This is a genomic window from Flavobacterium sp. SH_e (assembly GCF_025717045.1).
Lineage (GTDB): Bacteria > Bacteroidota > Bacteroidia > Flavobacteriales > Flavobacteriaceae > Flavobacterium.
Map to the genome: position 1 here is coordinate 270 of NZ_JAOVZN010000008.1, position 230,686 is coordinate 230,955.

The window sequence follows — 230,686 nt, forward strand, 5'->3', positions numbered from 1 at the left end:
GAATTGCTGTTCCGCCTGTTGAAGCGCTATACCACACTACATTTGTCTCGTTTGTCTGAATGCTCGCAAATGTTGGCGCATTCACTAAACAGAAATCCTGTGTCGTGTCTGTAGTGGTTGGCGTAGCAGGATCTGTAACTGTTACAGTAACTGCAAGTCTCACTGAACTTTCACAGCCTGTAGCCGCATCAGCTAATGCCGCATAATATGTTCCGCTTGTCAATGCCGTTGCCGATGGAATTGCCGTTCCGCCTGTCGCCGCATTATACCAAACTACATTTGTCTCGTTTGTCTGAATGCTCGCAAATGTTGGTGCATTAACCAGACAGAAATCTTGTGTTGCATCTGTAGTGGTTGGTGTTGCAGGATCTGTAACTGTAATTACTATAGCCAGTCTCACTGCACTTTCACATCCAGTCGCCGCATCAGCTAAAGCTGCATAATAAGTGCCGCTTGTCAATGCCGTTGCTGCTGGAATCGCTGTTCCGCCTGTAGCTGCATTATACCACACTATATTAGTTTCGTTTGTCTGAATGCTTGCAAAAGTCGGTGCATTCACTAAACAGAAATCCTGTGTTGTGTCTGTAGTCGTAGGCGTTCCAGGGTCAGTCACGCTGATTGTAACCGCCAACCTCACTGAGCTTTCGCAGCCTGTTGCGGCATCAGCTAAAGCAGCATAATAGGTTCCGCTTGTTAATGCTGTAGTAGAAGAAATTGCTGTTCCGCCTGTCGCTGCATTATACCACACTACATTTGTTTCGTTTGTCTGAATGCTCGCAAATGTCGGTGCATTTACCAGACAGAAATCCTGTGTCGTGTCTGTAGTGGTTGGCGTAGCAGGATCTGTAACTGTTACAGTAACTGCAAGTCTCATTGAACTTTCACAGCCTGTAGCCGCATCAGCTAATGCCGCATAATATGTTCCGCTTGTCAATGCCGTTGCCGATGGAATTGCCGTTCCGCCTGTCGCCGCATTATACCAAACTACATTTGTCTCGTTTATCTGAATGCTCGCAAATGTTGGTGCATTAACCAGACAGAAATCTTGTGTTGCATCAGTAGTAGTTGGCGTAGCTGGATCAGTTACGCTGATCGTTACAGCTAGTCTCACTGCACTTTCACATCCAGTCGCCGCATCAGCTAAAGCTGCATAATAAGTGCCGCTTGTCAATGCCGTTGCTGCTGGAATCGCTGTTCCGCCTGTAGCTGCATTATACCATACTATATTATTTTCGTTTGTCTGAATGCTTGCAAAAGTCGGTGCATTCACTAAACAGAAATCCTGTGTTGTGTCTGTAGTCGTAGGCGTTCCAGGGTCAGTCACGCTGATTGTAACCGCCAATCTCACTGAGCTTTCGCAGCCTGTTGCTGCATCTAATAAAGCCGCATAATATGTTCCGCTTGTTAGTGCTGTAGTAGAAGGAATCGTTGTTCCGCCTGTCGCTGCATTATACCATACTACATTTGTTTCATTTGTCTGAATGCTCGCAAAAGTCGGTGCATTTACAAGACAGAAATCCTGTGTTGTATCTGTAGTGGTTGGCGTTGCAGGATCTGTAACTGTTACGGTAACTGCAAGTCTCACTGAACTTTCACAGCCTGTTGCCGCATCAGCTAATGCTGCATAATATGTTCCGCTTGTCAATGCTGTAGCCGATGGAATCGCTGTTCCGCCTGTTGAAGCGCTATACCACACTACATTTGTCTCGTTTGTCATAATGCTCGCAAATGTTGGTGCATTAACCAGACAGAAATCCTGTGTTGTATCAGTAGTAGTTGGCGTAGCTGGATCAGTTACGCTGATCGTTACAGCTAGTCTCACTGCGCTTTCACAGCCTGTAGCTGCATCTAATAAAGCTGCATAATAAGTCCCACTAGTTAAAGCTGTTGCTGCTGGAATTGCCGTTCCGCCTGTCGCTGCATTATACCAAACTATATTAGTTTCGTTTGTCTGAATGCTTGCAAAAGTCGGTGCATTCACTAAACAGAAATCCTGTGTTGTGTCTGTAGTCGTAGGTGTTCCAGGGTCAGTCACACTGATTGTAACCGCCAATCTCAATGAACTTTCACAGCCTGTAGCTGCATCAGCTAATGCTGCATAATAAGTGCCGCTTGTTAATGCTGTTGCTGCTGGAATTGCTGTTCCGCCTGTTAAAGCATTATACCACACTACATTGGTTTCGTTTGTCTGAATGCTCGCAAAAGTCGGTGCATTCACTAAACAGAAATCCTGTGTCGTATCTGTAGTCGTTGGCGTTGCAGGATCAGTAACTGTTACAGTAACTGCAAGCCTCACTGAACTTTCACAGCCTGTGGCTGCATCAGCTAATGCTGCATAATATGTTCCGCTTGTTAATGCTGTTGCTGATGGAATCGCTGTTCCGCCAGTTGAAGCGTTATACCATACAACATTTGTTTCATTTGTCTGAATGCTTGCAAATGTCGGTGCGTTTACAAGACAGAAATCCTGTGTCGTGTCTGTTGTAGTTGGCGTTGCAGGATCTGTAACGGTAACTGTAACTGCAAGTCTCACTGAACTTTCGCAGCCAGTAACTGCATCTGTTGCAGCTCCATAATAGATTCTGCTTACTAAAGCCGTTGTTGAGGCAATCACGTTTCCTCCTGTTGGCGCATCATACCAAATAACATTGCTTTCATTCACTTGGATATTAGCAACGGTAGAAGCTGTAGATAAACAAAAATCTTGAGTATTATCTGTCGTTGTTGGTGTATTTGGATCACTAATCATAATAACGGCATCTTGTAATGTTCCTGAAAGATTTTCGCAGGTATTTGTACTTGAAACCGCAACATAATAAGTTATCGGACTTACCGCTTTTGTTAGTCCAACTGCTGTTAATACGCCCGTAGCATCTATTGAATAAGTTACTCCGCTTATAATTGCACCATTTGTAATAGGCTGTGTTTTGGCAGTATCTAAATACCATGTAAATACAGGGCTTGTTAATGTTGGTGCAGTTGGTGTCAATGATGCAGGTAAACTATGACAAACCGTTATATCATCAATTAAAATATCATTTACAGTTGAAGGAGGTAAAATTGTAAATGTAATTTGTTTTCGATCTGCGGCCGCAGTTTCACAAAATTCATCTGAAGTTACTCCAACATAATAAGTATAAGTTCCAGGTGTCAAATTATTAACCACTAATTGAGCAGTTGTCTCTCCTGGAATTATTTGGCTAGTTGTTCCATTAAAACTATACCAAGAATAAACTGGATTTGTTAAAACAGGTGTTCCGCTTAAACTAGTTTGTAAAGTAACTGTACCAGTAGCTGAACAAACTGAAGTTGCTGTTCCTCCATTTAAAGTAATATCTGTTAAAGCATTTACTGGAGCAGAAGCTTTAACTTCAACAGTTACTTCTCCTCTCGCAAAAGTTTCACAGCCATATCGTACTGGCTGAACATAATATTTATAAGTTCCCGCTGCTAAAGTAGCTGGTACTGTAAAAGTAGGACCGTTGCCAACAACATTTCCTCCCGTTTCTGCGTCATACCAAATGTAAGTAGAACAAGCTTCTTCGGGAATTTGGAGCGCAATATCGGATCCTGGACAGACCGTAATTTTATTTTGAGGATCTGCTCCAATAATGGTTGTATTAGCAGTTCTTTCTACTGTATGAACTCTTAAAAAATCTAACACTCCAACAACACCTCCTAAACGTATTCTTACTCTATCATAAATTTCTGTTGGCGAAGATACCAATACCATTGCCAAAGAATTTCCTGGCAATAATTTTATACTTAATAAAGTACTTGTGTTTTGAATTGGAGCACCAACAGCAACATTTCCTAAATAACGCTGAATAGTAAATCCAGTCAATAAATTAACGTTTAAAAGTGTTCCTGGTTTAGAAACCACAATTCTCAAAGTATCACTAAGAACAGAAGGCGTTTTAAATTGTACTGTTAGATCGGCTGCTGCTAAAGCCCCCACTCCACTATACATAGTTGCAAACGTAGTTATATCATTATCTGCAATATTCCAAGCATCGCTTACCCCAACTGCTGCTGTTACAGCTCCAACTGGAAGACCTAAATCTGTTGCGCCATAAAAAATATCTTGAATATCTCCTGGAGTACATGTTACTGCAGAAACCTGTCTGTTGTAATGTGCATCAAATACTTTTGTGTTTTGAGCAAGACTTAAAACTGAAGCAGACTGAATTCTAATTCCATCATAATCTTGTGGTCCAGATGCATCTGAAGGAACAAAAGTAAATTCATAGGTATTATCTCCTGAGATTAAGTTTAGTAACGAACCAGATACTGATTGCATTGCTCCAATGTCAACGCCACCAATTGTTCCGATAACTGAAAGGTTTTGTCCTACAGCTAAAAGACTATATTCAGAACCTAATTTAACAGTTACTGGCGTTCCTTTAGCTATAGGTGCCGGCCAAGTTAAATTCTGCCAAGTTGTACCTACTCCTAAAAGTCCTAAACCAGTAGTAATAGTTGAATACGTCTGTGGATTTCCATCAACAGCATTTGCACCATCAGAAACAGTTCCTGTAATTATTGAGCCAGAAGTTTGATCTGTTGCATATACTCTTTCTGCTAATGATTGACAATTGCTTAGATCTATGACGTTAATTACTTTTGTTGCTGTAGTAGTACAAGTTCCATCGCTAGCAACAGCTGTATAAGTATAAACCCCTGGTGTATTTAATACTCCTGTTGTAAAAGGAGGTCCTGCAATTGCATTTCCTTGAGGTCCAAACCATGTAATTGTTCCAGTAGAAACTGCACTTAATGTAACATTGCTTCCAATATTTACAGATTCTTGAGGATTTGTTACCACCAAACTTGGTAAAGCGTTAATTGTTACTGTTACAGATTGTCTAACAGATGGACAAGTAGCAGTATTACTTTGCGCTTCTATAGAATAAATACCTCCTGTAGTAATATTAGCTGCGGCATCAGCAGTTATTACATTATTTAAAGGATCATAAAAAGTATAAGTAGTACTTCCTGATGAATCAAAATTAGTAATAGCATTTCTTAGATTAGCACTTCCACAACCTATCAATGTAGAATTTACAGTCAATACTGTTGTTGAAGGGAAATTAACCGTTACTTGTTTTAATGTCCCATTTACATTTTCGCAAGTGCCTCCGTTAACCGCTGAAACATAATAATTGTAAGGAGTTCCAGCAGCACTTAATCCTGTTAATGAAAGAGCGCCTGTACCTGCATCTTTTGCAAATGTTACTCCGCCAATTACACTTCCATCTACAATTTCAGTACTTTTAGCTTGATCGGTATAATATTTAAATTGAACACCTGCTATTGGAGAAGATGGCGTCAAAACTGCCTCTCCTGCACAAGTAGCTTCAACTGGAGTTGTAATTACAATATCAGCTGCTGTTGGAATTGGTAAAACTGTAACCGTAACCGCTTGACGTAAACTGTTCTCACAACCAACTCTTGTACCTTGTAAATAATAAGTAGTTGAAGCTGTTAAAGGTGCTGTTGGGTTTACTGTAACAATATTTCCTCCTGTTGGAGAATCGTACCATGTAAAAGTTTCAGTTCCTGTTGATGAGGCTGTTAAAGAAGCTGTTTGTCCCGCACAAATTGGCGTTGCAGCCCCCGTAATTGTAGCATTTGGAAATCTATATGCAGCTTGGTAGATGTATACATTGCTTAACAAAGTTGCTGTTCCTCCTAATCTTACTTCAACACGATCAAATGGCGCAGTCGCAGTAATACTAGCTTTAAATTTATTTCCAGATAATAATTGAATAGTCAATAAATTATTATTGATTGCAGTTCTATCATTATTATAAGTCGCTACATTATAAGTTGCTAGCGTAATATTAGATAATAAACTTATATCTAAAAGTCCTCCTGGCACTTCCAAATCAACATCGATAACATCTCCTATTTGGCCTGGATTTGCAAAAATTAATTGTTGCTGTATGTATCCGGCCACACCAATTGGCACCGATAATTGTGCGTATGTATTAATATCGCCATCTACAGAGTCATTTGGATTAGTCACAGTACATAAAGCACATAATACTCCATCTGTTGATGTTATTTGACTTGAAGCCTGTAAACAAGTACTTGCAGCTGCAATCACAGTTACTGTAACAGATCCTCTAGCAGAATTAGCACAATCAGTCGCTATATTTGTAGCTTCTACATAATAAGTTTGATTAGCCGATAATGCAGGAGTAGTATATGATGTAACGTTGGTTGCTAAAAGTGTTCCGCCTGATGCAGCATTATACCAATTGTATCTTACTCCTGCAACTGGGTTTGCAACTGCCAATGTAGCGCTTTGACCAGATTGGATAATTACATTAGATGATACAAAAGTTGGCGTTGCTGGTATTGGGCTAACAATTAAATTTACTGCAGTACGAGTTGGTGTCGTACAATCTCCAATTGCAGCTTCTACAAAATAATCTGTATTTACAGTTAAGGCAGGTGTTGTAAATGAAGTGCCTGTAAATACTAAATTACCTCCTGCTGCAGCATCATACCAATTGTAAGTTGTACCTGCAACTGGAGCCTGAACAGTTAAAGTGGTAGATTGTCCGCTACAGATTGTTGTTGGAGATGAATTAACTGTAGGCAAAACAGGATTAGTGATTAATACCTGAACTGGAGTTCTTTCACTATTCACACAACCATTTCTAGTTACTTCAATATAATAAGTTGCAGGCGCTGTCAAAGCAGGTGTTGTAAATGCAGCAGTAGAAGCTAATAGTGTTCCTCCTGTAACTGCGTCATACCAATTAACAGTTTCTCCAACTGCAAGTGAAGCCGTAAGAGTTGTTGTTTGTCCGCTACAAATTGTGGTATTACCAGAAATAACTGGTACTTTATATCTGTAAGTTGCTTGATAAATATCTACACTTGTTAATACTGTTGCCAAACCTCCTAATCGAATTTCAACACGATCGAAATTTGCTCCAGCTGTAACACTTGCTCTAAATCTATTTCCACTTAATAATTGTAAAGTAATAAGCGGATTATTAATTGCAACTCTATCATTATTATAAGTTGCTCCATTATAAGTTGCCAAACTAACAGCGCTTAATAATTGAACATCTGCTATACCGCCAGGCAATTCCATTTCGACATCTACGATATCACCAGCTTTACCTGGATTATTGAATTGTAAGGTTTGTTGAATATATCCGTTTATTAAACCAACTGGAACAGTAAGCCTTGTTGCTGTTGCAATATTTCCATCAACAGAATTATTCGGATTTGTGGAACTACACAATAAACATAAACCATTTTGAACTATTTGCTGGCTTCCTGCTTCCAAACACCCAACCAAAGAAGCTGGCTGAACTGTTACCAATACTGGCACTCTCGCTGCACTCACACAATTTCCATTCGGACTTTGTGCTTCAACATAATAGGTTTTTGTAGCTGTTAAAATTGGTGTTGTAAAAGAAGAAGTATTTGTTGCTACTGCTGTTCCGCCTGTAGCAGTTTCATACCAATTTAATTGTACTCCAGGCTCTGAAGTTGTTGCTGTCAAAGTTGCATTTTGCCCTGACTGAATTGTAACACTCTGAGTTAAAACTGTTGGTGTTGCAGGAACTGCTGTAGAAATAACTGTAACTGGTGTTCGAGTAGGACTAACACAACTTCCAATAGAAGCTTCTACAGAAAATTGAGTAGATCCTAAAGGCACTGTTGGAGAATAGCTGGTTCCTGTCGACAAAGCTGTACCTCCTGCAGAATACCAAGTATAAGTTGTTCCTGGCACAGCATTTACAACCGATAAAGTTGTCTGTTGTGTTGCAGCTGTCGAACAAACTGTAGTTCCCACATTACTAATTGCTGGTGCAACTGGATTAGAAACATTTAAAACAACAGGTACACGAACATTTCCTTCGCAACCTGCAGTTCTAGTTATCCCTATATAATATGTTGTATTCGCAGTTAAAGCAGGAGTAGTATAAGTATTACCAACTGCTAAAGCTGTTGTAGAAGAAGCTGAACTATACCAAGCAAGACTTGTCCCTGCAGCTGGTGTAGCTGTGAGAGTCGTTGGAACCCCAGCACAAACAGTTTGTGTTAAACCTCCTGTTACTGTAGGCTGTGCAAATTCTAACCTAACATCATAAATTCTTAAACTCACTAAAAGACTTACAAGTCCTCCTACCTGAATTTGAATTTGATTAGTATCGGCTGTCACATTAAACTTTGCAACTGCCACAGTGTTACCATTTAACAAATTTAAATTCAAGAGCGGACTGTTTAAGCTTACACTCGAACCTACATTCGCTCCAGAGTTTTTAGCTTGGAGTGAAGCATTAGATAATAAACTTAAATCTAGCAAACCGTTACCCGTGCCAAAATAAATAGCAATTTGGTCCCCCGCTCGAGCCGTTTGATTTAAGGTTAGTGTCTCTTCGACAAAACATCCAACTCCAACAGCATTCGTTAAAGTTGCGTAAGTCGTTAAACCAGCGCTGTCATAAGCATTGGCAGGACTGTCAACATTTAATCCTACACACAATAATCCGCCCTGACTATTAGTTTGAGACACAGGTCTACAAATAGTTTGGGACAATGCATTAGTGCATATAAAAAATAAAGTTAAAAGTCCTAATAATCCCTTTTGAAGTTTGAGATTACAAAAAGTAAATTTTTTTTTCATAATTTGGAAGATTAGAAAATGGACAATAAAACACCTCTCGCAGTAAGTGCAAGCACCTACGCAATTAAACAATCAATTAAAAATCAAACAGTTAAAACAAATTTTAAAAACTTATAGAATAAGTCTTCAAACTAAGTTTTACAAAAAAATTACGTTGAATTCGGTATATCGAAATATACCAGTGAACACAATCTATCTCGAAGAGATAAAAAATGTACAACTTTTTGTAAGGAAAAATGATTGTAGTCAATTTTCCTAGAGGAGAGATTTGTTGCAGGTCTAATTTTCATAAATGAAAATTTTAGTTTGAGGGTAGAACTGGGGATTCTTTATATAAGAAATTCAAATATTTTAAAGAAAGCTGATTAATCATTCTTTAAATTACTTAATCAAAAAGACTAAGATTGAATTGTTATATCAATGAAATGTTTACTTTCTCATAAATAACCCTTCGAAAAGGAAATTTAAAAGACAGCAAATTAAAATGTAAAATTTTGGATAAAGAGCTAAATTTAGATATCTCATAACGATTAAACTCATCGTTGAAACGAAGTAAGCTTAACACGAGGCTAAATAAAGCTAAAATAAAATGAACAACTAAAGTAAACTTGATAAAGAAAGTAATTGTCAATTCCATACACAGACACATTAAGTTATTATATAATTTTCAATTTTAATCTCGACAATGTCAAGATTTAAAAAACCCGTTTTTAAAGAGTTTTAATTTTTTTCTATTGGTCATGTTTTTGAAAAAAATTTCAATGCAGAAACTTTGTTTAACTTTGGTATTCTAAAATTAGAAAAAACAAAAACAGAAAACAAACATAAAATTCTTATAATTTTATCTTAAATATCAAGCTATAAAATTTTAACTCTTTAAAAACATCAGAAAAATCAACCACTTTAACAGAATTAGTATGCTATTCTTTTCTTAAACAAAAAATTGATGAAAATATGTTAAAAACAAAAAAAGAAAGTAAAAACCTACAAATGCAACTTTTTGCAACTAAAAATTATCCGTAATTAATACCATAATGATCGACGAACTGCACATGTCGCTCTCGTTTTGTAAAACTTTGAAGAATTAAAAATAAATGCGTAGAAACACCTGCTTAAAAAACATTAAAAACTTAAACAAAAGTTAAAAAGCAAAAAAAAAGGCAAACATCTAAAACTAAATGTTTGCCTTTTAAAAATTATGAAAATCGAATTATGATTCGATTATTGTATTAATTTGATTAAATAACTGTCCATCGCTTAAAAAAGCACCTTGTTTAATCAACTCAAAAATTGAAGAATTTCTTTCCTCGGTAAATACTTTTTTACCAACTTTCATTTCGATATTTTCTGTAAACATATTATCACTTAACCATTGAAGCCCTTCTTTGGTTAAAAAATCAGTTTCTGGAGAAAGCGATTTTAAAACAATAGATTTTATATAAGTATCAAAACATTGAAATAAGAAAATATGATTTTTAGAAAAATGTTCTAAATATTCTGCTCTTCCTAGTACACCTTCCCAAATTAAATCTGAAAAAACATCTAGTTCCTGTTCTGCAACTTCTGGCTTGTTAATTTTAAGTTCTTCCCACTCTTTTCTATCGATTGTTTGTGTTGCCAAAAAACTTGCAAATTCAGCATGAAGTTCATCAAACTGCTCTTTTGTTAATCTTGCGTATTTCATTTATTTTAGGCTTTATGCTTTACGCTGTAAGCTCAAAGCCACCAGCCATAAGTCTAATTATTAATATTCATCTTGTTTTAAACAAAAAAATCCCGATTTACATCGGGATTTTTGTATAGATTTAAAAACTATTACTTTTCAGCAACAATTTCGTAAGCTAATTCAACGATTACATCTCTGTGTAAACGAACTGTAGCATTGTATTTTCCTAAACGTTTTACAACACCGCTAGTGATGAATTTTCTATCGATAGCATTACCAGATTTCTCTAAAGCTTCAGCAATATCGATGTTAGTGATAGAACCAAAAAGTTTCTCTCCACCAGCTTTTGCAGTAAGTTTAATTTCAAGAGCTTTTAAAGTTTCAGCTAATGCTTTAGCATCAGCAACAATTTTAGCTTCTTTGTGTGCTCTTTGTTTTAGGTTTTCAGCTAAAACTTTTTTAGCAGAAGGAGTTGCTAAAGTAGCAAAACCTTGAGGAATTAAAAAGTTACGACCGTAACCAGGCTTTACAGATACTACATCATCTTTAAACCCTAGGTTTTGTACGTCTTGTTTTAAAATAATTTCCATGTTGTTGTCCTTATATTTTAGAAGTTAGGTTCTGATAACAGAAACCAGCGACTAGATTTTTTTTATACTATTTTAATAAATCGGCCACGTATGGCATTAAAGCTAAGTGACGCGCTCTTTTTACAGCTACAGAAACTTTTCTTTGGTATTTTAATGAAGTTCCAGTTAAACGACGTGGAAGAATTTTTCCTTGCTCGTTAACGAATTTCAATAAGAAATCAGCATCTTTATAATCGATATATTTGATTCCTGATTTTTTGAAACGGCAATACTTTTTAGTTTTGTTAGTTTCAATGTTTAAAGGCGTTAAATATCTGATATCTCCGTCTTTTTTTCCTTTTGCAGATTGCTCAATTGTAGACATAATAATTACGCTTTAGTAGATTTTAATTTTGCTCTTCTTCTCTCAGCCCATGAAATAGCATGTTTATCTAAACTTACAGTTAAGAAACGCATAACTCTTTCATCACGTCTGAATTCAGTTTCAAAAGCTAAAAGAACTTCTCCAGCTACTTTGAATTCGAATAAGTGATAAAAACCACTTTTTTTGTTTTGGATTTCGTAAGCCATTTTTTTAAGACCCCAATCCTCTTTCGATACCATTTCAGCTCCTCTACTAGTAAGAAATTCTTCAAATTTCGTTACTGTTTCCTTCACCTGAACCTCAGATAAAACGGGATTTAAAATGAAAACAGTTTCATAATGATTCATAAATAAAAAATTTATTTGTTAAAATTGGGTGCAAAAGTAATCATTAAATTTAAATATCCAACATTTTTTTCCTTTTATTCGTCATAATGCAAAAAATATACGTTCACTTTAGTTTTTTTCTATAAAAAGCAATACATTTACTACTGCTATCCTGAATTTATTCTAAATTTGAATGTTATGAAACTAAACTGTGTTGTTGTAGATGATAGTTCTATACAAAGGACAATTATTGCCAAACTGGTGAATAACCATCCAGGCTTGCATTTAATTGGAGATTTTTCGAATGCAATTGAGGCAAAAAGCTGTATCTCTTTGAATAATATCGATTTAATTTTTCTTGATATTGAAATGCCAGTGATAAATGGCTTTGATTTTCTGGACGGATTAAAATCAAAACCGCAAATTATTTTCATCACTTCTAAAGCTGAATATGCTTTAAAAGCGTTTGATTATGATGCAACAGATTACCTTCAGAAACCAATCGCGGTTGACCGTTTCAATGCCTCTGTAAAAAGAGCAATTGACATGCATCTGCTTAAAAAAGATATCAAAGAAGAAGAAGGCGAACATATTTTCATAAAAAGTAATCTTAAAAAACTTAAAATATTCACTTCAAAAATTAAATGGATTGAAGCTTTTGGAGATTACGTAAGAGTAGTGACAGAAGACGATAGTAATCTGGTTCTTTCTACTATGAAATCTTTTGAAAATGATCTATCAAAAGACAAATTTATTCGCGTTCACAAATCATACATTATTAATATAGATAAAGTTGAGCGTTTTAACAGCAAATTTGCTGAGATAGGAATTACAAAAATACCTTTGAGCCGCAATAAAAAAGAAGATCTTGTAAAAGCACTTTCTACTTCTTCTTAAAGCTCTAGTAAAAATCTACATTAATTACAACTTTTATAGCTCTATATTGAGCAATAGCTTCAAAACTATTCAGCATTTTCTGAATAGTTTTTTTTGTATTCCCCAAATGCAAATTTTGCGGAATCTTAATTAAGATAGTTCTAATATATTCATTTCGTATTCTGCTTATTGCAGGTTCTTCTGGCCCCAAAACAGGCATTCCTAAATTTTGGCTTAAAACCTGATACAGCCACATAGATCCTTCTTTTAATTTATCAAAATCTTTATGCTTTAAAGTCAGTTTTATAATTCTAAAATAAGGCGGATATCTATAGATTTGTCTATCATATAGTTGTTCCTTATACATACCTATATAATTATGGTCTGTAACCTGCTGAATAGTATTATGATTTGGATTATAAGTTTGAATAACAGCTTTTCCTTGTTTTTCAAACCTTCCTGCTCTTCCTGCAACCTGAGTCATCATTTGAAAACTACGTTCAAAAGCTCTAAAATCAGGATGATGAAGCATATTATCGGCATTCATAATTCCTACCAAACTAACATTTTCAAAATCTAAACCTTTTGCAAGCATTTGAGTTCCAACCAAAATATCGATTTCCCGATTTTTAAATGTATCTATTATCTTTTCAAAACCAAACTTGCCTCGAGTAGTATCTTGATCCATTCTTGCTGTTTTAGCTTTAGGAAAAAGTGTTGCCAACTCCTGCTCTATTTGCTCTGTTCCAAAACCTTTTGTTGTCAAATCTATACTTGAACAACTATGGCAATTAGTAGGTTTTGAAATAGAATAACCGCAATAATGACAACGCAACTGGTTTTTATTCTTATGATAGGTCAAACTAACATCGCATTGCTGACAATGCGGAACGTGCCCGCAACGCAAACATTCCATAATAGGAGAATATCCTCTTCTATTTTGAAACAAAATAACCTGTTCGCTCAAAGACAAAGCTTCGGCAATTTCATCAATAAGAACATCACTAAAATGCCCTGTCATTCTTTTCCTAAAATGCTTGTCTTTTAAATCCACTAAAACAACTTCTGGCAAACGAACTTTTTTATAACGTTCAGAAAGAGTTACCAATCCGTATTTATCAGTTTGTGTGTTAAAATACGTTTCTATACTTGGCGTTGCAGAACCTAATAATACTTTTGCCTTATGGAAACTAGCCAATACAATTGCTGCATCTCTCGCATGAAATCTTGGCGCTGGATCAGTTTGTTTAAAAGTCTGTTCGTGCTCTTCGTCAACGATCAATAATCCTAAATCATTAAAAGGCAAAAACAAGGCCGATCTCGCTCCTATTACAATTTGTGCTTTTGGCGAATTTTCAAGTGTTTGTCTCCAAACTTCAACTCTTTCATTATTACTATATTTTGAATGAAAAACAGCTACTTTATCTCCAAAATGAAGACGCAAACGAGCCACTAATTGAGTCGTAAGCGCAATTTCAGGAAGCAGATACAAAACCTGTCTTCCTGTATGCAGATATTCTTCAATTAATTTAATGTATATTTCTGTTTTCCCGCTGGAAGTTACGCCATGAAGCAGACAAACTTCTTTTTCGGAAAAACTATCTTTAATTGCTGCAAAAGTATTTTCTTGCGCTTCACTTAATTGGAGTTCTTTTTCTGATTTTTCTCCATTAAAAGTAATACGATCATGTTGTAAATAATATTCCTCGAAAATCTCTTTTTCTACTAATGATTTTACCGCTGCTGAACCCGCATTCGAAATTTCAGTTAGTTTTTTTACCGTAATAGGCTTTTTCTCCGAAGCGCTAAGCTGAAAATAAGTCAGGACAATTTCCTTTTGCTTATTAGCATTTTTCAACACTTCTAGCAATTCCTGCAAACCATTATCAGACTCGTACTTTGAATGCAATTTTACATATCTTACGAGTTTTGGCTTGTAGCTTTCTTTTATTTCTTCATCTAAAAATATAATATCTTTTGCTATTAATTTTTGAAGAATTGGAAGTATGTTTTTTCTATTTAAAATAGAAGAGATTTCTTGAACCTTCAAAGAACTTTGATGATGCAAAGCTTCATAAATCAAAAACTCGTCATCAGAAAGTTCGCTATCGTTTACTACAATATCAGGTTTATACGAAATAATAGTTTCACTTTCTAACAATAATCCGCTTGGAAATGCACCACGATAAACATCTCCAATACCACACATATAATAATTTGCAACCCAAAGCCAATGTTTAATTTGGATTTCGGTTGCAATAGGTTTTTCATCCAAAATCTGATGAATTTCTTTGGCTTCATATAATGTTGGAGCGTTTTCATGAACATCTAGAACAAGCGCCGTATATATTTTACTTTTACCAAAAGGTACCGCCACTCGCATTCCTTTTTTAATGAAATGATATTCGGCCTCAGAAATACTATAGGTAAAAGTTTTTGCTAAGGAAAGTGGTAAAATAACTTCGATAAAAAACATGTAACTCCTTTATATGATGTGGAAAATCACTTCTTCCCAGTTGATTTAGCCAAATATTCGTCGACTAATTTTAAAGTATGATTTAAAGATTCTATATTAGTCCAATCGTCATGTCCTGGAATAATATATTTTGGATTTTTACATCTCGATTGAACCTTTGCAATTGATTTTTTCCATTCGCCAACATTAGCATCTCCTAGATAACCAAGATCATTCGCTTCGGCGCTTTTTACAAAACAGCCTCCGTAAAGAATTTTCTCTTTTCCGAACCATGCAACAATATTGTCTGGCGCATGACCTTTTCCAGGATAAAAAACTTCAAATTTATATTTTCCAACAGTAAATACAGTATCATTCGAAATTATAAATTCGGCTCTTTTTTCGTTTTTCTTTTTAAGAATTTCATCTGTTAATTTGCCTGAATAGGTTTTAATTCCTTTTTCTCTGTAAAAACCTAATCCGCCAGCACGATCGTCATGCGAATGCGTTGCAAAAACCATTATCACATCTTTATTATGTTTCGCTTTTATGCTATCTAATAAAGGTTGAAACTGTGTTTTGTCCCAAGGCGCATCAAAAAGAACAACACCTTTATCTGTAACCAGATACATGGCATTGGCAGAAATCTTTACTCCTTTATAATCGTTAAAAGTTCTATAAACATAAAAGTCACCTGTAAGATGACTTATTTGTAATGGCGAATTCTTAGATTGTCCAAAGCTGTTTGAAACTATGACTAAGAATAAAATTATCGAAGCTAATTTTCGCATTAGATTTTTATTAGTTTTTTACTCTCGTCCAATATTGTGTTCTTCCCATTATAGAAACCCCCACATATCCACGAAGTTTTAGTTTGTCAGCAGATTCTAAAGTAATATAGCATTTGTACTTTTTACCGCTTCCTGGATCTAAAATTGTTCCTCCATTATATTCTGAACCATCTTTTTTAAGACCGTTCATAATTACCATTCCTAAAATTGGCTTGTTTTTTTCGGCTCCGTCGCATTTTACGCAGAGATCTTTTTTATGACTATCACGAAGAATGTCAATTACTTTACCATAAATTTTTCCTGATTTCTCGTAAATCTCTACGATAGATTTTGCTTCTCCAGTTTCATCATCAATTGTTTTCCATTTTCCAATTACACTTTGGCTTTGCATGGTCAGCGCAAAGAAAAAAACTCCGATAGTTAGCATCCAATTTTTCATACTATTTATTTTTTTTTTGTTTTAATTTTCTGATTGAAGCGTTCAATTCGAACCCTAAAAGCAGAATCATACAGTTTATCCAAATGTAAAACATTAGAATTAATAATGTCCCAATAGAACCATAAAGTTCATTATATTTTGAAAATTTTATAACCCAAATCCCAAAAAAGAACGAAGATATAACAATTAAGATCGTAGTAAAAACAGAACCAATGCTTATAAAAGGCACTTTGTTGTACTGTTTTGTACCATAACGCAATAATATTGAAGATGTTATCAAAATCATTAAAACAACAAACAAATATCGACCCAAAATAATCAATGGAATCCGATCACTTAACACATCTTGAATGATTGTTTTTTGAATAAAGACCTCAAAAACAACAATTGTGGCTACAGTCACAAAGAGAATAACCGTCATTACCATAGAAATTGCCAATGCAACTAAATATTGCCTAAAAAAACCACGTTTATCAAAAACATGTTTAGAAGATTCAAAACCACTTAAGATTCCGTTAATTCCATTTGCCATTAAAAAAATAGAAAGCAAAAATCCTGATGACAATAAACCTGAGTGACTATTATTTAAGATATCACTGATAATTTTACTAATAGCGTCGAAAGTATTTGGAGGAACACTCTGCTGAACAAACTGCAAAAAATCTTCTTGAAAATTATCTATCGGAATAAACGGGATTAAGTTTAAAATAAATAGAGCAAAAGGAAAAAGTGCCATAAAAAAGCTAAAAGAAACCGCACTGGCATGATACGAAAAAGCACCTTCTAGAATTCCTAAAGTGTACATTTCCAGCAAATCATACAGTGAAAACCCCTCTAACCAAGGCAATGTAATTTTCTTCAAAAGCCGGGCTAAAGAACGCACCACTGGTATCTTCTCAATCCTAGCTTCTATCTCTTGGGACATATTTTTTGATTTTAGATTTTAGAGTTATGATTTTAGATTAAAACAAATAGTCTTTAAAATCAAACCCATAACTTATAACTCAAAACTCATAACTTCCTTAAAATGCCTTCAAACTCAAATCCATGTTATGAACCGAATGCGTTAAAGCTCCTGACGAAATATAATTTACACCACATAAAGCATATTCGCGGATCGTTTTTTCGCTAATATTACCTGAAGATTCTGTCTGGCATTTTGTACCAATTAATTCAACAGCTGTTTTCGTATCTTCATAATTAAAATTGTCTATCAAGATTCTATGAACACCGTCGCTTAATAAAATCTCCCTGATTTCGTCTAAGTTACGAGCTTCAACAATAATCTTCAAATCAAGATTATTTTCTACTAAATATTCTTTTGTTTTAGCAATAGCGCGCGTAATTCCTCCCGCAAAATCGATATGATTGTCTTTTAACATAATCATATCATACAAAGCATAACGATGGTTCTCTCCGCCTCCAATTTTTACAGCCCATTTTTCTGCAACTCTAAAATTTGGCGTTGTTTTACGCGTGTCTAAAATTTTTGCATTTGTACCTTCCATAAGCCCCATCAAAAAGCTTGTTTTTGTTGCAATTGCAGACATACGCTGCATAGTGTTTAAAACAACTCTTTCGGCCTTTAAAATAGATTGTGAACTTCCTGAAACTTCGAAAACAACTTCTCCATATTCTACATGGGTTCCGTCTTCTATGTAAGTTTTCACTTTTAGTTTTGGATCTACGTGTTCAAATATCAATTTAGCAAGTTCAACTCCAGCAATTATTCCCTGATCTTTTACCAATAATTTAGCCTGACCATGAGCTGAATCTGGAATACAAGCCAATGAACTGTAATCGCCTGGTCCAACATCTTCTCTAATAGCATTAGTAATTAAAAGTTGTAATTCTGCTTGAAATTGAGCTTCGCTTATCATTTTTCTGTTTTTAATAATAATGCTAAATTAGGATATATTTTATGGATTTGAAAATTCCGATAACATGAAAAATTACACAAAACATTAAATATCTCTTTTTTAACCATTAAGATACTCCGAAAAATAAAGTTACAATTCTTAACAAAACTTAATCTTTTAATAAGCGTTCAATTAAATATCTTTGAAGTTCAATCAAGCAAAAATTATGGCATTAATTAAAGATATTTACTCGGTTTCTTTTTACGAAAAATTTAGTCAGGCCGTCGCCGAAGTGCATCCCTCATTCAACAAAAAGAAATTCATTGAAGCAATTTACGAAGGTGATTTTGCTCAAAAAGAATGGAAAGAAAGAATGAAGCACACAACAGTTGTGTTTCACCAATTTATGCCTCAAAATTTCCCCGAAGCCGTTTCTCTAATTGATAAAATCATAGAAAACTTAAAGAAAAATAGTTTCACTGATGGCAATTTGGCTTTCATTTTCTTTGCCGATTATGTTGAAAATTACGGTTTAGACGATTTTGAAACATCTGTAAAAGCCTTTGTCTCCATTACACAATTCATAAGTTGCGAATTTGCCGTTCGTCCTTTCATTTTAAAATATAAAAAAAGAATGATTGACGAAATGATAAAATGGTCTTTACACGAAAATTACCACGTTCGCAGATTGGCCAGCGAAGGTTCACGCCCAAGATTACCGTGGGCAATGGCAATTCCGTTTCTAAAAAAAGATCCTTCTTCTATTCTTCCTATTTTAGAAAATCTAAAAAACGATCCTTCAGAATATGTTCGCAGAAGTGTTGCCAATAATTTGAATGATATTGTAAAAGATAATCCAGAAATTGTTCTTGAAATCGCTTCAAGATGGAAAGGTCACAGCAAAGAAACGGACGGAATTATCAAACATGGATGCAGAACTTTACTAAAACAAGGACATCCTGAAATTTTAAGTCATTATGGTTTAGAAAGTAAGAACATTGAACTTTCGTCTTTCGAAATTAAAACACCAACGGTAAAAATTGGAGATTACCTTCAGTTTCAATTTCATTTAAATAATAAAAATGAAGAGCCAAAAACAGTACGTTTAGAATATGCCGTTCACTACAAAAAAGCAAAAGGGCATTTGGCGAAAAAAGTCTTTAAAATCAGCGAAAAGATTTACCATCCGAATCAATTAACGAAAATTGAAAGAAATCAGTCTTTTAAATTGATTACGACACGTGTTTTTCATACAGGAAAACATCAATTGTCTATCATTATTAATGGAACTGAGAGCGAAGTTTTGGAATTTGAGTTGATTGATTAAAAATCCAAATTTTACAAATTATCACGATTTAACCGTCTAGTTTGTCATTTCGACGAAGGAGACCCGAGCGATAGCAAACAGGCGAAGCAAATCTCCACAAGTAGCTCCGCAACGAGAATTCAATCTTTGTAGAGTTTCTTACGAAGATTTCTCCTTCGTCGAAATGACAAAAAAACGTAAAAACATAAAAATCAACAATTTGAAATATTCTACATTTTCCCTACTTTTATAGCTAACACAAAAAACAAGTTTCTTAATCTAAATTAAGTTACAGATTTCTATCACAACTGTAATTTTGTTTTCAAATCAAATAATACCACATGTCAAATATCAGTTTAATTATCGAAGAACGTTCTGCCAACATTGGCAACTTTATGGTAGGTCGTTTATTGCCTTTCCGTGAAAAAAGAGCTGTCGGACCATTTGTATTTATCGATCATATGGGACCTGCACATTTAAGTGACCATGAAAATATGGATGTTCCTCCACATCCGCATATTGGGCTTTCTACACTAACTTTTTTGTTTGAAGGAAGCATTATGCATCGGGATAGTTTAGGAACAGAATTAGAAATAAAACCAGGCGCTGTAAACTGGATGACAGCTGGAAAAGGAATCGTTCACTCAGAAAGAACTCCTGAATATTTAAGACATTCAGATAAAATGCTTCACGGACTGCAAATTTGGGTTGCGCTTCCAAAAGAATTGGAACAAATGGAGCCTAATTTTACGCACGTTGAAGCAGATGATATTCCGGCTTGGGAAGAAGATGGCGTTTCATACAAATTAATTGCAGGCGAAGCTTTTGGCAAAAAATCTCCAGTTCCTGTTTATAGTCCGTTATATTTTATTGAAATTAAAAGCAAAGAAGCGAAAAAAATCAATATCGGACATCATTTATTTGGTGAAAGCGGTTTATACATTTTAGATGGAAGCATTAAAAATGGAGAACATACTTACGAACCAAGACAAATTTTAATTACAACTGAAGCTTCTCTTTGCGAGTTTGAAATTTCTGAAAACTCAACCGTTTATATTTTTGGCGGACAGCCTTTTCCTGAAGAACATTTTATCTTTTGGAACTTTGTTTCTTCTGATAAAAACCTCATCGAAAAAGCAAAACAAGATTGGACAGAACAAACTTTCCCAAAAGTTCCAGGCGAAACAGAATTTGTTCCATTGCCTGAACCTAGAATCAAATAATTATGGATACAATATCAGCAAAAATAGATACGCGTTTGTATCGCACTGAAATCACTTCTGCAAGTGGAAATGTTTTAATTTCAGACGAACCTCAACAATTGGGCGGAAAAAATTTAGGCTTAAATCCGACCGAGCTATTGGCATCATCATTGGCTTCTTGCACTTTGATTACTTTACGAATGTATATTAACCGCAAACAATGGAACGTCGAGGAAATCAATGTCAAGATTGATTTTGAAAGAGATTCAGAGAGAAATTGTACCTCATTTACCCGAAGAATTGAAGTAATCGGCGAAGTTGACGACGAACAAAGACGTAGATTAGAGACAATTGCAAACAGCTGCCCAATTCATAAAACGCTAACACATTCAATCGAAATTAAAACGACATTAATATAATTACAATGGAAATTCAACAAATAAACGATACGCGAAGAGGCTATTTTGAAGCAATTGAAGACGGAAAAGAAGCTGGAAAAATGACTTATACTTGGGCTGGAGATACAAAATTCATCATCGATCACACTGAAGTAAGTCCTGATTTCAATGGAAAAGGTGTTGGTAAAAAACTCGTTATGGCTTCAGTAGAATATGCCAGAGCAAATAACTTAAAAATCATTCCGCTGTGTCCTTTTGCAAAAAGCGTTTTTGATAAAGTTGAAGAAATTCGTGATGTACTTTTTTCTTAAAGATTCTAAGCTTTTTTTTAACCGCAAAGCACGCAAAGGATTACGCAAAGTTCGCAAAGTTTTTAAACAAAGCTTTGCGAACTTTGCGTTTATACTAAGCCTAGCAGATAACAAAACCTTGCGTTCTTTGCGTTAAAAAACAACCCAAAGAAATTCGATTTTCAAATCTCCTCGGAAACTCGTATATTTGCATGTAATTTAAACTTAGAGTATGACAAGGATAATTACGCTTTTCTGTATTTTTATAACACAAATCGGCTTTTCTCAATCAGCTGAGAGTTATTTAGAAAAAATCAGAAATAATGAAGCTCTCTTAACAGCTTTTTTTCAACAAATGCCTAAAGGAGGCGATTTACACCACCATTTTTCAGGATCCGTTTATGCAGAGCCACTTTTAGAAAGAGCAATTGCAGAAGACTTTTATTTGAATCTGGAAACTATGGCAGTTTCTAAAACTAAACCAGCAAACGGAAACTGGGAGAACTTTTCATCTCTTACAAACAAAGGAAAATTAGATTATTACGAACAACAGATTATGCAGACTTGGTCAGTTAAAGATTATAACGGTTTAGTTCCGTCTGATGATCAGTTTTTTGATTCGTTTATGAAATTTGAACCGACTATTCAAGGTCATTTTTCAGAAGGAATGCTTGAATTAAAAAAACGTGCCATTGCAGAAAATGTTTCTTATATCGAAACACAATTATCAACAATTCCTTGCGACATGAACGTTTCTGATTTAGCTGATTTTAATACAAAATTACGCCAGGCTGCAGATCAAAAAGACGAAAAAACAGTTCTGAAACTTTTGGATGAATTGTATAAAGCAATTCAGAAAAAAGACGCTAAAAAATATGCTGAAGATTTCAACAATAATTTCATTACAAAACTGCACAAAGATTTAAAAATAGATGACGAAAAATTCACCATGCGTTATCAAAACTTTGTGCTTCGTTTTATGGAACCTGTAGATTTGTTTAAAAATCTGGTTATTGCTTTTATTTCGTCAAGCGAAAGTAAACTAACTGCCGGTGTAAATATCGTTTCTCCAGAACACGGAAAAACTTCGATGAAAGATTATTGGCTTCATATGGTGATGTTTAAATACTGCCATTCGAAATTTCCAGATGTAAAATATACGCTTCATGCGGGCGAACTGACTTTAGGTTTGGTTCAGCCAGAAGAATTGACTTGGCATATTAATGATGCTATTTATGTGGCAAGCGCCAACAGAATTGGTCACGGTGTTGACATTGCGTACGAGGCAAATTCGTATGATTTATTGAAATATATGTCAAAAAACAACATTCCCATTGAGATTAATTTAGCTAGTAACGAATTCATTTTGAAAGTAAAAGAAAACAGACATCCGTTTACGCTTTACAAAGAATTTAATGTGCCAATTGTAATTAGTACTGATGACGCGGGAATTTTAAGAAGCAATATGACAGAACAATATGTTTTATTGGCGAAAAGATATCCTGATGTAAATTATGAAACAATCAAAAAATACGTTTACAACAGTATCAATTACAGTTTCATTCAAGACGAATCGGTTAAAAAACAATTAATCAAAGATTTAGATGCTCGTTTTAAAGCTTTTGAAGCGAAGTTTTCTAAAAACTAAATTCTAAACCTAACAGGTTTTAAAAACCTGTTAGGTTTGTCAATATTAAAATATATGATTCTAGAAGCAGCATTTCTGTATGTTAAACCAGAATTAGCCAATCAATTTGAAGCTGATTTTGCAAAAGCAAGTCAATACATTTCCTCAATCGATGGTTATTTAGGTCATCGTTTGGAAAAATGTCTTGAAGTTGAAAACAAATACCTTTTATTGGTCGATTGGAATACACTTGAAGATCACACAGTGGGTTTCAGAACTTCTGAAGCGTATTTGGAATGGAAAAAGATTTTGCATCATTATTACGAACCGTTTCCAATTGTAGAACATTTTGAAACGCTTTTTGAGAATAAAAAACAATAAATTGCTTTGCGTAAACAATTAAACACATAGAAACATAGGCATAATTGTTTCCGTTTAAGATTACAGAAAAAGCAAGCTTTAACACATAGCTATGTGTATTACGGTTAGTGAAACGCCTTTTACAGACAAAGAAAAACTATGTCTCTATGTGTTTAAATTACTGCAATTCGTGGCAAAAAACTTAGCAAATGAACATCAAACTTATCGCTATAGGCAAAACAGATAATAAATCGCTTCAAACGTTGATTGACGATTATACCAAGCGTTTGTCTTTTTACATCAAATTTGACTTGGAGATTATTCCAGACATCAAAAACGTAAAAAACTTATCTGAAAGCCAACAAAAAGAAAAAGAAGGCGAATTGATTCTTGCCAAACTTTCACCTACAGATCAGTTAATTTTATTGGATGAAAATGGAAAAACTTTCTCAAGCGTTGGTTTTTCTGAAGAATTGCAAAAGAAAATGAATTCTGGTGTAAAAACGATAGTTTATGTAATTGGTGGACCTTACGGGTTTTCTGAAACGGTTTATAAAAAAGCGCAGGGAAAAGTTTCGCTTTCGCTAATGACATTTTCACATCAAATGGTTCGTTTATTTTTTATAGAACAACTGTATCGCGGATTTACAATTTTAAGAAATGAACCTTATCATCATCAGTAATTTTTTTCATTCGGGTTTCAATTTTAAAAACTTTATCACTCCAAAAACACATACGCTTAAAAACCAACACTTTAAACAATGAAACAAAAATAAAATCGTAAATTTATAGTGCTTTTATTATCTCTTAATAAGATTTAATAATTATAGTTTTTTAACCTTTTTTCTAATTTAAAAAAACATAATTATGAAAGCTCTAATTAAATTTTCAGCATTTTTATTTCTGCTCTTTATTGGAACTTCATGTTCTAATAGTTATGATGATAACAGTTCACCTGTTATGGTAACTTTCTCAGCTGCTTTAACTCCTCCAACTGGTGTTACTTCTACAGCTTCTGGCACTGCGGCGCTCACATTAAATAAAACGGCAAAGACATTCGAAATTAAAGTTACTTATTCAGGACTAGTGCCAACACACGGGCATATACATGCTGCAGATGGTGCAATCGTTATCCCGTTTTCTGATGAAAGTGTAGCCACTTCTCCATTTACCGTTTCTGGCACTGTGACAGATGCACAAATTACAGAACTTATGGCCAATCATTATTATGTAAATTTACATACCACTGCATACCCTAATGGCGAAATTAGCGGTACTTTAATGAAAACTGGCACTTCTGGAGGCGGCGGAGGTGGTGGCGGTGGCTATTAATCTTAAACTTAAAAAAAGCCTTTCTGATTATAGAAAGGCTTTTTAATTCTTGTTATTTCCTTACTCTAAATTCCTTTAGAAAATAAATTCTACAGGAAGCTTATCAAGATTGTAAGTCACTTCTTTTTGCAGTAGAATTTTATATTGAATATATTCTTCGTAGCTCATATTTTTGTCGAATAAAAACACCAAATCTGGAACTCTATCAAACTTTATGCTGTAAAAATACTTTAGTATTTCTGATATTTTTATTTCCTTATTCCCCATGAAAACCTGTTTTTTCCCTTTACTAAAGTAAACTACAAAACTTCCTGCAGTAGGTTTTTCCATTTTATAAAATACTTTCGTGAAAGGTAGAAAAGCCAAATTCTTTCCAATGGAATCAGCGTACGAATAGTAGTTTTCAGATTCTTCGTTCTGATGCATTTTCTCGTTACGCTTTTTTTCTTGCATTTTTATTACTTGAGGCATAACCAATTTCAAAGGCAAGCGTTTGTCTATATTGAAAATCCAATTGGTTGATATAATGGCACTTTTTCTGTTTAAATCGGCGATTGTGTCTTTTCCATCAACTTTATAAAAGATATAAATTGGCGAATGATCTTGAACGTCTTTTACAATTGAGACATTTGATTTTGGCAATAAAACGTCTTCTTTTTTTCCGCAAGAAAACAAAAGACAAAGTATAAGTATAGAGAAGTATTTCATATTTATTATTATTATTTTTCACAAGCAGTTTGTCATCTAAATAGTATTCAAATTCAGCTTACCAAACAAAGTAACACATTCCATCGCTTCTTTCACATCATGAACACGAAGAATTTTTGCGCCTTTTGTCAAAGCAATTGTATTCAAGAAAGTAGTTCCATTTAAAGCTTCTTGAGGTGTAATATCAAGTGTTTTATAAATCATTGATTTTCTAGAAATTCCAGCTAAGACTGGTAATTCTAAAATATTAAAAAGTTCCATTTTTTGCATTACTTCATAATTCATATCGGTTGTTTTAGCAAAACCGAAACCAGGATCTAAAATCAAGTCGTTGATTCCTAGACTTCGTGCTTTTTTTACTTTTTCAGAAAAGTAGAAAAGCATTTCTTTTATAATATCATCGTATTGTGTCAAACTCTGCATCGTCTGCGGATTGCCTCGCATGTGCATCATGATATACGGAACGTTATAATGCGCAATTACATCAAACATTTTTTCATCTAATTCGCCAGCAGCAATATCGTTTATAATTGCCGCGCCACTTTCTATACTTGCTTTTGCAACTTCTGCCCTAAAAGTATCAATAGATAATAAAGTCTTTGGAAAGTGTTTTAAAATCAATTCAATTGCTGGAACGATTCTGTCGATTTCTTCTTGTTCGGTTACAAATTCAGCGCTTGGTTTACTGGAATACGCTCCAATATCGATAAATGTTGCGCCTTCAGAAAGCATTTTATCTACTTGCGAAATAATTTCATCTTCGTTTTTATATTTTCCTCCGTCAAAGAAAGAATTTGGAGTAACATTGAGAATTCCCATTACTCTTGGAATTGACAAATCGATAAGTTCTCCTTTACAGTTAATTGTCATTGTTTATTTATTTCAGGTTTCAGGCTTCAAGTTGTCCGTTAACACTTTGTTTAGAAAAAACTTGAAACAAAGCGAACCTTAAACTTGAAACTCTTAAAAAATTATCCTTATTTTTGAAGAAATTTTAGCAAATATACAGCATATAAATGAAGAATACTTCCCAAGAGTTTGATAATGTTATCGCGGTTTGCCGAACATTGTTTATCAATAAAATGAAAGATTATGGCAGTGCGTGGAGAATTTTAAGATTGCCATCGCTGACAGACCAGATTTTTATAAAAGCGCAACGAATTAGAAGTTTACAGGAAAATGAAGTCCGTAAAGTGGATGAAGACGAAAAAGGAGAATTTATCGGAATCATCAATTATTCTATCATGGCTTTGATTCAGTTAGAATTGGGCGTTGTAGATCAGCCAGATCTTGACGTTGAAAAAGCAACTGAATTATACGATGCTAAAGTAAAATTGACCAAAGATTTAATGGAAGCCAAAAATCATGATTACGGCGAAGCTTGGCGTGATATGCGCGTGAGTTCTTTAACCGATTTGATTTTGCAGAAACTCCTTCGCGTTAAGCAAATTGAAGATAATAAAGGAAAAACAATAGTGTCTGAAGGAATCGATGCTAATTATCAGGATATGATTAATTATTCTGTTTTTGCTTTAATTCTAAACCCTATAATTAAATAAAATTTCAAAAAATAAAATCCCAAATTCCAACTTTAAAATTGGAATTTGGGATTTAAAATTTGGAATTTAACCCCTAAATATTTGCCATGAAAAACATCATTACTCAATTTTCCCGATTATTTGTCGGTGTCCTATTTATCATTTCCGGATTAATCAAACTAAACGATCCTGTTGGATTTTCTTACAAACTGGCTGAATATTTCAGTGAACCTGTTTTCAATATGCCTTTTTTAGAGCCATTGGCTTTAGGATTGGCGATCTTTTTAGTGATTTTAGAAGTAGTTTTAGGTGTAATGCTGTTGGTTGGCTATAAATCAAAACTAACGATTTGGGCTTTACTTTTATTGATTGTTTTCTTTACATTCCTAACTTTCTATTCAGCATATTTTGATGTAGTAAAAGATTGCGGATGCTTTGGTGATGCTTTACACTTAACACCTTGGCAATCATTCACAAAAGATATTGTTTTACTATTCTTTATCTTAATTTTATTCACCAATAAAAAATTAGTTAAGCCTTTGTTTTCTAAATTGGTAACTAATATTATCACTTTAATCAGCATTATTTTATGCGTTTTTATGGCGGTTTGGGTTATCAATCATAATCCGATCAAAGATTTCCGTCCGTATAAAGTAGGAACAAACATTGAAAAAGGAATGGAAATTCCAGAAGGTGCGCCAAAATCGGTTGTAGAAATGATTTTTATTTACAAAGTAAATGGCGTTGAAAAAGAATTTACAGAGAAAGATTTAATGAATATTCCTGAAGGTGCTGTTTTTGTGGATCGTAAAGACAAAGTAATCTCTGAAGGTTACGTTCCTCCTATTCATGATTTCACAATGACAAAAGATGATTCTGACTATAAAGAAGAATTATTAAAAGAGCCTAAATTATTGATTTATGTAACTTACGATTTGAATTTATCAAATCCTGAAGGAATGAAAAAATTAGCAAAAGTTACTGCTGATGCAAAAGCAAAAGGTTACAAAGTAATCGGAATGACTGCTTCTGGAGCCGACGAAATTGCTAAAGCGAAGAAAAACTATGCTTTAGATATTGATTTCTATTTCTGCGATGGAACTGCTTTAAAAACAGTTGAAAGAGCAAATCCAAGTATTGTAGTTGTACATGACGGAACTATCGCTCAAAAAGTGCATTACAATGATACCGATGATTTGAAATTATAATATTTCAAAAAATATAAATTTTAAAGGCGCCAATATTTCTTTTTTAGATTTATTGGCGTTTTTGCTTTTAATATCAATTTATTAAAACATAACCCTTTAGATTTTATATAAAAATCCTACATTTGGTCAAAACCAAAAACCAAATTTAATCAATGGAAAAACTCATTAAAGCATTTACTTTTTCGTTTATAATTTTATCTGGCATTTTATCTTTTAGCCAAACAAAAAATGAAAATCAACGTTACATTTTCTTTTTCCACAACAAATTTGTCGAAGAAAACGATCTAAATGTACCTCATCCAGAATATGGAAAAGCAGAATACAATGAGATTTTAGAATCTTACAGAAAAGATAACTTTATTGTTTTTAGTGAAAAAAGAAAGAAAAACACAAATGCTGTTGATTATGCAGAAAAGATTACTAAACAGGTAAAAGCATTAATTAAAAAAGGTGTTCCGCCAAATCATATTACGGTAATTGGAACTTCAAAAGGCGGTTACATTGCCCAGTTTGTTTCAACTTATCTTTCAAATCCAGATGTGAATTTTGTTTTCATTGGATGTTTTAGAGATGTCGATATTCAGGAAATTCCCGATATTAATTTCTGTGGCAATATTTTAACCATTTACGAAAAATCAGATATTTATGGCGTTTCTGCTATAAAACGAAAAGAAACGTCTAAGTGTAAAATAGAGCATTTTAAAGAAATTGAATTAAATACAAATTTGAAACACGGCTTTTTATATAAAGCATTAGATGAATGGATTGTTCCAAGTAAAAAATGGGCAAATGGAAATTACGAACTGAATTAAGTTTCAAAAAAAGATAAAAAGCCTTCGATAATTTTAATTTTATTGAAGGCTTTTTTTGTTGAAATCTGACGTTTTTTAGATAAAAATCTTCTTCAAAAAATAAAATTTCAATCTCATTTTTAATTCTAAAAAACCTCAGCATAAAAAATATCTGATTTTTGACCTCTACTATTACGATTTCATTCCACTTTTTCTAACCCAAAACCGCAGTTTTGTTACAGAATAAACGTCTCTTCAAATTTTGTTAATCTGCATTTGGCTTTCAAATTGTTTGTTTAACTTTGTTGAAAATCATTAATTATATGAAACAAATTGCTTTAATCGTAATTGCATTTATTACTTTTTCATGTTCACAAGCGCAGAAAACAAGTTTTTCTAAAGAAGCTTTATCAGAAAAATTATTAGGTCTTGATGATAGTCAGACTACTTTCAAAAATATCTTAAAAAAATACAAAGGAAAAACTTTAGTGATTGAAGTTTGGGCTTCTTGGTGTGGTGACTGCGTAAAAGCAATGCCAAAATTAAAAGAGTTACAAGCTAATAATCCTGATGTATCTTACCTATTCCTTTCTGCTGATAAAACAGCTGAAAAATGGAAAGCAGGAATTGAAAAACACGAATTAAATAAAGGCGATCATTATATGATGAATGACGGAATGAAAGGTCTTTTTGGAAAAGCTATCGATTTAGATTGGATTCCGCGTTACATTATTGTGGATAAAACTGGAAAAATCGCTTTATACCGCGCTATTGAAACTGATTTCGAAAAAATCAATTCTACTTTACAATCATTGAAATAATTTTCAATGACAAAATTCAAACAAAAAACAAAAAAATAATATAAAACTACCAAAATGAGAAAATCGATTGTTGCAGGAAACTGGAAAATGCATAAAAATGCAGCTCAAACTGAAGAATTATTAAACGAATTAATCAATAAAATTCCAGCAAAAACAAATGCACAAGTAATTGTAGCGCCAACTTTTGTAAACTTACAAGCTGCTGCTGCTAAATTAAAAAACACAACTATTGGAGTTTCTGCTCAAAATGTTCACCAAGCTGAAGGCGGTGCTTTTACAGGAGAAATTTCTGCAGATATGTTAACAAGCATTGGAGTTAATACCGTAATCTTAGGTCACTCTGAGCGTAGAGCCATTTTCCACGAAACTGATGCTTTAATTGCTAACAAAGTTGATACAGCTTTAAAACACGACATGACAGTTATTTTCTGTTTTGGTGAAGAATTAAAAGATCGTCAATCTGGAAATCACTTTAATATTGTTGAAAATCAATTACGTGATGGTGTTTTCCATATTGCTAAAGAATCTTGGTCTAAAATTGTTTTAGCTTACGAGCCAGTTTGGGCTATTGGAACTGGAGAAACTGCTTCGCCAGAGCAAGCTCAAGAAATGCACGAATTTATTAGAGAAACAATCCGTAAAGCTTTTGGAGCTGAAATCGCTGATGAAGTTTCTATTTTATACGGTGGTTCTGTTAAACCAGAAAATGCAAAAGAAATCTTCTCTAAACCAGACGTAGACGGTGGTTTAATTGGAGGTGCTGCTTTAAAAGCTGATGATTTCTTAGCAATTGTTACTGCTATCTAATTTTTAAAATTTTAGATTTTAGACTTTAGATTTTGAAATCTTACATTATATAAAAAGCGTTTGCCGTTGCGAACGCTTTTTTTATTTTAAAACTTTACATTACCCCATAATTTTTACGTCAGTCATTTTACATTTCACAAAACTCATTTTACAATTATTTTATAAACAACTTCTGCTTTCTATTCTTACCTTTGCAAAAATTTTTATTTATGTCAAACATCTATTTAGGATATCATTTTACGATTGAGCCGAAAGAATTGGGTTCTGAAATTTTAGTGGCTGAATTGGGCGAAAAAGCGTTTGAAAGTTTTACAGAAACTGAAAACGGAATTTCGGCTTTTGTGAAGAAAGATTTATGGGACGAAAATATCCTAGATGATATTTATATTTTACAATCTGAAGAGTTTAAAATTGAATATACAATAGAAGAAATCGATCAGGTAAACTGGAATGAAGAGTGGGAAAAAAATTTCGAGCCAATTGATGTTGACGGAAAATGCCATGTTCGTGCGCCTTTTCATGAAAAAACTGATGCTGAATTTGATATCGTAATTGAACCAAAAATGAGTTTTGGAACAGGACATCATGAGACCACTCACATGATGATTCAGCATTTACTAGAAATGGATATTAAAGGTTTAAAAACTCTTGACATGGGTTGTGGAACTGCAATTTTAGCCATTTTAGCTGAAATGAAAGGTGCAGAACCAATTGATGCTATTGACATTGATAACTGGTGTTATTTAAATTCTATCGAAAATGCTGAACGCAATAATTGTAAACATATCAGCGTTTATGAAGGCGACGCTGCTTTATTAGCGGGTAAAAAATACGATTTAATTATTGCAAATATCAACAGAAATATTTTGTTGAACGATATGCAGTCTTATGTTGATGCTTTAAACCCAAAAGGAATCATTCTTTTTAGCGGTTTTTATGAAGAAGATATTCCATTTATTGATGCTTCTTGCGTTGAAAAGGGTTTAACTTATGTTAAAAAGCTTCAAAGAAACAACTGGGTATCTTTAAAATATGTAAATTAGATACTGATAATCAATTCAGTACAAAACCTATAAGATATGAGTACTAAAGAAAAAGTAAGAGAAAGAGTTCGCGAAAAAGAAGCCATTGCTTTTAATAACGAGATCATTGTGTATAATGATGATGTAAACACTTTTGATCACGTAATCGATACTCTTATGCGTGTTTGTGACCATACAGCTGAACAAGCTGAACAGTGCTCTTTGATTGTTCATTACAACGGAAAATGCACTGTAAAAACGGGTCCGATTGAAAAACTTAAACCTCAATGCACGCAACTTTTGGAAGCTGGGCTTAGCGCCGAAATTGTTTAATTGAAAAATAATCTAAAAATGCATTCTATTTTATTCTATACTGGAATTGAATAGAGTGCATTTTTTTTGAGATTACTTCCTTTATTTCTCACATCAAAAGTGAGTTAAAACAATCCGAAAAGACTTTCCTGTTTTATTTATTTTAAATCAAAATATCACATTAAAAATCGTTTAATTTAACGATAATATAAAATGCATTCTATTTTATTATATATTTGACTGAAATAGAATGCTTTTTTATGGAGGAATATGGAAAGATATTGATTATTGCAATGCCCATTTTTTTGACTTTAATTATCATTGAAAAAATATACGGCATTTATGTAAAAAACGATACAGCGCCACTAATCGACAGCGTATCGAGTATTAGTTCTGGAATAACCAATTCTGTAAAAGATGTTTTAGGACTTAGTATCACTTTTCTTTCCTACGAATGGCTCGTTTCTAAAATAGCATTACAGCATTTAGAAGTCAACGTTCTATCCTATTTCATAGCCTTTTTTGTTATTGATTTCTACGGATATTGGAGTCATCGACTGGCACATCAAATTAATTTTCTTTGGAACAAACATGCTATTCATCATAGTAGCGAAGAATTTAATCTTGCCTGTGCACTTCGCCAGCCCATTGCGAGTTTAGTCAATTTATTTACCTTTTTATTGATTCCTGCCGCGTTACTAGGCGTTCCTGCTTCTGTAATTGCGATAACGCTACCAATTCATTTGTTTTTGCAATTTTGGTATCATACCAAACACATCAAAAAAATGGGCTTTTTGGAGCATATTTTAGTGACTCCTTCACATCATCGTGTACACCACGCCATTAATCCCGAATATTTAGACAAAAACCATTCGCAGATTTTCATTTTTTGGGATAAACTTTTTGGAACTTTTCAAGAAGAATTAGATGATGTTCCGCCAGTTTTCGGAATTACAAGACCAGCAAATACTTGGAATCCAGTTAAAATAAATTTTCAGCATTTGAGTTTATTAATTAAAGATGCCTGGCGCGCTCCAAAATGGAAAGACAAATTGACCATTTGGTTCAAACCAACAGGTTGGCGACCAGAAAACTTTGAAGAGAAATATCCTGTAAATAAAATTGAAAATGTTTTTGATTTTGAAAAATATGGTACACAAAATTCTCAAAAGCTAATATACTGGTCTGTCTCACAAATGCTGATTACGTTATTGTTTGTGAGTTATTTATTTGACAATATTGCTAAAATCGGTCTTCCGAATATCTTTATCTATGGATTTTTTATTTTTGTGACCATCTATAGTTATACGGAGTTAATGGACAAAAATCGATTTGCTCTTTTATGGGAAGGCTTTAGATTGGGGCTTGTAATCTGTATTACAGGTTATTATGGAGATTGGTTTGGCTTAAATCGTGTTATTCCAATTAGTAATTATATTATTTTTACGTACCTGATCTTATCCTTTTTAACAACACTTTATTTTGTTAATTTTGAATTTAAAACCAACCAAAACCAATATATAAATTCATAACCCCCTATTATGAGAAATTCTTCTTTTTTTAAACTTTACGTTGCGTTCAGCATAGTCTATTTGGCTATTCTGGTCTCGGGCTACGAGCGTTTTGATCTTTTTCTCAAACCCATTTTAATTCCAATTATTGGGTTCGGAGCTTATTTCTACAGAAAATTTCCAACTCAGAATACTTTATTGATCGCTTTAATATTTTCTTGGATTGGAGATGTTATTCTGCTTTTTACTGAGCTTGGCGAAATTTACTTTATCTTAGGACTTGTAAGTTTCTTAACGGCACATATTATTTATTGCGTTCTCTTTAACAAACAAAACAGAATTAGAAAAAAACAGAATAAACCATTTTTCATATTTGGAAGTGTTTTAATCGCCATTTATTTAATCGGGATGGTTTCTTTTTTAATGCCACATCTAGGAGAAATGCAAATTCCTGTTTCGGTTTATGCATCTGTTATTTCGATAATGCTTCTTTTTGCTTTTAACGGATTTTTAGTATGGGAAAAGCCTGGTAATGCGCTTGTTTTTCTAGGCGCTCTTTTATTTGTTATTTCCGATAGTATTTTGGCTGTAAACAAATTTTATGCTCCAATTCCGAAAAGCTCATTTTTTATCATGCTGACTTATCTTCTGGCACAATATCTGATTGTAGTTGGTATTTTAAAATTAAATCCAAAAAAAATACAGCAACCTGTTTAACTTTCGCAATAACCTCAACTCATGAAAAAAATAGCTCTTTTTATTGTTTTATTAATCACTGCTTCTTCGTGCATAAGTACAAAGTCAACTTTGAAAAATGTCGACAATAATGCCCCTGATTTGATTTTAAAGAAAGACAATACTTTTTCCATCACGCAGTTTGCAAAAGACAAAAAATACGGTTACGATCCAGATTATCCAGTCAATATCTTTTTTCAAAATACTAATAACGAAACTTTAAATGAATCTCGTTTTCTAAATGCTTTGGCTGGCCCAAATGGAGAAGTTATTACTTACACAAGATTAGAAACCTGCTGCCCGTTTCCAACCAAAAGAAGCAATATGGGAGCTGGATTCCTGAATGTTTATGAACTAAAATGGGAAGGACAAAAGAAACCAGTTAAACTATATTTGAATATTTATGAAAAAGGAATTTTAATGGTTCCTGTGGGATTGAGGTTGAAGTAGAAAATATCTTTATTATGATTAAAACAAAGTTTGCTTTTATAATAATCTTACTTTGTGCCTGTCTATTTTCATCAATATATTATTTCTTATTGGACAAGCTTATTTCCAGAGGTTTTATTCTAAAATGAATCAATATGACATTAAATAGAGAAGAATTGATACATCCGATATTTTATTTAATATTTATTACAGCTCCAATATTTGGGCTTTCTTTTGATTTTCTTCCTGATTTCTCTGAAAAAGTATTGCTAATTTATTTTGTTTTAATTTTCTTTAAAATCTCACATTCCGTAAAGTTAAAAGGAAATGAAATCATTGATGGAATACATCTTTCTCCTTTCGGTTTTCTAAAAATCAAAAAAAGAATGCAATTGAATGATATTAAAGAATTCATCATCTTCAAGAATGAAAAAAAATACTGCGAGATTAGAGCAATTTCTTCCAATGATTTTTTAATTATAAAAACGATGGCAAACAAAATTCCTGCTGAAGAAGAATTGAACGAAATTCAAACTAAAATAAACTCTAAAAAACAGATTAATCAAATCTAAAAGACAGTACTAAACTGCAAAACTTTAGAACATGATAAATGTCATGTATTAGTTTCTTTCCATACTTTAATATTGCCTTGGAAAAAGCATTTAATCATTCTAGAGAAATTTTAGCAATTCGTTAATTCTACTAAGCTCCTAGTCAATTATTCGACTTCTTAAAATAATCTTAAATCTTCATCTGCTATTCATAAATCATGACTACCTTTGCAGTGCAAAAAAATAATTTTATGAACATACAACATATTCCACAAATTAAGCACACTGACAGCGGGAATTTCTTTTTATTATCTGGGCCATGCGCTATCGAAGGAGAAGAAATGGCGTTGAGAATTGCTGAAAAATTAGTTGGTATTACCGACAAACTTCAGATTCCTTATGTATTTAAAGGATCTTTCAAAAAAGCAAATCGTTCTAGAATTGACAGTTTTTCTGGAATTGGTGACGAAAAAGCATTAAAAATCTTAAGAAAAGTTTCAGAAACTTTTCACGTTCCAACTGTAACAGATATCCATACTAACGAAGATGCTGATATGGCAGCTCAATACGTTGATGTACTGCAGATCCCAGCATTCTTAGTTCGTCAGACTGATCTTGTTGTAGCTGCGGCTAATACAGGAAAAACAGTAAACTTGAAAAAAGGACAATTTATGAGTCCAGAAAGCATGAAACATGCTGTTCAAAAAGTATTAGACTGTAATAATGAGAATGTTATGGTTACAGATCGTGGTACTATGTTTGGTTATCAAGACATGATTGTTGATTTTAGAGGAATTCCTACTATGCAGCAATATGCTTCTACGGTTCTAGACGTAACTCACTCTTTACAACAGCCAAATCAGACTGCTGGTGTTACTGGCGGAAGACCTGACATGATTGAAACAGTAGCAAAAGCGGGTATCGCTGTTGGTGTAGACGGTATTTTTATCGAAACGCATTTTGATCCTGCAAATGCAAAAAGTGATGGTGCTAATATGCTTCATTTAGACTATTTTGAAGGTTTAATGAACAAGTTGGTAGCTATTAGAAAAACTGTAAATGCCTTTTAATAATTTATAACACTTAAGTTCTTTGAAAACAAAAATTTTATTTTTCTTACTGGCTTGTGTTTCATTAAACACATTTGCCCAGGAAGAAATACCTGTACAAAAATATGCAGCTCACAACAAAGGAAAATTCTTTGTGATGTGGGGTGGTAACAGAGAAAGTTACTCAAAATCTGATGTAAACTTTAGAGGTAAGGATTACAACTTTACTGTTGAGAATATGGCAGCTCATGACAAACCAAAAGGATGGCATGTAGACTACGTTAATCCTGCTAATATGACTATTCCGCAAACCAATTTGAGATTAGGTTATTTTTTTAGTGATCATTATAGCGTTACAATTGGTGTTGACCACATGAAATATGTGATGACACAAAATCAAATTGCAAACGTAAACGGATACATCAATTTACCTGAAAATGATCCAGGTTCAATTTACAACGGAGAGTACAATAACAGACCGATAGATATGTCTCAAGGTGGTGCTCAAGAAGGTGGTTTTGATAAAGGTGAAACTCAAGTTGGCGGTCCTGCATTTTTAATGTATGAACATACAGATGGTTTAAACTACATTAATACTGAGGTTTCTAGATTTGATGATATTTCGAAAGTGTTCAGACTTCCAAATATTGATAAAGTTCAGATCAACTTAACTGAAGGATTAGGAGCTGGAGTTCTATTACCAAAAACAAATGCAACGGTTTTAGGTAAAGAACGTCATGATGATTTTCACGTTTCTGGTTATGGTGTTTCTGCAAAAGCAGGTATCAACGTTACTTTCTTCAAACATTTCTATGTTCAAGGAGAATTAAAGGGTGGTTATATCAACATGCAGGATATTAGAACTACTGCTAGCAACGAAGATAAAGCTTCTCAAGATTTCTTCTTCTTTCAACGTATTATTGCTGTAGGAGGTATTTTTAGAATCTAATATTTCGTAAAATATATTTATAAAAATAGCTGTCATTTTATTTGGCAGCTATTTTTTTTATTATTTACTTTGCAACTCAAAGTACTTTAAATTATACTTTATGAAAATCAAAAAATATCTATTTCCGATCATCACTTTTATCCTAAGTTTTGGATGTGCTTTATTTGTTGCCATAAAAGTTTTTCCTAATAATCCTTTTACTGGACCTAAAGCAGAAAAAAATATTTCAAGCAAGTTTAGAGATGGAGATATTATTTTCCAAACTTCAGAATCAAAACAATGCGAAGCAGTTCGTATTGCTACAAATTCTAAGTTTTCTCACTGCGGAATTATTTATGATATTAATGGAAAATGGTTTGTTTTTGAAGCCGTACAGCCTGTAAAACTTACACCACTTGAAGATTGGATAAAACATGGAAAAGACAATAAATATGTAGTTAAACGATTGAAAAATGATAGCGTTTTAAAACCAGAAGTTCTACAAAAAATGAAAGATTACAGCCAGCAATTTGATGGAAAAGAATATGATGCTTATTTTGAATGGACTGATAATAGAATTTACTGCTCTGAGTTAGTTTGGAAAATTTATAAAAATGCAGCAGGAATTGAATTATCAAAACTTCGAGAATTGAAAGATTTTAATTTATCTGATCCAAGAGTTCAAACAATTTTGAAGGAACGCTACGGAAATGATATTCCATTAGAAGAAAAAGTCGTTGCTCCTTCTGACCTTTCTGATTCTCATTTATTGAAAACTATTATAGACAATTATTAATATTATTCAAAAAAGCTAGTTGACTTATTATTTCTAGCTTTTTTATTTAGCTATTTACTTTGAATTTCAAAGGACTTTTTAAAACCACATTTATGAGAGATTATTGGATTGAAAAACTGTATGAATGTTCTAAAAAACCGTATCAAAAATATTTCAAGAAGAATGAGCCTTGGAATATTGATAAAACTAAATTAATGAATTATCCTGAGGAAAGTCTTGGGTTTAAGTTAGGAAGTTTTCTATATCAAAATCATTTTGATATTCAGGAAAAACTAGAAGATCATGACGTTATTCATGTCTTGACAAATACAGGAGTTTCAGTTTATGAAGAAATTGGAATGCAGTATTATTTGCTTGGAAATGGAAAGAAAAGTTTGTATTTGTTCATGGTTGTTTTAAGCGGAACTGTTTTTTATCCAAAGAGAATCAAATATTTTATTCAACAATACCAAAGAGGAAAAAAAGCACATGCATTTTATTATCTCGATTTTTCAAAAATGCTTTTTATGCCTGTTCAAACTATTCAGCAATCATTTAAAATTTAAAAAATCATGAAAACAATTCATAAACCTTTTGAGGAAAAACAGTCTATTGAATTAGCGATTGGCACATTTATAATCAGTACGCTTTTATTTATACCTTACATTCTTTCAAATGGAAATGCAATGGTTTTGGTTATTGCTTGGCCTTTTGCTTTGGCTGGCATTATTGTAAATACCATCATGTTTTTTCATTTAATGGAAAAGTTTATTCATTTGCCTCAACAGCGAAAAGATATTGGAATGAAGATTTTAATCTTGCTTTCTAACATTCCTATTATCTTTTTTTATTATTTGATCGTGATGAAATCTTGATTTTTAATCTTTTTCCAAAGGATTAATTCTAAAAAGCTAATAGGACTTCACTCCAAAATGAATCATTCTTACGAAATTTAAACATAAAAAAAGCCAGAAGCAAAACACTTCTGGCTTTCGTTTTTATAATTTGAATCTTAATTTGCTTTTTTAGTCTCGATTCCGTTTTGATCTAACAAATACATTAATGTAGTCATTGTTGCTGCACCAAGCTCTAATTCTCTTTTATTAATGGCATCAAAAGTATCATTTGCTGCGTGATGGTAATCGAAATAACGTTGTGAATCTGGCTTTAATCCTGCTTTCACAATCGCTTGAGAAGTTAAATGGCTAATATCTGAACCTGCGTGTCCAATTGTAAAACTATGTACTAAGTAAGGCTCAAAAAGATCTTTGTATCCTTGAATTTTTTTCAAATTAGCATCGTCAGCTTCGATTGAGAAACCTCTTGGAGAAAATCCACCTGAATCACTTTCTAAAGCAAAAATGTGGTTTTCTTTCTTTTCTTTTGAAACTTCTTCATATTTAGCACCGCCTTTTCCACCATTCTCTTCATTCATAAACAATACTACACGAATAGTATTTTTAGGTTTGTAGTTTAGGTTTTTCAAAATACGAATAACCTCCATACTTTGTACTACTCCTGCTCCATCATCATGAGAACCATCTGCTAAGTCCCAAGAATCTAAGTGCCCACCAACTACCATAATATTTTCTGGGCTAACAGTTCCTGTCAATTCTCCAATTACATTATAAGACAATGCGTCTGGTAAAGTTTCGCAAGATTGTTTGAAATAAAACTTCAAAGCTGGATTTACTTTTAAAGATTTACTCAATAATTCTGCTCCATTGGTACTGATTGCAGCTGTTGGAATATATTGTTCTTTTGGCAAATCACCATAACTTTGGGCTCCTGTATGAGGGAAATCATCTAAACGTAAATTCATAGAACGAACAATTGTTCCAACTGCTCCTAATTTTGCTGCTTCTTTTGCTCCAGCATATCTTTGGTCAACACAAGCGCCATAAGAAGTAAAAGTTTCAATGTTTTCAGGGTTCATTGGTCTGTTATAAAACACAATTTTTCCTTTTACTTTATCAGCTCCTAATTCAGCTAATTCTTTAATTCCTTGCACTTCAATAATTTCCGCAGTAATTCCGGTTTTTGGAGTAGCAACAGAACCGCCTAAAGCACAAATTGGCACAACCGTTTTTACTTTTCCGTCTAAGATATAAGCAGTTTCCTTTTCTCCTCTAACCCAATGCGGAACCATAACTTCCTGCAAATAAACTTTATCAAGACCTAAAGCTTCTAATTGTCTTTTTGTATAATCAACAGCTTGTTCTGCTCCTTTAGAACCAGATAAACGAGCTCCAATATCGTTAGACAAATATTCTAGCCAAGTGTAGCATTTTGCTTCTGTCAAGGCTTTTTTGTAAAATAATTTGATGTTTTTTTCGTCATTTGACTGACCAAATGATAGCAATCCGTTTAAAACTAAAGCAGTTAAAAGAATCGTTTTTTTCATAGTTTTTATAGTAATTTGGAGTTTATAGTGCTTCTGGCACAATCACAAAGGAACAAAATTCCTGACAGTTAGAATGCTTTTTTTTCAACCTTTTCTCAAAAAAAAGCTCCAATTACAAATTCTTCAATTTGCAATCGGAGCTTTTACAGATTCAATAAATAAAAATTATTTTACTTCGATAATCTTATTTTTTGTTCCAATTCCATTTTCATTAAAAGGTTCAATAGTGAAATAATATTTTGTTCCTTTATCCAGACCTCTAAAATCATACGTATTATCGCCATAAACCATAATGCTGTTATACAGCTTATCTGGAGTAATTCCGTAATAAATGTTATATCCAACAGCATCATTTTGTTTTTTCCACGAAATCATAGCATTTCTAGAATCTGTTTTGTTTCTATCTACTTTGAAAGAAGCAACAGCTTTTGGTTTTGCGGCCAATCCATTTCCAAAAACTCTGAAATCTGAAACTGCAAATAAACCAGATGCATTATGAATATTTTCCATTTTGATGTAACGAGCTTTAATTGATTTTGTAAGCTCTACATAATCATGAGGCGCATCTTTATCATTTTTAGATTTATCTACAACTAAAGTCCAGTTTTGAGCATCATCAGACATATAAATTTTATACTGATAATAAATATCCATTGCTTTATTAAACTGAGTAGCTTTATGATCTGCGTAGTTGATTTGAAGAGCATTAATTTCCATTTGTCTTCCTAAATCCATTTGAAGCCATTCTCCTGGATTGCTAGTTTTTGCAGACCAATACGTTTGAATGTTTTCATCGGTAAGATTTTCTGGCCCGTAACAGAATTTCTCGTACACTTTTTTACCTCCATTATCCATTCTGTGCGTCTCAACTTCCATACATTCCTCAGAAGAAGAAACTGTAACTGGCTTTTTATATGAAAGCAACATCCAGCCAGAAGATGCTCCTTTTGTCTGATCGCGCTCGCTTGTTGGCAACACAATCGGGAAATCTCCATAAGCTGTAATAGAATACATTACATCATCTTTATCAAATCCAGCAGGAAACATATCAATACGGCGCTCAAAGCGGTCTTTTATTGAAATCTTGCAAGTTCCAGTATTCCAATAGTTTCCATAATTATCGGCGAAAGTATTTCCGTGTCCAGCACCAATTACAAATCCGCCTGGTTTATAAGACATCGGATTGTGTTTTTGATACGCAAAAGGCCCTAAAGGATTATCTCCAACATGAACACCATTTGCATAACCTTTAAATTCAGTTGCTGGCGCTCCATATTGCATATAATATTTTCCGTTATGTTTAGTCATCCAAGCTCCTTCGATAAAATTCCCCCAAGGCGCAGGCTCCATATCATTGTTTGGTCCAAAACGCTCCCACCCGTGTGCCGAAGGATCAAGAATTGCAACTTCTTTTATTTGTCCGTAAGGCTTTTGAATATCTTCAACTTCTGTAGCTTTGTATAATGTTGCGTAATCTGCTTGATTTCCTTTTGGAAGCCAAGTTTTATAATCTACCTCAACACCAACAAGTGGCAGTTTTCCGCTTGAACCGTAGTACATATAGACTTTTTTATCGTCATCTTGAAAAATAGCCGGATCCCAAGTTGGCAACATTGCTTTATCTACGTGACGTGTCCATCTTCCAGATTTTGGATCTGCTGTTTTCCAAATAGGGTGATCTCTTTTCCAAGTTGAACCTACATAAAATAAAGTGTCATTTACAACCCAAGCAGCAGGAGCGCATTGATCATCATCGCCTGGTTGTCTTTGGAAACTCCCATAAACAAAATTCCAATCTGACATATCTTTACTCCAAAAGAAACCTGCCTGATTCGTTGCAAATAAATAATATTCGCCTTTATAAGTAATAATTAATGGATCAGCACTTGAACGGCGAGATTCTGGGATTCCGTTGTGATTGTGCGTTGTATAATTGTAGCCAATATTAATAGGATTACAATAGGTAGTAGCTGGTTTATTAGGGTCAAACCATTCTGTTTTGCCTAATTTTTGTGCCGAAAGATTATTTACGAAAAGCATCGCAAACAATAGTATTGGCATCGTAAGTTGTTTATATATTTTTTTCATGGTTAGATTTTAAGTTTATAAGTCTAAAAGATTATTTTTTTGCCTATAATCTTTCTTTTAGAAGTTCGGGTTCGTTTGTTGTAATGTAATTGAATTTATGATCGATAATCCAATCCATATCTTTTGCGTCATTTACAGTCCAAGCATTCAGAAGAATTTTATTGTCTTTTGCTTCTTGAATCCATTCTGGATGTTTTTGAAAAACAGAATAATGATAATCAACGCCGTTAATTTTATCAGCTTTTACTTCTTTTGGAGATTTATTCCCTTCTAAATATTGCAGAGAAGTTTTAGGATCTATTGCTCTGATTTTTTTTAGAATATCATAATCAAAACTGATGTAGCAGGTGTTTTTATTGGCTTTTAATTTTTTAATGGTTTCGATTGCTGCTACAGCAGTTTTTTGTCCTCTTTCTTTACTTATTTCTGAAGGTTTGATTTCACAAACCAAAAGTGTATGTTTATTATTTCGCATTCCTTCTGAAATATATTCATGCAAGGTTGGAAGCTTTTCTCCATTAGAAAGTTTAAATTTTATCAAATCAGCATAATTTGTTTCTTCAATGAGCAGTTTGTTGTAATGTGCATCATGATTGATTACTAGTGAATCGTCTGCCGTTCTCCAGACATCAAATTCTGAGCCTGGCAATTTTAAATCGATTGCATGTCTTAATGATGCAATAGAATTTTCTGGTAGATTATTCTTTTTCCAAGCTCCTCTATGTGCAACTATTGCATTCTTTTGAGCATTGCAATATGAAAAGGCAATTAGACATACTGCGCTAAATATTTTAAAAGTATTCATAATTACGTAGTTAAAAAATTACAAAAAAGGTTCTTCAGCTTAGAAAAAAAGCCCTCCAAACGAAGGGCTTTTCACTAATCAAATAAACCAACTATTTAGTTAACTCAAAACTAACTTTCTTATCGGCATTTGAATTTCCTCCAACGAAAATATCAAACTGCCCAGGCTCTGCTACGAATTGTAAATCAGAGTTATAGAATTTTAAATCTTCAACAGTAATATCAAAACTTACTGTTTGTTTTTCCCCTTTTTTAAGAGCTATTTTTTGGAAACCTTTTAGTTCTCTAACTGGTCTTGTAACTGAACCAACTAAATCTCTGATGTATAATTGAACCGTTTCTTTTCCATCGAAATTTCCAGTATTCGTTACATCAACTGTCACTTTCAATTTTCCGTTTGAATCCATTTTATCAGAAGAAATTTTCAAGTTTGAATAATCAAAAGTTGTGTAGCTTAAACCAAATCCGAATGGGAATAAAGGTTCGTTTCTTTCGTCAATATAATTTGATCTGAATTTCTCGAATTTACCTTCTGTGTTAGAAAGCGGTCTTCCTGTATTTTTGTGTGCGTAGTAAATTGGCAATTGTCCAACGCTTCTTGGGAAAGTTGAAGTCAATTTTCCTGAAGGATTTACATCTCCAAATAAAACATCAGCAATTGCATAACCTGCTTCTGTACCAGCAAACCAAGCATTTAAAATAGCAGGAACTGTTTTTTCTTCTTCAGTAATTACTAACGGACGTCCATCAAATAAAACTAAAACAACTGGTTTTCCTGTTTTTAATAAAGCGTTTAATAAATCTTTTTGCGCTTGCGGAATTTCTAAGTTTGTACGGCTGCTAGATTCACCGCTCATTTCTGCAGATTCTCCCAAAGCTGCCACAATTATATCTGATTGTTCTGCTACTTTTAAAGCTTCTGCCAATAATTCTTCTTTTGTACGAGCATCACGGTGTAATGTTTTTCCAAACATTGTTGCGTTCGTTTCAAAAGTTTCATCATAATCTAAATTGCTTCCTTTTGCATATAAAACTTTCGTTCCAGCTCCAGCAACTTCTTTAATACCTCTCAATAATGAAACAGCATTTTCCATTTTTGTAGCCACACTCCAAGTTCCTGGCATGTTTTCTTTAGCATCTGCTAATGGTCCAATTAAACCAATAGTTCCCGATTTTTTAAGCGGTAATAATTGGTTTTGGTTTTTCAACAATACTAAAGATTGTGCTGCAATTTGGCGCGCTTCTTTTCTGCTGTCTGTTGTGAAGATTTCAGTTTTAGCTCTCTTTTCATCACAATATTTATATGGATCTTGGAATAATCCTAAATCGTATTTTGCTTCTAAAATAAGTTTTACAGCATTATCAATAGTTTCGATTTTTACTTTTCCTTCGTCTAAAGATTTTTTCAAAGTTCCCAAGAAACCTTCTCCAACCATATCCATTTCAACACCAGCGTTTAATGCTAAAGCTGAAACTTGCTGTAAATCTCCCATTCCGTGAGGAATCATTTCAGGAATTCCAGTAAAATCTGTTACTACAAATCCTTTGAAACCCCATTGTTTTCTTAAAACATCTGTCATTAACCATTTGTTTCCAGTTGCAGGAATTCCATCAACTTCGTTGAAAGAAGCCATAACCGAACCTACACCAGCGTCAACAGCTGCTTTGTAAGGAGGGAAATAATCGTTAAACATTCTGATATGGCTCATATCTACCGTGTTATAATCACGACCAGCTTCTGGAGCTCCATATAATGCGAAGTGTTTAACGCAAGCTAAAATTGAGTTATTCTTAGAAAGATCATGTTGTTGGTAACCATTTACCATCGCTTTTGCAATTTGGCCTCCTAAATAAGGATCTTCTCCTGAACCTTCAGAAACTCTCCCCCATCTTGGATCACGAGAAATATCAACCATTGGAGAAAACGTCCAGTTAATTCCATCTGCACTTGCTTCTTTAGCAGCAATTTGCGCGCTTCTTTCGATAAGATTCATATCCCAAGTACAAGATAACCCTAACGGGATTGGGAATGTTGTTTCGTAACCGTGAATAACGTCCATACCAAAAAGTAACGGAATTTTTAAACGACTTTTCTCAACAGCAATTTTCTGTACTTCTTTAATTTTTTGAACTGATTTAATGTTGAACAAACCGCCCACTTTTCCTTCAGCAATATTTTTTGCCACATTTGAGCTGTTTGCCTGCCCTGTGGTAATATCACCAGATGTTGGCAAGTTTAACTGACCCAATTTCTCGTCTAAAGTCATTTTTGACATTAATTCCGCCACAAATTCAGACTTTGGTTTAATTTTCACTGTATTTTTAGCTGGCTTTTTTTGAGCATAACCCAAAATAGCACATCCTAAAAAAAGTAAGACTAATTTGTTTTTCATTCTATTCTATTTATTTGTTTGTATTCGTTTTTCTTTGCTGAAACATCCAGTCGTAGATTTCTTTATTATCATAAACTCTTGTCCAGCTGTCATGATTTGCATCATCAAAAATGGTCAGCTTAACATCTTTTGCATTGCATTTTTTCAATTCATTATAAATTGTAATCGCATAATTCACATTTACCACATTATCCTGTAATCCGTGAAAAATTCTGGTTGGAATATTGGCTATTTCACAAGCATGTTCTAACTGAATTAAATCTACAAAACCAGCGACAGGTACATTTGTGGCAAATAGATCTGGATGTGCAAAAGCCAAATTCCATGAAGCCCAGCCTCCTGAGCTCAAACCAGTAACATATATTCTTTCTGAATCAATTTTATTCTCTTTCTGAATTTTTAAGATCAGCTGATAAATTGATTCTATATCCCAATTTTCGTCTTCCTTACATTGTGGAGCCAATACATAAGCATCTAATTGGTGAGTTTTTAAATATTTTAAAGGACCATTAATTTTTACTTTTTCTAGATCAGTTCCTTTTTCTCCATCTCCTGAAATAAAAACAATTAATGGCTTCTTCTCCTTAACATTTGCTGGACGATGCAAAACATATCCCAGCTCATATTTAGACATTATAACTGTATTAATTTTTCCTGTTGTTTCACTCTGCCCAAAAACAACTATAGAAAATAACAGTGATATAAATGCTAATGTATTCTTCATAGAATTTTAAATGCCGTATTTCCCAGATTTAAATCCAAGTTTTGTTAAACCTTGTTTTACTTCTGGTGCGTTCATAAATAATTTCCATAATAAACCTGTACGGTAATTTTCTATCATTACTACTTCAGGACCTTGATCAATTGCTAAATAACGTTTTGCCACCCATTTATTACCTAAACTTAGAGCATCATAAAAACCGGCATCTCCCCAAGTTTTGTCTTTATGGTTTTCATACAAATTGCGAATAAATGTCATTGATTCCTTTGGCGTATAAACAATTGAACTAATTGCCGCCGTTGGTGAAATTACACCTTGATCATTACTTGGCATATGTGCATTATATCCAATCGAACCATCAGGATTTCTTGAATATGATGCTGTTAGTCCCCAATATTCTGGACCATATCCAGCAATTTTCTTAGGATTTTCTACGCAGTATTGATAATTGATTTTAGTCTGATTTACATTTAAATCCCAATAATTAGCATATTTATCTGTTAATTGATTTGGATCTAAACCTACATAAGAATAGTGAGCCCAAAATAACGGACCTCCAAATTCTTCTGCACCATTGTGCTTTAAAATAAGTGGTATATTATATTTTGTTTTTGAAGAAACTATGCCACCGCTTCTCGCCCAACCTTCGTGATATGCTTTTGCATCGACTGTATGCGTTGGTGAAGACGCTGCCATTATGTACGTAATAAGACATTCGTTATATCCTTCTAGTGGAAAATTCATTTCCCAAGCATAACTCGGAGACCAGTGCCAATACAAGACATTTTTTTGATTTGTGTACCATTGCCAGTCAACACCTTTCCAAAGAGCATCATATTTTGCAGCAACTGCTTTCTCTTTTTCATTACCAGTTTTAAGATACTCGCGAACTGTAATAAATCCTGATACCAAAAATGATGTTTCAACTAAATCTCCTCCATTATCTTTGGTTCCAAAAGGTTTTACTTTTCCTGTATTTCCATCAATCCAGTGTGACCACGCTCCATGAAAGCGATCTGCTTTTGCAAGGAAATCTGCAATTTTGTCTAATCTTTTTACTCCTTCTTCTTTAGACACATATCCTCTATCTATTCCTGCAACTAAAGCCATTAATCCGAAACCTGAACCTCCTGTTGTTACAATATTAGAATCGTTTTCAGGATAAACTCCGTCTGGATGATAACGTTCTCTAGCTAATCCAGAATTTGGTTCTGCATAATCCCAGAAATATTTAAATGTTTGTTTTTGAACAGCATCCAAAAGCTGTTCATCTGTTAATGCAGTAACGCCAGAAGTATTTTCCTGTACATTTTCTTTTGACTTATCAGCATTTGATCCACAACTAAAAAAAGTAAATGCTAAAAATAAAACTGAAATTCTAATCATTATAAAAATTTAAGATTTTAATAAAATAATCACTTCCTTCAACAAAGTGAAGGAAGTGATATGTAGTGGTATTAATTGTAACCTGGGTTTTGTTGAGACAAACCATTCGCTTGTGAAATGAAAATTGCCGGAATAGGGAATAATTCATTTTTACCTACTGTAAATACTTTTCCATCTGCAGCAAAAGCACTTTCAGCTTGACCTGTTCTAACTAAATCAAAGAATCTATCGAACTCAAAAGCTAGTTCTACTCTTCTTTCTTTCCAGATTGCAGTTCTAACTGCTGCTTGAGTAGTTGCTGGAGTATCTCCTAATTGAGCTCTGTGTCTAATTTGGTTTAATAAACCTATCGCTTCAGAAGTTTGGCCCAATTCGTTTAATGCTTCAGCTTTCATTAATAAAACCTCACCATATCTTAAATATTTGATATTTGCGTCTGTTTCCCAAGCATCTGTAAATTGAGAAGAATATGCTTTAAAGTTATATCCTTGATTTAAATCTGTTGGAGATAAAGGAATAACTCTTCCATCATATAAAGTTGTTCCTCTAAAAATAATCGTAGCTGCTTTTCTAACATCACCAGCCTCATAAGCGTCAACTAGACTTTTTGAAGGAGTATTGAAGCCCCAGCCCCAACCTCCAGCTCCTCGAACACCTTGAGTATTTGAGTATCCTGAAATTCCTTTAATTGGCACAGATCCAACTCCATTAATTTCAAAAATAGATTCAATATCATTTTCACCTTCCAATCTAAACATTTTAGCATAATCAGGTGCTAATGCATATCCTGTAACTAAATCACAATTATCTACTACTTTTTGCCAGTTCTTTTGATACAAGTTTACTTTTGCTAATAATGCATAAGCTGCACCTTTTGAAACTCTTGCTTTTTCGCTATCTGAATAAGCAGATTTAAGAGGTAAAACAGCTATCGCATCATTTAAATCTTGCTCAATAAAAGCATAAGTTTCCGCAGCAGTTTTACGAGTAAGCAACATGTTTTTATCTTCGACAGAAGATGGATTTGGCAAATGGTCTACGATTGGAACACCCCCATAACATTTAACCAAAGTAAAATACATAAAAGCTCTTAAGAATTTAGCTTCTCCCATTAATCTTTGTCTTAAAGCAGGATCTGCCTTATCAAGTTTAGGAATAATATTTAAGGCTTGATTACATCTATTGATGCCATCATATTGAGCTGTAAAAGTACTTTCTGCTGATGGATTTGATGAATTATATGTTAAAGCATCGAGTACATCTTTATCGGTTCCTGTATCTCCAGGGTCAGATCCTTTATCTGCATCATCAGAAGTGATACTTGCTAAACCAATCCATCCGAATGAACTCATGTCCCAATCTAAAAATTTGCTATAAATAGATGTTACAAAAGTTGCCGCTCCGTCGTTACTATTAAACAACTCGATATCATCTGTCGAGATTGACTGAGTTTGATCAACATCCAAAAAATCGTCTGCACATCCAGTAAAAAAGAATGCTGATAATACAAACATTGATATATATATCTTTTTCATAATATTAAAATTTTAAATTAGCACCTATAACGAAAGATCTTAATGTTGGATAAGCATCAAGCTCGATCCCTTGAGTTCCGTAAGGATTACCATCTCCATTTAATTCAGGAGAAAAACCTGAGAATTTTTGAGTAATAAATGGATTAATAGCATTTACATAAAGTCTGCAATAGTTTATAAAACTTGTCTCATTTAAAGGAAGTTTATATCCTAAAGTAATGTTGTTAATTCTAAAGAAATCTCCAGATTCTAAATAATAAGTTGATGCAACTGGAACTTGATTAAATGGTGCTGGATTAGATGCTGTTGTATTTGTTGGTGTCCAGAAATCTGTTGCCAGTGAAGCTTCTATATTTTCTCCAGAAAAACGTTGCGCTTTTTTACCATTGTAAACTTTTGCTCCTCCTGTACCATAACCATCAACAGAGAAATCGATGTTTTTGTAGTTTAATCCTAACGTAACACCATAGTTATTTTTAGGTAAAATAGAACCCGCGTATTTTCTGTCAGTTGCCGCTGCTAATTTATCTTGTGTTACTTTAGCTCCTGATGCGTTATAGTATAACATATCTCCATTATTAGGATCTACACCAGCATACTCATACAAATAGAAACTTCCTAAAGGTTGTCCTACAGATGTTTTATCAAGAATTTTTGTGTTTTGGCCATTACCCAAATTACCTCCAACTAATTGCGAAAGTTCGATATCTTTTAAACTTGCAAGTTCATTTTTGTTATGAGAAAAGTTACCTCCTACCCAATAGCTTAAATTATCAGTAATTTTATCATCCCAACGTAAAGCAACCTCAAAACCTTTATTAGAAACTTCTCCAATGTGAGCAGGGCTTACAAGAGTAATTCCAGAAGTGATATATGGTTTAGTATTTAAAATAACATTGTTTGTATTTTTATTATACCAGTCAAAAGATCCTTTCAATCTACTTTGCAAAAATTCAAAGTCAATACCTGCAGATGTCTCTTCTGTAACCTCCCATGATAAACTTGGATCGATTTGAGAAGAAATTGTAGTTCCTTCATATAAAATTGAACCTCCTAAATAGCTATTTTGACCTGAATTATAAGCTTGATTATTAAGAGGTACATTTTGGTTACCTAATTTACCCCAGCTTCCTCTTAATTTAATTAAATCTACTCCTTTTATATCAGACAAAAAGCTTTCTTTTGTCATAACCCATCCTACACCGAATGATGGGAAAGTTCCCCAACGATAGTCTTTGCTAAAGTTTGAAGATCCGTCACGTCTAACTGTACCTGTGAATAAGTATTTATCCATCAGTTTATATTGGAAACGACCAAAATAAGATGCTAATCTGCTTTCATTATAAACTACATTGTATAAGTTTACTACTGAACCAGCGTAATCTACACCTTTACCATCTGTAGTATTATATAAAGCCCAGTAATTAGAATTTGGGTTTACATTTTTTCTAACTACTGTAAGTGTTTCTCTTGGTCCTTTTACAGAAACCTCCATACCAGCAGTTAACTCAATATCGTGAATATTAGCAAAAACTTTATTGTACGTGAAGTAGTTTGATAAATTCCAGTTAAAATACTGTTCTCTACCTTTTGTCAATAAATTAGTGTTTGAAGTTTCTGGATAATCATCTGCATTACGTTTTGGATCAGCAGCCAACCAGATATTTTTTGTGTCCTCAAAATTATACTGTTTCCAAGTGTAGAATTCACCATTAAATTGAGATGTGAATTTTAAACCATCAAGAATTTCCCAATCTAATTTTAAACCACCTTGCAATGTAACACTTCTTTGTTGCTCATTATAAAAGTTTAACTGAGAAACTGGGTTACCAACATTGTTAAATTGATTTGTTCCCGATATACTTGGAACTCCGCTAGCATCTGCGTAAGATACTCCGTATTGTCCAGTTGGAAAATACACTGGAACAATTGGAGCTTGTTTGTAAGCATTTGTAAATGCACTTAATGGTTTTGGTGCAGAATTAGCTGAAGTAAAGCTGAAATTCTGGTTTATAGTAACTTTCTTAGAAATTTTGTATTCGTTATTATTTCTAAAAGTTGTACGTCCATAGTTTAAACCGTCTAATACTGCTTTTTCTTCATAATTTCCTGCACTAAAAAAATATTTAATGTTTTCTGAAGCTCCAGAAATTGAAACGTTATTTTGAGTATAAGAACCCGTTCTTGTAATTTCATCAAACCAATTTGTATAATAAGGTTGATTTGCCGCAAATGTATTAGTTCCTAATGCTGCATTTGTATATGCTGCATACTGGCTACTATTTGCCATTTTTACTGTTTTAAGTGGTTTTCTAAAACCAGCAAAACTTTCTACCTCAACAGATACTTTATCGCCTTTACCTTTTTTAGTAGTAATTATGATAACCCCATTTGCAGCTCTCGTACCATATATTGCTAATGAAGAGGCGTCTTTAAGAATTTCATAAGAAGTAATATCATTTGTATTAATATTATTGATGTTTTCTGTTGGCATACCATCAACAATATATAGAGGGTTTCTTCCTCCTAATGCAGTTCCTAGCCCTCTAATAACTACAGAAGGTGTACTTCCAGGAACATCCGAAGAAATTACCTGAACACCAGCAGCTTTACCTTGAATAGCCTGAGAAGCATTCATTACTTTTGTTTTGGTAACATCTTCCGCTTTTAATGAAGTAATAGCTGAAGTATTATCAATTTTCTTTCTGGTACCGTAACCAATTACAACCACCTCTTTTAAAGCTGTATCACCAGCTTCTTTTAAAGTGATTGACATACCTGCAGCTGCTGGAACAGAAACTGCGTCGAAACCAAGCATTGAAACTTTTAAAATTTCTCCTGGTTTTGCATTAATGGTGAAATTACCATCGAAGTCAGCATCAGCAGAAGTTCTGGACTCTGGAGCACTAATAATTGCTCCTGGAACTCCCATTCCGCTGCTGTCTACTACTTTTCCTTTAATTGCTTGTGCCTGCCCCATCATATATGTAGGCAGCAACAAGAGTGCTAAAAAGCTAAAAATAAAATTTTTCATACAGTACGTAATCGTTTAAGTTAGTAGAGCCAAATTAAGCAATTACAACGTTGTAGTACATCAAATACCACTACAACATAGCTACATCATTGTGTTAAAAAAAGATGTTAAACTAATGATTATCAACATTATAAATGTTAACTAATTTTCTTTAACATATCATTATGATGTAGTAATGATGTATCGTAATTATGTAAAAAATGATGATGAAAAATATAAAATCTGTAAAAAATAAAATCAAATCTTACAGACTTAATAAAAACTTTGACAGATTTTCGTCTTGTGTGAGGTTTAATTTCTTTCTAAGGCGATATCTATGCAATTCTACACCTCTAAAAGAGATGTTCATCATAGGGGCAATTTCCTTAGAAGAAAGGTTCATTTTAAGATAAACACATAGTTTTATATCCTTTGGAGTTAAGTTTGGATATTTCTTAGAAAGGTTTATAATAAACTCGTTGTGAATTTGATTCAGATTGGTCTCAAATATTTCCCATTCGTGTTTATTTACTTCATTAATCTTAATCGCTTTTTTAATTTCGTTTTTAAGCTTGCCAAAATCTTTTTCTGTTTCTAAAATGCCTTGAATTTTATCAATCATTTCTGTTTGCTTCGCAATAGATAAAGATTTTCCTGCGACCTCCGAAGATTTTGCTTGTAATTCTAATTCTAAAATATGTTTCTCATATTCCTGAATGTTAAGCTCGTTTTCTTTTTTCAATTCCATTTCTAGAATTTCTCGCTGATGCTTTAATTCTTCTCCTTGCAATTTTAGTTTTTGCATATAACGAAGTTTATTCCATTTATAATAGATAAATAGAACCACACCAACAACAAGTAGGTAAAGCAAAATCATCCAGAAAGAGAAATACCAAGGTTCTGCCACTTTAAATTTATAAGAAGAAACTTTGTCATAAGTTGCTCCATCGTGTTTAAATATTTCAACAGAATGATAACCGCTTATTAAATTATTCAAAACAATTAATCCGTCAGAAATTGGGATAAAATCTTTTTCCTTGTCTAGTTTATAAAACAGATTTGGTTTACTTGCTCCGTAAATTCCAGAAATGACATGGATCTTTAATTCTGTATTGAATTTTATTTTCTCTTCATTTGGAATTAAAACATCATTACTAAACGCTTCTATTTCAACTTTTGAATTTTGCTTGTTTTCATATTCAAGCTTAAGCGAAATAAATCCGTCATCTAGATTAAATAAATAATAGTTGTCTTTTTTGAAGATTCTTATATTTTCGTTTATCAGCTTTCCTTTATAATATTTCTCTTGAATTATATTCCAGATAAATTTATTTCCTTGAGCATAAATATGGTATAAGATTCCGTTCTGCAAAACCATAAAATGGTCTTCATCAATAGACACAACATCTGTTACATTCTTGAAACTTGCATTAAACAAGTCATTTTGCTCCAGTTTATTAGCAATTGAATTATAGGTATACCAAGAATTATTAATAAGGAAAAGTATTTCTTTTCTAAACTCAAAAATCTTAATTCCGAAATCATTCTTTATTTTACTTTGCTGAGTGACATTTTCTACTTTTAAAGTATTGTAATTATCATCCAACAAAACACGATACAAACCTCGATAATTGTCGGCAGCCCAAATTTCGTTTTTCTTGTTTTGGGCAACATATTTAATTGGTTTAGCAAGATCTTTTATTATTTTATAATGAGATAAATTCGTAGGATCATCATAAACCAGAATACCACTATATGTCGATTGGAAATAAGTATTATTGATACTGCTTTTAGACATATTCCAACCACCGCTGACACCATTTATCTTGGTCAAAGTATTATTTTCATACGAAAAAGTACCGTCATTGTGGCCAATGATATATTTCCCGTCAATTAGAGAAATATTCCAGCCCTGTCCTTGGGTATTAGGCATCATATTAAATTTTCCCGCACTATATTCAAAAATACCGTGATTAGAAGCAATTAAGTAACCTTTATTAATTGCCGCCACAGCATACACAGAACCTAAGAGCCCTGAATTATCATAAAAGAAAGAAATAGGAGAATTAACCTCAACATGAGCAATTCCGTTATCTAAACCAACCCAGAGATCATTTTCTCTATCCAATCCTATACTCAAAACTGAATTGTTCATTAAAACATTATCGCGTTCGATATTTTTATAGGAATTGTTTTTTAAATCTAAAATGAAAATTCCACGATTTCCAGTTCCAACAATCAGCTTGTCATTTTTGACAAATTTTGCCACATTGATTGTTGCCGATTTTAAAGTTTCATTTATTGGATGTTCCCAGTTTTTTAAACCATTTTTCTCTACAATAAAAACTCCTTTTTTTTGTGTAAATATGTAAGTCTTGTTTTGATATTTCTCTATGGCATGAACAACAGTGTTTTTTAAAATATTCCATCCTTTAGGATTAGCAATATGATTCCCATTCATTTTAAAAATTCCGTCCTGTACAGATGCTACGTATAAATTCTGATCTACGCCAAAACAATACGAGATCAGAAACGGAAACTTAATTTTTTTAATCGTTTTTCCATTATAAATAAAAACATCGTTGAAGGATTGAAAATAAAGTGATCCGTTGAATCGAAAGATCTTCCAGATTTCTTCGTTATCTTTTTCATCAAATAATCTAAGGTTTTTAGTAATCGAAACATAATGCATTGTTCCGTCTTTTCTATACCAATAACCAAATTCTTTATACGAGCCAGAATAGATTTTGTCACCTTCAATCAGAATTGATCGGATAATAGTTTTATTTGGAAGTGTATATTTTTCCCATTTTACGCCGTCGTAACGCAATAAATAATGATTATTAGCAAAATACATGGCATCATCATTTCCTTGTACCACATTCCAGATCTGATTATCGCCCTGATAATCTGATTTACTGTAATTTTCGACAAATGGAAGTAATTCTTGTGCTTGAAGTTGTAAAGCGATGAAAAAGAAGAAAACTGATTTAAAAAGTATCGATTTCAAGATATTCGTTTTTAAATTCAAAGATACTCCAAATATTTAATTTCCGAAAAGCAAAAAAGCTTCCAAATGCAGAAGCTTTTCTTATTATTACCTAAAAATAAAACAGTTAGCAGATATTTAGCCAATTAATCCTATTTTAAAGTCAACATTATCTTTCTCTAATTTTAGAATTAAACTGGAATTAGTTGCCTGTTCAACGTAAAATTCATCGCCTTCATTTATATCATTCCAAAATTTTTCTATAAAACATACATTTCCAACTCTCCATTCATCAAAGATAATCTGATAGATTGTAGAATTATTTTCACTATCATAATGATAGTTCTTGTGTTTCACTTTTATAGTCCCAACATACTTTTGCCTATCTTTCAAATCGTTATATAAATTAGTATCCCTGAGCCAGCCTATAAGAAGAAAAGCATTGATAACAATAACTGCAATTTTAAAAAAACAAAAAGTATCGTTTGAAGTATCACGGCCCGTAGACAAATAAACAATTAAGAGGACAATAAGCGTAAAACCTGATCCCAAAAGCCTAATGACAGAATTAGCTTTAATTCTATTTTTAACCAATATAATATCTTCTTTTGTGAGCGGAATTTTTGTTACTGCCATCTAAATAAATCGGTTTATTAATTTTCTAATAATTGATAAACCTGATTTGCAATTTCGTATTCTTCATCTGTTGGAACAACTAAAACTTTTACAATAGAATTTTCTGAATTGATTTCTCTCAATTCTTTTGAACGAATTTGATTTTTTTCCTTATCAATTTCAATTCCGAAATAATCCATATCGGTGCAAATTAAATTACGCATAAATGAAGAATTTTCTCCAATTCCAGCCGTAAAAACAATTGCATTTAATCCATTTAAAGCTGCGGCATAAGCGCCAATTGTTTTTCTAATTCTATACGCATTCATTTGTAAAGCCAGTTGACAATCTTTGTTTCCTTTCTCTGCTTCTGCTTCAATATCACGTAAATCGCTGTAACCTGTGAGTCCTAGCATACCGCTTTGTTTTAATAAAACGGCGTTCACTTCATCTGGAGTATATCCTAAATTTTTAATCATATAAAATACAACCGACTGGTCAATATCTCCTGCGCGCGTTCCCATTATCAAACCATTTGAAGGAGAAAATCCCATTGAAGTATCAATACATTTTCCGTTTTTAATAGCTGCCATACTGCAACCGTTTCCTAAATGAATGGTAATTATTTTTGAATTATCCTTTAAATAATTAATCGCTTTTTCAGAAACATATTTATGACTTGTTCCATGAAAACCATAAACGCGAACTTTATTTTCTGTTAACAGATAATTCGGAATAGCATATTTATAAGCTACTTCTGGCATTGTTTGGTGAAAAGCCGTATCAAAAACCGCAATTTGCTCGGCCGAACTGAAAATTTCTTCTGCCACATTAATTCCTTCTAAATTAGCAGGATTGTGTAATGGCGCCAATTCAAAAAGCTGTTTAATTTTTGCTTTTACTTTTTCATCAATTTTTACTGTAGCGCTAAAATCGCTTCCGCCATGAACGACACGATGTCCCACCGCCGAAATTTCTGAAGTAGATTTAATAACGCCTTTTTCAGCATCCAAAAGCATATTGGCTACTTTTTGCAAACCTACTTTATGATTCGGAATTGGAAGCGTTTCTTCGCGTGAAGCAACAGCCGTTTTAAAAGTAATATTTGAAGTTTCTAAACCAATTCTATCAATCATACCAGAACAAATTACTTCATTTTCTGGCATTACCATTAATTGATATTTAATTGAAGAACTCCCTGAGTTTATTATAAGTATTTTCATTTTTTATAAAGATTCTAAGATGCTAAGTTTCTAAGGTGATGAGTTTTTTTTACTCAAAGTTTTTTATTTTTTCTATAATCATGAATTCACATTTAAACAAAAGTAATTTTCAAGGCAAAGTATAATTAATAATTTACCATTAACAATTCACAATTATTTACATTCCCTGCGCCTGAATGGCTGTAATGACTACTGTATTGATAATATCATCTACAGTACAGCCACGGCTTAAATCGTTTACAGGCTTGTTTAAACCTTGTAACATTGGACCAATTGCTAAAGCTCCGGTTTCTCTTTGAACCGCTTTATAAGTATTGTTTCCTGTATTTAAATCAGGAAAAATCAACACGCTAGCTTGTCCTGCCACTTCAGAATCAGGCATTTTGCTTTTTCCAACACTTAAATCAACCGCTGCATCGTATTGAATCGGTCCTTCAATTTTTAAATCTGGTCTTTTTTCTTTTACAATGGCTGTTGCAGTTCTTACTTTATCAACCTCATCTCCTTTTCCTGATGATCCAGAAGAATAAGAAAGCATAGCTATTTTGGGTTCAATTCCGAATGCTAAACTTGATTCTGCAGAAGAAATTGCGATTTCTGCCAATTGTTCTGCCGTCGGATTTGGATTGATGGCACAATCTCCAAAAACAGAAACTCTATCTTCTAAGCACATGAAAAATACAGAAGAAACTACAGACGAATTTGGTTTTGTTTTAATGAATTGTAATGCTGGCAAAATAGTATGTTGCGTGGTGTGTGCTGCGCCAGAAACCATTCCGTCAGCGTGGCCTTTGTAAACCATCATCGTTCCAAAATACGAAACATCTTCCATTAAATCTCTTGCCATTGTGATACTTACATTTTTCGCTTTTCTAAGCTCATAGTAAGTATTAGCATAATCTTCATACATTTCAGATTCGATCGGATTTATGATGTTTACTTTAGAAAAATCAAATGTGAGTCCAAGTTCCGCAACTTTGCTTTCAATTTGCTTTTTGTCTCCAATAATAGAAATATCTACCACATCCATATCTAATAATCTTGATGCTGCTGTAATAATTCGGTCATCATTTCCTTCTGGCAATACAATATGTTTTCTATGCTGTTTCGCTCTTTTAACCATATTGTATTGAAACATTTTTGGCGTCATGCCTTCAGGTTGGAAAGTAATTACTCTTTGCGATAAAGCTTCGATTTCGACATACTTTTCAAAAGTATTGATTGATGTTTCAATTTTGTGCGTATTGTTAGCGTAAATCTGTGATTTAATAGAGCCTATTTTATTGGTAATATGATAAGTTCCGCCATCAACAGCAATAATTGGCACAATGGCAGAAAGCCCTTCAATAAGCTTTAAAATGCTTTCTTCTGGAACAATATTTCCAGTCAAGATAATCCCTGAAATAGTTGGATAATTAACCGATTCATTGGCTTGTAAGGCTCCTAAAATAATATCTGAACGATCTCCAGGAGTGATTACCAAAGCGTTGTCATGCAAATGCACTAAATAATTATGCAATTGCATCGCTCCAACACTATAGTGACCAATTTCGTTGTTTAAATAGTTCTCTCCAAATAATACTTTAGCATTCAATTCGTTTACAATTTCCTGCATAGTTGGATTATTCAAACTAGAAACAAGCGGAATTGTGTTGATTAATACGTTTGACGGCAGACTTTTTTGTAAACTATTGGTAACCAATTCGATATTCTCTGGCTGGACTTTATTTGCAAAAACTGATAAAACTTCAACCTCTTTTAATTTGAAAGAATCGTAAACCAAATACAAACTGTCTAAAAGTTCTTCTAAAGTTTTACCAACTCCAGAACCAACAATTATGGTTGGAATTCCAAGGTTTTTAGCTATTAAAACATTCAAATCTAATTCGATCGAAGTTCCTTCTCCGGTAAAGCTTGTTCCTTCAACCAAAACAAAATCGAAACGTTCTTCTAGTTTTTTATACTTTTCAATAATTAAATCGAGAACCTCTCCTATTTTACCTTTATTCTTTTTCTTAATTAATCTGCTTTTAGTAATAGCGTACGCATCATCAAACGCAATATCAAGGTTAAAATAAGACAAAACGGTCTCGATATGATTATCTACCTCACCATCAACAAAATCTTCTATTATAGGTCTAAAATACCCTACTTTGGCTGTTTTACCAATTAAGATACTCATCAAACCGAGCGTGATAATTGATTTACCACTATTATGGTCACTAGTGGCTATATATATTGCTTTACTCATAATTATTTATATTTATTCTAAATAACAAATTTATGTAAAATCACATTCTTCTAAAACAAAACAAACGTTAAAACCATCGTCTTTTCTTAAAATAAATGATTAGGGCTATTACCAGCAAAAACATTACGCCCATTACTACAAAATAGCCATTTTGCATTTTGAGTTCTGGCATATTTTCAAAGTTCATTCCGTACACTCCCACAATAAAAGTAAGCGGAATAAATATTGCTGAAATAATAGTCAGCGTTTTCATGATTTCGTTCATTTTTCTGCTTTGTTCTGAAAAATAAAAGTTAGAAGCACTTTCTAAAGCACTCATATCTGATTCTATTTGATCCAAAAGCTCCAAACTCTTTTGATGCAATCTAATAAAGAAATTGAAAGTGTCTTTCTGAATTAAACCATTATCTTCATCATCGTCTTTTTTCGTTTTCAAATAATAAAGCGAATCTCTAAGCGGTACTATAGAACGTTTTAGAAAATTTAAATTATCTCGGTGATTTTCAATTTTTTCTAAAATAATAGGTTTCGCTTCTTTTTTTGTCAAATTGATTAATTCTTCAATCTTATCTTCTTCGTCTTCCAATGTGATGTAGAAATTCTCCATAACAGCGTCTAAAAGTAAATACAAGAGATAATCTACCTTTTTGGTTCTAACTATTCCCGCATGCGTACGTAAACGCTCTCGAATATGCGTGAAGAAGTCGCTTCGTTTTTCTTGAAAGGAAATTAAAATTCCATCCTTCAAAATAAAGCTTAATTGCTCTACACTAATATTATCTGAATATTCAGAAGGAAGAAGTGATTTTATATTGAAGAACAGAATATCTTGCTGATCCTCTAATTTTGTTCTTTTGGTAGTATTTAAAATATCGGCAAGCAGGAAATCGTCTAATTTGAAATGCGCACCAATCGTTTTAATAAGGTCAATATCATTAAGTCCATGAATATTGAGCCAATTGTTTTTTGTATAATCAAAACAAGAATTTAATGCCAAGACGGTAAACTTATCGTATTCGACAACATCAGCGTCATTATATACAAAAAGCTGCATCTCTGTTTCATGTTCTTTATGCGTGCCAGTATACTCTAAAGTAATGTGTTGCAGCTTGCGCCCTTTCTTGTATTTAATCTTTCTCATTCACGAAAATTTACAATAGTAATATTACGAAAAAGAATTTGAACAGGAAATGACATTTATCAGTTTGTGGAAAACCTAGAGTTAGACGCACTACAGTGCGTCTCTATGTAAAACAATACCCATAAAAAAAACCGAGCCATTTCTGACTCGGTTTTTATATTCAATTGTAAAGACGCACTGCAGTGCTTCTCTACGAGTAAATTATTTTACTTCTTCGAATTCAACGTCTTCAACGTTGTCTCCAGAAGACTGCTCTTGTTGTGGAGCAGCTTGTTGTCCTTCACCACCTTGAGCGTACATTGCTTCTGTAGCTGTTTTCCAAGCTGCATTTACATTGTCTAATCCTTTTTGGATTGCGTCAAGATCTTGAGATTGGTGAGCCATTCTCAATTCAGTTAAAGCATATTCGATAGCTGTTTTTTGATCGTCTGTCAATTTATCTCCTAACTCTTTCAATTGAGATTCAGTTTGGAAGATAGTACTGTCAGCTTCGTTCAATTTCTCAGCTCTTTCTTTTGCAATTCTGTCAGCATCAGCGTTAGCTTCAGCATCTTTTTTCATTTTTTCGATTTCTTCAGCTGTTAATCCAGAAGAAGCTTCGATACGGATATCGTGAGATTTTCCTGTTCCTTTATCAGTTGCAGAAACTTTGATGATACCATTAGCATCGATATCGAAAGTTACTTCGATTTGAGGAACTCCTCTTGGTGCTGGTGGAATACCATCTAAGTGGAAACGACCGATAGTTTTGTTATCAGCTGCCATTGCTCTTTCTCCTTGTAATACGTGGATTTCAACAGATGGTTGAGAATCAGCAGCAGTAGAGAATACTTGAGATTTTTTAGTTGGAATAGTTGTGTTAGACTCGATTAATTTAGTCAATACACCACCCATAGTTTCGATACCTAAAGAAAGAGGCGTTACGTCAAGTAACAATACATCTTTTACATCTCCAGATAAAACTCCACCTTGAATAGCAGCTCCAATAGCCACAACCTCATCAGGGTTAACACCTTTAGAAGCTTTTTTACCGAAGAATTTTTCAACTTCGTCAGCGATTCTTGGCATACGAGTAGAACCTCCTACAAGGATTACTTCGTCGATATCAGATGTAGATAAACCTGCATCTTTTAATGCTTTAGCAACTGGTTCCATAGAACGTTTTACTAATGCATCAGATAATTGCTCAAATTTAGCTCTAGATAATTTTTTCACTAAGTGTTTTGGTCCAGAAGCAGTAGCAGTTACGTAAGGTAAGTTGATTTCTGTTTCAGCAGAAGATGATAATTCAATCTTAGCTTTCTCAGCAGCTTCTTTCAAACGCTGTAATGACATTGGATCTAAACGTAAATCAATACCTTCTTCAGATTTGAATTCGTCAGCTAACCAGTCAATAATAACTTGGTCAAAATCATCACCACCTAAGTGAGTATCACCATTTGTAGATAATACTTCAAATACACCGTCTCCTAATTCAAGAACAGAGATATCAAAAGTACCTCCACCTAAATCGTAAACAGCAATTTTTTGATCATTTCCTTTTTTATCTAATCCGTAAGCAAGTGCAGCAGCAGTTGGCTCGTTGATGATACGCATAACTTTAAGACCAGCGATTTCACCAGCTTCTTTTGTAGCTTGACGCTGAGCATCATTAAAGTAAGCAGGAACCGTAATAACTGCCTCAGTTACTGTTTGACCTAAATAGTCTTCAGCAGTTTTTTTCATTTTTTGAAGTGTCATTGCAGACAATTCTTGAGCAGTGTATAAACGACCGTCAATATCCACACGTGGAGTATTGTTGTCACCTTTTACAACACTGTAAGGAACTCTTTTTGCCTCATCTTGAGTTTCAGCAAAAGTGTGTCCCATAAAACGTTTAATAGAAGCAATCGTTTTTGTAGGATTCGTTACTGCTTGTCTTTTTGCAGGATCACCTACTTTAATTTCTCCACCTTCAACAAAAGCGATGATAGATGGTGTAGTTCTTTTTCCTTCTGCGTTAGGGATAACAACTGCTTCGTTACCTTCCATTACAGAAACACAAGAGTTCGTCGTACCTAAGTCAATTCCGATTATTTTACCCATTTTTTATATATTTAATTTTTGATTTAATTTTATAACTCAGGTGGCATAAGTCAATCTTTGTGCCAATATAAAAAACCAAATAAAATTGTCAGTTTTCATATTGGCACAGTAAAAATCATCTGACAACATGACATTTTTCAAGACTGACAGATATGGCAAACCACTATTTTTCATGTCATTATTAGCAGAAGTATCATTCTTTTATCACAAAATAATCTATATTTGAAATAAGCAAAACCTGATTAAAACGTAAAAAAATGAAGTTAACTCAGTTTATTTTAATACTACTGTTCTCATCCTTAGCTATTGGTCAGGGAAAAAAGAACGAAATAAAAATTACAGGAAAAATCACAGGAAAAATTCCAGATATCATTGAATATACTTTACCAATTCACGGAATCGATTATTTCGGATTTACAGATTCTGCTCAAATCGATTCGTATGGCAATTTTCAAATCACTATTTCTTTAGAAAAAACTTCTTTTATTGATTTATCAAACAGTTACCAATCTTACGGAACTTTAATTGTAGAGCCTGGCATGACTTATAAAGTCAACATCAATACTGAAGCTTCTGAGAATAAATTTATTGTAGAATCTCCAAACCAAAAAGGCCAGATACTTTACAACCAGATTCCAAATCGAAGCATGATTGTAGGCGGTCATTTTGAATTGGAAACAAAAAAATATACACAAGACAGTGTTCCATCAGAAATAAAACAAAAAATAGAACAGAGCAAAGAAGCTGAAATAGCGGGGTTTAAAAAGCTTCTGAAAGAAAAAGTAATCTCCAAAGATTTTTACAATCTCGTAGAAACAGATCGAGATTATTTTTATAAAGGAATACAAGGAGGTCTCGCTTTTATTAATTATTTGCTTGTGGCACAAAATAAAAATAAACTTTCCAAGGAACAATTTAGCGAAATGTGGAAAGAGATTTTCCAATCAAATCCAGTTACAAATTCTAAACTTTTAAGTTCGCCGTGGTTTTATTTTTATATCGAAAATTATCTGCGTTACAACGAATTAATACTTGAAAAAATAGACACGAAAATATTAGCTGAATTTCAGAAAAAAGGTCAGATCCATACTCATAACATAGACAACGCAAAAAAATATTTATCTGGACTTCAGCTAGAATATTATTTCGCCGCTTATGTTTATTATGAAGCGATAAATAATAATTACGAAAAAGAACTGATTACGCTTTTTGAGCAATTCAAAAAAGAATATCCTTTTAGTCCATACACACACTTTTTAGAGCCTGTAATTATGCCAATTATTGCTTTTCATAAAAAACAAGCAGAACCATTAAATGAAAAAATTAATTTTATAGCTAATTCTTCCAGTCTTAATACTATAAATGATGTTTTAAAAAGTTTGAATGGAAAACAATATTATGTTGACATTTGGGCAACATGGTGTAGTCCGTGTAAAGCCGAATTTAAAGACAATGCTAAACTTTATGAATTATTAAAATCGAAAAACATTACATTGGTTTATATTTCTATTGACAAAGAAAGCAGAGAAAAGCAATGGAAAGAAATGATTCATTTTTATAATTTAGAAGGGTATCATATCAGAGTAAATGAAAAATTAGATGCCAATTTAAGAAGCTTATACGGCAATCAGTCTATGGGAATTCCCTGGCATTTTTTGATTGATGAAAACGGAAATATTGTAAAGAAAAATGTCAGCGGACCTTCTGAAATTGAAAATTTAGAAAAACAATTGAGTAATAATTAATGCCCGAATGGAGAACTACACAATCATCATTTTTATATTAGCCATCGTTATTGGTTTATCTGCATTCGCAGAAAAGTCAAAACTACCTTATCCTATTCTTTTAGTTATTGTGGGAGTCCTCATTGGTTTTGTTCCAACAATGCGAGAAATCGAAATCAATCCAGAAATTATTTTCTTGATATTTCTTCCGCCATTGTTATATGACGCTTCTTTCAATATTTCACCCAAACATTTTAAAACAAATCTTAGCACTATTAGTACATTGGCAATTCCGCTTGTATTCCTTACTACATTTTGGATTGCAGTTGTTTCTCACTACATGATTCCAGGCATGACATGGCCTTTGGCTTTTGTTCTAGGCGCCATTCTTTCTGCCACAGACGCTGTTGCAGCTGTAAACATTACAAAGGGTCTTGGTTTGCCTGAAAAAACACTTACAATATTAGAAGGCGAAAGTCTTATAAATGACGCCTCTGCCCTTGTTGCTTATCGTTTCGCAGTTGCGACCGCAATGGGTTCTGCTTTTATTATTTGGAAAGCGGCTCTAAACTTTGCTTTATTGCTTGGAGGAGGTTTTTTGGTTGGTTTTGTAATGAGTAAAATCCTTGCTTTTATTCTTGGAAAAGTTCGCAAAAACATAAATGTAACTGTGAGCTTTATGCTTTTAATGCCATTTGTAACCTATCTAGTTGCAGAACACTTACATGTTTCTGGAGTGATTGCAGTTGTTATTCTAGGTTTAGCAATGGCACGTTTAAGCAATAAAATCTTTCCTGAAAATTTAAAAAACAATTCGAAAAGCCTTTGGGATGTTATTATTTTTTTACTCAACGGATTGATTTTTATCTTAATCGGACTCAATTTTCGATATATTTTAAAAGACATCGACGATGGTATGATTTTACCCTATATTGGTTATGCCGTTATCATTACAATCGTTGCATTATTAACTAGAATGACAAGAGTATTTTTTCAAAAGAAAAACTTGCAAAAAGCCTTTCTAAACAACAAAAAAGGAAAACGAAAAGTCAGCGAGCACGCGCTACTCGATTTTGGCAATAGCCTAATTATAAGCTGGTCTGGCATGCGTGGCATTGTATCATTGGCAATCGCAATCGGGCTTCCTAAATTTCTAGAAGACGGAACTCCTTTTCCTCATCGAAATGCTATTATTTTTATTTCGGTCGCAGTGGTATTATTGACTTTAATTGGACAAGGATTAACACTGCCGTGGATTGTCAAAAAAATAAAAGAAATAGAAGAAAAAAAACAGATAAACCAAGAAATTCCCAAAACAAATAATAACTAATTAAAACCAAAAACATGGAACAAGAATTAAAAGGTCAATTTGATGAATTTGAAAAACCAGACGTAATAAGACGCAAATTACTTCCATGGTGGATAAAAGTTTTCTGTTGGATTTTTATGTTAATGGGTATAGCTGCCATTGGATCTCTAATTACAAATCTTTTTGTTCCAAATGTAAACTTATCTCTTTACGGATTCTCTAGCGATACCGCTTATTCAGGAACAGGACTTTTTATTATCGCCGTCATGTTTCTAAAAGCTTTTGCAGCATTTTCTCTTTGGTTCGAAAAACCAAATGCAATTATGATTGCTAAAATAGATGCCATCGTGGGTATTGCAATATGCATTGCTTCCTTGTTTATACTTCCTTTCAGTGCCGGAAAAGACCATTTTTCTTTTAGATTAGAAATTTTACTTCTAATTCCTTACTATATGAAAGTAAACAAAATAGAATACGAATGGGATAACCTTGAAACTATTTAAACCCAAAACACATGAAAAACATTTTAATTATTCTCGCACTCTCAATTAGCTTAATTTCTTGCAATAAAACAGCAAAAGCAGCATCAGAAAACGAAAAACTTATAAGACAGTATTTTGATCTTTTCAATAAACATCAATGGAAGGAAATGTCGGATATGTACATTGAAAATGCTGAATTTAAAGATCCGACTTTTGGAATTGGCGTTAGAAGACAATCTAAGCAGGAAATTATAGAAAAATATGCTGGACTTGGAGCTTATTTTCCTAATATTCAAGATAAAATATTGCAGATTTATCCTTCAGGCGAAAAGAACATTATTGTCGAATTTATTTCTACGGGAACTGGAATTGATAAATCAAAATTCACTTTACAAATCTGTACAATTTTCACTATCGAAAATGGAAAAATCACCCAAGATTTTACTTATTACGATAATTTTGAAAAAACAGGAGAATAATTGATTTACAAAAATAAACGTAACTTTATCATACCGCATTTCGTTTAATTTAAAACTTTTCAGAAATGACTTCAGAGATTCTTTCCACAACACCAGATTCAGAAATCGTGACCACACGAATTTTGAATTTTCCTCAAGAACTTGTTTTCAAAGCATGGAGCATGCCTGAACATTTGAAAAATTGGTGGGGCCCAAAAGGTTTCACCAATACTTTTCATGAGTTTAATTTTTGCGAAGGCGGTAAATGGAGTTTTATTATGCATGGTCCAGAAGTGGGAAATTATGCCAACGAATGCGAATTCATCAAAATTGACAAACCTAATCTTATTGCTTGGAAACGCCATTCTAAACCGCTTTTTCAAATCTTGACAACATTTAAAACAGTTGCCGAAAATCAAACCAAAGTAGTTTTTAAAATGCTTTTTGAAACTGAAGAAGAATGCCAGAAATTAAAACCTTATGTTGTCGATAAAAATGAGGAGAACTTTGATAAACTGGAAGAGGAACTTTCAAAAATGACATCTTAACTTTTACTTAAATAATGACTTACAACATATTTCTCGATAATATAAATATCGGTTTTTCTAAATTAGAAAAAGCCGATCCGCCAATGGGAGTTGTCTTTGGTAATATTAATTTTACCAACAAAAATCTTGACTATAATTTCTTTAGCAATTATTGTAAAATAAATTCTATAAAAGCTGAAGAATCCTCAGAAGATCATTTTATATCAACTCAAACTATTCCAAACTTAAAAGTTTTCAACGAAAAAGGAACAGAAATAAAAGGAATTGGATGCTATATAACTGGCCAAGATTCTGAAGAGTTTGAAATAACTATAATTGGCATTCCTTATCCTTTTTTTGAAGAAGAATTTTCAAATCATTTAATAACATAAAAACAAACAAAATCATCAATCATCAAACAATCAAAAATCAATCACATGAAAAAAACCATTTATCTTGCGATATTGCTCGCAACGCAATTTTTTTACGCACAAAACCAAGTCGCAAAAAAACCTGAAACTGTCATCATAATCAACAACGAAATTGCCACAATGGAACAGGTAATGAAATACGGCAATGAAGGTTATATCAAATCAATGAATAAAGGCGTTAGTGAACAAGAACGAAATGAACTAGCAAAAAAATTTGGCGATAAAATTGGCGACAGATAGTTTATAGTGGTCGTAGAAGTTTTTACTGAACAGGAAAAAATCGAAAACGATAAAAAGCTTAAAACCGATGTTGCAGAACAACAAACTCCAGAAAAACAAGAGCAATTTCTCTTAAATGTAAACGACAAAGCCAAAGACTTCACTTTAAAACTTGTAGACGGAAAAGAAGTAAAGCTTTCTGATTTGAAAGGAAAAGTGGTACTGGTTAATTTCTGGGCAACTTGGTGTGCACCGTGCTTACAAGAGTTTTACGATATTCCATCAAAAATTCTTGAACCTTTTAAAAATGATAATTTTGTCTTTTTAGCCATTTCAAGTGGGGAAACTGAAACTGCAGTTGCTAAAAAAGTAGTGAAGTTAAAAAAAGATGGTCTCGATTTTAATTTCGGTATTGATTCAAAGGAAATAATATGGAATCAATATGCCAAAAATGCAATTCCTAAAAACTTTTTAATTGATCAAAACGGAATTATAAAATATGTAACAGTAGGAAATGATGAAGGAAACTTGGACAATATAGCAAGCGAAATTAAAAAACTGCTTTCAAAATAGATTATTCGATACCCCATTTACAATCTGACAAGAAAAAAATATATGCACGCATAATAATTTTATGCTATTCATTTATTTTTTATTCGTAATTTCGGTTTTTCAATAAAATACAATATTAAAAATGGCTTCATTTACAAAAGAAATATCTTTTCGCTGGTCAGATCTTGATCCAAATTTTCACGTTCGCCACAGCGCTTATTACGATTTTGGCGCACAGCATCGTATTGAAATCCTTGAAGAATTGGGTTTAACTTTAAAAGTAATGCAAACGCAAGGTTTCGGTCCTGTTTTGTTCAGAGAAGAATGCGTTTTTAGAAAAGAATTAAAACTTTCTGATAAAATATTCATTCATACTAAAACTTCAAAAATGAAAGCCGATGCTTCTCGCTGGTCAATCATTCATGAATTTAGAAGAGAAGACGACACGCTTTGTGCGACAATTACTGTTGACGGCGCATGGATGGATACAAAGTTGCGAAAATTAGCTTCTCCAACGCCAGAAATTGCGATTCAAGCCTTGAGTATTTTTCCAAAAAGCGATGATTTTGTTGGTTTGTAAAAACGAATAATGATATTAAATCAGAAAATCCCAAAAGCAATTTTAAATTTGTTTTTGGGATTTCTTCTTTCAAATCAAAAATTTATCTAGGCATATTATTCAAACTTTAATCCAAAATTTACTTTTTCAAAAGTTGTACTGCAGGAAATTGCAAATCGCCCAATATTCAAAGTACCAAAGATCCCTCCTACTGAATGTCCAGAATAAAATCCTCCAGCCGAAAATCGGTTAACCTGATATTTTAAAGCAATGTCATTTACTCTTGAACTCAGCTGTCCAAAAGCAATAACATGCGGAATAATTTCATAGCTTCCAAAGACTTTTGGAACCAGCTTCTGATAATAATCGAAACTTTCATCGGTTTCATAATCAATACTTGTCGAATGCAGATTTTCGAGATTTCCACCAATATAAGTGTTCTCAGAAAAATGCCAGGAAATACTAAAACCTGTAAAAGTTCCTTCGTAACCACTCCTCGATTCGAGATAACCAATGCCAATTGTAGCTCTAAATTTTTCGCAAATTTTTCCAATGTAGCCAACATAAGTCCTATCAATTTCCGACTTATCAATTCCAGCGCCTACAATAATATCGTCGTCGCACATATTAAAAGCATACTGAAAATAAGCCGAATATTGATCTTCATTTGCCGAGACAACGCTTCGGCCTTTATCAAGATCGATATTTGGTGAAATTAAGGTTGAATTTATAACGGCGAAATCAAAAGTATTGAGTTCTTGGGCAAATGTGGGGACTGTGAGCAGGAGTAAAAGTATCGTTTTTTTCATAATACTATTTTTTAGGCTTACAACATTCTTATATTAAAATTACGCACAATTTCAATGTTAATGAAAGAATTTCCTTAAAGTACCACATTACTCGTTAAAATGCATTATTTTCATAATCAACATCATTTAATCGATAAAACTTCAATAAATCATCGATTATCGACATCAAAAACATTGAAACCCTTTTAAATACTTTTTTTCTGATAACTTTAAGATTTTAGGTTTTGTTTTGAAAATGGTTCGGTTTAACTTTATAATTATAAAAAACAAAAAAGTCCATCAAATGAAAATCCTGAAACTTTTAGCATTATTTATTCCTTTTTTAGCTTCATCTCAAGAAGGAAAAATAAAGCCTTTAGATATTAATTTAACAAATTATGAATATCCATTTCCTGTACAATTTTTAGAGTTAAGCAATCAGCGCCAAGCTCTTAAAATGGCTTACATGGATATTAAACCTGATAATTACAACAATAAAAATGTTGTTTTACTTCACGGAAAAAATTTCAATGGTGCTTACTGGGAAACCACGATTAAAGCTTTGACAAAAGAAGGTTTTCGAGTAATTGTCCCTGATCAAATTGGTTTCGGGAAATCGACAAAACCAGATAATTTTCAATATACTTTTCAGCAATTAGCCGAAAATACCAAAAGACTTTTAGATCATTTAGGAATTCAAAAAACAACGATTTTAGGTCATTCTATGGGCGGAATGTTGGCGACACGTTTTGCTTTGATGTATCCTGAAACGACAGAAAAATTAGTTTTAGAAAACCCAATTGGCTTGGAAGATTGGAAATTGATTGTTCCTTACAAACCTGTCGATTGGTGGTACGAATCAGAATTGAAACAGAATTACGAGGGCATCAAAAAATACCAAATGGCAAATTATTATGATGGAAAATGGAATGCCAATTATCAAAAATGGGCTGAACTTGGTGCTGGATGGACCACTGCACCAGATTATGATCGTGTAGCTTGGAACTCTGCTCTTTTGTACGATATGATTTTTACGCAACCCGTTTTGTATGAATTCAAAAACATCAAAAGTCCGACACTTTTAATTATAGGAACGAGAGATAAAACTGCTTTAGGAAAGCCTTTGGTTTCAGCAGAAGTTCAAAAAACAATGGGAAATTATGCTGAATTGGGCAAAAAGACACAAAAGGCAATTCCGAATTCAAAATTGGCGGAAATTCCAAATACGGGGCACTTACCACATATTGAATCTTTTGATGCATTTATAAAATCATTAATCGTATTTTTGAAATAATTTTTTTTCTCCACGAATTCACGAATTTGTTTTTTAAATTATTAAATATAATTCGTGAATTCGTAGCAAAAAAACCTAACCTAAAAACTATATAAATATGTTTACAATAGAACAGATAAAAGAAGCACATTCGAAAGTAAAATCAGGCGCAGATTTTCCAAATTACATTCAGGATTTAATCATTTTAGGCGTAAAAGGATATGACACTTACGTACATGATGGAAGCACTGTTTATTTCGGTTTAAATAATTATACCGCTGCAGCTGAAGAAAAATATCCAGAAATTAAAGTAGCTGATTTTGCAAACAAAGAACTTTTTATTGAAAATTTGGTAAAACACCAGCACGGAGAAACCGATTATATGACTTTTTGCAATCATTGTGCGCAAGCTGGAATTGCAAAATGGCGCGTTGATATTGTTGAAATGACTTGTACCTATTTTGATAAATCGGAACATGAAATTTTAATCGAAAAAATTCCTGTTTAATCACTTCAATATTCATGACTATTTTCAACCAAAATCAACAAACCATCTTCAAAAAAAGCATTTTGCTTTTGGCTTTAATCGTTTCTTTCTTTGGCTTTTCCCAAAACAAAAAAGAACATTCAAAATTTAAAGTCATTGCTTTTTATACCGCAAAAAACGATCAGGCGCATATTAGTTTTGTGCATGAAGCCAATAAATACTTCCCGAAATTAGCGGCAGAGAATCATTTTCAATACGATTCGACCAGTAATTGGGATAATTTAAATGCTAAGTTTTTGGCTAAATATCAAGTTGTTTTGTTTTTAGACACAAGACCTGAGAAAAAAGAACAGCGAGAAGCTTTTCAAAAATATATGGAAAACGGTGGCGGTTTCATTGGATTTCATTTTTCGGCATTTGCTTTAAATGATTCGAGTTATCCGCAAGATTGGAATTGGTATCACAACACTTTCTTGGGTTCTGGCGAATATGGAAGCAATACTTGGAAACCAACTTCGGCAGTTTTGAGAGTAGAAAATCAGCATTCTGTAACCAAAAATCTGCCTACAAAATTTAGTTCTGCTCCAAACGAATGGTACAGATGGTCGAATGATTTAACCAAAAATCCAGACATTGAAATTTTATTGGCCATTGATGAATCTAGTTTCCCTTTAGGAACTGGTCCAAAAGCTCACGAAATCTGGCATAGCGGTTATTATCCCGTTGTTTGGACAAACAAAAAATATAAAATGCTGTACGTAAATATGGGGCACAATGATATTGATTATGAAGGCGGAACGAACAAAACCTTATCGTACACTTTTGAAAATAAAACACAAAGTCAGTTAATATTGAATGCCTTGCTTTGGCTTGGAAATTCGAAGAAAAAATAAAAAATGTCTACTATTTCTCCATTAATTACAGCTCAAGAATTAATCGAATTAAATACCACTTCAAAAATCATTTTAATTGATGCTCGAGCTGGTGCAAACACTTTTGAATCTTATCAAAACGAACATTTAAAAGCCGCTCGTTTTGTCGATTTAAATCGTGATTTGGCAAATATTCCAGAAAATCCGGCAAATGGAGGAAGACATCCTTTGCCTTCTCCTGAAGAATTTGCAGAAACACTTTCTTCATTAGGAATTTCGCCTTCAGATCACGTTGTGGTTTATGATGATAAAAACGGCTCCAATTTTGCCGCGCGATTCTGGTGGATGATGCGTGCGATTGGACATGAAAAAATTCAGGTTTTAAATGGCGGTTATCAAACTGGAATTCAAGCTGGTTTTCCAATAAATTCTGGAAATGAGACTTTTGAAAAAACAGCATATCCTTCGCAAAAATGGAAATTAGCTTTAGCAGATATTAAAGAAGTCGAAAAAGCTCGTAAAAATGATCAAAATATCGTAATCGATGTTCGCGATGAAAACCGCTATAATGGCTTAACAGAACCTCTGGATTTAATTGCAGGACATATTCCTGGAGCTATCAATGTTCCATTAACTGAAAATTTAGACGAAAACGGATTGTTTAAATCTGCCGATGAATTGGCCGAAAAATACAATGCAATTCTTGGAAATAAAAAAACAGAAAATACAATTGTTCATTGCGGTTCTGGCGTTACAGCTTGTCACACATTATTAGCAATGGATTACGCAGGACTTCCAATTCCTAAATTATATGTGGGTTCGTGGAGCGAATGGTCAAGAAACGATCGCGAAATGGCATTAAAAGAGAATAAATAATATTAAAAAATTACAATGCAACACTGGGATATACTTTTATCTAATCAGGTAAATAAAAAAGCTTTTATAGACAATATATTAAACGGAGAAGCCAAAGGAGAATTAGCAGTCTTTAATAATCAAAAAGGAATTCTTTTCTCTGATATTTCAATTGAAAAATTTATTGAAAAAGAGTTTCAATACGACAGCGTTGAAGCTTCAACAACTTCAAATAGACAATTGCGAACTTTTTCTTCTGGAGAACGCAAAAAAGAGTTTTTACGTTATTGCATTGACCAAAAACCAGATTTTATCATTTTCGACAATCCGTTTGATCATTTAGATCAGGCTTCTAGAGCTGTTTTAGCTAAATCTCTTGAAAATTTAACCGATTCTATTGCTATTATTCAATTATTGAATCGTAATGTCGACGTGTTAGATTTTGTTCCAAATAAAGCTTTAATTAAAGACAATTCATTTGAATTACACCCTTTTGTAAAAAACGAAAATCATTTTAAAACATTAAATACAGCTTCAATCCCGAAAGCTACTGAAACACATTCTTTTCAAGATAATGTATTAATAAAATTAGAAGATGTTTCGGTAAGCTACGAAGAAAGAAAAATCATAAACAAGATTTCTTGGACAATAAAACAAGGCGAATTCTGGCAATTAATTGGTCCGAATGGTTCTGGAAAAAGTACTATTTTATCCTTAATTACAGGAGATAATCCGAAAGGTTTTGGGCAGAATTTATTTTTGTTTGGAAGAAAAAAAGGTACTGGCGAAAGTGTTTGGGAAATCAAGAAACAAATTGGAATTTTCACAACTTCTATGACCGATTTATTTCAAAAAGGCCATACGTTGGAACAAATGATTTTATCGGGTTTCTTTGATTCTATTGGACTTTATACTGAACCAACAACACATCAAAAACAAATTGTAAATCAATGGCTTGAAGTTATTGAAATGACGCATTTAAGAAAAAAGCGTTTTATAGATCTATCTATTGGACAACAACGTGTAGCATTAATTGTTCGTGCTGTTTTAAAACATCCGCCATTATTAATTTTAGACGAACCAGTTGAAGGTTTAGACGACGAAAATGTAGATTTAGTTATTCAATTAATAAATACTATCAAACAAGAAACAAATGTGAGTATTATTTATGTTTCACACCGAATTGAACAAGGTCTTGCTCCTACTTCTGTTTTCGAACTTTTGCCTTCAGAAACAGGATCAATCGGAAAAATAAAATATCATTCAGAATTAAATTAAATGAAAATAAAATTTGTAGTATTTCTTTTTTTACAATTAATCTTGATTTCGTGTTCTGGCACAATTTCAACAGTAAAAAAAGAATATACTTTAAACAATTCAAAAGAACTTAAATCAAATTGGACAATCAATTCTAAAGAATGGATTTTAAAAAATGATACTCTTACAGGAAACGGTTCGCTTTCGCCTTGGGGAGTTTTGGTTTCTAAAAAACAGCTTCCAAAGAATTATGAAATTGATTTTAAAGTCAACATGACAAATGCATCTTTATTCGAAATCATGCTCAATTTGGACAAAGAAAAATACATTCGAACTTACTTGTATCAAATTGATCAAAACATTGTAATTGGCGATGGAATGTACAATAAAAAAGATGATTCGTATGGCAAACGAGGCGGAAAAACGTTGTTTAGAAAACCAATGCAATTAGAAAACAATAAATGGTATGCTGCAAAAATTAAAATTATAAACAATCAATTATACTTTTCTGTAAATGATAAAACAACTTTAGAATGTTCTCTTGAAAAAAGCAATCTAAACCAAAAAGGAAAACTTGGTTTCATAACCAACGGAGAAGTCAAAATAACGGGTTTAACAATTAAAACTTTCTAAAAAAGATTCGCTGCAAATGGAAAAATACGAGATATTGCAGAATGGTGATAACGAAATGACGATTTCATTTTATTTCAATAAAAAATCACTAATTATTCCTTGGATAATTTTCTTTTCAATATTGCTATTAATCGTCAGTCGTTTAAATCCTGAACTATTAGCTGAAACAATTATCTCTATAATCATTGCAATGTCAGCAATCACTTATGTCCTATTTAATGATTACTTTGAATGGTACAGAAACAAATTTCATGTGCTTAGTATTAGAGATGAAGATTTGTACATTAATAATAAATTTCATTGCAAATTATATAAATTACAATCTGTAAATGTTATTTATCTTCGTGGAAAATATAGCTTAGGCTGGATGGTCTATTTGGATGTTTTTCCTATTTCATCAAATGACTACATCATAAAGAAACAGTTATTAGAAAAAGATGCGCATGAAATAGCAGAAAAAATCTCAATATTTCTTAATCGAAATGTCAAAATAGAATCATAAAAAAGCTCCCAAAAAGGAGCTTTTTCTATTTTATTATGTAAAGAAAGAAATTATCTAATTGACAAATTCTCTAATTCTATAATTACGATTCATCCTCAACATTATGCGACTTCACATAATTTTGCCATTTCTCAATACAATCCTTAAAATCCTGAGGCAGTTCAGTATCAAAACGCATCATTTCGCCAGTAGTTGGATGAACAAATCCAAGTGTTTTGGCATGCAATGCTTGACGTGGTAAAGCTTTAAAACAATTTTCGATAAACTGTTTGTATTTTGTAAAAGTCGTTCCTTTCAAAATCAAATGACCGCCGTAACGCTCATCATTAAACAACGGATGCCCGATGTGTTTCATGTGCGCACGAATCTGATGTGTTCTACCCGTTTCTAATTTACAAGAAATCAAAGTTACATAACCAAAACGTTCTAAAACTTTATAATGCGTAATAGCAGGTTTACCGATTTCTGGATCGTCAAAAACCGCCATTTGCATACGATCTTTCAAATGTCTAGCAAGATTTCCTTCAATTGTACCGCTGTCAGCCACAACATTTCCCCAAACAAGAGCAATATATTCGCGCTCGGTAGTTTTAGCTTCAAACTGCTTTGCTAAATGCGTCATTGCAGCTTCTGTTTTAGCCACAACCAAAAGACCAGAAGTATCTTTATCAATTCTATGAACCAAACCTGGGCGTTCGCTGCTATTCATTGGCAAATTATCAAAATGATGCGCCAAAGCATTTACCAAAGTTCCAGTATAATTCCCGTGGCCAGGATGCACAACCATTCCAGGCTCTTTATTAATCAATAAAAGAGCGTCGTCTTCATAAACAATATTCAACGGAATATCTTCAGGAAGAATATGGTTTTCAAACGGAGGATGCGACAACATAACCGTTATCACATCAAAAGGTTTTACTTTATAATTTGATTTTACCGGAATATCATTCACAAAAATGTTTCCATTAGTTGCCGCGTTCTGAATTTTATTTCGTGTGGCATTCGGAATCAAATACATTAAATATTTGTCAATACGCAAAAACGCTTGACCTTTTGGGACTTCAAATCTATAATGTTCGAATAATTCGTCTTCTAGATCTAAATTTTCTTCAATATTATTGTTCATCTGCTGGGGTTTCTACAGGCACTGCAGTACTGTCTGCCTGACTATCATCTACATAACTTGCTTTTCCGTCTCCTAAAACCAAATCAATTTTAGAAGCTTTAAGCACGCGATCTCCTACTTTTAAGTTTCTTCCTTTCAAACGCATTTCCAAAACCATATCTTTTCCAAGATTTGGAATATATGTAATCGTTCCTGGTTCAAGACCTAACGCTTTTAACGTTGGTACAGCTTCACGATATGTTTTCTCGATTAAATCTGGAATTTTTACAGACGAAAAACCAGACGCATTAATCTTAATATAAATTTTTCTACCCACTTTAACCTTTGTTCCAGGCAACGGATCTTGCTCTACAACGCTATATTTTGGGAATTCACTTCTGTAATCAACACTATCCAATAGAACGTAATCTAAATCTAGTTCATCCAATTTTTCTTCAACTTGTTCTTCAGTCAATTTAGACAAATTCGGAACAGCAATTTCGTGTCCGTGATCAGTTGTAAAAGTCAACCAATGCATAAATAAATAACCAATAAGCGCAATAATTGCTGCCGCAGCAAGCAATTGCAAGAAAAAAACTCGGCTTGTTAAATACTGACGTAAACTCATAAATTTATTTTTAATAGCGACAAAGATAAAGTATTTCGTTTCAAAAAAAATGATAATTTTGTTTAAAACAAGAAAGTGCCATGATTGTCATCCTGAGCGAAGTCGAAGGATAATTTTCAGGAGCTGTTTCCTGCTATCCGCTGTATCTTTTGCGCCGAACCCCGGCACAAAAGGATGCCGCTTCTATCAGGGCTAAGACACTTGGTTTCATAAGAACGTTATTTATTAAAAAATCATATATCAAATTAAAGTTTCAAAACAGATTTAAGCGATTTTCATCAAAACTTGAAACAAATTAAAAATCCAAAATAAAAACATGAAAAACATTGCCATCATCATGGGCGGCTATTCCAGCGAATACAAAATATCTTTAATCAGCGGGAACGTCGTGTATCAATATCTTGACAAAACAAAATACAACGGATTCCGTATTCACATTTTCAAAGAAAAATGGGTGTACGTTGACCAAAACGATGCCGAATTTCCAATTGATAGAAATGATTTTTCAGTTACAGTAAACGGTGAAAAAATCACATTTGACTGTGTTTTCAACGCCATTCATGGAACTCCAGGCGAAGACGGTTTAATGCAAGCTTATTTCGAATTAATCGGTCTGCCACAATCTTCTTGCGATTATTACCAATCGGCTTTAACATTCAATAAAAGAGATTTATTGTCGGTTTTAAAACCATACGGAATCAAAACAGCAATTTCTTATTACTTGAACAAAGGAGACGAAATCAATACTGCCGAAATCGTTAAAAAAGTTGGACTTCCTTGTTTCGTAAAACCAAACAAAGCAGGTTCAAGTTTCGGAATCTCAAAAGTAAAAACAGAAGCTGAATTGCCAATTGCAATTGAAGTGGCTTACAAAGAAGATAACGAAATCATCATTGAAAGTTTCCTTGACGGAACTGAAGTTTCTGTGGGAGTTATCAATTACAAAGGCGAAATTATCGTTTTACCGATTACAGAAATTGTATCAGACAATGATTTCTTCGATTACGAAGCAAAATACGAAGGAAAATCGCAAGAAATCACACCAGCAAGAATTTCTGACGAACTGACTAAAAAAGTGTCAGAAACTGCAAAACGCGCGTACGAAGTTTTAAAAATGAGAGGTTTCTCAAGAAGCGAATTCATCATTGTAAACGGCGAACCGCACATGCTTGAAATGAACACCATTCCAGGTCTAACAACCGAAAGTTTAATCCCGCAACAAGCAAAAGCGGCTGGAATTTCTCTAGAAGATTTATTTACAAATGCGATTGAGTTAGCTTTAGCTTAATAAATGTCTCCAAGATACTAAGGTGCTGAAATTATAGAATTTCAGCACCTTTTTTTTATGGTTTCTATTCAAAAGATTGATTCATTATTTATCAAAATTTACATAAAAAATCACGGTCAAAACATGGAAATTAAGATACATTGTAAACACCAAAAGGTAGTATCTTAGTATCTCAAAACCTTATCTGCTTAAAAAATGAAACAAATATTTGAATGGGAAAGACTACTTTTTAACAATCTGCCAGAAAGCTTTGTTTTCGAAGTTATTTTTCGTTCAACAATTATGTTTATTGTTCTATTGCTGACACTTAAATTAGCAGGAAAACGCGGTGTTAAACAATTGTCTATTTTCGAAACAGTGATTATTATCGCCTTAGGTTCTGCTGCAGGCGACCCAATGTTTTATGAAGATGTCGGCATTATTCCCGCTTTAATAGTTTTTACAGTAATTATTATTTTATACCGATCAGTAACTTGGCTGACAGGGAAAAGTAAAAAATTTGAAGAATTCATTGAAGGTAAAACCGAATGTTTAATCAAAGACGGCAAGTTTTCTGTTTCGACTTTTAAAAAAGAAAGTTTAGCACAGGACGAATTTTTCACTGAATTACGAATTCGGTCTATTGAACATTTAGGACAAGTAAAACATGCCTATATTGAGACGAGTGGTGAAATTAGTGTGTATTTCTATGAAGATGAAGAAGTAGGATACGGCCTTCCTATTCTTCCTTCTTTATTTTATGCTAAAAGTAAATTCATTCCAAAAGATGGCATTTATTCCTGTACTTTCTGCGGTCATACCCAAGAACAAAAAAGCGGAACCGCTGTATGTCAAGTCTGCAAAAAAGAGGAGTGGGTAGAATCTATTAATACGAAGAGGATTACATAAATTTTTAAATTCCAAAATTTAAATTCCAAATTCCAAAACTTGGCATATTTTAAGTTTAAAAAAAAATCTTAGCAGCTTAGCAACTCAGAACCTTAGAACCTAAAAAAAACTTTGTACCTCTGTATCTTTGAGCCTTTGAACCAAAAAAAGAAAAAATCTTAGTAGTTTAGCGACTCAGAACCTTAGATCCTAAAAAAATGCTTTTCTTAATTGGAACAAACGATTCAAATGTAAAAAATGGTTTACTGTCAGGCAAAAAATGTCCGAATTGTGAGAGCTTTGACACGTTGCATTTTAGTATTTTTAGAAAATATGTTTACATAACCTTAATTCCTTTATTTCCCGTTGGAAAAACCGTAAACATTCATTGCAATCAATGTGATCATTATTTTGATTATGAAGAGCTATCAGAAGATATCCAAGAAAAGCTTCGAAATGAGAAGTTGCAAAGTTCAGTTTGGATGTTTTCAGGAAGTATTATAATTGCTCTGTATTTAATATACAGCTTAAATAATTATTGGCAGGAAAAAGACGAAACCAGTTTATTAATAAATACTCCATTAAAGGGCGATGTCTACAATTTAAAATTTTCGAATGGCTATTATTCTACTCTGAAAATAGATAAAATTACAAAAGACAGTGTTTATACAACGCACAACGATTATGATGCTTATTTACCATACGAAGCTGATGATCTCGATAAAGCTGAAAATTATTCTGATCGCAAAGTAAATTATTCTAGAAAAGGTCTTTTAGAGCTTTACAAAAATGATGAAATAATAAAAATCAGAAGATCAAGACAACTTGAAAATCAAGATCAAAATTATAAAATACCACTTTAAAAACTAAAAAAACTTTGTACCTCCATATCTTTAAACGTAAAAAAGAAAAAATCTTAGTAGCTTAGCAACTCAAAATCTTAGAACCTCAAAAAAAGCCTTTGTGCCTTTGCGCCTTTGTAGCTTTAAACCTTTAAAAAGAAAAAAAATGCGTAAAGCCATATTCCCAGGATCATTTGACCCTATTACACTTGGACACGAAGACATTATCAAAAGAGGAATTCCTTTATTTGACGAAATTGTAATTGCTATTGGTGTCAATGCCGAAAAAAAATACATGTTTTCATTAGAAGAAAGAAAACGTTTTATAGAAGAAACCTTCAAAGACGAACCAAAAGTTTCGGTTATAACTTACGAAGGCTTAACAATCGATTTGGCAAAAAAAGAAAAAGCTAACTTCATTTTAAGAGGTTTACGCAACCCAGCCGATTTCGAATTCGAAAAAGCAATTGCACACACCAATAGAAAACTGTCTAAAATAGAAACCGTTTTCTTGCTTACAGCTGCAAGTACTTCATTCATCAGTTCGAGCATTGTACGTGATGTATTGCGTCATGGTGGCGAATATGAGATGCTGGTTCCAGATGCAGTTAGGGTAAAAAAATAAAAATAATCACAACTCATTAATTTATGACATTAACCAAAATAATTACCTCTTTTTTACTATTAATCTTTTGTAACATTTCTTTTGGTCAAAAATATTTTGGTCAAATAGTAACAGCAAAAAATGACACTTTAAGTGTTGAAATAAAACTAGATGCTTCATCTTTCAATGTTAACCGATTAATTTATTTACAAGATAAAATTACCGTTATCGAAAATGGAGTTACTAAAACTTATCTACCAAAAGATTTAAAAAGCTTTAAAATTAGATTAGAAAAAGAAATAATTCCTTTTGAAAGTGTTGACGAAACAACTTTTGCTCAAATTTTATACTCTAATAAAATAAAGCTTTATAAAGTTTTAAATAAAATATCGCATAGCCATATAATAAGAATATATGTCATTAAAAAAGCAGATAAAAACTATGCGAAAATGCCTGCAATGGGGTTAGGCCGATTAATTACCAAAAATGACATGCTTCCTGCAATTGAAGATTGTAAAACTTCCTATGATAAAATTAATAATGACGAAATTAAAATTAAAGACGAAGAGGTATTAATAGAATTCATTAAAGATTACGAAACTAATTGCTTTTCAAAATAAAACAACAAACCATAAACTTGCCAGCGAAGCAAATTATAAGTAATTTCGCATTTTTAAAACAAACACCAAATAATGAGTATCGAGAGAGAATTAAGCAAACGAAGCGGATCTAAATGCGAACTTTGCGGTAATGAAGAGAATTTAAAAGTTTATCAAGTCCTACCAACTAAAAAAGGAGGAATTGACGAAGCTATATTAGCCTGTAACACTTGTATTGACCAAATTGAAAATCCAGACAACGTAGATTTAAATCACTGGAGATGCCTGAACGACAGTATGTGGAATGAAAATATTCCTGTACAAGTTGTTGCTTGGAGAATGTTAAGCCGTATGCGCGCTGCAGGATGGCCACAAGAATTACTAGATATGATGTATCTTGACGAAGATACCCTAGAATGGGCAAAAGCAACTGGAGAAGGCGAAGATGACGAAAATAAATTAGTTCACCGTGACAGTAACGGCGTAGTACTACAGCATGGAGATTCTGTTGTTTTAATCAAAGATTTAAAAGTAAAAGGATCAAGCATGGTTGCCAAACAAGGAACTGCTGTTAGAAACATCCGTTTAGATCATGAAAACGCTGAATACATTGAAGGAAAAGTCGATGGCCAGCAGATTGTGATTATTACGCAATATGTGAAGAAAATATAGTCTCTTTTCAGGGACAAAGTAACAAAGGTTCAAAGGGACAAAGATTTCTAATTGGAATCAAATCTTTGAACCTTTGTTGTTTGAGCCTAAAACAAAAAAGCTGTTCTAATCGAACAGCTTTTTTGTTTGTGCTAATAAGAGATAAGTCTTAAAAAAAACTTTGTCCCTTTGTCCCTTCGAGGCTTTGAACCTCAAAAAAGAATTATTTTTGGAATAATTTACTGATTTGATCTTTTACGAATGGCTCAGAAACGTTGTTTGTTGCTGCGTCTCTTTCTTTACCAGAAACCATAAACTGAACTGTAGCTTTGTCTGGAACCACATTACCTGTGTAGTGCAACCAAATGTAGTTGTTAGGTAACTCTAATTTGATATCATACAACGGAGAAGCTGTAAATCCACCCATGATAATGTTGTATAAAGAGTTATAAGCATTATCGATGTTCTTGAATGAAAATTTTCTTAAAGTCGAATCATCATCACTTTGAACGATAGTGTAATACACAGTGTATTCGTCACCAATTTTCTGAATGTAGTTGTTGTTTACTTTTCCTAATTTTTCTACAGGAACTGTTTCTAGAACCTTAACCTGTGCAAACGAAACAAAACTAAAAAACAATGCGGCAAGAGTAATAATCTTTTTCATATAGTATTTGGGGTTTACAATTTTACGAACACAAAAAAACATAGAAATATTGAAAAAACCCCTATCAATTCATTATTTTTTTAACATAAAATTGTAAAAGTTAGTTAAACAAAAATAAAACACTGAAAAACAACAAGATAAAAACTAAAATTTCATGATACAAAATCTGTTTTTGTACTAAAAATCATTTAATTTAAACTAATATTTTCCTCTTTTCTCCTCTTCTACTTTCTTGATGACATTACGGGCAACTTCGATTTTAAACTTCTTCCCTTTCATTTTTTCATCTTTAATGTTTTTTAGCAGATCTTTTACTTTATTGTATTTTACCGCCGCAAACGAAACAAAATCTTTGACTTCAATTAATCCTAAATCTTCTTTCTCTAATTTTCCTTTTTGCGAAAAGAACCCAACAATGTCAAATTTGTTCAGTTTTGTCTTTTTTCCGCCACTGATGTAAATAGTTTGAAATTGAGGCGGATTTGGAAGCGAAACTTTTCCTTCAACATCCAAAACCTCCATTTCATAATCAATGTAATCTAATTGTTTTTCGCTTTCGTGAATAATAACATACGCCGTTCCTGTTGCTTGCATACGCGCTGTACGCCCATTTCTATGCGTAAATTCGTCTTCTTTTAATGGAAGATGATAATGAATTACGTGTTTCATTTCTGGAATATCCAAACCTCTTGCAGCCAAATCGGTTGTTACAAGATAAGTTACACTTCCATTTCTAAACTGAATTAAAGCACGCTCACGCTCTTCTTGATCCATTCCGCCATGATAATACACAGAATAAATTCCTTTTTCGTTTAAAGTATCGCTAATACGTTCTGCAGCATCACGATGATTACAAAAAATAATTGCCGATTCTGACTTTAAAGAACATATCAAATTGAATAAGCTTTGCAGTTTATCTTTTGAAGGCGAAATCACCATTTTCATCGAAAGATTTGCTTTTTCTTCTTCCTCTGGAATAAAATCCAAAACAACCGGATTGACAACTCGTGTATATTTCGGAATTTCGATATCTGAAGTTGCCGAAACCAAAACGCGTTTGTTTACTCGCGATAATCTTCCAATTATAAACGACATTTGTTCGTGAAAACCTAATTGCAACGATTTATCAAACTCGTCTAAAATTAAAGTCTGAATTTTATCTGTTCTAAAAGTTTCTCTTTCTATATGGTCCGCAATTCTTCCAGGCGTTCCAATTAAAACCGCTGGCGGATTGCTTAAATTTTTGATTTCAGTTTCTATTGAATGCCCGCCATAACAAATATTGACTTTGTATTGCGTTCCCATTTTTTTCCAAACCTGTTCAATTTGAAGTCCAAGTTCGCGCGATGGAACCAAAATCAAACACTGAACAGACAATACTTCTGGCTGTAACAATTCTAAAACTGGAAGCAGGAAAGCCAATGTTTTACCTGATCCAGTTGGAGAAAGTAATAAAGTATTGTTTTCGTTTAAAACAGCATCGTGTGCCATTTCTTGCATTTCGTTCAGACTCTGAATCCCTAAATTCGAAAGTATATCGTTGGAATGGTGTTTTTTATTCATTTTGCAAAAGTAATTAAAAGTTGTTTCATGTTTAAGGTTTTCTTTGTTTCATGTTTTTTAGCTGCAATTTAAATAGCTGTCGAGAAGATTTTTTCTCTCGCAGATTTGGCAGATCAATCAGATTAAATATTAAAATAAAAAACCTCCAAAATCTGCCAAATCTGCGGGAGAAAAATAACCATAAAGCATATCAACTTGAAACCTGAAACTTGAAACTTTTAAACAAATAAAAACTTATATTTGATTCCTATTAAACCCAAAACCATGAAACTTTTTACATTTCTCTTTTCACTTCTCACTATAACCATTACTGCTCAAAACAACAAAAAATACGATACGTTTTTTGAGAAAGGAAACGGAAATCAATCGGCTTCTTATCAAGAAACTATCGCTTATTGGAAAATGCTTGCCGATGATTTCCCAACGATTCAAATGAAAGAAATGGGATTGACCGATTCTGGTGAACCTTTGCACATGATTACTTTTAATCCTGATAAGGAATTTGATTTTGATAAAATCCAGAAAACCAAAGCCGTTTTGTTTGTCAATAACGGAATCCACGCTGGAGAACCTGACGGAATCGATGCTACAATGCAATTCTACAGAGATTTGGCAACAAGAAAAATAAAAGCGCCAAAAAACACCGTTTTGGTTACCATTCCAGTTTATAATATTGGCGGTGCATTAAATAGAAATTCAACAACTCGCGCCAACCAAGACGGGCCAGAGATTTATGGTTTTAGAGGAAATGCGAGAAATTATGATTTGAATCGTGATTTAATGAAATCGGATACTCGAAATACGAAGAGTTTTGTGGAGATTTTCCAGAAAATAAACGCTGATGTTTTTATCGATAATCACGTGAGTAACGGTTCTGATTATCAATACAAACTAACGTACATCATGACACAGCACAACAAACTAGGAAAAGTTTTGGGTGATTTCATGAATGACGAAATGATGCCGGCTTTGGTAAAAGATCTTCAGAAAAAGAAAATTGAAACTACACCGTATGTCGATTCGTTTAAAGATACGCCAGACAAAGGTTTTGGGCAGTTTGTAGATAGTCCGCGATATACTACGGGTTATACCTCTTTGTTTAATACAATTGGTTTTGTGGTCGAAACGCACATGCTGAAAAAATACGCCGAACGCGTAAAAATGACGTACGAATACATGAAATCGACATTGGATTTTACCGATGCGAATTATCAAAAAATAAAAGATTTAAGAGTAAAGAATTTAGAGCAATATCAGCCTAAAAAATCATACACTTTAAAATGGGAATTGGACAGCACAAAAGCGACAACTTTTTCTTTTTTAGGATATGAAGCAGGTTACAAAAAAAGCGAGGCTACAACAGGAGATCGTTTGTATTACGACCGAAGCAAACCATATAAAAAAGACGTTCCGTATATCAAAGAATTCAAATCGCAAAAAGAAGTTGTTATTCCGTCTGCTTATATCATTCCGCGTGGCTATTGGAATATTATTGACCTTTTGAAAAACAATAATATCTCGTTTAAAGAGATTAAAAACGATACCATTATAGAAGTCGAAAGCTACAGAATCGCCGATTTTAAAACTGTTCCTTCTGCCTACGAAGGACATTATTTACACCGAAATACAACGGTAACTTCTAAAATCGTTAAAATGGCTTTCGCCAAAGGAGATTACCTAGTTCCAACAAACCAAAAAGGCGTAAAATATCTTCTAGAAGCTTTTGAACCAGAAGGTATTGATTCGTTCTTTAATTGGAATTTCTTCGACCCAATTTTACAGCAAAAAGAACATTACTCGGAATATATTTTTGAAGATACTGCGTCAAATCTTTTAAAAGAAAATCCAACTCTAAAAGCAGAATTAGAAACCAAAAAACAAAACGATCCTGCTTTTGCTAAAAATCCCGAAGCGCAATTGGATTGGATTTACAAACATTCTGTTTATTATGAAAAGGCGCATATGCAATATCCTGTTTATCGTGTTTTGTAGATTTTTTTGATTGCTTTTTTAACGCAAAGTGCGCTAAGTTTTTTTCCTTTGATTGAGTTTAACAAACGATAAGATCGCAAAGCTTTGCGTGTAGAACTTTGTCAAAGTCGAATTATGATTTTCCGCAAAAACATTTTATTTTAAAATTTTACATTTGAAATTCTAAATTTTAAATCTAAGTAGCAATGAATATTAAACACAAAGAGATAATTATTGAAACTGAAAACCCATTTGCAAATTGTAAATTGGACAGGAAAAAGTATTCAGAAGTTTTAACTGGAATTATTGAGGCTTATTCTGAAGGTTTTGTTCTTGCAATAAATAATAAATGGGGAACTGGAAAAACGACATTTATTAAAATGTGGGAGCAAGATTTAAAAAATAATGATTTTAAAACAGTATATTTTAATGCTTGGGAAAATGATTTTGAGAATAATCCTCTCGTTGCTCTAATGGGCGAATTAAAAGTTTTAACAAATAAACCTACCGACCCCGCATTTCAAAAAATATTAAAAAAAGCTTCTATTTTATCTAAACATATAATACCTATAGTAGCACAATCAGTCGTTGATAAATACATAGACACGAAAGGAGTTAAAGATGCTATTGTAGAAGCATCTAAAGGTGTAGCTGATTTATTTGAAAATGACGTAAATGAATATTCTAAAAAAAAGAAAAGTATTCAAGAATTCAGAACAGAATTGTCTAATTTTATAGCTAAAACAAATAATGGAAAACCATTAATTTTTATTATCGATGAATTAGATCGATGCAGACCAAATTATTCTGTTTCAATCCTTGAACAGATAAAACATTTTTTCTCAATTCCTGACATTGTTTTTATACTATCGATTGATAAGGAACAACTTGGAAATGCAATACGTGGAGTTTATGGTAGTGATAAAATAGATTCTAATGAATATTTAAAACGTTTTATTGATATTGAATATTCTATTCCAGAACCTGAGAGAGATGTTTTTTATAAATATCTTTATTCTTATTTCAAATTTGATGATTTTTTAGATCATGATTTTAGAAAAATGCATTTAGGATTAGAATCTGATAAAGGACTATTCTTAGAATTTTCACGTATTTTATTTTCAAATGATTCATTAACACTCCGACAGCAAGAAAAAATTTTTGCTCATTGTCGCTTAGCAATGAGAGCTTTTGGTGCAAGGACACACTTAATTCCAGAAGTATTTCTTTTTCTAATTTATATAAAAATAATTCATGAAGATTATTATATAAATATCAAATCTAAAACATTATCATTTTCAGAGCTTCAAGAGAAATTTTATTCGATAATCAAAAATAAACTAAACAATGGTACAGAAAGACTACTAATGTGGACTGAAGCATATTTATTACTATTTTATTCAAATTATCTCAATCCATACTTAAGAAACGATAAAATATACAAGTATAATTCTGAATTGAGAAGAAACACTTTATTAATCGATTCAGTTGTAAACAAATCTAATAATGAAAAATTTCTAGACATTTTTGAAAATATTGAACGTTCAAGAAATACTGGTGTTGATCTTGATTTAAATCACTTTATAAAAAGAATTGAATTAACAGAATCAATAATAAATTAATATATCCGCTAGCACGAACGGGACGCTCACGTCAGCAAAAAGCTTAAAACTCTAAACATGAAACAAACTAACCACAAAGTTTATCTCCGCGTGAGGGATAGAAGCAGGCTACCAAAGTAGCGCGGATAGCCCGACAGCAACAAAAAAAGACCCAATGAACGCAAAGTTGATTGGGTCTTTTTTTGTTGGTGGCAGGCCCTAATTTTAATTATTTAGAACTTGGTCCAGATCGATAAGCGACTGGTATTTCTATTTTTTCTGTTGGAATTTCTCCCTCTTCAAACAATAATTTAATGTTTTCGTATGAGTTTTTAAGTGCTTCTTTGATTTGCTCTGGGTTTAACCAGGCAACTTTTTCGATTCCTTCTTCAAGTTGTCCGTGTGGTGTTCCTTCAAAATCAGACTGCATTTCGAACCAATGCGTGATTTTGAGTTTGTATTTTCCGTTGCGTTTAAAGATATGATAGGTTTTTTGGAGTTTATTCGTAATACGAAGCTTGTTGACTCCTGTCTCCTCCTCTACCTCACGCATAGCCGTCGCTTCAATGTCTTCCCCTTTCTCGATTCCGCCTTTTGGCAAGTCCCATTTTCCGTTTCTAAAGATAAACAAGACTTCGCCTTTCTTATTGTAGACAAAGCCTCCGCCCGCTTTATTCACGGGAATTTTGGCTTTTAGGGTTTTCATCATCTCACTTTCATCGGGATGATATAGAATGGCTTTTTGAATTTTATTTTGAAAAATTTTTATAATAAGCTGTTCGATATCAATACTCTCCAACAAGAACAATTGGAAATCTGTTTCCTTTGAGATTTCATTTGTCAAAAAAAGTGGTTTGTCGTTTACAAAAACTTTATACATTTGTATTATGATTTTTAATAAAGATACTGCCGAAAAAACAGCCGAATTGCTTTTGCAAATAAATGCAATTAAATTGAATCCCGAAAATCCTTTTACATGGGCTTCTGGTTGGAAATCTCCTATTTACTGCGATAATAGGTTAATTCTTTCATTTCCGAGCATCAGAAACTATGTTCGTGATGAGTTTGCTAAAAATATCGAAAAACAATTTGGAAAACCTGATGTGATTGCTGGTGTTGCTACTGGAGCCATTGGAGTTGGAATTTTAGTTGCCGAAAGTTTAGGTCTTCCTTTCGTATATGTGCGTCCGGAGCCAAAAAAACACGGTAGACAAAACCAAGTTGAAGGTTTTTTGCAAAAAGGACAAAATGTTGTGGTTGTCGAAGACTTAATTAGTACTGGAAAAAGCAGTTTAATGGCTGTTGAAGCTTTAAGAAGCGAAGGTGCTAACATAAAAGGTATGGCGGCTATCTTCACATACGGTTTTGGTGTTGCTGAAGAAAATTTTAAAGAAGCTAATATTGATCTATTCACTTTAAGCAACTACGAAAACCTTCTTAGTTTAGCAGTTCAAAAACAATATATCACAGAAGATCAGCAATCGACTTTACTGGAATGGAACTCTAGTCCATCAACTTGGGGGCAAGAGTAATTTTAGATTTTGTAAAAGTTGCTTTGCTCCTTTTAGAATTTATTTAAAGTTTCTGCTTTGCGAACTTTACGTTTTTATAAAGTCATAGTACAAAAAAACTTGCGTTCTTTGCGTTAAAAAACAAAAACAAAACAAAAAAACACTATATGAACTTAGAAAGTCCAAAAGTTACAGTTCAGAAATCAGCTCAGGATTTATTTGATCAACTGACTGATGTAAAGAATTTCGAAAAATTAATGCCAGACAATATCGCTAAATTTGAAGTGACTGGCGAAGACGCTTTTATTTTTGGATTGAAAGGGATGCCTGAAATCAAATTGAAAATGAAAGAAAAAACAGCACCAAACAAAATTGTTTTAGGTGCTGCAAGCGATAAACTTCCGTTTACGCTAACTTCAAACATTGACACTGTTTCTGATTCAGAAAGTGCTGTTCAATTATTCTTTGAAGGAGAATTCAATGCTATGATGGCGATGATGGTTAAAGGTCCAATTAGCAAGTTTATTGAAACTTTAGCAAACAATATGCACAAATTATAATGGTTAATTGTAAATTGTGAATTATAAATGAAAGCCTGATTTAACGATCGGGCTTTTTTTTGAATGCCACGAAGACGCTAAGACACGAAGTTTTTTTATTTCACAAATACGTCAGACGCACTGCAGTGCGTCTCTACGAAAAACCTTTGTCACTTTGTCCCTCTGTCCCTTTGCAACTCTCAATAAAGCATTTTCACTTCTTTAATCTCAAATTCCGCAACCGAGTCATCTTCTAATAGAACCTGCAGTTTTCCAATTGGAGAAACTCCTTGAATAATTCCCATAAAATCTCGGTTGTTATTATCTCGAAATGCTGTTGGAACACCTTTTTTAAATAAAAAATTAAAATAATCTTTCCAGAAGTTTTCCGAATCGGTTTTCCAGAACTGAATCTTTTCTTTTAGTTTTTCAACGATTAAAATTGCCAGCTCTTGCTTATCAAAAGGTTTTCCTGAAATCACTGCTATTGAAGAAGCATTTGGCAATTCGTCAAAATCGGTTTGATTGACATTAATTCCGATTCCGACAACTGACACAATCCTGCCATCGCTTTTTAAGGTGTTTTCGATTAATATGCCAACTAATTTCTTATTGTATGACAGAATGTCGTTTGGCCATTTTATGCATATATTAGGAATATTTATCGATTTTAGAGTTTCTGCAACAGCCAAAGAAACAGCTACGCTTAAATTAAAAACTTGCTCATTATCAAACAGAAAATCTTTTACCAAAATGCTCATAGTTAAGTTCTTACCAGCTTGAGTCTTCCATACGCCACCAACTTGCCCCTTTCCTTTTGTCTGATTTTCAGCTGTTACGACCGTAAAATTCTCCAGTTCTTCTTTACTGGACAATGATTTTAGGAAATCATTTGTCGAATCTATGGCATCGAGTTTGATTAGTTTCATTAAATAATTTAAATATCTTAATTTAATATTTTGTTAAGGTTCAAAAATAATCACAAAATTTGGTAACTTTACAAATTCATATAAAATAATTCATGGCGAAAAAGACTATTAATAATGATGTTCTACTGGCGAACATAATCAAAGGGATTGAGGAAGTAAAAGGAAATGATATCGATATTCTTGACTTAAGAGAAATAGATACGGCAGTATGCGACTATTTTGTAATTTGCAATGGTAGCTCAAACACCCAAGTTAACGCCATCGTAAACTCAATTCAAAAAACAGTATCAAAAGACTTAAAAGATAAACCTTGGCACGTAGAAGGAACCGATAATGCAGAATGGGTTTTAATGGACTATGTACACATTGTGGTACACGTTTTCCAGAAACATATTCGCGAATATTACAATATCGAAAGCCTTTGGGGCGACGCCAAGATCACTACAATCGAGAACAAATACTAAAGAAACTTTCACTAAATGGCTAAAGATAATAATCCAAATCCGAATAAATTTAAAATAAGTCCTTGGTTAATATATACCGCAATACTTTTAGTTTTTTTATTCATAAGTTTTGCCACAGGAGGATCAAGCTTAAGCGAACCTGCTCAATTAACTTCTTCTAAATTCAACACGCTTTTAGAAAAAGGCCAGATTGAAAAAGTAATTGTTTACAATAAAGCAGAAGCTGAGGTATATCTGAATGCTGCGGCTCTTAAAGACCCAGCAAATAAAAAAGTAGCTGAAGATATTTTCAAACAGCCAAACAAAGGTCCACACTACACGTTGGAAATTGGTAACGATCAAATCTTTCAGACTAAATTAGAAAAAGCAGTTACTGAGGGCAAATTGAAAGATTTCAACTTCCTTCAAAAAAATAACTGGAGCGATATTTTAATCAGCTTACTTCCTATCATCATCATTGTTGGTGTATGGATCTTTATTATGCGTAAAATGTCTGGCGGAGGCGCTGGAGGTGGCGGACAGATTTTCAATATCGGAAAATCTAAAGCTAAACTTTTTGACGAAAAAACAGATATCAAAACTACATTTAAAGATGTTGCTGGTTTAGAAGGTGCTAAAGAAGAAATTCAAGAAATTGTTGAATTCCTTAAAAACCCAGAAAAATACACTAATCTTGGAGGTAAAATACCAAAAGGTGCTTTACTTGTAGGACCTCCGGGAACTGGTAAAACTTTATTAGCAAAAGCTGTTGCTGGTGAAGCACAAGTACCTTTCTTCTCTCTTTCAGGTTCTGATTTCGTAGAGATGTTCGTTGGAGTTGGTGCTTCACGTGTACGTGACTTATTCAAACAGGCAAAAGAGAAATCTCCTGCTATCATCTTCATCGATGAGATTGATGCTGTTGGTAGAGCAAGAGGAAAAAGCAATATGTCTGGCGGAAACGACGAAAGAGAAAACACTTTGAACCAATTACTGACAGAAATGGACGGTTTTGGAACAAACTCTAACGTAATTGTTTTGGCTGCGACAAATAGGGCTGACGTTTTAGATAAAGCTTTAATGCGTGCTGGACGTTTTGACAGACAAATTTTTGTTGACTTACCAGACATTCGCGAAAGAGCTGAAATTTTCAAAGTACACTTAGCTCCTATCAAAAAAGTTGAAGGTCTAGATTTAGATTTCTTAGCAAAACAAACTCCAGGTTTCTCTGGCGCTGATATCGCTAACGTTTGTAACGAAGCTGCATTAATTGCTGCAAGAAATAACAAAGCTGCAGTTGACAGACAAGATTTTCTTGATGCCGTTGATAGAATTATTGGTGGTTTAGAAAAGAAAAACAAAATCATTACTCCAGAAGAGAAAAGAGCAATTGCTATTCACGAAGCTGGTCACGCAACTGTAAGCTGGATGCTAGAACACGCTGCCCCACTTATTAAAGTAACTATCGTTCCTCGTGGACAAAGTTTAGGTGCTGCTTGGTACTTGCCAGAAGAAAGACAAATCGTAAGAACAGATCAAATGTTGGACGAAATGTGTGCTACTATGGGAGGAAGAGCTGCAGAAAAAGTAACTTTTGACAGAATTTCAACAGGTGCTTTAAGCGACTTAGAAAAAGTAACGCGTCAGGCTCGTGCGATGGTAACTATTTACGGATTAAATGATAAAATCGGAAATGTTACTTATTACGATTCAACTGGACAAAGCGAATATAATTTCTCTAAACCATATTCTGATGAAACTGCAAAAATCATTGATGCTGAAATTTCAGAATTAATCGAAGGTCAATACCAAAGGGCTATTCAGATATTAGAAGAAAACAAAGACAAATTAAATCAACTTGCTGATATTCTGATTGAAAAAGAAGTTATTTTTAAAGATGACTTAGAAAACATTTTCGGAAAACGTACTTTTGATAAAAATTTAGAAGAAGTAGTTTCATAAGTTAATTACGAAATACGCAATAATTTTTTAAAATCTTAATTCAAAATACCCTTTTGAATTAAGATTTTTTTATCTTTGAACGTTTTCAATTAACATGTAAAGCATTTCATATAAAAAAATGAATTTTTTCAAAAAAATATTTGGCTCAAGCGAAGCCGCTTCTGATGAAGAGCACGAAAGCGAATATGCGGGCACACCTGCTCAGAATAGTCATTTATCTTTAGATGAACAGTTTATTTTCAACTTCAAAAAAAATGGAGGTAAATTTTTATACTGTGAAAATACTCTTGAAGTTGCTGAACAATTTGAAAACATTTTAGAGGAAAATGATTGGTTCGAAAATGAAGTATTATGCTACGAGCCAGCACTTTTTGGTTTATTGGAAGAAAACAAATTGTTTTATATTGCTCCAACAAAACCAAGATTCTTATTAGCAAGCTGCGAAAACCTTATAGCTGATGAAGGTTCGATTTTATTTTCGTCGAAACAAATCAGACAAAACAAACCAAACGAATTACCTGCTAATATTGTTATTATAGCAACCACAAGCCAAATTCTTCCAATGAAAAGTGACGGATTAAGCGCTATAAAACGTAAATACGAACGAGACTATCCTACTAATATCACTACAATAAAATATTTCGAAAAAGCGAAAGAAGAAGATTTTACACAATACGGAAGTGTTGCAAAAAACCTTTATTTACTGCTTTTAGAAGATCTTTAAGATGAACGAAACACTGAAGAGAACCATTTCTGGTGCTGTTTATATCGCTTTATTATTAGCTTCGATATTGTTTTCCACAGAGAGCTTCATTACTCTTTTTGGTGTTTTCTTGATTATTACGATATACGAATTTTCTAATATTGTAAAATTAAACAAAGTATTTTCTATATTTTTCGGAATCTTAGTTTATACAGCAATTATCCTTGTTAGTCATTACAATAAAAAAACGAGCCTATTCTTAAATGATTCGTTTAATTCTAACATAAGCTTAGAAACAAACATTAAACAGCTCGATTTAGTCTTGCTGGCAGTTACCATTGTTGTTTCCATTAAATGCATCATATTCTTATTTTATGACTCTGTACAAAGTGTAAGTACCTCTTCAAAGTATTTATATCTACTAGGATATATTACGCTTCCATTTGTATTTATTGTCAAAATATCTTTTGGAACAAATGATTATAATCCGAAAATTATTTTAGGTTTATTTGTCTTGATTTGGACCAATGATACTTTTGCCTATTTAGTTGGAAAATCAATGGGAAAACATAAATTATTTGAACGTGTTTCACCTAAAAAAACAATTGAAGGCTTTATTGGTGGTGTTGTTTTTGCAGCATTTGCAGGCTTTTTGATCTCTAAACTTTACATTCAGCCTAAACCTGAGTTTAGCAGTAAATCGATTTTAATCTGGACCGTTATCGCGTTAATAGTAAGTATTTTTGGAACTATTGGAGATTTAATAGAATCCAAATTTAAACGAATTGCAGGCATAAAAGACAGCGGTTCGATAATGCCTGGTCATGGAGGTATTCTAGATCGATTAGATAGTGTTATATTTGTAGCACCAATTATATTTTTATTTTATCAAATTTTATATTATGTTTCATAAAGAGGGAGGCCCGTCCATTTTATTAGGTACTGTATTTACTGTAGCTGTACTTTTACTTGCTGAAAGATTTATTGATATCAATTGGCTTAGAATGCTTGTTCAAATTGCAGCGCTTGTAATTTTGATCATTATTTTACAATTCTTCAGAAATCCGAAGAGAATTGCAGTTAGAAACAGTGATCATATCCTTGCTCCAGTAGATGGAAAAGTGGTGGTTATTGAAGAAGTTTATGAAGGAGAATATTTTAAAGATAAACGTTTACAGGTTTCTATTTTTATGTCGCCAATCAATGTGCACGTAACTCGTTACGCAATGGATGGTATTATTAAATTTAGTAAATATCACCCTGGAAAATTCTTAGTTGCTTGGCATCCAAAAGCAAGTGAAGAAAACGAAAGAACTACAGTAGTTATTGAAAATAAAACTTTTGGAGCTATTTTATATAGACAAATTGCTGGAGCATTGGCTCGTAGAATTGTAAATTACGCTAAAGAAGGGATGCAGGTGGTTCAAGGAACTGATGCTGGTTTCATTAAATTTGGATCGAGAGTAGATTTATTTTTACCTTTAGGTACACCAATCAATGTTGAGTTAAATCAGAAAGCGATTGGAGGAAAAACAATTATTGCTACAAAGGCATAAATGGCTGATAAAGATTTAGATATTCGCTTTGCTAAAGCCGTAGAAGTTGCAATGACAATGACTCAGGCTTCACTGCCGCAAGATGTGCAGTTAAGACTTTACGCTTTTTACAAACAGGCCACTTTTGGTACAGCAGTTTACAATCAATCTGAAAATTTTGATTTGAGAGATGCTTTTAAAACCAATGCTTGGATGCAAATTAGCCATATGTCGATTGATGAAGCTAAAGAAAATTATATCGAGATCATCAATTCATTAACATCAAAATAAATAACATTATGAAGAAAAACGTTGTTCTTTTTAGCACTTTAGCTTCATTTTTACTATTGTTTTCTTGTAAAGAAGATAAGCTGACAGAAGTTGTTGAGGTTCCTCTGCCAACAAAAGAGGAAAAAATAACTATTGGTTCGCCAAATGATGTTAAAGCGGATCCCGGTTCTTTTGAAATGACGAAACTGCCATTTAATTATGATGCCCTTTCGCCAGACATTAGAACTTTAACTTTAGAAACTCATTATTCTAAGCACTATTTATCGTTCACAAACAATTTCAATAAAGAAATTCTTTCGACTGAGTTTGAAAATATGCCAATTGAGGATATTTTAAAAAAAATGCCTCTTACTAATTTAAAACTTCGTCAGAATGCGGGTGGATATTACAATCATACACTTTATTTTAATACCTTGACTCCAAAAGAGCAGACTCCAAAAGACACGCTTGCAGGTTCTATTAATAAAGAATTTGGTTCGTTTAATAATTTAACCAATCAATTTAAAGCGCAATCAGAAAAGCAGTTTGGTTCTGGATGGGTTTGGCTGGTTGTAGATCGATATGGTAAATTACAAATTACTACAACTGATAATCAAGACAATCCGTTAATGAAAAACGCTTTGATTCCTGGAACTCCAATTATGGGAATTGATCTTTGGGAACATGCTTATTATTTAGATTACCAAAACCGAAAAGGAAGTTATATTGACGCCTTTTATAAACATATCAATTGGGAAAAAGTAAACGAATATTACGTTGAAGCACTTAAAAAGGTTAAAAAAGTATAGAAAAAAAGCTGATGCAATTAAGTATCAGCTTTTTTTTATACCTTTTAGGTACTTAAACGAACATCATGAAAGACATTGCCAATCGTTTTATAGAAAACCCTTTGTTATCGCCATCAGATTTACCACCAAGTAGAGAAGGATTAGAAATTACCTGTTTGCTGAATCCCGGCGTGTTCCAATTTCAAAACAAAATCTGGCTTGCAGTACGAGTTGCAGAAAGACCAAAACAAAACGAAAATATCATTTCGTTCCCTGTTCTTAATGAGGCTGGAGCTATTCAAATTATTGAAATTTTAAAAGATCATCCAGAACTTATTACAACAGATGCGCGAGTAATAAACTATCAAGGAATTGATTATTTAACGACTCTATCTCACATTCGATTACTGTGCAGTGAAGATGGAAAACATTTTTACGAGCCAGAAGATTATCCTTATTTGGTTGGTGAAGGTATTTTGGAAACCTTCGGAATTGAAGATTGCCGCGTTTCTTTAATTGAAGGAAAATATTATCTCACTTTCACTTCGGTTTCTGGAAACGGCGTTGGCGTTGGCTTAAGAACAACAACAGATTGGAAGAATTTTCAAAAACACGGAATGATATTTCCTCCTCACAATAAAGATTGCGCTATTTTTGAAGAAAAAATAAATGGTTTGTTTTATGCCTTACATCGTCCGAGTAGTGTAGATATTGGCGGAAATTATATTTGGATTGCTTCTTCTCCAGATGGAATTCATTGGGGAAACCATAAATGCATCATCAAAACCAGAAAAGGCAATTGGGATAGTAAAAGAGTCGGCGCTGGCGCTGCACCAATTAAAACTGAATTGGGTTGGCTCGAAATTTATCACGGAGCAAACGAATTTCATCAATATTGTTTAGGCGCATTCTTAATGGATTTAGAAAATCCTTCAAAAGTAATTTCGAGAACAGAAACTCCAATTATGTTCCCTAAAACAAGCTATGAATTAAGCGGTTTCTTTGGAAATGTTGTATTCACAAATGGTCACATTATTGATCCTGATGGCGACACACTAACGGTTTATTATGGCGCTTCGGATGAATTTGTTTGTGGCGCACAATTTTCGATTAGAGAAATTCTTTCTTTACTTAAAAAGCTTTAAAAACAAAAAAACTTGTCTAGAGAATTAATAAACAAGTTTCTTTTTAAAATATTTTTTTTAATTCACTTCATAAATAAATGATTCAGAAGGCTTTATTTTAACTCTTGCAGAACCTTCTCCATTTTTAACTGTAAAATAAGTTTTGCTTGCCGAATATATTTTATCTACAAGCACATAAGAACCATCTTTCAGCTTCCACTTTGAAATTATAGATGAAGGAATTTTCAAATCAAATTCGCTTTCTTTTTCTGAAGAGAAATTAGCTATTACAATTAGTTTTTGGCTTTCTGACCAACGAACAAAGCTATACAATAACGCATCATAATTTGAATTGTTTTGACGATTTACGGATTGAATTTCCTCAAAACTACCCATCAAAGCACTACTTTTGATTGTGAAATTCAACAAATGTTTGTAAAAATCACGAAGTTCTTTTTCTGAATTAGAAAGCTGTCCGCCATCGAATTTACCATCATTCATCCAACGCTGATGATTTGGAACACCGATGTAATCAAAAATTGAGGTTCTTGAGCGTTTTCCAAAACCTGCATCTTCGTTCCCTGCCTCTCCTACTTCTTGTCCAAAATAAATCATTGTTGGCGAAGTACTGATTGTTGCTGAAACCACCATCAAAGGTTTTCCTCTTTCTGGCGTTCCTGCAAATTCTGAACTTGCCAAACGCTGTTCGTCGTGATTATCTAGAAAATGAAGCATATAATGTTCGATATCTGACATTCCGTTTTGAATTTTTGTTAATTCGTCAGGCGAAGATTTCCCTCGAATAATATCTTTCAGTTTATCATAAGTTTCTACTTTATCATACAAATAATCCATTTTCCCTAAACGAATATAATTTCGGTATTCATTAGGATTATAAACTTCTGCCAATAAAAATGCTTTTGGATTTTTCATTTTTATAGAAGAGTTCATATAACTCCAGAATTCGTAAGGAACCATTTCTGCCATATCATAACGGAATCCGTCGACTCCTTTTGCTATCCAATACAATGCAATATCTCTAAATTTCTTCCAAGAATTTGGAATATCTTTATCTTGCCAAAAAGCAAAATGCTCTTGATATGATTTTTTGTCAAAACCAGCAGGAAGTTCAGGAAAATCTTTAGTTCCGTCTGGACGAACTCCATAATTAACTTTCACCGTTTCATACCAGTCATTTTCGTCTGGTTTAAATTTTCTTGAACCATTTCCTGTCCATTTCGCAGGATTTTCGTCAAACTTTCCGTCAATTAATGGATTCTTTTCTCCATTTAAAGGAATATCTCCATCTGGAATTTCGAAATGCTCATTCGGAATATAATAGAAATTATTATCTCGTTTGTATTCAACCGTTACATCATCCTCTGCTCCAAAATCTTTTATGCCAGCAGGATTTGATTTTCCTTCGTATTTACGAGCAATATGATTAGGAACAATATCAATAATTACTTTTAAACCTGCATTATGAGTACGTTTTATTAAAGCTTCAAATTCTTCTAAACGCTTGGCAGGATTAACAGCCAAATCTGGATTTACATTATAATAATCTTTCACAGCATAAGGCGAACCTGCGCGGCCTTTTACTACTTCTGGATCATCATTTGAGATTCCGTATGCTGTATAATCGCGCACTAAAGCATGATGAGGCACACCAGTGTACCAAATGTAAGTAATGCCTAGATCTTTTATTTCTTGAAGCGCTTTATCTGTAAAATCATTAAACTTTCCAACACCGTTTTCCTCAATAGTTCCCCAAGGTTTATTTGTTGTGTTTTTATTTCCGAAAAGGCGTGTAAAAACTTGATAAACTACAACTTTCTTTTCTGTTGCAGCTTGTTCTTTTGCTGTACTCATTTTTAAATCTTTTGTTTTACAGGCTGAAAATAGTACAGTTAACGTAATTCCGGCTGCAATTATTCTTTTACTTATCATCTCTTTTTGGCTATTCTTAACTTGTCTCATAATTTAAATACCACAAAAGGCATTAAAACTAATCTCTAAATGTAATTCATTTTTTAAAATTCAGAACATCATCTTTTTAAAATGCTCTGTTTTAAATCTAAAATACCACAACTACAACGTGAGAGTTCTTTGTTTTGTTGAAAAAATAAATGAGGTTCAACTTCTTAATTAAGGCATTGGTGGCGAATTATAAATTAATCCTAATATCAGCCATAGGTTCTAACCTTTTTTATAAATTTGACAAAAATTTAATCAGTTGAAGAAATCACTCTTTTTCATATTTTGTTGTCTGTTTCTTAGTGCACAATTTATTTCTGCGCAAGCAAAAAAAACTGCACAAACTCCTAAAACTATCGTCGTCGAAAATGCTGACTTTTCTGATGTTGATCAGGTTAACGTACCAGATGCGCTTTTACTTACTGGAAATGTAAAAGTAAATCACGACGGTGTTGTATTAACTTGCAATAAAGCCTATTTTTTTCAGAAAGAAAATTATTTAAAAGCATTTGGAAATGTACAATTAGTACAAGGAGATACTTTGTTTTTGAATAGTAAATATGCTGAATATAGTGGAAATGAAAAGAAAGCTTTTGCTACAGGAAATGCAGTTTTGACTTCACCAGATGCTACTTTGCAGACCGATACGATTAATTTTGACAGAAATATTCAGGAAGCTTTTTACAATACTAAAGGAACTATCATAAACAAAGACAATACTTTAGTAAGTAAATCTGGAAGATATTTTGTAAAAGAAAAGAAATTCCAGTTTTTAACTGAAGTTACAATCACGAATCCGAAATACGTAATTAAATCAAATCATTTGGACTATTACAGTAATTCTGGACACACTTATCTTCTTGGTCCTTCGACTATTACAAGTAAAGCCAATTATATTTATACAGAAAAGGGTTTTTATGATACGAAGAAAAACTTAGCGCATTTTCTTCGAAGATCGTATATCAAATATGATGATCGGCTTATAGAGGGCGATAGTTTATACTATGATCGAAATGTAGAATTCGCATCGGCAACACGAAATGTAAAAATCACTGATTCTATAAATAAAGGAATCGTTAAAGGTCATTATGCAGAGCTGTACAAGCTGAAAGATTCGATGTTTGTAACCAAAAGAGCTGTTGCAATTAATTTGGTCGAAAATGACTCTGTTTATATTCATGGGCAGAAATTAATGGTAACTGGAAAAGAAGGGGAAAGAATTTTGAGAGCTTTTAAAAATGTTCGTTTCTATAAAACAGATATGAGCGGTAAATGCGATTCGATACATTCTGATTCTAAAACTGCCTTGACAAAACTAATTGGAAATCCAATTCTTTGGAATGGCGACAGTCAGATTACTGGAGATATAATGCATTTAATTGGTGACAATAAAACGAGAAAAATCGACTCTTTAAAAGTTTTAAACAATACTTTCGTCCTATCCAAAGACACGCTCGGAACTGGTTTTAATCAGGTCAAGGGACTCAATCTTTTTGGAAAGTTTCGGGATGGAAAACTTCATGATGTTGATGTCATTAAAAATACCGAGGTTATTTATTACATGCGAAATGATACCAACGAACTGATTGGAATCAATAAAAATGTTAGCAGTAAAATCAACATGATATTAGAGAATAATGCTATTGAAACCATTACTTTCTACAATAAAGTAGACGGAGACATTTATCCCGAAGATGAACTTCCTGAAAATGCCCGTAAACTTCGAGGTATGAACTGGAGAGGCGATGAAAGAATAAAGTCGAAAGACGATATTTTTACCGACGAGGATAATGAAATGAATGAAAAACTGATTAAAGAAGGAAAAGAACAGGAAGAAAAAGGTAAAAATGTCCCAATGAAAGTCAGGAAAGAGACTTTGAATTATGACAAAAAGAAACCAGCTGCTAAGACAGATACGAAAGCTAAAAGTAAGTAGTTTTTAGTCACAGTTTACAGTACCTTGCGATTGTTTAAACCACAAAGTTAACCTAAGCGTAAAGTTAAAAAACCTTAGAACCTTAGTACCTTTGCCACTTTGAACCTTAAAAAGAAATGAATCCAGATTTTATAAAATACCAAGCGCAAACCTCCCCTTACCCACTGGGAATGGAAGTTTCGCATGCCATTGGCTCATATATTTACGACACAAACGATAAAAAATACTTAGATTTTGTTGCCGGAGTTTCAGCTTGTACTTTAGGACATCAACATCCAAGAGTTAATCAAGCTATAAAAGACCAGTTGGACAAATATTCGCATGTGATGGTTTACGGAGAATATTCTCAAAGTCCAGCCGTCCAATATTGCAAAATGATGGCCTCTCTGCTTCCAGAATCTTTAAATAAAACCTATTTGGTTAATTCTGGTACAGAAGCGATTGAAGGTTCGTTAAAATTAGCCAAACGCGTTACAGGACGCAGCCAGCTTATTTCCTGTCATAACGCTTATCACGGAAACACTATGGGTTCTATGAGCGTTATGGGATTCGAAGAGCGCAAACAGGCTTTTAGACCTTTGCTTCCAGATGTTGATTTTATCACTTTCAATAACGAAGAAGATTTACAAAAGATAACTACTCGAACCGCCGCGATTCTTTTAGAAACTATTCAAGGAGGCGCTGGTTTTATTCAGCCAGAAAACAATTTCCTTCAAAAGGTTCGTAAGCGTTGTGATGAGGTTGGAGCATTAATGATTGTTGATGAAATTCAGCCAGGTTTTGGAAGAACAGGAAAACTTTTTGGTTTTCAAAATTATGATGTTGTTCCAGACATTGTGGTTATGGGTAAAGGAATGGGTGGCGGGATGCCTGTTGGCGCTTTTACTGCTTCTGCCGAAAAAATGGATCTTTTAACCGAAAACCCAAAACTAGGACATATAACCACTTTTGGAGGCCACCCTGTCATTGCGTCAGCTTGTCTTGCTACTTTGCAAGAATTAACTGAAACAAATTTAATGGCAGAAACGCTAGAGAAGGAAAAACTCTTTAGATCGCTTTTGGTACATCCTTTGATTACAGAAGTTAGAGGAAAAGGATTAATGCTTGCCGCTATGACAGAATCGGCAGACATTACAAACGAAGTCATTTTAACCTGTCAAGACAGAGGACTAATTTTATTCTGGCTTTTATTTGAAGGATGCGCCATAAGAATTACACCTCCTTTGACCATTTCTGAAGACGAAATTAGAGAAGGTTGCGCCATTATTTTAGAAGTGATGGATGAAATAATGAAGAAGAACAACAACTAAATATAAAAAATTATTTTGAGCGCTGTTTTTAATAAAATAGACAGAAATTAAAGCTCAATTTCTATTTCTAAAAAGCCTTCCGATAGAAATAAAAAAATGACAAAACTGAAGCTAATCCCTTAAGAATAAAAGAGATTTCTTCCCAAAATAGAATAAAAAACGCCATATATTGTTAATTAAATTGTTCAAAACAATTAATTTCTTATCCTTACAGCGATTATATGGTTGCCTAAATTTATAACAGGCTAATTTCAAATATACGAAGTATGCAATTAAGCAACGAAGAAGAAGATTATAACCTATCCCTATCCAAATTTGAGTCGATGTTAAAAACCAACAAAGTACTCTTTTTTGATTCTGAAGAATTCGAAGAAATAATTCTTCATTATTTAGACATAGGTAAGGCTAATTTAGCAAAAAAGGCCTTAAAACTTGCATTAGACCAGCATCCAAAATCTACAGGCTTAAAATTAGTACAAGTAGAAATGCTAGTTTATGATGACAAACTCGACATTGCTGAAAAGCTTTTGAATGAGTTATACGCAATTGAACCTAACAACGAGGAAATCTATATCCAAAAAGCCAATATTTGTTCCAAAAGAGATCAGCACGAAAAAGCAGTTGAACTGTTAAAAATTGCTCTTCAATATACTGACGATTATGCTGATGTGTATAATTTGATTGGAATGGAATATCTTTTTATGGATAATCTCGAGCTTGCCAAGGACAGTTTCATCAAATGTCTTGAAGAAGACTTAGAAGATCAATCTGCTCTCTATAACGTAGTGTATTGTTTTGAATTTTTAGATCAGAACCAAGAAGCTATTGTATATCTTAACGAATACATCAATAGAAATCCGTACAGCGAAATTGCATGGCATCAGCTTGGGCGTTTGCATTATGGCGTAAAAGAATACGAAGCAGCAATTCGTGCATTTGATTATGCAACCCTGATTGATGATGAATTTTTAGGTGCTTTTATGGAAAAAGCAAAAGCTTATGAGCGCCTGAAAAAATACAATGAAGCAATTGAAAGCTATAACAGAACCATCGAATTGGACGATGCGACTTCATATGCTCTGCTACGAATTGGAAAATGTTATGAAAAACTTGGAAATTTAGCGAAAGCGATCCAATATTATAACCAAACTGTTCACGAAGATCCGCTTTTAGACAAAGGCTGGATTGCAATAACAGATTTTCACCTTCGCCAGAAAAACTATCAAAAAGCATTATTTTTTGTAAATAAAGCCTTGGCGATCGACAATCAAAATCGTTTGTATTGGAAAAGATATGCCACAATCAACAAACAGATGAACTTTTTTGAAGAAGCTGAATTTGGTTTCAGAAAAGCGGTTGAATTTGGAGATTATGCTTTAGATACTTGGTTATTTTGGGTTGATATTCTTCAGTTTTTGGGAGAGTTTGAAACGGCTATCCAAACTTTATTGCAAGCGACAGAATATTTCCCTGAAGAAAACGAAATCGAATACCGTTTGGCTGGATTATATTTTATGATTCAAGACAACACAAAAGCTAAATTCCATTTAAGCAATGGTTTACGTCTAAACTTTGACAATTATATCTTAATAGAAGATTTGTTTCCAGTAGTTTGGACAAAAAAAACAGTAAAAAATTATATAGAAAAACATCGTAAATAAGAATGGTTGATATTTTATTAAGAAGACGTTTTGGATTATTGGGACGCAACATAAGCTACTCTTTTTCAAAAGGTTATTTTACAGAGAAATTTAATAATGAAGTTTTTGCTGGTAACAGCTATGAGAATTTTGACATTTCTGAGATTAATTACTTCACAGAATTAATAAAAAACAATCCTGATTTAAAAGGATTAAATGTTACGATTCCGTACAAAGAACAAGTTATTCCTTTCTTAGATAAACTATCAAAAAAAGCCGCTCTAATTGGCGCCGTGAATACTATTAAATTTACCAAAAGCGGTAAGTTAAAAGGATATAATACCGATTATTACGGATTTAAAAAGTCTTTAAAACCACTATTGGAGCCTCATCATAAAAAAGCTCTTATTTTGGGAACAGGTGGCGCTTCTAAAGGTGTTGCTTTTGCTTTGGACGAATTGGATATTCCGTACACTTTTGTTTCTAGAGAAGCAAAAGAAAACATTATTGATTATGATTTGATAAACGCTACTACTTTTGATAATTTTCAAATTATAATTAATTGTACACCAGTTGGAACAAGTCCGAATGTTGAAGCTTGTCCGAATTTGCCTTATGAGTTTTTTACAGAAAAACATATTGCTTACGATTTAATCTATAATCCTGCAGAAACCACTTTCTTACGAAAAGCAAAAGAAAAAGGCGCTGTAATTAAAAATGGACACAATATGCTTATTTTTCAGGCTGAAAAAGCTTGGAAAATCTGGAACAAATAAAAATTAAAATGTTAAAGTAATTTTCGTAAATTAGTCTACTCATTTGCAGACAGTTATGAAGAAACAATTACTTTACTTTAGCATTTTTTTTCTTATTACAGTTCTTGCATCAGCCCAAGACGAAGATATAGACAGAAGCAATAGTCCATTTGCTGAGCCTCGATATCATTACTTTCTTCAGACTATTTTATTATACAATGAGTATTTAGACACCAAGAATGGCTCTTATAACACTACCAATTTACGTGTTTTACAGCCAATAGGCAACAAAGCCTGGAATCTGAGGTTTGATTTGCCTTTAATATCAACCAACTCCAATTCTATAAACCAAACTGGACTTGGTGATGTAGGTGCTGGATTGAGTTTTATCCCCTATTTTAAAAAAACTAGCGGGATTGGCCTTAGAACTCGTATCATTTCAAATTCTGCCGTAGATCCAAGTTTTGGCACAGGTAAATGGGTAGTAATTCCAGCTGGTATTTTTGCAAAATACTTCAATCAAAAGAAATTCTTATGGCTTGCGACTGTTGAACATTCCCAAAGTTTTGCAGGATCAAGCAACCGAAGCGATGTCAGCGTAACCCTGTTAGAAAACAACTTATTATGGTTTTTTGGTAAAAATTGGATTGCTACAGATGTAGCTTTTAGATACAATTACGTTCTAGATGGTTTCCAGAATAATGCTTTTATGGAGTTTGGTCGAAAAATAACCCCAACAAATCTAGTTTATGTACACCCCAGCGTAGCTTTTGGCGGAGAAAAATCATATAATTTTGGTGTAGAAGTTGGCCTTTTGGTTTTGTTTTAATTTAAAGCCAAATGCTGAATTTGCGTCGCTTTTTTATGATTCATTTGTTTTTTCATTGAAAAATCGTAAAAAACATTATTTCTATCTTATCAATTAAAACAACAAAAATTAATATATCATACTGCTAAATTGAATCAAACAATAAGAATTTCATCGCAAATTAGCGTATAAACAAAGGATTTATTTTGTATTTAGAAACACCTTTACTATCTTTCGCACTGTTTAAACCAAAACCTTATACATTTTTAAGATGTTAGAAGAAAAGAATGATAACCTGCAAGAAGCAGACGGAAAATCTGGAATCGAAATAAATGATTCTGTAGCAAATGATGCAATTGAAATCTCAGATTCTGAAACTCCAAGTACTGACTTGGTCTCAGAAACTGAAAATGAATCATCAAAACAAGAAGATGCTCATCAAGAAGCATTAGATGTTATTACTAATTCGAACGCTGCTGAAAGCGAAGACGAAACGCTAAAGGAACGTCATGACATTCCTATGCAAGATTACAATACATTCTCTCTAGACGCTCTTGTTGATGAACTTAAAAAACTGGTTAATATAGACAAAGTAATGTCTGTAAAGGATCATATTGAAGAAATCAAAAAAGCTTTCTTGTTGCAATATCATCATCTTATAGAGGAAAAAAAAGAAGAATTTTTAGCTTCTAATCAAGATCCTAATGAAGAGTTTGAATATCATCTTCCATTAAAATCAAAATTTGACGAATATTATAATGTTTTTAGAGAGAAAAGAAATTCTCATTTTAAACATTTACAGACCAATTTAAAAACCAATTTAGATACTCGTCTGGCTATTGTTGAAGAATTAAAGGAGTTAATCAATCCGCAAGAAAATATAAAAGATACTCTTAAACATTTTAATGAATTAAGAGAAAGATGGAAAAATGCTGGAGCAATTCCAAAAGACAAATACAATCACGTTTGGAACAACTACCATTTCCATGTAGAGAACTTCTACGATTATCTGCATTTAGACCGCGAGGCTAGAGATTTAGACTTTAAACACAACTTAGAGCTAAAGCAAAAAATTATAGCTCGCGTTGAGGAATTAGTAAATGAAGCGGATGTAAACAAATCTTTCCGTGAATTACAAGATTTGCACAGAATCTGGAAAGAAGAAATCGGACCTGTTTCTAAAGAGCATCGTGATGCCATTTGGAATCAGTTTAGCGAATTAACTAAAAAAATCCACGATAAAAGAGAGCTTTTATTTGAAAACCAAAGAGCAAACGAGCACAAAAATCTTGAAGTTAAAAAAGAAATTATAGCTAAAATCGAGACTCTTGGAAGTGAAAAAGTAAATTCTCATTCACAATGGCTTGTTCAAATTCAAAAAGTAGAAGATTTAAGAAATGAATTTTTCGCAGCTGGAAAAGTACCATCTGAAGTAAATGAAGAAACATGGGCTGCATTTAAAACCGCTGTTAGAAACTTCAATGCTTTTAAAAACTCTTTCTATAAGGATATTAAAAAAGATCAAAACGATAATCTAAATAAAAAACTGGCTCTTGTTGCTAAAGCAAAAGAATTACAGGAAAGTACCGATTTTACTTCTACAACACCTGTAATGAAACAAATTCAGGAAGAGTGGAAACAAATTGGACACGTTCCTAAAAAATATTCCGATAAAATCTGGAAAGAATTTAAGGATGCTTGCAACCATTATTTCGATAAATTAAAAGAACATAAATCGGAAGAAAATAGCGAAGAAGTAGCAGCTTTTGACAACAAAAAAGCATATTTAGATACTTTAAGAGCTTTCCAATTAACTGGAGACCATAAAACTGATTTAGATGCTATAAAAGCACATATTGAAACTTGGAAAGGATTTGGAAAAGTTCCTTTTTCAAGAAGACATATCGAAGGAAAATTCAATAAAATCCTAGATGCTCTTTTTGAAAAATTAAGTCTTAGCAAAAAAGAATCTGAAATGATGCGTTTTGCAAACCGCATTGATTCATTATCTGATAGCAATGACACGCGTAAATTAGACAATGAAAAAATCTTTATTATGCGTAAAATTGAAGAAGTTCAGAATGAAATTTTCCAATTAGAAAATAATATTCAATTCTTTACCAATACTAAAAATGCGAAAAAGGAAAATTCTATTGTAACGGAGGTTCGCAAAAACATCGCCATTCACAAAGAAAGTCTTGAAGTATGGAAAGATAAATTGAAACAACTTCGAAACTTGGGACAAGAATAATTGTAGATGAATTCTAAAAATATTAAAGTGTAATGAGAAATCGTTACACTTTTTTTTGTGTTTTTTTTTTAATGCAAAGCCCGCAAAGATCTAATTTAAAATATAAGTTCGTAAAACTTTGTTCAGAGATAACTTTTCGAACTTTATTATAAGAAAATAAAAATAAAAAAATGCAACCTTTGCGCAAACCCTTAGCGTTCTTTGCTTTAAAAAACACAATCTAACTTTACACAAAAACCTAAAACTTAACATTCCCATTAAATTTCATAAAACTATTCTGCAAAATATTGATTATATTTGAGTTACATCTATTATTAGGCAATCAAACAAATAACATTTAATACTAATTTTTAAATAAGAAAACTATGAAATTTACAAGAAAAGCACACGCCAACTGGAAAGGAACTGGCATGGAAGGAAAAGGAACTATTAGTACACAAAGTACAACTTTAGATAACGCTCAACTGTCTTTCAAAACCAGATTTGCTGATGGCGTGGGAACAAATCCTGAAGAACTAGTTGCTGCGGCACATTCTGGCTGTTTTACAATGCAATTAAGCTTTTTACTGAATGAAGCTGGTTTTACTGCAGATGATTTAACCACAGAAGCTACAGTAACTTTTGAAGACGGAACAATTACTTTAATTCATTTAGATTTAAAAGGAAAAGTTCCATCAATTTCTGCTGAGGAATTTGCTTCAACAGCTGCGAAAGCAAAAGAAATCTGTCCGATTTCAAAATTATTAAATACAACTATTACTTTATCTGCGGAGTTAATAAGCTAGAAAAATTATATATAAAAAAAACCATCCGTTTAGTGGATGGTTTTTTTTATATATAATTACATTTTTGCTTTTAAAGCTTTTGCTTCTGCAGTCATTTCTAGAGCACTGTAAACCCCTAACAATGTTTTAGAAACATCTTCGTTTTTAGGATCTAATTCGTTTGCTTTTTTAAGGTAAGGAATTACACCTTTGAAAACACTTTCTCTTTGTGCTTTTAAAACATCGTAACGTTTCATGTCTTTAGCAGAAGTACCTAATTTGTTCATTTCGTCAATGATTGGTTTCTCTGCTTCTAACTTTAATGCCGCAAGGTTTAAGTAAGCATTTGTGTAATTAGGATTGATTTCGATAGCTCTTAAATAATATTTTTCTGCATCAGCATTATTTTTAGCACCAGAACTAATTACTCCTAAATTGAATACTAAATCAGCATTGTTTGGATCTTTCTCTAAAGCTTCACCAACTAATTTTTTGTACATATCAAAGTCTTTAGTTTCTAGATATAAATTAGCCTCTGTTAAGATTAGAGAAGTATCATCTGGATTTGCTTTTCTAGCATCAGCGATTGCTTTTTTAGCATCTTCTGTACGTCCTTTTTGAACTAAGATTAATGCTAAGTTTTTGTAGATTTCACCTCTTTTAGAAGGAATTGCTTCTGTTTTAGGTTTTTCGTGAGTACCTAATTTAACAGCCATATCTCTTTCTTTAGCATTTGCAAAACTATCATCATTTCCAGAAGCTTTGTTTACAGCTGTATACATTGTTCCTTTTCCAGAATAGTTTAGTTTTTTCAACTCTTCATACATTGGCAAAGCAAGATCAAAATCTTGTGCATTTACAGCTGTAGAAGCAGCATAGTACAAGTTGATTGTATCTTTCTTATCTAAAGCATAAGCATCGTATAATTTCTTAGCTCCTTCAACATTTTTGTTTGATTGAGTATCAGCAATTGCAGAGTTAATCAATAAACCTTTAATGCTAGTAATTGATGCAGCGGCTTGAGTTGAATATTTTTGTTTTCCTGAAGTTTTTTCAACTTCAATTAATTTTTTATAGCTCTCAGCAGCAGCAGATAAGTTTTTACTTTCTTCAACTTTTTTGTTAGCCAACTCTAAATAAGCATTTCCCTGAACGAAATAATATTGAGCCTGCTCAGTATCTTTTGCATTTACAATTAAGTTCTCTGCATCTTTTAATTGTGTCAAAGCTCCTTGAGCATCACCACCTTTTAATGCTTTCTCAGCGTTTTTAATCTGATCTTTTTGAGCAAAAGTAGCTACGGAGATCATTAATGCTGACGCCAGTATTACATATTTACTTTTCATATTGATATTTATTTGTTGTATTTAATTTTTTGTTTTTTAATTACTCTTCAGACTCTTCATCTTCTGCATCCTCCGCTTCATCTTCTACTTCATCATCAGAATCATCTTCTTCTTCAACAGTTCCGTCATCTTCTAAAACTTCCAGATCAGGTTTAATTCTTTCGATTGTAGACTCGATTACGTTTCCGTCTTCATCTAACTCTACTTCTTCTGCATCATCTTTCATTACGGTCGTAACAGCAGCAATAGAATCTTTACCTTTAAGGTTAATCAATCTAACACCTTGAGTTGCACGTCCCATAACACGTAAATCTTCGATTGCCATTCTAATAGTCAATCCAGATTTATTGATAATCATTAAGTCGTCTGCATCAGTAACAGCGTTGATCGAGATCAGTTTACCAGTTTTATCTGTGATATTAAGTGTTTTAACCCCTTTACCTCCACGGTTTGTAATTCTGTACACATCTTCTCCGTCGTCGTCAACCAATTTAGTACGTTTTCCGTATCCATTTTCTGTCACAACAAGAATTTGCGAAGTAGAAATATCATTTTTATCTACAGTAACCATTCCAATTACTTCATCAGTATCATCTTTTAATGTAATACCACGAACTCCAGAAGCTGTTCTTCCCATCGGACGTGTTTTAGTTTCCTCAAAACGAACTAATTTTCCAGATTTAACTGCTAAGATGATTTGGCTTTCTCCATTTGTTAATTGAGCTCCAATTAATTCATCACCTTCTTTAATTGTAATAGCGGCAACTCCATTAGCTCTTGGTTTAGAATATTTCTCCAAAGAAGTTTTCTTCACCTGACCTTTTTTCGTCACCATTACAAGATTATGCGTATTGATATAATCTTTATCTTTTAAATCTTGTGTACAAATGAAAGCTTTTACTTTATCATCACTTTCAATATTTACCAAGTTCTGAATTGCTCTACCTTTTGCAGTTTTGCTTCCTTCCGGAATTTCGTAAACACGCATCCAGAAACATTTTCCTTTTTGTGTAAAGAACATCATATATTGGTGATTTGTCGCCACAAACATATGTTCTAAGAAATCCTGATCTCTTGTTCCGGCACTCTTCTGTCCAACTCCACCTCTATTTTGTGTTTTGTACTCAGATAGGTTTGTACGTTTGATATAACCTGCATGCGAAATGGTAATAACCACATTTTCGTCAGCAATTAAATCTTCAATACTTACATCACCACCAGAATATTCAATTTGAGAACGTCTTTCGTCACCATATTTATCACGAATTTCGGTAAGCTCTTCTTTAATCAAATCAATTCTTAAATTAACATCTGCTAATAAAGCTTTTAAGTGCTCGATTAACTTCATCAATTCATCAAACTCAGCTCTTAATTTATCTTGCTCCAGACCTGTTAACTGACGTAAACGCATCTCAACAATTGCACGAGCCTGAATATCTGATAATTTAAATCTTTCGATTAATTTCTCTCTTGCTTCGTCTGTATTTTTAGACCCTCTAATTAACGCAATAACTTCGTCAATATTATCAGAAGCAATAATTAATCCTTCTAAGATATGCGCTCTTTCTTCTGCTTTACGCAATTCAAACTGCGTTCTTCTCACTACTACATCATGACGGTGCTCAATAAAATAGTGAATCATATCTTTTAGATTCAACAATTGAGGACGTCCTTTTACAAGTGCAATATTATTTACACTGAAAGAAGATTGCAATTGAGTGTATTTATATAAGGTATTTAAAACTACGTTTGGCGTAGCATCGCGTTTCAAGATATAAACGATGCGCATACCGCTTCTATCCGACTCATCGCGAATATTGGCAATACCTTCGATTTTTTTCTCGTTAACTAAATCAGCCGTACGTTTGATCATTTCGGCTTTGTTAACTTGATATGGAATCTCAGTAACGATAATGCATTCTCTACCATCAACTTCTTCAAAACCAACTTTAGCACGCATTACAATACGCCCTCTACCAGTTTTAAAAGCTTCACGAACACCTTCATACCCATAAATGATACCTCCAGTTGGAAAATCAGGAGCCTTGATATGAGTCATTAATTCGTCTACTTCTATATCATTATTATCAAGATACGCCAAAGTACCATTGATAACTTCAGTTAAATTGTGTGGCGGCATGTTTGTCGCCATACCAACCGCAATACCTGTAGCTCCGTTTACTAACAAAGTAGGAACTCTTGTTGGCATTACTTTTGGCTCATATATTGTATCGTCAAAGTTTAATTGAAAATCAACTGTTTCTTTTTCGATATCTGCCATAATTTCCTCAGAAATTTTGCGCATTCTAGCCTCAGTATAACGCATTGCTGCAGGACTGTCACCATCGACAGAACCAAAGTTACCTTGACCATCAACTAATAAATAACGCATACTCCACTCCTGCGCCATACGCACCATTGCGTCATAAACAGAGGTATCTCCATGCGGGTGATACTTACCCAGAACCTCCCCTACAATTCTCGCAGACTTTTTGTGGGCAGATCTTGATGTTACACCTAAATCATACATTCCGTAAAGAACTCTTCGATGTACTGGTTTCAAGCCATCTCTAACATCAGGAAGTGCTCTCGATACAATTACTGACATCGAATAATCGATGTAAGCTGACTTCATTTCATCCTCTATGTTAATAGGAATTAACTTTTCTCCTTCAGACATAAGTTGTTATATTAAATAATTATATTAGTTTCAAAGCGTGCCAAGATACGTTTTTTTAAAATTTTTTCAGCTATTTCCTTACACTTATTTAAATGATTTATTAACAACTTTATTTTTAGTTTTAGTTAATAAATTAAGCGTTTTTTAACGCTTTTATTGTCTTTTTTTTCGTCTATTAGCTGACAGTAGTTCTTGAAGGTACGGTTTTTGTTTTTAAAACTGTAATTCACTAAATTTACAATACCAATTATATATTATGGATGATAATTTTTCACCAAGAGTAAAAGATGTAATTACGTACAGTAAGGAAGAAGCTCTTAGATTGGGCCACGACTTTATTGGTACAGAACATCTTATGCTAGGTATTTTAAGAGATGGTAACGGAAAAGCTATTCATATACTTAATAACCTAGCTGTCGATTTAGATCATTTACGCAGAAAAGTAGAAGTACTTAGCCCTGCTAACCTGAGCGTTGAAGTAAATGCAGAAAAGAAAAACCTTCATCTTACCCGACAGGCCGAAAGAGCCCTGAAGACCACTTTTCTTGAAGCAAAAGTATTTCAAAGTTCATCAATTAGCACCGCTCATCTGCTGTTATGTATCTTGAGAAACGAAAACGATCCAACAACCAAGCTATTGAATAAACTAAAAATAGATTATGACGTAGCTAAAGAACAGTATTTAAATATGACTCCAAACGAAGAAGAATTCTTAGAAAACTTGCCAAGAAACGAATCGTATAATGATGATTCAGGACAAGATGACAGTCTGAAAGAAAGCAGCTTTAATAATCCCGCCAATAAGTCAAACAAAAAATCTAAGACTCCAGTTTTAGATAATTTTGGGAGAGATTTAACAGAAATGGCTGAAGAAGGGAAATTAGATCCAGTTGTAGGACGAGAAAAAGAAATTGAGCGTGTATCGCAAATTTTAAGCCGAAGAAAAAAGAACAATCCGCTTCTTATTGGAGAGCCTGGAGTTGGTAAATCTGCTATTGCAGAAGGACTTGCTCTACGTATTATCCAAAAGAAAGTATCTCGTATTCTTTTCCACAAACGTGTTGTAACTCTTGATCTTGCAAGTTTAGTTGCAGGAACAAAATACAGAGGACAATTTGAAGAAAGAATGAAAGCTGTAATGAACGAGCTTGAGAAAAACGACGATATTATTCTTTTTATTGACGAAATCCACACTATTGTAGGCGCTGGTGGAGCAACAGGTTCACTTGATGCTTCAAACATGTTCAAACCTGCTTTAGCTAGAGGAGAAATTCAATGTATTGGTGCTACGACTCTTGATGAGTACAGACAGTATATTGAAAAAGATGGTGCTTTAGAAAGACGTTTCCAAAAAGTAATTGTTGAACCAACTTCTGTTGAAGAAACAATTGCGATTTTGAACAACGTAAAAGACAAATACGAAGACCACCACAACGTAACTTATACTCCGGAAGCTATCGAAGCCTGCGTTAAGTTAACAAACAGATATATGTCTGAGCGTTTCTTACCAGACAAAGCTATCGATGCAATGGACGAAGCTGGTTCACGTGTGCACATTACTAACATCGATGTTCCGAAACAAATTTTGGATTTAGAACGTCAGTTGGAAGAAGTTCGCGAAATGAAAAATATGGTTGTTAAAAAACAAAAATATGAAGAAGCAGCCAAACTTCGCGATGATGAAAAACGTATCGAAAAAGATCTTGCTTTAGCACAAGAACAATGGGAAGAAGATTCTAAAAACAACAGAATTGAAGTTACAGAAGATAACGTAGCTGATGTTGTTTCGATGATGACTGGAATTCCTGTAAACAGAATTGCACAAACAGAAAGCAACAAACTAGCTCAATTACCTGAATTGATTCAGAACAAAGTAATTGGGCAAAATGAAGCTGTTTTAAAAATTGCTCGTTCTATCCAACGTAACAGAGCTGGACTTAAAGATCCGAACAAACCAATTGGTTCATTCATTTTCTTAGGTCAGACTGGGGTTGGTAAAACACAATTGGCTAAAGTATTAGCAAAAGAATTATTTGATTCTGAAGATGCTTTAGTTCGTATCGATATGAGTGAATACATGGAGAAATTTGCGATTTCTCGTTTAGTTGGAGCGCCTCCAGGATACGTCGGATACGAAGAAGGTGGTCAATTGACTGAAAAAGTTCGTAGAAAACCATACTGTGTAGTTCTTTTAGATGAGATCGAAAAAGCGCATCCAGATGTATTCAATATGATGCTTCAAGTTTTAGATGATGGATATTTGACTGATAGTTTAGGTCGCAAAATCGACTTTAAAAACACAATCATTATCATGACTTCAAACGTTGGTGCTCGTCAGTTGAAAGATTTCGGACAAGGTGTTGGATTCGGAACTGCTGCAAGAACAGCTCAAGCCGATGAAAACTCAAAAAGCATTATCGAGAACGCTTTGAAGAAAACTTTTGCTCCTGAATTCTTAAACAGAATTGATGACGTAATTGTATTTAATGCATTAGAAAAAGCTGATATCGATTTGATTATCGAAATCGAATTGAAAAAACTTTACTCTCGAATTGCAGAACTAGGTTACAAATTAAGCTTAACTGATAAAGCAAAAGCATTTATCGCTGAAAAAGGTTTTGACAAACAATTTGGAGCAAGACCGCTTAAAAGAGCAATTCAGAAATATGTTGAAGATTTATTAGCAGAAGAAATCATCACTTCGAAAATTCATTCAGGCGATGAAATCATGATGGATCTAAAAGACGATTCACAAGAATTGTCAGTAGAAATACATAAAGCTGAAGAGCCGACTAATCAATAAATTAGTTAAAAAATTATAACACACATAATATGCCCGTTACGTTTTCATAACATAACGGGTATTTTTTTTATTAAAAATCACTATCTTTAGTAAAAGCAAATAGCTATTTTTGAATTTAAATTCATAATTAAAAAACAATTTATGCTTCAAAACAAAGTCATTTTAGGCAGCGAAGAATGGTGCTCATTTCCAGAACTAGGAATCCCGACAATCAAGGCTCGTGTGGATTCTGGCGCTAAAACTTCGGCAATGCACGCTATAAACATAGCTCCTTTTATAAAAAATGATGCCAATTGGGTCAAATTCGATATTAATCCAATTCAGAATAATATTAAAACTGTTATTCATTGCGAAGCACCACTTGTCGACAAAAGAATTGTAAAAAGTTCAAGTGGTTTTAGAGAACACCGTTATGTCATTCAAACCAGCTTAAAAATTGGTGATGCGAAATGGCCAATCGAAATGACTTTAACCAATCGCGATTCTATGGGGTTTAGAATGCTTTTAGGACGTGAAGCGATGAGCGGAAGAGTTTTAGTCGACCCAGAACAAAAATACCTTTTAGGACAGCCTACAGCCGAAACTTTAAAAGAATTATACCAAAATTCAGAAAAAGCAAAAACAGGCTTACGAATTGGTCTTTTAGCCAGCAATCCCGAATTGTATAGCAATAAAAGAATCATGGAAGCTGGCGAAATGCGCGGTCACGAAATGCATTTCCTTAACATCAAGGAATGCTACATGAAACTGGATGCCAAAAAGCCTGAAATTCATTACAGAGGCGGAAAAATCCTAAACGAATTTGACGCTATTATTCCAAGAATTCGTCCGAGTATCACTTTTTACGGTTGCGCGTTGACACGTCAGTTTGAGGCTTTGAAAGTTTTTGTTTTAAATTCAGCCACAGCCATTACACAATCTAGAGATAAATTATATTCATTACAGCTTCTTTTGAACAGTGGAATTGATATTCCAACTACAGGATTTGCTAATTCTCCGCTTGATACGGACAACTTAATTAAAATGGTAGGCGGTTCACCTCTAATTGTAAAATTATTAGAAGGAACACAAGGAAAAGGTGTTGTTTTAGCCGAAACTAAAAAAGCGGCAGAAAGTGTTATCAATGCTTTCAAAAGTTTAAATGCCAACATCTTAGTTCAAGAATTCATTAAAGAAGCCAACGGAAAAGACATTCGTTGTTTTGTAATTGACGGAAAAGTAGTTGCAGCTATTCAGCGTGAAGCTATGCCTGGTGAATTTAGAGCCAATATTCACCTTGGAGGAACTGCATCTGTCATCAAAGTAACTCCTGAAGAGAAAAAGATCGCGATTAAAGCAGCAAAAGCAATGGACTTAAAAGTAGCTGGTGTTGATATTATCCGTTCTTCTAAAGGTCCTTTATTATTGGAAGTGAATTCATCTCCTGGTCTTGAAGGAATTGAAGGCGCAACAAATAAAGATGTTGCCGGAGAAATGATTAAAGCAATTGAAAAGAATTTTAAACTTAGTTAAGTTCATTTTAACTTTATATCGTATAAATAATTTAGCAGCTTTGTCAAAGTTTACAGCTTTGGCAAAGCTTTTTTATTTAACTTTAAAATAAAAAAACATGCATTTTCCTTATTTAGATATTATTATACGAAGTGTTGCCGTTTATTTTTTCATGACAATTGCTTTAAGAATCTTTGGCAAAAAAGAACTTTCTCAATTAAATACCGCTGATATTATTCTTATTTTATTAATCAGCAACTCTGTTCAGAATGCAATGGTTGGTCCTGATACAAGCCTCGTTGGGGGATTAGTCGCCGCTTTAGTTTTATTTGTAATAAACTTTGTCATTAAAAAACTAACGCATCACTATAAAACTCTTGGCAATTTATTGCTTGACAAACCAGAAATATTAATTCATGACGGAAAATTAGACTTTAAAGCTTTAAGTAAATTAGATATTTCTGACGAAGAATTAAAAGAAGCCATGCGAGAACATGGAGTTGAATTCTTTAAAAATGTAAAACTAGCCATGCTAGAAATCGATGGAACAATAAGTATTATTTCGGAAGATCAAAACAAATTAAAACAAACGCATTATAAGCGCAAACATAACCATAAGAATTTGCAGAAGTTTTGATTTACAAAAAAAAATAGACTTTAAAAAAAAATATATAAGTTTCAAAATAATTAATTCAGTCAATTACAAAATTAAAAAAAGCCGATTTCAAATTGAAATCAGCCTTTATTAAAAAACATAACTATCCTATTAAAAATCTCTTATTTAACAGCACTAATTTTAACTGGTGGATTTTTCAGTCTTTTGAAAGTCCAAAACAAACAAGTAGCTACCAAAACAACTGATAAAACTAAAAATGGAATATATCCAACAGTCTGTGATATTTTATACAGTATAAATACATACCATTTTACTACTTTAGTTCTCTCTGGTACATAATCTTCCATATAATAAGCAAAAATGGTAAGAAATGCTCCCAAAGCAGCTACAACTGCTGTTGCAAATAATGGAATTATTGCAGCCTGTCCTGCAGATAACTGTTCAATTTTTCGTAAAAAACCTAATTCTTTAAAATGTTCTTTAAAAACTTCTTCTGCCTCTTTTGTAGTTTCAGGATCTTTAAATTCAATATTCTTATAATCCTCTTTACCGTTTTTGCGAATGCTGAACATTATCATAGAATCAAAATCACGCTCAAATTCATATTCAAAAACATCTTCTGCATTGATAACTGATTCAAAGTCTTCTATTTTAAATAATTCCTGGTCAATTCTTTCAACTGCCTGTTCTGCAATATCTTTAGTAATATCACTAATAATATATTTTGAATACATTAATACTACTTTATTATCATCTCCTTCAAAAATGAATGGTTTGTCAAAAATTGTTTTCATGTTTCTAATTTTAATTTCTAAAAACTATTGTTAATTGGTAACTAATATTTTTTGCAAAGGTCTTTTTAATAGCCTCCAATAATTACCCTGAAAAGTTTTTAAACTTTCAGTTTAAGACATTTATCCAATTCTCTTCCAACAAAAAAAGAGCTGATTTCAAAAACGAAAAACAGCTCTAAAGAACAATTATTTAAAAGGCATATATATTAATATTTCACAACCACAACTTTAAAATGAGGATTTGCCATTCTTTTAACTACCCAGAACAAACAGATTACAACAAGCACAACAGTACCTATTAAAAAAGGCATATAGCCAACAGATTGTGACAACGCATAAAATAGTTTAACAAAGGCTTTAGTCCTTGTATTAGTCAATTCCTGCCCTTGCTGACTGTATACATATCCCGTTAGAAGTGCACCAATAATAGCTATTCCTAAAGTAGTTTTTGCTGGTGATGCAGCTGCCTGCATTGCTGTTAGCTTTACTTCTTCTCTTTTAAAGCCTAATTGTTTAAATTGATTTTGTATTGATTTTTCAGCTTTTTCTGCCACCACTACATTTTGAAATTCAATTTTTATATCTGCTGTAGCTCCGTTTTTTGCAACTGTAAATAAAATATATGAATCAATTCCAGGCTCAAATTCATATTTATCTATATTATTTATTTCTAACAAAGAATCAAATTCAGATGGATTAAATAATTCCTTACGGATTTTATCAATTATAGCATCAGTGCTTTCTTTTAAAACATTTCCAATAATATAATCTCCGTAAATCAAAACTGCCTTCCCACCCAACCCATTAAAAATGATTGGCTTCTCAAAAATATTTTTCATTATGTTTTTTTATGCTATTAAATAAATAATCAAATATTTTGCAAAGTTCATTTGATTGGTGAATATAAAAATCCTTTAAAAGCTTTTAAAATATTATTATAAGACATTTTTGAAATTAAATTTCTAGCATAAAAAAACCGATTTCAAATTTGAAATCGGTTTTCTATAGTAACAAAATGTGATTTACTTCTCACATTTTACAAAATTCATTTTACAATTTAAATAAATACGCTTAGTACAAAATAAACCAAACCTGCCAAAATTGCTGAAATTGGAATAGTTAAGATCCATGCCCAGATTAAACTTACTGTAACTCCCCATCTAACGGCAGAAACACGTTTTGTTAATCCAACACCAATAATAGATCCTGTAATAGTGTGTGTTGTACTTACTGGAATTTTTAAGTGCTCTGTAAAGTAAAGCGTCAAAGCTCCTGCAGTTTCTGCTGCAACTCCTTCAAACGAACTTACTTTGGTAATTTTAGATCCCATTGTTTTCACAATTTTCCATCCACCACTCAAAGTTCCTGCTGCAATCGCAGAATAACAAGCTAATGGAATCCAAGGTGGCATTTTAAAAGCGCCATCTTCAGAAGGAAGAACCACATCTAACCAAGGATCCATATGAACACCAGGATTTGTATTAATATAAACAACTACCGCTGCCGCAATAATACCCATTACTTTTTGAGAATCATTTCCTCCGTGCCCTAAACTAAAAGCAGCAGAAGATAATAATTGCATTTTCTTTAAGGCCGCATCTGCCTGATGAAGATTCAAACTACTAAAAATCAAACAAAAGCCACTTACCGTTAATACGATAAATGCAACCAAAAGCCATTTAATATTATGAGGCTCTAATGCTACACTCCAAAAAACTGAAGAAGCAAAACGAGGTTTATGTCCGTCTTTTATAATTTCTTCATAAGGAATCATTTGTACGTAAACGAACCAAATAGTTGCAATCATTAAAGCTATTGTAAATATTTTTGGGCCAATACTTTTACGTGAAGCATTTAACAGCCAAATCGAAATCAAATAAGATGCTAAAGCTCCTAATAGTGGTGCGAGAACAATAAAAGCAATAATAATAAGAACTCCCGAAGGCATTCCACCATCTTTTCCAGCCTTATACCAACTCACTATATTGTACCAGTGATGTGTAGTTCCGTCCGCTCCAACATAGCCTGAAAAACCATGAATTGCAATAGCATGCGCTACCGCCGCACCCGCAAAACCACCGATAAGAGTATGAGAAGAACTTGAAGGAATTCCTAACCACCAAGTCAATAAATTCCAGCATATTGCAGCAATTACACCTGCTAAAATTACAACTAGGTCAATTTGCATTGTATCTGCTGTTTTAGCAACAGTATCTGCAACACCGAATCCAAAAACCCAATAAGCCAGAAAGTTGAAAAATGCTGCCCAAAGCACTGCCTGAAAAGGCGTTAAAACCTTTGTCGCAACAACTGTCGCTATAGCATTTGCCGCATCATGAAAACCATTGATGTAATCAAAAATTAAGGCAAGTACTATAATTAATATAAGTATAGTCATAAGATTATAACTTCAGATTGAAAAATTGAATTAAGAATGTTTTACAGAAATAGATTCTAGTATGTTCGCAACACTCTTACATTTGTCTGTTGCTGATTCTAAAACAGATAACACCTCTTTATATTTAATGATATTTTTAGCGTCTGTTTCGTTTTCAAAAATTTCAAAAACTGCTTTGTTATATACGTTATCAGACTTGTTTTCTAGTTTGTTAATTCTAGCACAAGCATCTTTAATAACTTTAAAGTTCTGTAAGTTTCTCAACTCTTTTACTGCACTGTCAATGTTTTGACAAGCTTCAAGGTTGATTTCTGTCATCTTTCTGATAGATTTTGTAATCTTATCAACTTGATACAATCTCATACGGCTAGATGCACCATGAAGGTAATCTGCAACGTTGTCAATTGAAGTAATTAACGTGTGAATATCTTCTCTATCAAATGGAGTAATAAAGTTTCTGCTTAACTCAAGGTTAGTCTGACGTGTAATGTCTTCTCCTTTTTGTTCTAATTCGTCAATCTTTTGAAAAAGAATTTCTCTTTCTTTTAATGGTAAATTTACAGCTTCGTGTAAGTTAGAAGCTAATTCAATTAAATTGCTTGAAGCTTCTTCAAAAAGTGGAAAGAATTTTTTGTCTTTCGGCACTAAAAATTGGAAAATACTGTTTATTGACATTGTTTTATTTTTGATAGTGCAAAATTACTTCAATAATATTTTGCAATGTTAAGCCATTGTTAACAAATCGTTTTCTATTTGGAAACTCTCAAGGAATAACACCGTGTTTTCTATGTCATTATGTAAGATTCTGTCTTCTTTTACCAAAGGCACAACTTCTCTATAACTGCTTAAGAACATTTCGATAAAATCACTTGATTTTAGAGGCTCTCTGTAAGCAATTGCCTGAGAAGCATTCAATAATTCGATTGCTAAAATACGCTCTAAATTATCTAAAATTCGTAAGGCTTTTGTAGCTCCGTTGGCTCCCATGCTCACGTGATCTTCCTGACCATTACTTGAAACAATACTATCAATACTCGCTGGAGTCGCCAATTGCTTGTTCTGGCTTGCAATACTTGCAGCAGTATATTGCGGAATCATAAATCCTGAATTTAACCCCGGATTATCAACTAAGAACGCTGGAAGATTACGCAAACCTGAAATTAACTGATAGGTTCTTCTTTCAGAAATACTTCCTAATTCAGCTAAAGCAATTGCCATAAAATCCAAAGCTAAAGCCAAAGGCTGTCCGTGGAAATTCCCTCCCGAAATAATCTGATCGGCTTCTATAAATATATTAGGGTTATCTGTAACAGAGTTGATTTCTGTTTTGAATACTTTACGAACGTAATCAATCGCATCTTTTGAAGCGCCATGAACTTGTGGCATGCAACGGAAAGAATACGGATCTTGAACGTGTTTCTTTTCTTGAGCAATAATTTCGCTTCCTTCTAAGAATTCAGTAATTCGCTGTGCCGTTACGATTTGTCCTTTGTGTGGACGTATATAATGTATCAATTCATTAAATGGTTCGATTCTTCCATCAAAACCTTCTAGAGAAATAGTTCCGATTAAGTCTGCCAAATACAAATATTTATAAGCTTTAATTAAAATATGAGCTCCATAAGCACTCATAAACTGCGTTCCGTTCAATAAAGCCAAGCCTTCTTTAGATTGCAAAACAATCGGTTCCCAGTTAAAGTGCTTTAAAACTTCAGCAGAAGCTACTTTTTTTCCTTCAAACAACACAATTCCTTCTCCAATTAAAGGTAAAGATAAATGTGCCAAAGGAGCTAAATCTCCAGAAGCTCCAAGTGACCCTTGAGTATATATTATTGGAAGAATATCATTATTATAGAAATCAACTAAACGCTCTAAAGTTTTTAACTGAACACCAGAATGCCCATAACTTAAAGATTGGATTTTTAGCAGAAGCATCATCTTCACAATTTCCGCAGGAACTTCCTCTCCTGTTCCACAAGCATGAGATTTTACGAGATTTTCTTGAAGTTTAGATAAGTTTTCATTAGAGATTTTCACACTGTACAAAGATCCGAAACCTGTATTGATTCCATAAATTGGCGCCGTATGCGTTGCCATCTTTTTATCTAAATAATCACGGCATTTTTGAACATTGACTTTAGCCTCTTCAGACAATTCAAGAATTTTATTGTTGGATAAAATTTCGTGCAATGTTTCTAAAGTTATTGTTTCAGTACTTATATAATGGATCTCTCTCATGATGTTTTTCAATTTTAAGACGTCAAAATTCAACAAATCAACATTAAAAAGCAACATTTTATCACAATAATTAAAATTTCAATCTCAACTGATCTCTGCCTTTATTTGTTTTTAAAAGTAAAACATCATGACTTTTACTGCTTTTTAGCCAATTTTCGAGTTAAAAATCAGCCCTTTGTATGGGTTTGTTTTATAAAAATGTCATTCTAAAATCTATCAAAACCTCAGTTTAGAATATTGAATTTTAACAAATACTCAATATTGAATTAATCCAATTTGAATTATTAAAATATTCGCAAAAAGACTTTTAGAGTTTTTAATACTTCTAAAAATCTGTACTTTTGAAAAATCAAAAATGAAAAGTAACAGCATAAAATATCAATCTACAATTATTACAGCTCAAACAGGAGTTGCAATTGCTGCTACCATTATTACTACTACAACAACTACTACCCCTTAGGGGTATACATTTTTACATATAATCCTAGGTTATCTATACTTTTTTCCTGAAAGAAGAGAGTCATTGGATACATAAAAACTATTGCATCAAAAGAAAAAAAATATCATAAAATGAAAGTATTAAAATTTGGCGGAACTTCGGTAGCCAATGCTCAAAATATAAAACTCGTTCTCGAAATTGTTAACCAAAAAGCAAAACAAGATCAATTAGTTGTTGTAGTTTCTGCATTAAGCAAAGTAACCGATCTATTGCAATCGGCAGCGGCAAAAGCAGCGGCAAACGACGAAAGCTTTAGAGATGTTGTTGCTGAAATCGAGAAAAAACACCTTGACACACTTAAAGAACTGATTCCCGTAAGCGAACAAAGCAGTCTTTTAAGTCATGTAAAAAGAATCATAAATCACTTAGAAACTTTATTAGACGGATGTTTCCTTTTAGGTGAATTATCTCCAAGAACTGCCGATACTATTTTAAGTTTTGGAGAATTACTTTCGTCTTTCATCATCGCTCAAGCGTATCAGCAAATCAGCAAAGATGCGGTTTATAAAGACAGCCGTGAATTAATTAAAACAGATAATAACTTCGGAAAAGCAGTTGTTAACTTCGAAGTTTCGAATAAATTAATCCAAGAATATTTTGCTTCTAATCAATCAAGAATCAACATTTTGCCTGGATTTATTGCGCAGACTTTAGATGGAATCACTTCAACTTTAGGACGTGGCGGATCTGATTATACTGCAGCAATTATCGCTGGTGCAATCAATGCGGAACAATTAGAAATCTGGACTGATGTAAACGGAATGTTTACTGCAAACCCTAAAATTGTAAAACAAGCGCAGCCAATTGCTACTATTTCGTATCAAGAAGCAATGGAATTGTCGCATTTTGGAGCAAAAGTTTTGTATCCGCCAACAATTCAGCCAGTTTTAAGAAAAAACATTCCGATTTTAATCAAAAATACTTTTGAACCAGAAGCTGAGGGAACTTTAATTTCGAATCAGATTTCATCAAAAGATACTGTTGTAAAAGGAATTAGCCATATTGATCATATTTCGCTTTTAACTCTTGAAGGTCCGGGAATGATTGGAGTTGCGGGTTCTTCTAGAAGATTATTTGAAGTATTGTCTCAGGAAAAAATCAACGTGATTTTTATTACTCAGGCTTCTTCTGAGCACTCAATTTGTATCGGAATCTTGAATTCAGATGCTGATAATGCCGAAGCTGCGATTAACAGAGCTTTTGAAATCGAAATTTCGCAAAACAAAATCGATCCTTGTTATGTAGAAAAAGATCTTTGCATTATTGCTTTGGTCGGCGAAAACATGAAAAACCACCAAGGTTTGAGCGGAAGAATGTTCAGCACTTTAGGAAAAAACAACGTAAATATTCGTGCAATCGCGCAAGGTGCTTCCGAAAGAAACATTTCGACTGTAATTAACGAAAGAGACGTTAAAAAAGCACTGAATACTTTACACGAGAATTTCTTCGAAGAAAACACAAAACAGCTGAACTTATTTGTAATGGGAGTTGGAAATGTGGGCGAAAAATTCATTGAGCAGATTCATAATCAAAGAAAGTTTTTAAAAGATAATTTAAAGATTAACGTTCGCGTAATTGCTTTATCTAATTCAAGAAAAATGATTTTTGATGAAGACGGAATTTCATTAAAAAACTGGGATTCAGCTTTAGCAGAAGGCGAACCAGCAAGTATAGACGGATTCATTAAACGTGCAGAAGATATGAATTTACGTAATAGCATTTTTGTAGATATTACTGCAAACGCAACAGTTTCTGAAGCTTACGAAAGATTCTTAAAAGAAAGTATTGCAGTTGTAACTTGTAATAAAATTGCTTGTTCTTCTGCTTACGACAACTATAAAAAATTAAAAAGCTTATCTCGCCAATACAATGCTCCTTTCTTATTTGAAACGAATGTTGGTGCAGGATTGCCAATTATCGATACAGTAAAAAATCTTATTGCATCTGGAGATAAAGTGCATAAAATCCAGGCGGTTTTATCTGGAAGTTTGAACTTTATTTTCAACAATTTTGACGAAAACAACTCTTTCCACGACGTGGTAAAAGAAGCTGGAGTTCAAGGTTTCACAGAACCAGATCCAAAAATCGACTTAAGCGGAATTGACGTTGCTCGTAAAATCCTGATTTTAATTCGCGAAAGCGGTTACGAAATGGATATTGACGCCATTGCAAACGAATCGTTTTTACCAGCAGAATGTCTAGCAACAACAAACAACGACGATTTCTTTGCATCGTTAATCAAACATGCTTCTCATTTTGAGAATATTTACAAAGAAGCTTTAGCTAAAGATTCAAGATTGAAATACGTAGCGCAATTCGAAAACGGAAAAGCAAGCGTAGGTCTGCAATTCATCCCAAAAGATCATCCTTTCTATAATTTAGAAGGAAAAGACAATATCGTGCTTTTCTACACAGATCGTTACGTAGATCAGCCTTTATTGATCAAAGGAGCCGGAGCCGGGGCAGCTGTAACAGCATCAGGAATTTTTGCGGATGTAATTAGAATTGGAAACGTTTAGTGAGGTACAAAGGGTCAAAGGTGCAAAGGAACAAAGTTAAAAACCTTTGAACCTATGAACCTTGCCACTTTGAACCTTAAAAAAATAACAAGTAGCAAAACCTCTGAACCTCTGAGCCTTTGTCACTTTGAACCTATTAAAATGAAAGAAATAAAACTATTTTGCCCAGCAACTATCGCCAACCTCTCATGCGGATTTGACGTATTGGGACTTTGCTTAGACAATGCGGGCGATGAAATGATTGTTCGAAAAGTCGATCAAAAAGGAGTTCGAATCACTAAAATTGTCGGTGCCGATTTGCCTTTGGAAACCGAGAAAAACGTTTCTGGAGTTGCGGCTTTGGCGATGTTGGAAACTTTAGACGAATTGGATTTCGGATTTGAAATCGAAATTTATAAAAACATAAAAGCCGGAAGCGGAATCGGAAGCAGTGCGGCTAGTTCTGCCGGAGCGGTTTTCGGAATTAATGAATTATTGGGAAGACCTTATTCTCGTAAAGATTTAGTTCAGTTTGCGATGCAGGGCGAGAAATTAGCCAGCGGAAATGCTCACGCCGACAACGTTGCTCCTGCCCTTTTAGGCGCTTTTACTTTGGTAAGAAGTTATTCGCCTTTGGATATTATTAGAATTGACAGTCCAGAAGAATTATACGCAACGGTTGTTCATCCGCAAATTGAATTGAAAACGTCTGATGCCCGTTCGGTTTTAAAACAAAATGTTTCCCTAAAAAGCGCTATCACGCAATGGGGTAACGTAGGCGGATTGGTTGCTGGTCTTTACACTAAAGATTACGATTTAATCGGAAGATCTCTTCACGACGAAATCGTTGAACCAGTTCGAAGCGTTTTAATTCCAGGTTTCGACCAAATCAAACAAACGGCTTATGAAAACGGTGCTTTAGGTTCTGGAATTTCAGGTTCCGGCCCATCAATTTTCGCTTTAAGCAAAGGAAAAGAAACCGCCGAAAAAATCGCAAAAGCCATGAGCGACGTTTACGAAAAAATGAATTTACCGTATGAAATTCACGTTTCGAAGATTAATCCTGATGGCGTAAGAATTCTATAAAGCAATATTACTAACCATATAAGTGATATAAGTTCATTTAATTAAAAGCGCACGCAATTATATTACCTTATATCACTTATATGGTTTAAAAATAAAATCACAAAATGAAATACTACAGTTTAAACCATAATGCCCCAAAAGTTTCTTTTCAGGAAGCTGTTATACAAGGATTAGCAACTGATAAAGGATTATATTTCCCAGAAAGCATTACACCGCTTGATCCTTCATTTTTTGAAAAAATCGAAAGTTTAAGCCACGAAGAAATCGCTTTTGAAGCGATTAAACAATTTGTTGGTGACGAAATCCCAGCAGAAAAACTAAAAGAAATAATTGCCGAAACTTTAGTTTTTGATTTCCCTGTGGTGAAAGTCGAAAACGGAATCTATTCGTTAGAATTATTTCACGGGCCAACAATGGCGTTTAAAGACGTTGGAGCACGTTTTATGTCGCGTTGTTTGGGTTATTTCAATAAAGACAAAAAAGATTCTAAAAACACCGTTTTAGTAGCGACTTCTGGAGATACAGGCGGAGCAGTTGCCAGCGGATTTTTAGGCGTTGACGGCGTTGATGTTGTTATTTTATATCCGTCTGGAAAAGTGAGCGATATTCAGGAAAAACAATTGACTACTTTAGGGCAAAATATTAAAGCTCTTGAAGTTGACGGTGTTTTTGACGATTGTCAGGATATGGTGAAAAAAGCGTTTTTGGACGAAACTTTAGCACATAAAAACCTGACTTCTGCCAATTCTATTAATATTGCACGTTGGTTGCCGCAAATGTTTTATTTCTTCTTTGCTTACAAAGCGTTGAAAAGCCAAAACAAACCTTTAGTTTTCTCTTGCCCAAGCGGAAACTTCGGAAATATCTGCGCTGGAATTATGGCAAAGAAATTAGGTTTGCCAATTGAGCATTTTGTAGCTTCTACAAACGTAAACGACACCGTGCCAAGATTCTTAGAAAACGGAAAATACGACCCAAAACCTTCTAAAGCCACAATCTCTAACGCCATGGACGTTGGAAACCCAAGCAACTTTATTAGAATTCAGGAATTGTACAATAATGATTTAAAAGCTTTTGAAAAAGACTTTTCTTCTTATAGCTATACAGATGAAGAAACATTAGTTGCTCTAAAGAAAATCTACAACACAGACGGTTATATTGCAGAACCACATGGCGCTGTTGGTTATTTAGGTTTGAAAAAAGAGATTGAAAAACACCCGAATGCTATTGGTATTTTCTTAGAAACAGCGCATCCTATTAAATTCTTAGATGTTGTTGAACCAGCTTTAGGAATTACGCTTCCTATTCCTGCTCAAATTGAGAGTGTTATTAATGAGGAGAAAGTTAGTGTAAAGATTGGAACTTATGAGGAGTTGAAGAGTTTCTTGGGGTAATTTCTTCAAAGAAGATTAGTATAAAAAAAGCAATTGAACTTTTTTCAATTGCTTTTTTTATGGTCCTTTATCAGGTATAACTGCTCCTGCCTTTGGATATAGATTAGGTGCAGGAACATCATAAATTTTAAAATCTTTCACATTACTCATTTCAAAAATAAGTGTTTGATTTTTTGATTTATCATAAATAAAAATATTTTCATTCGTTTTACCTATCAAGTATAACTTAAATTTTTCACCTGTTTCTACAGTTTTTGATTCATTGTAGCAAAAATAGAGGTGGTCAGATTTTGGAAAATAGTTTACCTCGCTAATAATCAATTGACACATGAAATAAGGCACTATCAATATAATACTAAAATATGCTTTTAGATTGTATGCTGAAATTTTAAATTTATAGCGTATAAGTTTACTCAACCTATCGATAGCATGTAAAATGCCAATTACGGCAAATGCTGTAATGCTAAATAAAGGCCTGTTTATTCTTGAATCAATTCCTAAAAGCAACATTATAAATAACCCTATAAAAATTATAAATAAAATATAAAAAAGGATTATCGTTCTTCTCAAAGAAAGTTTGTTAAAAGTCTCATTTTTAACTTGAAAAGACTTCTTTGAAATTCCTGCCACAATTAATAAAACAAGGGAGGAAAAAATTATAATCTTTATCGTATTACTTAGAAACAGTGTCAAAACCCCTTGTAAATCTGTGTAATAAAAAATATTTATACCATAGAACCCATAGTATACAAAAACATACACTATGGAGTAAAATGTAAACAAAATTCCTAAATTTTTAAAAGTAAGGCTATCAGTCATTAATTACTTAGATTTGAAAATCAATTTTGTTACGTTTGCAATATTCTTCAATATCAGCATGTACAAGCATATCATAATCATTTTCAATCACTATATAAACCCGTAAAGGTGTTCCAACTGGCAACAACCTACAAGCTTGCAAAGTGGCCTCCTTATTCCCTAGAGCATGACGAAGTTCTCTCGAAATGGCTACAACTGGTGCAATTACATTAGCATTTTGGACAAAAGATTCTAATAAATTTTGATTTTCGGGTCCAACAAAAGTGTAATCATTGTTTAATAGATAAGGCTGAAATCTTTGTTCTAATTTGAATACTTTTTCGTTCATGTTTTTTTGGTTTGTTAGTTGTAAATATTAAATATTATTTTCACAATGATTTTTCCATCCCCGCTCGCGCAAACGTCTCGCTCATGAACACAAATACGTTCAAAAATCAATTGAAATGGGCACGAGCGGGACGCTCGCGATAACAGGAGGAAATGTCTTCTTTTTTATAAAATTTTAAAGCCACAATACGTGTTTATTCTTTTGTAATTGTGGCTTATATCTTTAAGGTATATTAAGAAAGCATCATTAAATTATTACTTGACTTTCTCAACAAGAACTGTTTTAATTGTTTTACTTAACATATTAAAAATTTCTTGTTTTTCTAGCGGAATATCTTCATCTGTTATTGAAAAAAATAATAAGTAAGATACTGGAATATCAAGTGCCTTACATATCTTTTCGATTGTGCTTTTCTGCGGAAAAGAGGCATTAATTTCAATCTGACTTAGAGCATTTATAGAAATATCACATTTCTCTGCCAAATCTCTTTGCCCCATTTTCTTTTCTTTTCTTAACAATTTTATTGCATTCCCTATATTCATAACTAATTAATTAAGCTCAGATATCAATTCCGAACAATTTTAATATCTCTTTACTGATTGAACAGATTCCGAGAAAACCTCTTATAAAATCGTCTAAATCTAATTGATTATCCGATAATTTTGAAATTAATGTATTTTTATCTTCTTCAGATAAGTCACTTTGTTTTATATTTTCTATGAGTAATTTATATTTTTCCATGAGATTTGCTTAAAATAAATATTAAATTTTATAAAAGCTTCTCTTCTAAAGTTATTCCAAGAGAAGCAAAAAAATGAATTTTTGATTCTCGAAATATCTTCATCATCTGTAAAAATATAATAATGATTTGAAATTAAAATTGGAGATAAAATAGCCCTTAAATCTTTATTAATTTTGTTGATTTTTAAACTAATTTTTTTCAATATCTTTCTTGTTATTACAAAAAAGTTATCTCTAGAAATCGTTTTGTTTTGTATTACATAAACATTTTTATAAAAGAAATTTATAATTAAATCATCATCTAATTCATAATCAAAAATTGGAATAAATGATAAATTTAGTTTATCAAAAAACAAATCTTCTTGCTTAATGAAATTTAGAAAAAAACTAAAATAATTAGCTGAATTTTCAAAACCTCTTTTTCGTTTATTTTTAAAATCCTGAAATAATGAATTAACGGCTTTAACATAAAAACCCGAAATTATTCTAACTTGATTTTGATCTAAAAAAGCAAATGATCCATCCCCAAAAACATTATAACCAGATTCATTAAGAATTGCAATAATTGTAGATTGTGGCAAGCCTGTTCTCTTACTAAGCTGGACAAGACTTATCATTCTTCTATCTTTTTTTATTCTAACCGACTTCATATTTCATAATTTTAAACAAAGATAGAAATACTTTTGTAAATTACAAGCAAAACATGTATTTTTAACAAAAAATTAATACCAACACATGTATTAAAGCATGTTTCACTCTAAGTCTAGTCACATTACTCAAGAGTTTAAAATAAAAAAAAGAGACCTCATCAAAGGTCTCTTCTCAATTTAATATATCTCTAAACGTTTATTTCCCGTTCAATAATTTCTCCAAATACTCAACTTTATCTTTCTCAGCTTGCACCAAACGTTCGTAAAGTTCAACCACTTTATCTAAAGGATTAAAAGTACAGTAATTATGACTATTATTCCCTGTATTGAAAACACCGTGATCATAAATATTATTAAAATAATTAATCACGTTTTCTTCCGAAAAGTTTTTAATTGCTTCAACAGAAACTTCGAGAGCTTTTGCAATTTGGTTCAATTTTTCGTCATCAACATTTTCACTCGCTTCAATATTCGAAACCGTTTGTTGCGTTACGCCAATTGCCATTGCCAAAGCTTCCTGCTTCATGCCTTTTAGTTCTCTAATTCGGCTTATATTTCTGCCGATATGTTTTGGTTTTACTGCTGTGCTCATGAATCAAAGATATTTAAAATTCTTAAGGAAAAATAGATTTTTGTAAAAAACTAAGTCCATTTGTGATATACAAACGTAAATATTTTTGCAACTCAAAATCTCTGGCTTACTTGCCGCTAATTACACAAAAGTAAGATTTTTACATCAATTAAAACTATAAGCCATGACAGAACCAAGTAAATTATCAATAACCGATTTTTTAGAATTTGCAGCCAGAGCTAACTATTTTACACAATTAAAACCCAGTAAAAAGAACAGAAACTCTTTTAAAACCAAAATGACCATATCGTGTTACAACGAATTAATGCAAACCATTATTTCGCTATTAAGAACAAGTATTAACACGCTTCAACAGGAAGATTCTAAAACTGCCATTGATGTTATGCTTCTTCTTGAAATCGCGATACAGCTTTTGCCTTCTGATGAAATGGAATTGTTAGATGAGTTGTATAAAGTGCTTCATGACTAACACTAGCAGACAATTGTGTAAGATCGATCACAGAACACCGCTATTAATAAAAGTTGTTCCGATAGCGCGGATTATAAGGATTTTTTAATTCAATCAGTGTAAATCCGCGTCTTCGTGATAACGAATCTGTTAAATCTGTGTCCTCGTCCCCAACAAATACAAAATCTTCGCAGGACCAGATTTCACTTTTCCTACTTCCCAATTAAAATTATCTTTATTATTTAATTTAGAAATCAATTCGTTCATTTCGTCAACAGAATAGGTTCTTAAAGACGAAACCACGCCATCCCACAAAACTAAAATCGGCACAATTGGAATGAGATACGTAAAAATGATTCTACCAATTTTAAAAGGACGAATAAAAGGTGTTGTCAGCAAAACGGAAATTGGAGAAAGTAGCATCGCTATAATACTTGGAGCGCTTCTCTCCTGCCCTTCAAAAATCGCTATCGAACTGTTTGTGTCAATTGCATTCTGCAGAATCTGCTGTGCATCTTTCGGTTTAAAATGATGAAAGGATAAAAACTGCGTTCGAAGTCCTTTTAGGTTTTCGGGAACATTTCTGGCATCGACGGAAGTTTTTACAAAATCGAAATTATCGGCTTGTTTTTGCGTATGTTCGAATGCAGGAATATTAGGAAAATAATCCGTCAGCAGAATTTTTAAGTCGGGATTGTTTTTTCGCAATTCGGCGTTTAACCAAATCAATCCACCGCCACCGCCCGAAGCCAAATCTATAATTTGATTGGTTTGGCTTTCTTTTAAAGCCTTTTCTATTACAGGAACAATTCCTCTATACATAGCAGTTTTATTAGAAAGAAACTGCAAAAAATCGGTCATGTAATTTCTAATAAACTCTGGAAGCCATTGCTGATCTTCAAACTCAAATAAGTGTATTCTACTCATACTTTATTGATTTTGTGTTCTATACAAATTTCTAGAATTTTCTTTAAATATTTACTTACATAAATTTAAAATCTTGTTTTTCATTACGCCCCAAATTGTAATTTTACATCCCAAATTTCAATTTCACATTTTACATCTCACATTTTACATCTCACATTTTACATCTCACATTTTACATCTCACATTTTACAACAATATATGATTACAAAAGCAACAATCGAAGATATTCCAACATTAACCATCTTAATAAACTCAGCATACAGAGGCGAAACTTCCAAAAAAGGTTGGACAACCGAAGCGCATTTACTAGAAGGAAAAAGAACCGACGAACAGGAAATGACAGAAATCTTTCTTGATTCAAAAAATGCTATTCTGAAATTTACTGAGAATGATAAAATCATCGGTTCGGTTTTATTGGTCGAAAAAGGACATCAATTGTATTTAGGAATGCTAACGGTTTCACCAGAACTTCAAAACAGTGGTATCGGGAAAAAGCTTTTGGCTGAAGCCGAAAATCATGCAAAATCTTTGGGATTGTCGAGCATCATTATGACGGTAATTTCAGTTCGTGAAGAGCTTGTGGCTTGGTACAAACGTCATGGTTATGTAGATACCGGAAAACGTGAGGCTTTCCCTGAGAGTGAAATTCATACTACGGTTTCTGCAGAACCTTTGGAGTTTATTTATTTGGAGAAAAAGATTTAACTAAAAAATGAACATAACCCTTTTCCCTAAAAAAGATACTAAACCCTCTATTTGGAGCGGCGGATTGACATACGAATATATGATTTATCCAAAAACAGCAAATTATGCCGATAGAGATTTCTCATTTAGAATAAGCAGTGCTACAATAGAGCAAACGCCTTCAGAGTTTACCAAATTTAAAGGCTATCACCGATACTTGGTTATGCTCGATAATGAATTAGATGTTGAGGTAAACAAACAAAAAAAGGTGTATGAGAAATATGAAATCATGGAATTTAATTCGGATGACGAGGTAACTTCTTATACAAAAGGCACTGATTTTAATTGGATGGTTTCCGAAAAAATATCCCATCATAAACTGGAAATAACTAATACTAATCAGAATTGTACTGCTGAAATGGTAATTTTATTTTCTTTAGATACGACTGTTATTACCATTAATGAAAAGCTATACCATTTAGAACCTTATGATTTATTGGTTATTGAAAATAAAGAAAAAGAAAATGTAAGGTTTCATTTCTCTACTGAATGTCTGTTTGGGATATTGGATTTCTAATTTTACCTCAAAGTTCGCAAGGGGTTACGCAAAGATTCGCAAAGTTTTTTACTAAATCTTTTTTAATCTCGCAAAGTCGCAGAGACGCAAAGTTTTTTGATAAAGTTTCCATACAGTTTGTCATTTCGAGGAAGGAGAAATCACACGTGCATATCAACAAAGATTGGCGAAATACTTTACGGAGTTTCTAGTGTGATTTCTCGTTCCTCGAAATGACAAAAAATGAGAATAAAACTTTGCATCTCTGCGACTTTGCGAGATTTTCACATAACGCGTTAGACGCACAGCAGTGCGTCTCTACAGAAAACCTTTGTCACTTTGCCTCTCTGCCCCTTTGAACCTCAAAAACTAAGATACCGTTCTCTTAATCTTTGAAAGAAACTCATGAGAAACACCTAAATAAGAAGACAAATTCTTATTGTTAATCGAGCTCACTTTTTGCGGGTAACGCTCTTTAAAATCAAGATAACGCTGTTTTGAGGTTTTATGCAGCACATCTAAAAGCCGTTGCTGAATGGCAACATTGGCTCGTTCAATCATTAGAACATGAAACTTTATGAGTTTTGGAATCATAGCAAACAGATACGCTTTTTGCATTTTATTGATTACTACTATCTCACTGTCTTCGATGGCTTTAATGTTGTATGTTGTGGGCTTTTGGTGATAAAAACTTTCCAGATCACACATCCATTCGTTTTCAAATGAGAAGAAAATGACAGTTTCAGTTCCGTTTTCGTTTAAAATGTAGGTTTTGAACGATCCTTTTAAAATAAATCCTTCGTAACTGTTGTTCGAATTTTGGATTTGTAGGAATTGATTCTTTTTAAGTTTAATGAGTTCTGCTTTTGAGACAATAATGTCCCATTCTTCATCTGTGAGCGGAATCTTTCGCTCAATGTTTTTTCTTAGTAGGTTGTACATTCTTGTGGTTTTTGTTTAAGGAATAAGTTTGTTTATCCATTCATCATTAATTAGGGGCTTAATCAATGTAATCGATTACGTAAAAATACGCTATTTGTGCATTTTTGTAAATTAACAAGTGTTAAAAAAAGACATTTCGTAGAATTTTTTCCGAAAGTTTGAACTTGTTCAACTTTTTTCCTACAGATAATTCTGAGTTTTGCGCTGTTAAACTTTTATAAATAACCAAACTTATTATGAACTTAAAATCAAAACTTTCAATGTTCGCAGCAACATTGATTTTCGGATTTACAGCATGTAATTCTGAAGAAATTGCTTCAAACACAGAAGCAGGTATTCAAACTAACGAAACAACCGTTGAAACTCCTGCAACCAATCCGACTGCTAAAATCGGAAACTGCGCTGAGGTTCCTGGCTGGGCTTCACAAAACGGTGGAACAACGGGTGGTGGCTCTGCTGCGGAGACTACAGTTACAACTTACGCTCAGCTTAAATCGGCTATTGAAAACACTTCTGTAAAAGTGATTAAAGTTTCTGGAACAATCACGGTTACAACAAGATTGTCATTTCAGGATCAGACTGGAAAAACGATTTATGGTGCAAGCGGTGCAAAGCTGGTTTCGACAAATCAGACCAAAGATGCTTCTGGAATTATTAACATTAAAAGATGTAAAAACATTATCATCAGAAACTTGATTTTTGAAGGCCCAGGCGCTTATGATACTGATGGATGGGATAATGCCATTCTGGACGAATGTACAAATGTTTGGGTGGATCACTGCGAATTTAGAGATGGTGTAGATGGAAATTTCGACATCAAAAACAAATCTGATTATATTTCTGTTACGTATTCTAAATTCCATTATCTAAAAGCGCCAAAAGCAGGAGGTTCTGGCGGAACTGATGATCACCGTTTCTCTAATTTAATTGGTTCTAGCGACGGCGCAACTGCTGACCGTGGAAAATTGAGAATCACTTTTGCAAGATGCTGGTGGGCTCCAGGCTGTAGAGAAAGAATGCCTAGAGTTCGTTTTGGACAAGTGCATATTGTAAACAGTTTCTTCAACAGTACTGTAAGCAACAAATGTATTGCGGCAGGATTTGAAGCAAATATTCGCGTAGAAAGCAATGTTTTTGAAGGTGTGAAAAATCCAATCGATTTAATGACGGGTTATACAGCGGTTACAGCTACTGATAATGTTTTTACAAGTGTAACGGGAACTCAAGTAGGAAGCGGTACTGCTTTTACGCCGCCATATTCTATCGTAAAATTGGCTAAAACTGCTGTTAAAGCTGATATTTCTGCAAATGCTGGACCTACTTTAGGCGGAAATGTTTGCGGATCTTTTTAATTGAATTAGTATAAAAAAGTAAGTTAGTTTTTAGTTAGAACCACGGATTGCAGCGATGTAGTTCGTGGTTTTTTATTTAACCGCAAAGTTCGCAAGGAATTACGCAAAGTTCGCAAAGCTTTATATAAAGGCTTTGCGAACTTTGCGATTTTATAAAATCTTCAATAAATAAATTCTTGCGCTCTTTGCGGTTAAAAAACCTTTGTACCTTTGAACCTCTGAACTTTGGAACCTTTCTTTAAAGAACCAACTCCTCAAACAAACGCTGAATTGTTTTCTCCAAATCCTGACTCAATCCAGGATGAGGTCTTGAGGTTTGGATTGCCGAACTTCTAATAGCCGTTAACCATCTAAAACGTTCCGGAATTTCAAATTCAGCGATTGGACCGCCGTCTTTGGCTCCTTTGGCGATTTTTTCTAATGATGTCAAATTACATTCTAATTGCTCGATGTCGAAATCATTGGAAAGGGCTTGAATTTTTTCTTTATTTAAATGAAAAAGAACCTTTATAAATTTGGCTTTTTTGCAAAACAAAATAATTCCGATATTCAGGAATTCTTCGCGTTCAACCCTTGGCACAACACGAATCACAGCATATTCATATAAGTGATTATCTTGCATTTTGAGCCTGATTTACAAATATTTCTGAATTCTCTAATCTTGTCTTTAAAAATTGCAAATAAACGTTTCGCAATCCTTCTGGAGTTTCGTCTGCGTCTTCCCATTGTAGCCAGTCTAACGGAATTGTATTGACAATTTCTTCTAAAATTTCTGGGGTTAAAATGGCTTTAAATTCAGCATCAACTTCTTTTAAAAGCGAAGCCTGAGGCAGTAAAACGTGATCTTTTATTAACGCAAATGGACTTTTAGCATGTTGTTCCCAATTGTTCCAAGAATGATGGAAATACAAACAAGCGCCGTGATCGATCAGCCATAATTCTTTATGCCAAATCAGCATATTCGTGTTTTTGAAAGTTCGGTCAACATTGGTAATATATGCATCTAACCAAACAATCTGAGAAGCTAATTTAGCATCTACAGTTGTTACAACTGGATCGAATGTAATTGCGCCAGATAAAAAGTGAAGTGCCAAGTTTAATCCCTGACTTCCTTGCAATAAATCCTGAATTTCTTCGTCACCTTCGGTTCTTCCGAAAGCTTCGTCAAGGTTTGCGAATACTAATTCTGGTAATTGTAATTTTAATGCTTTTGCTATTTGTCCGCCAACTAATTCGGCGATTAGGGCTTTTACACCGTGTCCGGCACCTCTAAATTTTAATACATATTTAAAATCGTCATCGGCTTCTGCCAAAGCTGGTAAAGAACCGCCTTCGCGCAGTGGCGTTATGTAACGCATGACGTTTACTGTTCTAAGATCGAAGTTTTTCATGTTACAAACTTAATGATTTTAACCACAAAGAGCGCAAAGGTTTACGCAAAGAACGCAAGGATTCTTTTATAATGTAGAAAATTTGCTCACAAAGACGCAGAGTAGCAAAGACTATAAAAACTTTACGACTCTGCGTCTTTGCGAGATTAAAAAACTTTGCGAACCTTGCGTAATCCTTTTCGTACTTTGCGGTTAAACTAAACTCAAAAATGCTTTTCCTAAATATTTAATAATTGTTGAAGCTGTAAAAGACTCATAACCCATTTTTGGCAAAGCTAAATCTGCTGTTAAGCCGTGGAGGTGTACGCCCATTTTGGAAGCGTATTTGGGTTCGTAACCTTGTGCTAAAAGGCTAGTTAGAATTCCGGTTAGAACGTCGCCACTTCCTGCGGTTGCGAGGGCTGCGTTTCCGCTTGTGTTTTCGTAGACTGAAGTTCTATTTATAATGAATGTCGGTGCGCCTTTCATTACAATAATAACTTTATATTTTTCTGAAAAAGCGATTGTTTTTTGAAATTTTTCGGCTTCTGAATTCCATTTTCCAATCAAGCGTTCTAATTCTTTTGGATGAGGTGTTAGAATCGTGTCTTCAGGAACCAATTCTAACCAAGACAAATTCTCTGAAATAATATTCAATGCATCGGCATCGAGAACTAAAGGCGCTTTGTTTATTCTTAAAAATTCAAATAAAGCTTTTTGTGTTCCAAGTTCTTTTCCGATTCCTGGTCCAATTCCGATGGCTTGCGGAACTAGTGGTAAATGAATATTGGTGATGAAATTTGTGTTTTCGTCGGTTGCAACCATCACTTCGGGAATGGAGATTTGAAGGATTTGATAACCGCATTTTGGAATAAAAGTCGTTACAAGTCCGCATCCAGATTTTATACAGGATTTTGAAGCTAAAACAGCCGCTCCTATCTTGCCATAACTTCCGGCGATAATCACGGCGTGACCTTGTGTTCCTTTGTGTGCTTTGGAATCAATTGGTTTGTATAATTTCAGAATCTCTTCTTTTGTAATTAAATACGATGATTTCATTCGAATGCTTTTATATAATAAAATTACGTAAAAAATTGAGAAGATGATTTTTCTTTTTGAAACTCTCAGCCCTAGCCCTGATTACTTCACTATATTTTTATTTTTTATAGGAGTTCAGTGAACTTCGTTTGCAGCGGCATCCTTTTGCTTTTTTCTTTAAAAAGCAAAAGATATAGCGGATAGCAGGAAATAGCTCCTGATTATTGCGAAATTTATAATTTAAGGCATTCTAATTCGATATTTTTTGAATAGATTTGCAGAACAATTTTATATAACAACACAATGAAAAATACTGCGCTTACGCACATACATGAGGGTTTGGGAGCGAAAATGCTGCCTTTTGCAGGTTATAACATGCCTATTACATACGAAGGGGTTAATGCTGAACATGAAACAGTTCGTAATAGTGTGGGCGTTTTTGACGTTTCGCATATGGGTGAATTTTTGTTAACGGGTCCGAATGCCTTGGCTTTGATTCAGAAAGTGACTTCAAATGATGCATCGACTTTGACAATTGGAAGAGCGCAATATTCTTGTCTTCCAAATAATGAAGGCGGAATTGTTGACGATTTGATTATTTATAAAATGAAAGAAGAAGAGTATTTGCTAGTTGTAAATGCTTCTAATATTGAAAAAGACTGGAACTGGATAACTTCTCACAATGATTTGGGAGTTGATATGAAGAATCTTTCTGACGAATATTCTTTATTGGCAATTCAAGGTCCAAAAGCAGTTGAAGCAATGCAGTCTTTAACTTCTGTTGATTTGTCTGCGATTACATATTACCATTTTGAAGTGGGTGATTTTGCAGGTTTTACTGATGTAATTATTTCTGCAACTGGATATACTGGTTCTGGAGGTTTTGAAATTTATTGCAAAAATGCTGATGCTGAAGCAATTTGGAACAAAGTTTTTGAAGCTGGAGCATCTTTCGGAATTAAACCGATTGGTCTGGCTGCTCGTGATACTTTACGTTTAGAAATGGGATTCTGCCTTTATGGAAACGATATTAATGATACTACTTCTCCGCTTGAAGCTGGCTTAGGATGGATTACTAAATTCACTAAGGATTTTACAAATTCTGAAGCGCTTAAAAAGCAAAAAGAAGCTGGTGTTACAAGAAAATTAGTTGCTTTTGAAATGCAAGAGCGTGCAGTGCCGAGACACGATTATGAAATTGTTGATGGCTCTGGAACGGTAATTGGAATTGTAACTTCTGGAACTATGTCTCCTTCTATGAATAAAGGAATTGGTTTAGGATATGTTACTGTTTCAAACAGTGCTGTTGACAGTGATATTTTTATCAGAATTAGAAAAAATGATGTTCCTGCTAAAGTGGTAAAATTACCGTTTTACAAGAAGTAATTTAAACTTATAATTTGAAGAATGCATTACGTTTGTAATGCATTTTTTTTGTTCCAAAATGAAAAAAATCGGGTTAATTCTTTTCTTAATCTGTTCGTTTAACGGTTAAAAACTTTTTGTCGTCGATATTTCACTAAAAATGCTACAATTTGTAAAAATTTTAGTGTAACTTTAATCATGAACCCATGAATTTCCATTTATGAAAAAAATTTCACTACTCCTTTTTTTGCTGACATCAACTACATTTTTTGGTCAGAACAGCGCAGAAACTTGTGAAATATTAAACAAAATAAATGCGCTTATTCAAAAAGAGCATCTTAGACCTAAACCTGTTGATGACAGCTTATCTGTGTTCGTTTTTGACAATCTCATTAACGATCTAGATCCTTCGCGCAATATCTTTTTTAAGAGCGAATACGACGAATTGGCTCAAAAATACCGTTACAATCTTGATGATTTAATTTTAAAAAATGACTGCAGTTTTCTTAGTGAAATTAAGGCAAAATATGTTGACGGTCTTATACGAACTAAAAAAGTTTTAGAAAAAATTCAGACCCTGCCTATTGATTACAATAAAAAAGATACCATCCGTTTCTATAAAAAATCTTTTGCCTTTTATCTTAAAAAAGAAGACGTTGAAAAAGTTTGGGTAAAAAAACTTCGCTATCAAATTTTAGACGATATTGCTGAAACAAGTGATGATTTAGATTCTATAAAGGCTAATTTTAAGACAATTGAACAAGCTTCAAAAAATAAAATTATCTCAAATGAAATTTGCCGTTTTACAACTTTATTAGAAAGGAATAGCAAACAGGAAGAAAAGCTATACAATTTCTTTTGCACTTATTTTGATCCTCATACGGCTTATTTTAGTGATGATTCTAAAACTAGTTTTGTGGCTTCGCTATCAAAAGAACATTTGTCGCTTGGAATGACGGTTAATTTGAATGAGAAAAACGAAATTATAATTGATGAAGTAGATCCAAATGGACCTGCATATCAAACTGGACAAATAAAAAAAGGCGATCAGATTATTTCGATTTCAAATCAAAAAGAGACTCTTCAAGTTTCTTGTGCTTCGCTAGAGTCAATTTCTACCATGATTTTATCTGAAAACAACAAACATATTACACTTACTTTAAAACGTAATTCAGGTAAAAGTTTTGATGTTTACATCGAAAAGCAAATGATGAAAGATGAAGATAATTCTGTTTTCAGTTTCATTATTGGAAAGGATAATAAAATTGGCTACATAAAAATTCCAAGTTTCTATGCAGATTTAGATGGTAACAGTAGAAAAGGCTGCGCTGATGATGTTGCACGCGAAGTTATAAAACTCCAAAGAGATAATATTAAAGGGCTTGTAATTGATCTTATTGACAACGGTGGCGGTTCTATGGAAGAAGCCATAAAACTTGCGGGAATGTTTGTAGATTACGGTCCGCTTTCTATTGTAATTGATAATAAAAAAGAAAAATCGGTTATAAATGATCCTTTTAGAGGTGTTATTTATAGAGGTCCAATTGTAGTTTTGGTTAACAGTAATACGGCCTCGGCAAGCGAATTCTTTTCTTCTATCATGCAGGATTATAATCGTGCTTTATTGTTAGGAAGCAATACATTCGGAAAAGCTACAATGCAGACTATTCTTCCGCTTGACGAAGAAAAAAATACTGATTTCTTAAAAATCACAATTAATAAATTTTACAGAATTACAGGAAAAAGCCATCAATATTTTGGTGTAAAACCAGATGTTGTTCTTCCTGAATTTTATGAAGATATTTATCAGAAAGAAAGTGATTTTCCGACTGCTATTAAAAACGATAGTATAGAGCCTTTCTTGAAATATAAAACGTATGTGAAGCGAAATTTGATTGATAAAATTGCTAAAAACAGTTCTGAAAGACTTTCTGGTAATTACTTTTTTAACAATATCAAAAAGATCAACCTTAAGATCGATCAGATTGTAAATACTCCAAAGTCTGAAATTCCGATGACTCTGGATGCCGTTTTTACACAGAAAAAAACGCTTAATGCTCTTTGGACAGAGATCAATACTTTTAATGACGAGAATAATCCGTTGGATGTTTATAATTCGAGTATTAATCAGTTTTTACTTGGCGCTTCAAATGAAAAAGAGATTAACCAATATCAAATGGATAATCTCAAAACCAATCCATACCTGAACGAAGCCGTAAATATTATAAACGAGTTTAATGGCATGAGTAAATAAGGGATTTGTTTCAAGTTTCAAGTTTCAAGTTTAACTGCTAAATTCGCCAAGGTTTATGTAATCTCAATAGGTATCGGGAGCAAAGTTTTATTTATATCACTTTGTGAACTTTTTTATTTTATACTTTAACTTAAAAATTTCTTTGTGTGCTTTGCGTAAACCTTAGCGAACTTTGCGGTTAAATTCAACACAAACCAAGTAACTTGAAACCTGAAACTTTAAACCTTAAACCTGAAACAAAAAAGAACAATTTTGTTTTTGGAAAAATAAGGAATAACCGTATTTTTGCATCACAAAACTAAAAATTAGAAATGGGAAGAGCATTCGAATTTAGAAAAGGAAGAAAAATGAAACGTTGGTCTGCAATGGCCAAAACATTTACCAGAATTGGTAAAGATATCGTAATGGCTGTTAAAGAAGGTGGTCCTAACCCAGATGCCAATTCTAGATTAAGAGCTGTTATACAAAACGCGAAAGCTGCTAACATGCCTAAGGACAATGTGGAGCGCGCGATTAAAAATGCTAGTAATAAAGATACTGCTAACTATAAAGAGATTTTGTTTGAAGGATATGCTCCTCACGGAATCGCTATTTTGATCGAAACTGCTTCTGATAACAATAATAGAACTGTAGCAAACATTCGTAGTTATTTTAATAAATGCAACGGAACAATGGGAACTCAAGGTTCTGTTGAGTTTATGTTTGATCATACTTGCAACTTTAGAATTGCAAATAATGGTCTTGATGCTGAAGAATTAGAGTTAGAACTTATTGATTTTGGTGCTGAGGAAGTTTTTGAAGATGAAGACGGAATCTTAATCTATGCTCCTTTTGGAAGTTTTGGTGCTTTACAGAAAGAATTAGAAAATAGAGGTCTTGAAATCCTTTCTTCTGGTTTTGAACGTATACCGCAAATCACTAAAGAATTAACTGAAGCTCAAATCGCTGACGTTGAAAAATTAATCGAGAAAATCGAAGAAGACGATGACGTAATGAACGTTTATCATACAATGAAAGAGGAATAGTCTTTCTATAAAAATAATACTTTAAGAAGCTCTAGATTTTTTCTAGGGCTTTTTTTTGATAGTAATCTATTTGAAATCATTTTAAACTAACATGAAATATATTTAAAAATAACATTTCGAGTATATTTGCAACACCTCAAATAAAAATAAAAAACAAAAATGCAAACATCAAAATTTACCAAAATCGCAGTAATCGTACTAGTACTTGTGTTTCTAGTACTAAGCGTAATCAGTTGTAGCACACACACGCATACACACACTCACACAACTTCAGGTAAAAAAATACCGCCAGGACAAGCAAAAAAAATGAATGGAGACAAAAGTGCTAAAGCTTATGCTCCAGGACAGCAAAAAAAGAGATAAATAATTTATAAGCCTTCTGAGTTTCAGAAGGCTTTTTTTATACTATTAATTTATTTTTTTATCAGAATGTGGAAAACCGTAAGGATTTATTTAACTAAATATATACTTTTGGGAAAATTTTAATAGTCCATTACGTTTTAAACCAAATCAGATTCTATGGAAATAACTTTACATTCTTAAATATTGCTATTATAAAGATTAGAATTCCCAAAGTTTTAACTTTTTTAGCGATTCTTCTTTAACAGCCCCCATCTCCAAATACATAACCAAACCTACTATAAATTGAAAAAAATTACTTCAAAGTTTCCTTCTTTTGTATTAAGTATCGTTTTATTTCTTGTAAGTTTTACTAGTTTTTCTAATACTTATATAGATACATTAAGTAATCCTAAAAAACTTGTACCTTCAAAAAACATTATTTTAAATAATGCTGTCAGTTCTTCTTCAAATTCTTTTAACTATCATCAAAATTCTGAAAGTGAATTTACAAATGGTTATTTAAAAAAGAATTTCCCTATTGCGCAAGAAACCAATGAAGATCTAAAACTGGCAAAAGCTACTTTTGAAGAAATAGAAAAAAGTAGTAATGTTACTGATTTTCTTGAGCCTCAAAAATTATCTATGCTTCCGCTTGGGATTAAAAAGACAATTGGCGGAGTTCAATATATGCTTGGGATCAGTAGTGCTAAGTTTACACCAAAATATACTGAATTAACTGCTTTTGTTAGAATTATCATTCCTCAAGCTGATTCTACTGGCAGAAGAAAAGAATTGTTCTTTGGAGCAAACAATATTAAACTATCTCATAAAGGAGGATTAACAGGCGATACTAATTTAGTTTTACTTGGTGATGTTCCTATTCCTATTTTAGGCAGTAAAGCTATTTTAATTTTGAAAGGTGGTATGAATATGACCACTGGAAAAATTGACAACAAAACCTATGTTACTATTGATTGTAATGGTTTTAAAGAACTTGGTATTACAGCGGATGTTCAGTTTTCACAAAAAATAATTGTTCCTGTAGATGCCGATAATAAAATCATTAAAGATCAATCGGTAATTGGGACTTTTAATACAAAAGCAACGAATTGGAATGACATTTTAATAGAAATGTCACTTCCAAAATTTCAGATTACAAATTTTTCTGGTCTCTGCTTTCAGGTAAAAGATGCTAAGATAGATTTAAGCGACCTCAGAAATTCAGATAAAATAGTCTGGCCAACCAATTACCAAAAAGACTATCTTGTTCCAGGAAACGAATCTTTATGGAGAGGTTTTTATGCCAAAACTGTTGAGATCACATTACCCGAAGAATTCAAAATAAAATCAGGACAGAAAAGAGTTGCTTTTTCTGCCACCGATTTACTTATTGACGGAATGGGTGTTTCTGGAACATTTGCAGCAAATAACATTTTGGATATTAATGCTGGAAGTGCTGGAGGATGGTCATTTTCAGTAAAAAGCATCAATTTAGGATTTAAAGCCAATACTTTAGTTTCAGGTGGATTTGGAGGTTCTTTTGTTCTTCCGATAACAAATACTGGAGCAAAATGTAAAGATGGTTCTGTCGTTGAACTTGCATATAATGCAATCATAAACCCAATTGATAATTCTTATCTTTTAAAAGCAGAGATAGCTAAAAATTTATGTTTTTCAGCTTTTAAAGCAACTGCAAATATTGAGAAAGGTTCTTACATTGAATTAAAAGTAAAGGAAGGTAAATTTTTACCGAAAGCATTATTAAATGGTAACCTGACCATTAAAACTGCTATTTTAGAAAAAAGTGAAGCAAAAGACGGAACTGAAACTAAAAAAATCCTAAATGAAACCTTTGATCCTGAGGACATAAAAAGTGGTATTAAGTATCGCACAGAAACCACTAATGCAAAAGGTGAAATTGAAAGAGGAGCAATAGATAAGGATGGTAACCAAATAGAGCTAGATCCAACTACAGGAAAAGCGATTACCACACCGGAGGGAACTCCTAAGTTAGTAGACGGCGAAGTCCCTGAATCTAAAAAAATTATTCTTTTTGAAGGAATAGTATTCCAGAACCTTCAGCTTCAAACTGTAACACCTATTCTTAAAACTGATTATTTTGGTTATAAAGATAATTACGACGATGAACTGGGATCTTCAAAAGTTGCAAACTTTCCAATTACGATTCATGAAATAGCGCTTATTGCTGATGATAATTCGGCAAGATTACGACTTGATCTTTCTGTTAATATGATGAAAGATCAATTTAATGGCCGTACCAAATTTGATCTTATTGGGAAATTTAACGAAAATGAGGGTATTCAAAAATGGAAATTCGATAGCGTTAAATTTGAAGAAATAAAAATAGCCGCCGATCTTGGAGGTGTAAAGTTTAAAGGAAGCATTACCATTCTAGACGACGATCCTATTTATGGAACTGGTTTTAAAGGAATGCTTGGTGCCGATTTTACAGGTGGTATTTCTGTTGAAGCAAATGCAATATTTGGCTGTAAAGGATTTAGATATTGGTACGTTGATGCCATGGTTGACAATCTAAATATTCCTGCAGGCGCCATAACTTTTAAAGGTTTTGGAGGTGGTGCTTACTACAAAATGAGAAAAGACGGATTTAGCAGCAGCTTTGTCGCGTCTGGTTCTAATTATGTTCCAGATATAGATTCAGGTCTTGGTGTTAAAGCGATGATCAAATTTGCTGGAACAGCAACTGCAGATGCCTTTTGGGGTGGAGCGGGATTTGAAATTGCATTTAATACTCACGGTGGTATTAATCGAATCAGTCTTTATGGTGAAGGACACGTAATGCAAACATTCGAAATACCTGGTGCATCTGAATTAACAGAAGCTTTAAAAACTGTAACTGAAAATGAATCCTTAATGTCATCCGTTGCATTAGAAGCTTTGAAAACTTCAAATCTTTCTAAAGCAGCTGAACAGCTATATCCTACAGATGTAAAAGCGAGAATGGGTATTAATGCTTTCGCTGCAATCGAATATGATTTTAGATCTAAAACTTTACACGGAACTTTTGATTTATATATCGACACTCCTGGAGGTTTCATCAAAGGTCGTGCATCGGGTAATAGAGCTGGTTGGGCAGTACTGCATTTTGCACCAGATAAGTGGTACATTAGAATGGGTACACCAACAGATCGTTTAGGAATAAAATTAGCAATTGGCTCTTTTGAAGTAGAAGCTGGAGGTTACTTTATGATTGGAGATGATATTCCTGCCAGTCCTCCTCCACCAGATATTGTTGCTCAAATATTAGGTGTTAGTGTTGAATCTCTAGATTATATGAGAGATGAAAACAGTATTGGAAATGGTAAAGGTTTTGCTTTTGGATCTGATTTTAGTTTAAAAACTGGCGATTTAACCTTCTTGATCTTTTATGCCAATTTCCAATGCGGATTTGGATTTGATATTATGGTTAAAGATTATGGCGAAGCACAATGTAAAGGTTCTGGACAAATTGGTCTTAATGGATGGTATGCTAACGGGCAATCCTATGCTTATTTGCAGGGAGAACTCGGGATCAACATCAAATTATTCATGATTAGAAAGAAAATATCTATCATAAAAGGTGGTGGAGCGGTTCTTTTACAGGCCAAACTGCCTAATCCCGTCTGGATTCGAGGTTATCTCGGAGGTTATTTTAACTTACTCGGCGGTGCCATTAAAGGAAGTTTTAGATTTAAATTGGAATTTGGAAAACAATGTGAGTTTGTAAATGACGCGCCATTGGGCGGTTTAAAAACAATTGCAGACATCACGCCAGCTGAAGGTGCAAAAGATGTAAGTGTTTTTGCCGTACCTCAGGTAGGTTTTAATGTGCCTGTTGATAAAAGTTTCACTTTGGAAGAAGATTCAGGCGTTAAAACATATAGACTTAAATTGGAAGAATACACTATTAAAAAGGATGGTGTTGTGATTCCAGGGGAAATAGCATGGAATCAAACTAAAGATTTATTAAGCTTTACTCCTTTTGATGTATTTCCTCCAAATTCAAATCTTGTAAGTACAGTAAAAGTAAGTTTTCAGGAATTTACTAACGGTGCATGGAAAACGGTTTTAGACAAAGGTCAAGTTGCTACTGAAACTGAGGTTCGAAATTTCGTTACAGGACTTGCTCCAAACAATATTCCTGTTACCAATATTGCGTATTGTTATCCTGTAATGGATCAGAAATATGTTTATCAAAATGAATCTAAACAAGCATATGTAGTGCTAAAACAGGGACAGCCTTACTTGTTTGAATTAAAACAAGGACAGTCTCAAAAAGCATTCTACAAAACTGGAACAGCTTCAAGTACTGGGGCAATAACTTATAATAGTACTCTGAAAAAAGTAAGTATAGATTTACCAGCGTTACAAACGTCTAAAGCATATAATATTTCTTTAATGACGCTTGAAACAAAAAGTGATGCCAATAGCAATTTGAAAGAAAGCTATACGAACCAAGATTTGGGTGAAAATGCAAATGTTGAAATAAAAGACAGTAAACTGGCAGAAGTTGTAACTGGTGGCGATGGCGTTGAATTATTGCAATATAATTTCAATACAAGTCAATATAACAGTTTCTCAGAAAAAATGGCTGCAAAGAAACCGAAACAAACTTTGGTAGAAATTATCTATTCTGATGTTCATGCTTTACAGTCATTAAACAGTTCGACTGAACCATTTGATGAAATCGAAATTATTGGTAATGCAAAAACAATGTTTGTTCCATTGGTAAATGCCGAAGCGATTCTAGATGATAGCTATTATAAGAATGAGATTTTCCCTTTGATCTATCAAGGATATCCTTTAGAAGCAGATCTTCAATTTGACAGAAATGCGTCAACTCTTGGAGTTCCACCAACAAAAGGTGTCGAAACATTGGCCTGGTATCAAGATTATTTAATTAATAATCCAACAAGTTTTATGCTTAAAGAATATTTACCATTTAGATATAATATGCCATATTACTATAAAACCGATTTTGTCAATTTAAGATACAAAGTGGTTAACAAGTATTTAAATACTTTGAATCAACAAATGGTTACAAAGTATGATTATATCATTAATGGGAAATTCCCATATATCAAACAAGGAAATTATAACATAAAACTGAATTACACTCTTCCTGGAGGACAATTAGGAAGCAGTTCTGTATTCACATTCAATAAATCAATTTAATAATGAAGTTCAAATTTTTCTTTATCCTTTCTTTAATTTTCACTTTTTCTGGAATTGCTCAAAACAATTCTAAAGAAAATAATGACATAGAAAAAAAGAACGAAATCCAAGTAATTGCAAGGGTTCAAAAAGATCGTATTTTACTGCGTTGGGCGGTAAACACTCCAATTGCTTGGAAAAAATTGAATACTTACGGTTATTTAATCGAAAGATTTACCGTTACGAGAGACAATAAAACATTGACAAAACCAGAACGTGTTGTTTTAGCTGAAGCGTTTAAACCAGAACCTGTAGAAACCTGGGAAAAATTAATTGATGCAAATGATAACGCAGCCATTATGGCTCAAGCAATTTTTGGAGAAAGTTTTAGCGTAGCTGGAGGCGATAATTTAGAATCTATTGTAAACCTTTCTGAGGAAGCAGAACAGCGTTTTACATTTGCATTATACACAGCCGACAAAGATTTTGAAATTGCAAAAAAAGCAGGTTTAGGTTTTGAAGACAAAAATGTCAAACAAAACGAAAAATATGCTTATCGCATTTCGTCAAATGTTCCTGAAAAGGAATTAGGCATTGTTTATGGAGGTGTTTTTGTAAGTTTAAAAGAATATGAGCCTTTACCAAAACCTATGGATCTGACAGCTCATTTTACAGACAACAATACTATGTTAAGCTGGAATTTTAAAATTCTTGCACATGTTTATGGGAGTTATTATGTAGAAAGATCAACAGATAAGGTTAACTATAAAAGAATTACAGAAAAACCATATACTAGTTTAAGTCAGGAAAATTCAAACAATAATAGAATTTTTTATGTAGATTCTATTTCTAATAATACTTCTTATAGTTATCGTATTCAGGGTATTTCTCCTTTTGGTGAGCTAGGTCCTTATTCTGATGTCGTTTCTGGTAAAGGAAAATCTTTACTGAAATATGTACCTCATTTGACAGTAAAGGAGTTCAAAGATGATTCTACTGTTACTTTAACTTGGGAATTTCCTGAAGAAGGGAATCCAGAAATTTCTAGTTTCGAACTAAATCGTTCTGATTATGATGATGACAAATATGTAAAAGTGCTTAAAAATATTCCTCCTAAAGATCGTTCGGTAACTTATAATAAACTTGCCGGCACCAATTATTTTACGATAACAGCAATTGGAAAAAACGGAAGCAGCAGAACCTCTTTCCCTATGCTTGTTCAGCCTGTAGATTCTATTCCGCCAGCAAAACCAATTGGTTTAAAAGCTACTATCGATAGTTTAGGAGTTGTAAAATTATCTTGGACACCAAACAAAGAAAAAGATCTTTTAGGGTATCGTATATATAGAGGAAATATTGCTGGAGAAGAATTTAGCCAGTTGACCGTTAGTCCACACGAAAAAAATACTTATGAGGACAAAGTTGTAATTAAAAGTTTGAATGACAAGGTATATTACAAAATCATAGCTGTCGATTATCGCTATAATATGTCTCCTTTTTCAGAAACTTTAATTGTAAAAAAACCAGACGTGATTCCTCCTACTTCTCCAATTTTTACTAAGTATGAAATTATAGATGGAGTAGTCAATTTAGAGTGGATAAATAGCCAAAGCGCAGATGCAAAATCTCATCAGCTTTATAGAAAAGAAAATGACCAACAGCAATGGGAATTAATCTGGAATGGCTCCGATAAAATTGAAACTTTTCAGGATAAGAAAACAAAAGAAGGTACTACCTACAGATATGCAATTTTTGCGAAGGATGAAAGCGGATTAGTTTCTAATGCTTCGCCAGAAGTTGCATTGTTTGTACCAAATTATACTGTAAAACAAGCCGTAAAAGGATTTTTCGCGCAAGCCAATACCAATACCAAAAGCATTGATTTGTCTTGGAATTATGATGAAAGCGGTGTAGAAAGTTTTGAAATCTACAAAGCAACCAATGCAGAGCCTTTACAGCTTATTCAAATTGTAAAATCAGAAACCAAAAAATTATCAGATCCAACACTAACAATTAATACAACTTATAAATACGGAATACGAGCAGTATTTAAAGATGGAAGAATGTCTAAAATGGATTTCTATACCGTCAAATTTTAATTTATAAATCTAGTTTTTTAAACCCCAAGTTTAATACCAGCATGAGGAAACTCTACTTACTTTTTTTTCTTTTTACTAATGCACTTTGCTATTGTCAAACTTATAATTTTGATGTAGTTGATGGTGTATTATGTAATACTTGCTGGGAAGGTGCACAAGGACCAACTTATAATACTTTTGAAGCAACACAGTTTTCTTGGTCTGTGAAACAAAATAATACAATTGCGGTAGCTTCAGGCAGTAAAAATGGTTATGTTCCTAATGGCAAAAATACAACGAGCTACGCAAACAAAGTCTTTTCCACAGGAAGTACATTTTTAATTTCGATTAATTCTACAGGAAGTGTCCATTATGAAGGTGGTAGCAGTGGTGCGTGCAATACCAATACTTCTATGACTTCCACCCTAGAAAATTTAATAATAAATGGCTATGCGGGATTTAGCGATTCTCCTTGCGGGATTACAGCACGTATAACGAATTTTAAACCTAGTAATTTAGTTATTACCAATTTAAATCTTGAAAATCCAAATAACGTATGTGCTGGCGAAATGCTAAATTTATCTGTAAATGGTGCTGGACTTTATCCTGACGTAGCATTTCATTGGCAGTATTCTGTAGATAATTCAACTTGGATTGACTTGCCAATTGCTAAAAATAATAGAGCAATTACAGAATTTTCTATACAAGAACTTTTGGGTAATTCACATATTAATTATTTCAACAAACCACTTTATTTTAGGCTTGGATATATAGGAAGAACATTTACTGACACTTTTACCATTAATTATTCGCCTTGCGCTCCTGTCGCTGAACGAATTTTTTACCTAGCTCCTAAATGCAACGGAGATAATATTCGAGTAATTGACGTTTTTTTTGACCGCAACCTTAAACAAAAGGAAGATATTAGTCTAATGTATGTTGTAGATGCTGTTACTGGTGCAATCTTTTTTCACAACACTATTGCAATAGATTTATTCACATTCGATTCCGAAGCTCAAAAATTTAAATATTCCTTTCCTAATTTAGGAAAATTAGAAAACGGCCACACATACAATATAAAATACCAAACAAGATTAAATGAACAAAATACTGGAGCATTAGAAAGTACCAATACTCCATTCCAATATGTAGATCCCGAAAAATTAAGTTTTAGCACTAAAGGTGAACTTCCTTCTTGTGCTGGTGGAAATGATGGTTTTATTGAAATCACAATTACTAGTGGCACTTCTCCTTTTCATTTTTATAAGAATCAAGAAGAAGTTACTCCAGAATATAGCAATGGAAAATATTACATAAGAAATTTAAGCCAAGGAAATTACAATATAGTTGTTACTGACACCAGTAACTGCATAGATAAAAACGCTTATGACTAAAAAGATGAAAACAAAATTACTCGTTGTATTATTTCTCTTTTTTGGGTTAATACAATTTTCAAATGCACAGGCAACCAAATATGGTATGATCGTAAGAACAACATTAGACCCTTTTCAGGGCTGGAATGGAAGTCACGCGGGGAATTTAAGTATAACAATAGGTTCTAAATCTGTAACTGAAGGCAGTAATACTACAGATAATGTCGTTGTTGATTATACATTCTTTTATATAACAGATAATCCAACAAAAATTGTGTGTAGCAGTCGTACAGCGGGAAACAAAGATGGTAGCGATTGTACTTTAAGCAAAACTATTGCTTACGATCCTAATACATTTGATTCTGATTTTTTTGGAGGATGTATTGGAGATGCTGACATGATGGGAATCTATTTGCCACAACCTGCAAATACCAATTATTGCAAAAATGACATGATAACATTGACTAGAGGATGGAATTGGCAATATCGTTATGATAGTGGAACTTGGAATGATTTTCCGAGCAATTATCAAGCTAAAAGATCTATCTCATTTAATATGGCAACTTTAGGAGGATCTGATGGAAAAAAGAAACTCCAAATCAGAGCTGGTTACGGTACAAGTTTTACAGACGAGATTATTTATGATATTATACCATGTCCACCAGCTTTAGTTGGCGCACCAATAGCAACTGGCACGACTTGCACTTATAAAAGTGATGGAACACTTATTCTAAACTATGACAGACCTTTGGTTGAAAATGAAATTTTTTTATTTTCATTTTTTAGAAAAGAAGGCATGTCTGCTGCTGTCCCTCCCTATGTCATCGATAATGTAAATAAAACAATAACTTTTTCAGAGATAGCTGCTGGCAGTTATTTTTTTAAATACCAAACTTTTATTGGAGCTCAGGAAACGAGTGTTAATCCTTCACCTGATCCTTCTTTTACAATTTCTTCACCCGATCCTGTAAGTTTTAATGTTGAGGAATTACAACCACAATGTAATGGCCAACAAGGACAGATTAAAATAAATGCATTTGGCGGAACTGGCACCTATTACTATACTATTGATTCAAATCCTGAAGTCTTATTTACATCATCTTCTGGCAATATAAATATTTCTGAAGGCGAACATTCTATTAAAGTTAGAGATTCTAAATCATGTATTGATTTAGATAAAAACGACTAATTATGAAAAAGTTATATATGCTATTAACCTTAATATCCAGTCCTTATATGTATTGCCAAACCTATACCATAGGTTTGCAATATTATGCTTCTGGCAATGGATGTCATGCTGCTAGATACAGTTGGGATTTTCGAGCTGATGGTAATTTAATCGATGGATTTTCAAGTGGGGGAAATAGTATGAATGTTTCAGGTACACAAACATATACAGTTCCAAATTACACAGATTTTACTTTTTATCTCAGTACATATTGTAATGGTCTGAATGGTTCTTTTGATTGTGACCGTAATGAGTCAGACAGCTTTTCTGCCAAAAATTTACTTTGGGCAGGGCCTTTGTTATACTTAAACGGTTGTAACGGAATGGTTGCAATGACTTCTTTTAAACCAGATGTAACTATCAAAAACTTAGATAATGATTCTCCTTCAGAAATTTGTGCAGGATTTCAATTAAGCTTAGCTGCTTTTCCTGCAGGTTTTCCTGAAGAAGCCTACCACTGGCAATACTCACTTAATAATCAAGCTACTTGGGTTGATGTACCTGCATACATTGGAGGTGTAAAAACTAACAATACAGCTACACCTACTTTTTCAATGCAGGAATTACTGGGAACAAATCATGTAAATTACCTCAATAAAGTTATTTATTTTAGACTAGGTTACGCTCACGGTGCTTTTTCAACGCCTTTGCCCTTAACCTATTCCCCATGTGCACCTATAGTTACCGGTATAGATTATGATCCTCCATTATGCAATGGCAATACTATTCCAAAAATTGCTGTTCTTTTCGATAGAAAATTAGAAAATGATGAATTTTTATCTATCATCTACATTGTAGACAAAAATAATGGAGCGATCAGCAACCAATACTATAATGTCTTATTTGACGCAACAGAACCAACAAAATATTTTTTTTATAACATTAATCCTTTGGTAGATAAAAGTACCTATCAAATTGCTTATCAGGCACAGAAAGGAACAGTTAATAAAGGAACAACAACTTCTATAGCAGAATTCACTTATAATGATCCTGCAAAAATGATTTTTAAAATTACCGATCGCACAATTCCTACTTGTTTTGGAGCTGAAGATGGAACCATCGATATAGAAATTGCAAGCGGAATAGGCTCTTACAATTTTTATGTAGACAATGTTTTAAGAAATGCAACAACAACTAAAATAGATGATCTTCATTATAAAATAATGGGGTTGAAAGCAAATCCCTCTGGATACGATATTAAAGTAACAGACAAAAACAACTGCCTTGATCTAACTGCTAACGATTAATGAAAATACAAACCATTAAATAATTTTTTCAAATAAAGAATGTTTCAAAATTCCTTAAAATATCATACGTACAAAATTTTATTTCTAATAGGATTTCTATTCTATGGAATTAACTCCACTCAAGCGCAATCTAAGTTGTATATAATGAGTTATGGGGGGCCTAAGTCAGGTGAAGAATGCAACTGTACCTATTTTTCTTTTAGAGTAGAATCTAATGGAGTCCCAATAAATCCGATTAGTGTTTTTGAAGGCATTTTAATTTACGACAAAAGGCCTACTTTTTATGATATTGTATTGTATAGACCTGATTCTGAAATGTGCAGTGGCTATTGTCATGATGGAATTAATGAACATTATGGAGGAAATATAAATGCAGACTGCACGGCTACTCAATATGATGCTATAGGTTTGATAAGTAATCAAGTTTTAGCTGATCCAGGTGCAGATAATTCCTTTTGTGACAAAATAAATTTGAAGACTACGGGATGCACAAGTCCTGAGAGGTTTCGCTGGGAATATAGAATACAAGGAGGATCTTTCCAACCAATGAACATCAATACAGGCTTCAATGAAACATTTCAATTTGTTAAATCAGCTTATATACCTGAATCATATGTTGGAAATATCGATTTTCGAGTTCTTATTGATTCTAATACTGCCATTACTGGAGAAGAAGTTTATTCTAATATTATTTCGTATAACGTAATTCCTTGTGCGCCATTTTTAAACAAAAATCCTGAACCAGAAACGACTAGTTGTGTGTACAATAAAGATGGAAAAGTGGTTTTAACATTTGATAGAGCATTAATTGCAAATGAACGATTTGAGTTTAATTTTTATACCGCAGATAATGCGCTTATACCAACTCCTGCTCTTTCTGTAGATAGTACAAATAAAATATATACTTTTTCTGGTTTAGCTCTAGGGCAATATTATATAAAGTATCAATCTTTCATAGGTTCGCAACAGACCAGCGTAAATAAAGAGCCATATCCTGCATTTACAATTGCGCCACCCAGCGAGTTTACATTTGAAATTATTGAAACTCAACCTGCATGTCATAATGAACCAGGCAAAATACAATTAAAAGCCACAGGAGGAGAAAGCCCTTATTATTATACGGTTGATAATGGTACTGAAGTCGAGTTTAATTCTATATCAAATGTATTTACCCTTACAGAAGGAGATCATTATATAAAAGTGAGAGATAAAAAAAACTGTTTAAGTGTAACCGCCAATGATGTGCAAATATAAAGCTTCAGGTAAGACATTGCCTTAAGCTCAAATTCAAAAATTGAATAAATCAAAGATAGATTTGGTGGTAATCGATTCGGATTGCTTAATTAAAATTAGAGATACAAATAACTGCATGATACAGATGCAAAAGACTATAAATATGAAGAAAATTATACTATTTTTTCTATTACTTACTAATTTCATTGCTCACTCTCAAACTCCAACTGGTGTTAGAAGAGTAACGATAGGTAATCCTCCAATAATAAAAATTGATGGAACTGCCGTTGGTGCAACAGGATTTAATGTCCCTAACGGAAGAATTGATGGTTTCGAGGTTACAGGAGGTACGCCAAACTATACCGAAACTTGGACAAAAGATGGAGCTGATTTTACTCTCACAGATTATAATAAGCTGACTGGGGGAACCTATATTGTCACAATAACAGATTCTAAAAACTGTACAATGGCAAAAACTTTTGAGATTGAACAACCAGCAGAATTAAAAGTTACTCTATCAGCGAATACAAAAATTTCTTGTTATGGAGGTACCGGAAGTATTACAGCTACAGTAACTGGAGGGACAGCAGGATATAGCTATACTTGGGAACAAAAGCAACCTGCCGGATCTAACCCAGCATATTCTACTGTATTTGGTCAATCAGGAAAAACTGCTACTGGTTTATTGAAAGGTATCTATAGAGTAATTATTACAGATAGCGCAAATCCTAGCAATACTGTTACTTCAGCGGACATTCCGTTAGATCAAAATGATTTAATTGAAGTGACTAATAAAAATATTGTTAATATTGGATGTAAAGGAGAAGCTACTGGAAGTACTAATTTATCAATAATAAGTGGAACAGGAGATTACAACGTAACTTGGACAGACGGACCAACTGGGCCTTCACGATCTTTATTAGCTGCTGGTACTTATTATTATAAAATTACAGACCAAGCTGATACAAATTGTTCAATATCTGGATCTGTTACAATTACAGAACCACCAACAAAAGTTACAATTAGCACTACGATAATTCAAACTCAACCTTCAACCCCAACTTCTACAGACGGAAAAATTAAAATATCTGCAACTGGAGGAACTCCTGGTTATACCTATACTTGGTATAAAGGCACAACACTAATAAGTCCTGATACAGACCAAGATGGTGAAGCAACTGGTCTTGACAATGGAACGTACTCTGTTATTGTAACAGATGCTAATGGCTGTACTGCAACTAAAGAAAATTTGGAGCTTAAAGCACTAGATGTTTCAATTGTAGATCATACAGACATCAAATGTTTTGGAGAATCAACAGGTAGTCTAACGGCTAAAGCTGTAGGAGGTTTAGGTTCTGGATATACATACAAATGGTATAAAATTGAAGGGGCTAATAAAATTGCTCAAAGTGCAGAAACTGAAAAAATAGATAATATTCCATTTGGTACGTATAGAGTTGTCGTAAATGAAGGCCAAACTCTTTCTGTTTATGCAGAGTATACACTTATACAGCCAGACGAACGTTTACAAGCAAGTGTAAGCACTACTAAACCAATTTGTTACGGACAAGCAAATGGAAATGCAACACTTACTGTCTCTGGCGGAACAGTTGGAAGTGGCTATACTTACTTATGGAGTAATGGAAGTATAACTAAAGATCAGAATACTTTAGCTAAAGGAACATATTGGGTAACTGTAACAGATGCCAACGACTGTTCAGTAACAATAAATAACATTTTAATTGATCAGCCAGATCTTATAACAATCCCTACTCCAACCATTACAAAGGTTTTAATTAACGGACAAAGTACTGGAGCTATTTCTCTTGCTGATGCAACTGGAGGTACGGGTACACTTGAGTACAGCTGGGGTTCAACAAATGTTACTCCTGCATTCAGCTCAAATAGTAAAAACATTAGCGGACTTAAAGCTGGAAATTATACTTTAACAGTAAAAGATGGAAATTCTTGTTCTGTAAGTACAACTTTTACAGTTGAAGAGAATCCAAAATTAGTTGTTTCATTGGTAGAAACGTCAAGTATTAAATGTTTTGACAATAAAACTGGAGAAATAACAGCTACAGTAACTGGAGGAGCTCCAATCTATACATACGAATGGTCTAAATTTAATGGCAGTACTTACGATCCAATTTCGAGCGCACCAGACAAAATTTCAAATCAAGGTTTTGGAAAATATAAATTGACCATAACAGATAGTGTCGGTGCTATAGAAAGTGCAGAAATTGATCTTGGACAACCAGATCAACTTACAGTTTCATTGGCTTCTAATGTTGTAAATGTTTTATGCTATGGAAATCAAACGGGAGCGATATCAATTAATGTTTCGGGAGGTATCACGCCATATACATATCAATGGATAAATAGTGAAGATGCAAGTTTTTATAAAACTTCAAAAGATCTATCAGGAATTTTCGCAGGAACTTATAGTGTTTTAATTACAGATGACAATAATTGTACTATTGAGCTAAAAGACATTATAGTAAGTCAGCCAACAGCTCCATTGGCAATTAATGATCTTCAAGTTAAAGATTTAACTGGTTTTGAAACTCAAAATGGTATTATAGAAGTAAATATTACTGGCGGAACTCAAGCTTACACTTATGAATGGAGAGTAAAAGGAACATCGCCTATTATCGGAAGTACTAATAAAATTGATCAGCTTACAATTGGAACTTATGTTCTTACCGTTACAGATCAAAACAATTGTACTATTGAGAAAGAATATACATTAACACAACCGCCTAGACTTGATATTACTGGAATTGACATGACGCCAAATACAGAAATAAAATGTTATGGCGACACTACTGCAGAATTGACTGCAACAATTACTGGAGGTGTACCTGCATATATCTATAAGTGGTATAATGCTTTAGATTCAAATATAACATTATCAAATACAGATAAGGTTTCTAATTTAGGAGCTGGAAAATATATTGTTGAGGTAACAGACCAAAACAATAATACCTTATACGGAGTAAACGAATATACAATTACACAACCAGATCCATTGGCAATTACTTTTACTAAAACAGAAGTTTCTTGTAAAAATGGAAATGATGGAACAATAAACTTGACTATTACTGGAGGTTCTTCAGACTACAATATTGTTTGGAATTACGATTCAGCAAATAATAATGGGAAAACTAACATCACAGATTTACCTTACGGAACATACACCGTAACAGTATCTGATAATAATGCTGTAAACTGTTCAATAACAGAAACAATTACTATTACGGAACCTGCAAATGAATTAGCTATTGCTAGCGAAAATGTTCTGCCAGCTTCAGGATATGGTTTAAGCAACGGAAAAATTACAGTTCAAATTTCTGGAGGAACTCCTATATACACTTACAAATGGTTTAAGGATAATACCGAAATTGCTGATCAAACTACTGATGTTTTAGATAATCAGCCAGCGGGATCTTACAAACTTCTTGTAACCGATAGCAAAAACTGTACTTTAGAACAAACTTTTACAATTACAGAACCTTTAGAACTTAAAGTAAATGTTTCTATCGCAAAAGTAATTGATTGTTTTGACGGAACTGGTATTTTGAAAGCTGTAGCAGTTACAGGAACTGGTGTACCAGATGCACAAGGATTTTATACTTACAAATGGTACAACGAAAACGGTACTTTAATCAATACTATTTTAAATACTGAAGGAACTACAGGAAATATTACAATAGGTAAATATTATGTAACTGTAATTGATTCAAACAACAATCAAACAACATCTGACCTATTCGAAATTACACAACCAACTCAAATTATTGTTACAACAACAAACAAACAAGACGTAACATGTTATGACGGAAATGATGGAATTGTTGAAATTGATGTTATTGGAGGAACTCCTGATATTGTCGCTGGAGCACCAGTTTACACTTATTTATGGAGTAACGGAAGTACAGATAAAAACCAATATTCTTTAAGAAAAGGTATTTACTCAGTTAGTGCTTATGACGGAAATTTATGTGTTGGAACTTTAAGCAACATTGTAATAGATCAGCCTCAGGATTTTGGATTTGATTTGGACAAAATTGTACCAACTATTCCAACCGCAGGTAATAGTGATGGTTCATTACATATCGAAATTGTGGGCGGAGTTGCACCTTACAGATACGTATGTCAAGATAGCAACGGAAACATAATTAAAGACGTAACAAATTCAAACCTAAAACAAGTCGATTTTACAAATCTAGCTTCAAGCATTTTTACAATTTCTGCAACAGATGCAACTGGATGTACAAAATCGACAGAATTTGATTTCAATAATAATGTATTAGAAATTAACATTGCTCAATCGGCAGAAATTACCTGTAACAATGGTAAAAATGCTTCTATAACTGCTGTTGTAAAAGGTGGTTTTGGTATTAGAACTATTACTTGGTATAAGAACAATGTAAAAATTCCAAACGAATCAAATGCGTTATTAAGCAATCTAGAAATAGGAACTTACTATGCTATTGTAAAAGATTTTAATAAAGTAGAAGTCACTAGCAACTCAATCGTAATTACACAACCTGATCCAATTGTTGTTACCAATACATTAAAAGACGCAAGCTGTTTAGGTTATAATGATGGAGCAATTTATCTAACAGCTGCAGGCGGAAGCAATAATTTCCAATACCGTTATAAATCTCAAAGTTCAGGATACGGAAATTGGATTGCATTTGATAATAATTTATCTGCTACAATTGCAAATCTAAAAGCAGATGTTTATGATATTCAAGTACAAGACAGCAAAGGCTGTAATTATACTTCAATCGTAAATGTTCAAATCTCGGAACCAAAACAACTTGTAATAACTCAAAAAACAATTACTCCAACAACAGGTTTTGGACTTTCTAACGGAAGCATCAATATTACTGTTCAAGGCGGAACACCTGCATACAATTACCAATGGTTTACAAGTGCAAATGTTGCTGTAAACGGAACAACAGCAACAGCTGCAAATCTTCCAGCAGGTAAATATTATGCAATTGTAACAGATGCAAAAGGCTGTTCTTTAACTTCTGAACTTTACGAAATAAAACAGCCAGATTTATTAGTAGCAACTATTACCAAAATAAATTCTGTTTTATGTAATGGAGATAAAAATGCAAGCCTTAGAGCAAATGTCGCAGGAGGTATCTCAGGTTATACATACAAATGGTATTCTGTTCCAGAAACTGGAGTTTTAGGAACTAACGTAACTTTAGGAAATCTAGGAATTGGAACTTATTATGTTGAGGTAACTGATAGCAAAAACAACATTTCAAAAAGTGATTTCTTTACGATTGACCAACCTCAACAACTAGACAATACACTTTCTTCAGACTACACTCTTTGTGGTGATGGAAAAGACTGGACAATTACTCCAGCTGTTACAGGCGGAACAAAACCATACAATTATTTATGGAATACTGGAGCTAAGACTGAAGTTTTAAAGAATGTTTCTCCTGGTACATATACTGTAACGGTAACAGATTTTAATGGATGTACGATTGCAAAATCTATTACTGTAAAAGCTCCATTGCATTTGGATGCTACTGGAGTAATCAAAATTCCAACTTGTTATGGAGGATCTGATGCTACAATTACCATGACAACTTTTGGCGGACAAGCACCTTATCAATATTTATGGAATACTGGGGAAAAATCTAGTGTTTTAAGCAATGCTTCAGCTGGAGATTATACGCTGAAAATTACAGACAATAAAGGCTGTGTGATGAATTATGATTTTACAATCGAAAATCCTCCGAAAGATGTGATTTATCTTGGCGAAGACGTTACGCTATGTTACGATCAAAGCTTGACAATCAATGCAACGATTGATGATGATAAAGCAACTTATTTGTGGACTTCTGATAAAGGATTCAAAAGCACAAATGCAATGATTACCGTTTCTCAAGCTGCAAATTACACAGTTGTTGTAACCAACAAATTAGGCTGTCAGGCAACAGATACAATTAATATTTCGAGTCAAGATTCGGCTATCAGTTCTGAGTTTGCTATGTCTTCTCAAGTATTCGTTAATGAGAAATTTATCATTGTAGATATCAGTAATCCAAAAGCAGATAGAATCGAATGGAAATTACCTCCAGAAGCAATTGTAACAACAAATAATGGAGATTATGCAGAGATGAGTTTTACAAAAGCTGGCGAATATGATATTACATTAAATACTGAAAAAGGAAGATGTACGTCTTATCAAACCAAAACTATTTTGGTAACCGAGGGCGAATATGTTGATCCGGATGAAACAGATTTACAGAAAAAATTTGATATAAAAGTTTATCCGAATCCTTCTAATGGAATATTTACTGTCGATGCAACATTAGACAAAATAATGCCAGCAAGTGTAAAAGTTTATAACCTAAACAACAATGTGGTTATTGATTCTAAAAGCGGAAATGGACAAGATACTTATTCGTTCAATTTTAGTTTAAATGGACTTCCATCGGGGATCTATTTTGTATTGTTTGAATCTCAACAGGGAACAAAACTGAGAAAACTGATTATACAATAAGCCAGGATCATTTGATCGAAAAGTCAATTTTAATAAAAATAGTTCGAAATATAAGGCTAGCCCTTCCCTATTTCATGCCCTGAATATATTATAATGAATTTAAAAAGAATATCATTTTTTAGCATACTATTGTTTACATCCTTGGGATTTGCACAAAATTTCAATGTTGAAGAATTAGGAAAAGCCAAATTAATAAATGTCTCTGGGGGCGCTTCTGCCAGCGGAGTATTCTATTCTGGTAATGCTGCCAGAGAGCCTTTTACTTATTTCTTAAACGGAAATATCAATGTGAATGTCGCAGGTTTATATAATATACCTTTTTCATTTTCGTACACCAATCAAAGTTTTGGTTACAATAGACCAGTTCTAATGAATCGTTTAAGCATCCATCCATCTTATAAATGGATAACTGGACATATTGGAGATGTCAGCATGACTTTTTCTCCATACACCTTAAGCGGACATCAATTTACTGGTTTGGGTGTTGATTTAACTCCGCAAGGCAAATTTAAAATCAGCGCCATGTACGGACGTTTGGTTAAAAGTAGCGAATACGATGCTATTAATAGCGAATTGGTTCCAACGTATAAAAGATTTGGTTACGGTTTTAAAACGCAATATGCCTTAGAAAAAGTAAATCTTGGGCTTACCTTTTTTAGAGCAAAAGATGAGATTAACTCACTTTCTATTCCAGTCCCTTACGAATTGGGAGTTGTTCCAAAAGAAAATGCTGCAATCAGTTTTGAAACCTCTTTTAAACTATTCAAAAAATTACAGGTTTTAACTGAATTTGCAAACAGTGCAATAACCGAAGATACAAGAGATGAAGGAAATACAAAAGCAAAAAATGTTGCTTCATTATTTGTAAATTCAAATTCGACTACGACAAGCTATAAAGCAATGAAAGGGCAATTGGTTTATCCAGCCGGAAAAGGAACATTAGGTTTAGGTTACGAACGCATCGATCCGAATTACAGAACATTGGGAGGTTATTATTTCAATAATGACTTAGAAAATGTTACTGTTAATGCTTCTCAAACTTTATACAAAGACAAACTGGGCTTAAACTTGAATTTAGGTTTGCAAAAAGACAATCTGGATAAACAGAAACAAAGCCAGATGAAAAGATTGGTTTCATCTATTAGTGCCGATTTCAGAGCAAATCAGAAATTAAATTTCAATGTAAATTATTCTAATTTTCAATCATTTACCAATAGCAGAAATCAGTTTGATTACATCAATCAAACCTCTCAATATGAATATTTAGACACTTTAAATTACAGACAAGTCAATCAGAATGCAGCGCTTACTGTTAATTATCTTTTGAAAAATGATAAAAGACAGAAACAAGCTTTTAATGCAACTTTTAGTATGCAAGATGCCGTAAATCAACAAGAAGGAAAAACAATTGCTGGCGGTGCGAGCACTTATTATAATACAGGACTTTCATATATTATTGGATATCCGCAGAAAGATTTAAACCTGACAGCTTCATTCAACAGTACAATAGGAAAACTAGATACTAGTGATAATTTAATCTTAGGACCAACAGTTGGCGCTACTAAATTATTTTATGACAAAAAACTAAATACTTCCTTTTCTACCAGTTATAACACCAGTTTCAATAATGGTGATAAAGTCAACGACATTATTAATATCCGTTTAAACGGTTCATACATTTATTTGCAAAAGCATAATTTCAGTTTAAACTGTATTACGCTTTTCAGCAGTTCGCAAACCGTTCGCAATAATGATTTGACAGCAACTTTATCTTACGCTTATTCATTTGACAAAATCAAACTTCGCCCAAAACGTGTAGAAGAAAAAACAGAAGTTACAGCAAAAGAAGCACCAGAAAGCACTCTGAAAATCTCTTCGAAAGATGTGACATTAGAAGGAACAAAAGCTGAAATCATTGCTAATCTTGAACAGCTTCAAAATAGTCTAAAACCAGTACCAGAAGAAGAAACTGAAAAGTTAAATAAACTTTTAAATGATGCCAGAATGGAATTGGATGACAAAAAATTTAAAGAAAAAACACTCGATTATCTTGATCAATATAATTCGGATAAAGAAATTATTTCCCAATACAACTCTGTCCTTTTTGATATCGCACAAAAACTAAACCGTGAAATATCTGCCAAAGACGAAAATATCGAAAAAGTTTATGTAGCCGCAATTGGCCGTGTTAATACAGACAAAATGCACGGAGTTAACAGCGAAGAAGCAAAAGACAAAGCCGCTTACAACAAGTATTTGAAATTGGTTGAAAGAAGCAAACAAAGCGAGAAACAGCTAATTAACCATAGATGGATGATGAGAGAGTTTGCAATGCTTGCCAAACTGCCAAAAAATGAACTTCAAAATAATGAATCAATGGCGGCTTTTAGCAAACAAGAAGTCAATACATTTTTTGATTTAAATCATGATAAAAAACCTGCTGAAGAAATCAGTGCACAATTAGAAGAGAAAATGATACCGTTTTACCATCAATTGGCGATAGAAAAAGCAGTAAATGATCCTATCGAATTAAAACATTAAGAGAAAAAGATTTTAAAGTATAATAGTTATAAAAACACCCAAATGCTAAAAAAACTACAATATCAACTATTTCTAACCCTTGGGTTTTGGCTTTCTGCAATGGTCTCTGGTTTAGCGCAAACTTATCCAGTAACAATAAGCACGCAAATTTCGCAACCTTCGCCAATCTATTTAAGCAATTATGCCGATGCGACTACCATAAATAGTCCAATCAAAGTGCAGATTTCTTTAAACGATTTAACGATTTCTAATCGCCAGATTCGATTAAAATGTTATTTCCAAGGACAATCTATTTCATTAACAACAAACGATTTTGTGGTTGGAGCACGTGATCTTTATCTAGAAGGCGGTGTGCCCCTTCAGTTGACCAATGTCGATTTAGCACCATACTTTGAATATCAAAACCTTCTTGGAATCAATCCAAACCAATACGCTCAGGCACTTCCAGAAGGCATTTATAATTTTTCTGTTGAGGTTTATGATTTTGCGACCAACAAAAAGCTTTCTAAGAAAACTAGTGTAACGACAATTATTTTCCAAAATGATCCGCCGTTTCTAAACCTTCCTCTGAATAATGCTTCTATAATGCAGCAGAACATTCAGAACATTATTTTTAGCTGGACGCCACGTCAAATCAATGTCAGTAACGTTGAATATGAATTTTCTTTGGTAGAAATCTGGGATAAATATACTCCAGTTCAAAATGCATTTTTATACTCACCTCCTCTTTTTACAACGACAACACGTTCGACTACATTACAATATGGCGTTTCAGAACCGCAATTACTTCCTGGTAAAAAATATGCTTGGAGAATAAAAGCAAAAGCGCTTCAAGGAGCCGAAGAAATTGGTGTTTTTAAGAATAACGGATATAGTGAAATCTTCTCATTCGATTACGAAACCTATTGTACAGCACCGCTTGCCATAAACGTTGACGGAATAAGCGAAAACCAAGCTAAAGTTTCTTGGTCAGGAAGTATCGATAACTTCGATTATCAGGTAAACTACCGTGAAAAAAATGCAGATTCGGAATGGTACAAAGTGGTAACTCCAAGAGAAAACCTTACTATTACCAATCTTAAACCTAATACTACTTACGAATATACTGTAGGTGCATCTTGCGAAGTTGGCAAATACACTCTTAGTACAGTTAAAGAATTTAATACTCTGGTAAGAGACGAAATTGCTTTTCAAGGCTGTGGTCTAAAACCAGATCCAGCAGATTTAGCAAACACTACTCCGCTGAAAGAACTTTTACCTAATGATGTTATCGCCGCGGGAGATTTCCCTATTGTAGTTTTACATGCAACTGGAAGCAACGGAACTTTTTCTGGTGATGGTTATGTAACGCTTCCTTTCATCGAAAAATTTAGACAGCTTATTGATGCAGCTGACACACTTATTGCACAAAGCGCAGAAGATAAAGAAGAAAACGAAAAAAGTGCTAAAGTAAATATAAGTGAAAACACTCGTATCAGGATTACATTCAACAGTATTGGTTTAAATACTGATTTTAAACTGATTTCTGGAGAGATTATAGCCGCTTATGATCCAAATTGGAGCAGTATGGCTGATCTTGATGGGGTATTTAAAGATGTATTTGGAAGCGATGGAAAACCAGTTGAAGGCAAGCTTGATTATGTAATAGAATCGGTAACATTAAATCCTGACGGAAGCACTACAATAAAAGGAACTAATGGCGCTGTCACTGTTCTTCCAAAATCTTCTTACGATCAGGTTTATACTGATAAAGACGGAAAAACTGTTACAATACCGGCTGAAGCTAAAGATCAACCTACTGTTTCAAATCCAGCTGAAGGCGGAAAAGCAACTGCTGCAAATACCAATGGTATATCTAGCAGTGGTGAAGTTGTTCAAATATCTTCTTCAGATGTTAAAATTACTTTTTCAAATGGAACTAATGCCAAATACGCTTTTGATCCACAGCCAAAAGATGGACCAAAAAAGCTTCTAGAATCTTATGAAACCATCCCTACTAAAACGGGAGGCACTTATAAGGTAAATTATAAAGCAATATCTGACTTAAGTGATGCTTTTGATTTCATTATTGCAGAAGCTGAATTTAAAAATGGTAAAACATTAGATGATGTCGTCTTTAAAACTAATGCTGGCGAAGAAGTTGCTACAGAAAAAATCAGTGATACGAAAGTAGAAATAAAGATTAGTAAGAAATTTAATTTTGCTAAACATAGTATCATTGCTACAGTAAAAGGAGCACAAGAAAAAGATCCAAATGATCCTAGTAAAACGATCGCTGGTAAATCTGATATTGCTGGTAAAATAAACCTTTGGGATTTAACTCAGAAGCCTTCAATTAATGTAACTATTTTAAGTGTCAACGGAGCAAATGTGCCAAGTACTGCAGATGCAGAAAAATTCCTTAATGACGTTTATAATAAAGCAGGAATTAAGTTCAATGTAACTTCACAAAATGTCAATATAACTACTCTACCTAACATAGTTCCTTGTGGAGACAGCGGAATTATGAATGTGTACACTGATGGACAAATTAATATAATAAATCAGATTGAAGCGAGTAATCTTAAATATGATGACGAAACGTATTACATCATTTACACTGGCAGACCAGGGCAAGATGGATATAAAGGTTTTATGCCACTTGGTGGTCAATATGCTTTCGTATTTGACAATAATTTAAAAACTGCTGCTCACGAGCTTGGACATGGTATTTTTGGTCTTAAACATCCTTTCTCTACTGACACTGAATCAGGAAAAACTGATCTATTAATGGATTATGGGAATGGAACTGTATTATCACATAACGATTGGGATATTATTCATAGCGGTGGATGGAAATTCTATGGTTTTCAGAAAAGTTCTTCTGGGGCTTTGGCTGGTGGTTTTGGACTTACACCTGATTGGAAACTTGTTAGTGCTGGAGAAAGCAATATTGTTTCTACTGAGGCTGGATTGGTCGCTGAGGGACACTTATCAGGTTTTCGAGATGCTAATAACGTAAGATATCTTTGGAATAAAGAAAAAAACACCTACACTGTAGATGGAAAAAATACTGGTGATGAATATAAAGGTTCGATAATAAGTACCACAAAAGATAATCCTACAATTTGGCTTGTATATAATTATTCTAACAATTGTAATGAGATTAAATATATTCGAACTCAATATAAAGAAATAGCAGAACTTATCGACTTAAAAGATAAAGCAGAAGCCCAAAGAAGGCTTCAGACTTATATCGAAGGAATTGATGGTACAGATATTAAACAAAATCCTAATATATATTCTGCATTATTAGGCTGTGGAGAATCTGGAAATGGAAGTGGAAACGGAGGTGTATACGTTAAAAACTTAATAAAAGGAGAAGTTAAAAAAGAAGTTCTAGATAAATTAGAAGCATTAATGTCTGGCAAATCTAAAAACTGGATTACTGGATTAGCGCATCAAATAAAAGGTCGAATACTTTTAACTTCTGAATCAGAAAAACCAGACAGAGTTGTTTATAAAGACAATAATTTTTATGTAGATAATGTCAAAGAAGAAATAAAAGCAGATGAAATTGTATTCTGGATGGAATATAATACGGATGGCAAAATCAAAGTAAAACAGATTATTTCTGGAAGCAGTTTTGACGAATCAATGTCTGTTGCTTTAAAATCATGGGGATCACAATTAGACTGGAAGCAAAAAACATTGTTTGAAAAAATAATTGCAATTGGCTATGAGTCTGTAGATGGTTATTTTACAGCTTATTATGATCTTTTTGATTTCTTAAGTAAAAATATAGAAAAAGCCAAAATTCCTGCCGAGGTATATGACTGTAAATTAGATAAATATAAGCCAATTTATGCCGAAGTATTTAGTTACATTAATTTCTTTTCGGCTATTCAAGATCAATTACTTGTAAAAATATCTGCTTCATATCCTGATTTTAAGGAATTAGAAGGAACACCTAGTCAAATTCAATTTGCATTATTCTGTGGAATGTATAATGGATTAGTTGATGTTGTTAAATCTGTTCCTGATTTGGCAAAACTTTTAGTTTCTTCATTTAGTGAAAAAGGAAGAACTAATAATAGTGAATTTATTGCATCGATTTCTGAAAAGAAAATATTTAGTGAAGAAGCAGACGGTTCTAAAAAACTTCTATTTGATAAAGGCATAACATTCCCTAAAATATGGTATTTATTATCCGAAACGATAAGTGATCAATTTTCAACTTCTCAACCTTGCAAAACAGCTGAATTTGTAGGTTCTGTTATTGGACCTGTTATAGTAATGTGCTTTGGAGATGAAGTTGCTGGAGAAGGAATTGCGAGCAAGATTTTTAGTTCGACATTAAAAGCAATTAACTTTTGTGGAAAAATTACAGATCCTTTTCATTACCTTGGTCTATCATACAATTTCATCAAACCCCTAACAGGTAAACTTGCTGTTATTGGAGAAAATGCTGCGGGTGATGTTATAAGACAATTAAAAGATAATCTATTTAGAGTAAAATTAATTTCTGAAGGAGAGGTTATTTTAGCAGATATTGCTGGTGAGGAGTTACAAGCTTTGGCTACAAAATCTGCTAAAGGCGAAATTACTGAGCTGATAGTAAATGGCTCAAAAAAAGGTGTTCGTATTCTTTCCAATACGACACCAATTATTAAAGATTTTGCCTACCAAACTAAAAAAATGGTAGCTGGGGCGGCATTACTTTTAACAATGGGTAATACAACCTTAGTATCAGCAGCTATAAAACAGGGTACCAAGACAGTTGAATATACAATAAATGTTGCTGGAGAAACGATTCTAACTGATGTTGCTAAAGTAGCTGTTCCAAAATTTCAGTCCATAGCCAAAGCTGAATTAGAAAAAGCAGCCACAACAACGATAAAAATAGCAGCAGACGCAGCAGCGGAGGAGGGTAAATTAGCATTCCTACAAGGCATTGATAACTTATACGATGCAATCGCCTTCAAAATTGGAGCAAATAAAATAATTTATAAACTAATTCCAGCATTTGGGGCAAGTGTTAAACCAATTGTTTATACTTTTACTGAAAACGATACACCACAAGATGATAATAAGTGTAAATTTTGCCCTCAAACCTATAAATTAAATTCCGACATATGTAATAAATTAAATCAACTAGATGCTAAAACTAATAACAGTTACACAAATTACATTAATAATCTTTGCTCTGGTCTAACTTCCTCAAATGCAAATTCTGTTATAACTCAATTATTAACATGGAATAGAGATAAAATTATATTATTTTTAAAAAATATTAACGAAGGTTCAACAACATCAGATCACATTGCCCAACATATACAAGATATAGATATTAATATTTTAAATTCATGGGAAATAGTAGCTGAAGCAAGATGTAGTAGTGCTACTATTGAAAATTGCAATAGTCAGATGCAAAAAGACTGGAAAGTTTTAAAAGAGCTTAAAACAATTTTAATAAACAATCAAATTAATAGTGATTTAGGAGATAGTACAGGACTTCAAGAATATATTAAAACTAATACAAGAAGCAAATGTACCGTTTGTGGTAACAGTGGTGTAGATTTTATCCAGCCAATGGATCAATATTTAATAGATTTAGCGTATTTCGCATCTCATTATATAAATGCTACAGGTAGAAATAATGTAAAAAGTTTATTAATAACTAGTTCTGACAGAACGAGAGAAGCTGAATACTATATATTAAAAGTAATCAAAGCTAATCCTAATATATTTAATAATATTACAGCTTACGAATATACTCAACTAGAAGGATGTGAACCTGATGTAGTTAATGCTGGTGTTTATTGTGAATTTAAAAGTTGGAGTAACATTCCTAAAAATACTGTAGACAAAGATGATCCTGAATCAGCAAGTAGTAGTAACGGAGCATTTTCATATTTTAAAACTAGTCTTACGGGGAATTCGTTTAAACAATTCAAGGCATTATTAGCTACTAGACAAGTAAATAACATGAATAAAATTGCATATTATTTTGATGCATTAAAACTTGCTGGAACTGATAACACTGTGAAAGCAACATGGGTTAAAGAAGTGTTTAAAGAAATGATGTACAAAAATAATACACTCACTCAACAAGGAAACGAAGTGTTTAATGCTATCTGGAGTAATACTGAATTAAGGACAGAATTATTTCCTGATAATGATAATGAAGCAGGCAGATCAGAAGCTTTAAGTGATTTCACTTCATTTATTTCAAACACAAACAATTCATTTTATAATTTCATTAAAGTCCTGTAAAAATGTATTTTTTAAGCTCCACATTTCAAAATATTAATAATTTTAAATTTATTAATGATTGCGGTTTGTTTTATGTAACAAAAGATGAAAAACTGTATAAGAATAAAGAATTTTTAATTGATTGTTTTGGTATTGAATATCAGAATAATATTTTATTCTGTTTTAGCAATATTACAAATCCAGAAACATTTTTAATTACAAATTGTAATATTATACATTATGATTTTGCAATTTATCATGAAACATTTGATGAAAACTCTGCTATAATCAAAAATAAAAAAAATGATGTCGCTGAAAAATATGGCGTATACGATTTTAACGATAATAGTATTTATTGGTTAAAAAACTTGAAAGCATTTGGACAAAGTTTCAGATTTAATAACAACTTAATACATAGACAAGGTCATACTTATATAAAATCTTTTTCTCTCCTATTAGACTTGCACCAATGGGAATTAGATTTAAGCGGAAGAAAATACACTATCAACTCAGAAGAGCATGAAGCAAAAATAATTAGACTTCTAGGATTTTACAATAATCAATTACTTGTTTTTATGCAAGGTGATATACTCGTAAGTATTGATATAAATAATGGTAAAATCTTATCTGAGACGATGCCTTTTGAAGGCCTATTAAATGTAAATGGTTTTCAAATTACTGATTTTAGAGATTTGAAACTAGATGTCAAATCTGGTAAAATTTTTATGCTAAATAAGCACTATTACTACGAAATAGATTTAAACACATTTGAGTCAAAACAATTAAAAAGTTTTTTCACAGGTAACAGTTTTGAAGTTGGTCGTTTATCCCACATTTCTGAAAATGCTCCAAAAGACATTCTAATTAATCAAAGTATTTATACTGAAGATTATATATATTTTATTGGTGGATATAGTTTAAGTAGCAATGTTGTTGGGGCTTTTAATAGAACTACTTATGAAATAGACTGGCAAGAGACAATAGATTTGTGGCAAATTGATAGGTATAATAATTTAAAAGATATTCAATATGCAAATGACAAACTATATGTATTAGATACAAATGGCACATTAAGAATTTTTGAAAATAAATTGTAAAATCTAAGGAATCATAAAACAGACATTACAACCAATAATTCTAAATGTTGTAATTGTATTAATCTAAAAACAAAAAAGCCTTCCGAAAATCTCAGAAGGCTTTTTTTTATATTAAAATCAAATAAGAACTTTACTTTTTCGCATTTGTATTGATAACCTTAATCAAATAAGTCCCTTCAGGTAAATCACCAATATTAGATGCATTGGCACTCATGATTTGTTTTCCTTGCGAGAAGACCTCGATTATTTTACCATTCTTAGTAGTTTCTGCAGCAACAGGCGCTGAAGCTTTTGCTGGTGCTCCAACAGATCTCGTTGCTGTATTAGAAGCCGGCGCTGAAACAGCCACTTGATTATTCGCTGGTGCAGCTTTCGAACTGTTATAGGCTTCTAAAACCTGTTCGTCTGTCATTGCAACACTATATAATCTGATATCATCAATATCCGCATTGATACTCGTAGAAGTATTTAATTTTCCTAAATTTAAAATATAACCTTTCGCAGAACGCTGAATTCCATCAGCCGCTTTTAATAATACACCGTTTCGGTAAATTTTTGATACATTACCGTCGTAAGTAACACTATACATATACCAAGTCTCTTTTGCAAGCGGAACAGAAGCGATAACATTGTTATTATCTCCCCACCCTACTAGACTTACATCTGCATTTCCTCCAGTTACTGGCTGCTGAACTAAACCAAAATACTGTCCATTTACTGCTGCTCCATAACCTAAAATATAATTAGGAATATTTACAGCATTAAATTTTACCCAAACAGAAATAGTTTTCGGTTTATTATCTTGCGGAAGTTCACCAACAACAGCCTGCAAAGATTTATTAGTTAATCTTAAGGCTCCTCTTGGCGCACCCATTCTGTCATTTACGTAAATTGGAGTTCCAACAAATGAAATGCTATTATCGGCGCTGCTTAGATTACCATTGAAATTAAATTCCTGCACCGGATTTTGTGCATTGGCAGTTAAAAAATTTACAAACATGAATGTGAGTAATATTTTTTTCATAGTCATAGTAGTTTTTTTCAGAATATTTTGGAGTTACGGTAAATATCTTTAACTCTAAAATTTGATTGCTCAAACCTTATAATTAAATTTCAGTTATTATTTTTACAAATTTTGTTAAAACTATGATTTTTATTCAGCATCACCAAACAATTCCTACACACAAATAAATAATTCTCACAAAAATGATGTTTTTATCTCAAGAGGAATATCACAAAATCTATTTAAAGCTTTATAAAACTGATTTGCGAAATTCAATGACATCATTAAAAAACACTAATACAATTTATCTTAACTGTTAATAGGATTTTTTAAAGATTCGGTACTACATTTCGCTTACATTTCTAACTTTAACATTAGAAGCTGATAATCAAAGAAATAAACTCAAGATCAAGAAAATATATTCAAAACGCTTTTGGATGGAAAATTAGACTAAAAAAAGCCCTCTGGATTACAGAAGGCTTTTCTTTTACTAGTTCAAAAATGTTATTGCCGAAGCAACGTAAGAAACTAAACTAACATTAAAAAAACAAATGAAAACCTTTATTTTGAAGTGATTTTTTTAGCTGGAGCATTGGTAATTTTTAACAAATAAGTTCCTTCTGGAAGACTGCTGATATTTGTTGCATTGCTTCCTTCAATTTTTTGTCCTTGAGAATAAACCTCAATACTTTTCGTCATTCCGCTAACATCACTTGAAGTTAATATTGTTGCATTATTTTGCTGTTTAACCACTTTTCCATTCACTACAGTTGCTGATGTGGTTTTAGATTTTTCTACAGTTGAAGCGATCGAAACAACAGGTTTTTCACTTTCGTATAATTCTTTAACCTGATCTGCAGTCAACGCTACATCATAAATTTTCAAATCGTCTACATCAGCATTAATACCGATAGTAGTATTAATTTCTCCTAATCTAAATACTGTTCCGTTTGTAGATCGTGTCATTCCTTCTAAAAACTTTATCAGTTTTCCGTCTCTATATATTTTAGAAGTTGCTCCTTCGTATGTAATGGTATAGTTGTACCAAACATACTTTTCAAGTGGCGTAGAAACAATTACGTCATTAGAAGCTCCCCAAGCAGCCAGACTCAAATCAGAATTTGAATTCGTAGTTCCTTGATGCAATAATCCAAAATATTGTGCATTGTAAGGATTTCCATAACCCCAAATGTAATTAGCAGCAGCAATATCATTAAATTTTACCCAGATACTTACTGTTCTGGCATTCTTTCCTTGTGGTAGGTTGTCAATTACGGCCTCTAGAGCTTTATTATTTAATCGTTGGGCTCCCTTTATAACTCCCGCCCTATCAGTGACGAAATTATCGGTTCCCATAAATGAGATTGTGTTTGCGGTATTGTTTAAAGTACCATTAAAGTTAAATTCTTGAATTGGTGTTTGTGCATTAACATTCAAATAACATACAAACAAAACTGTAAGTAGTGATTTTTTCATAATAGTTAGATTTTGGGATTAAACAACTCATGTCATTTTAACACTGCTAAACTAGATCATTATGAATTTGGACGAAAATATTTCCGACAACCTACCAAAATACTCGTTAAAATAACGAATATTAGTTATTTTACACGACTAAACGCATTTGTGAACTTTCAAAAAATAGTATTAAAATTATCGATTTAATTCAATCATCTTAATAATTTCTTACGTATAAATACGGTATTTTTAAAAAAAAAAGAATTTAAAATTTTCAAAACAAAAGAAAAACACCTTTCAAAAAGTGTTTAAATCAAAAAAAAACTCCATTCTTGTGAATGGAGTTTTATATATTAAAAGTAAATTTTCTTTACTTTACAAATTCAATTTTTTGAGCTTCTTCTTCATTAACGCTATCAAAGAAACCTTGTTCGTTCATCCAGTCATCGCTAAATACTTTACTCATATAACGAGAACCGTGATCTGGGAAGATTGCAATAATATTGCTGTCTTTCGTGAATTCTCCTTCTTCAGCATATTGTTTAATCGCTTGCATTACTGCTCCAGAAGTATATCCAACAAACAAACCTTCTTTTCTAGTAATTTCTCTTGCAGAGTGAGCACTTTCTTCGTCGGTTACTTTCATGAATTTATCAATAATATCAAAGTCAGTAGCCGATGGGATTAGATTTTTACCTAAACCTTCTATACGATATGGGTAAATTTCTTTACTGTCGAATTCTTTTGTTTCGTGGTATTTTTTCAATACAGATCCAAAAGCATCAACTCCTAGGATTCTAATATTCGGATTCTTTTCTTTTAAGAATTTTGCAGTTCCAGAGATAGTTCCTCCTGTTCCGCTGCATGCAATCAAGTGCGTAATTTGTCCTTTTGTTTGTTCCCAAATCTCTGGACCTGTAGTGTTGTAGTGAGCATCAATATTCAATTGGTTAAAATATTGATTAATGTAGACTGATCCTTTAGTTTCTTCGTGTAAACGTTTTGCTACATTATAATATGATCTTTCATCATCTGCAGAAACGTGAGCCGGACAGACATATACTTTCGCTCCTAAACTTCTCAGCATGTCAATTTTATCTTTCGATGATTTTGAGCTTACTGCTAAAATACAATTGTAACCTTTAATAATGCTTACCATTGCTAAACTAAATCCTGTGTTACCAGATGTGGTTTCGATAATGGTATCTCCCGGAGAAAGAATTCCTTTTTTCTCGGCTTCTTCAATAATATATAACGCTATTCTATCTTTTGAGGAATGACCTGGGTTGAAAGCTTCTACCTTTGCGTAGAAATTTCCTTCTAACTCTTCGGTGATTTTATTTAGTTTAATAAGGGGGGTGTTACCTATTAACTCTAAAACATTATTATAAGCGGTTATTTCTTCTTTCATAAAAAAATAGTTAATCAAAGGCCTTTTTAAATTAACCTTGATAGGTTGCAAATTTAACAAAAAATTTCTAATTAGCTTTTAATTTTTTCTAAATCTAATAAAAAACTAAATTCCTTTGCTAAGTCTTTTAAAGCCTCAAAACGTCCCGAAGCCCCACCATGACCTGCATCCATGTTCGTATCTAAAAACAAAAGATTATTATTTGTTTTTAAATCTCGCAATTTAGCAACCCATTTGGCTGGCTCCCAATATTGTACCTGTGAATCGTGCAATCCGGTAGATACATACATATTAGGATATTCCTGTGCTTTTACATTATCATAAGGTGAATACGACAACATATAATCGTAATATTTTTTATTGTTTGGGTTTCCCCATTCGTCATACTCTCCAGTTGTAAGCGGAATACTGTCGTCTAGCATCGTCGTAATTACGTCTACAAAAGGCACCTGAGCGATAACGCCGTTATACAATTCAGGAGCTTCATTTACGATCACTCCCATTAAAAGTCCGCCGGCAGATCCTCCCTCTGCATAAAGATGTTCAGGAGAAGTGTACTTTTGGTCTATTACAAATTTAGAGCAATCGATGAAATCTGTAAAGGTATTTTTCTTTTTTAACAGTTTTCCGTCTTCATACCATTGTCTTCCTAAGTCCTCGCCTCCTCTAATATGAGCAATTGCATAAACAAATCCGCGGTCTAAAAGCGACAACCTCGTTGAAGAAAAATACGTATCCATTGTGATTCCGTATGAACCGTATGCATAAAGCAACAATGGATTTTTACCATTTTTCTCCAATCCTTTTCTGTAAACCATCGAAATAGGCACTTTTACACCATCTCTGGCTACTGCCCAAACTCGTTCTTCTATATAATTATTCTTATCAAATTTTCCGCCTAAAACCTCTTGTTCTTTTAGAATTTCTTTGGTTTTAGTCTTCATATTAAAATCTATTACAGAAGACGGCGTTGCCAATGATTGATAACTATAACGCAAAATATCAGTATCAAAATCAACATTCGTTGTTGTGTACGCATTATACGTTTCGCTGCCAAAAGGAAGATAATAATCTGGCTCATCGCCCCAAGGCATAATTCTAATATGATTTAATCCGTTAGAACGTTCTTCTACAACTAAATAATTCTTAAAGATTTCAATATCTTCCAACAAAACATCTTCTCTGTGCGGAATAAGATCTACCCAGTTCTTTTTTCCTGTTTTATCTTCTGGCGTTTTCATTAACTTGAAATTCGTCGCCTTGTCTTTATTGGTTAAAATATAAAATGAATCTTCGTAATGAGAAATACTGTATTCTAACCCGCGAACACGAGGCTGAAAAACTGTAAATTCTCCATCTGGATTACTTGAATTTAGAATTCTATATTCTGTTGTTAAAGTGCTTCCAGATCCAATAACAATATATTTTCTTGATTTTTCTTTACTGATCGATACATTAAAAGTATCATCAATTTCATCAAAAACCAAAATATCCTTTTCAGATGCTGTATTTAATTTATGTCTAAAAACTTTATCTGCTCTTAACGTTGTTTCATCTTGTCTCACGTAAAAAATAGTATTGTTGTCATTTGCCCAAACTGAAGCGCCTGTAACATTTTCTATTTTATCAGCTAAGATTTCACCAGTCTCTAAGTTTTTTATTTGAATCGTATAAATTCTTCTTCCAACAATATCTACTCCAAAACTAGCAAATTTGTTATCTGGACTAATACTTAAACCTCCTAATTTGAAATAAGCATGTCCTTTTGCCATTTCGTTACAGTTAAAAAGAATTTCTTCTTCGGCAGAAAGGCTTCCTTTTTTTCTGGCAAAAATTGGATAATCCTGCCCTGTTTCGAAACGTGTAATATAAAAATATCCGTTGTAGAAATAAGGAACAGAAGAGTCGTCTTCTTTAATTCTTGCTTTCATTTCCTCAAACAGACTATCTTTTAAATTTTGGGTATGAGAAGTCATGCTTTCGTAATAAGCATTCTCCTTATTTAGATAATCGATTACTTCTGAATCCTCTCTGTCATTAAGCCAGAAATAGTTATCAATCCTAGATTCTTTATGTTTTTTTAATGTTTTTGGAACTATTTTAGCCTTTGGGGCCGATATATCATTTTGCATTTATTAAGCATTAATTTTTAATATGAAGACGCAAAAATAGCACAAACCCAACAGAACAGAATTAATTTTTTCTTAAATTATTCTATTGAATTCACACAGCAATATACTAATTTTGTCTGAAATAATTTAAAAAATCAACAAAAATGGATTTAATGGGAATGATGGGTAAACTAAAAGAAACCCAGCAAAAAATCGAAGATACTAAAAAGCGTTTAGATACTGTTTTGATTGATGAACAAAGCGCTGATGGATTATTAAAAGTTACTATCACTGCTAGTAGAAAAATAAAATCACTTTCTATTCATGATTCTTTATTAGAAGACAAAGAACAGCTAGAAGATTACTTAATTGTAACGTTAAATAAAGCTATAGAAAAAGCAACAAATGTAAACGAAAGAGAATTAGACGCTGTAGCTAGAATGGATATGCCTTCTATTCCTGGAATGGATAATCTTTTTAAATAAGTTACAAAGGTTCAGAGATACAAAGGTTCAAAGTTTTTTTCTTTGGCATAAAAAGAAGAGGATGTTAAAACATCCTCTTCTTTTTAAATCTTTGTTACTCTGAAACCTTTGCACGTCTGTACCTTTTCTCTAAAACTTCGAAAGTGTATCAATTACATACGTATGCATTACTTCTTTATAATCTAAATGTGTTACAATACGGAGTTTATTATGCCCCAAAGAACTTATAAGTATATTTTTCTGTTTTAATTTTTCAATTAACAATTGGTCGCTGTAACCTTCTGCAAGCGAAAAAATCAAAATATTTGTTTCAACGGGTTCAATAGATGCAATCCAAGGTTTTGTGCTTAAGACTTTTGCAATTTCTTTCGCTCTGCGATGATCTTCTGCCAATCTTTCGATATTATGAGCTAAAGCATATAATCCTGCCGCAGCTAAATATCCTACTTGACGCATTCCACCGCCCAATATCTTTCTGATTCTCAACGCTCTGTAAATATCAGCTTTACTTCCAAGCAGTACAGAACCAATTGGAGCACCTAATCCTTTAGACAAACAAACTGAAATAGTATCGAAAATAGCTCCAAATTCTTTAGGATTCTGTCTTTTAGCTACTAACGCATTCCAAATTCGAGCGCCATCTAAGTGAAACTTCAAATTATTAGCATCACAAACCTTTTTTATCTCTCTTAAATCTTCTAATTCGTAACAAGCTCCCCCACCTTTATTGGTTGTATTTTCTACACAAACCAAGCTTGTTAGCGGACTATGATAAAACTCTGGATCATTTATCGCTGCAGCAACTTGCGGAGCCGTAATCATTCCGCGGTTTCCATCTAATAAACAGCAAGAAACACCGCTATTAAAAGAAACTCCTCCTCCTTCATAATGATAAACGTGAGCATATTTATCTGCAATTAATTGTTCTCCAGGCTGCGTGTGCAGTTTAATTGCAGTCTGGTTTGCCATAGTTCCAGACGGAAAAAAAAGTCCAGCTTCCATACCAAAAAACTCCGCTGTTCTGTTTTCTAATTCAATCACCGTTGGGTCCTGTTTGTACACATCATCGCCGACATGAGCGTTAAACATATACTGAAGCATCTCATAAGTAGGCTTTGTTATGGTATCGCTGATTAAATTTATTTCCATATTCTAAAAACTATATCTTATTTTTGTAGACAAAATTACGTATTACAAATAGTTATTGTTGGCAAGTTTAATAAAATTTAACTCCCTCGTTTCTATAGACCAAATTAACGTAATAATTCTAAAAAACATATAAAAACCTATTAATTAATTTATGACAACAGCCGAACAAGTAAAAGGTATTGTGGAGCGCCTTGGTGCGTTGAGGAGGTATCTTTGACGTCGATGCTAAACTAATCGAGATTGCAAACGAAGAAGAAAAAACTTTCGCTCCTGATTTTTGGAACAATCCAAAAGAAGCAGAAATCCTTGTAAAAAATCTTCGAAACAAGAAAAAATGGATTGAAGATTATGACAAAGCAGTATCACTGACAGAAGAATTACAGCTGGCGCATGATTTTTATAAAGAAGGAGAACTTTCTGTTGATGAATTAGATGAACAATACAATGCTGCTCAATCGCATATTGAAAACATCGAATTTAAAAACATGCTTTCTGATGAAGGCGACAGCTTAAGTGCGGTAGTACAAATCACTGCTGGAGCCGGAGGAACAGAAAGTTGCGACTGGGCGGGAATGCTTATGCGTATGTACATGATGTGGGGAGAAAGCTATGGCTACAAAATCAAAGAGCTTAACTTTCAAGAAGGCGATGTTGCCGGAATTAAAACCGTAACTTTAGAATTCGAAGGAGATTATTCGTTCGGATATTTAAAAGGAGAAAATGGTGTTCACCGTTTGGTTCGTATTTCGCCTTTTGATAGTAATGCAAAACGTCATACTTCTTTTGTATCGGTTTACGTTTATCCATTAGTTGACGATAGTATCGAAATCGACATTAATCCTGCAGATATCGAAATCACAACTTCTCGTTCGAGTGGTGCGGGTGGACAGAACGTAAACAAAGTTGAAACTAAAGTTCAGTTAGTTCACAAACCAACTGGAATTCAGATTCAATGTTCTGAAACGAGATCTCAGCAAGATAACAGACAACGTGCAATGCAAATGCTTCGTTCTCAATTGTATGAAATCGAATTAAAGAAACAACAAGCGCAACGTGCTGATATTGAAGCTGGAAAAATGAAAATCGAATGGGGTTCGCAGATTCGTAATTACGTAATGCAACCTTATAAATTAGTAAAAGACGTTCGTACAGGCTACGAAACCAGCGATGTTGACGGCGTAATGAACGGAAATATCGACCCTTTCCTTAAGGCCTATCTAATGATGATGGGACAGAAGGAAGAGGAATAAAGTTTTCAGTCGCAGTCACAGTTTTCAGTTTAAATTAGCTAAAACTGTGACTGGAAACCGTGACTGAAAACTGCGACTGAAAACTTTAAAAAAAAATAGTTATGATAAAATGGGCAGATGTAATTCATTTTACAAATAAAGGAAATCCAGCTCCAGATAAAAGAGTGGAGAAAACGGAGGAAGAATGGAAACAAATTCTAACTCCAGAAGAATTTCAGGTTACACGCTTAAAAGGAACTGAAAGATCTTTTAGCTCTGAATTATGTAGTTTATTTGATCCTGGAATTTACGAATGTAAATGCTGTGGCACTTTATTGTTTGATGCCAGCGAAAAGTTCGAATCTGGAACAGGATGGCCATCTTTTACACAACCTGTAAAGGAAAATGCAATTGGATATCACGCTGACAGATCTCACGGAATGATTCGTGTTGAAGTAACCTGTAATGTGTGCGATTCACATTTAGGTCACATTTTTCCTGATGGCCCGCCTCCTAGTGGGTTACGTTACTGCATTAACGCAGTTTCTTTATCAAAAATTAAAGAATAATACATAAAAAAGCGGTTCATTAAAATGAATCGCTTTTTTTTTAATCCCTCACTATAAATGATTTAACAAAACAAATGTAAGCTATAACCTAACAATTAAATTATTTATTTTCCCTACTCAATTTTTAATTATTCTAGACAAAACACCCAAGCCACCGCTACTCAGTTTATTGAAAAACTTTCATTAAATTAATACACTGAATGTTAATTTTGTAAAAATCCATACCTTATTTTAAACATTTATTAAGAAACATAAAAATATAATTAGGTAATTAAAATCTAATTCATTTTATTTGGCAAAAAATAACCCTTTAGTCGATTAAAATTTGTCAATGAGATCCTATTCAATTCAAGAAATTAGCGAAGTTATTAATGGCGTAATTTACGGCAGTACTTCACAAAGCGTAACTGCTACAGAACAATTAGAAAAAGCAACAACTTCGGAAATCTCATTTATCGGAAATAAAAAATACGAAAAATACTGGTCGACATCTAATGCTTCAATTGCAGTTGTAAACGAAGATATTTCAATAGAGCCTGGAGAGAATCGCGCTTTTATAAAAGTAAAAAATGCCGATTTGGCAATGTCACAAATCCTTGCCCTTTTTGCTCCCCCTGCCCCAATCTTTCATAACAATATTCATAAAACAGCAACTATAGACGAAACTGCTATAATTGGTGAAGGCGCTAAAATTGGTGCTGGTTGCTACATTGGCCCAAAAGTAGAAATTGGCGCTAATACCGTAATTTATCCTAACGTGACTATTTTAGACGAATGCACAATTGGAAGAAACACGATTATCTGGTCTGGAACTGTTATTCGCGAACGTTGTCATATTGGAAGCGAATGCATCATTCATCCAAACGCCACAATTGGTGCAGATGGTTTTGGATTTCGTCCTTGCACAGAAAAAGGATTGGTAAAGATACCGCAAATTGGAAATGTTATCGTAGGAAATGGAGTTGAAATTGGCGCAAATTCGTGTGTTGATCGCGGAAAATTCAGCTCTACAATTCTTGGCGATGGCTGTAAAATAGACAACTTAGTCCAGATTGGACATAATAGCAAATTAGGCAAATTCTGCATTATGGCTGGAAACAGTGGTTTAGCAGGTTCTGTAACCCTAGGAAACGGGGTTATTATTGGCGGAAGCGCTTCTATAAAAGACCACACTACAATTGGAGATGGTGCCATAATTGGTGCTGGATCTGGCGTTACCGGAGATGTTCCTGCAGGAAAAACCATGTTAGGATATCCTGCGGTTGAAGCTCGAGATGCCTTAAAACAGTGGGCTTTATTAAAACAAATGGTTTGCGGTACTAAAAAATAATTTTAATTAGAACTCCAAAAATAGAAACATCCACTAAACGGATGTTTTTTTATTTAATACCATTTCTTAATTCATAAAGGAACTCTTTTATTTCAATTGATTTTGTAAATTAGCCAACACTATTTTATCAAATCAATACTACATCATGGATTTAAACTTCAATAAAAACGAAGATCACAATAAATTACTTCTTTCTGAACTAAAACAAAAATTTGCCAAAGTAAAATTGGGCGGAGGCGAAAAAAGAATCGAGAAATTGCATTCTGAAGGTAAAATGACCGCTCGTGAAAGAATTGCTTATTTATTGGATGAAAATTCAAAAAGTATTGAAATTGGAGGTTTTGCTGGTGAAGGAATGTACACGGAACACGGGGGATGCCCTTCTGGTGGTGTAGTTGTAAAAATTGGCTACATTAGAGGAAAACAATGTATTGTGGTTGCCAATGACGCGACTGTAAAAGCTGGAGCTTGGTTTCCGATAACAGGAAAGAAAAACCTTCGTGCGCAGGAAATTGCTATGGAAAACCGCCTTCCGATTATTTATCTTGTTGACAGCGCAGGAGTTTATCTGCCAATGCAAGATGAAATTTTTCCAGATAAAGAACATTTCGGACGTATTTTTAGAAACAACGCTCAAATGAGCAGTATGGGAATTACACAAATCGCTGCCGTTATGGGAAGCTGTGTTGCTGGTGGAGCTTATCTGCCAATTATGAGCGACGAAGCTCTAATCGTTGATAAAACTGGAAGTATTTTTCTTGCTGGAAGCTATTTAGTAAAAGCTGCTATTGGAGAAACAATCGATAACGAAACTTTAGGCGGAGCAACAACGCATTGCGAAATTTCAGGTGTGACTGATTACAAAGCTAAAGACGATAAAGATGCTTTAAATAAAATCAAAAACATTGTAGATAAAATTGGCGATTTTGATAAAGCTGGCTACAGCAGAATCAAAGCCGAAAAACCTGCTTTAGATCCAAATGAAATCTACGGAATTCTTCCGAAAACAAGAACCGAACAATACGATATGATGGAAATTATCAAGCGTTTGGTTGATAATTCAGAATTTGAAGCCTACAAAGAAGGCTACGGACAATCCCTTATTACAGGTTATGCCAGAATCGATGGTTGGGCTGTCGGAATTGTTGCGAATCAAAGAAAAGTAGTAAAAACCAAAAAAGGCGAAATGCAGTTTGGAGGCGTTATTTATTCGGATAGTGCTGATAAAGCCACTCGTTTTATAGCAAACTGCAATCAGAAAAAAATTCCTTTGGTGTTTTTACAAGATGTTACTGGTTTTATGGTTGGTTCAAAATCAGAACATGGCGGAATTATTAAGGATGGTGCCAAAATGGTAAATGCTGTGAGTAATTCTGTAGTTCCAAAATTTACTGTTATCGTTGGAAATTCATACGGAGCTGGAAATTACGCAATGTGTGGAAAAGCCTATGATCCTCGATTAATATTTGCTTGGCCGAGTGCAGAACTTGCCGTAATGGGCGGAACTCAAGCCGCAAAAGTTTTGGCGCAAATCGAAGCTTCTTCGCTTAAAGCGAAAGGAGAAAAAGTCGATGAAGCGAAAGAAACAGAACTATTCAATAGAATAAAAGCACGTTACGACGAGCAGACTTCACCATACTATGCCGCATCGAGACTTTGGACAGATGCGATCATCGATCCTTTAGAAACTCGCAATTGGATTTCGATGGGAATAGAAGCTGCAAATCACGCTCCTATTCAAAAACCATTCAATTTAGGAGTCATTCAAGTTTAACGATTCAAGAATTCTCAATAATGAGTTAAATAAAAAGCAAAAAACTTATTTTCAAGATGTTAAAAATAAATATCTGATTAAAAATTAGTAACTTAGTATATAATTTTTAATCACACAACATCATGGAAAATGTAAAAAGTTTGAATAAATGGGCAAATTCGCACACTTATTTACCAGTTGATTTAGTACGTATTGTTTTGGGTGGATTTTTATTTATGAAAGGTGTCTCTTTCGTCACCAATGTTCAATACCTGCATGATTTGATTTCCCCTATCGATAAGTATGGCGGAGGTATGTTTATGCTACATTACATTGCTCCAGCCCACATGATTGGTGGTATAATGATTATTTTTGGACTATTAACCAGATGGGCAATCGCAGCTCAATTACCTATCTTATTTGGAGCTGTTCTCGTAAACTCTATGGGAAAAATGCACTCTGAAAGTTTGCTTCTGGCTGTAGTTGTATTATTGGTCTGCACATTCTTCTTATTTTATGGAAGTGGCAAACATTCTGCAGATTACTACTTTAAAATGCAACAATAACTTAATAAATCCTCAGTTTTTTATGAAAAAAGGCTGAGGATATTTTTTGAGTGTTAATTAATTCTTTAAAATTTCTTTTATTGTGTTTTATGACTTAAATTCGCCGACATGAATTGGATTCGTAAAACCGTTATTTTCATTGTACTTTTACTTGCAGGTTTATTTGCTTATCAAGCAGATCAGTCTTCTGTACGCGTTATTGAAACAAAATCGGACATGAATTTCTGTAAAGACTTTGCAGATTCATCTGCATTTATTCAGCCTCAAGGGAGCTATCAATTTGCAGCAAACGTCAAAACAAATCCGTCTGGAATAATCAAATGTTTTGATTCTCTTTTACCGCTCGCACCACAACATCAAACCGTTACATCTATTACAGCATATACTAAACTCTTTACTACTCAAAGTAAAAAGGTTTTAGTCATACTCTATGCTTTCCATTTTTTCTGGTAAATAAATATCTGATCTCTTTTTGAAGATTTATTCTTCATTTTTTAAGTAAACTGTTTTCAACCTGAAGACTGTTTCGCATATCATTTTATTTATTTCATTAAAAAACATTATGGAAACTACAACCACAATAATGGGTATTGTGATTTTAATTATTGTTGCTATCCCAGTATATTTTTCTGCACGCTCGTCGGCGGCTAGTAAATCAAGAATTTTAAACATTAAGAAACGATTCAATCCAACAAATCCTGAGAGTTTTGACTTGACTGAATCTATCAATAATAAAACCTTAACAATTGACCAGAAAAATAATAAATTCATTTTAATGAATTTCAATCCAAATCAGCAAGAGTCGATATATGTTGATTTGAATACAATTGCTTCATGCAAACTTGTTCCAACAACCGATTCAAATTCAGATGCAATCATTAAAATCGATTTTGAATTTCAAGAAAAAATAACATCTAAAAAAATAATAATTCCATTCTATGATTTTGATGATGACCGCATCAAACAAATTAGCGTTTATCAAGATCATCAGTTTGCGAAAAAATGGCTTAAAATCATCCAAGATTCTATATCACGTTAGTTATTTAATTCAATAAGGAGACTCAAATTTTGGGTCTCTTTTTTTTTACAGTTTTCATGATATTTGTCATTTTATGTCTCTATTTGAAGTTTTAATTTTGATGTAAACTAAATCCGTCGTTATGAAAATTTCTTTGACTCAAAAATACAATGTCCCAGGTCCAAGATATACTAGTTATCCGACAGTTCCGTACTGGAATGAAGCAGACTTTACCGCAGAAAAATGGATCACAACTTTACAGAAATCATTTTCAGAAAGTAATTCGAAGAACGGAATCAGTTTGTATATTCATCTGCCTTTTTGTGAAAGCATGTGCACATTTTGTGGATGCAATAAACGAATTACAAAAAATCACTCCGTAGAAGAAAAATACATTCAAGCGGTTTTAAAAGAATGGAGTTTATATTGCGAATTTCTTCCAGAAAAACCTATTATTAAAGAAATTCATTTAGGAGGAGGAACTCCAACATTTTTTTCAAAAGAGAATTTAGAAAGCCTTATTAATGGAATTTTTGTTCATGCTGTAAAAGCAGAAAATCACGAATTTAGTTTTGAAGGACATCCTAATAATACCACTTACGAGCAGCTTAAAAAATTATATGATTTAGGCTTTCGCCGAGTAAGTTTTGGAGTTCAAGATTACTCCGCTACTGTTCAAAAAGCAATAAATAGAATCCAACCTTTTCATAATGTTGCTAAAGTAACTTTTTGGGCAAAAGAGATTGGGTATACTTCAATTGGACACGATATTATTTTTGGCCTTCCATTTCAAACTATTGAAGATGTAATTGATACGGTTGAAAAAACAAACTCATTAAAACCAGATCGATTAGCTTTTTACAGCTATGCGCACGTGCCTTGGATAAAAGGAAACGGGCAACGCGGATTTAATGAAGAGAATCTTCCCAAAGATGCTGAAAAAAGAAAATTATACGAAATAGGTAAAAAACTATTGCTTCAAAATGGCTATCATGAAATTGGTATGGATCATTTTGCTTTAGCCGATGACAGTTTATACAAAGCTGCTCATAACGGGAATCTGCACAGAAACTTTATGGGTTATAGCTCGTCTAAAACTCAACTTATGATTGGACTTGGTGTTTCTTCAATAAGCGATAGCTGGTACAGTTTTGCTCAAAACACAAAAAGTCTTGAAGAATATTATGAGATTTTAGAATCTGAAAAACTTCCTGTTGTAAAAGGTCATATTTTAAATGATGAAGATCTAATTATTAGAAAACATATTCTAAACCTAACTTGCGAATTGGAAACTTCTTGGACTGCAGAATCTCTAAATTTTGCTGAACTACCTGAAGTTTTAATTGCTTTGAAAGAAATCGAAAACGATAATTTAATTGTTATTGAAAGTAATAAAATAAGAATTACAGAAGAAGGCAGACCTTTTGTTCGTAATATCTGTATGGCATTCGATTTACATCTAAAAAGAAAGTCACCGGAAACAAATCTGTTTTCGATGACTGTATAAATTAATTTTAAAAAAATATTCTTTTTAGTGACAGTTTGGAGTCTGTTGTACAAATAAACTCATGTTAGAAGGGGAAATATAAGGAATTCCTAAGCCTAATCCGCGAAGGATAAATAAAACCCCAATTACAACCGCTACATACGGGATTACTTTCTTAATTTTATTTCTAAATGGCAATCTCAATAACGTGTTTACATAAACTACAATTGTCATTAACGGAATACTTCCAATTCCGAATAAAAGCATATAAAGAACTCCGTAGCCAGCACTTTGCATAGCAATTGCTCCGAATAATGCAACATAAACCATTCCGCAAGGAAGAAAACCGTTCAAAAGCCCAATTGTAAAAAGAGATTTGTAGCTCTTATTTTTAAATTGGCTTCCTAGATTGGTTTTTATTTTTGAAATAATTCTATAAACAGGTTTAGAAAAATTGTATTGAGCAAATTTCTTCTCTGGAATTAAAACCACAATAATCATTATGACACCAATAATAATTGACATTTTCTGTTGTAATCCTGCCAGAAAAAAACCTCTTCCGAGTAATCCAAAAATTAACCCTATTGAAGCATAAGCTGTTAAACGACCTAAATGATACGTCATAATTTGTGTTACCTTTTTAGCTTCATTTTGCCTATCTACAGGAAGCATCATGGCAATTGGCCCGCACATTCCAACACAATGCAAGCTACTGATCAAACCTAAAAAGAAAGCTGAAAATAACATTTTGATTTAGTTTACGTAAATAACTTCTTTAGTGAGATATTTTTTTCCTTCATATTGCCATTCCATATTCACATCCCAACGCCCTTTTATTAGTTTTTTCTGCGGAATCAATATTGATGAATTGTTTAAAGCAATTTGAGTATTAAAATCAAATTTTTTATTTGAAGGTCTATACAACAAGATATTTCCTTTCACTTTATCACTTTCAAATCCTGCCGGAAATGTTACTGCTACACCATCCTGAGTATATTTGATTGATGGTTTGTGCTGTAAATCGTGAGCATTTTGAATTCTCGCCATTTCTTCCTGAAAGTGCGTGTCGTGTTTGTAATATTCTTCAACAACCAAATCATTATCGTATTTAGAATTTGACTGCACTTCAAAAACAAAATATAAAATAAATGTCATAAACAATCCGAATGCAATGACAATGCCGGTACCCCAATTAAATTTCATAATGTAGATATTTTAATTAAAACTTCGTGGTCCTAAGAAATTTGTAGTTATTGTTTCTAGGAGTTGAGAACCATTATAAACTCCAATTTTTACTTTTGTTTTATCACTTTCTAATAAAACCTCATCAATTTCGATAAACAACGTTCCTTGAGAAATTCCTTCTTTTGCAACTTTAAAATGTTTTTTTCCAACATTCTTGATTTCTCCTTTCTGATCAATTAATTCAAAATGGATATCGCTGTAATCTTTCATTGTCTTGTTTACAATTTTATAGGTGTAAACATTACTGATTTTTTCTCCATTATGCTGAAACAACTGACCTGGTAAACGTAAAACTACCGCTTGAACATCTGTTCTCAAAAACAGCATTCCAACAAAAACACTCAATAAAATAAAAAGAACAGCTGTGTATCCTTTCATTCTTGAGGTAAATTTGAAAGGTTCTTTTTTTACAATTTCATCTTCAGAGGCATAACGAATAAGACCTTTTGGCAAACCTACAGATTCCATAATATGATCGCACTCATCTATACAAGCAGTACAGTTTGTACATTCTAATTGCGTTCCGTTTCTAATGTCAATTCCCATTGGACAGACATGAACGCATTGAAGACAATCGATACAATCTCCTTTTCCTGTTAATGCTCGAACTTCATTTTTTTTGAATTTTGCACGGCCTTCTTCTTTTTCACCTCTAACAAAATCGTAAGCGACATTTATAGATTTATTATCTAAAAGAACACCTTGCAATCTTCCGTATGGACAAGCAATAATACAAACCTGTTCACGAAACCAAACAAAAACAAAATAGAAAACACCTGTAAATATAAGAAGTGCAATAAAATTACTAGCTTGCGCAATTGGACCTTGCTCAATCATTAAAAATAAGGCATCACTTCCTACCAAATAAGCCAAAAACACATTGGCAATAAGAAAGGAAATTAGAAAGAAAATAGTCCATTTGGTTAGTCTTTTTCTAATTTTCTCGCCATTCCATTCTTGTTTTGCTAAACGAGTTTGTGCGCCCCGGTCTCCATCAATCCAATATTCAATTCGACGGAAAACTAACTCAAGGAAAATAGTCTGCGGACAAATCCACCCACAAAATATTCGTCCAAAAACGACAGTAAATAAGAGTATAAATACAACGCCGATCAGCATTGAAATTACGAAGAGATAAAAATCCTGTGGCCAAAAAGGGAATCCAAAGATATTAAAACGACGTTCGATAATATTGAACATCATAAATTGATTTCCATTTACTTTAATAAACGGATTTATAAATAAAATTGCCAATAAAACATAGCTGACAATTTTTCTATAATCGTAAAATTTACCAGACGGTTTTTTAGGAAAAATAAATTTCCGTTTACCACCTTCATCTATTGTTCCAATGGTATCTCTAAAAGCTTCGTCTGGTAAATTTGACATGATATTCTAATTATTTTTTAACTTCTGTGGTATCTTTTGCGGTTGCTGCAGCGGCATCGGTTTTAGGAGCGCTATCGTCTACCCAAACTTCTCCTTCTGCTTCTTTTGGATCTTTTGGATTACTTCCTTGTAAAGACAGAATATAACTAGCAACTTTTTGTATTTCTTTTGGCTTAAGAGTTCCTTTCCAGGCAATCATCCCTTTACCATCTCTACCTCCATTTGTAATAGTGTGGAATAAATTTTTGATTCCTCCTCCTAAAATCCATCTATCGTCTGTAAGGTTTGGTCCAATCTGTCCTCCTGCATCGGCACGGTGACAGGCTGCACAATTGGTTGTAAAGATTTCTTTTCCTGCTGCTAAACTCGGTTCGTCAGTTAATAAAACAACTGTTTTTTCGTCCATCAAATCTGGGGCAGTTTTCATGTATTCTTCAACATCAATTTTTGCCTGCGCCATTTCTTTTTTCAATTCCATTTCTTGGTTGTCAGCACCTAAAACATCATAACGAACGACGTAGATTACTCCAAAAAGAATACAGATATAGAATAAATACACCCACCAAGGTGGTAAATTATTATCCAACTCTTTAATTCCGTCATAATCATGATCCATCAATAAGTCAGCTTCTTTTTCAATTGGCTCCGTTTTAGTCAATTTGTGCATTAAGTTTTTAAACCAAGTGCTCTCTTTGAAACTTAAACTTTCTTCAAACTCTTTTTGCGCTTTCTCTTCTGGTGATAACAATTGATACATCACTCGATTTACAGCACTAAGCGTAATTTCGATAGCAATCAGAATAAACAAAAAGACAAATAAAAAGAGCGAAACCATAGGGAATTTTATAAAAGCTGGTTTATCGCCTGAGTCTATAAAATATTCCATCAAAGCAAATACGATGAAGAAAATCAGCGGCACTCTAACATATACTGGGAAAAACTTTTTCATTTTTATCTATCTTTTGGTATTACACTAAGTCCTTCATCTAAAGGTATATTACTCATTTCTTGAATTTTTTCTTTTCTATAAGAGAACACCCAAATGCCTAATCCTACAAAGAAGAAAAAGAAAATCAAGAGGGAAATAATCGGGTATAATTCTACACCCGATATTGTTTCCATATTGTGTTTTATTTGTTCAAACATAATGCTGTTATTTTGAAGTTTCTTTTACTTTAATATCAGTACCAAGTCTTTGAATATAAGCGATCAAAGCAACAATTTCTCTTTCATTCATCGGAATGAATTTCTCGCCTTTTGCTGCAGCTTTTTTACGGCTGTCTTCGTAGCTCTTCACGAAATCTGGATCGCTTTCTAAGCTTTTTTCTATTTTAACTGCCTGTTCTCTTAAAGTTCTTTGTGCATTTGCAACATCTTCTGGAGAATATGGAACACCTAATGAAATCATTGCCTGCATTTTCTTTTGTGTCAATGAAATGTCCATTGGTTTATTATCAAACAGCCATTTATAACCTGGCATAATTGATCCCGCAGATGTACTTTGCGGATTCCACATGTGGTTAAAGTGCCAGTTGTCATTGTACTTACCACCTACTCTTAATAAGTCTGGCCCTGTACGTTTTGATCCCCATAAAAATGGATGGTCGTATACAAACTCTCCTGCTTTTGATTGAACTCCATAACGTTCAACTTCACTTCTAAACGGACGAACAGATTGAGAGTGACATCCAACACAACCTTCTCTAATGTATAAATCGCGTCCTTCCAATTCTAACGGTGTATATGGTTTTACACTTGAAATAGTTGGAATATTTGATTTTACCATAATCGTTGGCACAATCTGAATAATACCTCCAATTAAAATTGCAATTGTAGCTAAAATGGTTAACTGAATTGGTTTTCTTTCTAACCATGAGTGGAATTTTTCTCCTCTTAATCTACTGCTTTTTATTGTTTGTAAAGCTGGAGCTTGAGCCAATTCATCTTCAATTGTCTGACCTGCTTTTACAGTCATAATAATATTGTAAACCAATGTAAGCATACCAATTAAGTACAACGTACCTCCGATAGCTCTCATCCAATACATTGGCATAATAGCTGTTACCGTTTCAAGGAAATTTCCATAAGTTAAAGTTCCGTCTGGATTAAATTGTTTCCACATAGAAGCTTGCTGGAAACCAGCTACATATAAAGGAATTGTATAAACTATAATACCTAAAGTACCAATCCAGAAATGGAAGTTTGCCAATTTCTTAGAGAATAATTCTGATTTTGTCATTCTTGGAATTAACCAATAGATAATAGCAAATGACATAAAACCATTCCAAGCTAAAGCTCCTACGTGTACGTGTGCAACGATCCAGTCTGTATAGTGCGCAATAGCATTTACGTTTTTTAAAGATAACATCGGACCTTCAAAAGTCGCCATACCATAACCTGTAATTGCTACCACGAAGAATTTTAAAACTGGTTCTTCACGAACTTTATCCCAAGCTCCTCTTAATGTAAGAAGACCATTAATCATACCTCCCCAAGATGGAGCAATTAACATTACTGAGAATGCAACTCCTAAATTCTGAGCCCAGTTTGGCAATGCAGAATACAACAAGTGGTGTGGTCCTGCCCAGATATAAATAAAGATTAAAGACCAAAAGTGAATAATAGATAATCTGTATGAGTAAACAGGTCTGTTTGCAATTTTAGGGACAAAATAATACATTAACCCTAAGAACGGAGTTGTTAAAAAGAATGCAACCGCATTATGTCCATACCACCATTGTACAAGCGCATCTTGAACACCAGCATATACAGAATAACTTTTTAAGCCTGAAACTGGAATTTCGATGTTGTTAAAAATGTGTAATACCGCTACCGTTACAAATGTTGCTAAATAAAACCAAATTGCAACATATAGGTGACGCTCTCTACGACGGAGCATGGTTCCTATCATATTGATTCCCATTACAACCCAAATTAAAGCGATTGCAATATCAATTGGCCACTCTAGTTCTGCATATTCTTTAGAAGAAGTATAACCTAACGGAAGTGTAATTGCTGCAGCGACAATAATTAGCTGCCATCCCCAGAAATGAAGGTTACTTAAAAAATCACTAAACATTCTGGCTTTTAGCAATCTTTGCAGCGAGTAGTACATACCGGCAAAAAAAGCATTACCCACAAAGGCAAAAATAACTGCGTTGGTGTGTAACGGTCTCAAACGGCCGTAACTAAGCCACGAAATCCCATCTGTCATGTTGGGAAAAAGGTACATTACCGCAAGGGTAAGTCCCACTAACATACCCACAACACCAAAGAGTATTGTGGCGTAAATGAATTTTTTTACAATTTTGTTGTCGTAATAAAACTGTTCCATTTCCATAATTATACTTGTTTTTCTTCGATTGGTGAATTATTATTTTGGGAATTAATTTTGGTTTCGTCATCAAAAAGAATTCTGACTGAAGGTGTATAATCATCATCATACTGTCCAGATTTGACAGCGACAATAAAGGCAATAAAGAAACAGATTGCCACAAAAATACTTACTGAAATTAATAGATAAATAACACTCATACCTTAGATTTATATTAACAAAATTACTTCGTTAAAGGCGCATAAAATATGATAATTATCATAAACAAAAAGTTATGTTAAATTTATAAAAATAATTTTTTAAATTATTTATAATTATTCTAAATTTCTGTTACTGAAATAGTTAGACATAAAAGTTACAAAACTTACAATCGTAATTGTGCTTAACGGCATTATGATCGCAGCAACCAAAGGAAGTAGATTTCCTGTAACCGCAAATGCAAGTCCAACAACGTTGTAAAGCAATGATAAAGTAAAGCTCATTTTTATGATCGAAATTGCTTTGTGAGATAGCTTCAAAAAGTAATTCAAGCGTGAAAATTCTGACGCATCTAAAATTGCATCGCACGCTGGAGAAAAGACATTCACATTCTCTGAAATTGAGATTCCAACATTACTTTGCGCCAACGCTCCAGCATCATTCAATCCGTCGCCAACCATCATTACATTTTGCCCTTTTTCTTGAAGTTTCTTTATGTATTCGAGTTTTTGTTCTGGTTTCTGATTAAAAATCAACTCAGTTCCTTTTGGCAAAATAGCTTCTAAATTAGACCTTTCGCCGTCATTGTCCCCAGAAAGCACTTTTATTTCATAAGCTGTACTCAGATTTGCAAAAAGTTTTTCGAGACCTTCCCTATATTGATTTTGAAAAGTAAATTTTCCCAAATAAACCTCTCCTATTTTGATATGCAATGCTGTTTTTTCAATTTCCGAACCATCTGCAACTATATCATCTACAAATTGTCCTGAACCAATTTTAATTTCTTTTTCCTCAATAGTAGCTAAAATTCCCTTTCCTGTAATCTCTTGAAAATCTTCAACAGCTAGACGTTTAGCTTCTGGCAGAAAATCATAAAGCATTCGGCTTAATGGGTGATTTGAACCTCGTAATACATTTTTAATCAACACAATATCTGTTTCTGAAATGGGATTTCCTTCATATATTATATTCGACTTCTTGTTGGTTGTAATGGTTCCTGTTTTATCAAAAACAATCGTATCAACTTTAGCTAGCTGTTCGATTACAATAGCATTTTTCAAGTAAAATTTCTTCTTCCCCAAAATTCGCAATATGTTTCCAAAAGTGAACGGAGCTGTGAGGGCCAAAGCACAAGGACAAGCCACAATTAAAACTGCTGTAAAAACATTAAAAGCAGTGTTGGCGTCAATAAAAATCCAATATCCAAAACCAGCAAATGCAATTAGCAATAAAATAGGGGTAAAATATCGACTTATTGCATCTGTAATGGTTTTGTGTTTCTGATCTACTTTTTTCTGAAAAATTTCGTTACTCCACAATTGAGTTAAATAACTTTGTGAAACAGAATGCAACACTTCCATTTCTATTATTTTTCCAATCTGTTTTCCTCCTGCAAATACTTTATCACCAGACTTTTTAGTAATTGGAACTGCTTCTCCTGTAACAAAACTATAATCTATTTCTGCACTTTCGCTAATTAAAATCCCATCAACTGGTATAAGTTCTTGATTTCGAATTAATAATCGATCTCCTTTTAAAACATCGTAAATAGCGACATTATCTTCAGTAGCATCATTATTGATTTTAGTAACAGCAATTGGGAAATAGGATTTAAAATCTCTTTCGAAGCTTAAAAAACTATACGTTTTAATTTGAAACATTTTACCAAGAAGCATAAAAAATACTAAACTGGCTAAACTGTCAAAAAATCCTGGACCGTGATCCATTAGCATATCATATGTACTGCGAATAAACATCACGATGATACCTAAAGCAATGGGAATATCAATGTTAAGCATTCTGGTTCTAATGCTATGATAAGCAGAAACATAATATCCGCTTGCTGAGTACAAGAAACTTGGCAATGCTAAAACAAAAATCAGTAATCTGAAAAACGGCTTGTAACTATCCAACCAGAATTCTTTCATTTCGAAATATTCTGGAAATGAAAGCAGCATAATATTTCCAAAACAAAAGAATGCAACACCCAATTTATAGGTTAGACTTCTGTCTACTTTAGCTTTTGCAGTTCCGTAATTTTCTAGACTTATATAAGGTTCGTAACCAATAGAACTTAGCAGATAAACAATTTCTTTTAAAGAAACGATATCTGAATTAAACGTAATTCGAACTCTTTTTTCATGAAAATTAACTTGTGAAGTACTAATTCCTGCTTGAAGACGATTTAGATTCTCCAAAATCCAAATACAAGAACTACAGTGAATGTGCGGAATATTCAAAGAAACGATTGCTGTGTTTCCTTCCTGAAATTCTAAAACTTTAGAAAGTATAGCTTCGTTTTCTAAAAAATCATATTTGCCTTTAATGTCTTGTGGCGTGGCGCCAGGCGATTTTTCAAAATCATAATAAGAGGTTAAGTCGTTAATGCTGAAAATTTCGTAAACCGTTTTACAGCCTGTACAACAAAACTTCTTATCATCAAACTCAATTTCTTCATTTTGTTCAATAGATAAACCACAATGAAAACAACTTTGCTCCCTCATAAACTTGTTTTTATTTGTCGCAAATTTCCAATTAAAGCACAATTATTAAGATGATAATTGTCATGTTATATTGAAATTGAATTCTAATTTAATAAAATAAAAGAGTCCAAATGAAGATGTACCTTATTTTATTATAATTTTACCATGTAATGCTGGTTCAAAACCTTAAATATCCTTATTTTTGCAGCAAACAACTATTGTCATGAACAAATGTGATCAATGTATTGTACGCCAGCTAAGCTCATTAAAAGCCCTTAACAAAGAAGAAGTTATAAAATTAGCCAGCAGTAAAACTACTTACAAAATTAAAAAAGGTGAAGCCATTTTTGAAGAAGGCGAAGTGACCAATGGCGTTTTTTGTGTGAAAGATGGTGTTGGTAAACTTTCAAAATTGAGTGCAAACGGAAAAGACCAAATTGTAAAATTGGTAAAATCTGGCGAACTTCTTGGACAGCGCTCTATGATTAGTAACGAGCCAGCAAACTTGACTGCAAAAGCGATTGCAGATATGGAGGTTTGTTTTATTCCTAAAACCGAAATCATCAATTTCTTTAATACTAACAATCAATTTTCTTTAAATATGATGCAGTCTGTTTGCGAAGATTTAAAGGAATCTGAAAACGAAAAAATCGCTTTAGTTCAGAAAACGGTTAAACAGAGGCTTGCCGAAACTTTACTTCATCTGCATGATGCTTTTGGCGAAGACACTGACAAAACACTTAAAGTTCAATTAACGAGAGAAGAACTCGCAGGAATTATTGGTACAGCAACTGAAAGCTGTATTCGTCTCTTGTCTGATTTTAACAAATTAGGATTGATTGAATTAGTAGGTAAAAAAATCCTTCTTAAGGATGTTCGCGCTTTAAAAAAATTGGCTGACAATTAAAGCTTTTTGGCTTCGTTCCAGAAAACATCCATTTCTGTAAGCGTCATATCCATTAACGGTTTTCCTAGTTCGTTTGCTTTACTTTCTAAGTACTGGAAACGTTTAATAAATTTTTTATTGGTTCTTTCTAAAGCATCTTCTGGGTTTACATTCAAGAATCTCGCATAGTTAATCATAGAGAACAAAACGTCGCCAAACTCGTCTTCAATTTTATCTTGATTTCCAGTTTTTACTTCGTCTTGCAATTCTTGCAGTTCTTCTTGCACTTTATCCCAAACCTGATGAGGTTCTTCCCAATCAAAACCAACACCTTTTACTTTATCTTGAATTCTGCTTGCTTTAACCAATGCAGGAAGGCTTCTAGGAACTCCTTCTAAAACAGATTTCTTGCCTTCTTTTAGTTTAAGTTTTTCCCAATTTTGTTTGACTTCTTCTTCATTTTCAACTTTTACATCTCCGTAAATATGAGGATGACGGTGAATTAGTTTTTCACAGATTTCATTGCAAACATCAGCAATATCAAAATCATTTGTTTCACTGCCAATTTTAGCATAAAAAACAATATGAAGCAGTAAATCTCCCAATTCTTTTTTAACTTCACTTAAATCATTATCCAAAATAGCATCGCCCAATTCGTACGTTTCTTCGATTGTTAAATGTCTTAATGTCTGAAGGGTTTGTTTTTTATCCCACGGACATTGTTCACGGAGTTCATCCATGATGTTTAATAATCTTTCAAATGCTTTTAACTGGCTTTCTCTATTCATTTTGAAGTTCTTTAGATTTAAGACTCGATATTGTAAAATTAAAAAATCCTGTCAAGAAAACATCTTAACAGGATATTATATATTCAAAAAGAATTGTTTTTTATTCTTCTTCTTTTTTAGCTTTTGCTTTCTTTGCTGCTGGAGCTTTTTTTGGTTTTTCTGCAGCAACTGGAGCTTGTTCTTTTGGCTCTTCAACAGCTGGAGCTAAATCTGTAACTAAACCTTTAGCTTGAAGCGTGTTATACCAATTTAATACTTTTTTGATATCTGATGGATAAACTCTCTCTTCGTCGTAATCTGGAAGAATTTGTTTGAAATACGCAGACAAAGTAGCATTATCTTCTTTGTGAGAAATAGCTTGTCCTTTATTTTCTTTAACGGCAATCTGCTGCATTACTTCAGTTAACGGTTTTTCACCTTCATAAGTATAAATCGAAATTTCAGACAATAAACTTACATTGCTCTTTAGATTTACAGTAATCTTCTTCCCATCAATTAATGATTCCGCCACAAAACCTGTACGAGTTTGTACTTTTAATTCGTATAAACCTGGTTTTCCTGAAATGGCTAAAATTTTCGTTAAATTCATTTTTATTAAAATTAGTATTAAGAATTTGCTTTATTTTTTGTTTCTAAATGTTTAGAAAACTTATCTTCCTTTTTTTGCTCCAAAGAATTTCATTCTATATTCCTGAAACGTTTTCCCTTCAGAAATATTTTTTAATTTCTTTTGGATTAAACGTTTTTTAAGAGATGAAATTTTATCTGTAAACAAAATTCCTTCAATGTGGTCATATTCATGCTGGATAACTCTCGCGATTAATCCGTCGAATACTTCCGTTTTCATTACGAAATCTTCTTCACAATATTCGATTGTAACAGTTGGTTTTCTGTATACGTCTTCACGTACATCTGGAATACTCAAACAACCTTCGTTAAATCCCCACTCTTCTCCTTCTTCCTTAACGATTTTAGCATTGATAAAAGTCTTTTTAAAACCTTTCAAATCTTTTTGTTCTTCTGAAGGAAGATCCTCATCATCACTAAAAGGCGTTGTATCTATAACAAACAAACGAATAGGCAGTCCAACCTGCGGTGCTGCAAGTCCAACTCCATACGCATTGTACATCGTCTCGTACATATTTGCGATCGTTTCTTTTAGATTTGGATATTCAGGTGTAACATCTTGCCCTACTTTTCTCAAAACAGGATCACCGTATCCTACAATTGGTAAAATCATTTGTTTTTGTTTATATTTTTAAGCTGTAAAAACAGAACCAAAGTTCTGATATTTCAGCTGGCAAAAATAGTAAAAAATAGTCAATGAATAATTCTATTGGTCTATTATATCATATTTTTTCCCAAGCTGTTAAAAATCTCAGCTATAATTATGCCAAAATCACTCGTACAATTCTTACCTTTGCTAGTAAACCTCTCTTTATGATTGATAAAATTTCAAAATTTACAAACAGCACTTCCTTTCTCAATGCTTCTAAAGTAACTATTGCATCTGTTGTTCCTGTTTTAGTTTTAAATTTTTTGGGTCATTTTGAAATTGGTTTTACTATCGCGTTGGGTGCTTTTTATACTTATCCCAGTGATATTCCGAGTTCTTTAAGCCATAAAATTAAAGGATTAATTGCGGCTTCTTTTATTGTTTCGGGAGTAAATCTTTTGGTCAATCTTGTTTATCCGTATCCTTTTCTATTTTATATTTTTTTAGGCTTTCTATTGTTTTTATGCTCTATGATTTCTGTTTATGGGCAACGAGCAACTTTAATTTCGTTTTCTGCTTTATTATCGATTTCGCTTTCATTTGGACATTTGCACGAAGGCTGGGCGGCTTTTGAATATTCTGGTTTTATCTTTATTGGTGGAATTCTATATTTAATAGTATCGCTTGTATTTCATTTTGTACAGCCTTATAAATATGTAGAATTGCAAATTGCCGAAGGAATAAAACTTACCGCTAAATATCTTAAATTGAGAGGCGATTTATGGAGTCCTGAAGCCAACAGAGAAGCTATTATTGAAAAACAACTGGCAATTCAAGTAGAATTAAATCTAATTCATGAAGATCTAAGAAAAATGCTGATTGGAAACCAGAATGCTTCTGGAATTACAAGCCAAAATAGAAAAATGCTTTTGGTTTTTATTACATTAGTTGAAATTCAAGAACTTGCTCTCTATACTTCATTTGATCACGAAAAACTTCACGAAAAATTTGCCAAACATCCTGATGTTTTAAGAACGTATCAAAATGTTGCTTACAAATTGGCTTCTACTTTAAAAAAGCTTTCAAAAAATGTAAGTCATATTAGTGTTTATGTTGACAAGCATGATTTGAAAAACGAATTAGATGCACTTGAATTTGCCATTTTTGATTACGAAAAAACATTAGGAAAAGAAGAAGCTGCTGAAGGTGTTCTAATGCTGACGAATATGCTGAAATATGCCAAAAATCAGGTTGGAAAAATTAAAACTATCCAGCGTGCACTTTCTTTGGCAATGCAGTCTTATAAATTAAAAGACAAAGATAAAGAGCTTGAAAAATTCCTAACACCACAATATTACCCAATTCGTACTTTACTTGAAAATTTAAGTTATTCTTCTTCTATTTTCAGGCATTCGATAAGATTAACCATTACAATTCTAATTGGCTTTTTCCTCGGACAAGTTCTGCCTTTTCAAAATGTATATTGGATTCTGCTGACGATTGTTGTTATTATGCGTCCTGGTTACGGATTAACAAAAGAACGATCATACAACAGAATGTTCGGAACTGTTTTGGGAGGATTTTTAGCTTTCGGAATTGTATCGATCATTCAAAATCACGTTGCACTGAGTATTTTCTCTATTATATGTATGCTTTTAGGAATTTCGTTTACCCAAATTAACTATAAAATCAGCGCAACATTTGTTACGATGTACGTAGTTTTTATTTACGGAATTCTTACGCCAGATATCAATGAAGTAATTCAATACAGAATTTTAGATTCGCTTGCTGGAGCAGTTTTAGCTTTTATAGCCAATCAATTTTTGTGGCCCGCTTGGGAATTTATTAATACCCCAATTCATATTGAAAATTCAATTCGTGCCAACAGAAATTACCTCAAGGAAATTGCTGATTTTTATAATAAAAAAGGAGAAGTTCCAACTTCTTATCGATTGGCAAGAAAAAATGCTTTTGTTGAAATAGGAAATTTAATGACCTCTTTTCAGCGTATGATGCAGGAGCCAAAATCGAAACAAAAAACAATGCCTTTAGTAAATAAATTGGTGGTTTTAAATCACTCTTTATTATCTGCTTTGGCGTCACTTTCGACTTATATTCAATCACATCAAACAACTTCTGCTTCTGACTCTTTCAATTATATAATAAAAACAATTTTAGCAAATCTAGATCATTCGATTTCTGTTTTAAGAAATGAAGTCATAATACAAGATACTTTTTTTGAAAAAGAAGATGTAACGCTACAATTTGAAGAATTAAAACGTAGGCATTTTACACGTTTGGCTGAAGATGACGATTTAGATAAAGAAACGCGTCAAGCCAAAATGCAGGAAGCACAAATGGTAATTGAGCAATTGATCTGGATGAGTAATCTGGCTGAAAAAATTCTAAAAAACACAACCGATCTAAAAGCAACAAATCCAGATTAATTCATCTGGATTTGTTTTTTATTATAATACTTTAAGACTAAAACTTAATTTAGTTTTAAAACATCTGCTGTATGTTTTCTAAGCTCTGCTAAAAGCTCAGGTTTGTCATTTAAAGTTTGTCCGTAAGAAGGAATCATTGTTTTTAATTTAGCTTGCCATTCTGGTGTTTTAATTTGATTTGCAAAACATCTGCTAACCAAATCAACCATAATTGCAACAGCTGTAGAAGCACCTGGAGAAGCTCCTAGTAAAACTGCCAAAGTTCCATCATGCGTATTAATTACTTCTGTACCAAATTCTAGGACCCCACCTTCTTTTTCATCTTTTTTAATCACTTGAACACGTTGTCCTGCTTTTTCTAATTTCCAATCTTTTGAACGTGCTGTTGGAAGATATTCGCGTAAAGCTTTCATTCTGTCTTTTGGAGACTGACGAACCTGCTCAATTAAATATTTAGTTAATGGAATATTATGATATCCTGCAGCCAGCATCGGAATCAAATTATTGCGTTTAATAGACAAAGGCAAATCTAAATAAGAGCCATTTTTTAAGAAACGAGTCGAAAATCCTGCGAAAGGCCCAAAAAGAAGTGCTTTTTCACCGTCAATTACACGAGTATCGATGTGAGGAACAGACATTGGAGGAGCTCCAACACTTGCTTTTCCGTACACTTTTGCTGCGTGTTTTGCAATTACTTCAGGATTTGTACATTTTAGCCATTGTCCGCTTACTGGGAAACCGCCATATCCATGTCCTTCTGGTACATTTGCTTTTTCTAATAAAGGCAATGAACCTCCACCTGCTCCAATAAATACAAATTTAGTATATGCTTTACGAGTATTTCCAGTTGACAAATCTTTAATTTTAATTCTCCAAGATTTATCCTCACGTTGTCTAAGTTTTTTAACTTCGTGATTGAAGAACAAAGAAACACCGTCCAGTTTTTCTAAGTAATTGAACATACTTCTTGTCAAAGCACCAAAATTCACATCGGTACCAATTTCCATATGTGTTGCTGCTAATTTTTCATCAGCATTTCTTCCTTCCATTACCAATGGCATCCATTTTTGAAGCTGCTCAAAATCGGTACTGAAAGTCATATCTGCGAAAATTGGATTGCTTTGAAGCGCTTCGAATCTCTTTTTTAAATAATCTACGTTTTTATCTCCCCACACAAAACTCATATGAGGCACGCTTTTAATAAAATTATCCGGAGAAGGCACTTTGTTTTGCTGTACTAAATAAGACCAAAACTGGCGAGAAATCTCAAACGATTCTGCAATGCTTATTGCTTTTTTAGGATCTATGCTTCCGTCTGCCTTTTCTGGAGTATAATTTAATTCACAAAAAGCAGAGTGTCCTGTTCCAGCATTATTCCAAGCATCAGAGCTTTCTGCTGCTGCAACATCTAATCTTTCGTAAATTTCAATTTTTATATCTGGTTGTAATTCTTTCAAAATTACTCCAAGAGTGGCACTCATTATTCCAGCGCCAATGAGTACTACATCACTATTTGAACGTATGGTTTCGTCAGGCATAACAGTATTTTTATTTAAAGTGCAAAGGTACTTTTTTAATTGCAAAAAAAAACTAATTTTTACATGATAAAAGTTAGGATTTTCTAAAAACCATTAAATTATAAATAAAAAATACGGCGAACTGCTCTATTTTTTTGCGGAAAGATAATCTTGAAGCAGAATTGTGGCAGAAATTTCGTCTATTAATCCTTTGTTCTGACGTTGTTTTTTACTTAAACCACTGTCGATCATAGTCTGAAATGCCATTTTTGAAGTAAAACGCTCATCAACACGGATAACTTTCATGTCTGGAAAAATATTCGAAAAGTGTTTTGCAAAACCATTAATTACAGAAGCACTTTCCGAAGGCTGTCCGTTCATCTGTTTTGGTTCGCCAATTAAAACTGCCTCGACTTTTTCTTTAGCAAAATAATCTTTCAAAAAGTCAATCAAAGTATGAGTTGGAATCGTTGTAAGACCTGAGGCAATAATCTGCATTTCGTCTGTAACAGCAATTCCTGTACGTTTTTGTCCGTAATCTATTGAGAGGATTCTTGGCATGTTTTGAAATTTTCAGCAAATTTAGTTTAAAATATTTTTCTAATTTTCTATTTCTCTCAAAATAAACTTTTTCAAGATTTCTTTCGATAAAAAAATCCGCCCTGAAAATTCAAGACGGACTTTTATCCAAATATTCAAACCTAAAAAATAACTCAATTTATCTTCCGAACAATCGTCCGAAAAAACCTTTATGTTCTTCTTCTCCTGCATCTTCTTCCTCATTATAATTCGCGAACTTAGATTGTGATTTTTCATGTTCGTAAATTAGTTCCTTAATATATTCAACGTAAGTTCTCTTTTTCTCTTCTAAGAACCCTATTAGGTACTTTTCGCTAAATTCAACTCCGCTTGCCGCTTCGATCTGTAATAATTTTTTATATAAAGGTTCAATATGCATCGCAATTACTTCTTGCGGTACGGCTTGTCTTCTTCCAAAATAATTTACAATAACGTCGTTTTCGTCACGGGCAATTTCAAAATCGGTAATTACCCAATAGTATCTTCCAGACTTTGCAAGGTTTTTTACAATAGCATGAAAGTTCTTCCCATTTTTAAGATTTTCCCAAAGCACTTTAAAAATAACTTTTGGCATATCTGGGTGGCGTATGATATTATGAGGCTGGCCCATTAATTCATAGTCTTCGTAACCACAAACATCTACAAACACTTCGTTTGCATATTCGATAATACCGAAAGCGTTTGTTTTACTCATAATAACCTGAGTTTTATCCCAGCTTACTTCTTTATCAATGATTACTCTGTTTTGAAGGTGATTTTCTTGATTCATATTTTACTGCTTATATGATTATTTTATGGAATGGAATGTTGATCAACACTGCGAAATTAAAGCGAAGAAAAAACACAAACCCTGACTTTTGTCATATTTTGACATAAAAAAAACTTTTAGGAGTAATTAAATACATTTCAAACCGAATGGCTATTTGATGGTTTTACAAATAAGAAACAAAAAGTTAAACCTGTAACATTTTCGATCGGTTTTGCTTTTTTGCATTTCTACAAATACGTTATCTTTGCCAAAAATTTAAACGTATGAATTCTTTACAGACTATAATTGAACAAGCTTGGGAAAACAGAGCTTTATTACAAGAAAAAACTACAACTGATGCCATTAGAGAAGTTATCGAATTGGTAGACGCAGGAAAATTACGTGTTGCTGAACCAGTTGGTGACAAATGGCAAGTAAACGAATGGGTTAAGAAAGCGGTTGTAATGTACTTCCCAATTCAAAAAATGGAAACATGGGAATCTGGTATTTTCGAATACCACGATAAAATGTTGCTGAAAAGAAATTATGCTGAAAAAGGAATCCGTGTAGTGCCAAATGCTGTTGCTCGTTATGGAGCTTACATCTCAAGTGGTGTAATCTTAATGCCAAGTTACGTAAACATTGGTGCTTATGTTGACGAAGGTACAATGGTTGACACGTGGGCAACTGTAGGAAGCTGTGCTCAAATTGGTAAAAATGTTCACTTAAGTGGTGGAGTTGGTATTGGTGGAGTTCTTGAGCCATTACAAGCTGCTCCGGTTATTATCGAAGACGGTGCTTTTATCGGATCTCGTTGTATTGTTGTTGAAGGTGTTCACGTTGGTAAAGAAGCAGTTCTTGGGGCTAACGTATGCTTAACAGCATCTACTAAAATTATTGATGTTACAGGCGATGAGCCAGTTGAAATGAAAGGTTTCGTTCCTGCTCGTTCTGTAGTTATTCCTGGAAGCTATACTAAGAAATTCGCTGCTGGAGAATACCAAGTTCCTTGTGCATTAATTATCGGAACTCGTAAACCATCTACAGATTTAAAAACTTCTTTAAACAATGCGCTTCGTGAGTACGATGTTGCTGTATAGATTTTAAAAAATCATAAATATTATAAGGGCGGTTTTTACCGCTCTTTTTTTATGCATTAAATAAAAAACAAATAAAAATCTTACAAACAATAAAAAGTAAGAAAAATATTCTAAATTTGCATTTTTAAAATCTTCTAAAGCCAAGAAGATGGTTTATTTACATGCATTTTTTTAATGAAAAACTATACATTTAGCTTAAGATTATTCCTTTATCGATATTTCTTAATTTTTTTAATTTACCAAATTTGCAATATCTTCTTTTATGTTTTGAATAGTAAATATTTTGATCACATAACAGCTCAAAATATTTTAGGAAGTGTTTTGTTTGACCTTTCAGCTATTTCATATATAACTTTTATTTTCTTAATAGCACATACAATTCCAGGAAACTTTAAGTATCGCGAAACCTATCAAACTATATTAAAAATTTCTTTCTATTTAATTAATCTTCTGTTCATCGCAGCGAATCTAATTGATATTATATATTTCCGATTCACGGGGAGAAGAAGTACTTTTAGCATGATTACTGCAAAAGGAATGGAAAAAGAAGCCTTAGGTTTGCTTCTTTCTTTTATAAAAGAATTTTGGTATATCCCATTCTTATTTACGATTCTTAGCATTCTTTTTTGGAAATCAATCCCAAATTTTAAGAACAAAAACGAGATCAAAAGTTTCACAAAAGAAAAATTCCTAAAACAATCTTTTTATTTTTTAACCTCAGTTTTTCTATTACTAATTGTTGGCCGTGGAGGATTTCAAAAAAAACCTCTTCGAATTGTAGATGCAGCCAAATATAGTTCTCTTAATAATGCTCCGCTTATTTTAAATACTCCTTTCTGTATCTTAAAAACAATCTCTCAAAAAGCAGATATTGAGAAAGCAAATTATTTTGACAAAAAACATCTTGATTCGATCTACAAACCAATCTTGTCTTTTAAAAACACAGAAACGGCAATCAAAAAAAATGTTGTAATCATCATTCTAGAAAGTTTTGGTCATGAAAATATAGGCATAAAACAAACTCCCTTTTTGGATTCGCTGATAACAAAATCTTATTATTTTAAAAATGGTTTTGCCAACGGAAAAGTCTCAATCGATGCTGTTCCATCAATTATTTCAAGTATACCTAGTTTAATGAATAATTCTTTTATCATTTCTAGCTATTCATTGAACAAAACGAATAGTTTGCCCAAGATTCTAAAAAAAGAAGGCTATGAAACTTCATTTTTCCACGGCGCTTTCAACGGAAGCCAGAATTTTGATCAATATGCAAAAGCAGCGGGATTTGAAAAATACTTTGGGAAAAATGAGTATATCGGCCCCGAAGCTTTTGATGGAAAATGGGGAATTTTTGACGAAGAATTTTTACAGTTTTTCGCTGGGAAATTATCTAGTTTTAAAGAACCTTTCTTTAGCACTGTTTTTACAATTTCTTCTCATAATCCGTATACTATACCAGAAAAGTACAAAGATAAATTTCCTAAAGGAACAACAGTTGTCCATGAAAGCATTGCATATACAGATTACTCTTTAAAGCTTTTTTTTGAAAATGCTAAAAAACAAAAATGGTATAACTATACATTGTTTGTGATTTCGGCAGATCATACTTCCTCAAGCGGAGAATCAGAAATCGATAAAACCATAATTGGCAAATTCCATATTCCAATTTTATTTTTCGATCCAGGCAATCCAAGTTTTTCTGGTGTAGACGAAAAGAATTTTCAACAGATCGACATTATGCCAAGCATAATAGATTATTTAGGCATAAATACAGACCTAATTTGTTTTGGAAAAAGCTTCAAAAGCAATCAAAATTTTGCCGTCTTCTATTTACAGGGAATTTATCATTGCATTCAAGACGATTATTATCTAGCCTTTGCAAACAATCAAGTTATCGGGCTATATAATTGGAAAAAAGATCCTTTACTAAAAAACAATTTACAAAATCAAAACACATTTAAGACAATAGAGATTTCAAATTTTTTGAAAGCCTATATTCAAAACTTTAACGAAAGAGTTATTGATAATAAACTTAGTTTCTAATTCTCTTTCTTTAAATCAAACATTAAAATTCTTCCCTCATCCTAAATGTTTTGCAATTTCATACAAAACATAAAATACCACACTTATAGTAGAATAATTATTAATTAAATTTCAAATAATGATTCCAAAAAAAATACACTTTTGTTGGTATGGACGTGGTGAGTACAATGATGTCATAAAAAAATGCATTGAATCATGGAAAAATAAACTTCCTGATTATGAAATAAAAAAATGGGATGAGTCCAACACTCCTTTTGATAAGCTTCCTTTTTTAAAAATACTCTACAAACAAAAAAAATGGTCATTTATCTCAGATTATATAAGATTATATTCTGTTTATACTGAAGGTGGAATTTATCTAGATACTGATATTGAAATTGTAAAAGATTTTGAAGAATTACTTAGTGAAGATTCTTTTGTAGGCTTTCAGACAAATCTAGAAAACAAATACCCATTGAATTCCGCAGTAATTGGAGCCAAAAAAAACAATTCATTTATTTTAGATTGTATTAAAGCAACTGAACGTAAGCAAAGACTTCATTTTAATGCAATGGGCGGTCCCCCAATTGTAACCAATGTTTTATATAATTATGGACTAAACATGTATAAAAAACAACATCTTAAAACTGTTCTTTTGCTTCCGACCGAGTATTTTTATCCATTTGCTTGGTTCGAAAAGTTTACTTCAAATTGCATAACAAAAAATACAATCTGCATTCATTGGTGGGAAGATTCTTGGGTAAATAAAAAGAAAGATCTAGCTTATTTTATAGATAGTATTAAACGAAAAATGGAAAAGACGCCATTAATTCTTCTTAATAGAATTAAGTTTGCTTTTAATGAGGAGAAATTTTACCACATAAATAATGACATTTGAGCATTCAAATTAATCATTAAAAGAACACATGAATTTTTAAAATGCCTAAAACTTCATGTGTTCTAAATTCTTATTCAAAATTTTAACAAGCATATAAGAATGCTTAGTTCTATTTTTTTGCTTTTTGAAGTTTAATAAGTTTAGCGTACTTCATATATGAGAAAAAAGCCTGGATCATAGCGATTGATAATCCGTCAAGGCCATTAAAAATTCCTTTTTTAAAGAAATAGCAACGAACAAAAGCTACAGTTCCGTTCAAAACAGGTTTAAAAGCATTTATTCTTTTTCCCTGATCATATAATTGCTGCGCATGCCAGCCAGAATATTGATTCTTTTTAGCAATAATCTGATCAAAAGAATCCCATCCGTAGTGCAAAATATGAACTGCTACTTTTTTCTCATTTTGAGCTACAATTTTTTGATGCACTTTGGATTCTGAAGGATGAGCTGTTTGTTTGTTAAAAAAACGAACTTTATGATCTGGATACCAACCTGAGAAGTCAATTAATTTATCAGCTAGAAAGTTTTTTACTCTAAAACTTAAAGCATCATAATTCCCTTCCAGATATTTTTTCTTTAGAATAAAATCTTCAGCGTCTTTATCTAAAAACTCATCTGCGTCGAGATTTAAAATCCAGTCATTTTTACAAAAAGGCAATCCGTATGTGCGCTGCGGACCATCTCCTAAAAATGCCTGCTGAACTACCTGCGCTCCTTTTTCTTTAGCTATTTCTACCGTACGATCTTTACTGAAAGAGTCTACAATAATAACTTCATCACAAACTTTAAATAAAGCATCTATACATTTTCCAATGTTCTTTTCTTCATTGAAAGTAATAACTAAACCGCTAATTCCCATTATAATTTTTAATTTGTTGAGCACAAAAATATAACTTTTTAATTTAGTTCAATCTTATTAATGTTATCACTTGTACACTTTATAAAATAGTTTGTACTTTAGCCTTGAAAATTGATACCACAAAAACAAATGAGAATATTAGTTATCCAGCAAAAAAGAATTGGAGACGTTTTAACAAGCACAATTATATGTAATAACTTGAAGAGCAAGTTCCCAAACTCTACAATTGACTATATGTGTTATCCAAATTCGATTGATGTTCTAAAAGAAAATCCAAATATCGATAACATTATTCCGGTGACTAATAAAATCAGAAAATCGACTTTTGGGTTTATTAAATTCATTTTTGAGATTCGAAGAAAAAAATATGATGCTGTAATAGATGTATACAGCAAATTAGGAACTAACTTAATTACATTTTTTTCTGGAGCAAAATATAAAGTTTCGTACCATAAATGGTATTCAAACATCTTTTACAACTATAGCTACGAGCGTTTTGATGCCATAAAATCAGAATACGGTTTGGCAATTGAAAACAGATTATTGCTTCTGAAACCTTTTTTCTCTGAAAAAATAACCAATGTAAAACCGAAAATCTTTTTAAAAGAATCTGAGATTACCGAAGCAAAAAATCTTTTGAATAGCTGCAATATCGATCCTGAAAAGCCATTAATAATGTTTGGTATTTTAGGAAGTGAGCATTATAAAACGTATCCACTTGAAGGAATGGCAAAAATTATTGATTTCACCGTAGCTAAAACAAACGCTACTATTCTCTTTAATTATATTCCGAATCAGAAAGAGCAAGCTTTGCAGGTTTATAATCATTGTTCTGAAGAAACTAAAAAACATATCATTTTTGGTTTATATGCTACCGATTTACGTCAGTTTTTAGCAATACTTTCTCAATGTGAGATGTTGATAGGAAACGAAGGTGGTGCCGTAAATATGGCAAAAGCACTTGAGATTCCAACATTTTCAATCTTTACCCCTTCTGTTAGGAAAGAAACATGGCAATTATTTGAAAATGAAGCTAAAAATGCTTCAATCCACTTAAAGGATTTAAAACCTGAAATTTACGAAAAGCATACAGAACAATACATCAAAGAACATACTTTTGAATATTATGCAGAATATCCGTTAGAACTTATGCTCGAAAAATTAGACGCTTATTTTAAAGAGTATAAAAACTGAAAAAGCAAAAGCATCAGTAATGAATAACGAAAAGCAAAAATTATCTGTTCTGATTATTACGCTTAACGAAGAACAGCATATACAATCACTTCTTGAAGATATTGATTTTGCTGATGAAATTATTGTTGTAGATTCTTATAGCACCGATAAAACGGTACGCATTGTGGAGTCTTTTAAAAACGTAAAATTAATTCAGAATCATTTCGTTGATTACACTTCTCAACGAAATTTTGCTTTGGATCAAGCTAAAAATTCATGGATTCTATTTGTTGATGCCGATGAAAGATTAATGCCAGAATTAAAATCTGAAATTGTTACTGCTATTAATACTGAAAATAAGGCAAGCGCCTATTTTATCTACCGCATTTTTATGTTCAAAAAAAGTAGATTGCATTTCAGCGGCTGGCAAACCGATAAAATTTTCAGGCTTTTTAATAAATCAAAGTGCCGATATAATGAAGAAAGAAAGGTTCATGAAAAACTGATTGTAAATGGCTCTATTTCTACTTTAAAAAACAAAATCATACATTATTCTTATTCTTCGTACAAAGATTATAAATCAAAAATGTATAATTATGGAATTCTAAAGGCCAATGAAAAATTCAAACGAGGAGTAAAACCTTATTTTTTATTGCTTTTACTTCATCCTCTATACACTTTCCTGTACCAGTTTATAATCCGTTTTGGTTTTCTGGACGGAAGTAAAGGCTTAATAATATGCTATTTAAATGCGTATAGCGTTTTCATTCGCTATAAAGAATTGAGAAGAATTACTTCTTCCAGAATTTAAGTTTCTTTTTCAGACGTTTTTTTCGGTAAAATTTCTCTTGAAAATCTGAAGTATATTTCCACAAAGTATCAAAAATCTTCTCTTCAGATTCTCCATAAAATTTAGCATATTCGTTACTCATTACAGCTACCATATCCTTTAGCGGAGTTAGTCTGCATAAGTTTTTCATACGCATTTCGAAAGACATTGAATCATGAAACTCCATTCTATTCAAATCTACCAGAAAGAAATCATAATCTCCGCTGGCATTTTTTTTTATTAAAGTATTTCCAGGCGAATGATCCAAAAATTCAATTCCCTTTTCGTGAAGATCAAAACTAAATTTTGTAAACTGCCTTAAAATATTCTCGCGGTCTGGAAATTCCGGTATTTCTACCAATTCTCTATAAGTAAGATCGCACTGTAATTGTTCACTTACATAAAAACTTTTCTCTAATCCAATTATCGACGAAAATTCTGCAAAAGCTATAGGTTCTGGAGTTCCAACACCTAATTCCAGCAATTTATTAGCAAACTCAAAAGAACGTTTTGCTTTTGATTTTCTGAAGTATTTATAAGCGATTTTATTGATAAAGTGCGGAACTTTAAACGATTTAATGTTTATTTTTTTATCGTCTAAATCAAAAAGTTTTATCTGATTGCGCTGGCCAATTACAAAGTCCTCTCCTTTTGTATTGAAAAAACGAATATATTCAAGAAGAATATTTTCAAATTTTTCATATCCGCGATTTAATCTTAAAATCATAAAAATTGTTTCAGCAAATTTAGCTAGTTTTACCAACTAATAAAAACTATTTCGAAGATAATGCATATTACTCTTATAAGTTTAGACAACTGGGGGCTCAACAAACATATAGCTACTGACTTAGAAAAACAAGGACATACTGTTCGCCACATTGATTTTAATACTTTCAAATATAAATATCCTTCAATATTTCATAAAGTATATAATGTTGTATTAAAAGCGTTCTTTAAAACAAACTTAAAGCATCAGCATTACGGAAAAGAAATCATCAAGGAATTAAAGAAAAATGACCAAATTCAAGATGTAATTCTAACTATAAAGGGAGATTTTATAACTCCTAAAAGCATTTTAGAATTTAAAAATTACACTAAAAAATCGATCGGATTTTTTAATGATAATATTTATCGTTGTCCAAAAATTAAACGAGTTTTGCATTGTTTTGATGAAGTTTTTTCGTTCGAAAAAGAAGACTGTACAGAATACAATTTAAAATTTGCATCAAATTGGATTTACAATTCAGAAAATCCAGAAAATATAGATCAGTTTGAATATGATGTTTTCAATATCAGCTCAATAGATAAAAGGTTGCCAATTTTAAAAAAAATTGCTGCTAATTTAGCTTCACAACATTCAAAATTTAAATTCATTGTTTATGATAAAAAACAAAAAGACAATGATAAAAACATTACATACATAAGAAGTCATATGCCTTTAAGTGAAGTGAATGATTACATTAATCGCTCGAAAGTACTTTTAGACATTAACCGACTTGGTCAAAACGGACTGACTTTTAGAGTTTTTGAAAGTTTAGGTTTAGAAAAAAAGCTTATAACTACAAATGCGGACATTAAAAACTATGATTTTTATAACCCAAATAACATTTTAGTTATTGACGAAAAAAATCCAATTATACCTGTAGCTTTTTTCGAAAATAAATATGAAAAAATTCCAGACTCTATTTACAATAAATACACTTTAAAAGGCTGGACTGAGAATGTTATTTTTAATACTTTAAAAGCATAAGACGCACCATTTCTATCTCAGTAATTTTGGGAGTTTATTGTTATCTTTGTCAAAATTAAAGTTTTTTTTCATGGAAAATATCAATCAGGAAGTTATCAACGCATTCGAAGTAATAAAAGAAGGCGGTATAATTTTATACCCAACTGACACTGTTTGGGGAATTGGCTGTGATGCTACAAACCCAGATGCTGTTGCTAAAATTTATAAATTAAAACAACGTGCAGAAACACAAAGCATGATTGTTTTAATGAATGGCGAAAAGATGATTTACAATGTTTTCAAAAACATTCCTGAAGTTGCATGGCAAATCTGGGACTTGTCAGACAAACCAACGACTTTAATTCTTGATGATGCTCGAAACGTTGCTCCAAATATTATAGCTGCCGACAAATCTTTAGGAGTTAGACTGGTAAAAGAACCTTTCTGCTATAAATTAATGGAAAGAATGAAAAAACCTTTGGTTTCAACTTCTGCAAATATTTCAGGTCAGCCCACACCAATTGCCTTCAAAGATATTAGTCCCGAAATTATTAATGGGGTTGATTACGTAGTAAAATTAAACCAAGACAAAATAAACGGAAAGTCTTCCACAATAATCAAATTAACAAACGATTCGCAGGTAAAAGTAATCCGTAAATAATTATTAATGGTGAATGGTTGATTGTGAATTCACTTTAAATCTAAAAAACTTAGCATCTTAGTTTCTTCAGTCCCGATAGCTATCGGGATAGCAACTTAGATTGTTTTCAAACTCTCAATTAACCAATCAATATCTTCTTTGGTATTATAATGACTGAATGAAATTCGGAGATTTGGTAATTTTAAATCGGTCTCCGAAAGCATTTCGTTTAAAACGTGTGACGGTTTTATACTTCCAGATTGACAGGCACTTCCTCTCGAAACCGCAATTCCTTTCATATCTAAACTAAAAAGCAGCATCGAAGTTTTATCTGATGAAAATGGCAGAATAATATTGATAATATTGTAGAAATCATCTTTATTCCCATTAATTCTAAAATCAGGAAAATGAATTTCCATTTGCTCAATAAGATAATTTTTGATTCCTAAAATATAAGCTCTTTCTTCATCTAATTTTTCGTAAGAAATAGATAAAGCCTTTGCCATTCCAGCAATTTGATGAACGGCTTCAGTTCCAGCACGAAGACCTTTTTCTTGTTCGCCTCCAAAAAGTAATGGCTGCAAACCCGAATTTTTTCGAACAAAAGCAAATCCGATTCCTTTTGGTCCATGAAACTTATGCGCGCTTGCTAAAATGAAGTCAATTGGAGTCTTTTGAAGATCGATTTCCGTTTTCCCGATTGACTGAACTGTATCTGAATGGAATAAAGCATTATATTGCTTGCAAATCAAACTAACACGATCCAGATCTAAAATAGTTCCGGTTTCGTTATTGACGTGCATTAAACTGACTAATGTTTTCTTCTCATCAGACAATAAATTGGATAAATGCGTTAGATCTAAGCTTCCGTCAGCATTTACATTTACATAATCGACCTGAATATTATATTCCTCCTTAAGCGCCCAAACTGTATGCAAAACAGCATGGTGCTCAATTTTTGAAGTGATAATTCTTTCTACTTTTAAATCTTCAACAGCAGAACGCAAAATCCAGTTATCAGCTTCAGTTCCGCCAGAAGTAAAAATTATTTCCTGAGCAGTGCAATTTAAATGTTTTGCAATGCTTTTTCTAGAAAGTTCTAAAATCGTTTTACCATTTCGCCCAAAACTATGCGTAGACGAAGGATTTCCATAATCCTCCAGCATAACTTTTGTCATTTCCTGAATTACTTCAGGACGCATTGCTGTTGTTGAGGCATTATCAAGATATACTTTTTTCATCGCTGCAAAGTTACAAAATATCAATTGTGAAAACTTAAACATAATCTGGCATTTTTTTCACTATTTTTGACGCAAATAAATTTTTACGATGAAAAAATACGCTGCCCTTTTATTATTTGCCCTTTTTCTAAATGGATGCGATGATGGGGATTTAACTGTAGACACTATCGATTTTGTAGACGCAGATTCTCAAGCTTGTGATCCGGAAACAAACACTTTAATCTATAAATTAAAAACTCAGGAAGCCCTTTTATTACAAATGCCTGAAGGTAAAATTGTTAATGATCCTGGAACTTATTCTTACCCAATCGATTCAAAAGGCACTGGGTCTTATCGTGTTGTTTATAGAGCTTATGATGGAACTGTAGCAACCGCAAACATTTGTGGCACAATTCCTCCAAGCACACCAAAAGTAACAGAAGAATGGATTGCAACTGATGGAGTAATTGAGATTACAACAACTCAAGATGAAAGAGATATTTCAACTAATCCTGATGACGGAAGTAGAATACATGGTTATAATCACACTATTATTTTTAGAAATATAACATTTAATAAACCAGCTGGAGATCAAACAGAAGAAAAATTTGATTTTGGAACCTATACAACATCTATTACACCAGCCGATTTAACTTTCAAAACTAATCCAAACGGATCAGCTTATGAGTGCGATGAAGTTAGTAGAGTCTACAACTATAATAACTCATTTTACATTTCGATTGATGATATAGATCCTACTTTAATTGTCAATACACCAACTAATGGTGTGCCACGTACAAGTCTTATAACAGCCACTCAAAATAAAGTATATTATAAAACTGCGAAAGCAGAAACGGGATCGATTACTCCAGCTTTTATTTGTTCAATAGTGCAGCCGGCTTCTCCAGCGATTGAGGAAACATGGACAGGCCAACTTGGCGTAGCAGGCACAAGTGGAATTATTGAAGTAACTACTACTTTAACTGGACAAGTTTATGAGCATACTATTGTTCTTAAAAATGTTATTTTAGAAAAAGATAATAGCCATTTCAGATTAGGAAGCAGTTTTATTTTAGGAAAAATTGATAGAGTTGCAACTAACTAAAATGCACTGATAATCGGGAGAAATCAATAAAAATAATTCTTACAAAAAACGTCTGTTTTTCAAAGCTGATTTTAGATCTAAATCAGATGAAAAACAGACGTTTTTTTATGCTTAAATAAAGCGTTTTAATACTTAAATAAAGCGATTTTATTTATTGCTTTGTCTAATATAAACTTCGGTTGCACCAAGTCCGTATTTTTGATAATTGGCATCTTGAAAATCGATTCCGTCGTAACGGCCTAATAAAAAATCAAGTTCTGCTTTTAAAATTCCTTCACCAACACCGTGAATAAAAACGATTTTCGGAATGCGGTTTCTTATCGCAAATTCGATATGCCTTTTCGCCGTTTCGGTTTGCAATGTCAAAATATCGTAGTTTGACATTCCGCGTTTATTTGGAACCAATTTTTCGATGTGCAAATCAAATTCTGGAACGCCAAAATCACGTTTATCTTTCTTTTCTTTGACAAAACTTCTCGGTTTTGGCTCCGATTTCTCTTTTGAAACTTCATCTAAATTAATTCTTTTAATAGAATTCATTAAATTACTGGTTTCTTGAACTTTAATCAATTCGTTGACTAAAAATGTCATCATAAATCCATCTGTAGTTTCTATTAAAACTTCGTTGTTTTTAACCGAAACTACTGTTCCGTTTATGGCTTCATCGAGTACTGAAACCTTATCTCCTTTTGCCAGCATCCTACTCTTCTTTATCGTTATGTTTACTTGGCGTTTTTGCGCTCAACTGCATCATTCCAAACATGAAAACTACAATTGCAATAATCATGATATAGATGTTTTTTTCTTCAGAAACCTGCTCATACAACGCAACCGAAATCGCAAGAATCATTATTAAAATTTTAAAAGCTTTCATTAATTCAAAGTTTAAGATTTCAAAAGTATAAAACTTTCATATAGCACTCCTATTCTACTTCAAACGTTTGTCATATTTTTTTAGTAAAATTGCAAAAAGATTCGCCATGAGTTTAGAGAAATATATGATTCCGTGCATGTTCAAAACCATCTTCGGTTTTGACTGTTTAGGATGCGGATTTCAGCGCTCTTTATTCTTACTTTTTCAGGGTGATTTTTCAGCTGCGTTCAAAATGTATCCAGCCATATATTCTTGTCTTTTACTATTTGTTTTTATCGCTTTTCATTTCCTAGATAAATCTCGAAATTATAAAAAGCTAATTTGGAGAATGGCGATTATAAATCTGTTTTTTATGATTGGCGGATATTATTTTAAGCACTTTTATTTTTAGATTTTAGATTTTAGATTTTCTAAAAGTCGCTTTGCTCCTTTTGGAATTTCCAAACAACTTTTATTTCTTTATCTGATCCAAAATATCATTCATCATCTCGATTTGAACTTTCTGGATTTCGATTAATTCTTGCTGCTGATGCATAATCAAATGATCAATTTTATCATGAATCAATCTAATCTCTAATTCCGATTTCAGATTGATCATATAATCTTTTTTTGCTCGATTACGATCTTTTTCTTCTTGACGATTTTGGCTCATCATAATTACAGGAGCCTGCAAAGCTGCAACACAAGAAAGAATTAAATTTAAAAGAATAAACGGATAGGGATCAAAACCTTTATTTAGAAAAATGTAAACATTTGAGGCAATCCAAATCGAAATAAAAACAACAAACGAAATAATAAAAGTCCAGCTTCCTCCAAAATCTGCTACTTTATCTGCCACTTTTTGCCCAAGATTTCGTGGCTCTTCTTCGTCTTCAACAATGCTAACTATCGATTTATCTTCTTTTAAAGAAGAAATAACATTTTGTTCCATTGCAGAAAGCGCACCAATTTCAGTCGAAAGATAATTCGAAATATATTTTTGACGGTAAACATTTAATTCATTTATAGAAATGCAGTCTTCAGAACCAAAATTAGGATATTCCTTTTTAATTAATCCCAAAATAGGGTCATGAACTGCTCTTCCGTATATTTTCTCATTTTCAGGAAAAGAAATCCCAGAAATGTCACTTTTAAATGTTTGGCTGTTTTTCATTTTTGTATATTTTAAAAGCTAATTTACACAATAAACTTCTTAAGAATTGTATAAAATGGAACAGTTTATAATTCACTTTTTATCACAAATCAGATTTTGTAAAGAAAATTTCTTTAGTTAAATCGTGACTTTATTTCCAAAAAACGCCTTACTTTTAACGTTCCAAAATTATTCATTCATTTTTACCATTGTGACAAAAGACACTATCATACAAAATATAAAGGCTTTAAAGAGCCATTCGAACATAAATTACGGCATTAAAACCAAAACAGAAGACTTTACAGAAAAGCTTTTTTACACTCTTTTTGATTCAAATGCTGCTTTAGATGAAAGCATTGATGAGCTTGAAATTCGCTTTAAAGAAATTGCTGTTTTGGCCTGCAAAAAACCTCAAAATTTATGCGAATCTATTTGGGATCGCTTTTTAGAAAAACTTCCTAGAGTTCTGGAAAAGTTAAATGAAGATGCCGAATATATTTTAGAGAACGATCCTGCTTCAAACAGCATTGACGAAGTTTATCTAGCTTATCCAGGTTTTTATGCAATCGCAATTTATAGATTAAGCCACGAATTGTACAATTTAGATTTACTGCTTTTTTCTCGATTAATGAGCGAATATGCGCATAGAATTACTGGAACAGATATTCATGCTGGAGCCAAAATCGAATCGCCATTTTTTATCGATCACGCTACTGGAATCGTAATTGGAGAAACTACTGTAATTAAAAAACATGTAAAAATCTATCAAGGTGTTACGCTGGGTGCACTAAGCGTAAGCAAGGAAATGAAAAATGCCAAAAGACATCCAACGGTAGAAGCCAATGTCTGCATTTATGCGAATGCGACAATTTTAGGAGGTGAAACTGTAATTGGAAAAAACAGTGTTGTTGGAGGAAATGCTTGGGTTACCAAATCTATTCCAGAAGATTCTATAGTTTTAAACACCACTACAACTGAAGTTAAAATAAAAGAAAAAAAATAAAATGGGTCCACAGAAATTATTAAACCTAATTGGAAATACTCCTTTGATGGAAACAGTCAATTTGGTTAAAAATAAAAATGTAAAACTTTTGCTTAAACTTGAAGGAAATAATCCTGGAGGAAGTGTAAAAGACAGAGCTGCGTACAATATGATCGCGTCTGCTTTAGAAAGAGGCGAAATCAAAAAAGGAGATAAATTAATTGAAGCAACTAGCGGAAACACTGGAATTGCTTTAGCAATGATTGCACAATTGTTTGGCATCGAAATCGAATTGGTTTTACCAGAAGATTCAACCAAAGAACGTACACAAACTATGCGTGCTTATGGCGCAACAGTTATTTTAACGCCTGCCAGCGAAGGAATTATCGGTTCTCGAGATTATGCAGACAAAAAAGTAGCTCAAGGTGGTTATCTAATGCTAAATCAGTTTGCAAATGATGACAACTGGAAAGCGCACTACAAAACTACTGGACCAGAAATATGGAATGATACAGAAGGAACTGTAACTCATTTCGTTTCGGCAATGGGAACAACTGGAACTATTATTGGAACTTCAACTTATTTGAAAGAAAAAAATCCAAATGTTCAAATCGTTGGTGCACAGCCAAGCGACGGTTCCCAAATTCCTGGAATTCGTAAATGGCCACAAGAATACCTTCCTAAAATTTTTGATGCTTCTAAAGTTGATACCGTTGTAGATGTTAGCGAAGAAGAAGCTCGTGAAATGACTAAAAGATTAGCTCTTGAAGAAGGTGTTTTTGCAGGAATGAGCAGTGGAGGCTCTGTTGCTGTTGCCCTAAAAATTGCTGAAAAACTAGAATCTGGAGTTGTGGTTGCCGTGATCTGCGACAGAGGCGATCGTTATTTATCTTCGGATTTATTTGACTAAAAATAAGGATCAAAGTTACAAAGGCTCAGAGGTACAAAGGTTATAATCTTTGTGCATAAACCTTTGGAACTTTGCACCTCTGAACCTTTGAACCTAAAAAGAAATGAACTACAGAAAACTAGGAAAAACAAACTTTAATATATCTGAAATTTCACTTGGAACTTGGCAAGTTGGTGGAAAATGGGGATCGGGTTTTGATGATAAAACTGCTGATCACCTTTTGAATACAGCTATTGATAATGGTGTAAACTTTATTGATACTGCTGATGTTTATGAAAACGGATTAAGCGAAACTGCTGTTGGAAGAGTCGTTCGTTCTCGTTCTGAACGAATTTTTGTCGCCACAAAATGCGGACGCCAAATTAATCCTCACGTAAATGAAGGCTATTCTCCAAAAGTGCTTCAGAAATTTGTAGAAGACAGTTTAAGAAGAACTGGATTAGAAACTTTGGATTTAATTCAATTACACTGTCCACCAACAGAAGTATATTATCGTCCAGAAATCTTTGAACTTTTTGACCGATTAAAAGAACAAGGAAAAATTCTTAATCTTGGAGTGAGTGTCGAAAAAGTGGAAGAAGCACTAAAAGCGATCGAATATTCTAATGTGACAACGGTTCAGATTATTTTTAATTTGTTTCGTCAGCGTCCTTCTGAATTATTTTTCTCGGAAGCAAAAAAGAAAGATATCGGAATTATTGCCAGAGTTCCTCTAGCAAGCGGACTCTTAACAGGTAAATTTGATTCAAAAACAACTTTTGACACTCAGGATCACCGTAACTTCAATCGTAACGGAGAAGCATTCGATAAAGGCGAAACATTCTCTGGAATTGATTACGAATTAGGTTTAAAAGCCGTTGAAGCTCTAAAAGCAATTTTCCCAGAAACACAAAACTTAGCTCCTATTGCCTTACAATGGATTTTAAGTTTTAATGAAATAAGCTGTATCATTCCTGGCGCATCAAAAGCTGATCATGTTTTATCAAATTTATCGGTTTATGATACTCCAAAGTTAACTTCGGAACAGATTTTAGCAATGAACAAAATCTACAACGATCTTATCAAACCTGCTGTTCATCAGCTTTGGTAGATCTTTCAATAATCTTTTAAGATGCTGAATTACTTAATAATTGCAGCATCTTAAAAAGATTAAATTCTGCAGGAAATAATTTCTTACAACTTTCACGCAACCTTTTCTTTATTAGCACATCTAATAATAAAACTAACCACCAAATTCAGTAATCATGAAAAAATTAAGTTTTATATTATTTGTTCTATCATTACTTTTAGTCTCTTGCAGCAATGACGAAAGCACGCAGGAAGAAGAATCTGCAAGACTTCAAAAAATGTATAACGAAATTGTAGAATATTCACAAGTAAATTCAAAACCTTGTATCAATCCAGAAGAATGGGCTTTCATGAAATTTGGCTCTTCCAACTGTTCAGGATATATTTTGTATTATAAACAGATAGATGTTGCTATTCTTCAAAAGAAAATCGATCGATACCTGGCTGCTAAAGGGAAATTTGATGCAAAATGGGGGATTTTTTATGATTGTATGGAATTACCTACTCCAACTCCGTCTAATATAAAATGCGTAGATGGAAAACCAGTTATAAAATACAGCACTTCTCCAAATTCATAATAAAAAAGGTTGCTGAAATTTATAATTAAATTTTAGTAACCTTAAATTCTTAAATATCAAATTCAATTCTAAATTCAGCGCCTCTATTTTTACCGTCGCTTGAAGCAGTTAATCGTCCTTTGTTTCTTTCTATGATTTTTTTACACAAATACAATCCAATTCCGGTAGAACCTTCGTTTGCAGTTCCTAATCGGCTCATTTTGGTGATTTTTTTAAACAATTCTTCGATTTGATTTTTATCAAAACCAATTCCGTTATCTTTTACGGTTAATACCAATTTTGAATCTTCAGAAAAGATTCTGACTTTGATTTCGCTGTCAAAATAAGAAAACTTAACTGCATTACTGATTAAATTTACCAAGACCTGAATCAAAAGTCCTTCGTCAATTTTCAATTTAGCTTCAACACATTCTAAAACTAAATTCAGCGTTATGTTTTTATCAAATAATCGCTGTTCAACCTGTTCGTTAATAAACGGAAGAATATTCGGAAATAAAACCGTTTTGGTCTCTTGGTTTACTTTTACAATTTCGTCTTGTTCTTTTAAAAGCTTAATAAAATTTTCGATATATCTAAACTGAAGATCAGTCGATTCGCAGATTAGTTCTGCCAGATTTGTAACCGAATCCGAAGGCTCTTCGCTAATAATCAATCTGGCTAAGCCTTGCGGATTTCCCGCAAAATTCTTTAAATCATGCGAAAGCATATAGATTAAGTCCTGTTTTTCATTAATAAAGCTCTCTGCCTCATAAATAGATTCCTGAATATTGCATAAAAGCAAACCAGCTTCATCAGTATATTCGGTTGGTAAAACAGATAGTTTTCTAGAATTTCTGTAATCGTCCAATGCTCTTGAAGCCATCACAATTGGTTTTATCAATCTGTTTAAAACTAAAAGCGTTATTGCCGTTGCTAGCAAAGTCATAATTAATGATAATATAAGAATTGAAGTTGACGAAATACTATGTTCAAAAAACAACACAAAAAATAAAATTCCAATTAATGGAATATGAATTCCAATAAAAGCAACAAATAAAAATTTGAAAGCATAACTTTTTTTAAGAAAGCTGATTTGTGAGAGTTTGTGATACAACTTCATAAAAACGATGATAAGTATAGGTTAAAACTGCAATTTTATTGGGATTATTACAAAAACAAATTTAAGTTTTATACTCAATTAAACTAATATTTTGACGAATTTCTAAAAATTTTCTAAAATTAAATTTGTAAAAGTTTTCAAAGGCTTATTTTTGCGCTATGGGAAGAAAAAATACAGACAAAGTTGTCTTTCATCAAATTCAAGTTCTTGATGCTGGTGCAAAAGGAGTTTCAGTAGCCAAAGCACCTGACGGAAAAGTTATCTTTATTCCGAATGTGGTACCTGGAGATGTTGTGGACGTACAAACATTAAAAAAAAGAAAGGCATACTACGAAGGTAAAGCCGTAAAATTTCACGAATTATCAGAGTATAGAGTAGATCCAATCTGCGAACATTTTGGAGTATGCGGCGGTTGCAAATGGCAAAATATGAAATACAGCCAACAGCTTGCATTTAAACAAAATGAAGTTAAAAATCACTTACAAAGAATAGGAAAAATTGAACTTCCAGAATTTGAAGATATTTTAGGTTCTGAAAAACAGTTTTTCTATAGAAATAAAATGGAATTTTCTTTTTCTAACAGCCGATGGTTAACTGAAAAAGAAATTGGTAGCACTGAAGATTTAGGAAATAGAAATGCTTTAGGATTTCATATTCCAAAAATGTGGGATAAAATCCTTGACATCAATAAATGCCATTTACAAGAAGATCCTTCAAATGCGATTCGTAACGAAATTAGAGCATTTGCAAACGAACATAATTTAGCATTTTTCAATCCGAGAGAACATTCTGGATTGTTGAGAACTGTAATGATTCGTACTGTTTCTACAGGCGAGATTATGGTTTTAATTCAGTTTTTTGAAGAAGACAAAGAAAACAGAGAATTAATCCTTGACCATCTTTACGAGAAATTCCCTGAAATTACTTCACTTCAATATGTTGTAAACGGAAAACCAAATGATACTATTTACGATCAAGATGTTATTCTTTACAAAGGAAGAAATTACATTTTGGAAGAAATGGAAGGTTTGAAATTCAGCATTAATGCTAAATCTTTCTACCAAACCAATTCTGATCAAGCTTACGAATTGTATAAAATAACAAGAGAATTTGCTGATCTTACAGGAAACGAAACAGTTTACGATTTATACACCGGTACAGGCACCATTGCTCAATTCGTTTCTAAAAAAGCTAAAAAAGTAATTGGAGTAGAAAGCGTTCCTGAAGCCATTATTGATGCTAAAGCCAACGCAGAACGCAATAATATTACCAATTGCGAGTTTTTTGTTGGAGACATGAAAGTAGTCTTTAATGAAGCATTCATAGCGCAACATGGCAAACCAGATGTTATTATTACAGATCCACCTCGTGATGGAATGCACAAAGATGTAGTTGAACAAATCTTGAAAATTGCTCCAAAAAGAGTCGTTTATGTAAGCTGTAATTCTGCAACTCAGGCCCGTGATTTGGCCTTAATGGATGAAAAATACAAAGTTACCCGTGTGCGACCTGTAGATATGTTTCCGCAGACACACCACGTTGAAAATGTTGTACTTTTAGAACTTCGATAAACATATACATGAAAAAAATAATCTCTATTTTATTGCTCTTCACCTTCGGCTTGTCAAGCTGTGAGAAAGATGATATCTGCGATTCAAATACACCAACTACGCCAAGGTTGATAATAACATTTTATGATATTTCAAGTCCAACGAAAACTAAAAATGTAAAAAACTTAAAAGTTATTGGTGAAGGAATGGAAGAGGGAATTGTTTTTAACGAAAGTCTTGCAGTAGACGATTCTTTAAGATATGTAACCAACGGAAGTACGGTATCAATTCCGTTAAAAGTAAACGACAGTACGTCAACTTTCAAGTTCATTTACGATGCTTTTAATACAAATCCTGCTGCCATCAACACTGATGTGTTGAAATTTAATTATACAACACAAAATGTATATGTTTCCAGAGCATGTGGATTTAAAACTATATTTCAGTTAAGAAACCTTCTTCCTATTGTTCAAACTGATCCAGATGGTAGTATCTGGATGACCCAAGTTGATTTAGAAAACCCTAACATTGAATCTGAAGATGAGACACACATTAAAGTTTATTTTTAGTCTTTCATTATTGTTTTCAATGTTTTTAGGTTATGCTCAGGATGTGCCTGAGGTTTCTAAAAATAAGGATACAACAGTAACTAAAAAGCCAAAGACAGAAACTGTAAAAACAGAAACTGCAAAAAAACCAGCAATTCAGGAAACTCAAAAAGACAGCGTTGTAAAAACAGATCGCTACGGTCTTCGTGTTGGAGTCGATTTGTATAAACTTACTCGTGGTCTTTATGATAAAGATTATAAAGGAATTGAATTTGTTGGAGATTGGAGATTAACAAAAACATATTATTTAGCCGCAGAATTAGGTTATGAAGACAAAACCACAGAAGATGACCGATTAACTTCTTCGGCTTCTGGAAGCTATGTAAAAGCTGGTTTCGATTATAATTTCTACCAAAACTGGCTGGATATGGAAAACCTTATCACGATAGGAATGCGCGGTGGTTTTAGTACTTTTAATCAAGAATTGCATAGTTATAAAATTTATAATCCAAATCCGTATTGGGGAGAATTACCTGCAATAACAACTGATCAAAAATACAGCGGTCTTACTGCTGGCTGGCTTGAAGTTGGTTTAGGTCTAAAGGCTCAAGTTGTGAAAAACGTTTTTGTTGGCTTTGGTGTCCAGCTTAAACTTTTGGTTATGAATAATGAGCCAAATAATTTTGAAAACCTTTATATTCCAGGTTTCAACAGAACTTATGACGGAAGTTTTGGAGTTGGATTTAATTATACTGTTTCTTACTTTATTCCGATTTATAAGAAAAAAACAATGGCATCTGAAACAGCAAAAAAAGAAGAACCTAAGAAGAAATAATATTTTTTTTTAGTTCTAAGATCCTAAGATTCTAAGATTAAAAAAAGCGGTAAATTCAAGTTGAATTTACCGCTTTTTTTATGATTCTAAAATACTATAAAACTTAGAACCTTAGAATCTTAGTAGCTTAGAACCTAAATTTATGCTAACTGAAAATTAATTGCTGCTTGTGTATGTATTAAAGTCGTATCGAAAATAGGAACATTAAGATCGTCTTCTTTTATTACTAATGGAATTTCTGTGCAACCTAAAATAATTCCTTCTGCTCCATTTTTAATTAATTCGTTAGCAATTTCCAAATAGCGTTTTTTAGTTTCTTCAGTGGCTATTCCTCTTCCTAATTCTTCAAAAATAGTGTAATGAATAAAGTCTTTATCTTCTTCTGAAATTGGAATAATGGTTTCAATTCCTTTTTCTGCCAGTTTATCTTTGAAGAAATCCAATTCCATTGTGAATTTAGTTCCTAACAAACCCACTTTTTTGATTTCTTTTTTCTGAATTTCAATGGCTGTTTCTTCAGCAATATGAATAAGAGGAAGTCCAATAGCTTTTTGCAGTTTATCTGCAATTAAATGCATTGTATTGGCACATAAAAGAATAGCTTCTGCCCCGCCCGATTTTAAAACTTCTGCCGCTTTGAAAAGCAAATTAAAAGTAGAATCCCAATCGTTGGCATCGTTATTCTTTTTGATATCCGCATAATTAAAAGAATAAATCAGACATTCAGAGAAATTTAATCCACCGAGTTTTTCATTTATTCCTTTATTAATTAAAGTATAATAATCTGATGTAGAAACCCAGCTGATTCCGCCAATAAGTCCAATTTTCCTCATATTTCTTTATTTGATTATGAAATTTCTTTGATTCCTTTTATAAAAAGCCATTTCATAAAAAGCTTTTCGCCGTCTTTAGTTCTTACTGCTTGAAATTTAGGCCCTATAATAGTACCAATTACAAATGCCGTCATCGGAATCCAGATTCCTGTTAATCCTGTGTAAGCGGCAATTAAATATCTAAATACAAGAAATAAGATTGCAAAAGCTGCTAATTGGTATAAAAAAGCTCGTAGTTGTAGTTTTGACATTTTTTTATTTTTTAGGTTCAAAGTTGCAAAGGTTCAAAGGGACAAAGTTTTTCTTTGCACTTTTAAAGCTTTGCAACTTGAACAGGTAATATAATTATACTTTTAATACTCTTTTGAAGGCAAAAGTTTAAGTTTTCAAATCGACAAAGATTTTCCCTTTGCCCCTTTGAACCTTTGTTACTTTGCACCTATTCAGAAACCTGAAATTTCGTTCTCTTGCTACCTTCGTACATTTCGTATTTTACCAAACGTGCTTCAAGACTTCCGTTGAAAAGTTTGATTTTTCTTGAAGGTTTTAATCCAACGAATTTTAACGCTTCTAGATTTGCTGTAATAAACCAAGCGTTTGTTCCTGGATAATTTTTCTTTAAAGTGTCGCCAATACTTGCGTAGAATTTTTCCATGTGAATATCCAAACGCTCATCATAAGGCGGATTGAAAACAATATGAAGCTTTCCTTCTGTTTCTTTTTCTGTATCAAAGAAATTCTCTTCGTAAACTTTAATATAATCTTCTAAATTAGCATTTCTGATATTGTCTTTGGCTTTGCTCACCGCACTTGGCGCTTTATCATAACCTTTAATAGTGTAATGGAATTCTCTAGTTTTTTTCATCAAACTATCTACAATCTTATCAAATAGATCATTATCCCAATCTTTCCATTTTTCGAAAGCAAATTCTCTTCTGTTGATATTTGCTGGAATATTGCAGGCAATCATTGCTGCTTCTGCCAAGAAAGTTCCTGAACCGCACATTGGATCAAGAAAATGACTTTGTCCATCCCAACCAGACAATAAAAGGATTCCAGCTGCCAAAACCTCATTAATTGGAGCAATATTAGTAGCCGTTCTATAACCACGCTGATGAAGCGAAGCCCCAGAAGTATCTAAAGAAACTGAAACCTGATCTTTGTCAATATGAATATTAATACGCAAATCTGGATGCTGTTTATCAATACTTGGACGTTGACCTGTTCTTTCTCTAAACTGATCTACAATGCCATCTTTACATTTCTGAGAAACAAATTCAGAATGATTGAAATAAGTCGAATGCACAGTGCTATCAATCACAAAAGTTTGATTCGCATTTAGATATTTAGACCAGTTTAAACCTGAGATTCCTTTGTACAAGGCCTGCTCATTATTAGCTCTAAAAGAATAAATCGGTTTTAGGACTTTAAGTGCAGTACGCAAAGACAAATTGGCTTTATACATAAAACCTTTGTCTCCTTTAAAACTCACCATTCTCACCCCCGTTTCAACATCTTGAGCGCCAAGTGTGCGTAATTCTTTTTCTAATATTTCTTCAAAGCCAAAAAAACATTTGGCAATCATTTTAAAATTTTCTTCCATTTCTTTTTCAATTAAAAAAAGCCAATCGCCATAACATTTTATTATATTAGTATAAACACGTATAGTAGCGAAATAGTTATTTTTCGGCAAAAATACACTAAATTTGCCGGACTTTTGAATTAATTGAAATAGAATAAATGTCTGAAAAGCATAACGCATCAATCCCGAATCAAGAAGACGACAATCAAAACTGGTATTCTTCATGGTTTGATACGCCATATTATCACATTCTTTACAAGGATCGAAATTATCGTGAAGCTCAAGTTTTCATGGACAATTTGACGCACTATCTTAACTTGCCCGAAAAGGCAAAAGTGCTTGATTTGGCATGCGGAAAAGGACGCCATTCTATTTATTTAAATCAATTAGGCTATAATGTATTAGGAGCAGATTTATCTGAAAATAGCATTGCCGAAGCCAGTAAAAACAGTAACGAAACACTTCACTTTAAAGTGCATGATATGCGTGAACCTTTTGAAGAAAAATTCGATGCTATTTTTAATCTTTTTACTAGTTTTGGCTACTTCGAAAGCGACGACGACAACCTGACTACATTAAAAGCAATCAAAGAAAGTTTGTCTGAATATGGCTTTGCCGTTATCGATTTTATGAACGTGCCAAACGTTATTGAAAATCTTGTTCCTGAAGAAACAAAAACGGTTGATGAAATTGATTTCCATATCAAAAGATATGTTGAAGACGGACATATTTTCAAAGAAATTGATTTTGAAGACCAAGGCAGAAAATATCATTTTACAGAAAAAGTAAAAGCACTAACTTTGAAAGACTTTCAGGACTTAATGGATGAAGCTGGAATTTTCCTTCTAGACATTTTTGGAGACTACAAACTCAAAAAATTCCACAAAACCGAAAGCGAAAGATTAATCATGATTTTTAAATAAATTGGTTAATCGTTTAATTGTTTAACCGTTTAATCGCTAAACAAAAACAATTAACCGATTAAACAAATCAACGATTAAACAAATACAAATGAACTATTTATTACCCTTATTTTCTGTACTTTTAGGATATATTGTGGCTTTGTTTATAAAACCAGAAAGCAAAACCAATTTAAAATTACTGCTGGCATTCAGCGGTTCTTTTTTGCTGTCATTAACCGTAATGCATCTACTTCCTGATGTTTATGAATCGCACAATCATAATATCGGAATCTTTATAATGGTTGGAATTTTATTCCAGATTGTACTTGAATTTTTCTCAAAAGGAGCTGAACATGGACACGTTCATGGACATGCAAAAATGTCTCAAATCCCGTGGCTTTTATTCATCAGTTTATGTATTCATGCCTTTTTAGAAGGATTTCCGGTTAGTCATCATAAAGGATTAGCAATCGGAATTGCTATTCATCACTTGCCTATTGCGGTTATCTTAACAACATTTTTCATCAATGCCGATTTAAATAAAAAAGCCATTTTTGCCTTCATGCTTGTTTTCGCAATTATGACTCCCCTTGGAACAATCGCATCAGAATATTTATCTTTTTTAAACGATTATTATACCGAAATAACTGCGATCGTAATTGGTATTTTATTCCACATTTCATCTACGATTATTTTTGAAAGTAGCGAAGGACATAAATTCAACGTTGCCAAAGTTTCCATGATCGTTCTCGGAATTTTATTGGCATTCTTTTTATAATGTGTCAATTAGAAAATGTGCCAATTAGAAAATTATCTCATTGTCTAAATTGGCACATTTTCTAATTATCTAATTCCCCACTCTCTTCTT

Annotated in this window: 200 protein-coding genes (1 of these 200 running past the window's edge); 119 read left to right on the forward strand and 81 right to left on the reverse strand. The window is 33.1% G+C overall.

What is annotated here, in order from left to right:
- From OD917_RS18095 to rpsF, 5 genes are all read right to left on the reverse strand, one after another.
- Nucleotides 1–8,656: hypothetical protein (locus OD917_RS18095; RefSeq protein WP_263524834.1), on the reverse strand; the 8,656-nt coding region annotated here is incomplete at its 3' end.
- Nucleotides 8,657–9,866: 1,210 nt separating this feature from the next.
- Nucleotides 9,867–10,340: a DUF6495 family protein gene (locus OD917_RS18100; RefSeq protein WP_263524835.1), complete on the reverse strand. Its 474-nt coding sequence runs from the start codon at nt 10,338–10,340 to the stop codon at nt 9,867–9,869.
- A 131-nt stretch (nt 10,341–10,471) separates the two neighbouring features.
- A complete protein-coding gene (gene rplI / locus OD917_RS18105) occupies nt 10,472–10,912 on the reverse strand; it encodes a 50S ribosomal protein L9 (RefSeq protein ID WP_202001440.1) in 441 nt (146 codons plus the stop codon).
- 67 nt (nt 10,913–10,979) lie between these two features.
- Nucleotides 10,980–11,276, reverse strand: coding sequence for a 30S ribosomal protein S18 (gene rpsR, locus OD917_RS18110; protein WP_002987043.1), 297 nt, complete (start codon nt 11,274–11,276; stop codon nt 10,980–10,982).
- Nucleotides 11,277–11,281: 5 nt separating this feature from the next.
- Complete coding sequence (gene rpsF, locus OD917_RS18115) at nt 11,282–11,623, reverse strand: 30S ribosomal protein S6 (protein WP_068842999.1); 342 nt, start codon at nt 11,621–11,623, stop codon at nt 11,282–11,284.
- 177 nt (nt 11,624–11,800) lie between these two features.
- Here rpsF and OD917_RS18120 point away from each other — a divergent pair, with 177 nt between their 5' ends.
- The gene (locus tag OD917_RS18120; protein ID WP_008463025.1) at nt 11,801–12,499 is read left to right on the forward strand and encodes a LytR/AlgR family response regulator transcription factor; all 699 of its coding nucleotides are present in this window, start codon (nt 11,801–11,803) and stop codon (nt 12,497–12,499) included.
- Nucleotides 12,500–12,503: 4 nt separating this feature from the next.
- Here the strand turns inward: OD917_RS18120 and priA are convergent, their stop codons facing one another.
- From priA to nadC, 5 genes are all read right to left on the reverse strand, one after another.
- Nucleotides 12,504–14,954 carry a primosomal protein N' gene (priA, locus tag OD917_RS18125; RefSeq protein WP_263524836.1) on the reverse strand — a complete coding sequence of 817 codons (2,451 nt, stop codon included), beginning with the start codon at nt 14,952–14,954 and terminating at the stop codon, nt 12,504–12,506.
- A 26-nt stretch (nt 14,955–14,980) separates the two neighbouring features.
- Nucleotides 14,981–15,724 carry a subclass B1 metallo-beta-lactamase gene (gene bla-B1-FLAV / locus OD917_RS18130; protein WP_263524837.1) on the reverse strand — a complete coding sequence of 248 codons (744 nt, stop codon included), beginning with the start codon at nt 15,722–15,724 and terminating at the stop codon, nt 14,981–14,983.
- A gap of 10 nt (nt 15,725–15,734) precedes the next feature.
- Entirely contained in the window at nt 15,735–16,163 is a 429-nt protein-coding gene (locus OD917_RS18135; RefSeq protein ID WP_263524838.1) for a DUF2147 domain-containing protein, read from the reverse strand.
- Between the two features lies 1 nt (nt 16,164).
- Nucleotides 16,165–17,088 carry a YihY/virulence factor BrkB family protein gene (locus OD917_RS18140; protein ID WP_263524839.1) on the reverse strand — a complete coding sequence of 308 codons (924 nt, stop codon included), beginning with the start codon at nt 17,086–17,088 and terminating at the stop codon, nt 16,165–16,167.
- A gap of 97 nt (nt 17,089–17,185) precedes the next feature.
- Entirely contained in the window at nt 17,186–18,043 is an 858-nt protein-coding gene (gene nadC, locus OD917_RS18145) for a carboxylating nicotinate-nucleotide diphosphorylase (protein ID WP_263524840.1), read from the reverse strand.
- Between the two features lie 205 nt (nt 18,044–18,248).
- Here nadC and OD917_RS18150 point away from each other — a divergent pair, with 205 nt between their 5' ends.
- The 8 genes from OD917_RS18150 to OD917_RS18185 all read left to right on the forward strand — a co-directional run bounded on the left by OD917_RS18150 (nt 18,249) and on the right by OD917_RS18185 (nt 24,537).
- A complete protein-coding gene (locus OD917_RS18150) occupies nt 18,249–19,349 on the forward strand; it encodes a DNA alkylation repair protein (protein ID WP_263524841.1) in 1,101 nt (366 codons plus the stop codon).
- Between the two features lie 320 nt (nt 19,350–19,669).
- A complete protein-coding gene (locus tag OD917_RS18155; RefSeq protein WP_263524842.1) occupies nt 19,670–20,551 on the forward strand; it encodes a pirin family protein in 882 nt (293 codons plus the stop codon).
- 2 nt (nt 20,552–20,553) lie between these two features.
- Nucleotides 20,554–20,949: an OsmC family protein gene (locus OD917_RS18160; protein ID WP_263524843.1), complete on the forward strand. Its 396-nt coding sequence runs from the start codon at nt 20,554–20,556 to the stop codon at nt 20,947–20,949.
- Nucleotides 20,950–20,954: 5 nt separating this feature from the next.
- The gene (locus OD917_RS18165; RefSeq protein ID WP_263524844.1) at nt 20,955–21,239 is read left to right on the forward strand and encodes a GNAT family N-acetyltransferase; all 285 of its coding nucleotides are present in this window, start codon (nt 20,955–20,957) and stop codon (nt 21,237–21,239) included.
- 211 nt (nt 21,240–21,450) lie between these two features.
- Nucleotides 21,451–22,866, forward strand: a complete 1,416-nt coding sequence (locus OD917_RS18170; protein WP_263524845.1) for an adenosine deaminase — start codon at nt 21,451–21,453, stop codon at nt 22,864–22,866.
- 54 nt (nt 22,867–22,920) lie between these two features.
- Nucleotides 22,921–23,226 carry an antibiotic biosynthesis monooxygenase family protein gene (locus OD917_RS18175; protein WP_263524846.1) on the forward strand — a complete coding sequence of 102 codons (306 nt, stop codon included), beginning with the start codon at nt 22,921–22,923 and terminating at the stop codon, nt 23,224–23,226.
- Between the two features lie 188 nt (nt 23,227–23,414).
- Complete coding sequence (gene rlmH / locus OD917_RS18180; RefSeq protein ID WP_263524847.1) at nt 23,415–23,888, forward strand: 23S rRNA (pseudouridine(1915)-N(3))-methyltransferase RlmH; 474 nt, start codon at nt 23,415–23,417, stop codon at nt 23,886–23,888.
- A 184-nt stretch (nt 23,889–24,072) separates the two neighbouring features.
- Complete coding sequence (locus OD917_RS18185; protein ID WP_263524848.1) at nt 24,073–24,537, forward strand: CHRD domain-containing protein; 465 nt, start codon at nt 24,073–24,075, stop codon at nt 24,535–24,537.
- Nucleotides 24,538–24,612: 75 nt separating this feature from the next.
- Here OD917_RS18185 and OD917_RS18190 read toward each other — a convergent pair whose 3' ends face one another.
- Nucleotides 24,613–25,245, reverse strand: a complete 633-nt coding sequence (locus tag OD917_RS18190; RefSeq protein WP_263524849.1) for a hypothetical protein — start codon at nt 25,243–25,245, stop codon at nt 24,613–24,615.
- Nucleotides 25,246–25,281: 36 nt separating this feature from the next.
- On the reverse strand, nt 25,282–26,115 hold the full coding sequence (folP, locus tag OD917_RS18195) for a dihydropteroate synthase (protein ID WP_263524850.1): 834 nt from the start codon (nt 26,113–26,115) through the stop codon (nt 25,282–25,284).
- A 146-nt stretch (nt 26,116–26,261) separates the two neighbouring features.
- Between folP and OD917_RS18200 the strand changes: the two genes are divergently transcribed.
- From OD917_RS18200 to OD917_RS18275, 16 genes are all read left to right on the forward strand, one after another.
- Nucleotides 26,262–26,804 carry a DUF1599 domain-containing protein gene (locus OD917_RS18200; RefSeq protein ID WP_263524851.1) on the forward strand — a complete coding sequence of 181 codons (543 nt, stop codon included), beginning with the start codon at nt 26,262–26,264 and terminating at the stop codon, nt 26,802–26,804.
- Between the two features lie 86 nt (nt 26,805–26,890).
- Complete coding sequence (locus OD917_RS18205) at nt 26,891–27,991, forward strand: BT_3928 family protein (protein ID WP_263524852.1); 1,101 nt, start codon at nt 26,891–26,893, stop codon at nt 27,989–27,991.
- Nucleotides 27,992–28,143: 152 nt separating this feature from the next.
- Nucleotides 28,144–28,803 (forward strand): alpha/beta hydrolase, encoded by a 660-nt coding sequence (locus tag OD917_RS18210; protein ID WP_263524853.1) that lies wholly within the window; start codon nt 28,144–28,146, stop codon nt 28,801–28,803.
- 302 nt (nt 28,804–29,105) lie between these two features.
- Nucleotides 29,106–29,603 carry a TlpA family protein disulfide reductase gene (locus OD917_RS18215; RefSeq protein ID WP_263524854.1) on the forward strand — a complete coding sequence of 166 codons (498 nt, stop codon included), beginning with the start codon at nt 29,106–29,108 and terminating at the stop codon, nt 29,601–29,603.
- A 54-nt stretch (nt 29,604–29,657) separates the two neighbouring features.
- Nucleotides 29,658–30,410: a triose-phosphate isomerase gene (gene tpiA / locus OD917_RS18220; RefSeq protein WP_263524855.1), complete on the forward strand. Its 753-nt coding sequence runs from the start codon at nt 29,658–29,660 to the stop codon at nt 30,408–30,410.
- 209 nt (nt 30,411–30,619) lie between these two features.
- Entirely contained in the window at nt 30,620–31,453 is an 834-nt protein-coding gene (gene prmA, locus OD917_RS18225; protein WP_263524856.1) for a 50S ribosomal protein L11 methyltransferase, read from the forward strand.
- 36 nt (nt 31,454–31,489) lie between these two features.
- A complete protein-coding gene (locus OD917_RS18230; RefSeq protein ID WP_095927736.1) occupies nt 31,490–31,765 on the forward strand; it encodes an ATP-dependent Clp protease adaptor ClpS in 276 nt (91 codons plus the stop codon).
- A gap of 239 nt (nt 31,766–32,004) precedes the next feature.
- The gene (locus OD917_RS18235; protein WP_263524857.1) at nt 32,005–33,276 is read left to right on the forward strand and encodes a sterol desaturase family protein; all 1,272 of its coding nucleotides are present in this window, start codon (nt 32,005–32,007) and stop codon (nt 33,274–33,276) included.
- 9 nt (nt 33,277–33,285) lie between these two features.
- A complete protein-coding gene (locus OD917_RS18240; protein ID WP_263524858.1) occupies nt 33,286–33,972 on the forward strand; it encodes a lysoplasmalogenase in 687 nt (228 codons plus the stop codon).
- A 21-nt stretch (nt 33,973–33,993) separates the two neighbouring features.
- Nucleotides 33,994–34,440: a 2-dehydro-3-deoxyphosphooctonate aldolase gene (locus tag OD917_RS18245; protein WP_111283695.1), complete on the forward strand. Its 447-nt coding sequence runs from the start codon at nt 33,994–33,996 to the stop codon at nt 34,438–34,440.
- Between the two features lie 134 nt (nt 34,441–34,574).
- Nucleotides 34,575–34,991, forward strand: coding sequence for a hypothetical protein (locus tag OD917_RS18250; protein WP_263524859.1), 417 nt, complete (start codon nt 34,575–34,577; stop codon nt 34,989–34,991).
- Nucleotides 34,992–35,221: 230 nt separating this feature from the next.
- Nucleotides 35,222–36,040: a 3-deoxy-8-phosphooctulonate synthase gene (gene kdsA / locus OD917_RS18255; RefSeq protein WP_111283693.1), complete on the forward strand. Its 819-nt coding sequence runs from the start codon at nt 35,222–35,224 to the stop codon at nt 36,038–36,040.
- Nucleotides 36,041–36,062: 22 nt separating this feature from the next.
- The gene (locus OD917_RS18260) at nt 36,063–36,968 is read left to right on the forward strand and encodes a hypothetical protein (RefSeq protein WP_263524860.1); all 906 of its coding nucleotides are present in this window, start codon (nt 36,063–36,065) and stop codon (nt 36,966–36,968) included.
- 100 nt (nt 36,969–37,068) lie between these two features.
- Nucleotides 37,069–37,743, forward strand: coding sequence for a YiiX family permuted papain-like enzyme (locus tag OD917_RS18265; RefSeq protein ID WP_263524861.1), 675 nt, complete (start codon nt 37,069–37,071; stop codon nt 37,741–37,743).
- Nucleotides 37,744–37,835: 92 nt separating this feature from the next.
- On the forward strand, nt 37,836–38,288 hold the full coding sequence (locus tag OD917_RS18270; protein ID WP_263524862.1) for a ubiquinone biosynthesis protein COQ4: 453 nt from the start codon (nt 37,836–37,838) through the stop codon (nt 38,286–38,288).
- Between the two features lie 6 nt (nt 38,289–38,294).
- Nucleotides 38,295–38,597 carry a hypothetical protein gene (locus OD917_RS18275; protein WP_263524863.1) on the forward strand — a complete coding sequence of 101 codons (303 nt, stop codon included), beginning with the start codon at nt 38,295–38,297 and terminating at the stop codon, nt 38,595–38,597.
- A gap of 137 nt (nt 38,598–38,734) precedes the next feature.
- Here OD917_RS18275 and OD917_RS18280 read toward each other — a convergent pair whose 3' ends face one another.
- From OD917_RS18280 to dnaK, 14 genes are all read right to left on the reverse strand, one after another.
- Nucleotides 38,735–40,126 carry a M20/M25/M40 family metallo-hydrolase gene (locus OD917_RS18280; RefSeq protein WP_263524864.1) on the reverse strand — a complete coding sequence of 464 codons (1,392 nt, stop codon included), beginning with the start codon at nt 40,124–40,126 and terminating at the stop codon, nt 38,735–38,737.
- 165 nt (nt 40,127–40,291) lie between these two features.
- Nucleotides 40,292–42,214, reverse strand: a complete 1,923-nt coding sequence (locus OD917_RS18285; protein ID WP_263524865.1) for a discoidin domain-containing protein — start codon at nt 42,212–42,214, stop codon at nt 40,292–40,294.
- A 43-nt stretch (nt 42,215–42,257) separates the two neighbouring features.
- On the reverse strand, nt 42,258–43,019 hold the full coding sequence (locus OD917_RS18290; protein WP_263524866.1) for a glycerophosphodiester phosphodiesterase family protein: 762 nt from the start codon (nt 43,017–43,019) through the stop codon (nt 42,258–42,260).
- A gap of 91 nt (nt 43,020–43,110) precedes the next feature.
- Entirely contained in the window at nt 43,111–45,411 is a 2,301-nt protein-coding gene (bglX, locus tag OD917_RS18295; protein ID WP_263524867.1) for a beta-glucosidase BglX, read from the reverse strand.
- A 10-nt stretch (nt 45,412–45,421) separates the two neighbouring features.
- Nucleotides 45,422–46,135 (reverse strand): prolyl oligopeptidase family serine peptidase, encoded by a 714-nt coding sequence (locus tag OD917_RS18300; RefSeq protein WP_263524868.1) that lies wholly within the window; start codon nt 46,133–46,135, stop codon nt 45,422–45,424.
- 6 nt (nt 46,136–46,141) lie between these two features.
- Nucleotides 46,142–47,518 (reverse strand): glucoamylase family protein, encoded by a 1,377-nt coding sequence (locus OD917_RS18305; protein WP_263524869.1) that lies wholly within the window; start codon nt 47,516–47,518, stop codon nt 46,142–46,144.
- Between the two features lie 71 nt (nt 47,519–47,589).
- A complete protein-coding gene (locus tag OD917_RS18310; protein ID WP_263524870.1) occupies nt 47,590–49,053 on the reverse strand; it encodes a RagB/SusD family nutrient uptake outer membrane protein in 1,464 nt (487 codons plus the stop codon).
- Nucleotides 49,054–49,057: 4 nt separating this feature from the next.
- Nucleotides 49,058–52,087, reverse strand: coding sequence for a SusC/RagA family TonB-linked outer membrane protein (locus tag OD917_RS18315; RefSeq protein WP_263524871.1), 3,030 nt, complete (start codon nt 52,085–52,087; stop codon nt 49,058–49,060).
- Between the two features lie 244 nt (nt 52,088–52,331).
- Nucleotides 52,332–55,076, reverse strand: a complete 2,745-nt coding sequence (locus OD917_RS18320) for a LuxR C-terminal-related transcriptional regulator (protein ID WP_263524872.1) — start codon at nt 55,074–55,076, stop codon at nt 52,332–52,334.
- Nucleotides 55,077–55,193: 117 nt separating this feature from the next.
- A complete protein-coding gene (locus OD917_RS18325; RefSeq protein WP_263524873.1) occupies nt 55,194–55,691 on the reverse strand; it encodes a hypothetical protein in 498 nt (165 codons plus the stop codon).
- Nucleotides 55,692–55,708: 17 nt separating this feature from the next.
- Complete coding sequence (locus OD917_RS18330; protein ID WP_263524874.1) at nt 55,709–56,893, reverse strand: acetate/propionate family kinase; 1,185 nt, start codon at nt 56,891–56,893, stop codon at nt 55,709–55,711.
- 157 nt (nt 56,894–57,050) lie between these two features.
- On the reverse strand, nt 57,051–59,144 hold the full coding sequence (pta, locus tag OD917_RS18335) for a phosphate acetyltransferase (RefSeq protein WP_263524875.1): 2,094 nt from the start codon (nt 59,142–59,144) through the stop codon (nt 57,051–57,053).
- Between the two features lie 67 nt (nt 59,145–59,211).
- Entirely contained in the window at nt 59,212–60,285 is a 1,074-nt protein-coding gene (gene corA, locus OD917_RS18340) for a magnesium/cobalt transporter CorA (protein ID WP_263524876.1), read from the reverse strand.
- Between the two features lie 201 nt (nt 60,286–60,486).
- The gene (dnaK, locus tag OD917_RS18345) at nt 60,487–62,370 is read right to left on the reverse strand and encodes a molecular chaperone DnaK (protein WP_263524877.1); all 1,884 of its coding nucleotides are present in this window, start codon (nt 62,368–62,370) and stop codon (nt 60,487–60,489) included.
- 257 nt (nt 62,371–62,627) lie between these two features.
- On the opposite strand from dnaK, the gene OD917_RS18350 reads away from it, so the two are divergent.
- The 9 genes from OD917_RS18350 (at nt 62,628) to OD917_RS18390 (ending at nt 68,652) form a co-directional block, all read left to right on the forward strand.
- Nucleotides 62,628–64,115, forward strand: a complete 1,488-nt coding sequence (locus tag OD917_RS18350) for a TlpA family protein disulfide reductase (protein WP_263524878.1) — start codon at nt 62,628–62,630, stop codon at nt 64,113–64,115.
- 7 nt (nt 64,116–64,122) lie between these two features.
- The gene (locus tag OD917_RS18355) at nt 64,123–65,424 is read left to right on the forward strand and encodes a Na+/H+ antiporter (protein ID WP_263524879.1); all 1,302 of its coding nucleotides are present in this window, start codon (nt 64,123–64,125) and stop codon (nt 65,422–65,424) included.
- A 14-nt stretch (nt 65,425–65,438) separates the two neighbouring features.
- Complete coding sequence (locus OD917_RS18360) at nt 65,439–65,906, forward strand: hypothetical protein (protein ID WP_263524880.1); 468 nt, start codon at nt 65,439–65,441, stop codon at nt 65,904–65,906.
- Between the two features lie 11 nt (nt 65,907–65,917).
- Nucleotides 65,918–66,364: a nuclear transport factor 2 family protein gene (locus OD917_RS18365; RefSeq protein ID WP_263524881.1), complete on the forward strand. Its 447-nt coding sequence runs from the start codon at nt 65,918–65,920 to the stop codon at nt 66,362–66,364.
- Nucleotides 66,365–66,429: 65 nt separating this feature from the next.
- Entirely contained in the window at nt 66,430–66,891 is a 462-nt protein-coding gene (locus OD917_RS18370) for an SRPBCC family protein (protein WP_263524882.1), read from the forward strand.
- A gap of 14 nt (nt 66,892–66,905) precedes the next feature.
- Complete coding sequence (locus tag OD917_RS18375) at nt 66,906–67,262, forward strand: hypothetical protein (protein WP_263524883.1); 357 nt, start codon at nt 66,906–66,908, stop codon at nt 67,260–67,262.
- A 45-nt stretch (nt 67,263–67,307) separates the two neighbouring features.
- A complete protein-coding gene (locus tag OD917_RS18380; RefSeq protein WP_263524884.1) occupies nt 67,308–67,541 on the forward strand; it encodes a hypothetical protein in 234 nt (77 codons plus the stop codon).
- 6 nt (nt 67,542–67,547) lie between these two features.
- Nucleotides 67,548–68,093: a peroxiredoxin family protein gene (locus tag OD917_RS18385; protein WP_263524885.1), complete on the forward strand. Its 546-nt coding sequence runs from the start codon at nt 67,548–67,550 to the stop codon at nt 68,091–68,093.
- 121 nt (nt 68,094–68,214) lie between these two features.
- On the forward strand, nt 68,215–68,652 hold the full coding sequence (locus tag OD917_RS18390) for an acyl-CoA thioesterase (RefSeq protein ID WP_057122622.1): 438 nt from the start codon (nt 68,215–68,217) through the stop codon (nt 68,650–68,652).
- 95 nt (nt 68,653–68,747) lie between these two features.
- Here OD917_RS18390 and OD917_RS18395 read toward each other — a convergent pair whose 3' ends face one another.
- Nucleotides 68,748–69,440 carry a hypothetical protein gene (locus OD917_RS18395; protein ID WP_263524886.1) on the reverse strand — a complete coding sequence of 231 codons (693 nt, stop codon included), beginning with the start codon at nt 69,438–69,440 and terminating at the stop codon, nt 68,748–68,750.
- Nucleotides 69,441–69,723: 283 nt separating this feature from the next.
- Here OD917_RS18395 and OD917_RS18400 point away from each other — a divergent pair, with 283 nt between their 5' ends.
- The 7 genes from OD917_RS18400 to OD917_RS18430 all read left to right on the forward strand — a co-directional run bounded on the left by OD917_RS18400 (nt 69,724) and on the right by OD917_RS18430 (nt 75,298).
- Nucleotides 69,724–70,713 carry an alpha/beta fold hydrolase gene (locus OD917_RS18400; protein WP_263524888.1) on the forward strand — a complete coding sequence of 330 codons (990 nt, stop codon included), beginning with the start codon at nt 69,724–69,726 and terminating at the stop codon, nt 70,711–70,713.
- Nucleotides 70,714–70,810: 97 nt separating this feature from the next.
- Nucleotides 70,811–71,200 carry a DUF1398 domain-containing protein gene (locus tag OD917_RS18405; RefSeq protein WP_111283643.1) on the forward strand — a complete coding sequence of 130 codons (390 nt, stop codon included), beginning with the start codon at nt 70,811–70,813 and terminating at the stop codon, nt 71,198–71,200.
- A 14-nt stretch (nt 71,201–71,214) separates the two neighbouring features.
- A complete protein-coding gene (locus OD917_RS18410) occupies nt 71,215–72,072 on the forward strand; it encodes a ThuA domain-containing protein (protein ID WP_263524889.1) in 858 nt (285 codons plus the stop codon).
- Between the two features lie 3 nt (nt 72,073–72,075).
- Nucleotides 72,076–72,927: a sulfurtransferase gene (locus tag OD917_RS18415; protein ID WP_263524891.1), complete on the forward strand. Its 852-nt coding sequence runs from the start codon at nt 72,076–72,078 to the stop codon at nt 72,925–72,927.
- A gap of 15 nt (nt 72,928–72,942) precedes the next feature.
- Nucleotides 72,943–74,184 (forward strand): ATP-binding cassette domain-containing protein, encoded by a 1,242-nt coding sequence (locus OD917_RS18420; protein ID WP_263524892.1) that lies wholly within the window; start codon nt 72,943–72,945, stop codon nt 74,182–74,184.
- A complete protein-coding gene (locus OD917_RS18425) occupies nt 74,185–74,796 on the forward strand; it encodes a family 16 glycoside hydrolase (protein WP_263524893.1) in 612 nt (203 codons plus the stop codon).
- Between the two features lie 16 nt (nt 74,797–74,812).
- Nucleotides 74,813–75,298 (forward strand): hypothetical protein, encoded by a 486-nt coding sequence (locus tag OD917_RS18430; protein WP_263524895.1) that lies wholly within the window; start codon nt 74,813–74,815, stop codon nt 75,296–75,298.
- 82 nt (nt 75,299–75,380) lie between these two features.
- Here the strand turns inward: OD917_RS18430 and OD917_RS18435 are convergent, their stop codons facing one another.
- Both OD917_RS18435 and OD917_RS18440 read right to left on the reverse strand, forming a co-directional pair.
- A complete protein-coding gene (locus tag OD917_RS18435; RefSeq protein WP_263524896.1) occupies nt 75,381–76,424 on the reverse strand; it encodes an RluA family pseudouridine synthase in 1,044 nt (347 codons plus the stop codon).
- The gene (locus OD917_RS18440; RefSeq protein ID WP_129748598.1) at nt 76,414–77,031 is read right to left on the reverse strand and encodes a PASTA domain-containing protein; all 618 of its coding nucleotides are present in this window, start codon (nt 77,029–77,031) and stop codon (nt 76,414–76,416) included. The genes OD917_RS18435 and OD917_RS18440 overlap by 11 nt, the downstream gene beginning before the upstream one ends.
- A gap of 316 nt (nt 77,032–77,347) precedes the next feature.
- On the opposite strand from OD917_RS18440, the gene OD917_RS18445 reads away from it, so the two are divergent.
- The 6 genes from OD917_RS18445 to OD917_RS18470 all read left to right on the forward strand — a co-directional run bounded on the left by OD917_RS18445 (nt 77,348) and on the right by OD917_RS18470 (nt 81,903).
- Nucleotides 77,348–78,319, forward strand: coding sequence for a D-alanine--D-alanine ligase (locus OD917_RS18445; protein WP_129748597.1), 972 nt, complete (start codon nt 77,348–77,350; stop codon nt 78,317–78,319).
- Nucleotides 78,320–78,514: 195 nt separating this feature from the next.
- A complete protein-coding gene (locus OD917_RS18450) occupies nt 78,515–79,207 on the forward strand; it encodes a DUF421 domain-containing protein (RefSeq protein WP_263524897.1) in 693 nt (230 codons plus the stop codon).
- Nucleotides 79,208–79,404: 197 nt separating this feature from the next.
- On the forward strand, nt 79,405–80,049 hold the full coding sequence (locus OD917_RS18455) for a hypothetical protein (RefSeq protein ID WP_263524898.1): 645 nt from the start codon (nt 79,405–79,407) through the stop codon (nt 80,047–80,049).
- Nucleotides 80,050–80,194: 145 nt separating this feature from the next.
- Nucleotides 80,195–80,653 (forward strand): pantetheine-phosphate adenylyltransferase, encoded by a 459-nt coding sequence (gene coaD / locus OD917_RS18460; protein ID WP_026729362.1) that lies wholly within the window; start codon nt 80,195–80,197, stop codon nt 80,651–80,653.
- 23 nt (nt 80,654–80,676) lie between these two features.
- Nucleotides 80,677–81,252 carry a hypothetical protein gene (locus OD917_RS18465; RefSeq protein WP_263524899.1) on the forward strand — a complete coding sequence of 192 codons (576 nt, stop codon included), beginning with the start codon at nt 80,677–80,679 and terminating at the stop codon, nt 81,250–81,252.
- A 72-nt stretch (nt 81,253–81,324) separates the two neighbouring features.
- Nucleotides 81,325–81,903, forward strand: a complete 579-nt coding sequence (locus OD917_RS18470; protein WP_263524900.1) for a PhnA domain-containing protein — start codon at nt 81,325–81,327, stop codon at nt 81,901–81,903.
- A 202-nt stretch (nt 81,904–82,105) separates the two neighbouring features.
- Here OD917_RS18470 and OD917_RS18475 read toward each other — a convergent pair whose 3' ends face one another.
- Together OD917_RS18475 and OD917_RS18480 are read right to left on the reverse strand one after the other, a co-directional pair.
- The gene (locus OD917_RS18475; RefSeq protein ID WP_111283618.1) at nt 82,106–82,549 is read right to left on the reverse strand and encodes a hypothetical protein; all 444 of its coding nucleotides are present in this window, start codon (nt 82,547–82,549) and stop codon (nt 82,106–82,108) included.
- Between the two features lie 198 nt (nt 82,550–82,747).
- A complete protein-coding gene (locus tag OD917_RS18480) occupies nt 82,748–84,112 on the reverse strand; it encodes a DEAD/DEAH box helicase (protein WP_263524901.1) in 1,365 nt (454 codons plus the stop codon).
- Nucleotides 84,113–84,376: 264 nt separating this feature from the next.
- Between OD917_RS18480 and OD917_RS18485 the strand changes: the two genes are divergently transcribed.
- Both OD917_RS18485 and OD917_RS18490 read left to right on the forward strand, forming a co-directional pair.
- Complete coding sequence (locus OD917_RS18485; protein ID WP_263524902.1) at nt 84,377–86,104, forward strand: M14 family metallopeptidase; 1,728 nt, start codon at nt 84,377–84,379, stop codon at nt 86,102–86,104.
- A 185-nt stretch (nt 86,105–86,289) separates the two neighbouring features.
- Nucleotides 86,290–87,705 carry a KAP family NTPase gene (locus tag OD917_RS18490; RefSeq protein WP_263524903.1) on the forward strand — a complete coding sequence of 472 codons (1,416 nt, stop codon included), beginning with the start codon at nt 86,290–86,292 and terminating at the stop codon, nt 87,703–87,705.
- A 208-nt stretch (nt 87,706–87,913) separates the two neighbouring features.
- Here the strand turns inward: OD917_RS18490 and OD917_RS18495 are convergent, their stop codons facing one another.
- The gene (locus tag OD917_RS18495) at nt 87,914–88,564 is read right to left on the reverse strand and encodes an NUDIX hydrolase (RefSeq protein ID WP_263524904.1); all 651 of its coding nucleotides are present in this window, start codon (nt 88,562–88,564) and stop codon (nt 87,914–87,916) included.
- Nucleotides 88,565–88,571: 7 nt separating this feature from the next.
- Between OD917_RS18495 and pyrE the strand changes: the two genes are divergently transcribed.
- A complete protein-coding gene (pyrE, locus tag OD917_RS18500; protein ID WP_263524905.1) occupies nt 88,572–89,216 on the forward strand; it encodes an orotate phosphoribosyltransferase in 645 nt (214 codons plus the stop codon).
- 146 nt (nt 89,217–89,362) lie between these two features.
- Nucleotides 89,363–89,755, forward strand: coding sequence for an SRPBCC family protein (locus OD917_RS18505; protein WP_263524906.1), 393 nt, complete (start codon nt 89,363–89,365; stop codon nt 89,753–89,755).
- Between the two features lie 179 nt (nt 89,756–89,934).
- Here the strand turns inward: OD917_RS18505 and OD917_RS18510 are convergent, their stop codons facing one another.
- The gene (locus OD917_RS18510; protein ID WP_263524907.1) at nt 89,935–90,663 is read right to left on the reverse strand and encodes a biotin--[acetyl-CoA-carboxylase] ligase; all 729 of its coding nucleotides are present in this window, start codon (nt 90,661–90,663) and stop codon (nt 89,935–89,937) included.
- Between the two features lie 92 nt (nt 90,664–90,755).
- On the opposite strand from OD917_RS18510, the gene rsfS reads away from it, so the two are divergent.
- The 8 genes from rsfS to OD917_RS18550 all read left to right on the forward strand — a co-directional run bounded on the left by rsfS (nt 90,756) and on the right by OD917_RS18550 (nt 97,509).
- On the forward strand, nt 90,756–91,127 hold the full coding sequence (rsfS, locus tag OD917_RS18515) for a ribosome silencing factor (RefSeq protein ID WP_007809313.1): 372 nt from the start codon (nt 90,756–90,758) through the stop codon (nt 91,125–91,127).
- A 15-nt stretch (nt 91,128–91,142) separates the two neighbouring features.
- Nucleotides 91,143–93,068, forward strand: coding sequence for an ATP-dependent zinc metalloprotease FtsH (gene ftsH / locus OD917_RS18520; RefSeq protein ID WP_263524908.1), 1,926 nt, complete (start codon nt 91,143–91,145; stop codon nt 93,066–93,068).
- 118 nt (nt 93,069–93,186) lie between these two features.
- Nucleotides 93,187–93,792 (forward strand): lactate utilization protein B/C, encoded by a 606-nt coding sequence (locus tag OD917_RS18525; RefSeq protein WP_111283214.1) that lies wholly within the window; start codon nt 93,187–93,189, stop codon nt 93,790–93,792.
- A 1-nt stretch (nt 93,793) separates the two neighbouring features.
- Nucleotides 93,794–94,684 (forward strand): phosphatidate cytidylyltransferase, encoded by an 891-nt coding sequence (locus OD917_RS18530; protein ID WP_263524909.1) that lies wholly within the window; start codon nt 93,794–93,796, stop codon nt 94,682–94,684.
- On the forward strand, nt 94,674–95,327 hold the full coding sequence (locus tag OD917_RS18535) for a phosphatidylserine decarboxylase family protein (RefSeq protein ID WP_263524910.1): 654 nt from the start codon (nt 94,674–94,676) through the stop codon (nt 95,325–95,327). The genes OD917_RS18530 and OD917_RS18535 overlap by 11 nt, the downstream gene beginning before the upstream one ends.
- Entirely contained in the window at nt 95,328–95,597 is a 270-nt protein-coding gene (locus OD917_RS18540; RefSeq protein WP_111283208.1) for an acyl-CoA-binding protein, read from the forward strand.
- 8 nt (nt 95,598–95,605) lie between these two features.
- On the forward strand, nt 95,606–96,385 hold the full coding sequence (locus OD917_RS18545; protein ID WP_263524911.1) for a superoxide dismutase: 780 nt from the start codon (nt 95,606–95,608) through the stop codon (nt 96,383–96,385).
- Nucleotides 96,386–96,450: 65 nt separating this feature from the next.
- Nucleotides 96,451–97,509, forward strand: a complete 1,059-nt coding sequence (locus OD917_RS18550) for a glycoside hydrolase family 130 protein (RefSeq protein ID WP_263524913.1) — start codon at nt 96,451–96,453, stop codon at nt 97,507–97,509.
- 57 nt (nt 97,510–97,566) lie between these two features.
- Here the strand turns inward: OD917_RS18550 and OD917_RS18555 are convergent, their stop codons facing one another.
- Nucleotides 97,567–99,438, reverse strand: a complete 1,872-nt coding sequence (locus tag OD917_RS18555) for an alpha-amylase family protein (RefSeq protein WP_263525342.1) — start codon at nt 99,436–99,438, stop codon at nt 97,567–97,569.
- 286 nt (nt 99,439–99,724) lie between these two features.
- On the opposite strand from OD917_RS18555, the gene OD917_RS18560 reads away from it, so the two are divergent.
- From OD917_RS18560 to OD917_RS18590, 7 genes are all read left to right on the forward strand, one after another.
- Nucleotides 99,725–101,401 (forward strand): OstA-like protein, encoded by a 1,677-nt coding sequence (locus OD917_RS18560; protein ID WP_263524914.1) that lies wholly within the window; start codon nt 99,725–99,727, stop codon nt 101,399–101,401.
- Between the two features lie 116 nt (nt 101,402–101,517).
- Complete coding sequence (locus OD917_RS18565) at nt 101,518–102,711, forward strand: aspartate aminotransferase family protein (protein WP_091130234.1); 1,194 nt, start codon at nt 101,518–101,520, stop codon at nt 102,709–102,711.
- A gap of 266 nt (nt 102,712–102,977) precedes the next feature.
- On the forward strand, nt 102,978–104,372 hold the full coding sequence (locus OD917_RS18570) for a tetratricopeptide repeat protein (protein ID WP_263524915.1): 1,395 nt from the start codon (nt 102,978–102,980) through the stop codon (nt 104,370–104,372).
- Nucleotides 104,373–104,374: 2 nt separating this feature from the next.
- Nucleotides 104,375–105,127 (forward strand): shikimate dehydrogenase family protein, encoded by a 753-nt coding sequence (locus OD917_RS18575; protein ID WP_263524916.1) that lies wholly within the window; start codon nt 104,375–104,377, stop codon nt 105,125–105,127.
- A 55-nt stretch (nt 105,128–105,182) separates the two neighbouring features.
- A complete protein-coding gene (locus OD917_RS18580; RefSeq protein WP_263524917.1) occupies nt 105,183–105,935 on the forward strand; it encodes a lipid A phosphoethanolamine transferase in 753 nt (250 codons plus the stop codon).
- 250 nt (nt 105,936–106,185) lie between these two features.
- On the forward strand, nt 106,186–108,165 hold the full coding sequence (locus tag OD917_RS18585; RefSeq protein ID WP_263524919.1) for a DUF349 domain-containing protein: 1,980 nt from the start codon (nt 106,186–106,188) through the stop codon (nt 108,163–108,165).
- Nucleotides 108,166–108,530: 365 nt separating this feature from the next.
- Nucleotides 108,531–108,950 carry an OsmC family protein gene (locus OD917_RS18590; protein WP_111366560.1) on the forward strand — a complete coding sequence of 140 codons (420 nt, stop codon included), beginning with the start codon at nt 108,531–108,533 and terminating at the stop codon, nt 108,948–108,950.
- A gap of 56 nt (nt 108,951–109,006) precedes the next feature.
- Here the strand turns inward: OD917_RS18590 and OD917_RS18595 are convergent, their stop codons facing one another.
- Together OD917_RS18595 and gyrA are read right to left on the reverse strand one after the other, a co-directional pair.
- Nucleotides 109,007–110,275 carry a tetratricopeptide repeat protein gene (locus OD917_RS18595; RefSeq protein ID WP_263524920.1) on the reverse strand — a complete coding sequence of 423 codons (1,269 nt, stop codon included), beginning with the start codon at nt 110,273–110,275 and terminating at the stop codon, nt 109,007–109,009.
- A gap of 40 nt (nt 110,276–110,315) precedes the next feature.
- Nucleotides 110,316–112,955, reverse strand: coding sequence for a DNA gyrase subunit A (gene gyrA, locus OD917_RS18600; RefSeq protein WP_263524921.1), 2,640 nt, complete (start codon nt 112,953–112,955; stop codon nt 110,316–110,318).
- Nucleotides 112,956–113,211: 256 nt separating this feature from the next.
- Between gyrA and OD917_RS18605 the strand changes: the two genes are divergently transcribed.
- The 3 genes from OD917_RS18605 (at nt 113,212) to OD917_RS18615 (ending at nt 117,886) form a co-directional block, all read left to right on the forward strand.
- Complete coding sequence (locus OD917_RS18605; RefSeq protein ID WP_111378475.1) at nt 113,212–115,758, forward strand: ATP-dependent Clp protease ATP-binding subunit; 2,547 nt, start codon at nt 113,212–113,214, stop codon at nt 115,756–115,758.
- A gap of 141 nt (nt 115,759–115,899) precedes the next feature.
- A complete protein-coding gene (gene rimK, locus OD917_RS18610) occupies nt 115,900–117,270 on the forward strand; it encodes a 30S ribosomal protein S6--L-glutamate ligase (RefSeq protein WP_263524922.1) in 1,371 nt (456 codons plus the stop codon).
- Between the two features lie 97 nt (nt 117,271–117,367).
- Nucleotides 117,368–117,886 (forward strand): DUF421 domain-containing protein, encoded by a 519-nt coding sequence (locus OD917_RS18615; protein WP_263524923.1) that lies wholly within the window; start codon nt 117,368–117,370, stop codon nt 117,884–117,886.
- 140 nt (nt 117,887–118,026) lie between these two features.
- Here the strand turns inward: OD917_RS18615 and OD917_RS18620 are convergent, their stop codons facing one another.
- From OD917_RS18620 to hutH, 5 genes are all read right to left on the reverse strand, one after another.
- Nucleotides 118,027–118,659 carry a hypothetical protein gene (locus tag OD917_RS18620; protein WP_263524924.1) on the reverse strand — a complete coding sequence of 211 codons (633 nt, stop codon included), beginning with the start codon at nt 118,657–118,659 and terminating at the stop codon, nt 118,027–118,029.
- 206 nt (nt 118,660–118,865) lie between these two features.
- Complete coding sequence (locus OD917_RS18625; protein ID WP_263524925.1) at nt 118,866–119,498, reverse strand: hypothetical protein; 633 nt, start codon at nt 119,496–119,498, stop codon at nt 118,866–118,868.
- Between the two features lie 218 nt (nt 119,499–119,716).
- On the reverse strand, nt 119,717–121,057 hold the full coding sequence (locus OD917_RS18630; RefSeq protein ID WP_263524926.1) for an inorganic phosphate transporter: 1,341 nt from the start codon (nt 121,055–121,057) through the stop codon (nt 119,717–119,719).
- 30 nt (nt 121,058–121,087) lie between these two features.
- Complete coding sequence (locus OD917_RS18635; protein ID WP_008462731.1) at nt 121,088–121,732, reverse strand: DUF47 domain-containing protein; 645 nt, start codon at nt 121,730–121,732, stop codon at nt 121,088–121,090.
- Between the two features lie 48 nt (nt 121,733–121,780).
- The gene (gene hutH / locus OD917_RS18640; RefSeq protein WP_263524928.1) at nt 121,781–123,295 is read right to left on the reverse strand and encodes a histidine ammonia-lyase; all 1,515 of its coding nucleotides are present in this window, start codon (nt 123,293–123,295) and stop codon (nt 121,781–121,783) included.
- A gap of 570 nt (nt 123,296–123,865) precedes the next feature.
- Between hutH and thrA the strand changes: the two genes are divergently transcribed.
- The 3 genes from thrA (at nt 123,866) to thrC (ending at nt 128,772) form a co-directional block, all read left to right on the forward strand.
- Nucleotides 123,866–126,313, forward strand: a complete 2,448-nt coding sequence (gene thrA / locus OD917_RS18645) for a bifunctional aspartate kinase/homoserine dehydrogenase I (protein ID WP_263524929.1) — start codon at nt 123,866–123,868, stop codon at nt 126,311–126,313.
- Nucleotides 126,314–126,454: 141 nt separating this feature from the next.
- Nucleotides 126,455–127,378, forward strand: coding sequence for a homoserine kinase (locus OD917_RS18650; RefSeq protein WP_263524930.1), 924 nt, complete (start codon nt 126,455–126,457; stop codon nt 127,376–127,378).
- 104 nt (nt 127,379–127,482) lie between these two features.
- Nucleotides 127,483–128,772, forward strand: a complete 1,290-nt coding sequence (gene thrC / locus OD917_RS18655) for a threonine synthase (RefSeq protein WP_263524931.1) — start codon at nt 127,483–127,485, stop codon at nt 128,770–128,772.
- 57 nt (nt 128,773–128,829) lie between these two features.
- On the opposite strand, the gene OD917_RS18660 is transcribed toward thrC, so the two are convergent.
- From OD917_RS18660 to OD917_RS18680, 5 genes are all read right to left on the reverse strand, one after another.
- Nucleotides 128,830–129,591, reverse strand: a complete 762-nt coding sequence (locus OD917_RS18660) for a hypothetical protein (protein WP_263524932.1) — start codon at nt 129,589–129,591, stop codon at nt 128,830–128,832.
- A gap of 7 nt (nt 129,592–129,598) precedes the next feature.
- Nucleotides 129,599–129,919 (reverse strand): hypothetical protein, encoded by a 321-nt coding sequence (locus OD917_RS18665; protein WP_263524933.1) that lies wholly within the window; start codon nt 129,917–129,919, stop codon nt 129,599–129,601.
- 254 nt (nt 129,920–130,173) lie between these two features.
- A complete protein-coding gene (locus OD917_RS18670; protein ID WP_263524934.1) occupies nt 130,174–130,461 on the reverse strand; it encodes a helix-turn-helix domain-containing protein in 288 nt (95 codons plus the stop codon).
- Between the two features lie 174 nt (nt 130,462–130,635).
- Nucleotides 130,636–131,310: a hypothetical protein gene (locus OD917_RS18675; RefSeq protein ID WP_263524935.1), complete on the reverse strand. Its 675-nt coding sequence runs from the start codon at nt 131,308–131,310 to the stop codon at nt 130,636–130,638.
- A gap of 196 nt (nt 131,311–131,506) precedes the next feature.
- Complete coding sequence (locus OD917_RS18680; protein WP_263524936.1) at nt 131,507–131,902, reverse strand: helix-turn-helix domain-containing protein; 396 nt, start codon at nt 131,900–131,902, stop codon at nt 131,507–131,509.
- Nucleotides 131,903–132,065: 163 nt separating this feature from the next.
- Here OD917_RS18680 and OD917_RS18685 point away from each other — a divergent pair, with 163 nt between their 5' ends.
- Entirely contained in the window at nt 132,066–132,371 is a 306-nt protein-coding gene (locus OD917_RS18685; protein ID WP_263524937.1) for a hypothetical protein, read from the forward strand.
- Nucleotides 132,372–132,500: 129 nt separating this feature from the next.
- Here the strand turns inward: OD917_RS18685 and OD917_RS18690 are convergent, their stop codons facing one another.
- On the reverse strand, nt 132,501–133,277 hold the full coding sequence (locus OD917_RS18690; protein ID WP_263524938.1) for a hypothetical protein: 777 nt from the start codon (nt 133,275–133,277) through the stop codon (nt 132,501–132,503).
- A gap of 198 nt (nt 133,278–133,475) precedes the next feature.
- Between OD917_RS18690 and OD917_RS18695 the strand changes: the two genes are divergently transcribed.
- Together OD917_RS18695 and OD917_RS18700 are read left to right on the forward strand one after the other, a co-directional pair.
- On the forward strand, nt 133,476–133,982 hold the full coding sequence (locus tag OD917_RS18695) for a GNAT family N-acetyltransferase (protein WP_263524939.1): 507 nt from the start codon (nt 133,476–133,478) through the stop codon (nt 133,980–133,982).
- Between the two features lie 7 nt (nt 133,983–133,989).
- The gene (locus OD917_RS18700) at nt 133,990–134,538 is read left to right on the forward strand and encodes a HutD family protein (RefSeq protein WP_263524940.1); all 549 of its coding nucleotides are present in this window, start codon (nt 133,990–133,992) and stop codon (nt 134,536–134,538) included.
- Nucleotides 134,539–134,886: 348 nt separating this feature from the next.
- On the opposite strand, the gene OD917_RS18705 is transcribed toward OD917_RS18700, so the two are convergent.
- Nucleotides 134,887–135,459: a Crp/Fnr family transcriptional regulator gene (locus OD917_RS18705; protein WP_263524942.1), complete on the reverse strand. Its 573-nt coding sequence runs from the start codon at nt 135,457–135,459 to the stop codon at nt 134,887–134,889.
- Between the two features lie 236 nt (nt 135,460–135,695).
- On the opposite strand from OD917_RS18705, the gene OD917_RS18710 reads away from it, so the two are divergent.
- Nucleotides 135,696–136,811, forward strand: a complete 1,116-nt coding sequence (locus OD917_RS18710; protein ID WP_263524943.1) for a polysaccharide lyase family 1 protein — start codon at nt 135,696–135,698, stop codon at nt 136,809–136,811.
- A gap of 238 nt (nt 136,812–137,049) precedes the next feature.
- On the opposite strand, the gene OD917_RS18715 is transcribed toward OD917_RS18710, so the two are convergent.
- From OD917_RS18715 to OD917_RS18725, 3 genes are all read right to left on the reverse strand, one after another.
- Entirely contained in the window at nt 137,050–137,433 is a 384-nt protein-coding gene (locus OD917_RS18715; protein ID WP_263524944.1) for a DUF3037 domain-containing protein, read from the reverse strand.
- Complete coding sequence (locus OD917_RS18720; protein ID WP_263524945.1) at nt 137,423–138,202, reverse strand: HipA family kinase; 780 nt, start codon at nt 138,200–138,202, stop codon at nt 137,423–137,425. The genes OD917_RS18715 and OD917_RS18720 overlap by 11 nt, the downstream gene beginning before the upstream one ends.
- Nucleotides 138,203–138,394: 192 nt before the next feature.
- Nucleotides 138,395–139,240 carry an NAD(P)H-hydrate dehydratase gene (locus OD917_RS18725; RefSeq protein ID WP_263524946.1) on the reverse strand — a complete coding sequence of 282 codons (846 nt, stop codon included), beginning with the start codon at nt 139,238–139,240 and terminating at the stop codon, nt 138,395–138,397.
- A 282-nt stretch (nt 139,241–139,522) separates the two neighbouring features.
- Here OD917_RS18725 and gcvT point away from each other — a divergent pair, with 282 nt between their 5' ends.
- The 14 genes from gcvT to OD917_RS18795 all read left to right on the forward strand — a co-directional run bounded on the left by gcvT (nt 139,523) and on the right by OD917_RS18795 (nt 172,952).
- Complete coding sequence (gene gcvT, locus OD917_RS18730) at nt 139,523–140,605, forward strand: glycine cleavage system aminomethyltransferase GcvT (protein ID WP_263524947.1); 1,083 nt, start codon at nt 139,523–139,525, stop codon at nt 140,603–140,605.
- A gap of 199 nt (nt 140,606–140,804) precedes the next feature.
- A complete protein-coding gene (locus OD917_RS18735) occupies nt 140,805–142,838 on the forward strand; it encodes a S41 family peptidase (protein ID WP_263524948.1) in 2,034 nt (677 codons plus the stop codon).
- 311 nt (nt 142,839–143,149) lie between these two features.
- Nucleotides 143,150–143,863, forward strand: coding sequence for a YebC/PmpR family DNA-binding transcriptional regulator (locus OD917_RS18740; protein WP_026729302.1), 714 nt, complete (start codon nt 143,150–143,152; stop codon nt 143,861–143,863).
- Nucleotides 143,864–144,022: 159 nt separating this feature from the next.
- A complete protein-coding gene (locus OD917_RS18745) occupies nt 144,023–144,226 on the forward strand; it encodes a hypothetical protein (protein ID WP_111282947.1) in 204 nt (67 codons plus the stop codon).
- 282 nt (nt 144,227–144,508) lie between these two features.
- On the forward strand, nt 144,509–149,401 hold the full coding sequence (locus OD917_RS18750; RefSeq protein ID WP_263524949.1) for a hypothetical protein: 4,893 nt from the start codon (nt 144,509–144,511) through the stop codon (nt 149,399–149,401).
- A gap of 2 nt (nt 149,402–149,403) precedes the next feature.
- A complete protein-coding gene (locus OD917_RS18755) occupies nt 149,404–151,479 on the forward strand; it encodes a fibronectin type III domain-containing protein (protein ID WP_263524950.1) in 2,076 nt (691 codons plus the stop codon).
- Nucleotides 151,480–151,520: 41 nt separating this feature from the next.
- Nucleotides 151,521–152,852 carry a hypothetical protein gene (locus OD917_RS18760; RefSeq protein ID WP_263524951.1) on the forward strand — a complete coding sequence of 444 codons (1,332 nt, stop codon included), beginning with the start codon at nt 151,521–151,523 and terminating at the stop codon, nt 152,850–152,852.
- A 4-nt stretch (nt 152,853–152,856) separates the two neighbouring features.
- Nucleotides 152,857–154,020 (forward strand): hypothetical protein, encoded by a 1,164-nt coding sequence (locus OD917_RS18765; protein WP_263524952.1) that lies wholly within the window; start codon nt 152,857–152,859, stop codon nt 154,018–154,020.
- A 2-nt stretch (nt 154,021–154,022) separates the two neighbouring features.
- Nucleotides 154,023–155,306, forward strand: a complete 1,284-nt coding sequence (locus OD917_RS18770) for a hypothetical protein (protein WP_263524953.1) — start codon at nt 154,023–154,025, stop codon at nt 155,304–155,306.
- A gap of 144 nt (nt 155,307–155,450) precedes the next feature.
- Nucleotides 155,451–156,560, forward strand: coding sequence for a hypothetical protein (locus OD917_RS18775; protein WP_263524954.1), 1,110 nt, complete (start codon nt 155,451–155,453; stop codon nt 156,558–156,560).
- A gap of 142 nt (nt 156,561–156,702) precedes the next feature.
- Nucleotides 156,703–163,080 carry a T9SS type A sorting domain-containing protein gene (locus OD917_RS18780; RefSeq protein WP_263524955.1) on the forward strand — a complete coding sequence of 2,126 codons (6,378 nt, stop codon included), beginning with the start codon at nt 156,703–156,705 and terminating at the stop codon, nt 163,078–163,080.
- A 93-nt stretch (nt 163,081–163,173) separates the two neighbouring features.
- Entirely contained in the window at nt 163,174–165,621 is a 2,448-nt protein-coding gene (locus tag OD917_RS18785; RefSeq protein WP_263524956.1) for a hypothetical protein, read from the forward strand.
- A 42-nt stretch (nt 165,622–165,663) separates the two neighbouring features.
- On the forward strand, nt 165,664–171,876 hold the full coding sequence (locus OD917_RS18790) for a fibronectin type III domain-containing protein (RefSeq protein ID WP_263524957.1): 6,213 nt from the start codon (nt 165,664–165,666) through the stop codon (nt 171,874–171,876).
- A gap of 2 nt (nt 171,877–171,878) precedes the next feature.
- On the forward strand, nt 171,879–172,952 hold the full coding sequence (locus tag OD917_RS18795) for a hypothetical protein (protein WP_263524958.1): 1,074 nt from the start codon (nt 171,879–171,881) through the stop codon (nt 172,950–172,952).
- Nucleotides 172,953–173,082: 130 nt separating this feature from the next.
- Here the strand turns inward: OD917_RS18795 and OD917_RS18800 are convergent, their stop codons facing one another.
- The 4 genes from OD917_RS18800 to OD917_RS18815 form a co-directional block, all read right to left on the reverse strand.
- Nucleotides 173,083–173,976 (reverse strand): LamG domain-containing protein, encoded by an 894-nt coding sequence (locus OD917_RS18800; protein ID WP_263524959.1) that lies wholly within the window; start codon nt 173,974–173,976, stop codon nt 173,083–173,085.
- 540 nt (nt 173,977–174,516) lie between these two features.
- Nucleotides 174,517–175,431: a LamG domain-containing protein gene (locus OD917_RS18805; RefSeq protein WP_263524961.1), complete on the reverse strand. Its 915-nt coding sequence runs from the start codon at nt 175,429–175,431 to the stop codon at nt 174,517–174,519.
- A gap of 352 nt (nt 175,432–175,783) precedes the next feature.
- Complete coding sequence (locus OD917_RS18810) at nt 175,784–176,824, reverse strand: PLP-dependent cysteine synthase family protein (RefSeq protein ID WP_184164601.1); 1,041 nt, start codon at nt 176,822–176,824, stop codon at nt 175,784–175,786.
- Between the two features lie 71 nt (nt 176,825–176,895).
- On the reverse strand, nt 176,896–178,956 hold the full coding sequence (locus OD917_RS18815; RefSeq protein ID WP_263524962.1) for a S9 family peptidase: 2,061 nt from the start codon (nt 178,954–178,956) through the stop codon (nt 176,896–176,898).
- Nucleotides 178,957–179,099: 143 nt separating this feature from the next.
- On the opposite strand from OD917_RS18815, the gene OD917_RS18820 reads away from it, so the two are divergent.
- A complete protein-coding gene (locus tag OD917_RS18820) occupies nt 179,100–179,420 on the forward strand; it encodes a YbaB/EbfC family nucleoid-associated protein (protein ID WP_263524963.1) in 321 nt (106 codons plus the stop codon).
- Nucleotides 179,421–179,549: 129 nt separating this feature from the next.
- Here the strand turns inward: OD917_RS18820 and OD917_RS18825 are convergent, their stop codons facing one another.
- Entirely contained in the window at nt 179,550–180,569 is a 1,020-nt protein-coding gene (locus tag OD917_RS18825; protein WP_263524964.1) for a threonine aldolase family protein, read from the reverse strand.
- Nucleotides 180,570–180,720: 151 nt separating this feature from the next.
- Between OD917_RS18825 and prfB the strand changes: the two genes are divergently transcribed.
- The 8 genes from prfB (at nt 180,721) to hemN (ending at nt 188,541) form a co-directional block, all read left to right on the forward strand.
- Nucleotides 180,721–181,819 (forward strand): peptide chain release factor 2 gene (gene prfB, locus OD917_RS18830; RefSeq protein ID WP_263524965.1). Its coding sequence is split into 2 segments (ribosomal slippage): nt 180,721–180,783 and nt 180,785–181,819, totalling 1,098 coding nucleotides; the frame shifts between segments, so codons are not numbered across the junction.
- Between the two features lie 101 nt (nt 181,820–181,920).
- Nucleotides 181,921–182,367: a peptide-methionine (R)-S-oxide reductase MsrB gene (gene msrB, locus OD917_RS18835; RefSeq protein ID WP_111286468.1), complete on the forward strand. Its 447-nt coding sequence runs from the start codon at nt 181,921–181,923 to the stop codon at nt 182,365–182,367.
- 331 nt (nt 182,368–182,698) lie between these two features.
- Nucleotides 182,699–183,697 carry a UDP-3-O-(3-hydroxymyristoyl)glucosamine N-acyltransferase gene (lpxD, locus tag OD917_RS18840; protein WP_263524966.1) on the forward strand — a complete coding sequence of 333 codons (999 nt, stop codon included), beginning with the start codon at nt 182,699–182,701 and terminating at the stop codon, nt 183,695–183,697.
- Between the two features lie 145 nt (nt 183,698–183,842).
- Nucleotides 183,843–185,471, forward strand: a complete 1,629-nt coding sequence (locus OD917_RS18845) for an acyl-CoA carboxylase subunit beta (protein WP_263524967.1) — start codon at nt 183,843–183,845, stop codon at nt 185,469–185,471.
- Nucleotides 185,472–185,593: 122 nt separating this feature from the next.
- Entirely contained in the window at nt 185,594–186,016 is a 423-nt protein-coding gene (locus tag OD917_RS18850; protein WP_263524968.1) for a DoxX family protein, read from the forward strand.
- A 108-nt stretch (nt 186,017–186,124) separates the two neighbouring features.
- A complete protein-coding gene (locus OD917_RS18855; RefSeq protein ID WP_263524969.1) occupies nt 186,125–186,469 on the forward strand; it encodes a hypothetical protein in 345 nt (114 codons plus the stop codon).
- Between the two features lie 109 nt (nt 186,470–186,578).
- Nucleotides 186,579–187,055 (forward strand): hypothetical protein, encoded by a 477-nt coding sequence (locus OD917_RS18860; protein WP_263524970.1) that lies wholly within the window; start codon nt 186,579–186,581, stop codon nt 187,053–187,055.
- 121 nt (nt 187,056–187,176) lie between these two features.
- A complete protein-coding gene (gene hemN, locus OD917_RS18865) occupies nt 187,177–188,541 on the forward strand; it encodes an oxygen-independent coproporphyrinogen III oxidase (protein ID WP_263524971.1) in 1,365 nt (454 codons plus the stop codon).
- Nucleotides 188,542–188,565: 24 nt separating this feature from the next.
- On the opposite strand, the gene OD917_RS18870 is transcribed toward hemN, so the two are convergent.
- From OD917_RS18870 to OD917_RS18905, 8 genes are all read right to left on the reverse strand, one after another.
- Nucleotides 188,566–189,267 (reverse strand): sulfite exporter TauE/SafE family protein, encoded by a 702-nt coding sequence (locus OD917_RS18870; RefSeq protein ID WP_263524972.1) that lies wholly within the window; start codon nt 189,265–189,267, stop codon nt 188,566–188,568.
- 6 nt (nt 189,268–189,273) lie between these two features.
- Nucleotides 189,274–189,723, reverse strand: coding sequence for a FixH family protein (locus OD917_RS18875; RefSeq protein ID WP_263524974.1), 450 nt, complete (start codon nt 189,721–189,723; stop codon nt 189,274–189,276).
- Between the two features lie 12 nt (nt 189,724–189,735).
- Nucleotides 189,736–191,154, reverse strand: a complete 1,419-nt coding sequence (gene ccoG / locus OD917_RS18880; RefSeq protein ID WP_263524976.1) for a cytochrome c oxidase accessory protein CcoG — start codon at nt 191,152–191,154, stop codon at nt 189,736–189,738.
- Between the two features lie 10 nt (nt 191,155–191,164).
- Nucleotides 191,165–192,103, reverse strand: coding sequence for a cbb3-type cytochrome c oxidase N-terminal domain-containing protein (locus OD917_RS18885; RefSeq protein WP_263524977.1), 939 nt, complete (start codon nt 192,101–192,103; stop codon nt 191,165–191,167).
- A gap of 2 nt (nt 192,104–192,105) precedes the next feature.
- Nucleotides 192,106–192,300, reverse strand: a complete 195-nt coding sequence (locus OD917_RS18890; RefSeq protein WP_263524978.1) for a CcoQ/FixQ family Cbb3-type cytochrome c oxidase assembly chaperone — start codon at nt 192,298–192,300, stop codon at nt 192,106–192,108.
- A gap of 7 nt (nt 192,301–192,307) precedes the next feature.
- The gene (ccoN, locus tag OD917_RS18895; RefSeq protein WP_263524979.1) at nt 192,308–194,494 is read right to left on the reverse strand and encodes a cytochrome-c oxidase, cbb3-type subunit I; all 2,187 of its coding nucleotides are present in this window, start codon (nt 194,492–194,494) and stop codon (nt 192,308–192,310) included.
- A 2-nt stretch (nt 194,495–194,496) separates the two neighbouring features.
- Nucleotides 194,497–194,688 carry a cbb3-type cytochrome oxidase assembly protein CcoS gene (gene ccoS / locus OD917_RS18900; RefSeq protein ID WP_008462657.1) on the reverse strand — a complete coding sequence of 64 codons (192 nt, stop codon included), beginning with the start codon at nt 194,686–194,688 and terminating at the stop codon, nt 194,497–194,499.
- 114 nt (nt 194,689–194,802) lie between these two features.
- On the reverse strand, nt 194,803–197,190 hold the full coding sequence (locus OD917_RS18905) for a heavy metal translocating P-type ATPase (RefSeq protein ID WP_263524980.1): 2,388 nt from the start codon (nt 197,188–197,190) through the stop codon (nt 194,803–194,805).
- A 202-nt stretch (nt 197,191–197,392) separates the two neighbouring features.
- Here OD917_RS18905 and OD917_RS18910 point away from each other — a divergent pair, with 202 nt between their 5' ends.
- A complete protein-coding gene (locus OD917_RS18910) occupies nt 197,393–198,076 on the forward strand; it encodes a Crp/Fnr family transcriptional regulator (protein WP_111286498.1) in 684 nt (227 codons plus the stop codon).
- Here the strand turns inward: OD917_RS18910 and mazG are convergent.
- The 3 genes from mazG to def all read right to left on the reverse strand — a co-directional run bounded on the left by mazG (nt 198,073) and on the right by def (nt 200,083).
- Nucleotides 198,073–198,843, reverse strand: coding sequence for a nucleoside triphosphate pyrophosphohydrolase (mazG, locus tag OD917_RS18915; protein ID WP_263524982.1), 771 nt, complete (start codon nt 198,841–198,843; stop codon nt 198,073–198,075). The genes OD917_RS18910 and mazG overlap by 4 nt on opposite strands.
- Nucleotides 198,844–198,943: 100 nt before the next feature.
- Nucleotides 198,944–199,432, reverse strand: a complete 489-nt coding sequence (locus tag OD917_RS18920) for a DUF5606 domain-containing protein (RefSeq protein WP_263524983.1) — start codon at nt 199,430–199,432, stop codon at nt 198,944–198,946.
- 60 nt (nt 199,433–199,492) lie between these two features.
- Entirely contained in the window at nt 199,493–200,083 is a 591-nt protein-coding gene (gene def / locus OD917_RS18925; protein ID WP_111286504.1) for a peptide deformylase, read from the reverse strand.
- A 200-nt stretch (nt 200,084–200,283) separates the two neighbouring features.
- Between def and OD917_RS18930 the strand changes: the two genes are divergently transcribed.
- On the forward strand, nt 200,284–202,506 hold the full coding sequence (locus OD917_RS18930; protein WP_263524984.1) for an FUSC family protein: 2,223 nt from the start codon (nt 200,284–200,286) through the stop codon (nt 202,504–202,506).
- Between the two features lie 44 nt (nt 202,507–202,550).
- On the opposite strand, the gene OD917_RS18935 is transcribed toward OD917_RS18930, so the two are convergent.
- The 3 genes from OD917_RS18935 to OD917_RS18945 all read right to left on the reverse strand — a co-directional run bounded on the left by OD917_RS18935 (nt 202,551) and on the right by OD917_RS18945 (nt 205,371).
- A complete protein-coding gene (locus tag OD917_RS18935) occupies nt 202,551–204,044 on the reverse strand; it encodes a malate:quinone oxidoreductase (protein ID WP_263524986.1) in 1,494 nt (497 codons plus the stop codon).
- Between the two features lie 126 nt (nt 204,045–204,170).
- The gene (gene ruvX, locus OD917_RS18940; protein WP_008462647.1) at nt 204,171–204,584 is read right to left on the reverse strand and encodes a Holliday junction resolvase RuvX; all 414 of its coding nucleotides are present in this window, start codon (nt 204,582–204,584) and stop codon (nt 204,171–204,173) included.
- Between the two features lie 157 nt (nt 204,585–204,741).
- On the reverse strand, nt 204,742–205,371 hold the full coding sequence (locus tag OD917_RS18945) for a PAS domain-containing protein (protein ID WP_111286514.1): 630 nt from the start codon (nt 205,369–205,371) through the stop codon (nt 204,742–204,744).
- A 263-nt stretch (nt 205,372–205,634) separates the two neighbouring features.
- Between OD917_RS18945 and OD917_RS18950 the strand changes: the two genes are divergently transcribed.
- From OD917_RS18950 to OD917_RS18960, 3 genes are all read left to right on the forward strand, one after another.
- Nucleotides 205,635–206,450, forward strand: a complete 816-nt coding sequence (locus OD917_RS18950) for a 2,3,4,5-tetrahydropyridine-2,6-dicarboxylate N-succinyltransferase (RefSeq protein WP_111286516.1) — start codon at nt 205,635–205,637, stop codon at nt 206,448–206,450.
- A 267-nt stretch (nt 206,451–206,717) separates the two neighbouring features.
- Nucleotides 206,718–208,493, forward strand: a complete 1,776-nt coding sequence (locus OD917_RS18955) for an LTA synthase family protein (protein WP_263524987.1) — start codon at nt 206,718–206,720, stop codon at nt 208,491–208,493.
- A gap of 118 nt (nt 208,494–208,611) precedes the next feature.
- Complete coding sequence (locus tag OD917_RS18960) at nt 208,612–209,370, forward strand: glycosyltransferase family 32 protein (RefSeq protein ID WP_263524988.1); 759 nt, start codon at nt 208,612–208,614, stop codon at nt 209,368–209,370.
- Nucleotides 209,371–209,479: 109 nt separating this feature from the next.
- Here OD917_RS18960 and OD917_RS18965 read toward each other — a convergent pair whose 3' ends face one another.
- Nucleotides 209,480–210,229: a glycosyltransferase family 2 protein gene (locus OD917_RS18965; protein WP_263525343.1), complete on the reverse strand. Its 750-nt coding sequence runs from the start codon at nt 210,227–210,229 to the stop codon at nt 209,480–209,482.
- 129 nt (nt 210,230–210,358) lie between these two features.
- On the opposite strand from OD917_RS18965, the gene OD917_RS18970 reads away from it, so the two are divergent.
- Together OD917_RS18970 and OD917_RS18975 are read left to right on the forward strand one after the other, a co-directional pair.
- Nucleotides 210,359–211,423 (forward strand): glycosyltransferase family 9 protein, encoded by a 1,065-nt coding sequence (locus OD917_RS18970; RefSeq protein WP_263524990.1) that lies wholly within the window; start codon nt 210,359–210,361, stop codon nt 211,421–211,423.
- A 19-nt stretch (nt 211,424–211,442) separates the two neighbouring features.
- On the forward strand, nt 211,443–212,213 hold the full coding sequence (locus OD917_RS18975) for a glycosyltransferase family 2 protein (protein WP_263524991.1): 771 nt from the start codon (nt 211,443–211,445) through the stop codon (nt 212,211–212,213).
- On the opposite strand, the gene OD917_RS18980 is transcribed toward OD917_RS18975, so the two are convergent.
- Nucleotides 212,194–212,958 carry a lipopolysaccharide kinase InaA family protein gene (locus OD917_RS18980; protein WP_263524992.1) on the reverse strand — a complete coding sequence of 255 codons (765 nt, stop codon included), beginning with the start codon at nt 212,956–212,958 and terminating at the stop codon, nt 212,194–212,196. The genes OD917_RS18975 and OD917_RS18980 overlap by 20 nt on opposite strands.
- A 60-nt stretch (nt 212,959–213,018) precedes the next feature.
- Here OD917_RS18980 and OD917_RS18985 point away from each other — a divergent pair, with 60 nt between their 5' ends.
- Nucleotides 213,019–213,981 carry a hypothetical protein gene (locus OD917_RS18985; RefSeq protein WP_263524993.1) on the forward strand — a complete coding sequence of 321 codons (963 nt, stop codon included), beginning with the start codon at nt 213,019–213,021 and terminating at the stop codon, nt 213,979–213,981.
- A gap of 70 nt (nt 213,982–214,051) precedes the next feature.
- On the forward strand, nt 214,052–214,621 hold the full coding sequence (locus tag OD917_RS18990; RefSeq protein ID WP_263524995.1) for an L-threonylcarbamoyladenylate synthase: 570 nt from the start codon (nt 214,052–214,054) through the stop codon (nt 214,619–214,621).
- Between the two features lie 95 nt (nt 214,622–214,716).
- Here OD917_RS18990 and OD917_RS18995 read toward each other — a convergent pair whose 3' ends face one another.
- Entirely contained in the window at nt 214,717–215,841 is a 1,125-nt protein-coding gene (locus tag OD917_RS18995) for a cysteine desulfurase family protein (protein WP_263524996.1), read from the reverse strand.
- 88 nt (nt 215,842–215,929) lie between these two features.
- Between OD917_RS18995 and OD917_RS19000 the strand changes: the two genes are divergently transcribed.
- A complete protein-coding gene (locus OD917_RS19000) occupies nt 215,930–216,925 on the forward strand; it encodes a hypothetical protein (protein ID WP_263524997.1) in 996 nt (331 codons plus the stop codon).
- A gap of 147 nt (nt 216,926–217,072) precedes the next feature.
- Here the strand turns inward: OD917_RS19000 and OD917_RS19005 are convergent, their stop codons facing one another.
- Nucleotides 217,073–217,624: a Smr/MutS family protein gene (locus tag OD917_RS19005; protein ID WP_263524998.1), complete on the reverse strand. Its 552-nt coding sequence runs from the start codon at nt 217,622–217,624 to the stop codon at nt 217,073–217,075.
- A 1-nt stretch (nt 217,625) separates the two neighbouring features.
- Nucleotides 217,626–217,799, reverse strand: a complete 174-nt coding sequence (locus OD917_RS19010) for a hypothetical protein (protein ID WP_204251678.1) — start codon at nt 217,797–217,799, stop codon at nt 217,626–217,628.
- Between the two features lie 106 nt (nt 217,800–217,905).
- Between OD917_RS19010 and OD917_RS19015 the strand changes: the two genes are divergently transcribed.
- Nucleotides 217,906–218,190, forward strand: coding sequence for a DUF2752 domain-containing protein (locus tag OD917_RS19015; protein ID WP_263525000.1), 285 nt, complete (start codon nt 217,906–217,908; stop codon nt 218,188–218,190).
- A 60-nt stretch (nt 218,191–218,250) separates the two neighbouring features.
- On the opposite strand, the gene OD917_RS19020 is transcribed toward OD917_RS19015, so the two are convergent.
- Complete coding sequence (locus OD917_RS19020) at nt 218,251–218,952, reverse strand: DUF1003 domain-containing protein (RefSeq protein WP_263525001.1); 702 nt, start codon at nt 218,950–218,952, stop codon at nt 218,251–218,253.
- 190 nt (nt 218,953–219,142) lie between these two features.
- Between OD917_RS19020 and epsC the strand changes: the two genes are divergently transcribed.
- The 4 genes from epsC to OD917_RS19040 all read left to right on the forward strand — a co-directional run bounded on the left by epsC (nt 219,143) and on the right by OD917_RS19040 (nt 222,469).
- Nucleotides 219,143–219,934 carry a serine O-acetyltransferase EpsC gene (gene epsC, locus OD917_RS19025; RefSeq protein ID WP_263525344.1) on the forward strand — a complete coding sequence of 264 codons (792 nt, stop codon included), beginning with the start codon at nt 219,143–219,145 and terminating at the stop codon, nt 219,932–219,934.
- A 1-nt stretch (nt 219,935) separates the two neighbouring features.
- Nucleotides 219,936–220,823, forward strand: a complete 888-nt coding sequence (cysM, locus tag OD917_RS19030) for a cysteine synthase CysM (RefSeq protein WP_263525002.1) — start codon at nt 219,936–219,938, stop codon at nt 220,821–220,823.
- Between the two features lie 103 nt (nt 220,824–220,926).
- Nucleotides 220,927–221,913, forward strand: coding sequence for an aldo/keto reductase (locus OD917_RS19035; protein WP_263525003.1), 987 nt, complete (start codon nt 220,927–220,929; stop codon nt 221,911–221,913).
- 154 nt (nt 221,914–222,067) lie between these two features.
- Nucleotides 222,068–222,469 carry a hypothetical protein gene (locus tag OD917_RS19040; RefSeq protein ID WP_263525004.1) on the forward strand — a complete coding sequence of 134 codons (402 nt, stop codon included), beginning with the start codon at nt 222,068–222,070 and terminating at the stop codon, nt 222,467–222,469.
- Nucleotides 222,470–222,518: 49 nt separating this feature from the next.
- Here OD917_RS19040 and OD917_RS19045 read toward each other — a convergent pair whose 3' ends face one another.
- Nucleotides 222,519–223,568 carry a sensor histidine kinase gene (locus OD917_RS19045; RefSeq protein ID WP_263525005.1) on the reverse strand — a complete coding sequence of 350 codons (1,050 nt, stop codon included), beginning with the start codon at nt 223,566–223,568 and terminating at the stop codon, nt 222,519–222,521.
- A 158-nt stretch (nt 223,569–223,726) separates the two neighbouring features.
- On the opposite strand from OD917_RS19045, the gene rlmD reads away from it, so the two are divergent.
- From rlmD to OD917_RS19060, 3 genes are read left to right on the forward strand one after another with little or no spacing between them, the layout of a single operon-like run.
- Nucleotides 223,727–225,139 (forward strand): 23S rRNA (uracil(1939)-C(5))-methyltransferase RlmD, encoded by a 1,413-nt coding sequence (gene rlmD, locus OD917_RS19050; RefSeq protein WP_263525006.1) that lies wholly within the window; start codon nt 223,727–223,729, stop codon nt 225,137–225,139.
- 8 nt (nt 225,140–225,147) lie between these two features.
- Nucleotides 225,148–225,687: a DUF6452 family protein gene (locus OD917_RS19055; RefSeq protein ID WP_263525007.1), complete on the forward strand. Its 540-nt coding sequence runs from the start codon at nt 225,148–225,150 to the stop codon at nt 225,685–225,687.
- Nucleotides 225,659–226,501, forward strand: a complete 843-nt coding sequence (locus OD917_RS19060) for a DUF6048 family protein (RefSeq protein ID WP_263525008.1) — start codon at nt 225,659–225,661, stop codon at nt 226,499–226,501. Before OD917_RS19055 ends, OD917_RS19060 begins: the two co-directional genes overlap by 29 nt.
- Before the next feature lie 140 nt (nt 226,502–226,641).
- Here OD917_RS19060 and OD917_RS19065 read toward each other — a convergent pair whose 3' ends face one another.
- The 3 genes from OD917_RS19065 to OD917_RS19075 all read right to left on the reverse strand — a co-directional run bounded on the left by OD917_RS19065 (nt 226,642) and on the right by OD917_RS19075 (nt 228,937).
- On the reverse strand, nt 226,642–227,334 hold the full coding sequence (locus tag OD917_RS19065; RefSeq protein ID WP_263525009.1) for an aspartate/glutamate racemase family protein: 693 nt from the start codon (nt 227,332–227,334) through the stop codon (nt 226,642–226,644).
- Nucleotides 227,335–227,348: 14 nt separating this feature from the next.
- Nucleotides 227,349–227,585, reverse strand: coding sequence for a hypothetical protein (locus tag OD917_RS19070; RefSeq protein WP_111286556.1), 237 nt, complete (start codon nt 227,583–227,585; stop codon nt 227,349–227,351).
- Between the two features lie 188 nt (nt 227,586–227,773).
- Entirely contained in the window at nt 227,774–228,937 is a 1,164-nt protein-coding gene (locus OD917_RS19075; protein ID WP_263525010.1) for a class I SAM-dependent RNA methyltransferase, read from the reverse strand.
- A gap of 137 nt (nt 228,938–229,074) precedes the next feature.
- Between OD917_RS19075 and OD917_RS19080 the strand changes: the two genes are divergently transcribed.
- Both OD917_RS19080 and OD917_RS19085 read left to right on the forward strand, forming a co-directional pair.
- Nucleotides 229,075–229,839, forward strand: coding sequence for a class I SAM-dependent methyltransferase (locus OD917_RS19080; protein WP_263525011.1), 765 nt, complete (start codon nt 229,075–229,077; stop codon nt 229,837–229,839).
- Nucleotides 229,840–229,927: 88 nt separating this feature from the next.
- On the forward strand, nt 229,928–230,596 hold the full coding sequence (locus OD917_RS19085) for a ZIP family metal transporter (protein WP_263525013.1): 669 nt from the start codon (nt 229,928–229,930) through the stop codon (nt 230,594–230,596).
- Nucleotides 230,597–230,665: 69 nt separating this feature from the next.
- Here the strand turns inward: OD917_RS19085 and OD917_RS19090 are convergent, their stop codons facing one another.
- Nucleotides 230,666–230,686, reverse strand: partial view of a TonB-dependent receptor domain-containing protein gene (locus OD917_RS19090; protein WP_263525014.1) — the end only. The gene runs 2,367 nt beyond the window's last position; only the last 21 of its 2,388 coding nucleotides appear in the window; its start codon lies beyond the right edge, outside the window; the stop codon is at nt 230,666–230,668.

Excerpts from the sequence above, each read along its gene's own strand:
- OD917_RS18870 (WP_263524972.1), bottom strand. The coding sequence starts at position 189,267 with ATGTTATTTTCAGCTTTCTTTTTAGGTTTGATCAGTAGCTTGCATTGT.
- rimK (WP_263524922.1), top strand. The coding sequence starts at position 115,900 with ATGCTTCAAAACAAAGTCATTTTAGGCAGCGAAGAATGGTGCTCATTT.
- OD917_RS18680 (WP_263524936.1), bottom strand. The coding sequence starts at position 131,902 with ATGAGCACAGCAGTAAAACCAAAACATATCGGCAGAAATATAAGCCGA.
- OD917_RS18675 (WP_263524935.1), bottom strand. The coding sequence starts at position 131,310 with ATGAAGTCGGTTAGAATAAAAAAAGATAGAAGAATGATAAGTCTTGTC.
- OD917_RS18815 (WP_263524962.1), bottom strand. The coding sequence starts at position 178,956 with ATGCAAAATGATATATCGGCCCCAAAGGCTAAAATAGTTCCAAAAACA.
- OD917_RS18265 (WP_263524861.1), top strand. The coding sequence starts at position 37,069 with ATGAAAATCAAAAAATATCTATTTCCGATCATCACTTTTATCCTAAGT.
- OD917_RS18230 (WP_095927736.1), top strand. The coding sequence starts at position 31,490 with ATGAGTACTAAAGAAAAAGTAAGAGAAAGAGTTCGCGAAAAAGAAGCC.
- OD917_RS18785 (WP_263524956.1), top strand. The coding sequence starts at position 163,174 with ATGAATTTAAAAAGAATATCATTTTTTAGCATACTATTGTTTACATCC.
- rlmH (WP_263524847.1), top strand. The coding sequence starts at position 23,415 with ATGAACATCAAACTTATCGCTATAGGCAAAACAGATAATAAATCGCTT.
- OD917_RS18970 (WP_263524990.1), top strand. The coding sequence starts at position 210,359 with ATGAGAATATTAGTTATCCAGCAAAAAAGAATTGGAGACGTTTTAACA.
- ftsH (WP_263524908.1), top strand. The coding sequence starts at position 91,143 with ATGGCTAAAGATAATAATCCAAATCCGAATAAATTTAAAATAAGTCCT.
- OD917_RS18185 (WP_263524848.1), top strand. The coding sequence starts at position 24,073 with ATGAAAGCTCTAATTAAATTTTCAGCATTTTTATTTCTGCTCTTTATT.
- OD917_RS18550 (WP_263524913.1), top strand. The coding sequence starts at position 96,451 with ATGAAAGACATTGCCAATCGTTTTATAGAAAACCCTTTGTTATCGCCA.
- OD917_RS18350 (WP_263524878.1), top strand. The coding sequence starts at position 62,628 with ATGAAGTTAACTCAGTTTATTTTAATACTACTGTTCTCATCCTTAGCT.
- OD917_RS19080 (WP_263525011.1), top strand. The coding sequence starts at position 229,075 with ATGTCTGAAAAGCATAACGCATCAATCCCGAATCAAGAAGACGACAAT.
- OD917_RS18765 (WP_263524952.1), top strand. The coding sequence starts at position 152,857 with ATGAAAACAAAATTACTCGTTGTATTATTTCTCTTTTTTGGGTTAATA.
- gcvT (WP_263524947.1), top strand. The coding sequence starts at position 139,523 with ATGAAAAATACTGCGCTTACGCACATACATGAGGGTTTGGGAGCGAAA.
- OD917_RS18425 (WP_263524893.1), top strand. The coding sequence starts at position 74,185 with ATGAAAATAAAATTTGTAGTATTTCTTTTTTTACAATTAATCTTGATT.
- rpsR (WP_002987043.1), bottom strand. The coding sequence starts at position 11,276 with ATGTCTACAATTGAGCAATCTGCAAAAGGAAAAAAAGACGGAGATATC.
- OD917_RS18620 (WP_263524924.1), bottom strand. The coding sequence starts at position 118,659 with ATGAAAACAATTTTTGACAAACCATTCATTTTTGAAGGAGATGATAAT.
- OD917_RS18820 (WP_263524963.1), top strand. The coding sequence starts at position 179,100 with ATGGATTTAATGGGAATGATGGGTAAACTAAAAGAAACCCAGCAAAAA.
- OD917_RS19040 (WP_263525004.1), top strand. The coding sequence starts at position 222,068 with ATGAAAAAATTAAGTTTTATATTATTTGTTCTATCATTACTTTTAGTC.
- OD917_RS18780 (WP_263524955.1), top strand. The coding sequence starts at position 156,703 with ATGAAGAAAATTATACTATTTTTTCTATTACTTACTAATTTCATTGCT.
- OD917_RS18535 (WP_263524910.1), top strand. The coding sequence starts at position 94,674 with ATGTTTCATAAAGAGGGAGGCCCGTCCATTTTATTAGGTACTGTATTT.
- kdsA (WP_111283693.1), top strand. The coding sequence starts at position 35,222 with ATGAACATACAACATATTCCACAAATTAAGCACACTGACAGCGGGAAT.
- OD917_RS18720 (WP_263524945.1), bottom strand. The coding sequence starts at position 138,202 with ATGAAAAACTTCGATCTTAGAACAGTAAACGTCATGCGTTACATAACG.
- OD917_RS18985 (WP_263524993.1), top strand. The coding sequence starts at position 213,019 with ATGCATATTACTCTTATAAGTTTAGACAACTGGGGGCTCAACAAACAT.
- OD917_RS18890 (WP_263524978.1), bottom strand. The coding sequence starts at position 192,300 with ATGTTTGAACAAATAAAACACAATATGGAAACAATATCGGGTGTAGAA.
- OD917_RS18315 (WP_263524871.1), bottom strand. The coding sequence starts at position 52,087 with ATGAAAAATTTTATTTTTAGCTTTTTAGCACTCTTGTTGCTGCCTACA.
- OD917_RS18510 (WP_263524907.1), bottom strand. The coding sequence starts at position 90,663 with ATGAAACTAATCAAACTCGATGCCATAGATTCGACAAATGATTTCCTA.
- OD917_RS18975 (WP_263524991.1), top strand. The coding sequence starts at position 211,443 with ATGAATAACGAAAAGCAAAAATTATCTGTTCTGATTATTACGCTTAAC.
- OD917_RS18795 (WP_263524958.1), top strand. The coding sequence starts at position 171,879 with ATGTATTTTTTAAGCTCCACATTTCAAAATATTAATAATTTTAAATTT.
- OD917_RS18930 (WP_263524984.1), top strand. The coding sequence starts at position 200,284 with ATGATTGATAAAATTTCAAAATTTACAAACAGCACTTCCTTTCTCAAT.
- msrB (WP_111286468.1), top strand. The coding sequence starts at position 181,921 with ATGATAAAATGGGCAGATGTAATTCATTTTACAAATAAAGGAAATCCA.
- OD917_RS18305 (WP_263524869.1), bottom strand. The coding sequence starts at position 47,518 with ATGATTAGAATTTCAGTTTTATTTTTAGCATTTACTTTTTTTAGTTGT.
- OD917_RS18805 (WP_263524961.1), bottom strand. The coding sequence starts at position 175,431 with ATGAAAAAATCACTACTTACAGTTTTGTTTGTATGTTATTTGAATGTT.
- ccoS (WP_008462657.1), bottom strand. The coding sequence starts at position 194,688 with ATGAGTGTTATTTATCTATTAATTTCAGTAAGTATTTTTGTGGCAATC.
- OD917_RS18480 (WP_263524901.1), bottom strand. The coding sequence starts at position 84,112 with ATGAATAAAAAACACCATTCCAACGATATACTTTCGAATTTAGGGATT.
- OD917_RS18165 (WP_263524844.1), top strand. The coding sequence starts at position 20,955 with ATGGAAATTCAACAAATAAACGATACGCGAAGAGGCTATTTTGAAGCA.
- hemN (WP_263524971.1), top strand. The coding sequence starts at position 187,177 with ATGAAAATTTCTTTGACTCAAAAATACAATGTCCCAGGTCCAAGATAT.
- OD917_RS18360 (WP_263524880.1), top strand. The coding sequence starts at position 65,439 with ATGGAACAAGAATTAAAAGGTCAATTTGATGAATTTGAAAAACCAGAC.
- OD917_RS18160 (WP_263524843.1), top strand. The coding sequence starts at position 20,554 with ATGGATACAATATCAGCAAAAATAGATACGCGTTTGTATCGCACTGAA.
- OD917_RS18475 (WP_111283618.1), bottom strand. The coding sequence starts at position 82,549 with ATGAAAAAGATTATTACTCTTGCCGCATTGTTTTTTAGTTTTGTTTCG.
- OD917_RS18455 (WP_263524898.1), top strand. The coding sequence starts at position 79,405 with ATGCTTTTCTTAATTGGAACAAACGATTCAAATGTAAAAAATGGTTTA.
- OD917_RS18485 (WP_263524902.1), top strand. The coding sequence starts at position 84,377 with ATGAAACTTTTTACATTTCTCTTTTCACTTCTCACTATAACCATTACT.
- OD917_RS18545 (WP_263524911.1), top strand. The coding sequence starts at position 95,606 with ATGAAGAAAAACGTTGTTCTTTTTAGCACTTTAGCTTCATTTTTACTA.
- OD917_RS18200 (WP_263524851.1), top strand. The coding sequence starts at position 26,262 with ATGAAGAATACTTCCCAAGAGTTTGATAATGTTATCGCGGTTTGCCGA.
- rpsF (WP_068842999.1), bottom strand. The coding sequence starts at position 11,623 with ATGAATCATTATGAAACTGTTTTCATTTTAAATCCCGTTTTATCTGAG.
- OD917_RS18735 (WP_263524948.1), top strand. The coding sequence starts at position 140,805 with ATGAAAAAAATTTCACTACTCCTTTTTTTGCTGACATCAACTACATTT.
- OD917_RS18800 (WP_263524959.1), bottom strand. The coding sequence starts at position 173,976 with ATGAAAAAAATATTACTCACATTCATGTTTGTAAATTTTTTAACTGCC.
- OD917_RS19060 (WP_263525008.1), top strand. The coding sequence starts at position 225,659 with ATGAGACACACATTAAAGTTTATTTTTAGTCTTTCATTATTGTTTTCA.
- OD917_RS18790 (WP_263524957.1), top strand. The coding sequence starts at position 165,664 with ATGCTAAAAAAACTACAATATCAACTATTTCTAACCCTTGGGTTTTGG.
- OD917_RS18755 (WP_263524950.1), top strand. The coding sequence starts at position 149,404 with ATGAAGTTCAAATTTTTCTTTATCCTTTCTTTAATTTTCACTTTTTCT.
- thrC (WP_263524931.1), top strand. The coding sequence starts at position 127,483 with ATGAAATACTACAGTTTAAACCATAATGCCCCAAAAGTTTCTTTTCAG.
- OD917_RS18330 (WP_263524874.1), bottom strand. The coding sequence starts at position 56,893 with ATGAAAATACTTATAATAAACTCAGGGAGTTCTTCAATTAAATATCAA.
- OD917_RS18565 (WP_091130234.1), top strand. The coding sequence starts at position 101,518 with ATGAATCCAGATTTTATAAAATACCAAGCGCAAACCTCCCCTTACCCA.
- OD917_RS19075 (WP_263525010.1), bottom strand. The coding sequence starts at position 228,937 with ATGGAAGAAAATTTTAAAATGATTGCCAAATGTTTTTTTGGCTTTGAA.
- nadC (WP_263524840.1), bottom strand. The coding sequence starts at position 18,043 with ATGATAAGCGAAGCTCAATTTCAAGCAGAATTACAACTTTTAATTACT.
- OD917_RS18445 (WP_129748597.1), top strand. The coding sequence starts at position 77,348 with ATGAAAAACATTGCCATCATCATGGGCGGCTATTCCAGCGAATACAAA.
- OD917_RS18670 (WP_263524934.1), bottom strand. The coding sequence starts at position 130,461 with ATGAATATAGGGAATGCAATAAAATTGTTAAGAAAAGAAAAGAAAATG.
- pyrE (WP_263524905.1), top strand. The coding sequence starts at position 88,572 with ATGATTTTTAATAAAGATACTGCCGAAAAAACAGCCGAATTGCTTTTG.
- OD917_RS18595 (WP_263524920.1), bottom strand. The coding sequence starts at position 110,275 with ATGAAAAGTAAATATGTAATACTGGCGTCAGCATTAATGATCTCCGTA.
- OD917_RS18910 (WP_111286498.1), top strand. The coding sequence starts at position 197,393 with ATGAACAAATGTGATCAATGTATTGTACGCCAGCTAAGCTCATTAAAA.
- OD917_RS18590 (WP_111366560.1), top strand. The coding sequence starts at position 108,531 with ATGAAATTTACAAGAAAAGCACACGCCAACTGGAAAGGAACTGGCATG.
- OD917_RS18210 (WP_263524853.1), top strand. The coding sequence starts at position 28,144 with ATGGAAAAACTCATTAAAGCATTTACTTTTTCGTTTATAATTTTATCT.
- OD917_RS18585 (WP_263524919.1), top strand. The coding sequence starts at position 106,186 with ATGTTAGAAGAAAAGAATGATAACCTGCAAGAAGCAGACGGAAAATCT.
- OD917_RS18405 (WP_111283643.1), top strand. The coding sequence starts at position 70,811 with ATGTTTACAATAGAACAGATAAAAGAAGCACATTCGAAAGTAAAATCA.
- OD917_RS18705 (WP_263524942.1), bottom strand. The coding sequence starts at position 135,459 with ATGTACAACCTACTAAGAAAAAACATTGAGCGAAAGATTCCGCTCACA.
- OD917_RS18885 (WP_263524977.1), bottom strand. The coding sequence starts at position 192,103 with ATGAAAAAGTTTTTCCCAGTATATGTTAGAGTGCCGCTGATTTTCTTC.
- OD917_RS18650 (WP_263524930.1), top strand. The coding sequence starts at position 126,455 with ATGAAAGAAATAAAACTATTTTGCCCAGCAACTATCGCCAACCTCTCA.
- OD917_RS18290 (WP_263524866.1), bottom strand. The coding sequence starts at position 43,019 with ATGAATACTTTTAAAATATTTAGCGCAGTATGTCTAATTGCCTTTTCA.
- OD917_RS18240 (WP_263524858.1), top strand. The coding sequence starts at position 33,286 with ATGAGAAATTCTTCTTTTTTTAAACTTTACGTTGCGTTCAGCATAGTC.
- OD917_RS18630 (WP_263524926.1), bottom strand. The coding sequence starts at position 121,057 with ATGACTATACTTATATTAATTATAGTACTTGCCTTAATTTTTGATTAC.
- cysM (WP_263525002.1), top strand. The coding sequence starts at position 219,936 with ATGGGTCCACAGAAATTATTAAACCTAATTGGAAATACTCCTTTGATG.
- corA (WP_263524876.1), bottom strand. The coding sequence starts at position 60,285 with ATGAGAAAGATTAAATACAAGAAAGGGCGCAAGCTGCAACACATTACT.
- OD917_RS18920 (WP_263524983.1), bottom strand. The coding sequence starts at position 199,432 with ATGAATTTAACGAAAATTTTAGCCATTTCAGGAAAACCAGGTTTATAC.
- OD917_RS18310 (WP_263524870.1), bottom strand. The coding sequence starts at position 49,053 with ATGAAAAAGATATATATATCAATGTTTGTATTATCAGCATTCTTTTTT.
- priA (WP_263524836.1), bottom strand. The coding sequence starts at position 14,954 with ATGTTTTTTATCGAAGTTATTTTACCACTTTCCTTAGCAAAAACTTTT.
- ruvX (WP_008462647.1), bottom strand. The coding sequence starts at position 204,584 with ATGCCAAGAATCCTCTCAATAGATTACGGACAAAAACGTACAGGAATT.
- gyrA (WP_263524921.1), bottom strand. The coding sequence starts at position 112,955 with ATGTCTGAAGGAGAAAAGTTAATTCCTATTAACATAGAGGATGAAATG.
- rplI (WP_202001440.1), bottom strand. The coding sequence starts at position 10,912 with ATGGAAATTATTTTAAAACAAGACGTACAAAACCTAGGGTTTAAAGAT.
- OD917_RS18150 (WP_263524841.1), top strand. The coding sequence starts at position 18,249 with ATGGCATTAATTAAAGATATTTACTCGGTTTCTTTTTACGAAAAATTT.
- OD917_RS18270 (WP_263524862.1), top strand. The coding sequence starts at position 37,836 with ATGAGAGATTATTGGATTGAAAAACTGTATGAATGTTCTAAAAAACCG.
- OD917_RS18700 (WP_263524940.1), top strand. The coding sequence starts at position 133,990 with ATGAACATAACCCTTTTCCCTAAAAAAGATACTAAACCCTCTATTTGG.
- OD917_RS18235 (WP_263524857.1), top strand. The coding sequence starts at position 32,005 with ATGGAGGAATATGGAAAGATATTGATTATTGCAATGCCCATTTTTTTG.
- OD917_RS18570 (WP_263524915.1), top strand. The coding sequence starts at position 102,978 with ATGCAATTAAGCAACGAAGAAGAAGATTATAACCTATCCCTATCCAAA.
- OD917_RS18625 (WP_263524925.1), bottom strand. The coding sequence starts at position 119,498 with ATGAAAAATATTTTTGAGAAGCCAATCATTTTTAATGGGTTGGGTGGG.
- OD917_RS18965 (WP_263525343.1), bottom strand. The coding sequence starts at position 210,229 with ATGGGAATTAGCGGTTTAGTTATTACTTTCAATGAAGAAAAGAACATT.
- OD917_RS18505 (WP_263524906.1), top strand. The coding sequence starts at position 89,363 with ATGAACTTAGAAAGTCCAAAAGTTACAGTTCAGAAATCAGCTCAGGAT.
- lpxD (WP_263524966.1), top strand. The coding sequence starts at position 182,699 with ATGAGATCCTATTCAATTCAAGAAATTAGCGAAGTTATTAATGGCGTA.
- OD917_RS19055 (WP_263525007.1), top strand. The coding sequence starts at position 225,148 with ATGAAAAAAATAATCTCTATTTTATTGCTCTTCACCTTCGGCTTGTCA.
- mazG (WP_263524982.1), bottom strand. The coding sequence starts at position 198,843 with ATGAATAGAGAAAGCCAGTTAAAAGCATTTGAAAGATTATTAAACATC.
- OD917_RS19005 (WP_263524998.1), bottom strand. The coding sequence starts at position 217,624 with ATGCTGGCAAAAGGAGATAAGGTTTCAGTACTCGATGAAGCCATAAAC.
- OD917_RS18740 (WP_026729302.1), top strand. The coding sequence starts at position 143,150 with ATGGGAAGAGCATTCGAATTTAGAAAAGGAAGAAAAATGAAACGTTGG.
- OD917_RS18575 (WP_263524916.1), top strand. The coding sequence starts at position 104,375 with ATGGTTGATATTTTATTAAGAAGACGTTTTGGATTATTGGGACGCAAC.
- OD917_RS18770 (WP_263524953.1), top strand. The coding sequence starts at position 154,023 with ATGAAAAAGTTATATATGCTATTAACCTTAATATCCAGTCCTTATATG.
- OD917_RS18845 (WP_263524967.1), top strand. The coding sequence starts at position 183,843 with ATGGATTTAAACTTCAATAAAAACGAAGATCACAATAAATTACTTCTT.
- OD917_RS18745 (WP_111282947.1), top strand. The coding sequence starts at position 144,023 with ATGCAAACATCAAAATTTACCAAAATCGCAGTAATCGTACTAGTACTT.
- OD917_RS18695 (WP_263524939.1), top strand. The coding sequence starts at position 133,476 with ATGATTACAAAAGCAACAATCGAAGATATTCCAACATTAACCATCTTA.
- folP (WP_263524850.1), bottom strand. The coding sequence starts at position 26,115 with ATGACAATTAACTGTAAAGGAGAACTTATCGATTTGTCAATTCCAAGA.
- OD917_RS18355 (WP_263524879.1), top strand. The coding sequence starts at position 64,123 with ATGGAGAACTACACAATCATCATTTTTATATTAGCCATCGTTATTGGT.
- OD917_RS18555 (WP_263525342.1), bottom strand. The coding sequence starts at position 99,438 with ATGATAAGTAAAAGAATAATTGCAGCCGGAATTACGTTAACTGTACTA.
- coaD (WP_026729362.1), top strand. The coding sequence starts at position 80,195 with ATGCGTAAAGCCATATTCCCAGGATCATTTGACCCTATTACACTTGGA.
- OD917_RS18400 (WP_263524888.1), top strand. The coding sequence starts at position 69,724 with ATGAAAATCCTGAAACTTTTAGCATTATTTATTCCTTTTTTAGCTTCA.
- OD917_RS18490 (WP_263524903.1), top strand. The coding sequence starts at position 86,290 with ATGAATATTAAACACAAAGAGATAATTATTGAAACTGAAAACCCATTT.
- OD917_RS18860 (WP_263524970.1), top strand. The coding sequence starts at position 186,579 with ATGGAAACTACAACCACAATAATGGGTATTGTGATTTTAATTATTGTT.
- OD917_RS18665 (WP_263524933.1), bottom strand. The coding sequence starts at position 129,919 with ATGAACGAAAAAGTATTCAAATTAGAACAAAGATTTCAGCCTTATCTA.
- OD917_RS18470 (WP_263524900.1), top strand. The coding sequence starts at position 81,325 with ATGAGTATCGAGAGAGAATTAAGCAAACGAAGCGGATCTAAATGCGAA.
- OD917_RS18530 (WP_263524909.1), top strand. The coding sequence starts at position 93,794 with ATGAACGAAACACTGAAGAGAACCATTTCTGGTGCTGTTTATATCGCT.
- OD917_RS18580 (WP_263524917.1), top strand. The coding sequence starts at position 105,183 with ATGAAGAAACAATTACTTTACTTTAGCATTTTTTTTCTTATTACAGTT.
- OD917_RS18825 (WP_263524964.1), bottom strand. The coding sequence starts at position 180,569 with ATGGAAATAAATTTAATCAGCGATACCATAACAAAGCCTACTTATGAG.
- OD917_RS18810 (WP_184164601.1), bottom strand. The coding sequence starts at position 176,824 with ATGAAAGAAGAAATAACCGCTTATAATAATGTTTTAGAGTTAATAGGT.
- OD917_RS18935 (WP_263524986.1), bottom strand. The coding sequence starts at position 204,044 with ATGCCTGACGAAACCATACGTTCAAATAGTGATGTAGTACTCATTGGC.
- OD917_RS18245 (WP_111283695.1), top strand. The coding sequence starts at position 33,994 with ATGAAAAAAATAGCTCTTTTTATTGTTTTATTAATCACTGCTTCTTCG.
- pta (WP_263524875.1), bottom strand. The coding sequence starts at position 59,144 with ATGAGTAAAGCAATATATATAGCCACTAGTGACCATAATAGTGGTAAA.
- OD917_RS18855 (WP_263524969.1), top strand. The coding sequence starts at position 186,125 with ATGAATTGGATTCGTAAAACCGTTATTTTCATTGTACTTTTACTTGCA.
- ccoG (WP_263524976.1), bottom strand. The coding sequence starts at position 191,154 with ATGTCAAATTTACCAGACGAAGCTTTTAGAGATACCATTGGAACAATA.
- thrA (WP_263524929.1), top strand. The coding sequence starts at position 123,866 with ATGAAAGTATTAAAATTTGGCGGAACTTCGGTAGCCAATGCTCAAAAT.
- bglX (WP_263524867.1), bottom strand. The coding sequence starts at position 45,411 with ATGAAAAACAAATTAGTCTTACTTTTTTTAGGATGTGCTATTTTGGGT.
- OD917_RS18395 (WP_263524886.1), bottom strand. The coding sequence starts at position 69,440 with ATGAAAAAAACGATACTTTTACTCCTGCTCACAGTCCCCACATTTGCC.
- OD917_RS18135 (WP_263524838.1), bottom strand. The coding sequence starts at position 16,163 with ATGAAAAATTGGATGCTAACTATCGGAGTTTTTTTCTTTGCGCTGACC.
- OD917_RS18430 (WP_263524895.1), top strand. The coding sequence starts at position 74,813 with ATGGAAAAATACGAGATATTGCAGAATGGTGATAACGAAATGACGATT.
- OD917_RS18390 (WP_057122622.1), top strand. The coding sequence starts at position 68,215 with ATGGCTTCATTTACAAAAGAAATATCTTTTCGCTGGTCAGATCTTGAT.
- OD917_RS18140 (WP_263524839.1), bottom strand. The coding sequence starts at position 17,088 with ATGTCCCAAGAGATAGAAGCTAGGATTGAGAAGATACCAGTGGTGCGT.
- OD917_RS18775 (WP_263524954.1), top strand. The coding sequence starts at position 155,451 with ATGAGTTATGGGGGGCCTAAGTCAGGTGAAGAATGCAACTGTACCTAT.
- OD917_RS18605 (WP_111378475.1), top strand. The coding sequence starts at position 113,212 with ATGGATGATAATTTTTCACCAAGAGTAAAAGATGTAATTACGTACAGT.
- OD917_RS18715 (WP_263524944.1), bottom strand. The coding sequence starts at position 137,433 with ATGCAAGATAATCACTTATATGAATATGCTGTGATTCGTGTTGTGCCA.
- OD917_RS18100 (WP_263524835.1), bottom strand. The coding sequence starts at position 10,340 with ATGAAATACGCAAGATTAACAAAAGAGCAGTTTGATGAACTTCATGCT.
- hutH (WP_263524928.1), bottom strand. The coding sequence starts at position 123,295 with ATGAGAGAGATCCATTATATAAGTACTGAAACAATAACTTTAGAAACA.
- rlmD (WP_263525006.1), top strand. The coding sequence starts at position 223,727 with ATGGGAAGAAAAAATACAGACAAAGTTGTCTTTCATCAAATTCAAGTT.
- def (WP_111286504.1), bottom strand. The coding sequence starts at position 200,083 with ATGATTTTACCAATTGTAGGATACGGTGATCCTGTTTTGAGAAAAGTA.
- OD917_RS19070 (WP_111286556.1), bottom strand. The coding sequence starts at position 227,585 with ATGTCAAAACTACAACTACGAGCTTTTTTATACCAATTAGCAGCTTTT.
- OD917_RS18120 (WP_008463025.1), top strand. The coding sequence starts at position 11,801 with ATGAAACTAAACTGTGTTGTTGTAGATGATAGTTCTATACAAAGGACA.
- OD917_RS18365 (WP_263524881.1), top strand. The coding sequence starts at position 65,918 with ATGAAAAACATTTTAATTATTCTCGCACTCTCAATTAGCTTAATTTCT.
- OD917_RS18250 (WP_263524859.1), top strand. The coding sequence starts at position 34,575 with ATGACATTAAATAGAGAAGAATTGATACATCCGATATTTTATTTAATA.
- OD917_RS18300 (WP_263524868.1), bottom strand. The coding sequence starts at position 46,135 with ATGAAGAATACATTAGCATTTATATCACTGTTATTTTCTATAGTTGTT.
- OD917_RS18375 (WP_263524883.1), top strand. The coding sequence starts at position 66,906 with ATGACTTACAACATATTTCTCGATAATATAAATATCGGTTTTTCTAAA.
- dnaK (WP_263524877.1), bottom strand. The coding sequence starts at position 62,370 with ATGGGTAAAATAATCGGAATTGACTTAGGTACGACGAACTCTTGTGTT.
- OD917_RS18615 (WP_263524923.1), top strand. The coding sequence starts at position 117,368 with ATGCATTTTCCTTATTTAGATATTATTATACGAAGTGTTGCCGTTTAT.
- OD917_RS18175 (WP_263524846.1), top strand. The coding sequence starts at position 22,921 with ATGATTCTAGAAGCAGCATTTCTGTATGTTAAACCAGAATTAGCCAAT.
- prmA (WP_263524856.1), top strand. The coding sequence starts at position 30,620 with ATGTCAAACATCTATTTAGGATATCATTTTACGATTGAGCCGAAAGAA.
- OD917_RS18420 (WP_263524892.1), top strand. The coding sequence starts at position 72,943 with ATGCAACACTGGGATATACTTTTATCTAATCAGGTAAATAAAAAAGCT.
- OD917_RS18155 (WP_263524842.1), top strand. The coding sequence starts at position 19,670 with ATGTCAAATATCAGTTTAATTATCGAAGAACGTTCTGCCAACATTGGC.
- OD917_RS18950 (WP_111286516.1), top strand. The coding sequence starts at position 205,635 with ATGAATTCTTTACAGACTATAATTGAACAAGCTTGGGAAAACAGAGCT.
- tpiA (WP_263524855.1), top strand. The coding sequence starts at position 29,658 with ATGAGAAAATCGATTGTTGCAGGAAACTGGAAAATGCATAAAAATGCA.
- OD917_RS18685 (WP_263524937.1), top strand. The coding sequence starts at position 132,066 with ATGACAGAACCAAGTAAATTATCAATAACCGATTTTTTAGAATTTGCA.
- OD917_RS19065 (WP_263525009.1), bottom strand. The coding sequence starts at position 227,334 with ATGAGGAAAATTGGACTTATTGGCGGAATCAGCTGGGTTTCTACATCA.
- OD917_RS18540 (WP_111283208.1), top strand. The coding sequence starts at position 95,328 with ATGGCTGATAAAGATTTAGATATTCGCTTTGCTAAAGCCGTAGAAGTT.
- OD917_RS18450 (WP_263524897.1), top strand. The coding sequence starts at position 78,515 with ATGAAACAAATATTTGAATGGGAAAGACTACTTTTTAACAATCTGCCA.
- OD917_RS18410 (WP_263524889.1), top strand. The coding sequence starts at position 71,215 with ATGACTATTTTCAACCAAAATCAACAAACCATCTTCAAAAAAAGCATT.
- OD917_RS18850 (WP_263524968.1), top strand. The coding sequence starts at position 185,594 with ATGGAAAATGTAAAAAGTTTGAATAAATGGGCAAATTCGCACACTTAT.
- ccoN (WP_263524979.1), bottom strand. The coding sequence starts at position 194,494 with ATGGAAATGGAACAGTTTTATTACGACAACAAAATTGTAAAAAAATTC.
- OD917_RS18710 (WP_263524943.1), top strand. The coding sequence starts at position 135,696 with ATGAACTTAAAATCAAAACTTTCAATGTTCGCAGCAACATTGATTTTC.
- OD917_RS18215 (WP_263524854.1), top strand. The coding sequence starts at position 29,106 with ATGAAACAAATTGCTTTAATCGTAATTGCATTTATTACTTTTTCATGT.
- OD917_RS18370 (WP_263524882.1), top strand. The coding sequence starts at position 66,430 with ATGACTTCAGAGATTCTTTCCACAACACCAGATTCAGAAATCGTGACC.
- OD917_RS18635 (WP_008462731.1), bottom strand. The coding sequence starts at position 121,732 with ATGTCAATAAACAGTATTTTCCAATTTTTAGTGCCGAAAGACAAAAAA.
- OD917_RS19045 (WP_263525005.1), bottom strand. The coding sequence starts at position 223,568 with ATGAAGTTGTATCACAAACTCTCACAAATCAGCTTTCTTAAAAAAAGT.
- rsfS (WP_007809313.1), top strand. The coding sequence starts at position 90,756 with ATGGCGAAAAAGACTATTAATAATGATGTTCTACTGGCGAACATAATC.
- OD917_RS18325 (WP_263524873.1), bottom strand. The coding sequence starts at position 55,691 with ATGGCAGTAACAAAAATTCCGCTCACAAAAGAAGATATTATATTGGTT.
- OD917_RS18725 (WP_263524946.1), bottom strand. The coding sequence starts at position 139,240 with ATGAAATCATCGTATTTAATTACAAAAGAAGAGATTCTGAAATTATAC.
- OD917_RS19000 (WP_263524997.1), top strand. The coding sequence starts at position 215,930 with ATGAAAAAATACGCTGCCCTTTTATTATTTGCCCTTTTTCTAAATGGA.
- OD917_RS18275 (WP_263524863.1), top strand. The coding sequence starts at position 38,295 with ATGAAAACAATTCATAAACCTTTTGAGGAAAAACAGTCTATTGAATTA.
- OD917_RS18280 (WP_263524864.1), bottom strand. The coding sequence starts at position 40,126 with ATGAAAAAAACGATTCTTTTAACTGCTTTAGTTTTAAACGGATTGCTA.
- OD917_RS18980 (WP_263524992.1), bottom strand. The coding sequence starts at position 212,958 with ATGATTTTAAGATTAAATCGCGGATATGAAAAATTTGAAAATATTCTT.
- OD917_RS19085 (WP_263525013.1), top strand. The coding sequence starts at position 229,928 with ATGAACTATTTATTACCCTTATTTTCTGTACTTTTAGGATATATTGTG.
- OD917_RS18440 (WP_129748598.1), bottom strand. The coding sequence starts at position 77,031 with ATGAGTTTACGTCAGTATTTAACAAGCCGAGTTTTTTTCTTGCAATTG.
- OD917_RS18960 (WP_263524988.1), top strand. The coding sequence starts at position 208,612 with ATGATTCCAAAAAAAATACACTTTTGTTGGTATGGACGTGGTGAGTAC.
- OD917_RS18380 (WP_263524884.1), top strand. The coding sequence starts at position 67,308 with ATGAAAAAAACCATTTATCTTGCGATATTGCTCGCAACGCAATTTTTT.
- OD917_RS18495 (WP_263524904.1), bottom strand. The coding sequence starts at position 88,564 with ATGTATAAAGTTTTTGTAAACGACAAACCACTTTTTTTGACAAATGAA.
- OD917_RS18525 (WP_111283214.1), top strand. The coding sequence starts at position 93,187 with ATGAATTTTTTCAAAAAAATATTTGGCTCAAGCGAAGCCGCTTCTGAT.
- OD917_RS18990 (WP_263524995.1), top strand. The coding sequence starts at position 214,052 with ATGGAAAATATCAATCAGGAAGTTATCAACGCATTCGAAGTAATAAAA.
- OD917_RS18170 (WP_263524845.1), top strand. The coding sequence starts at position 21,451 with ATGACAAGGATAATTACGCTTTTCTGTATTTTTATAACACAAATCGGC.
- OD917_RS19015 (WP_263525000.1), top strand. The coding sequence starts at position 217,906 with ATGAGTTTAGAGAAATATATGATTCCGTGCATGTTCAAAACCATCTTC.
- OD917_RS18415 (WP_263524891.1), top strand. The coding sequence starts at position 72,076 with ATGTCTACTATTTCTCCATTAATTACAGCTCAAGAATTAATCGAATTA.
- OD917_RS18690 (WP_263524938.1), bottom strand. The coding sequence starts at position 133,277 with ATGAGTAGAATACACTTATTTGAGTTTGAAGATCAGCAATGGCTTCCA.
- OD917_RS18465 (WP_263524899.1), top strand. The coding sequence starts at position 80,677 with ATGACATTAACCAAAATAATTACCTCTTTTTTACTATTAATCTTTTGT.
- OD917_RS18760 (WP_263524951.1), top strand. The coding sequence starts at position 151,521 with ATGAGGAAACTCTACTTACTTTTTTTTCTTTTTACTAATGCACTTTGC.
- OD917_RS18905 (WP_263524980.1), bottom strand. The coding sequence starts at position 197,190 with ATGAGGGAGCAAAGTTGTTTTCATTGTGGTTTATCTATTGAACAAAAT.
- bla-B1-FLAV (WP_263524837.1), bottom strand. The coding sequence starts at position 15,724 with ATGCGAAAATTAGCTTCGATAATTTTATTCTTAGTCATAGTTTCAAAC.
- OD917_RS18435 (WP_263524896.1), bottom strand. The coding sequence starts at position 76,424 with ATGAACAATAATATTGAAGAAAATTTAGATCTAGAAGACGAATTATTC.
- OD917_RS18190 (WP_263524849.1), bottom strand. The coding sequence starts at position 25,245 with ATGAAATACTTCTCTATACTTATACTTTGTCTTTTGTTTTCTTGCGGA.
- OD917_RS18205 (WP_263524852.1), top strand. The coding sequence starts at position 26,891 with ATGAAAAACATCATTACTCAATTTTCCCGATTATTTGTCGGTGTCCTA.
- OD917_RS18285 (WP_263524865.1), bottom strand. The coding sequence starts at position 42,214 with ATGAAAAAAATATATAAACAACTTACGATGCCAATACTATTGTTTGCG.
- OD917_RS18875 (WP_263524974.1), bottom strand. The coding sequence starts at position 189,723 with ATGAAATTTAATTGGGGTACCGGCATTGTCATTGCATTCGGATTGTTT.
- OD917_RS19010 (WP_204251678.1), bottom strand. The coding sequence starts at position 217,799 with ATGAAAGCTTTTAAAATTTTAATAATGATTCTTGCGATTTCGGTTGCG.
- OD917_RS18660 (WP_263524932.1), bottom strand. The coding sequence starts at position 129,591 with ATGACTGATAGCCTTACTTTTAAAAATTTAGGAATTTTGTTTACATTT.
- OD917_RS19035 (WP_263525003.1), top strand. The coding sequence starts at position 220,927 with ATGAACTACAGAAAACTAGGAAAAACAAACTTTAATATATCTGAAATT.
- OD917_RS18995 (WP_263524996.1), bottom strand. The coding sequence starts at position 215,841 with ATGAAAAAAGTATATCTTGATAATGCCTCAACAACAGCAATGCGTCCT.
- OD917_RS19020 (WP_263525001.1), bottom strand. The coding sequence starts at position 218,952 with ATGAAAAACAGCCAAACATTTAAAAGTGACATTTCTGGGATTTCTTTT.
- OD917_RS18945 (WP_111286514.1), bottom strand. The coding sequence starts at position 205,371 with ATGAATCAAGAAAATCACCTTCAAAACAGAGTAATCATTGATAAAGAA.